Raw genomic sequence first — 230686 nt, 5'->3', positions numbered from 1 at the left:
ATGACAATGCCCATCGGAATCATAAACATGTTTGCAATGCTATGCTCAAAACCACTGGCGACAAACATAGCTACAGGTAATACCATAATTAACATTTTATCAAGTAAACTACGACCCGCATAACTCATCCAAGCCGCTAAACAAACCATTAAATTAGCGAGTAAACCTAAGCATACGGCTTCAATAAAGGTATGGTGTAATTTATGATCTGCAGTTTGTAATACATTCAATCCCCACAAACCATTGGCTACCATATATTGTCCAGAAAACCAAATAATTGTTACAAATAGTATAGCACCAATAAAGTTACCAATATAGACAAAAATCCAATTACGAATCATTTTTGTCCAACTAATTTTATGGGTCATTTTAGGTAATATAGTTAATACTGTTGAAGTGAAAAGATCAGAGCCACAACCGACAACTAACATTAATCCTAACGAGAAACAGATACCACCAACTAATTTAGCCAAACCAAAAGCAACTGTAGCTGTCCCAGTCGTAACAGTGATATAAAAGACAAAAGCTATTGATATGAATACACCAGCGATGATGGCAGATAAGATAGTACTACTAGGGTGTTTATTTACTTTATAATTGCCAATTTCTTCGGCAATTTGGGTCATTTGTGCAGGAGAAAATGAGTCCACAAGCTTATCATTACTCAAGTTGACATCCTCAAAAAAACTAGGGTTTTATGAGACGCATAGTATACTCAAAAATTGAAGTAGATCACGTTTTTTTTATTAAAAATCTTTAAAACTTAAAAAATCATTAGTTATTAACATTGTGAAATGTATATAAAATAGCCACTCTTCATATCTTTTATTCAGATTTAAAAAAGTGGCTAATAATCATCAATTATTTGTTATCTAAGATTTTACTCACTTTCACCAAATAATTACGTGATTCTTGGGAAACATGTGAGGTCACTAATTTTCGATAAACTTGTTGGGGTGTCATTGAGTTAATAATATTAATGGCTTCATTCCTATCATTAGAAAAAGTACGTAATACACTACCAGCACCACCATTATAGGAAGTTATCATTGCATATCTTAATGAAATTGGATTATTTATACCGGCTAAATATTTATTTTTTAACAGTGATAAATAAGCGGTTCCCATATCAACATTATTACGTGGATCCAGTAAAAATTGGCGACTGGGTTCGCCTGATTTGCCTCGAGATTTAAATATATCTCGACCAGCGGTATGTTGTTGAACTTGCATTAATCCTAACGCATCAGTACGACTGACTGCATAAGGGTTAAATGCAGATTCTACTTCCATAATGGCTAAAATTAATCGTTCATCAATAAAATAACGATTTGATGCTTCAGTAACAAGTGGTAAGAATTTTCTTGCACGTTCATTAATATGATTTGGAACTAACTTGATTTCAACATAGGTAATTTTATGAGAACCAGATGAACGAGCTTTTAGATTATTGGCAAGTAAATAATCAGCAAAACTGTTCGCCCTGCCACTCCAACGAATGGGTTGTCTTTCTTGGTCAAGAACCTGATTATATAAAAATGGTTCTTCTGATAAGTTCTGACTTATTTTATCACGGCGGATGATATCAACCGGTTCTGGCATAAGTAACGTCGAAACAATAGCATCTTTTAAATGGGCAAGTGGGGTATCAGATAAAGTCTCAATTGTTATTACGCCTGAAACAAAATTGATGTGGACGCGTGTTTGCAAATTATCTTCATACTGAACATAATCTTTTGGTCCGGCAATAAGAATTTCTTTAGGCCCCCAAATTTGTTCTATATTATTTGCATACTGACTGATTAAAATATTAAATGCATTGGTATCCTTTATATAATAATCTTCATCGGTACTTTTGTTTTTTGAACCAGGACAAGCTGTTAATAAAGTTACGGAAACGAGTAACGTAATAATTTTATAATTATTTTTCATTTTAGCTCTCAATTTTCAGGTTTATACCCATCAACAACAACGTCTTCACCTTCAAACAAAAACTTAACCATTTCAGTTTCAATTTTTTTACGATGTTCTAAATTCATCATATTAAATTTATTTTCATTAATTAACATTGTTTGTTTTTTAAGCCATTCTTGCCATGCAATCTTTGAAATTTCATTATAAATACGTTTACCCAATTCACCTGGATAAAGCTGAAAATCTAATCCTTCGGATTCTTTTTTTAAATAATGGCAATAAACAATGCGACTCATATTTATTCCTATCTTATCGACAATTATTAATTAACCGTTGATTATACCCGAAAATAATTATAGAAAAGAACAAAATATATAACTTTCTTTTAAATGCATATAAATTCAATAATTATGAATAAATATTAACTTTACTATCTTATTAAATAACATAAAATATAAAATGATCGTTGGTTTAAATAAGGATTAAATAATGCAGCCCGAAATTACACGAGATCTGTTTGATAAAGTAATTCTACCCGTTTATTCGCCCGCTAACTTTATACCTGTGAAAGGAAATGGTAGTCGAGTATGGGATCAAAATGGTGAAGAATACATCGATTTTGCTGGAGGTATAGCTGTCAATGCTCTCGGTCATTGTCATCCTCAGTTGATCAATGCTCTACAGCAACAAAGCGAACAATTATGGCATGTTAGTAATGTTTTTACCAATGAACCGGCACTACGACTTGCCCAAAAAATTATTGAAAATACTTTTGCTGAACGTGTGTTTTTTGCTAATTCAGGTGCCGAAGCAAATGAAGCAGCTTTTAAATTAGCAAGATATTATGCTGCTGAAAAGTATAGTCCATATAAGACGAAAATTATCGCATTTTATCAATCTTTTCATGGCCGTACTTTTTTTACTGTATCAGTCGGCGGGCAAGCTAAATACTCCGATGGCTTTGGGCCGAAACCTGCTGATATCATTCATGTTCCTTTTAATGATTTAGATGCTGTTAAAGCCGTAATGGATGATCATACTTGTGCTGTAGTTTTAGAACCAGTGCAAGGTGAAGGAGGATTAACTTCTGCCACACCAGAGTTTTTAAAAGGTGTACGAGCACTTTGTGATCAAAATAACGCCCTATTAGTCTTTGATGAAGTACAATGCGGTATGGGGCGAACAGGCAGTTTATATACATATCAACAATATGATGTCATTCCTGATATTTTAACTTCCGCTAAGGCTCTCGGTGGTGGCTTTCCTATTAGTGCAATGCTAACTACAAATGAGATTGCATCGGTAATGCATCCTGGTGTTCATGGTACCACTTATGGTGGAAATCCACTGGCTTGTGCCGTTGGTTGTGCTGCTTTCGATATCATTAATAGCCCAGAAGTACTTGAAGGTGTTCAAAAACGTCGGGCAATGTTTATTGAACAACTTGAAACTATTAATGATAAATTCAAAGTATTTCGAGAGTATCGAGGTAAAGGCTTGCTTTTAGGTGCTGAATTACAACCTGAATTTCATAGTAAGGCACGAGATTTTTTAAATGTTGCTACCGAGTATAAAGTAATGATACTAAATGCAGGGACAAATGTACTACGTTTTACGCCATCTTTAATTATCTCGGAAGATGAAATAAAAGAAGGCATGAACCGATTTGGCAAAGCAGTCGAAAAAGTTGTCAATTCTTAAGTTTTTCTATACAGTAACGGCATTTTAAGTGATTAAGTGCCGTTAATGCACTTAAAGGATATTGTTTATGACTGACATTCGACCATTAAATTATGCTAAAACGCATTTTATCTTAAGTGCCCCTGACATTACACATTTACCAATTGATACTGGCGTTGAAATTGCATTTGCCGGACGTTCCAATGCGGGTAAATCAAGTGCACTCAATACATTAACCAATCAAAAAGCCCTAGCAAGGACCAGTAAAACTCCGGGACGAACACAACTAATCAACCTTTTCGAAGTTGAAGAAAACTGTCGCTTAGTAGATTTACCTGGTTATGGTTATGCGCAAGTTCCTGAAGCGATTAAACGCAAGTGGCAAAAATCACTCGGTGAGTATTTGCAAAAACGAGAAAGTTTAAAAGGTTTAGTTGTCTTAATGGATATTAGACACCCATTAAAGGATTTGGACCAACAAATGATTGAATGGGCTGTATCAGTAAATATTCCTGTAATGTTATTATTAACTAAAGCCGATAAACTGGCTTCTGGTGCACAAAAAAAACAAGTTAATATGGTCAAAGAAGCCATTTTACCTTTTCAAGGTGATATTACTGTTGCTCCTTTCTCATCGCCAAAACGTGTTGGTTTAGAAGCTTTAAAGCAAAAACTAGATGAATGGTTTAGCCAACAATAATGGAACATTATGAATAACAGTGCATTTTCTTTCCAAACATTAACGCCGGAGCTGATTCTTGATAGCTTAGCCGTCATAGGTATCTACGTTGATTCAGGCCTTACGGCTTTAAATAGCTATGAAAATCGTGTATATCAATTTTCTGATGAAAATAGCACTCGTTATGTCGTTAAATATTATCGTCCTCATCGCTGGGATAAATTACAAATTATTGAAGAACATCAATTTACTCAGCAATTAGTCCAAGCCGATATTCCAGCCATTGCACCAACAACAATTAATAATAATACCGTGCATGAATATCAAGGTTATCTTTTTACTTTATTTCCAAGCGTTGGCGCACAACAATATGAAATCGATAATTTAGAGCAATTTGATTCCGTCGCAACTATGCTCGGTCGAATTCATCAAATTGGCGCAAAACAACCTTTTGAACACCGTCCAACCATAGGTTTGCAAGAATATCTTTATCAACCTCAAGAAATTTTGTTATCTAACGCAATCGTCCCGAATAAAATCCAAACAGATCTTAAAATCATCCTCCGCAATTTAATTAAAACTGTTGAACAATATTGGCATAACGATTGGCAACCAATTCGATTACATGCCGATTGTCATCCGGGAAATATTTTATGGCATGATAAAGCTATTATTGTTGATTTTGATGATGCTAGAAATGGCCCTGCAATACAAGATATCTGGATGCTACTCAATGGTGATCAACAACAGCAGAGAATTCAATTATCAAGTTTTATTGAACTTTATGAAGAATTTTTCCCATTTAATCATGATCAATTAATATTAATTGAACCGTTACGGGCGATGCGAATAGTCCATCATTTGGCATGGATTATCGAACGCTGGCAAGATCCAGCGTTTCCTCGTGCTTTTCCTTGGTTAACCGATGTTGATTTTTGGCAACAACAATTAAAACAATTTAACCAACAAATTGAAGCAATTAAAGCTCCGCCATTACAGTTATTATCAATTATGTAAACAACCAATAATATTAAATAGTTTTCATATTTAGAAAAATAAATAATTCATTGAGGCTTGGAGAGATAGAAACTAGCTTTTCTTTTTGAATTTTGGTTAACTGTTTAATACGATATTCTACTTTCAACGCAGTTGATCTATCGCCAACACTTAGTTGATAGACGATAGCAAGATCCTTGTGCCCTTTTAGATGTTTTGCCCCTTTCCCCATTTGATGTTGATGTAATCTCCGAGGAACATCAGTAGTAATACCAGTATATAAAGATTGTTTTGCGGTTCTTATGATATATAAAAACCACACAGCAGCTTTGGTTTGCATAAAAAATAGTCACTGTTCATAATAAACAGATCATATCATTAAGTTAATTTTTATAAATAGTTAAATCTATTTTTTCTATGAACCAACTAGGTTACTCACTTTACTAAAATTTGCTTGTATTAATTTAGTTGAAAATCTTTAAAACTATTTAATATTCTGCCTATTTAACGTTGATGTATGTATTAATAACTGTCAGTGATTGATTTACTTTAAGTGGGATAATGTTTAAGATAGCTTAGTTTTTTATCTCGCTTAGGATTACAAAATTTGAATAACTTTGCAAAAATTATTGAAATTGAACGTGGCAATATAAAGTTTGCCTATGTGCAAAATGATGAAATAAATTATTTAGACCTTTTTGACCAATTTTTGGCTGAAGAAAGCCATCATGAATTACTCGATCCAAGTGATAGAATTGAGCGATATACTTATTTGATCAATCATGAGAAAACTAAATTCATTTTTAAAATTGATGGTGGTGTCGAACATCGTTTAGAGCGCCGTATTATAGCCAAACTCACTGGTGACTTTTATTTCAATTTAATTCATAAGCTAGCAAAAATATCATTGGACAAATGTGATATTGCTTATGAACTTTATCTAGTCGCATTTGATAAAGTGACTAAACGCCATTATATGATTTTTAATTTTATTGAAGGCCGATCATTAAAATGGGAAGAAATGGCAACTTATGGTGAACAAATAAAAAACTGCATTGAGAAATTACATAGTTATAATTTAGTTTCCAATGACATTCATGGAGGAAATTTTATTTTAACGCCAGAAGGAACAATTAAAGCGATCGATTTAACTAACTCTGGTTTTATTTGGCTTACCAAAGCTAATGATGCTATTGAATTGCGTGAACGTTTTGGTATTAAAATTAAAGTACCAGTTATGGCAATGGCAATAAAAAAATTCACTCATGGTTTTAAACGATTATCGCGAAAAATTCGTGGTAAAAAAGACTAATAATAAAATTGAGAGAAAAACTAATTTCTCTCAATTTCTCGCCAAAATTATTATTATTTTAATTTTATATAAAACAAATTACTGACTAATTTTTAATACTAAAAAATATTTATATTTTCATCTTTTAAATACTAGTAAATCCTTGTATAACCAGCTAGAATTAAACAAGTTAATCAAGCTAGGATGAGATATGAGAAAGTTAATTGGTTTTACTGTTTTAGTAATGTTACTAACTGGCTGTGCTTCTCAAAAGATGCAATCAATCTATCAAGCTCAAGGAGTAGAAATTGCCCAAAATGCTGACGGTGTTGATATAATAAATAAATATAGTATTTCTCGTCCTATTACTATTCTTCATTCTTCATTATCAGTTTGTATTGCCCAAGAACTTGATAACAGCCCTGTGGTTTTAAATAGCGACAACTATTTGGGGTCAGCATGGTGGCCATACTATAATATGCCTACGCAACAAGCCATTACCATCAATGGTGGTGATACCATCAAATTAGTTGAAGGTAATAATATTGTTGCCAATGCGATTACCGATTATCAATCACAATCTAAATACTTTATCAGTTATACCTTAACAACTACTCGTAATGCTAAAAATATTCATTATTTATTTAGTAACATCAAACAAGCTCAACAATATACCGGATCGATCGCTAATGATGGATTTCAAAATGTAAAAACGCTTGAAAGATCACATCCAGATTTAGTTATTGATGCACTTAATAAAGAAGTCGATAAAATTCAAGCTTGCTTATTACGCTAATCCTCACTCCTTCCTTAAAAAATTTTTGAGGAAAGGGGTTAGGAAATATAAAATTAATACAAAATTTTGTTGATTTTTTAAATATTATCAAAAAGTTCAATAAATTATTAATGTAAAAATGGATATGATTATTGAAGTAATTTTTGAAAAATTACTTTTGGGAAATTAGTCAAGTTATAAATGATAAAGCAGACTTATTCGAGATATCTATTCATTAAATTGTAAAATGATAAAAAGCGATTTATTAAATACTAGGCCTAGCAGAGAGTAATATTTCTCTTTTAATTACATCAAATGGACTACAACTACACTTCCCCATTATTTTTCCATGAATTCTAAATTAGATATTCATTTGCTGTAAAGCAAATAAAGCCCAAATAGCTTAATAATTAATCTATAAAAAATTAAGGAACAAGTTTTGATATACCTAAAAAGGGCAAAAATTAAGGATTGGTTGATTTCATTAGCTTAATGAATATAAGAGCATCCTAATAAATTAGTCATTACTAATTTTAGTATTTTAAAAATGGTTTAAATATAAATATCTTTATAAATCAATAATTATATTAGTAACATACTTACATTAATTACAAAATTAGTTAGATAACTTTCTTATTCTTCTGATTTATATCTACCTAACTATACTGCTTATGTACTATAAAAACATAAAGAGGTTTAGTTATGAGCATACTTCAAGATATAAAAGAAAATAAGATGTATATAGGTTCACTCCCCCTTCCTATATTTTTAGTTTGTTCCATTATAGTTATTATTGCCGCCCAACTGGACATGCTACCAAAAACATTAATTGGTGGTTTTGCCGTGATATTACCTTTAGGTTGGTTTTTGGGAACTGTCGGACAAAATATTCCATTTTTCAAAAAGTTTGGCGCTCCTGCTATTCTGTCATTAATTGTTCCTTCATTATTAGTTTACTATGGTGTATTTGATGAAAATACCCTATCGGCGACAAAAATGTTAATGAAAGAATCTAACTTTCTGCTCTTCTATATCGCCAGTTTAGTATGTGGTAGTATTCTTGGTATGCATAGAGTCATTTTAGTTCAAGGCTTTATTCGCATGATGATCCCAATGTTACTAGGAATGTGTTTAGCAGCACTAGTTGGTGTAGCTGTCGCTGTAGCTTTTGGTGATACTTGGGAACACGCCTTTTTCTATACCGTTTCACCAGTAATGGCTGGAGGAATTGGTGAAGGTGTTTTACAACTTTCTAATGCTTATAGCAATATCCTAAATCAAGATTATGATAGTTTTGTTAGTGCATTAATTCCAGCTACAGTAGTTGGTAACTTTTTTGCAATTACCTTTACAGCCATTATGAGCAGAATTGGTGAAGTTAAACCTCATTTAAGTGGTCATGGTCAATTGGTAAAAATTGAATTTGATGGATTAGCTGAAGCATTAAAAGATGATAAAACGCCACTTGATGCTCGTTCAATGAGTGGTGCAGTAATGATTTTAGCCACTTTATTCATTTTTGGAATGATTTTAGAAAAAATGATTCATTTCCCTGGTCCTGTTTTAATGATTATTGCTACTGCAGTAGTTAAATACTTCCGTTTATTACCAGAAAGTGTAGAACGCGGTAGCCAACAATGGTACAAATTTATTTCGGGCAATTTCACTTTCCCATTAATGGCTGGATTAGGTCTACTTTATATCGATTTAGCCAGTGTAGTTAATGTATTAACTATCCCGTATTTCATTACCATTATCGCTATTGTTTTTACTGTTTCAATGACAGGATTTGTCTGCAGCTTCTTCTTAAAAATGTATCCTGTTGAAGCATCTATTATTTCATCTTGCCAAAGTGGTATGGGCGGGACTGGTGATGTCGCCATACTTTCCACAGCAAATAGAATGAACTTAATGCCTTTTGCTCAGGTCGCAACCAGATTAGGAGGAGCTTTAATGGTGATATGTACTACAGCACTAATGCGTTATTTACATATGTAAATTCATATAAAATATAGAGTTAATTATTTAATTTATAAAAAATTTTAGACAAATTATTACGTTAATTTAATCTTACAAAATATCTAACATAGATTTAATATATTTAAAAAGGTAAATATTATGACAACAGTACAAGAAAAAGCATTAGCAATCAGTAAGCAAATGCATGGTAAATTTGAAACTCATTCTAAAGTGCCTGTTAATTCAATGGCAGATCTTAGTGTTGCTTATACACCTGGGGTTGCCGCAGTGTGTACTGAAATAGCTAAAAATCCTGAATCAGTTTACGAATATACGAGTAAACGTAATTTAGTAGCTGTTATTACAGATGGTTCTGCTGTATTAGGTTTAGGAAATATTGGACCAGAAGCAGCTATTCCAGTAATGGAAGGAAAAGCAATTTTATTCAAACAATTTGCTAATGTTGATGCAATACCACTATCAATTAATACACAAGATCCAGATGAGTTAGTTAAACATATTGCTGCATTGGCTCCTTCATTTGGTGGAATAAATCTAGAAGATATTAGTGCACCAAGATGTTTTGAAATTGAAAAAAGATTACAAGAAATATTGGATATACCTGTTTTCCATGATGATCAACATGGCACAGCAATTGTGGTATTAGCAGCACTATATAATGCCTTAAAAGTTGCTGGCAAATCGATAGAATCAGCTAAAGTTGTGATTAATGGCGGAGGAGCAGCTGGTTTAGCGATCGCCGATATGTTATTAGCTGCTGGAGTCTCCGATCTTAAAATTGTTGATAAAATTGGCATATTATCTGAAGATGATACTTCGTTACCGCCTCATCATTTAGCTATGGCGAAAAGAACCAATAAAACTAAACAAAAAGGTACATTAGAAGATGCAGTTAAAGGTGCTGATGTATTCATTGGTGTATCTGCGCCGGGAGTACTGAAACCTGAATGGGTTAAAACAATGGCCGAAAAATCGATTATTTTTGCTATGGCAAACCCTACACCAGAAATATTCCCTGATGAGGCCAAAGCTGCAGGTGCTTATATTGTTGGAACTGGGCGTAGTGATTACCCAAATCAAATCAATAATGTGTTAGCGTTCCCTGGCATATTTAGAGGAGCCTTAGATGCTAGAGCAAAAAATATTACATTAGCCATGCAACTAGCCGCAGCCAAAGGATTAGCTAATATCATTACACCAGAAAAACTTTCAGTAGATTGCATATTACCTAATGCTTTCGAACCCAATGTAGCGAAAGTTGTTGCTGAGAGCGTCAAAAATGCAGCAAAACTGTAATGATAACTTGAAAATAAATTAGATTAACTAAAAAACCTACTAATAAATTTATTAGTAGGTTTTGCCTGTTAATCAGTTAATATAGTTAGACGTTTATTTTTTATATATTAAATGATAATGAGATACCTATTTAACAAATTACCATTGAAAGTTAAGCTAATAAGCTTAATTTGTTTGGTTTTTATACTCTCAGTTATTGCACAAAACATTTATATTATTCATGTAGTCAATAACGAATATCTTATTAATTCTCGACAACGTGTAGAAAATATTGCCAGTATTATCTCAACTTCTCAGACTATCATTGATGAAATACAAAATCCTACTTTACAAAATATCACCACCATTCAGGCAACCACAGAGCAAGCTAGGACTCTCACTCAAACCGATTTTATTGTTATATTCAATATGCAAGGTGTTAGATACTCACATCCAGATAAAAATAAAATAGGCCAAACTATAGTAGGAGGAGATGAACAACGAGCGTTAAATGGTGAGTCTTATACTTCAATCGCAAAGGGTACGTTAGGGGATTCTGTTCGAGCATTTAAACCGATCATGAATGAAAAACATCAACAAATAGGTGCCGTTTTAGTTGGTCAGACGTTGCAGAAAATTAATCATTTAGCATCGAGAACAAGCCAACCGATTTGGTTATCCTTATTTGCCTCGTTAACTATCGCTATTATTTTAGCCTACTTGTTATCCCATAATATCAAGAAGATCCTGTATGGTCTTGAACCAATTCAAATGGCTCAGTTATTTGCAGAACGAAATGCAATTATTAGAACAGTAAAAGAAGGGATTGTCGTTATCAATCGCAACGGTTTAATAACCCAAATTAATGATGAAGCGATTAGAATTTTGCGTATAGATGATGATAAAGAAAATATTATTGGCTTACCTATTAACAATTTCATTCCTAATACTCGTCTACATGAAGTGATGATGAGTGGTAATGCTGAATATGATTGTGAACAAAATATCAATGGAGTGGTAATACTCACCAATCGAACACCTTTATTTGTTAATGATGCTTTAGTCGGAGCCATTGCCTCATTTAGAGATATGACAGAGGTTCGTAAATTGGCGGAGAATTTAACAGGGGTAAATCGATATGCTGACGCCTTACGTTCACAATCACATGAATTCAATAATAAATTACATGTTATTTATGGTTTAGCTTTCAATGATAATAAACAAGAATTAATGGATTACCTTGAACAAATTATTGGCAATCAACAGGCTGAATCTCAACTTGTTAGTCAATATATAAAAGATCCCATTATTGCCGGTTTTTTAAATAGTAAGTTTAGTCGAGCACGGGAATTAAATGTTACGTTAGAGTTCAATATTGATGGTGTTTTAGCCCCCATAACAGACACTTCTGTAATTCATAGTTTAGTCACAATACTTGGTAATTTAATTGATAATGGGTTGGATGCTGTACAGTTTTTAGATGATAAACAAATAAAAGTAAGTTTGGTCATAGATAACTCTAATTTTGAAATAGAAATTAATGACAACGGAGAAGGTATTTCAGAAAAAGATATTCAATATATTTTTCAAAAAGGCTATTCGACTAAAGGTGATAACCGTGGCTTTGGACTCTATTTAGTATTGGCTAGTATTGATGAATTAGATGGGCATATACAATTATGTGATCTTAATAATAAAAAAGGGACTTGTTTTAAGGTACTATTACCACTAAAAGAGATATATAGGAATAAATAAGCAAATGGTAGAAGTTTTAATCGTTGAAGATGATCCAATGGTGGCTCAATTAAATAAAAAATATTTACAAATGTTACCTGGTTTCAATTTGGCATCTGTTGTTAGTAATGGAGAACAAGCACTACATTTTATTCATGATAACCACATTGACCTGTTACTGCTTGATGTATTTATGCCAAAATTAAATGGTCTTGAATTATTAAAATACATTCGCATTAGTTATCCCAAAATAGATATCATAATGGTAACAGCAGCATGTAATACCAACGACATTCAGACAGCATTACGTTTAGGAGTCATTGATTACATAGTTAAACCTTTTACTTTTCAAAGATTTCGCACAGCCTTAATCTCCTATCAAGAACGAGTTCGATTGTTATCATCATCAGAAATACTAAATCAAGATCAATTAGATGATCGGATTTTTACCAAACACGTTAATTCTTCAACTAGGTTACCTAAAGGTATCGATTCACAAACATTACAATCAGTACGAGAGGTGATCGCTAATTATAAGAAAGATTTTTCAATGAGTGATATTGTTGAATTAATTTCACTATCTAGAATATCTGTTAAGAAATATCTTGATTACTTAGAAGAACTGGGAGAGATAGAAAGTCATTTGACTTACTTACCAATTGGTCGTCCAGTAAAGCGTTATATTTATCAAAAATAAATAAGATATACCTTAATTTTTTATCTTACTATTTAATAAATTAGTTATTAAAAAATAGATAAAGCTATTTATCCATAGTGATTTCATCTAAAGATAAACTAAAACTTGGTACAAATATATCTAAAAAGTAATCCATTTCAGGACTATTGCGTTCAGATAATGTTTTTTTCAGACGTTGCTCAGCTAACTTGAATTCATTATTGCCAGCGCTAAGTTCTTCGATGGTTTTAAGGTATGCACACAAAGCATCTGCTTGTTTTACGATATTCTTTTCAGACTCATTATAATAATCATCATCAATTAATGATCTAAAATCATCTTGCAACTCTTTAGGCAACATATTAATGAGTTTATTTTGAGCTATTTTTTCAATTTTTTTATATTCAGATGTGATTTGCGGATTATAATATTTAGTTGGTGTCGGTAAGTCACCCGTCAATACTTCTGATGCATCATGGTACATCGCTAATAATGCGATTCGCTCAGGATTAACATTGCCATTAAATCTTTTATTCTTAATGATTGCTAATGCATGTGCAACAAAAGCAACTTGTAGGCTATGCTCAGATACATTTTCTGTTCTCACATTACGCATTAAAGGCCAGCGATTAATTAATTTCAAACGTGATAAATGAGCAAAGAAATGGCTATTATTCATGTTAATATCTCATAATTATAAAAATAAAAAACGCCTCCAATTCGGAAGCGTTAATAAAGCGATTATTCTCGTTTAATGATTTATGCTAGAACAAGTTGTTTAGTACCTAAAGCAACAGGAACACTTTGCTCTTCAGTAAATGTGACATATTCCCATGCATCTTGTTTCGCCAATAAAGCTTGCAATAGTTGGTTATTCAATGCATGACCTGATTTATAGCAAACAACTTCACCAATCATATTGTGGCCACTCATATATAAGTCACCAATGGTATCTAGCATTTTATGACGTACAAATTCGTCTTCGAAACGGAGACCGTCATCATTAAGAACTTTATAATCGTCAACAACAATCGCACAATCTAAACTACCACCTAAACATAAGCCTTTAGATTGTAAAGCTTCGATATCTCGCATAAAGCCAAAAGTTCTTGCACGACTAATTTGGCGAATAAAAGATTCAGAAGAAAAGTCCAGTTGGTAACGTTGCGAACTACTATCAATAGCCGGATGACGAAAATCAATAGTAAAATCTAAACGGAAACCACTATATGGTCGCACTTCGGCCCATTTATCACCATTTTCAACACGAACAGTTTCTTTTACTCGTAAGAACTTTTTCAATGCATTTTGTTCAGCAATTCCAGCATCTAGTAATAAATAGATAAACGGACTTGCACTACCATCCATAATTGGAATTTCCGGAGCATTTACTTCAATAATAATATTATCGATACCAAGTCCAGCTAATGCTGAATTAATATGTTCGACAGTTGAAATACGAACATTATCTTCATTAACCAAACAGGTACAAAGCATTGTATCTCGCACTGATTTTGCATCCACAGGGAAATCAACATACGGATTTAAATCTGTACGACGATAAATAACACCTGTATTTTCCGGTGCAGGACGTAATGTCAAAGTAACTTTTTTACCAGTATGTAAACCGACACCAGTTGCTTGAATTGTCTTTTTTAATGTTCTTTGTTTCACTTCGCACCTACTTTTTTTATTTGTTACTATTGCATTAGACAATAATAAATCAAATAAGTTCAATACTAATTAGCCTGCTTACGAATAAATGCAGGAATATCTAAAATTTTACGCTCCTCAATAGGAGATACATCAGGTTCGTTTACAACCTTAGATATTGATGCTTCTTCTTGTTGTAAAGGCAAATGACTAGTTTGACCAAACAATGAGCCGTGATGAGCAGCTGGTTTAGTTATTTTAACTTCTGGACGTTTATCCATTCCAATACCTGTAGCAACCACAGTCACTCTAATCTCATCTGACATATCTGGGTCAAAAGTTGTACCCACAACAACAGTAGCATTATCAGAAGCAAATGCTCTTACGGTGCTACCTACTGTTTCGAACTCTTCAAGACCAAGGTCAAGGCCTGCGGTAACATTAACTAATACACCACGAGCACCTGATAAATCAATATCTTCAAGTAAAGGACTTGAAATAGCCATTTCAGCTGCTTCTTCAGCTCGATTATCACCAGTTGCACGACCAGAACCCATCATCGCATAGCCCATCTCTGACATGACAGTTCTAACGTCAGCAAAGTCAACGTTGATGTGACCAGGTTTAGTAATTAGTTCGGCGATACCTTGCACTGCGCCTTTTAATACGCCATTTGCTGCTGCAAATGCATCTAATAATTTAACGCCACGACCTAAAACTTTTAATAATTTATCATTTGGAATTGTAATAAGAGAATCAACATGTTTAGCTAACTCAGCAATACCTTGCTCAGCAAAAGCCATGCGTTTTTTACCTTCAAATCCAAAAGGTTTTGTAACTACAGCAACAGTTAAAATACCTAATTCTTTAGCAATTTCAGCAACAACTGGTGCAGCACCAGTACCCGTTCCGCCACCCATACCGGCTGCAATGAAGACCATATCGGCACCTTCAATCGCACTACGAATAACATCACGATCCTCTTCTGCTGAGTTTCTGCCAACTTCTGGATTAGCGCCAGCACCAAGTCCTTTGGTAACATTATTTCCGATTTGGATAGTTTGACCAACTTTTATTCTTTTTAATGCTTGTGCATCAGTATTTGCTGCAAAAAACTCAACGCCTTCAATATGTTCAGCAATCATATGCTCAACAGCATTACCGCCGCCGCCACCGACACCAATAACTTTAATGACAGCTGCTGGCTCATCATCCGCAACCATAGGCTCAAACATAACTTATCTCCAAATTTACGATCTAAGAACATTGTACAGATAACCAGCTACAATGTCTACGAAGTTATTAAATATATTAGCTAAAATTCTTTTTTGAACCAACCGGTCAAACGTTTAGCTATCCCTTTTAATGATGATTTATTGCTGTCTTTAGCATCATCATGTAATAAACTTTGTTTACCATAATGCAATAACCCTACAGTTGTTGAACAATATGGTTTTTGTACATAATCAGTTAATCCTGAAATATTTAAAGGTTGGCCAATACGCACTTGATTTTGAAAAACTTTTTCAGCACATTCAACCATACCTTTAATTTGAGCAGCACCGCCTGTTAACACAATTCCTGCTGCCAATTGATATTTAACATTCTGTCTTTTAAGCTCGTCTTGTAATACTGATAGCTCTTTTTGGACTAGTGATAAAAGCTCTGAATAACGAGGCTCAATGACATCAGCTAATGTTTGTCGCTGTAATGAACGAGACGGACGTCCACCCACACTTGGAACATCAATAACTTCATCTTTACCTACTAGTGAACCAACAGCACATCCATAACGAATTTTAATATTTTCTGCATCCATTGGTGGTGCACCAAATGCGTAAGCAATATCACTGGTAACAACATTACCAGCATAAGGAATAACTACAGAATGACGTAATGCTCCACCAGTATAAACTGAGACATCCATTGTTCCGCCACCTATATCTATGACGCAAACACCTAACTCTTTTTCATCATCAGTTAATACGGCATAACTCGATGCTAAACCAGAGAAAATAAGCTGATCAACTTTTAATCCACAACGTTCTACTGCTTTAACTATATTTCTTGCCATATCATTATGGCAGGTGACCAAATGAACTTTCGCTTTCATTCTTACACCAGATAATCCAATTGGGTTTTTAATACCTTCTTGTAAATCAATAGAGTACTCTTGGGCAATAACATGTAAAATTCTGTGTTCATCTAAAATACGCACAGATTTAGCGGTATGAACAACATTTTCAACATCTTCTGCTGTCACTTCTTCATCTGCAATCGGCACCATTCCAATTTCATTCTGACAACGGATATGTTTACCTGACAGACTTAAATAAACAGAAGATATTTGGCAATCAGCCATTAATTCAGCTTGATCAACGGCTCGTTGGATTGATTTAACCACTGATTCAAGATCGTTCACACCACCTTTATCAACGCCTTTTGATGGACAATGTCCAACACCAATAATGTTGACAATACCATCAGGAAGAACTTCACCAACGAGGGCAAGAACTTTCGAGGTGCCAACTTCAAGTCCAACAACCAATTTTTTCTCTGTTGCTTTCATACTTCAGCCTTTGTTTATTCCTTATTGAGAGATTTTTTCTCGTTGCACTGAAATACCATTTTCATAACGTAAATCAGCAGCCGTTATTTTTTCACCATCGGGTATTCTTGACTGAATTTCTGGAAATAATTTGATAAATTGTTGATAACGTTGTTCTATTTTTTCACTACCTAATATCAATTTTATTTCCTCATTTTCAGAACATAAATCAACTTTACATTGCTTTACCATTAATTGCCATGCATTACGTTCATCCGATATTGCCGCCTGAATTGTCAAAGTAGATTTATTATTAGCCCATTTTTTAGAGATATCCTCTAATCTAAAATAAGTTTCTAACATTGACTTGGCTTTACCTTCAGGACTATAAAGTCTCGGCAATGATAAATCTTTCAAACGATCCAATGGCACACTAAAAGTACTACCATTTTTATCAAGTAAATATAAATCATTCCAGTAAAACGCAGGTTTATATTCTTCAATGTATACAATCAACCTGTCGGGCCACTGTTTACGAACACTTGCTTGTTTTACCCAAGGATATCGCATAATTTCTTGCTGAATATCATCAACATCTTGGCCAATATAAGTATTTGGTAAACCTAATCCCAGAATTGCTTGTCTAAGATCATCTTCTGTCGTATAAGTATAATCACCACTTAAGGTCAATTGTGATAATACCATCTGATCAGGATCTTCCATCCAATCTTTAATACAATTGACAGCCCATCCACAAATAACAACTATTACAAGTAAGAACAAAAAGCCTAGCATTTGTTCTGTATTGCGAAAAACAAGCAACTTTCTTCTACTCTGGTTTTGATGTTTATGCGCTGCTTGTCGGACTTTTTTCATAAAAATAAAGCCAATTAAATGGTTGCTAATTGTAAAATACGGTTAACCAAATCACTGAATGACCAGCCATATTCTTTTGCCGCCATTGGAACCAAGCTATGATCTGTCATGCCTGGAGCAGTATTTACCTCAAGCAAATATGGCTTTTCATTTTCATCAAACATAATATCGACTCGTCCCCAACCTCTACATCCTACGGCTTTATAAGCGTCTAATGCCAATTTACGAATTTCTTGTTCTTTAGCATCACTTAATCCACTTGGACAAAAATATTGGGTTTTATCTGACAAATACTTTGCATCATAATCATAAAAATTGGTAGCGGGTTTAATGTAAATTGCAGGTAAAACATCATCACCAACAATAGCTACAGTAAACTCTGGACCAGCTAAAAATGATTCGATCATTACAGTATTATCATATTTAAAGGCAATATCAACAGCTGCTTTTAATTCATCTGCTTGATTAACTCTTGACATACCGACACTTGAACCTTCATGGCTAGGTTTAACAAACAATGGTAAGCCAAGTTGTTTAATTATATTATCAACATCAATTGATTGTGATTTATCAACCATTACATAATCAGCAACAGGTAAACCAAGTGATTTCCACACTAGTTTGGTTTTTAACTTATCCATAGTTAATGCTGAGGATAAAACATCACTTCCGGTATAAGGAATATTTTGATAAGTTAAAATAGCTTGGGTAATACCATCTTCACCACCTCGTCCATGCAAAATAACAAATGCTTTTGAAAAACCATCTTGTTTTAAATTAGTTATACAATACTCTTTTGTATCAACAAGATGAGCATCAATACCATTTGCTTTTAATCCTGCTAGAACAGCTTGTCCTGATTTTAGTGATACTTCACGTTCAGCAGAGGTTCCTCCATACAATACAGCAACTTTATCAACCATTATTATAAAACCCCTTTTGAAAATAATTGGCTGCCAGCTAATTGACGGGCAATCCGACCAACACTACCTGCGCCTTGTGTTAATAACAAATCTCCACCTTGTAATATTTCTTTCATAATTTCCGGTACAAGATCTAAATCTGAAACATAAATTGGATCCACTTTCCCTCGATTACGAATTGAACGACAAAGTGAACGACTATCAGCACCAGCAATAGGTTGTTCTCCGGCAGAATAAACATCTAACATCACTAATGCATCAACTTGAGAAAGTACTTGGGCAAAATCATCAAATAGATCCCTAGTTCGTGTATATCTGTGCGGTTGAAACAACATAACTAAACGCCGATCTGGCCAGCCATTTCTAGCCGCTTGAATTGTAGCATTAACTTCGCTAGGGTGATGTCCATAATCATCAACCATCATTATATCTTTATCATTTCCGTAAGGAAAAATACCTAATAGATCAAAACGTCGACTAGTACCGGCAAATTTAGCCAGCGCACGTACAATTGAATCATCATCAATTCCATCCTCTGTTGCCGCAATAATCGCTGCCGCAGAATTTAAAGCATTATGTTTGCCTGGAGCATTCAATTCAATGTGTAAATCATCTCTATCTGGACGGCAAACGGTATAATAGCTAACACCTCTTTCTTGGCGATAATTTTTAATTACAACATCGGCTTCTTCGCTAAATCCATAGGTGATAATTTTACGACCAACCACTGGTAATAACTCGCGATTAATCGGATCGTCATAACACATTACGGCTAAACCATAAAAAGGAAGATTGCGTAAAAAAGAGATAAAGGTTTGCTTAAGATTTTCTACACTTCCTTGATAGGTATCCATATGGTCAGGTTCGACATTAGTAACTATAGAGACCATAGGCTGTAAATGTAGAAATGAAGCATCACTTTCATCCGCTTCAGCAATAAAATAACGGCTACTACCTAGTCTAGCATGTGTTCCTGCCGCTTTTACTAATCCACCATTAACAAAAGTTGGATCAAGTTTAGCTTCTGCATATATAGAAGTAACCATTGCTGTAGTGGTTGTTTTACCATGGGTACCAGCGATAGCAATACCATATCGAAAACGCATTAACTCAGCTAACATTTCAGCTCTTTGAATCACTGGTATCCGAGCCTCTCTAGCTGCAATAACTTCTATATTATCCTGAGAAATCGCCGAAGAGATAACCACAACACTAGCACTCAGGACATTTTCAGCAGCATGACCAATGACAATTTTAGCGCCTAATGTTTCTAAATGCTGAGTTACAGGATTTTCAGCAATATCTGAACCGCTAATTTGATATCCTTCATTAGCAAGAACTTCAGCAATACCGCCCATGCCCGCGCCACCAATACCAACAAAATGGATATGTTTGACTCGTTTCATTTCTGGAATGATTGCTCTTAATTCAGCTAATTCCTTAGTATTCACACTTAAACCCCTAACTAGTTAGTTACTTCTTGTTTAGTATTTGGTATTTAAAAATTTATTGGACAATCATTTATCAAACAAATTAAGATTAAATATTAAACACATCAACAAGACAATTACTTAAAATTATATATAAAATTCACTATTTTACCACCGAAATAAGCGTTTCGGCTACTCTTTCCGTCGAATTTATAATTGATAAACTTTTTGCTTTAATAGCCATTTCAACTAAATCTTCGCGACTCAAATGTTCAAGTAACGTAAATAGAGAATCAACATTGAAATCTGGTTGTTCAATTATCTTTGCCGCACCAATATCTGCTAAAGATTTCGCATTCCAAAATTGTTGGCGATCTTTATGCATAAATGGTACAAAAATAGCTCCAATACCAACAACTTCAATCTCACTTACAGTTAATGCTCCACTACGGCAAATTACGATATCAGCCCAATCATAAGCTTCTTTTACATCTGTTATAAATTCTGTCACACGATTATTTGTCATATCACAATGCTGATATGATTTAAGTACTTCATCTAACATACCTTTTCCTGTTTGATGCCAAACAACATACTTATCAGATAATCTTGTAATTACTTGAGGTACAACATCATTGATGACCTTAGCTCCTTGACTTCCGCCCATAATCAAAACTCTAATTAGGCCTTGTCGATCTTTAAATCTTTCGCGTGGTTCTTCAATTGTTAATAAATCACTACGAACAGGATTTCCAACAACTTCTGCATTAGGAAATGCTGTTGGAAAAGCTTGTAAAACTCTGGTCGCAATTTTAGCTAAGGATTTGTTAGTTAAACCTGCTATACCATTTTGTTCATGTAATACAACCGGAATGCCTAGAGATTTAGCCGCAATTCCTCCCGGTCCGGAAACATATCCTCCCATACCTAAAACGACATCCGGACGATAATTTTTTAAGATCTTTCTTGCTTGCAAAACCGCTTTTAATATTTTGTAAGGCGCCTTTAATAAGGCCATTTTACCTTTTCCTCGCAAGCCTGATATTTGAATAAAATCAATATCAATACCATTTTCTGGCACTAAATGTGCTTCCATACGATCAGCAGTACCTAGCCACCTTACTTGCCAACCTTGCTTCATTAAATAATGAGCAACGGCAATACCTGGAAATACATGGCCACCTGTTCCACCTGCCATGACTAATAATTTTTTCATTATTTTATCGACCTTATTCTTGCTTGAGTTTGTTGTTGCCTAAACTCAAAATCTATTCTCAGTAATATTGCAACCGCAATACTCATCACAATAAGGCTTGAGCCTCCATAACTAATAAATGGTAAGGTTAAACCTTTTGTCGGTAACATACCGGAGGTGACACCAATATTAACAAAAGTTTGAAATCCAAACCAAATACCAATTTCACAAGCCAAATAGCCTGAAAATTGGGAACCTTCATTCAAAGCTCGATAGCCAATTGCTAATGCTTTAAAGGTTAAAAAGAAGAGTAATAACAATAATGCAGCAACACCAATATACCCATACTCTTCTGAAATAATTGAGAAAATAAAATCGGTATGACATTCAGGTAAATAACGTAATTTAAAAATAGAATTACCAATGCCTTGTCCAGTAATACCACCATTACCAATTGCCATTAACGATGCAACTAGCTGATAACCAGCACCAGTTGCATCTTGCCACGGATCAAGGAATGTCATTAAACGTGTTAAACGATAAGACTCATATAAAATAAGGCAAACTACAGCACCAACTCCAGTTAGTAAAATCGCAATAAATTGCCATAATTGAGCGCCAGCAATAAACAAGATGCCTATTGTTACCATGAATAATACAATTACAGTACCTAAATCAGGTTGTTTGAGTAACAAAATTGACAAAACCGCCATAACAACCATAGGTTTAAAAAAGCCCCAAAAGCCGCTTTGGACTTCTTCTGACTTACGGGCTAAATAACCAGCTAAAAATAAAAATAACGATAATTTAGAAAGTTCAGCTGGCTGAAAATTAAAAACACCTAATGGGATCCAACGAGACGCACCGTTAATTGAAGAGCCAATCCCTAAAACAACTATCAACATAACAATTGAAAGAATTAATAAAACTGATCCAAATTGTTGCCAACGTTGCATCGGAATATATAACGTTATACACATTAAAAAGAGCGACATTCCAATTTGAATCAACTCTCGTTGCGTATAGAAGAATGGATCACTCTCATTAAACGCCATTGATGAAGATGTCACCATAATTAAACCAAATACCATTAAACCAATTACAGTCCAAAGTAATTGGTTATCAAATGGAATATTTGGATTCACTTGTTTTTTTATCCAAAATAATGTCATTCATCACTCCTTGAACCGTACTGTTTGGCAAGTTGTGCAAATAGATTTCCACGCTCAATATAATTTTTAAATTGGTCTAAACTTGCACAAGCCGGTGAGAGTAATACAACATCATTTGCGACTATTTTTTTAGCTATACACTGCATGGCTTCGGACATAGTTAGCGTAACAGTTGTGATTTCAGGAGCTAAATTTGCTAGCAAATCTCGATCTCGGCCAAAACAGAAAATTTCGATATTCCTACTTTTTAAATAAGGAATCAAAGGGGTAAAGTCTGCTGATTTACCATCGCCACCTAACAATAAAAATAGTTTTCCATTACATATAACACTTTGCAATGCCGCTTCGGTACTACCTACATTAGTGGCTTTAGAATCATTAATCCATTTGACATTATTGCTATCAAAGACTAATTCAAAACGATGTGGTAAACCTTGAAAATTAGAAATTGTTTGTAAGCTTGAATCACGTGGGATCTGTAAAGTATCAGCAATAGCTAAGGCTGCTAATGCATTCAGATAATTATGACAGCCGATTAGTTTCATTGATTTAGTTGATAAAACAGGCTGATTTTTTGCAATTAAATGTTCATAATTCTCATCTAAATGATAGTCTCCACTATTTAATCCAAATGAGACACAATGGTGTTGTTTACCAGACGGTTTAGTCAATTTATCATCATAGTTAATAACACAACATTTTGCATTATGATAAATTCGTTGTTTCGCTTCAGTATATTGCATCAATCCTAGTGGATAACGATCCATATGGTCTTCAGAAATATTCAAAATCGTTGCCACAGAAGCTTGTAAACTTGATGTTGTTTCTAATTGAAAACTTGATAGTTCGAGAACATAAACATCACAGTTTTGTTGCAATAATGATAAAGCGGGTTCACCAATATTGCCACCCACACCAACTTTTATACCCGCGGCTTTTACAATATCACCAACCAAAGTTGTGACAGTCGTTTTACCATTTGCCCCGGTAATAGCAATAACTTTTTTATTTTTTTGTTGATTGACTTCACGGCAAAAAAGTTCAACATCGCCAATAATCTCAATACCGAGTTCTGCTGCTTTTTGTAATTCAGGTGTAGATAAAGCAATACCAGGACTGGCAATAATCAAGTCAGCTTCAAACAACCAATCAGTATTTAAATTACCTAAATGATACCTAACACGCTCATCTAGTTGTTCTAATCCAGAAGGAGAGGTACGAGTATCAATTACTTTTGGTATAACATTTTGAGCAAGAAAATAGTCAACGCAGGATAATCCTGTAATACCTAATCCGATAATAACAACTTTTTTACCTTGATAATCAACCATGATTTAATCCTGCTCTAATATTCTTTAGCGTAATTTCAAAGTTAATAACCCAATTACCACTAACATCAGTGAAATAATCCAAAACCGAACAATAACTCTTGGTTCAGGCCAACCTTTTAATTCATAGTGATGATGAATTGGTGCCATTCGAAAAATTCGTTTCCCTCTTAATTTAAAGGATCCTACTTGTAAAATTACAGATAAGGTTTCAATAACAAAAATACCTCCCATAACTAACAATAAGAACTCTTGTCTAAGTAAAACAGAAATAATGCCAAACACACCACCTAAAGCTAATGAACCGACATCGCCCATAAAGACCATTGCCGGATAAGTGTTAAACCATAAAAAACCAAGGCCAGCACCAATAATTGCAGTACAAACAATCATTAATTCACCACTAAATTTAATATATGGAATATGTAAATAGGCAGCAAAATTAACATTACCAGTTGCCCAAGAAACAAGTGCAAAACCAGCAGCAACAAAAACTGTTGGCATAATTGCCAATCCATCGAGACCATCGGTCAAATTTACTGCATTACCAGCGCCAACTATGACGACATAAGTTAGTAAAATAAACCACAATCCTAATTGTGGCATCACATCTTTAAAGAATGGAACAACTAGAACTGTAACAGAACTATCTTTTCCATAAGCATAAAGACCAAAAGCAACAATTAATGCAATAACTGACTGCCAAAAATATTTCCATCGAGCAATTAGCCCCGCAGTATTTTTGCGTATAACTTTTAAATAATCATCTGCAAAACCAACAATACCATAACCAAGTAATACAAATAATGTTACCCAAACATAAGGATTTCGCAGATCAGCCCATAAAAATACGGAAATTGAAATGGAGGCCAATATAAGCGTTCCCCCCATTGTTGGTGTTCCTTTTTTACTTAAATGAGATTCCGGACCATCATTACGGATAACTTGACCAATCTGCAATTTTTGTAACCAATCAATGACTTTTTGCCCCATAATTAGCGAAATGGTCAATGAAGTTAATAGCGCTAAAATAGCCCTTACCGTAAGATAAGAAATAACATTAAAGAAAGTAAAATATTTAACTAAATATTCTGATATCCACACCAACATAATTTTAATCCCGACCTATTTTTGTTTGAATTTCCACGATAAGATCTTCCATTTTTGCACTACGTGATCCTTTGACTAACATAGTTAAAGTTGGATATAGACGTAGTAAGTTTAATAAATAATCTACAGCACTTTGTTTATCAATAAAATGATGACCAACACCACTAAATTGACTGATTAATTCACTTAACTGGCCGACACTAACAACACAATCAATATTTTGTTGTTTAGCTAACTCGCCGATTTGTTGATGATAAATGCTTGCATCGTTACCCAATTCAGCCATATCACCAACGACTAATACTTTATATCCGGGCTGTGTTGCTAAAACATGAATAGCAGCAGACATTGAGCCTACGTTAGCATTATAAGAATCATCCCAAATTAACTGTGTTTGATTTAACCTAACAGGATACAATCGTCCTTTTACCGATTTTGACGCAGCTAAACCTTTTTTAACCTGTGTTAACGTTGCTCCTACAGATATTGCTAAAGCAGACGAAGCTATGGCATTTGATATATTATGCTCACCAACTAATGGTAAGGTAATTTCACTATCACCAATTGGTGTATGTAATGTGAAAGTAGTCTGATCCATAATTTCAATATTACTAGCATAAAAATCAGCAGCAGAATTATGTATCGAAAAGGTCCAGACAGTTTTATTTTTGAGCATTGCTAACCATTTATCAGAACAACTTTCCAAATTAATAATTGCAATTCCGTTATCAGCTAATCCTTCAAAAATTTCACCTTTAGCTGTTGCTACACCATCAAGAGAACCAAATCCCTCAATATGCGCCAAAGCTATATTATTAATTAGTGCACTGTTTGGTTTAACTAAGCGTGTAGTATAAGCAATTTCACCTATATGATTAGCACCTAACTCAACAACCGCAAATTGATCTTGCTTCTTTAATCGTAGTAAAGTTAGTGGCACTCCTATATCATTATTAAAATTACCTTGAGTATAAAGAGTCTCACCACATTGTTGTAAAATATTGGCAGTCATTTCTTTGACGGAGGTTTTGCCCGATGAACCAGTTAACGCAACAAATTTTGCTGAACTTTGATCTCTTACAAATTCAGCTAGTTGACCTAATGCTATATAAGTATCATTGACCACTATTTGAGGAATATCATCATCGATTTTACGATTTACAATTACCGCAATAGCACCATCGTCAATAGCTTGTTTAGCAAATAAATGACCATCAAATTTTTCCCCGACCAATGCAATAAATAGTGATTGATCAGTAATTTTTCGTGAATCAGTACAAATTTCATTAATAGCCAATTCTTCATCTGGAAGATGATAAGATGTACCATTGACGATTGTTGCAATTTGTTTAATAACTAAAGGAATCATGATAGATTCTCTACTCCTAAAATCTGTTTTACCGTTTCTTGATCTGAATAATGATGCTTGGTTTTACCAATAATTTGGTAATCTTCATGTCCTTTTCCGGCGATTAAGATAACATCATCAGGTTTAGCCTGAGCAAGCGTTTCTCGAATAGCTGTAACTCTATCAGTAATAACTTGTATATTTTTAATATTGCTTAAACCTTGCTCTATATCATGAATAATTTTAGTCTCATCTTCAGTACGTGGATTATCATTTGTTAATACAATTTTATCAGCAAATTGTTCCGCGACTTCGGCCATTAAAGGTCTTTTACCGGTATCTCTATCGCCACCACAACCAAAAATCACCCATAATTGGCCTTTACAATGAATACGACTTGCTTGTAATGCTTTTTGTAATGCATCTGGGGTATGTGCATAATCAATAATGACTGTTGGACTATTTTTTATATGTATCACTTCCATACGACCACAGATCGGCTTAAGATATGATGCCATATTAACAACAGCAAAAAATGGATAATCAAGAGTCAACAAGGTTGCGATTGCTAACAGTACATTTGATACATTAAATTCGCCTAATAATCGGCTGTGAATAATAGCATTACCCCAACTCGATTCCATATGAATTTTGGCCCCTTTATCATGATATTCAATCATTGATACACCAACATAGGTTTTATCTAATGTTTTTAAACGGCGCAATGATTTAGGCTGACATGACACAACCGTAACACTTGATAATTTATCTATCCAACGCCGTCCGTATTCATCATCATAATTAATAATTGATTTACCTGAACTAGCAACTTGCTTTTCGTGTTCATCACCGCTGAATAATGACCATTTTGCTTTAGCATATTTATTCATGGTTTTATGATAATCAAGATGATCACGGCTTAAATTAGTAAACACTGTTGCCGCACAATTTAGTGCTTTTACTCGATTCATCGCTAAACCATGGGACGAAATTTCCATGGCGACAACTTGAACTTGTTGCGTAACAAATTCGGCTAAAGCTGATTGAACTTCAATAGCAGATAAAGTCGTATTTACTGAAGGTTCAAGTTGGTTATAAATACCATTACCTATCGTACCCAATAACGCAGCTTTTTGATTTAATAAAGTTACACATTGTGCGATAAGCTGAGTTACCGTTGTTTTACCATTAGTTCCAGTTACACCAATAACCGATAAATTTTTAGATGGTGAAAAATAAAAATCGTTTGCAATTTTTGATAATTTTTGAGAAAGCTGAAATATACTAATTTGTGGAATAACCTTCTTATTTTTTTGTTTAAGATAATCAATTTTCAAATCATTTGATTTTCTATTTGTTTCAATTAGAACTACAGCAGCACCAGATGAGATAGCTTGCGGAATAAAATCCCGACCATTAACGGTATACCCTTTAATAGCAATAAAAACATCATCTTTATTTACTTTTCGACTATCAATTATCAAATGATTAAGTGAGAAATCATCTATTTCCAGATCACTCCCACCTAATAATTTATATAACGTTTTAAATGTGTTTGTTGCCATTATTTGTTACCTACTAATATACGATCATTTGGCCATCTACTTGGCGATCTGGTTTAACGTTCATTGTTCTAAGAACGCCCCCCATAATTCGACTAAAAACAGGTGCGGAAACAGAGCCGCCATAATATTGCCCTGCTTTTGGATTATCAATTACCACAACTAGTGAATATTTTGGCCCTGTTGCCGGTGCAATACCTGCGGTATAAGCTAAATACTGGTTGACATATCGACCACCAGCTAGTTTTTTAGCTGTACCCGTTTTAACGCCGACACTATATCCAGGAACTGAGGCTTTAGTTCCGCCACCGGTTACGGCTACAGCTTCCATCAATTGCACTACAGTTTTAGCTATTTTTTCGCTTACAACCCGTTTACCTTCTACTGGTTCGTTCACTTTCAATATTGAAACTGGTCGATAAACACCATAGCTACCAATAGTTGCATAAGCTCTCGCCAATTGTAATGGAGTAACGCTTAAACCATAACCAAAAGAAAATGTTGCACGCTCTATATCAGCCCATTTTCTTGTTCTATCGGCAGCAATAGAACCACTAACTTCACCACCTAAACCAAGTTCTGTTGGTTGACCTAAGCCAAAACGACTATAAAACTCAACCAGATCACCTGATTGCATTTGTAGTGCTAATTTACTTACCCCTACGTTACTTGATTTTTCCAAAATACCAGCCAAATTTAGTGCTTTTTGATAAGAGACATCTTTTATTTCATAGCGGTTAACTAAAAAAGGTCTAGTATCTATGATAGTGTTCAAGTCGGCTATTTTCTTTTCTAATGCAGCCATAACAACTAAAGGTTTAACTGTTGAACCCGGTTCGAATGCATCTGTTATGGCCCGATTTCGTAACAAATTATAATCAATTGAAGTTCGATTATTTGGATTATAGGATGGACTGGTTGCCATCGCTAAAATCTCACCAGAATGAACATCGATCAAAACAGCTGTACCACTATCAGCTTTATTAAATGCTACTGCTTGGCTAAGCTCGCTATAAACTAGCGACTGTAAACGCTCATCAATGCTTAACGTTAAATCAGAGGCAATTTCACTTTCTGTTCTTTCGAGCTCCTCAATAACACGACCAACTCTATCTCGTCTAACTATACGTTGTCCCGATTCTCCAATAAGCCATTTATTAAAACTTTTTTCAATACCTTCAGAACCTTTTTCAGTACCGTTCTCATCGATATCAGTTAAGCCAATTAATTGGGCAATATTTTCTGCTGCAGGGTAATAACGTTTTGAAGTCTTAGCAAACGATATTCCAGGTAATTTTAATTTTTTTAAATAATCCGATATGGTTGGTGTAATTTGTTTAGATAAATAAACAAAACGCATCGATGGATTACTCAATTTTTGTTCTAATGTCGATATTGGAATATTTAACGTTTTCGCTAATCCTTGCCAACGAATATCATTGGCATCAACACCACCTTTTTGCACAACTATTTTCGGATCAGCCCAAACATCATACATTGGAACGCTAACGGCCAAAGCTCTTCCATTACGATCAGTAATCATAGCTCTCGGCGCACTCATTTCTTGATGACGAATTGAACGTTTATTGGCTTCAGCAATAAGTTTATCGGGTTCTATTATTTGTAAAACAGCCAATCTCACCAACAAACCAATAATTGCTAAAATAATAAAGCCATATACAAGGTAGAATCTATTAAGCGTAAAAACTTGTTTTTTACTGTTTAATTTATTTCCTTTATTCGATTTCGTATTAAGTCTTACGTTATCTTTTTTATTTTTATTGGCAAACTTCATTATTTACTCTTTATCACAATAACGGTTTCATTTTGTGGTGTCACATAAGACATTCCTAATTGATTTTTAGCTTTTTCTTCAACCCGTTTGGGATCTGCAAGAACATTTTCTTCAATAACTAAATTACGCCATTCACTTTCTAATACATCTTGTTCAAGCAATAATTGTTCACGTTCAAATAATTGTTTACGTACCTGCTGAGTAGTTATTAATACAGCACCAGCAGAAATAATAATAAGTAACAATAACAATAATGAAATTTTTTGATGGCCAAGCAAATCATTAAGGATTAATCCAAATAAACTTTTGCTTGGTCTTTTTTGATTGTGTATTTCTACATCAGTTCTATTGTAAATTTCATTGTTTTGATTACTATTCATTTTTCCTTTCTGCTACCCTTAATATTGCGCTACGTGAACGCGGGTTACCATATATTTCATCATTACTCGGCTTAATTTTGCCAAGTGATTTTAGTTTAGCATTACCATATTGTTTAATTTGTTGTTCTGTTAATGGTAACCCTGCAGGTAAATCTGGGCCTTTACTCTGTTTATTAATAAATTGTTTTACAATTCTGTCTTCTAAGGAATGAAAACTAATCACAGCCAGTCTGCCTTGATTAGCCAATATCGATAAACTGCTATTTAATGCTTGTTCAACTTCCTCTAGTTCACTATTTATGTAAATCCTAATAGCTTGAAATGATCGTGTTGCAGGATGTTTATTTTTATCTTTCTTCGGGGTCGCTTTTTCAATTAAACTCGCTAACTCTAAAGTTCGAGTGATTGGTGCCACCTTATTTTGCTCAACAATTGCACGTGCGATACGTTTAGCAAATTTTTCCTCACCAAAAGTTTTTAATACCCATGCAATATCATTTTCATCACTATTTAGTAACCACTCACTTGCAGTTACACCTTTATGATTATTCATTCGCATATCAAGTGGTCCATCTCTCATAAACGAAAATCCTCTTTCTGGATCATCTAATTGAGGTGATGACACACCTAAATCTAACAAAAAACCATCAACGCTGCCTAACAACCCTAATTCATTAATATATTGATAAACATTAGAAAACTCACCACGAATAAAAGTAAATCTAGGATCATTTATCTTAGCTGCTGCTTGTTCAGCTCGCTCATCACGGTCAATTGCAATTAATTTCCCTTTATCCCCTAATTGTTCGAGGATCAAACGAGAATGACCGCCACGACCAAAAGTCCCATCAACATAAATACCGTTTTTTTTTAAATTCAATGCCGTTACAGCTTCATTTAACAAAACTGTTTTATGTTGATAATCCATTGTTATTTACTCTTATTAAATTGTTAGATTTTTTAAATTATCTGATAAGTTTTCAATATCTGTTGGTAACGCAGCAATATCATCACTAATTTGTTGATACCATATTCCTTCATCCCAAATCTCAAATTTATTGGATTGGCCGACAAACATAGTATGTTTTTCTAGTTTTGCATAAGTACGTAAAGTTGGTGGTAGTAAAATACGTCCAGCATTATCTAAATTACATTCCGTTGCATAACCTAATAGTAGCCTTTTAATTCTTCTTTCTACTTCAACAATAGTTGACAATGTTGATAGTTGTAATTCAATTTTTTGCCATTCAGACATTGAATAAAGTGTTAAACAAGGATGATATAAACCAATGGTACAAACTAAGCCGTCAGACAAAAAATCACGATAGCGAGTAGGAATTGCTATTCGCCCTTTACTATCTAAACTGACTGAAATTGCACCACTAAACATGAAAGCACCATAATTAACAATTTTTATTATTTTTAAACTATAAAAAAATCAATATGTTAATTGCAATCCTATTTTTTACCACTTTACCCCACTTTTTACCACAAAAGTTAATAAAATAATAGATGTTTAATTAATTTATTTCTGCCAATGTAAAAAATGTTTATAACTGTTAGTAAATACTAACAACTGAAATAAAGTAGCAAAAAATATTAAAAGGAATTATAGATATAGTTTTTAATACTAAATTGATAATTTATAATAAAAAGTTATATTTATCAATATATTATAGATATAAAGAACCAATAATTTTAGGTAACAACAGGTTTTAGTACCTGACTGTCAATTAGAACCTTACCAGTCAAAACTAGTAAGGTTGGTGTTAAGAAGCGGTCCAAAAACCAATAACATTGACCCTATTCTGCTGCAAGACTGCACGAATAGGCATTTGATTAATATCATCGCCTTGTTCTGCTTGCTCAAGCACTTGCATCTTACTTTCACCGACTAAATGTAAATAGATATTTTCACTATCTAAAATAGTAGGTAATGTTAAGGTAATACGATCAAGTGGAGCGGTTAATGGTGTCATACCGATAACTTTGCGACCGGATTTCATATCTAATCCCGCCATTAAATTAGCTGTACCAGGAAAAAGCGAGGCAGTATGTCCATCTTCACCCATTCCCAAAATTAACACATCAAATGGCATCGGAATTTTATTTAATATTTTATCGGTAATTTCTGCGCCGTCGAATGGATTATCACAACTATTTTTCAAGCCGACAAAATTAGCTAATTTAGCCTTATTTTGTAGTAAATAAGTTAATACTAACTTCTCATTACTCGCATCATCAGTATCAGCTACCCATCGATCATCAACTAATGTAATAAAAACCTTATGCCAATCTAAATCTTGTTGGCTTAATAATTTAAATAGTGGTATAGGTGTTTTTCCACCAGACACGGCAATAGAAGCATGTCCTTTTTTCTCAATAGCCTTTTTTAGTTCTTTAACAATATGGGAGGCTAAATCTTCAATCAATAGTTGACTGTTTGAGTATTTATTTAATGTAAACATTTTCGTAATTCCTCTATTCAAATTCATGCCATGAATGACCATCTTTGGTGATCAAAGCCACTGAAGCGACAGGTCCCCAAGTACCTGCAGGATAGTTTTTTGGTGATTCATTATCTACATTCCAAGCACTAATAATTGAATCAACCCATTTCCATGCTGCTTCAACCTCATCACGGTGAACAAATAAAGCTTGTCTGCCACGCATCACTTCTAATAGTAAACGCTCATAAGCATCAGCACTATGTTGATGAAATGTTTCTCTAAAACTTAAGTCGAGTTTAGTGGTTTGTAAATTATGAGTACTATCTAATCCAGGTACTTTATTTAAAATTTCAATGTCCATACCTTCATCTGGTTGTAAACGGATGGTTAGTTTATTTTGTGGTAATTCTGAATAAGACTCGCTAAATAAATTAAGAGGCAAAGATTTAAAATAAACGACTACTTCAGAACATTTACTCGGTAAGCGTTTACCTGTCCTTAAATAGAAAGGAACCCCAGCCCAACGCCAATTGTCTATATCTACACGAATAGCAACAAATGTTTCAGTATTACTTTGCTTATTTGCGCCATCTTCTTCTAAATAACCGGGGACATTGATACCATTAACAAATCCGGCAGTATATTGTCCTCTAACTACTTTTTCACGAATATTAGTTTTATTAATTGGACGTAATGCATTAAGTACAGCAATCTTTTCTCTACGCAAACTATTATCGTCAAGATTTGCTGGAGGAGACATGGCAATCATAGTAAGAATTTGCAATAAATGATTCTGCACCATATCGCGCATTTGTCCAGCTTTATCAAAATAGCCCCAGCGCCCCTCAATTCCAACTTGTTCGGCAACAGTTATTTCAACATGATCGATTGAATTTCTATCCCAAAATGCAGCAAACACTGGGTTAGCAAAGCGTAATGCAAGTAAATTTAAAACTGACTCTTTACCTAAATAGTGGTCAATACGATAAACTTGTGACTCACTAAAAAATTTTGCAACTGAATCATTAATCTCTTTCGATGATTGTAGATCAAAACCTAATGGCTTTTCCATGACAATTCGATTTTGAGATTGGTTCATACCTGCAGCTGCTAAGCCTTGGCAGATAGTCCCAAATGCATTCGGATGCATAGCAAAATAAAAAATAGCAGGATGCGATTTTTCAAGTTTATTTTTTAAAGAATCAAAGCCTGATATATCATTAACATCTAATTTATGAAAGTTTAGACGCTGACTAAGTCGTTGCCAAACAGTTTCATCTAAAGGCTCGGACATAAATGAGATCAACGCATCTTTAGCTACTTCAGCATAAGCCTTTTGATCCCAATCAGCACGGCCTACACCTAGAATTTTTGTCTGTTTTGGTAACTTTCCATATTTTTCTAATTGATATAGAGACGGTAAAAGTTTACGCCTCGTTAAATCCCCTTTAGCGCCAAAAATAACTAAATCGCAAGCTGGGATATCAGACATGAATTTCTCCTAAAATGGTGTCATCTACAATTTATTTTATTATGTTTGACTACCAGTATACATCAAGTTAATAGAATAAATCATAATAATAGATACTTGTCTTTTTTAGACTCAAATAAAAAAATAAAAGGCCACCAAATTGGTGACCTTTTATCTAAAGATGTGTTGAATAATAATTCAACAAATAAGTAATTATGCGCGTACAAAATCCATATGAACTAATTTTGGCTTAAATGGATGACGTTGTACTGCTTGTACTTTAACTTTAACTGCTTTACCATCAATTTCAATAGTTAATACTTCAGAATAAAATTCTGGTTTTTCTTGCATATTGAACACTTGGTTGTGATCTAACACGATAGAAACTGCAGGTTCTGTTCCACCATAAACAATAGCTGGGAACTGACCAGCGTGACGCAGGCGGCGGCTCGCACCCTTACCATGCTCTTTTCTTACTTCAGCTTTAAATGTAAACATATTGATTTCTCTTATTTATTCAAAATAAAAACCAATTACAGGCGACCCAGTAGTTGGTTATAAAATTAGTGCTTTAAAAAGCGCTAGGGATTATAAAGTGTTATGCTAGTAAACGCAATCAAATAATCAATCCTATAAAGATAAAATCACATATTGATTGCATTTATAATAATCAAAAGATAATGGTTAAATCACTTCAATCTTAAACCCATATACTGATTTTTGTGTTGCCGCTAATTTTAATGGTTTATTAATACGACAAGTCTCAACACATACCATAGATTGGTATTCTTGATCAGCAAAATCAGCCATTGCTTTAGCTTTATCTATCCATGGATTCCAAGTAACGACATCACTTGCATTAACATTAGTTAATTTAATGGTTCGCTTACCATCAAAGACGGTGATTGATTCATCAGCATCAGTATAAACACGATCGACTTCTTGATTAAAGGTTAGTTGTCCTAGAATAGCCGGTTTATTTTCAACTGGTAAGCGATCTTGATAAGAATCCCCTAAACCTTTAACAGTAACATTATCAATATTATTAATACCAAAATAAGTATGTAATGCACTTGTTGCTTCAAAATCTCCTTGGCAAGATAATGTCACTTCACAAGTTTGTCCCACATGGATGGTTAACCATGCCTTAAAAGGTTTTGTGAAAAAACGTTCTGTCTGTTGGTTATTAGTTAATGATAAAGTTAAATCCACACCATTATTGTCTTCTTTACAAGAATCTAATTGCCATTCAACTAAACGAGCAAAACCATGCATTGGATCACCCAATTTACCAAACCATGGCCAACAAATTGGCACTCCACCTCTAATTGCCATTTCTTTTTTAAAATTCGCTTTTTGACTCAACCAAATAACCGGTGTAGTTTCTGTTGAAGGTTGCCAAAATAGTAAATGAGCACCTTGTAACGATACTGCTGCTGAACATGTAGGATGTTTAATCACTAGGACAGGTAATTCACCAAATATATTTTGATGGACTGATAAACTCAATGACGAACCGGTAGCATAACTATCTAAAATCTGCTTAATAATACTCATATTTACTCCTAACTATTTAATTTGCTTGGCGAATACTGCCTATAATCTATATCTAATTGTACGCATATTACTCGAATTATAAAAACGGAATACAGACAATAAAAGCTTTTTTTACTAAATTGGAGTAATATAGCCAGCTATTTCTTATCAGTTACTCACGCTTTGTAAAAAATTTGAGGAAAGGCATATGTTTCAGTATAAAATTCCACTGAGTTTATATATACATATGCCATGGTGTGTGCAAAAATGTCCATATTGCGATTTTAATTCACACAAAATGAAGAGTGCGCCGGATTACTCTGCATATATTGATCATTTAATTAATGATTTAAAACAAGATGTATTGCTTACTCATGATCGTTCCATTCATTCAATTTTCATAGGTGGTGGAACCCCAAGCCTGTTTTCTGCAGAATTAATTAATAACTTATTGGCAAATATAAACAAAATAATACCAATTAATCATGATGCAGAAATTACTATTGAAGCAAATCCTAATTCCGTTGATGTTGAAAGATTCAAAGGATATCAGCAAGCAGGTATCAACCGTATATCGATTGGAGTACAAAGCTTTCAATCAGATAAACTTCAGAAATTAGGACGAGTTCATAATCCACAAGAAGCGATAGATGCAGGAAAGTTAGCCCATGATTTAAATTTAAAAAGCTTTAATTTAGACTTAATGCATGGCTTGCCAAATCAAACAATTCAGGATGCATTGCATGATCTTAAACAGGCAATTGCAATCGCTCCACCACATCTATCTTGGTATCAACTAACAATTGAACCGAATACCTTGTTTGGTTCTAAACCTCCTGTTTTACCTGATGATGATATGCTCTGGGATATTTATCAACAAGGACACCAATTGCTAACTAACCATGGATATCAGCAATATGAAACATCGGCTTATGCAAAACCAAATTATCAATGCCAACATAATCTAAATTATTGGCGATTCGGCGATTATATCGGTATTGGTTGTGGTGCTCATGGCAAACTAACACAAAATGACGGTACCATTATTCGTACGGTGAAAACAAAACATCCACAAGGATATATGCAAGGACGTTATTTAGAGCGCTCTTATACTGTAGCTAAAGATGAATTAGCCTTTGAATTTTTTATGAATAGATTCAGACTATTTGAACCAACACCTAAAATCGAGTTTGAGCAAAGAACATTTTTACCTATGCAATCTATTGATCAACCGATTTCTCTTGCTATAGAAAAAAATTATTTAGTTGAAGATGACAAAACTTGGCAAATAACAGATCACGGCAAGTTATTCTTAAATTCATTGCTAGAAATTTTCTTATAACAAAATTAATTAAAATAAGACAACAATTTTATTTACTATATATTAACAAAAAAGATACTAAATATTTAAACAAATATATAAATTTCTTTACTTACATTTTTTCAGAAAAAGAGCATACTAACTTCTACAATGCATTTATTTCATTGTTTTTCCTATTCCTTATGTTTTCCCAATAACAATGTTATTGGGATTTTTTTGTAATAAGGAAAATTAAGTTTTCGTTACCAAATTAAATAGTTGTATGTTGTGATAAAAACTGTTGGATTTCGGTAAGTGAAGACGTTCCTTCCATCGGCCCTTGTTTTGATACAGCCAATGCACCGCTCACGTTAGCAAATTGTAGTGCGGTTTCAACAGTGTACCCTGCTAATAATAAACTCACAAATGTCGCACCAAAACAATCTCCAGCGCCAGTTGGATCGACTGAATCGACATTAAAACCATCTACATGAATCATTTTTAAGCATTTTTGTTCATCTAAACCATAATAATTGGCTCCTTTAGCACCACCTTTTACAACAATATGCTTAATACCATTGTTTAGCAAATTTGACATAGTTTGTTGTTCACTTTCATCATTCTGAGCAAAATAACAAACCTCATTTTCGCTAGGTAAGAAAATATCGGTATACTCCATAATATAACCAAAAGATTGTTCCATTTCTTGAATGTTAAACATCTCTTTGCGTAAATTAGGATCAAACGAAATTGTTCCACCTTTATTTTTAATGAGATCCAAGGCTTTTCTCATCGCATCAATAGCTCGAAAAGAGTACAACGAAGACCCCATAACATGCAAATGATTACAATCTTTTAACAATTTTTCATCAATATGATTAAATGATAGTAAACCACATGCACTATTAGGAATATTAAAAATAAAATCTCTGTCACTATGGTCTTGATAACTAACAAATGCACTACCAGTATTAGCCATACTATGTGAAGTAATACCGTCAATAATCACCCCATCTTTTTTAAGCCGATTAATGCACATTTTTCCAAAACTATCTTTTCCCACACAGCTAAATAAAATGACAGGAAAACCTAATTTAGCGACTTGATCAGCAAATATTGCTGGAGCACCACTTGGATAAGGACCAATAAATTCACCTGTTTGATCAAAGCGTTGATTATTTTCCTTTGCCAAAAATTCAACCAGCAATTCACCTACAGTACAAATTTTAAATTCCATATTAGTTATGTCCCCAATAGATTATGATAAGTCATACAATATTTATTAATCGCAATTTGTTTAAAATTAGAATTTAACAATTGGTGATGATACTCAGTCACCGCTGCTTTAGATAATATTGTGACATCTATATGTTTTAATTTACCAATACTATGATTATCAGCAAGTAAAGATCTTTCTAATAAAAGGCCAATAGTATGTTTAGAATATTTTAAGATTTGTTGATATATTTCTTTTTGTTCACAATTTTCAATAATCAGAGAATTATCTCCATCTATGGCTGCTAATTCGATAATGAAATGAGAAATGGCATACTTATTGCCAATGCTAATCAATTCATTACAGCTTTTTATAATATTTCCTTCACATAAAACGCCACCAATTAAAATGACTTCTGCATCGGAAAATTCACGTACTAATTGTGCATTTCTTATATCATTCATAATGATACGTAATGATTTTTTTTTATGTAAAAAAGGAATTAGTTTCCGAGTTAAAAAACCATGTCCTAAAAAAATAGTATCACCATCATTAATATAACTTAAACACGCTTTTGCTAAATCAATATCAGAATTGCCCTTAGTTTGACTTGAATTTAATGCAACAGAATTGTGAACTTGCCCCTCAGGAGAAATATAAATAGCGCCACCAAATGAACGTTTTAAATATCCTTGTTGTTCAAGGTAAGTTAAATCTTGTCGGATAGTAACATGAGAAACCTTTAACTGATCAGACAACTCATCAACTTTTACTTCACCATTTTGGCGTACAATTTTTGCGATATCCAATCGACGTTTCAATAGAGCTGAAGATGCTTTAGCCAATTTTCACTTCCTATGTTAATGGTAAATACTTCGTACAAGACTCATAAACCTCATCATATAAATGATCTACAACAAACCATAACCGTTTAAAACTGTAACTATATAATTTTCATATATATGAAGAGTTATTCTCTATTCTAGGTTAATCGAAAATATTTGACAAAAAAAATACTCAATTACATTTCTTATTCAGAGATAAAAGTCAGTATTTGTGATCCATCTCACAATATTTACACTAGTATAACTTTCATTTTGCAATCATAATTAACAAAAAATAATTCCAATTTGAAAGAAACTAAAGATTATGAGGTTCACTATAGTTAAGGAGCAGTAAAATGAGTATTATCTCAAGTCATAATATGTTAAAAAAAGCCCAAAAAGAGCAGTATGCTATTCCCGCCTTCAATATCCATAATTTAGAAACAATGCAAGTAATTGTTGAAACAGTGGCTGAATGTCAATCTCCGGTCATTTTAGCTGGTACGCCAGGAACATATAGTTATGCAGGAACTGAAAATATCATTGCTATTGCTAATGAATTATCAAGAAAACATAATGTTCCATTAGCTGTACACTTAGATCACCATGAAGAATTCAATGATATAACTAACAAAATAAATGCCGGTGTTAGATCGGTAATGATTGATGGTTCACACTTTCCTTTCGATGAAAATATTGCCCTTGTAAAACGGGTTGTTGATTATGCTCACCGATATGATGTAAGTGTTGAAGCTGAACTCGGTCGCCTTGGTGGTGTCGAAGATGATCTTGTTGTCGATGCTAAAGATGCATTATATACAAATCCACAACAAGCTATAGAATTTGTTAAGAAAACAAACATAGACTCGTTAGCTATTGCGATAGGTACAGCACATGGAATGTATAAATCAGAACCAAAACTTGATTTTGAACGTTTATCAGAAATTCGTTCAGTAGTAGATATTCCATTAGTTTTACATGGCGCTTCAGGCGTTCCTGATAAAGATGTTCGTGAATGTATAAAACGTGGTATTTGTAAAGTTAATGTTGCAACAGAATTAAAAATTGCTTTTTCTGATGCCCTAAAACAATACTTTATTGAAAATCCAGATGCTAATGATCCTCGGCACTATATGAAACCTGCTAAAGCGGCAATGAAAGAAATTGTTAAAAAGATCATTACAACTTGTGGATGTGCAGGTAAATTATAGAGCGTTAAATGATATATGCTTTAACGCTGAATACTGCAATTGATATGAATATTTATTGCAACGACCTAAAACCTAATTCAGTAAACCGAACATCATATACTGAATATAGTCCTAAATGGTAAAGCAATCAATGTTTTAATTGTATTGCATAAATTTAATAAAACGAGTTGTGCATTAGGTTTTTTTGGGGGATTTTCGGGGAAGTATATTCTCGATGAATTAGCCAAGATGCAAATACAAACTATCCCTTGCTTAATTGATGATATTACTCAAATTAATGTTTTCATTAGCAATGGGAAAGATGAATACAAATTGGTAGAAAAAGGACCTTTCGTTCCCGACCACAAAAAAACCGAAATGCTAACTATTATTGAGTCTCTCAATAATGATAGCTAGTTAGTTATTAGTAAAAGTTTACCACAAAATATCAAACCAGAATATTTTCAATCCATTTTAAAAATTTGCCAAAGTAAAAATATCGAAATAATTCTAGATATTAGTCATCCTATATTACAAGATTTATTAACATATAAACCTCTACTTATCAAACCTAATAATGATGAATTGACAGAGATTTTTGGTTTAACCATTGAAATAACTAAACGAATTATTATAACCTTAGAGTATATAAATTCGAAAGGCGCACAAAATATATTATTAACGATGGGCTCAAAAGGACTTTATTTTTCAAATGCAAGAATATTTGGTTCTGTAATTCAGTATCCATAAAACAATTAAGTTCAGCTTGTACAGGAGATGCATCACTGGCCGCATTTCTTAGCGAATGGTTTCCTACTCAAAGCAACTATGAACTAGCCATGAAAAAAGCATCAGCAACTGGTACCAATGTTGCCGAATCAGATGGTTTAGGGCTACTAGATAAAATTAGTCTCTATATCAATCAACTTGAAGTAGTGCAGATAAAATAATAGGTTGCAAAATTAAAACCATGGTAATTAGTTAATCCATTTTTATAGTTCAGTGATTAGTTCCATGTTTTTATTAGATAATTTAATCAATATAGCAATATACAAAATAAGGTAAATAATATTTGAAGAAAATTAATTATTAATAAAAAGAATATGCAAATCTTTTTGCCACATACTATTAAACTCGATATCAATGATACCTGTTAACAAAATGGTGCTTAGATTTAAAGAAATTAAAATCCTTTTAAGTAGCAAAAATCTCTAGACGATTATTGATAATACTTTCATCCTTAACTAATTCAAATGAAACTAAATCACCTTGCCAATTGATGCCTAAAACTAACAACATTCCTTGAAAGTCATAGTAATAATTCATTTCATCTTCATAAATAGAATATTTAAATATGTAATTATGATTAAATTGTTCTGTTAATTCAAATGGGTGACCAATTTTAAACTCAAAGTCAAGGTAACTTAAAATTTGATTGGCTTTATCAACTAAAAAAGGATTCCCTACAACATCATCAATCGATAATACCGCGATATTGTCTGAAAGATAAAAAAATACAATTTGATAACCACAGACCTTGGCAATACCTTCTATTTCGGCATAAGAAAAATCATCAATTACCTGGTATTCATTTGTGTTAAGAAATTGCTCAATATCAAGAGTTGTAAACCGTTGCTTTTCATACATATTGCCAATATCACGATTCATTTTTTAATCCTTATTTTCAGCGAAAATAGGTTATTATTTTCTTTTTAATACCACTCGTAAATCATCACCGACAACGTCAACAGACTCAAATTGGAATTGAGGCGCGAATGAAAGTTTTTGTAGGTTAGGCAATACGCACATATCTTGGGCATTATGACCTAGCAATTTAGGAGCATAATATATGATTAATTCATCAACCAGATCTTGTTCGATTAGCGCACCGGCTAAATGAGATCCAGCTTCAACCCATACAGAATTCATTTGTTGCTTAGCTAATATGGATAACAACTCTGATAAATCAACTTGATGATTAGTTGATGATTCAATGATAAGTTTGCTATTTGAAGATAATATTGGCAGATTTTGCTTACGAACAATCCAATTTTCACCAGAATTGTTGAAAATATTTTCATTACCAATCATTTGATTTTGACTATCGATTATCACTCGTACGGGTTGACGAACTTCATCGAAAGGATAAATTTCTTTAATTGAATCAGGCAATTCATTAAATCTAACAGTTAAACTGGCATTATCAGCTTGAACTGTTTTCCTGGTGCTCAATATACAACTAGCTTGAGCTCTATATTGTTGTACATCTTGTCTTGCTAATGCTGATGTGATCCATTTGCTTTCACCGGAGGCCATAGCAATTTTACCATCCAATGAAGCGGCCATTTTAAGTTGGACGTATGGCAGGCCGGTCCGCATGCGTTTTAAAAAACCTTTATTAATTGCCTCAGCTTGCTCAGTTAAAATGCCAACTTGAACTTCAATTCCAGCATCTTTTAATCGTTTAATGCCATTACCAGCAACGTTAGGATTAGGATCTTGCATAGCAATAATTACCCGCGTTATGCCAGCTTGAATAAGAGCATCAGCACAAGGTGGAGTTCGACCAAAATGACTGCAAGGTTCTAATGTTACGTAAGCCGTTGCCCCTTTTGATTGGTCACCAGCCATTCTTAATGCATAAACTTCGGCATGGGGTTGGCCAGCTTTTTGATGATAACCTTTGCCAATGATCTGATCATTTTTAACAATAACACAACCAACATTAGGATTAGGGGTAGTGGTAAAGCGACCGAGTTCAGCAAGCTCAATAGCTTGCTGCATATAATATAGATCTTTATCCATAGCTATCTTTTAAATTAAGATTATTTTTGTTGCAACTTCGCTATTTCATTACTGAATTGTTCAATATCATCAAAACTGAAATAAACAGAAGCGAAGCGAATATAAGCAACTTTATCAAGATTTTTGAGCTCTTCAATTACAAAATCACCAATTAATTTTGCTTGCACTTCACGTTCGCCTGTAGCTCTAAGTTTTGATTTAATACGTGTAATAGCATCTTCAATTGCATCAAAACTAACCGGACGTTTTTCAAGAGCTCGTTTTATACCATTACGAAGTTTTTCTTCATTAAAAGGTTCTCGAACCTTATTACTTTTAATAACATTAGGCATAATTAATTCAGCCACTTCAAAGGTTGTGAAACGCTCATTGCATTCCACACATTGTCGACGACGACGAACTTGAAAACCTTCACCAACTAATCGAGAATCAATAACCTTTGTATCATCAGCATTACAAAACGGACAGTGCATAAATATATCCTGAAAACGTTTAACTTACATTACAATAGCCGAAATTATTATTTTAAACAAGATTTAAGCTAAGTAATATAAATTCTGCATACTATTTCTAATGGCAGTAAACTCAAATGAATGTTAAATTTCCGCCACCTATTCGGTGACGGAAAATTGATTTACCATGTTAATGAGATTAAAAAATCGCGTAATTTTGCAAAATCATCAGGCATATAATGAGAAAGCAATGGCATCTCAGCCCTTTCAGCTAATGCTGGTGGTAATGGAATAGACCTACCAAGAATATCTTCTACCACTTCTTTAAACTTGGCTGGATGTGCAGTTCCTAAAAATAAACCATACTCCCCTTCTTGCAATTGATCGCGTAAAGCTCGATAAGCAATAGCACCATGAGGCTCAGATAAATAACCTTTTTTATCCAATTCTTGAACAGTTTGTACAGAAACCTCATCAGAAACAGCTGCATGACCTAATGATTTTAATACCCAACCTTCTCGTTGATAAATTTCCTCAATTCTTGGCCAGTTATTAGGTTGACTTACATCCATAGCGTTAGATAGTGTAGCTACAGTTTTATGTGGCTCCCATTTACCGGTTTCTAAATAACGAGGAACAGTATCGTTGGCATTAGTTGCTGCAATAAAACGTTTAATTGGCAACCCCATAGTTTTAGCCAGCAATCCGGCAGTTAAATCACCAAAGTTACCACTTGGCACAGAAATAACTAATTGTTTTCGTTGTTTTGCTGTCAATTGAGCATAAGCTTCAAAATAATAGCAAATTTGAGCTAAAAGCCGACTTATATTAATGGAGTTTGCTGAGTTTAAACCAATAATATTTTTTAACTCTTCATCATCAAACGCCTTTTTAACTAATGCTTGGCAAGCATCAAAATCACTTTGAATAGCAATGGTGTGGATATTATCACCTAAAGTACAAAATAGTTTTTCTTGTAAAGGGCTAATTTTACCTTCTGGATATAGAATCACTACGCGAATATTAGGTAAGTGAAAAAAAGCATGCGCAACAGCTGCACCTGTGTCTCCAGAGGTTGCCGTTAAGATTGTGATTTTTTTATCCGCAGCGACTTGAACTAATGCTTGTGCCATAAAGCGGCCACCAAAATCTTTAAATGCTAATGTTGGACCATGATAGAGTTCAAGTGAACCAATATCATCTTCTACTGATTTGACTGGAGCTGGAAATTGGAAGGCATTTTGTACTAATCGATGCATATCGTTATCACTAATTTCATTACCAATAAAAGCCGATAATATTTTGGCACTTCTAGTAACAAAATCCATGTTTAGCAATGACTCTATTTCTGCATCTGAAAATTTTGGTAATTGCTCTGGGAAAAATAATCCTTGCCCTTTACCTAATCCTTGTTGTACGGCCTGAGCAAAACTAACTTGTTCAGAATGATCTTGTAAGTTATACAGTTTCATAATTTGTTCCAACTATTTTATACTTTAATTGTTTTCTTTTTGATTTAATCTTATTGTCCAATTTAATAACAATTAACTTAAATCACTCTTGCACCTTGTGGATCTATTTTACAAATATGGGTAAAACCATCTTCATTTTGTAGATAAGAGCTTTTTAATAATGACTCTATCTGCTGTGCCGTTTCAAGATTATCCGCCACAACAAACATCGTCGGTCCAGATCCTGATATCCCTGAAGCTAATGCGCCAAGTTGTTTTACTTTCTTTTGTGTTTCGTCAAAATTAGGTAGCAATTGTTTACGATAAGGTTCAGCAATATTATCAATTAACATTGCCGCAGCAAGTTTAGGTTGTTTAGTATAGCAAGCATGTAAAAAACCACCGACATAGCGACCATGAGCAACACAATCAGCTTTTTGGTATTGAGCAGGCAAAATAGCTCTGGCTTCTGCTGTAGAAACTTTAATACCAGGATAGGCCATTACCCAATACCAATTTTCAAAGTGAGGAATCGACTCACTGATAACACCCATTTCATCTAAAATAAGTTGCATACCACCTAAATAACAAGGTGCCACATTATCATAATGCACACTACCAGATATACGCCCTTCTAGCTCTCCCATCATCGAAAGCATCTCAAACTCATTAAATGGTTCATTGAAAAACTTATTTAATGCAACAAAAGCACCAACTACTGAGCAAGCGCTTGAGCCTAAACCAGAACCAATTGGCATATTTTTTTCAAGAGTTATACTCACAGGTAATGTTTTATTCATAGCCTTACAGAAACGCTGCCAACATTGATAAACAATATTGAACTTGGGATCTTTTGGCAGTTTTTTGACAAACTGCCCTTTGCAAGTAAGGTTAAACTCAGTTGCAGACTCAATAGTAATACAGTCACCTAACATTGCACCACTAATTGGATTGATTGCCGCCCCCAAAATATCAAAACCAACACTAATGTTTGCCATTGATGCAGGAGCATAAACAGTTAATGATTTATGACTCATTTAGCCTCCAATTTTTCCCGATGTGGTTCGTAAAATATCAGCAAAAACACCTGCTGCAGTTACATCATTACCAGCGCCATAACCACGTAATACTAATGGAATTGGTTGATAATACCTAGTATAAAATGCTAACGCATTTTCACCATTTTTAACTTTATAAAGTGGATCATCTGCATCAACAGCTTCTATTTTGACGCTACATTTACCATCATCAATACTACCTACATACCGTAATACTTTCCCATCTTTGGCTGCTTTTTCTGATTTTTCTTTAAATTCAGCATCTAGTTGTGGCAGTTTTGACATAAACTCATCAATATTACCTTGAGAATATTCCGCAGGAAGAACAGATTCAACTTTAATTTGATCTAATTCCAGTTGTAATCCTGCTTCTCTAGCTAAAATCAATAATTTTCTAGCTACATCGGTCCCAGATAAGTCATCACGAGGATCTGGTTCGGTAAAGCCTTTTTCTTTCGCCAATTTAGTCGCTTCTGATAATGACATACCTTCATCTAATTTACCAAAAATAAAAGATAACGATCCAGATAATATGCCGGAAAACTTGATCAGTTCATCACCTGCATTAAGCAGATTTTGTAAATTTTCTATTACAGGTAAACCAGCACCAACATTGGTATCATATTGAAACTTACGCTTACTATTGGCCGCTTCTTGCCGTAAGCGAAGGTAATAAGCCATTGAACTTGTATTAGCTTTCTTATTTGGTGTAACCACATGGAAGCCATTAGCAAGGAAATCAACATATTTATCTGATACGTCACTACTTGAAGTGCAGTCAACTAAGATTGGATTAAGTAATCGATTGTTTTTAGCAAATTCAATAATACTATTTAAAGTATAATCTGTATCACTTTGTTTTATTTGATCACGCCAATTAGCTAAATCAATACCATCACGATTCAGTACAGAATGTTTGGAATTGAATAAACCACAAACCCGTAAATCTATCTGTTTATTTTTGAGCCATTTTTGTTGGCGACCAATTTGATCAACCAATGCACCACCAACACCACCAACACCAATAACAAACACATCTAGCATTTTATCTGTACCAAAAAGCATTTGGTGCGTTACACGTACCCCCATTACAGCAACATCATTATCAACCACAACCGAAATTGAACGCTCAGATGAACCTTGTGCAATTGCCACAATGTTAATATTGGCTCGAGCTAATGCAGTAAAGAAGTTAGCAGATAAACCACGTAACGTACGCATACCATCACCAACAACAGAAATAATTGCCAATTTGTCAATCACTTCGATAGGTTCTAGTAAGCCATCTTTTAATTCTAAATAAAATTCATCACTTAATGCCTCTTCAGCACGATATAGTTCAGTTTGAGGAACACAAAAACTAATACTATATTCAGATGATGATTGGGTAATTAGTACCACCGAAATCCCAGCATAAGTCATAGCAGAAAATACTCGAGCAGACATACCAACCATACCTTTTAATCCTGGTCCTGATACATTAATCATCGCCATATTATTTAAATTGGTTATACCTTTTACTGGAGTTGAACTATCCACAACATTTGCACCAATTAAAGTCCCTGGAGCATCTGGATTATTGGTATTTTTAATTAAGCATGGAATTTGAAATTGGGCAATTGGCAAAATTGTTCTTGGATGAAGCACTTTAGCACCAAAGTAAGATAACTCCATTGCTTCTTGATAAGACATGGTTTTTAGTAATTTGGCATCAGGTACAATTCTAGGATCACAAGTATAAACTCCATCAACATCGGTCCAAATTTCACAGCTACTTGCACGTAAACATGCTGCTAAAACTGATGCCGAATAATCAGAACCATTACGGCCAAGAACAACTAATTCACCTTTTTCATTTCCAGCAGTGAAACCTGGCATCAAAATAATATTTTCTGGTGGAATACGCATCTCGCTGATGCGATGAGATGATTCAACAATATCAACCGTTGATTCTAAATAATCACCTTCGGCAATTAACATTGCTACCGGATTAATTACGGTCACTGCATGACCTTTTGCTTTTAGCACCTCTTGCATGATTGCAATTGAAAGTTTTTCACCTCGGCAAATGATAGTGGCATTAATACTGTCAGGACATTGACCTAATAACCAAATACCTTCTAACAATTGTTTGACATTATTTAACTCATTGAGTGCAAATTTTTTCATCTCTTCATAGGCAAAATTAGGCAATGCTTGTGATATTCCTGCTAAGAGATCCGCAAATATTTTTTCTGCATCATAAATATTTGTTTGTATATCTTGCCGTGCTACAGTTTTTTCAACCATTGCGACTAAATGATTGGTAATTTTAGCTGGTGCAGATAAAACTGTTGCTGTTTGTTCTTGTTTAGCATTATTCTCAATAATCTCTGCTACACGCAAAAAGCGTTCTGCGTTGGCAACAGATGTTCCTCCAAATTTTAAAACTTTCATATCACACCTTACTTATTTTTCTAATTTATGCCAATGACAATTCAAAATGCAATTTTTTTAAATTACCTATAAAATCAATATTTTGAATTCTTTTTTTCTGTTATTAATGTTTTTGAACATTTTTTATTTTATAAAACAAAAAAACCCGCCTTTTTTGGCGGGTTTTTCGATATTTTTTAAGGAAAAATCAACCCGCCCTATAATTAATAATAGTGCCGGTGGTGCCAATAATACCTGAAATCATCATCATCACAGTTTTCATTATTTTTCCTAAAAAATCCCTAAACAAAACAGCCCGACATTTTCATGTCAGGCTGTAAAAATTAAAAAACTTTTTTGCTGTTTTCGTATTCATTCACTACCTTATTTAAAGCTTGGTAGATACTTTCTGCATCCTGTTTTTTTAATGCTTCATCAAGTATATTGAGATACGATAACATCAGTTTTTGATTGTCTTCAGCAAATTGTGGTGAAACTTCCTGATCTTCATATAACATGACATAAGTACGCGCAAATCCAAAGATTAAAAAATAAACTGATGCATTTTTTGGATCATCTTGGATTAAAGTCCTCATAGCCTTACGTAATTTTACATACGAATCGGTACCAGGTAAGCTTGTCGCAAATGTTTTTGTTACGTCTGAAAATGTCATTGCTAAAACCTCAATCAAAATCACAAGCGAAAAGAATAGCAATCCATTAACATAAGTGCAAGTCTATTTTGATTTTCAATTCTATTTTTTTATTATTTTTTGTTTAACGCATTGATATATATCAATGTAAGTTTTGTTAAATGTTAAACTTGCTTACAAACAGATAATCCTGCCGAAGCTTGGGCAACTGGCATAATTTCAATTGAATTCACATTAAAATGATTAGGTGTATTTACTAACCATGACACCGTATTAGCAATATCCTCAGGAGTAACATAATCAACATCTTTATAAACTGTCGCAGCTTGTTCATCATTACCATGGAATCGTATATTTGAAAATTCTGTTCCACCACATAATCCTGGTTCAATATTTGTTACTCTGATTCTTTTACCCAGTAAATCTGTCCGTAAATTAGCACTAAATTGCTTAACAAATGCCTTAGAGGCACCATAAACATTACCACCTTTATAAGCATAAGTACCCGCCACCGATCCAAGATTTATTATGTAACCATAATTACGTTCAACCATACTCGGTAAAATTTGATGTGTTAGGTGAATTAAGCCAATAATATTTGTTTGAATCATGGTTTCCCAATCATTATAGTTCGCCTCATAAGCAGGTTCTAATCCCAATGCCAATCCAGCATTATTGATTAATATATCAATTGGTTGAAATTCTTTTGGTAGTTGCAACAAAATAGTTTCGACTGCATCTTTTTTGGTGACATCAAACGTTAAAGGTAAAAAATTATCCCCCAACTGATCAGCAAGTTTCTGTAATTTATCACTCCGTCTAGCTGCACCTATTACTTTATAACCGTCAGCAATAAGCTTTCGACAAATAGCTTGACCAAAACCAGAAGAAGCCCCAGTAACTAAAGCGATATTCATATTCAATCCCCTTTACTCATGATAATTGTCTGAATTTACCTTTATAATATTGAAATAAATGATAAATTATTCTGCATTAAATATAAAAAAACCCGCTACGTAGCGGGTTGACATCCAATATTTCATTTAGCCGGTTCTTCGGAAGGCTCTTCATCTTTCAAAGGAACAATCAACGTATCAATATGGGTATTATTAATCAATTGTCGAGCAGAAGACATTAATTTACTCCAGAAATCTTGATGATGACCACAAACAACCAGATCTGCGCCATATTCATGGATAGCTTCAATTAATACTTGGCCGAATTCACCATTGCCAGAAAGAGTATGTGCAATTGGATAACCGGCATCATCAGCAAGTTTATTCAATGCAATATGGGCATCTTCAGTGATACGATCTTTCATATCATTCATATTAATATCAACTAAACCAGTATAAAGGTCTGAATAGTTGATACCAACATGAATTAGTGATATTTGAGCATTATATGGTCTAGCCATAGAGACTGCTTTTTCAACAAGAACTTCACTTTCTGGTGATAAATCCACTGCGACTAAAATATGTTTATAAGCCATAATATTCACTCCTTCCTATTTTTGACGCTCTAATTAAATTAGAATTTATACTTCCTTTTTACTACTAAATTAATTTTTGAGCAAGCCAAAATAATGACCCAGATAACAAAATTGAAATTGGCAAAGTAAGAATCCAAGTTAAAGCAATATTTTTAATTGTTTTACTTTGTACCCCACCACCATCAACAATCATAGTACCAGCGACAGATGAGGAAAGAACTTGGGTTGTTGATACAGGCATACCAGTATAACTGGCTATACCGATTGATAACGCAGTCGTAATTTGAGCAGAGACACCTTGAGCATAAGTCATCCCTTTTTTACCGATTTTTTCACCAATGGTTACTGCAACCCGTCGCCAACCTATCATAGTACCTACAGCAAGCGCTGAAGCTACGCCGATAATAATCCAAACTGGCGCGTACTCTACAGTTTTTAATAAATCATTATTTAACGATTTTAAGTATTGCTTATCTTCTGCAGGTACATTTGGTTGTTTAGCAACATGAGATACCGTATCGGATAAACATAATAAAATACGTCTAGCCTGAGAGCGTTGATCTACGTTAAGAGAACCATAATCATTCATTTTATTAAACAAATTATTAGCAATCCCTAATGTAGTAAACGAACGAGAGTAATCACAATGATATTGATTTAAATCATTTACAGGAATAGAAGTATCTGCAGCAGACTGTTTTCCTATTACAGTATTAAGTTCATCATTATGAGTAATAAAATATTCTTCAATATTATGAATGGCATTTCTGGTATTAGTAATTTCATAGGTTGATGCTCCCATATTTACAATAAAGCCAGCAGGCGCAATTCCCATCAATACTAACATTAATAAACCAATACCTTTTTGTCCATCATTAGCGCCATGAGAAAAACTTACCCCAGCAGCAGAAATGATCAACATTATACGAATCCAAAATGGTGGTTTTTTCTTACCATAGAGTTTTTCGCGTTGTTCTGGCGTCATAAAAATACGCTCTCTTTTTTTACTACGTTTTTTACTTTGACCTTTACGAGTCCAATATTTTCGCAGTAAAAAAATCATTAATCCAGCTATCACAAGACCAACAACAGGCGAAATGATTAATGATAAAAAGATTTGGATCATTTTAGGAATATTAAGTGCATCAATAATAGAAGTATCCATAATAAATGCATTAGCCAATGCTACACCAATAATTGCACCAATTAAAGTATGTGAGCTTGATGCTGGTATACCTACATACCATGTACCTAAGTTCCATATAATAGCGGCAAATAAAATCGAAAATACCATTGCCAGACCATGTGCAGAACTTACATTCAATAATAAATCAGTTGGTAAAAGATGCACAATTGCATAAGCAACACTAAGTCCACCAAGCAATACCCCAAAAAAGTTAAACATGCCAGCCATAAAAACAGCAAGCTGTTCTTTTAATGCTCTAGTATATATTACTGTCGCAACTGCATTTGCGGTATCATGAAAGCCATTAATTGCCTCGTAAAAAAGAACAAAAAATAGTGCTAAAACTAGTAATATAATGGTTGAAAAGTCTAAATCAGCAAATAGATGAAACATAATATATCTTTCTGTTGTTAATAGCGGCTCTATTATCCTTGAGAATACCATAATGAGCAAAACAATTTTTACATTTTTCGTTTCGCATAATGGGAAGCTAATACAGCACAGATCATTAATTGAACTTGATGAAAAATCATTAACGGCAAAATAATTATTCCAGTTATAGACATAGGGAAAATTACACTAGCCATAGGAATACCACTTGCGAGGCTTTTTTTAGAGCCACAAAATACAATTGTGATTTCATCTTCTTTGCTAAAGCCGAATAATCGCGAGCTGTAAGTAGTAATTAATAATACGATGGTTAACAAAATTATTGAATAAAAAATAATTTCTAAAAGAGATAACAAACTAACTTTTGCCCAAATACCATTAACTACCGCATCACTAAAAGCAACATAAACAACTAATAATATTGATATACGATCAGTTTTTGAAATAACACTTTTATATTTATCCACCCATTTGCCAATAAAACGTCTAGATAAATGACCAACCACAAAAGGTAACATTAGTTTAAGCATAATAGATTCTATAGCATCTAAAATATTCATCGAGTCAGCCGCTTGAGTATGCATTAATAGGCCGACTAATACAGGGGTAATAAATACACCTAATAATGTCGATGCCGATGCGCTACAAATTGCTGCAGCTACATTACCTTTTGCTATTGATGTAAAAGCAATTGCAGACTGGACCGTAGCGGGTAAAACACAAAGGTAAACAAAACCTAGATAAAGATCTTCAGATAAAAAAGTTGGTACAAGTAGTTGCATCATCATCCCTAGAATAGGGAACACCACGAAAGTAATAACAAATATCAATAAATGCAATCGCCAATTTTTTATACCAATAACTATTGCATCAAATGACAATTTTGCTCCATGCATAAAAAATAATAGACCAATAGCAAAAGTGGTGAGATCCTCAAAAACAACCTTAGCTTGTCCTTCACATGGAAAAATACTTGCCGTCATCACAACACAAATCAAAATCAGCAAGAATGAATCAATTTTAAAACGTTGAAGTATATTCATGATATTAGTTTGATTAGTTAAAAAAATCGCCACAAAAGTGGCGATATATCTAAAGTTATGCTGTTATTCTAGGAAGCTTCGCAGTACATCAGATCGGCTTGGATGACGTAATTTACGTAATGCTTTAGCTTCAATCTGACGAATACGTTCACGCGTTACATCAAATTGTTTACCAACTTCTTCAAGAGTGTGGTCAGTATTCATATCAATACCGAATCGCATGCGTAATACTTTCGCTTCGCGCGGTGTTAAGCCAGATAAAATATCACGTGTTGCACTACGCAGACTTTCAGATGTAGCGGCATCTAATGGTTGCTCAAGAGCTGTATCCTCAATAAAATCACCTAAATGTGAATCTTCATCATCACCTACTGGTGTTTCCATTGAAATAGGCTCTTTAGCAATTTTCAATACTTTACGAATTTTTTCTTCAGGCATTTGCATGCGTTCAGATAGTTCTTCTGGCGTTGGTTCACGACCAATTTCTTGTAACATCTGACGTGAAATTCGATTTAGCTTATTGATTGTTTCAATCATATGCACTGGTATACGTATTGTTCTTGCTTGGTCAGCAATTGAACGTGTAATTGCTTGTCGAATCCACCAAGTCGCATATGTAGAGAATTTATATCCTCGGCGATATTCGAACTTGTCAACAGCCTTCATCAGGCCAATATTACCTTCTTGAATAAGATCTAAGAACTGTAAGCCTCGGTTGGTATATTTTTTCGCTATTGAAATTACCAAACGTAAGTTGGCTTCTACCATCTCTTTCTTAGCTCGTCGAGCTTTTGCCTCACCAATAGACATTCGTCTATTAATATCTTTAATTTGCTCAATAGAAAGATTAGTTTCTGTTTCTATTTGTTGTAAACAATTAATTTCAGCCTCAATTGGCGCTTCAAATTCCATTAAATTAGCAGCAAAAGCGCCTTTACCAGTAACGGCTTTTTTATACCAACTCATGTTATTTTCGTTACCACTAAAATGCGTCATAAATTGTTTTTTCGGCATTTTGCACTGCTCAACACAGATCTTCATAATGACACGTTCATGTGCTCTTACGCGATCCATCATGCTTCTCATGTTATTAACAAGAATATCAAATTGTTTACCAACTAATCTGAATTGTTTAAAAACTTCAGATAAATTTTCAATTTCTTGTTGTGCTTTTTTATGGGCTCGACCATATTTTTTTATTGCAGCTGAGGTTTTATCATGTTGTTCTTTAAGTTCAGAAAATTTCGCTCTTGCCACTTCCGGATCAATTGAAACATCATCATCAGCTGAAGAATCGCCATCTTCTTCACTTTCATCATCGCTATCATCAATATCGATTTCAGCTTCACTCTCTTCCAACTCTTCTGGAAGCTCTTCGGTTGATTCTTCAGCATTAGGATCAACAAAACCGGTGATAAGATCAGATAAGCGAACTTCACCACTTTCCACTAAATTGTATTGTTCTAAAAGATATGTAATCGCTTCTGGATATTCAGATACAGAGGTTTGAACTTGATTAATACCATCTTCAATACGTTTGGCAATATCAATTTCGCCTTCACGGGTAAGTAATTCAACTGCACCCATTTCCCGCATATACATACGGACAGGATCTGTCGTTCTACCTATTTCTGATTCTACATTAGATAAAACTAATGCTGTAGCTGCTTCAACGGCCTCTTCATCCGGAACATTATCGGAAAGTAATAATTCATCTGAATCTGGGGCTTCTTCAAGTACTTGAATGCCCATATCATTGATCATTTGGATAATATCTTCAATCTGATCTGAATCAATGATTTCTTCCGGCAAGTGATCATTGACATCAGCATAGGTCAGGTATCCTAGCTCCTTTCCTCGGATGATCAGGAGTTTTAACTGTGATTGAGAATTTTGCTCCATAAAGGTATCCACATTTAGTTATTCGGTCATGTATATTATATATGTAGATAGAAAATAATTTTCTACATATACCCTGTATATTTAGTCTTTTTTTGATAAAACAAGTATTAATGTCGCTAATTCTTTTTTCTCTGCGGTACTTAATCCGGAGACTCTCTCTTTTGCGATCAGTTCATCTTGCCTTTGGGCGAGTATATTATCATATAACTCTTTTAAAGTATGAGAAAAAATTGACTCTATTTCATCATCTTGGTAATGGTACTCCCATGTAGCTAAACGACTTAGCTGTTTATAAAATGGTCGACTGATACACTCTGTTAATATCTGTGCTGTAGTTATATTTGGGTATTGTTGGCATAATTCAAGTAGCTCAATAAATATATCTATGCCAGCTAAATTAACTTGTCGCATAACATTAATATCTGAAACCATTTTAGCCATATCAGGATATTGCAGTAATAAACCAATCAAAATTCGCATGGTAGTTAATTTCATCTGCGGTGCAGATACTGGTTCAATAGGTTTATTTTCACCTTTGTTTTGATCTGTGGCAATCAGTTGTTCTATTTGTGATATATCAAGTAGGCCTAAATAACGACCTAATTCCTGAAGCAAATTAAGTCTAAATGCTTTTGCTTTGACCTGCTCAAGCAAAGGTATGGCCAGTGAACTCAATTTAGCTTTACCTTCAGCGGTTTTTAGATCAACTTGTTTTAATAATTCATCAAACAAAAATTCGGAGAGATTAGGTGCATTTTTTACATAATCTTCAAAACCATCTTTACCGACTTTACGTACGTAACTGTCAGGATCTTCATCTTGCGGTAAAAAAGCGAAAGTAATTTGTTTACCATCAATCAAACAAGGTAGTAATACGTTCAGTGCTCGCCAAGCAGCACTTCGCCCTGCATTATCACCATCATAACAAAATATGACAGAATCAGTTGCTCTAAATAATAATTTAATATGTTCTTCAGAGGTTGATGTACCCAATGCAGCAACTGCATAATCAATACCGTATTGGGCCAGTGAAACGACATCCATATACCCTTCAACCACAATCAGCTGTTCAGGATTTCGATTAACCTCTTGCGCTTCATAAAGACCATACAATTGGAAACCTTTATGAAAAATAGGTGTTTCGGGTGAATTAATATATTTAGCTGAATCATTGATAATCGTTCTACCACCAAAAGCAATGACATTACCTTGTCTATCGCGAATTGGAAACATTATACGACCACGGAAACGATCATATTGATTACCACTATCATTGGTAACTAACATGCCAGCTTGATTATATAATTTCGTTTCAGCTTTAGTTTTTACTACATTTTGTGAAGTTAAACGCCACTCATTAGGAGCATAACCTATTTTATACCTAGTTATAATTTCTTGATTTAAACCACGTTGCTCAAGATACATATGAGCATCTTTTGAAGTTGATAATGCTAGTTGTTGTTGGTAGAAATCGGTGATTTTTGCCATCAAGGAGTAGAGATCACGACGCAAATTACGTGATTCAATTTGCTTTGATTGGTCAGCTTGATTACTATCATCTTCCGTGTAAGGAACACGAATGCCTTGCATACTAGCAATTTCTTCAATGGCTTCAGGAAAGGTTAATCGTTCATACTGCATTAAAAAATTTACAGCAGAGCCTGATGCACCACATCCAAAGCAGTAGTAAATTTGTTTTTTTTCATTTAATGAAAAAGAAGCAGTTTTTTCATCATGAAAAGGACAACAACCGAAATAATTATTTCCCTTTTTTTTCATTTTAACGCGCTTACCTATCACATCAAGAATACTTGTGCGGGCAAGCAAATCTAAAATAAAATCGCGAGGAATAAGACCTTTCATGATAAAATTCAACCAATTATGGCATTATGAAAAGACAACAAGCCGTAATAATAATACGGCTTGTTAAAATTGTTTATATCTAGAATATAAATGAATTGTTTTTTTAAAACAATTTAAATTTTCAGTATAAAAATTAATATAGACGAGTGCGACGAGCGTTTTCTCTTTCTAATTTCTTAGCATGGCGTTTAACAGCAGCTGCTTTTGCGCGTTTACGAATAGTTGTTGGTTTTTCGTAAAATTCACGATTACGAACTTCAGCTAATACTCCTGCTTTTTCGCAAGAACGTTTAAAACGACGTAATGCTACATCGAAAGGTTCATTTTCACGTACTTTAATTACTGGCATGTGCCTCTCACCTCAAATTTGTTTAATATCACAAAGGACTAAAATTAGTGCGCAATTTTACTCCTAATTGATATGGGTTGTAAAGTAAAATATCGTATAATTACTATATGATAAATTAATTTGCTAATCTACTTTTTGAGTCAGATAATAAAATAGTTTAATTAAAGATATATAGGTGTTTTATGTCGTCTTTCTTTACTGGTCAATATCCACAAAAACGTTTACGTCGAAACCGTGCACAAGATTTTAGTCGTCGTCTGGTAGCTGAAAACCATTTGACGGTTAATGATCTTATTTATCCAGTATTTATCGTTGAGGGTAACAATATCAGCCAACCCGTGTCATCAATGCCGAATGTAAAACGGATGAGTATTGATATATTGGTGAAAGAAGCTGAACAAGTTGCTAAATTAGGTATACCGGTACTTTCATTGTTTCCTGCTATTGAGCCCTCCCTAAAATCACTATTAGCCGAAGAAGCTTATAATGAAAGAGGTTTAGTACCTAAAGCAATTCGAGCATTAAAAAAAGAAATACCAGAACTCGGAATTTTAACCGATGTAGCTCTTGATCCTTATACGACACATGGTCAAGATGGCATTATTGATGACAACGGTTATGTTCTCAATGATATATCTGTCGAAGCTTTAAAAAAACAAGCATTAATACAAGCAGATGCTGGAGCTGATATTATTGCACCAAGTGATATGATGGATGGCCGAATTGGCGCAATACGTAAAGAGCTAGAATCACATAATTTTGTTAATAGCCAAATTATGGCTTACTCGGCAAAATATGCATCTAGCTTTTATGGACCTTTCCGTGATGCAGTTGGTTCAGCCAATAATATCAAAGGTGGCAATAAAAAAACTTATCAACTTGATCCAGCAAATAGCAATGAAGCCTTACAAGAAATTTATCAAGATTTAAGTGAAGGCGCAGATATGGTCATGGTAAAACCTGGTATGCCCTATCTAGATATCGTTCGCCGAGTAAAAGAAACCTTTGCAGTACCTACATTTGCCTATCAAGTATCAGGAGAATATGCAATGTTGATGGCTGCAATCGAAAACGGTTGGTTAGATGAAAAGTCTACTATCATGGAATCTCTACTTTGTTTCAAACGAGCTGGTGCCGATGGCGTGTTAACTTATTTTGCTAAGCAAGTAGCTCAATGGCTTAATAACCAGTAATAGCTGCATTATATTTATCGTATCAATTTGCTAATTATAGTGAATTGATATGATTAACCACGGAAAAACAAGCACAATTTTTTAAAGCAAAATCGAATCTCTTTAGATAAAAAAATACTCCAAATTAGCTCAATCAAGCTTTTCCATAATTAATAACATCATTAATGTTTTTATTTTTTTAATAAATATTAAACTAAATCAATTACAAAATCTTAATTTATGGATAAAATATATTAAGTTACTTATTCTGGCACTAAAAATTACAAATTAGATGATGAGTGTGAAGATTTGTCTGATATGATGATCAAGTAACTATTCAATAATATAAATATTATTGCCATAGCTAGAATAAACTGATGAATCGAAATATTAATATCGCTATTAGATATAAATAAAATTTTAACCAATAACATTAAGAAGCCAATATTATGAAAAATTATATCTATCTTTTCTTATTAAGTCTCCTTTTATTAACTGGGTGTGATGATAAAAAAGACAGCCAATCATCATCTGATGCAACTCCATCGACTAATCAAAATAACGAAGTTAATACTGATACGCAAACTGATAAAACGACCAGTACAACAAACAAAAATGAAGACAATACAATAAATTCTAGTAGTGAAAATAAATCACAGTTACCAACTCAAGTAACTAATAGCTATCTATTTCATACCGAACCTGAGTTATTACCTAATAAGAAACTCATTAAACAGCAAACAATTCAAAGTTCGGACAAAAAGTCTATTAATTATAACGATCAAGGTTATGTTAAAGATTATGACTTGGAAGGATTATATGGCGAAATAAATTATGATACAGCTAAATACATTTATGGTATGAAAGATACCAGAAACAGTTATGACATTACTTTCGATGAATCGAAAAATATCATTGGTATGAAAAATAGTAATGATGAAATTGTTGCTATTAATGAATTTGACGAGCAAGGCCGTTTAGTTGAAACCACTTTATCTAACTTCGCTGATAATAATATTAATTTTACCAGTAAGATTATTTATGAAAATGATCTGGTCGAACAAGTCTTATATAACGCTTATGTAAAAATGGATGATAAAAAACAATTACCCGTTTTAGTAAGAGAAAAAGATGTTATTTATAATGCAGACAAACAATTAGAAAAAACGATTACTCGTACCTTCAAATTGTCTGCTAAAGGTGAAGTCATCATTAATGATAAAAATGAACAAGAATTAGAATCTACTGAAACTTGTAGTTATTCTGAATATAACCAAAATAATGACTGGACCAAAGCTGTTTGTGAAACAACGGGGAATGGTTCAAGTAAAATTAATTTAACCAGAACCATTGAGTATCTATAACTTATTAAATAAAGTGAATATGATCAGTTTTCACCAAACTCATCATATTCACGACAAAGTATAATTGTATCCTCAATTAAACGCCTTGCTATCGTGCCATATTCAGGTATTTTTGGTAATTGAGAATAATGGTACCAATCAGCTTCTACTAACTCATTTTTATCGATAGTAATCTCACCACTATCATAATCTGCTAAATAAGCCATCATCATAGAATTAGGAAATGGCCAAGATTGCGAACCGACATAACGAATATTTTTAATTTTTATTTTTGACTCTTCATAGACCTCTCTGGCCACTGTCGTTTCCATTGTTTCACCAATTTCAGTAAAACCCGCTAATACAGTATATAAATTATCTTGATTATGCCTTACATGTTTTGCCAATAAAATTTTATTTTTATTCCGAATAGCGACAATAATGGATGGTGAAATTTGTGGATAATAACGTTGATGACAATGATCACATAGACAACACCATTCTGTTTGACTAATATACATCTCATGACCGCAGTAGCCACAATATTTATGAGACCGATAAAACTCAGACAATTGTACCGCTCTACCAGCCATATTAAACAAAGACTGATCAGCTCCACTAAGTAAAGGTCTAATCGAGCCCATGGAACTACTCATTTCTTGACAAATTAACCACGCAGTTTGTCCATTCCATTCACCAATAGGTTGAGCGAGTTTATTGGTAAATCCTAATTCACTGGCGCTACCGTTGGGAACTTCGCCATTAGGTAACCATAAACGACCATTTTTACTCACAAACCAGTAGCCTTTTTCGTTACCGATTAAATTATATTGTTTTTGTATATCCATAACATCAACACCAAAAATTAAATATTAAAAAGGAGGATATTACTCCTCCTTTCCATCAAACTATTTCTTTTTCTTCTCATGAAGACCTTTTTTCTCAAGTTCCCAGTAAATTATACGTTGCTGAGCAATCGTAAATAAGTTACTTACAATATAGTATAAAACTAAACCTGATGGGAACCATAAGAAGAACACCGTAAAGATTAATGGCATATATGTCATTAATTTTTGCTGTAATGGATCGGTAACCGGTGTTGGTGACATCTTCTGAATTAAGAACATGGTACCACCCATTAATAACGGTAAAATATAATATGGGTCTTGCGCTGATAAGTCATAAATCCAAAGAGCAAATGGAGCATGACGTAACTCTACTGTATTACCTAACATATAAAACAGTGATAAGAAGATCGGCATTTGAATCAACAATGGTAAACAACCGCCAAGAGGATTAACTTTTTCTTGTCGATAAAGAGCCATTGTTTCCATACTCATTTTTTGTCTATCATCACCATAACGTTCTTTTAATGCTTGTAAACGAGGTTGTAATAACTTCATTTTAGCCATTGAACGATATTGTGCTCGTGTTAGTGGGAATAAAATACCACGCACAATAAAGGTGATAACAATAATTGAAAAGCCCCAATTACCTATAAAGCTTTGAATAAATTTCAATAAATAGAACAGTGGCTGCGATAAGAACCATAACCAACCATAATCAACTATTAAATCAAGATGATTAGCGGTTTCTTTTAACTGACTTTGGATTTCAGGACCTAACCATAGTTTCGCACTAACTGATTGAGTTTTACCTGGTTGAATAACGGCTGTTTCACCTTTAAAACCAATCGTAGCTTGGGAATTTTTAGCCGTAGCACGTGAATAAAATAGGTTGTTTTGATCCTGCACCGGGATCCAAGCAGAAGCGAAATAGTGTTGCAACATAGCAACCCAACCAACATTAGTTTCAACAGATAAAGCCTTATCTTTGATATCACCAAAGCTATATTTACTATAATTAGTATCAGCACTGGAATAAGCAGTACCACGGAACGCACTTAATCCTAATCCGCCACCACCTTCGGTAACAGCATCATCTGGTAAATCAATAGTTTGTTTTAACTGACCATACATCGATACTTCTATAGGATTTTGGCTTTGGTTATCAATATCATACTGAACATCAATAGCATATTTGCCACGATGTAAAATATAATATTTAGTATAAGTTACTCCATTAACTTGATACGTTAATGGAACTTTCAACTCATCTACACCATCAGCTAAAACATATTCAGATTGAGCAGTTTGATATACTGGACGTTTACTTCCTTGAATTGCATTATCTGGACCATCTTTACCTGTTAAGCCACTTTCAGCAATATAAATAAAGTCAGGTTTAGATGTTAATAATTGGAAAGGCGTACCAGAATGAAGAGACTGCTCATATTTTAACAATTGTGCAGCTTGTACATCGCCACCATAGGTATTAACCGTTAATGACAATACATCAGATTTTATCGTGATTGTTTTACCTTGTGCGAAATCCGCTGGTGAATCTTCACCTATTTGTTGCGTCAATTGATTAGCAACTGGCGGTTTTGGTGCATGATCTTCTTCCCATGCTTTCCAAAGCAGGAAAGAGACGAAAAGTAAAGCAATGACTAAAATATTACGTTGAGATCCCATTAGTGTTTTTCTCTATCGGTTTTAGTTTTAGGAGGTACAAAATCTTCACCTCCTTCATGTAAAGGGTGACATTTTAATACACGTTTGACAGTTAGCCAACTACCTTTTATTAATCCAAAGCGTCTTAATGCAATTACAGCATATTGAGAACAAGATGGAGTAAAGCGACATTTAGGCCCTAATAAAGGACTAATAATACGCTGGTATATTTTAATGACAAAAACAAAAATATTAATAATCAAATATTTAAATGCATAAATATGCTGTTTAAATATCAATATTAATTTATTCAGTTTCTTTGTTTTTTGATGATTTGTTGACATAGTTTGTCTAATGTCTCAACTAATTGTTGATTATTCAATTGTATAACAGGCTGTTTAGCCATCAAAATAAAATCGATATTAGGAAACTGATGTTGATGGTGACGAAAATATTCTTTAGCTAATCGTTTAATTCGATTACGCTCGTGTGCTCGTTTAACCTGTTTTTTAGCTATAGCAAAACCTAATCTAGCATGAGCCAGATCATTTTTCCGTGTAACTAAAGTAAGAAAAGGCGAACCTGCACGAATAGATTCTTGAAAGACGCGATTAAAATCGAAGGGAGTTAACAAACGTAACTCCCGAGGAAAAGTGAGTTTAGTCACTCAACTTTAAATTAGCTAGCAACGGTTAAACGAACACGGCCTTTAGCGCGACGACGAGCAAGAACTTGACGACCGTTTTTAGTAGCCATACGAGCACGGAAACCGTGAGTTCTATTACGTTTTAATACTGATGGTTGAAATGTGCGTTTCATGACGATTTATATCCAAATCTAATTTATCAACAAGTTGTAGAGTATAAACTCCACAGCATTAATTAAAGAGGCCCGAATTATAGAGGCTATTTTATTTTTCGTCAATGAGATTTTGATACATAAATTGTAAGGACTGTATTAAATGAATATATCGCCCTTATTAATCATTAATCGCTATGACTCGCTTACTTTTTTCACCACCGATTTCACGAGCTAATTTTGGCACAAGATAACCCGATACATTTTTCGCAAGTTGTCTCATAATTTGCTTAGCATTGTCATCATCCACTAAAAAATGAGCAGCTCCTTGCACTTTATCCAATAAATGGATGTAATAAGGTAAAATGCCTATTGAAAATAATTTATTACTTAAACAGGCTAATACATCAGCATCATCATTAACTTTTTTCAATAACACACTTTGATTCAAAACCGTTACCTGATGTTCCTTTAAACGCTTGATAGCATTAGTAACATTATCATCAATTTCATTTGGATGATTAATATGAGTAACTAATACAATTTGTAACCTGGTTTTAGCAAATAACCGACACAGTTCGCTAGTAATACGATTAGGTATCACCACAGCTAAACGGCTATGAATACGTAAACGCTTGATATGAGGTATTTTCTCTAATTCGGTTATTAAAAAAGCCATTTCGTGATCCTTAGCCATTAACGGATCACCACCTGAAAGGATAATTTCATCCAGTTCTGGATGGCTTGCAATATATTCCAATGCAGCACCAAGATTTTTTTTAGTGCCTTGATTATTGTGATAAGGAAAATGTCGTCTAAAACAATACCGACAATTAATCGCACATGCAGTTTTAGTCATTAATAATGCACGATTATGATATTTATGTAGTAATCCCGGAATGGTATTATTCTGCTCTTCTAAAGGATCTTCACTAAAACCCGCTACATTAATTAACTCTTTTTCATCACAAAGAACTTGTAACAACAATGGATCTTGACTATCACCTTTTTTCATCCGATTGATGAAAGCCATAGGAACCCTAAGCGGGAATTGCTTTCTCGCTTGCAACATAGGCAGAGAAATCGCCTCAGGATCTAAATTCAAACAACGATAAAGCTTTTTGATATCGGTAACGACATTAGCAAGTTCAAAAATCCACTCATCTTTATTTGGTTGTTCAATATTTTGCTGTATAATGTGGCTCATTTTTGTAATTCAGAATGATAGTTGGAGCTTTTATGGCATCTTTTAGTACTAATGAGTTTAAAGCCGGTCTTAAAATAATGCAAGATGGCGAACCGTGTGTAATTGTTGAAAATGAATTTTATAAACCAGGAAAAGGACAAGCAATTAACCGCGTAAAAATAAAAAAATTACTTTCAGGTAAGACTGTTGATAAAACATTCAAATCAGGTGAATCTGTTGAAGCCGCTGATGTTGTTGATATGAATTTAACCTATTTATATACTGATGGTGAATTTTGGCATTTCATGAATAACGATACATTTGAGCAACTTTCTGCTGATGCTAAAGCTGTAGGTGACAATGCTAAATGGTTAGTTGATCAAGCTGAATGTATTTTAACTTTATGGAATGGTCAACCAATTGCGGTAACGCCACCAAACTTTGTGGAACTAGAGGTTATTGAAACCGACCCAGGTCTAAAAGGTGATACAGCAGGGACTGGTGGTAAACCAGCGACACTATCAACTGGTGCTGTAGTACGTGTTCCATTATTTGTACAAATTGGTGAAGTACTTAAAGTTGATACTCGTTCTGGTGAATATGTTTCACGTGTTAAATAACATCAACGAGATATAAATGCTATTTTTAAAAAAGAGGTCAATATGACCTCTTTTTTATTTACTAAGTAAGAAAGTTAATATTTATTTTGAGGAAAGGGGTTTTTATTTCAATAATGAGGCACAGCTTTTCGACAATTACCTATCCAGCACTCAATCAAACCAGCGAATGCCAATAAACTAACAATATATAAATTAAGAATTTTAGTTTATTTAGCACCAATATAATTTAGTTGTCGCCATGATTCATAAACAACTACAGCAACAGAATTAGATAAATTCATACTGCGACTATTGGCGACCATTGGAATTCTAATTTTTCTATCTTGTGGTAGCTCATCAAGAATGCGATTTGGTAAACCTCGAGTTTCAGGGCCAAACATTAAAAAATCTGCTTGTTTATAATTAACTTCACTATGTGGTTTTTGGCCTTTTGTGGTTAAAGCATAAACTTGTGAAGCCAAATCAAGCTGATTTGCCTCTAAAAAATGATCAATATTTTTATAACGTTTTACATCAACAAATTCTTGATAATCAAGTCCTGCTCGCCTTAGTTTTTTATCGTCCCAAAAAAATCCCATTGGTTCGATAATATGTAAATTAAAACCAGTATTAGCACATAAACGAATAATATTACCCGTATTAGCCGGAATTTCAGGTTCAAACAACACAATATTTAAAGGCGCATTCAACACAATAATTTCTCTTAACAATTAATATTTTTGAAGTGGTAATACTATCACAATTTTCAGCCCACCTAACTGACTTTTCTCAGCTTTAACTGTGCCATTATCTCGAGTAATAGCATTCGCCACAATAGCTAATCCTAACCCAGTACCACCCGACTCTCGGTCTCGAGCTTCATTAGTACGATAAAATGGTCTAAAAATTTGCTCAAGCTCATTATCGGCAACGCCTGGACCATCATCATCAATAGTAATAGTCACTTTTTGTTGTTGAATAGTGAAATTCACCACAATCTTTTGATTTGAATAACGAAATGCATTTCTTATCACATTTTCAAGCGCACTACATAGCGCCTCTGGATAGCACAAAATTGTATGGTTAGAAGGAAAATTTTGTATAGAAAATTGTTTTGCTATTTGATTGGCTTCAAAAACCGCATTATCCAATACATTTTTAAATAATATATCTAATGGTTTAAATTCACGAACTTCATTATTATCATGTTGATTCCTTGCTAAGGACAATAAGTCACCTATCATCGAATCAAGCTTTAAAGCTTCATTATTTATCCGCAAAACCTCATTGCTTTCACCTTGCTTACGGCGCAATAACGAAGTTGCCAATTGCAATCGGGTCAATGGAGTACGTAATTCATGGGAAATATCAGAAAACAGCCGTTGCTGTAGATCTTGCAGCCGTTTCAATTCTCTGAGCATATGGTTAAAACTTGCTCCTGTGGCTTTATATTCATAAGAACCAACTTTTTCAAGCTCAGGCCACTGTTGTAAATTACCATTTGCAACCTGTTCTGCGGCCAATCTTAACCCTCTTGCTGGTTTAGCAATACTCCAAGATAACCACAACAAAAATGGTGAACTGGCTAACATGGTTAATGTCAAAAGTAAGAAAGGATGATCAAAAATCAAATTAACAAATTGAGATTGAATATCTGATGCAGGCTGTAACAAAAACAGTTGATATTCATCATTAGCATAATGAATAAGGAAAGGACCGATAATTTCTTGGTTATCATAAATTTTCTTAGCTGGATCATCAACATCATGCGATTTTTCACTAAAGCTTTTTACTAAATCAATATTTTTAGTATCCGCAGTAATAATTTGCTGATTAGGTGTAACAATAAATAGGACTTGACCAGTTTTTTGATAATTATCCATTACTACGATAAATCTCATCCACCAGCGAAAACTATCTTTCGGTATCTTAGCGAGATCCTTTTCAATCTGGCTTGCAAGAACTTTACCACTCTCTTTATCTTTATTCGCCAAATAAGTTAAATTACGTGAGTCGAGTTCAGGTAATACCATTACAAGCGCAAGGAAAAAAGCGATAGTAAGTAAGAATATTGTGAAAATTCTAATTGTCAGACGATCAAAAATCCACATAGATTCTTACCATATTGAAAAAAGCTAATTTTGCAACAAATTATCATTTTGATCTACAACAAATAGATATCCTTTTGAACGCAAGGTTTTAATCCATGGTAAACCATCACTTCGAGGTGGAAGTTTTTTACGTAAATTAGAGACATGAACGTCAATTGAACGTGCTAATGGGATAAATTCTTTTCCCAACACCGTTTCACTAAGAGTATCTCTTGAAATTGTCACCCCTTTATTTTCAAGTAATTTAAGTAATACTTGAAATTCTGTGCCAGTTAATTCGATGTATTTGTCATCAAAATAAACAGATTGCTGCTTAGTATTCACCACAAGTTTATCAATAGTGTATTGTAATGGTTTTTCATTACTTTCATTACCAACTGTATCCCATCTAGCTCTACGCAATAAAGCGTTAATTCGAGCAATCAATTCTCTATCATTGAAAGGTTTAAGAATATAGTCATCAGCGCCAAGTTCAAGTCCATTGATTTTATCGAGTTCGCTATCCTTAGCTGTTAAGAAGATAACAGGAACGGTGAATTTACTTCTTAATGAAGACAAAACACTTAATCCATTCATTTCTGGCATCATAATATCAAGTAAAACCAGATCGATGGAATCATCAAACTTTTCTAACGCTTCAATACCATTATTTGCAACTTCAACGGTAAATCCTTCCAATTCTAATAATTCACATAACAACGAAGCAATTTCTAGATCATCATCAACTACAAGTAATTTGCTCATTATAATCCTCAATAAGTAATAAAATCCTTAGTTTTTATATCTATTAAATAGACGATAACTAGATTTTATATTTTAGGAAATATTATATAGATATATGAGAAAAATATCGTAAATAATTGTTAAGATTCACAGTTTAAATACTTTAACATTGTTAAAACCTTGCTCGATTAAATAAAGCGCTTGTAGTTTACTCATTACTCCTTTAGCACAATAAAGTAAATATTGCTTTGATTGATCTAAATCACCAAATTGAGTTGCCAATTTATAAAATGGTATAAGCTTAACTACAACATTTTCGATTTCCAGTGGATGCTCCTCTTGCTCTTCTGGCGCCCGAATATCAATGATAACGTGATTATCTTCTAATGTTGTAACGGTATCAACCTGAGTAATAGTATTATTAGTTTGTTTAGCTATTTCACGAATATCAATATTTTCAGCTTCTGCAACAGCCTTATCTAAAATAGAAAAATCAAAATTTTGCTCTTCAATCTCTATTTTTTCTTTAACTGCTTTTACTGTTGGACTTTTCGATATGACACCACAAAATTCAGGCATAGTCTTAGCAATATCTTCAGTACCTATCTGACGAGCTAGATTAATTATCGTTTCTTTGTCATGGGTGATAAGTGGGCGTAAAATTAATGTATCACTGACATTATCGATTAAACGCAAATTAGTTAAGGTTTGACTTGATACTTGACCTAACGCTTCGCCTGTAACCAGAGCTTCAACATTATAACGCTGTGCAACTTTAGAGGCTGCACGAATCATCATTCGTTTTAAGATAACCCCCATCTGGCCATCATCAATTTTTTCTAAAATCTCGCCAACAACATCTGAAAAGTCAATGGCAATAAAACGAACCTTATGAGAGCTTCCAAATCTATTCCACAAATAATGAGCCATCTGTTTCACGCCAATTTCATGGGTTTTGCCACCTAAATTAAAAAAGCAATAATGAACTCGACAGCCTCGCCTGATCAGCATATAGCTAGAAACACCAGAATCAAATCCACCAGAAATAAGAGAGATGACATCTTCTTGTGTTCCGGTTGGAAAACCACCTATCCCGGCATGTCGTTCTTTAACTAGTAGAAGTTTATCTTTATCAATTTCAAGATTAACAGTAATATCTGGACGTGTTAATTTGACTTTAGCAGTAGCAACATGTTGATTAAGACCACCACCGACATAACGCTCTACCTCAATTGAAGTAAATTCGTGCTTACCTCGTCGTTTAACTCTTACACAAAATGTTTTATTCTCAATTAAAGGCGCATAGTGATTAAACGCTTTTTCATAAATATCATGTAAATCAGTAAAAGTAAGTTCTTCAACCACTAAAATATGATGGATACCTGGAATTCTTGTTAATAGTTCTAATATTTGATTTTCACTATTTTCAACTTTAGGGCGAACCTCAATAAAATCCCAATGACGAATAACTGCCACATCATTAATAGCATTCTTTAAAATATTACGAATATTACTAGTAAGAATTTTAATAAAACGTAAACGAACGGACTCACTTTTGATGGTAATTTCGGGGAAAAGTTTAACTATAAATTTCATACAACTGCATTAGCCAAGAATAAAAATGGCGACATTATACTGATTTTTCCCTTAAAAACGTACAATTGATTATGATAAATACAGAAAATAATAAAATATACTTGCTTGTTGCTCACTCTTTCGCTAATATTTCGCATCAATAAATTCTGTTCTATAACATAAAAATTGACAGGTTGAAATGTACGAACTTTTAATTATAGGTTATTTATTTATCGCACTTGCGATAATCGTTTTAGTGCTAATTCAGCGCGGTAAAGGTGCCGACATGGGATCATCTTTTGGTGCAGGTGCTTCTGCAACTTTATTTGGTTCATCAGGAAGTGGCAATTTTCTAACTCGCACAACAACAATACTTGGTGTGTTATTTTTTGTGTTAAGCATTATTTTATCAAATCTTGGTAGCTCAAAAAACACAACTTCAAGTGATGAGTTTAAAAATATTGGAGATAGTGCTCCAGCGACTACGCAACAAAATACTGAGAGCACTAGTGGTAATGGAGAAGTAATTCCAACTGCTGACCCAATTATTCAACCACAGAATATTAATCCTACATCAGATATTCCAGAATAAAAACGGCGCCGTGGTGGTGAAATTGGTAGACACGCTATCTTGAGGGGGTAGTGCTCTAAGGGCATGCGGGTTCAAGTCCCGCCCACGGCACCAATTCAATATTCATTAACATTCTTTTAAATCCTTTAAAACACATCAAAACTAACAAATACAAGGCTTAAAGCCTATTTTGTTATTTATTAAGCACCAGTATGATATATTTACAACCAAAAAGAATGGGGGTATATTTAGGGGTAAGATAAATTATTGTTTTGATTGAACCAGTGATATAAATTAATAAAAAGTAACAATAATTTAACCTCACTTAAACGCTACATTGTAATTATAAAAAATGCTACCTATTTGATTATTAGATCATTTAATTATGAATAGGACTATATATTTATATTAACTACTTTATTTTTAATTCTTATAGCAATTTTAGTGTTGTTATTTTTTGCATATAATAAACTTAGACGTTTATCTAAAAATATTAAACAAAATCAAATAAATACACATACCACCGTCAAAAAAGGACATGATATCACTCGACGAATTTCAGATATAGCTTCTAGCTATGGTGATCATGAAAAGTTGACTCATTTAAAATCGATGATGGAAAAATTTTAAGAGATACCATGGGTAGAATGGCGTCAGCGGCTAGCGAAAATGTAAAAAGAATAAAAAACAAAATCAATGATAATACAGAAAAAGATTCAACAGATAATCAGCAGTAATTAATTTAACAACGATGGGCATCTTTCTTTTAAAAAAAAGAGGCTCTTTTTTATGATTAATTGACAGAATTAATCTCTTCTTAAAAAACTCTTCGCAGAGTTTTTATACAAATGACTAATAGGCAAAAGCATTTTAACTATCTAATTAATGATAACCTCTTTTTCCAATTCATTTGCAATGAAAAATAGTTTGCAGTAATTTTGATAATAGGCTCTAACTTTTTTAATGCTCGAGCCCATTGATTAATCATTAGTTTTGAATGATAATTTTGTAACCTTGCATGCTCATATTCATTTCCATAGCTTGATTGATTTCTTTTAATGGATAGCGATGAGAAATGAGCTTCTCAATAGGCAATTTTCTTGCTTGTGCTTCTTTTAAGAATTCACAGGCGTGTACCCAATCTTTCGCTTTGTAAGTCCAGGAGCCAACAACTTTTATCTCTTTGTTACAAATATCAAAATGCGGGTTATAATTCGCCTCACCATTATTAACAAAAAAACCAAGTTCACATAAACTTCCACCTCGACGAATATATTTCCAAATAGTGGAAGCAGCTTTTGTGGAACCAGTACATTGAAACGCCATATCAACACCTTGTTTTGACAATTTCATAACATCTTCAATACTGTCATAACTTTTAATGAAATTAATGGTGTGTTGCGCACCCAATTCTTGAGCAAGTTGCAAACGACTATCCTCACCATCAACAGCAATTATATGGCGAACGCCCATAGTTCGAATAATGGTCAATAACAACAATCCAATTGGTCCACAGCCTTGAATTAAAACTGTTGAATCATGTTTGAAATTAAAGATTTCTTTCGCTTTTTCAATTGCATGTATTACAACAGCCGCTGGTTCAATTAAGACACGTAAATCAAGGCTCATATCACTAACATTAAAAACAATTCCTCCCTTATTTATTTTGATATAATCTCCAAACCAACCATTAAAAAAATGGTTCTCACCTGGCATTAAACCAAAAATTTCACCTCCATTGCATAAGTGAATTTGTTCTGGATGGTTTAAACAAATATCACACTTTCCGCAAGGACGTAAACCTGTAACGATTTTATCGCCGACAGCTAGTGGCTTACCAGTAAAGTCATGAGTAATGTTTTTACCAAGTTTTACTATTGTACCTGTTCCCTCATGCCCTAATTGAATTGGTATATAACCAAATGGATCACCCTTATATTCATGCACATCCGTTCCACATATACCACAGGCCTCAACTTTAACGAGTATCTCATCATCATTAATATTTGGTAATGTTAATGATTTTAATTCAATTTTTTTGTTACCAGTTAATATAGCTACGTTAGCTTGCTTTGGTAGATTTTCAATATTCATTTTATGTCCTTAATCACAATTTATTCGACGATAATCAAACAATACCTAACGTGGCTAATATGATACTCATTCCAACGATGCCAATGATGATGAAATTAAAACTTACCTTTTTACTATTCATTAAATAAAAACAAAGTAATGTTGTAGTTAATGGGATAATACCAACAAATATCTGATCAAGTATGCTTTGTAGTGATAGTGAAGAATTTTCACCTGAACTAATTGTTAATACAGAATTAAAAGTAACAATATTACTTGTCATTCCGCCTACCATAATTAATCCAAGGACACTTGCAGCCTTGGTCAAAATATTGATTAGGCCAGAAGCATATAATTCTTCAATATATTTAGAGCCTAATGAAAATCCAATTAATCCCAAAAAATAACGGCAAGCGATAGAGGGAATATTATAAACGAGTAAAAAAACAATCGGGGCAAGAAAGCTACCTTCTTGCGCTAAACTCAGCGCAACGCCAGCGGCAACAACTCTTAAAACACCCCAAAATAGAGAATCACCGATCCCTGCAAGTGGCCCCATTAGACTTGACTTGACCGCATTGATAGATTGAGCATCAAAATCCGCTTTAACACTATTTTCTTTTTCCATGGAAGCTGCCAATCCCATTACAAATGTTGACACATTTTGCGTAGTATTAAACCAAACTATGTGTCGCGTTAACGCATCTTTTTTATCCTGTAATTTAGTATAATAATGATTAATAAACGGCATTAAGGCATAACAAAAACCGGAAGCGCCATGTTTAGCGAAACTAAATGGAGCGAATATCGTGAAAGAACGAAAAAACATTTTTCTTAATAACTTTCTATCGGTAGTTGAGATTTGTTTAATTATTGATTTTAAATTACTCATGAGAAGAACTCCTCATCATCATCCATTATAGAATTCGAATTATTATTAGTGTGAAATTTATCCGACTTGAGATTAAGAATTTCATAATCTCGATAAGCGATTGCAACAGCAATAACTGTACCAATAATTGCTAATGCGATAAGTGGAATTTTGATATAAGCAACAATGACAAAACCCAAAATGTAATAAATAGAGAGCTTATTATTCCATAACATTTTTAGCAACATAGCAAAGCCGACTGCGGGTATTAATCCACCACAAGCAGCCAGACCTCGCATAATAACTTCTGGAATATTTTCGACAAAAAGTTTAACTGGAGTCGCACCTGACATAATTGCGATAAAAACAACTATCGCAAAGACAATATAGCGTAAAAACCATAACCCATAGTGCATTGCAACAATAGCTTTATCATTTCCTTCAAGTGCTAATTTATCAAAGCGACCGGCAAAAAAACTTAAAACAACACTCATGGTAGTTTCCAACAAACCACCTAACAATGCTAAAGGAATTGCTAATGTGATAGCAATTTCTACACCACCACCTGAGAGCATCGCAAAACCAGCACCGAGTACGGTACCAAAGGAAGGATTTAATGGTGTAGCACCCCCAACATTAACCGCCCCCATGAAAACAGCTTCTAGTGCCGCCCCCATTAACACTCCTGATTGCAGATCACCGAGAACTAATCCAACTAGTGCACCAACAACAATAGGCCTATCAGCCATATTTTGACCAATAAGCCAATTACCACCAAAAGTTATAAACATAACAACTGCAAGTAAAAAAGCTGACATTATCATAATACTATCCCTTTTTATGTAATAAAATTTTCCAAATTAATTACTCATTAGATCATGAAAAAGCTTTTCTGCATTATCAGGGACTATCTGATGAACAACTTTTCGATTACTAGCAAGCAATTGTTCTAAGGCAACTTGTTCTGATTTGCTAAGTAAGATCGTAGAACTCAATTTACTTTTTTCAGCTTCATCTACACCGTCAAAACGACCAACATTAGCAATATTGATTCTTTCTATGTCATCTATATTTTCAGACAAAAACAGTGCATCACAAATTGAATTAACTAATACAAAAATGCGCATATCTTTTGCTTTTGGATTATTTATCAATTGCACAGCATCTTGCATGGATTTTATAGCGAGTTTGACATTTTCCGGGGTTGCCATTTTCAATGTCATTTGTTGAATGTGATCTTTACTTGCATGATCATTTGCCACAACAATAGCTTTAGCATTGAGTTTTTTGGTCCATACTAAGGCTACCTGACCATGAATCAATCTGTCATCAACTCTTATTTCTACTATCATAATTATTGCTCCGTATTTTTATAATTATTCCTAAAACTTCTTTTTTATTTAATCATCAAAAAATTGGTTATCTTCTAGAAGTTTCTGTGGTTGTATATTAACCAGTTGCATCTCTTGCCTCGATTGTTCGATTATTTCTGTTAGATTTTCGTCAGAAAGTTGCACATCAGTGAGGATAACTTCTAATACAAGTGGTAAATTAAATCCTGTTATTAAGTGAAAAGAATAACAACTTTTTAATTGTGCAAATTTTTGATTGACACTACCGCCATTTAGATCAGTAAAAACGATGATTTGAGAATTATGTTGGTATTTTTTTAAAAAATCTTCCGCTTGAATCGTAAAATCACTCGAATCAATATAAGCATTAATATAGGTAATATCTTGTTTATCACCAATTAACATATTTATTGTATTAACAATACCTTCTGCTAATTTGCCATGGGTTACAATGAGGACTTTAATCATTAATTAGATCCTTTTAATTATAAATAAAGTTATTCAAACTAAAACTATGCATGATTATTAGAACCAAATATCAACATTTTTTTTAACGTAGCTTCACGTATCGCTTCTTTCATTGCGACAGCAACATCCGAGATACCTTTACCTTTAACATAAAGTTGATGAATAGCTTCTAATCCAGCGCAGTTAATATCAGTAAAAATATTAATTTTACTGACACCATGCTTTATACAATTTTGAAAATCGGTATCACTTAATCCTGAACCGCCATGCAAAACTAAAGGAGATTTAACAACTTGAGCAATTTGATCTAAACGATTTATGTCTAATTTAGGCGTTGATTTATAAGCACCATGAGCAGTACCAATAGCTACAGCTAAGGCATCTACTCCGGTTTGTTCAATATAATGCTTAGCTTCTAAAGGATCGGTATAGATACTATTATCTTGCTCACCATGACCTTCTGAAGCATGCTCATTAGCTCCTACATGTCCTAATTCCGCTTCAATAGAAGCACCATATTGATGAACCAATTTAGTAATATTGGCTACGCGTTTTATATTATTTTGATAACTATCAGTGGAACAGTCATACATAACTGAAGAAAAGCCTAATCTCAACGCTTCTTTAATTGCGTCTTCTGATAATCCATGATCTAAGTGAACAACAACAGGAACTTTAGATTTTTTCGCCATAGGGATTAAAAAATAAGCCAATTCTTGTAATGTGGATATATCTAAAAAACATTCTGCAGTTCCTATTATTACTGGCGATTTAGATTGTTCAGCCGCTTCAAGTACTGCTTTGGCCATTTCTAAATTTATAGTATTAAATAATCCTACTCCATACTGATTTTTTTGAGCATCTGATAAAACTTCACGTAATGTGACTAACATCCTTACCTCCAATAAAACGATATTTAAACTAGATAGTTAAAGTAATTATAAAGACAAATATTTCATTGCAAATTGCTGGCGAATATATTGATTAACAATCAAATTCGGTCATGTTAAACTTTAAAATATGATTGATATCGAGCAAATCTTAGTGATCTTGATCACAGTCATGTTGGAGGAAAGATGACCAGAGAAGATAAATTACTAAATATCATAAAAGAAAAGAATTTTGTGACAGTCAATAAACTTTGTAATTTGTTATTTATCAGCCAAGCAACTATTCGACGAGACCTTACTAAGCTTGAGCAACAAGGTTTAATAAGGCGAACTCATGGGGGAGCAATTTATGTTCAAAAAAGCTCGATAGAAACACCTATTACACTGAAAAATAAAGAAAATATTGAACAAAAAAGGTATATTGCTGATTTAGCTTTAGCATTTATTGAAGACGGTCAAACACTGTTTATTGAAGCTAGTAGTTCTTGCCTCTATTTGGCAAAAAGATTAAATGAAAAAAAAGGCTTAACTATACTAACAAATGGTATTACAACAGCTAACATCTTAGTTGAAGAGACCAATGCTGAGGTGTATTGTACTGGAGGTCGACTTCTACCTAAACATTTGAGCATCTGCGGTTTACAATCTTGTGACTTTATTTCACATTATCATGCTGATTTATTTTTTGCTTCATGTCGAGGACTTGATCCTGATATGGGAGCGACAGATGTTAGCGAAGCAGATTCCATGGTAAAAAAACAATTTTGTCGTAATGCAGAAAAAACAATTCTATTAGTTGATAGTAGTAAATTTAACAAAAAATTTTTCAACCAAACATTTACATTAAAAGATATTAATATCGCTATTTCAGATCAACCATTTCCTAACAGTTTAAAAAATGCATTAGAAAAAGAAAATGTTGAAATTCATTATTAGCGCATTAATATATAAAGGCTGACATACTTTATAAATAAAGTTTTTAGGTATATGACTATTAAAATTATTTAATTAATTTTTAGTTAAAAAACCCCTTTCCTCAAAATTTTTTCATTGGTAAAGTTTTCATTGGAAAACGCTTAGTTATTTATTGTTTGATGAGTGGCTTTATAGTATTGTTTTTTAAATTTTAATAAGGCCAATTGCTCATTTAGTTGAGTTATAGTATTGATTAATATCTTTTCTTGTTGATTAATGATAGTTAGACGCTCATCCAATGTTTCATCACCTTTAAGACACAGCTTGACATAGTGTTGAACATCTTTAATTGACATATTGGCGTTACGTAAACATTCAATCAATTTTGCCCACTGTAAATCTGCATCAGAAAATAACCGTTTTTCATTTTGATCGCGTTGTAAAAATGGAAATAGATTAAGTGAGTCATAATACCTAAGCGTGTGGGCTGACAAGCCTAATAGTTTTGCTGCTTTAGTCACCGAGTATTTAGGTGTTTGGTTTAATTCACTATTTTGTGCAATTGATGCAATACAATCATTTATATTTACCATATTTATACCCATGTTTTCATAAAAATCAATTAAATAGATTAGCAAGTATAATAATTTGGCCAAACTTGACTTAGAGTTACTCTAACCATTATAGTTCACGCCAACAGTTAAGAAAAGTATGGGAGAAATTAACATGAACCCAAATAATATAAGAAATTTTTGTATTATTGCCCATATCGATCACGGTAAATCAACACTGGCAGATAGATTAATTGAGATGACCAATACTGTCTCTGAACGTGATATGAAAGAGCAATTATTAGATAACATGGATCTCGAAAGAGAACGTGGTATTACAATTAAGTTACAAACTGTACGCATGTACTATAAAGCTTCTAATAATATTGAATATGAACTTAATCTCATCGATACCCCTGGACATACTGATTTTAATTATGAAGTTTCACGCAGTTTAGCTGCTTGTGAAGGAGCTTTGTTGCTAGTTGATGCAACCCAAGGCGTACAAGCACAAACAATCGCTAATTTAAAACTGGCTCAAGAGCAGAATTTAACTATTATTCCAGTTATCAATAAAGTCGATATGCCAAATGCGGATGTTGACAGCGTGATTAAAGAAATCGAAGAGTTAGATGGCATTAACTTAGATAAAGTTATTTTAGCTTCAGCTAAAACCGGCGTAGGAGTTGATAATATTTTAGAATCAATCGTTGAAAACATTCCTGCGCCAGAAGCTAATAAAGATAAGCAACTGCAAGCGTTAATCTTTGATTCTCATTATGATGTGTATCGCGGTGTCGTGCTACATGTACGCGTTTTTAACGGTGCTATTCATACTGGAATGAAAATTAAAATGCTCAAAAGTGATATTGAATTTGAAGCATTACAAACTGGCGTATTTTTACCAGCAATGAAAACTGTTGATGTACTTGATGCAGGTGAAGTTGGATATATTTCGACTAATATTAAAATCGTCGCAAATGTCAAAGTCGGTGATACCCTAATTGATCCTAATCACCCAAATACCAAAGCAGTACCTGGTTATAAAGAAGTCAAACCTATGGTTTATGCTGGATTATTTCCAATAAAAAATGAAGACCAAGAAAAACTTAAAGATGCGGTTGAAAAATTATCGCTAAATGATTCTGCATTTATTTATAAACAAGAAAACTCAATGGCCCTTGGCGCAGGATTCCGTTGTGGTTTTTTAGGCATTTTACATATGGAGATTATTCAAGAAAGACTTGAAAGAGAATATGGTATCGAAATACTCTCTACCTTTCCTAGTGTTGAATACCGTGTAACATTAAAAAATAGTGAAATCATCAATGTTAATAATCCTATGTTGTTACCGAGTTTTGAAAAAATTGACTATATTGAAGAACCATTTATAGATGCAGCAATTATTATTCCTATGGAAAATATTGGCGAAATTATGGAACTTTGTCAGGAAAAACGTGGTATCTATGTCGATATGATTTATCTGAATAATAAAATGGCAGAGTTGACCTTTAAACTGCCAATTTCAGAGATTGCATACAATTTTTATGATTCACTTAAATCGATTACTCATGGCTATGCATCTATAGATTATCGTGATAGAAGCTATATTGCATCGGATTTGGTAAAAATGGATATTTGGTTGAATGATGAAATTGTGGATGCATTTTCATTTATTTTACCTCGAGATAAAAGTTTTGAAAGAGGTAAACAAATTGTTCAAAAGATGAAATATGTTATTCCTCGCAAACTCTATCCAATGCCGGTTCAATCAGTAGTCGAAAATAAAGTTATTGCTCGGGAAGACATTCCACCTTTACGTAAAAGTGTCACCGGTCGTGGCTATTCGGGTTCGGCATCGAAAAAGAAAAAAATCGCTAAAAATATTAAAGAGAATAAGATTAGACAACGTAAATTTGGCGGTGTTGATATTCCACAAGAAGCATTCCATGCAGTATTAGATATCCATTAGCGTAATTGGATACTGATATCCTAATTAGAATTGACTTTTTAGCTTATTATAAACAGCAATTGAAAAGATAATTTCACCGGCAATCGTCGGTGAAATCTTTTAATGCGTTTTTGTTTGGATTAATTAATCTTTAAAATAAAGAAAAATTATTAAACTAATAGCTAGATTTTAGTAGCGATAAACTAGCAATAAAATTTACCATACTAAGTTCATTCTTATCTAATATACTGATCTTTAATGATTCACGGATGTGATATCAATCACTCGATCGGCACTTGCTATTGTTGATGTTCGATGAGCAATAATGATACGCGTTATTTTTAATGAAGATATTGCATTATTAATTTTAGTTTCATTATCTTCATCTAAATGACTTGTCGCTTCATCAAGAAATAACAAGCAAGGTTTACGATATAATGCCCTAGCAATCAATAAACGCTGTTTTTGCCCACCTGATAAACTATTACCTAATTCGCTGACTAAGGTTTCATATCCCATGGGCATTTTCATAATTTCATTATGAATGTTACAGTGCTTAGCACATTCAACCAGCCATTCATGATTTTTTTCATTATCGAAACTGGCGATATTATCAGAAATAGATCCTGCAAAAAGTTTATCATTTTGTAATACACTTCCAACAATATCTCTATAATTATTGACACCAAACTTATAAATATCAATACCATTTATAAGAACTTCGCCTTGAGTTGGTTCTAGTAGGCCATTCATGACTTTCATCAAGGTTGTCTTTCCTGCACCTGATGGACCAATAATTGCGACACTCTCACCAGCCTTAATTTTCATATTTATATTAGAAAAAATAGGCTGCGAAAGGTTATCATACTGATAAGCTATATTATTCAGTTCAAATTCAACAGGGATATCTTTCGGTAATTGATTTTTTGATTCAATATCGTTTTCAGTGTTAGTCAATACAATATCGGTTAATCGTTCGGTATGTAAATTTAGCATTTTCAAATCTAATACCATATTTATCAGATTTGCTGCTTGTTCTGAAAATTGAGATCTGTATGCAGTAAACGCAATAAACATACCAAGTGTCATTTTGTCATTCATTACCAGCGATGCACCAACCCATAATATTAAAGTTTGCTCAACCAGCATAATTAATGTATTTACACCATTAAATATCATATCTAATTTGGTTAGGCGAATATTGGCGTTAGTTGTATCAATATTCATATTAAGCCAATATTGAGCTCTAGACTCAGTGAGTTTTAATGATTTTAGTGTATCAATACCATATAAACTCTCCATAAAATGGGAATTAGCTTTGGCCTCTTTCACAATCTTTTCTTCAGATGCTTGTCGATAACGCTGATAAGTTACCACTCTTAATATTATATAAATTAGAGTAAAACCGCAGACAATCCAAACCAACCAGCCACCATACAGTAGCATCATGATAAAGACACCGATTGTCATCAAAATGTTAATAATACTACTTACGATACTTTTTGTTAGCGTTGAACGTATAACCTCTAATGAAACAAAACGAGACTGTATATCACCTAGTTTTCTTTTTTCAAAATAGGCTAAAGGTAACTTCATTAGATGCCCAAAAAGTCCTGCTTTCCATTGAATATCGACTAAAGATTCCATAACTAATGATGACCAAGATCGTAACATAGCAATAAAAGTTCTAAACAAAATAAAGAACAGTAACCCAATGCAGATTAAACCTAATAAACTATGATCTTTGGCAATAATTACATGGTCCATAACCAATTGCGTTCCAATCGGAAGTAATAAATTAATGGATTCAATAATCAGAGACAGTGACAGAATTTTAACTAAAAACCCTTTTAAACCATCAATTTGAAACAACATTTTTAGCAAACTGAGCTGACTACGTTGTGTTCGTGGTTGAAACTCTTTATCTGGCCATAACTCAAGTGCTATCCCACTGAAATGCTTTGACATTTCATTTATACCCACTTCTCGACGACCAAATGCTGGATCATGTAAAATAAATTTGTTTCTTTTAACGGCAACCAATACCACAAAATGGTTAAGATCCCAGTGTAAGATACAGGGAGTTTTTAACTGGTTTATCTCATTTAAATCTAAAGAAAGAGGACGGCTTTGTAATTGAACGCAAGCCGACATATTAATTAATGTCGCAAGAGTGACACCATGTGATGAAACCCCTATCTGATTTCGTAAACTAAATAAATCGACATTCATGCCATAATAGCGACAAATCATGGTTAAACAGGCTAGACCACATTCAGCAGCTTCGGTTTGCAAAATTTGTGGTATTTTTCTTCGCCATCCAAAATGTAAACTTTGAAGTATATGCTGAAATTGATTTCTAGCCATTGATTGGTCCTGTAATACTTTTCTGAATATCATAAAAAGGTGATAGCATCCATTGATAAATAGGTCTTTTCTCTAAAAATAGAGTAATATCAGCTTTCATACCATTAGTTAATTTAATCTTATTATTGAACTTAGCCATTTGCTGTTTATCAAGCGATACCATTACTTTGTAATATGCTTGGTAATTAATGGTGTTTTGCGATAGTGGAGAACTGCTATAAGTCGACATTTCTTGATTAGAAGCCGGCACCTTAGATATTGACATAATTTTACCGGAAAACTGACCAAATTTTTGATATGGATAAGCTTCATAACGAATATTAAGTTTATCATTAACCGAGATATAAGGAACGCTATCATTAGGAACCCAAAGCACTAAATAATAACCATTAGTGTTCGCAGGAATAATCTGTGCAAGACTATCATCATTTTTTACCATCTGCCCATCTGTAACACTTAGTGATTCAATACGACCATCACTAGGCGCACTTATAATTAACATTCCTCTGGCATTAACTTCAGTTAATTGACGTTGTAAATCATTTAATTGATATTGGTATTCAGATATTTTGTTATCAAAATCAGCTATCTTGGTCACTAATTCACTTTTGAGCTGAATAATACCTAATTTTTCTTGGATGATTTGATTCTGTAGTGATTGATAGGCGTTTTGTTGTTGATAGTATAAATATCTTTGATTATTAAATTGTTCATTATTAATAAGTCCCTTCTTCTGGTAAACAGCAAAATTCTGCATGCTTTCATACATATCTGTCATACCTTTTTCGGCATTTTTGACCAAAGATAAAGATTCTTGATGGGATTTATTATACTCGTCTATTTGTTGCTGTAGCGCATTTAATGTGATCTGCTTGTTTTCAGTTAGTGTGGCAATAATTTTCGATATATTATTAATTTGATTATTAATTGCTTCAACTGTTATTTGGGTTACATTACCTGACTGTGTGGTTCGGCTTACATCTAATTCATAAATAGGATCGCCTTTTTTAACTATATCGCCAACTTTAACATGACTATTAGTAATGAAACCTTGCTGTGGTGCAAATAGATTAATAGCTCTTGGTTGAGTGGTAATTTCACCAGCGACATTAATTCGTCGAGTATAGGTGCCGAATATTACCGTGAGTAATAAAATGATAATAAAGATAATTGATAATAAGAAAACTAACCATGCTGAACATCCTTTAAGTAATAATGCCTTTCCCATCCATTTAGCTTTTTGGTAATTAACAGCTTCTTGACGAAACAATCGATTATCTTCCATACAATATGTTACCTATTTTTCCTTACCATTAAGTAGCTACGATATATTTATTATTTCTATTTATATAGTTAAGTATGTAAACTTTATTTTTTATAAGACTATCATATTGAAAATATGCTAATTATTTTCGACTTTACTGTGATATTTCTATTTCTTAATGTATAAACAAACCAATTAGAGAGTGTTAATTAATTTTTAAAATAATTAAAACTAGCATCTAAATTAATTTGGCATTTTATAATTTAAAGATAATGACTTATTGAAAAATTGCTAAATCTTAGTTTAAGATGGCTTTGTTTCAATTCACTAGATGACATTTCAAAATAAAACGAGAAACGAATCTCGCTTCCCGTTTTACCACTTTAAACAATATAAATTAAGGACAATCAGCTACTACTATCTTTTACCAAGACCGATTAGGCCTAAACCTGCACCGATAATTTGGCTAATAGCACCGATACCAGCTTCAACGATTTGACCGATACCTTGGCCTAAAGCGCCACCAGCTTGTTGACCTAAACCACCATTGTTTGGATTTTTAGCATCAATGATCCAACCGATACCTTTACCTAAAGCACCACCTGCATCAGCGATGAAACCAGCACCAGATACTTGTTCAACTTCTACTTTGTTTAATTCTTTCATTTTGTTTTCCTTATTCCAAAAAATTAATTTTAAATTTAAATCTAACCGATACCAATTAACACATGGTATCGCTTAAATTCCTTTTTATTTAAGCAGAAAATAAAATGCCGATCAAGTCAAATTTTAACAAAAAAAACCTTATTTATAAATAATTTAATTATTTCAATAAAATAAGGCAAATAATCAAACAAATTAGTGTAAACGTTAACAAATTATGCTGATTAAAAATCACTCGTTTTAACGAAATCAGTAACAAAATAGGTAATTTGGTTAATTCTCATTCAGAAACCAAAATAGAAATTCTTAACAACGCTTTTAACCGAAATTGTGACGTATATTTTCTTCATTTTTAGCTGTTTTGGTGATAATTTTTATACATCAGATGCAACTAGCTAAGCTAATTTAAACTTAGACAAAAATTAGCCTAACCTTTTTATTAAATTTTTTATTTTTTATCCCATAATAAAAACTATAGTCACAATATAGTTAATAAAATATCATCAGATAAAAATATTAAATTGTCGTTAAAAGTGTCAATTTGCAAGCTAAATAATCGATTTAAAGACTATCTAAACGAGAAATTTCGACAGTTTTCATTTTCAATAGATTAAAATAAGCATTTCTTTTATGACGCAAATTATCCAATATTACTAGATAAGAAATCATGTTTAATTATGATCTATTGAAAACGACTATTTGATTGATTTGAATGTAATGGACAAGTTAAGCATTGGCTCACTTTTTAGAAAGTACAAACTCAGTGAATTTATATAATTAACACTTAAAGCTATCTACTAATCTATAAAATACAACTACATCCAATATTCATATTGCAGATAAATCCATATATCTTTATGAATTTTTATATCAAAATAAGATATTGCTGGTAAATACCAGCAATATTTTTATAAAATACCATAGCTAACTTTATTAAGCAAAACCTTTCAAGCCAACAACATGAACATGTTCTTGGTTATTGATAACCTTACGAACTAGTTTATAGGTTGTACCTTTTTCTGGGCTAATGTTTTCTGGTGCAGCAATAATAAGCTGCATTTCTAATCGTTCGCATAACTCAAAGAGTGTAGCAATCGATTTGGCATCAAGACGAGCGGCCTCATCCAAAAACAATAATCGACATGGTGAAATATCTTTATTACGTAGACGTTTAGACTCTTCTTCCCAACTTTGAATTACCATTAGTAGAATAGACATACCTGTACCAATCGCTTCACCGGTTGATAAAGCACCACTTTCAGCACGTAACCAACCATCAGCACCACGATTAACTTCCACATCCATCTCTAAATAGTTTCGATAATCTAGCAACTCCTCACCAATATTTTGTGCAGTTCGTTGTCCCATATCAATATGTGGATTTAAACGTTGATAAAGTTTGGCTAACGCTTCAGAGAAGGTAATACGATTATTACTAAATAGATCCTGATGTTCATTTTGATCATCAGCTAATGCAGCTAATAATGAAGAGTGTGCCTCACGAATACTAACATTCAAACGAACACCATTAACCTGACCAAATGCCACCGCTTGTAATCCTTGATTAAGCATACGAATACGGTTTTGTTCACGTTGTATAGTTTTACGAATAATATTAGCTACACTTTTTGAACTAATGGCCAATTGTTGTTCTCGTGAAGTAAGTTCTTCAGTTAAGCGTGACAACTCAATTTCCATTTGTTCAATGGCTTCAATTGGGTCATCAGTTTTGACGATATCTTGGCGGATCCGTTCACGTAGATGTTTATAAACCGCAATATAAAACTGGATTTTACGTTCTGGTCGTTTCGGATCTTCGGATAATCTTAATATATCACGTAAGTGTTCATTATCATTTACCGCTAAACGCAATGAACCAAGTGCCTTATCCGACATAGAACGTAGTTCATCAGCACTGAGATAAGCCAATTCTCGTCGATGTAATCGTCGTTCTACACTATTTTCTTTAACAAGTCGTAACACTAAACACCAACCAGCTTTTGCTTCAACAACTTGTTCACGTAATTGTTTATAATCACGCAGTGTTTGTGTTAAGCGTTTTTGCATTTGCGTCATTTCGCTTTCACACATAATAAGTTGTTTTTCCAAAGACGTACATTGTTGGCGATTACTATTGAGTTTTTGATGAATTTCATCACGACGGATACGAGCTCGCTCTTCAGTGATTGCATCCGCTTTAACACCAATTTGTTCGATCTCTTTATGCAATTCATTAAGCATGTCTCGCTTAGTTTCAAATGCACTTTTAAGGGATGCTAATGTTTGATTGTATTGATTATATTTATCTTGATACTGTTGCATTTGACGACGAGCTTCACCTCGTTGTCCTTCAACAACTTCTAATCGAGCACGTAATTTTTCATTGAGATCACTATTTTCATTCAACATACCCGCTGAATCTTCATAGCTAAAATGTGCACGACGTTGCATCACTTCCGTTAAAGCAAAAACTTGTTGGCGAATGGTTTGCTGCTGAGCTTTAACCGAATTGTACTGCTCACGTAACGATTCATTCTGCTCAGGATCACTTTGCAATACTGCAACAATGGGTTCAAGTTCTGCAATAGTATGGCGATGACGACTAACATATTGCGCGGCCTCTTGCGCTTCAGCAACTTGCTCACGTAGATCATCAACCCGATCCGCTAAATCATCATCAGCCAATAAATGCATTTGAGCTACCAATCGATTTACAGTGATTAACTGCTCTTTACAATTTGCAACTTGTTGTTGATTTTGTTTATCAATACTTTCTTGTGCCAAGAGCTGACGTTCGATTTCATTACGTCTTGTCGATAACTTTTGCGCTTCGGCTTCAGGATCGATATCAAATGCTACAGATAGATATTCACCAATAAACTGGCCAACATTTTGCTCAATACGTTGTAATTTTTGCAGATCAAATGAAATTGTTGCATAACGTTCATGTAATTCATCGCGTTCTGACGATAATTTTTCAAGATGAATTTCACGTGCTGCTCGGCCAAATAAAGGGACCTTAGGAAAACTGGAAAAGCGCCATTGACGATCACCGGTTTTAACTAATACTGATTTAGTCATCTCTTCACAATCAAAAACACTATCGTCAAATGAAGATGGATCACCTTCGATAAAGTAGATATCTTCTGGATAATCTTCTTCACTATTTGTCAGGCTTTCTAGTTGAGCTTTTACCAGTGATAAATCAGGTACCACAATAGCTTGTCTTGATGGACCATATAATGCTGAAAAGTAAGGCGCATCATCAATCGTTACATCTTCATAAATTTCAGAAAGTAATACACCATTAAACCTTTCCGCTAACGTCGATAAACGACCATCATCAACACCACTTGGTTGATTGAGTTGTTCAATTTGTGCATCAAGTTGATTGCGTTTGAAGTTTATTTGATCTCGTTGTGTAACTAAAGTACGTTCCTGTTCAAGCAATTGTTGCATATGTTGCGTGACAGCATGACTGTTAGTAAACGTTTGCTCTGTTTGTTCTTGCAATGCGATAAGTGCATCTTGGGCTTTTAACCATACAGGTGCTTTTTGTCGATAAGCACCAATTTGCGTTTGAATTTGCTCAAGCTCTTGTCTAAATTCAATACGTTTTTCACTTGATTCATTGGCAAGCTCTGCATTTTGATCTAGTTGAACTTCTAGCTCTTGTTTGAATTCATCAAGCTCATCATAGTTAAGTTGACGACCAAAACGCTTACAAAATTGAGTTAATAATGATTCAGCTTCTTTTTGCTCAAAAAAGCGTTGCTCTAATTCATCTAATTGTAGTTGTAAATGTTCTACTTGATCGGCTTGGTAACATTGTGAAGGCCACTGCTTTAATACTTCTCTGGCGGCACTCCAAGCATCACTACGCACCACGTCACCCATTAATTTAACAACTAGTTGATAAGCTCTATCAAATTGATTAATTGCGGCATCAGAAACACTTAGTCTTTGCTCTAATTCTAACAGTTGTTCAGTAACTTCTTTTTGTTTTTCTTCAAAAATTTCAAAATGATTTTCAACGTTACTTATATCTAATTTTGGTAATTGGCATAGTTGTTGAGCATTTTTTAAAGCTTGAATAGCTTGTTGGTATTGGATTGCCCGAGTCTGCTGCACATCTAAAGCTTGTTGATAATCAGCTAATTGAGTTTTTATTTCATCAACTTCTTGCTCAGTCTGCTCAACCTGATCACGGTAAGTTTGATACTGTTCATTGGCTTCGAGGACAACTTCATTTTGCTCTTCAAGTTTCAAATTCAGATCATCTAAGTCCGCTTGATAACGGTCTATTTTTTCTTGTTGACGTAAAGCCGTTTGCGCAAGGTTAAGATGATCATTGGCTGCCTGAAGATCCGTTTCTAAGTCACTTTGAGCATCTTGATATTCTTTTAATTCTTTTGCCATTTCAACTTGGCGGAATTGATTACTAATCAGCAGATCTTGCGTCTTAAACATGTCACGACGCAATCCTAAAACCGATTCGATATGGACTCTACGTTCATTAGCATGACGCATATAATCAGCTGCAACGTAGTTTGTAGACTCAGTAATAAGGTGTTTGAATAAATCACGATCCGATTGTGTTACTCGAATAGCTTCAAGTGTCATTCTATTTTCACGTAATGCTGCTTCCATATCTTGGAAGGCTTTTCTGACACCACTATTTTCCGGCAACAAATAATCACGTAATGATCGTGTAATAGCACTTGAAATCCCCCCATATAGAGAAGCTTCAATCAAGCGATAATATTTACTTCGATCAGATGAAGAACGTAACCGTTTCGGTAATATACCAAAATCAAACATGACTGAATGATAATCGGTAATAGAGTTAAATTGTTTAAAAATAATGCCTTCCATTGACTCAATTTTATCTTTTAATTCTGGTAGTGATAAAATTCGAGCCTGTTTATCATTTAAACGTTCCGTTACCAATTCTGTTGGACTAATATTGACAGGTAAACCTTGTATTAAAAAAGGTTTAATATCTACTTTTTTGTCACGCCCTGCTACTTGCTGTAAACGTACACCACAGATAATTCGCTGATTACGAGAGTTGATAACATCTAGCATTGAGTAACAAACACCAGGCTTTAACTTACCATGTAAACCTTTATCTCGAGAACCTGAAGTTGCACCCGCTTCAGTGGTATTTCTAAAATGTAATAAAGTCAAATCAGGAATTAGCGCTGTGACAAATGCAGCCATAGTCGTTGATTTACCTGCGCCATTACCACCTGAAAGCGTGGTAACCAGCTGATCAAGCTCAAAGGTTCTGGCAAAAAAACCATTCCAGTTAATTAATGTTAATGAGTGAAATTTACCGTGTCCCATCATCATTATTCAATCTCCTCATTAACATCTTCATCTTGTTCTTCACTATTATCATCATCCAAAATAAGTGATGATTCTATTTTAATCGCTTCACCATCTCGAATTAAGCGTAATTGCGCTTCTTGCGCATCATCACTACTACGAACATCAGCACCAAAGCGGAAAATAGATTCATTTATACGAAATCGACTACTATCATTACCTACAATAAAGAAGATCATGCCTAGTCGACGTAAGCGATTTAATGCGGTTTTTACTTTATCAAATAGTTTTTGACGATCTAAGTCAGATCCCGTTGAACGTTGATTAACTAATTTCAACAATTTACTTTCATCCGCTAAGGAAACCAGTTCATCAAAAAGTTCTTGCAAAGTGAAAATCCCTTCATGTGCTAATCGTTCTGGGCTTAAATAGAGATAGCACAATACCTTACCAACTAACATGTCTAATTCAGAAAGAACTGAACGGGGAATTAAAGTGGTTGAACGAGGACGAAGATAAAAAAAGCCTTCTGGTGCACGAATAAGCTCAACATTATAACGTTGATAAAACTGTTCAAGTTCAAATTGAAAATCCATCAAAAATGCATGATTATCCAGTTCATCAATACCAATATGGCGGCCTGAGCGTAATAAACTATCTAGTTCAGGAAAAATTGGATTGGCAATAGCTTGAGCCAATTTCACTGGCATATATTTATCTATAGACGCTTGAGAACTTGCAGCAATACGTCCCATGACTTCATCGAGATGATGAGCAGTTTGTTCCATTTCTATATCTTTAGTATCTGTTGATGACATGTGCTTGTACCTTAGCTCCATAATCGTTAATAGGTTTCCATTCGGCAGGAATACCAAGTAAATCACTTTCGGCAATACCTAATCGAATAGCCTGATCAATAAACAATCTTGCAATATCAAAATGCTGTTCTCGTGGGAACTGTGCTAAATAACTATGAATAGCAATACTCATATCAAGTGGTTTATTTTCTTGTTTAAAGATCAATAGATTTTGTTCAATATGTGCAACTATATGCTCTTGAATTTCTTCAATCATTTCAAATTCGAGTTCAGAAGGTAACTCACCAGTCACTTCAGCTTCATGTAATGCCAACTCTTCGTCACGCATATCCAGTAAACGTTCAGCATTCGCAAAAGTAAGTGACCATGGTGAATCAAAATAGCTTTGGATCGATTTGCGTAATCGTTGAGAAAAAACTCGATTCTTATCTAAATCAATTGCAGTACGAATAAATTTATGAACGTGCCTATCATAACCTATCCATAGGTCTATTGCTTTTTGTCCCCAACCGATGATTCGGTCTAATTTACCTTGTAAATCAATAACTACATTATTAATTTTATCTAACTCAGGATTATCTAAAGTCGCATCTTGTATTAAAAGCAAACTAGCTTGTAACTTATCGCCAGCCGCTGCTAATGTATCTTGTAATTCACGTAAGGTTTGCGATGTTTCTGTCAGTAAGCCCTCACAACTACTAATTGCCGCCTGCCAATCTTGACTTAATAATGCAGAAATATTCTGTTTTACATCAGCTTGTTGTTCATCCATCACTCGCTGAGTGATATCAATGCTATCAAAAATTTCAGCTACTGAATATTTTAAAGGTGCGAAAACATTACGATGCCAATGCAAATCATCACCACCTTCAAGAGCAGCATCAGCAGCACGTTTTAACTCTTGTGCCACAATTGAAAGCTGAATTGATAAACGTAAAGTCGAGAATTCGCGTTGACGAATATAGTAATCAGAAATACCAATTCCCAAAGGTGTCAATCGATAAATAGAATAACCATCGGTCATTTCGCTAGCGAAACGTGTGATTAAACGCTGGCGTACTAAATCATTAATCGCGTTATTAGCACGGACAGTAATAGTATCTTCACTTTGCTCAAAAATGTGTGAAACATGTCGAAAACCATCGATTAATTCAGATTCAGTCATTTCGCCATCAAAGCGTTCACTGTTTAATACAGCTATTGCCAATAAAAAGGCTAATCGCTCAACAGGCAAAGCAATCGAAAAATCATTTTTTTTTGCCCAAGAGACCAGTTCTGGCACTGATTGGGAAAAATCCATCATAGCGATTCCTTAATTAAGGATGTTCAGCAAACCTGACATCTTAAAATAATATGAGAAACACAATATATTGTGTTATGGACAAAATTTTATCGATTATATAACAAATTGTAGTAGTTAAAAATAGCTAAGTTTAGGATTTATTATTAGATGTAATATACTATATTCCAATTTCTTAAATTACTTTTACTCCCTTAATCAAATTGGCTTCTATAGATAAAAAAATAAAAAAATATTAACCTACAACTGGTGCCTTCTATAAATCCAACAGAATTGAAGCGCAATGACAATTTATCAATTACTAAAAATAAAGAGGGTAAACTGCTGACCAGTACTTCTGTCATTGTTGATGTAGTTAATAATTTAGATAAAACAGAAATATCCAATGATAAAGGATAAGCAACTATTATACCAAATCAAAGGTCAAATGTTATTGGATTAAAATTGACTTGCTAGTAAAAAATAACAAATTAGCGACACAAGATTAATTTATATATAAAAAACGGGATTAATATCCCGTTTCCTATTAATCATCTGATTAAACTTCAGCATTAATTGGACGAGGTATAAGAAAACTACAAATTAGAGCTAATACCGTAATCGCTAATCCAAGTAACATGCCATTAAAATAACCATCAATTGAACTACCATTCATCATCTGAATTGCTGGTAATAAAGCAAAACTTAAGCCTGCGCCTAAATTAAATGCACCAGCATTCATTCCTGGTAGAAAACCTGGGTTTTCGCTAGGTGATAAAACAACACCTAAGCCATTTAAGATAATATTGGCCATGCCTGCGTAGAAAATACCTAACACAATAACCCCTACTGATAAAATAGGTAGAGAATGAATGCCATAAAACATAATAACTAAAATGCCAATAACACAGCCCACAAGACCTAATTTTAACACATTGTTATAACCCATTGTTGGTGCCAATCTTCCGGAAAATGGTCCCACAAACCAACCAATTAAAGCATAAGGAGTTAGAAAAATGAGTGAAGCCCAATCAGCTTCTAATCCAAAGCCAATCTCATGATTTTGAGCAATTGACATGACCAAACCATTAACAATGGCGAAAATACCTGTCATGGTTAAAGTAGTTGTTAATAACAAAGCCCATGTAGCACGTTTTTTCAAATGATGGGTGGTAACAAGGGGTTGTTTATTTCTTTTTTCTACATGCCAAAACAGAATAAAACATAAGATAGCAAATAGTGTTAATCCTACCACAATCAACCAATTTGCATTACCCAGTTTACCCGCTTCATTAAGCGCGAGTAATAGCGCAGCTATGGTTAAGACAATTAGCAAAACACCTAACCAATCCATTTTGGTGCCTGCCGATGGTTTGGATTCAGAGGCAAAACGATGAACAAAGAAAGTGGAAATTGCAGCCACTATAGCTATAACCCAAAAAACAGAACGAAAACCGAAATGAGTTGCAAGTAGACCACCAGCTATCGCATCAACACCAGCTATACCACCATTTACTGCTGTTATTATTCCCATTAACATACCATATTGTTTAACATCTTTTACTTCAAAACTTAACATTAACAAGCAGAGAGGTACGACTGGTCCTGAGACACCTTGAATAATCCGCGCGGCATATAACACTTCAATATTTGGTGCAACAGCAGCTAAAACTGTACCTAATGTCATGATTAATAACATAGCAGTTAAGACTTTTTTTCGCCCTTTTATATCACTTAATCGTGGTAAAAATAATGAAAATAAAGCTGCTGCTGTGAAAAATGAGGTTTGCGATAGCCCAACAGCAGCATCATTCGTTCCTAACTCTTTTGCTATGGTTACTAATACAGGGCTTAACATACTAGCATTAAGTTGGAAAGCAACACATGCAGCAAGCAAAGCCATCATCAGTGTAAATACACTGGATTTACCTTTACTTTTTTCAATCATAGATTAACCTCACCTATTCGTTCTAGGGAGTCAACAATTAAATCCCAAAAACCAGTATGATCAAGTTCAGTTGCAACCTGAGTATGACAACTATCATCAGGAGGAAAACGAAAATCAGCCACGGTCATTCCTAAAGTTAATGTACCTGTCAATTCAATATCAACTGGCACTCGTTTAGTTTTTATTAATTCAGGATTTATAACATAAGCAACAGCGCAAGGGTCATGCACTGGCGGATAAGTAAAACCTTGAGCTTGTTTATACATTTTTCCGAAGAATTCCAGCATTTCCAAAACAAATTTAGCTGGTTTTGTTTTTATTGCAGATATTTTTTCAATTACTTCTGGTGTAGCTAATGCTTGATGGGTAAGATCTAATCCAACCATAGTAACAGGCCATTTTTCATTAAATACTATATGAGCTGCTTCTGGATCTATCTTGATATTAAACTCAGCAACAGCACTCCAGTTGCCAACATGATACCCACCACCCATCAAAACAACTTCTTTTACTCGCTCAACGATTTTCGGCTCTTTACGTACCGCCATTGCAATATTAGTTAAACCTCCAGTTGGGACCAATGTGACTGTTTTAGGGGGATGTGACATAATGGTATCAATGATTAAATCAATAGCATGCCTTTTATCTAATTGAATTGCCGGTTCAGGTAAAACGGGGCCATCAAGTCCAGAGTCACCATGAATATCAGGTGCCACTTCTACATTTCTAATTAAAGGTCTTACCGCTCCTGCAGCAAAAGGTACATTTGTAATATTAGCGATACGTGCAACAGATAATGCATTGCGAGTTACTTTTTCTAATGTTTGGTTACCAACAACCGTAGTTACCGCTAGCAATTCAATATTTGGATTACCATGAGCTAATAAAAGTGCGATAGCATCATCATGACCGGGATCGCAATCAAGGATAATTTTTTTTGGCTGATTCATCATAAATCGGTTCCTCAAGTAAATTTATATATTTGCCATTCGTTTAAGCACATTTTGATGCGATGGCATATTTGATGCACCTTCGCGCTCAACGGCTAAAGATGCAAAAGCTGAAGCATAAATTGCTGCTTGATAAAGGGTTTCTCCTTTAGCCAATGAAGCACAAAAAGCGCCATTAAAAGCATCACCAGCACCAGTTGTATCAACAGGAACAGCTAAAAAAGGCTTAATATGTTGATGATGTTTTCCATCATAGACAAGAGAGCCTTTACTACCTAAAGTAATAATGACTGTTTGAATCCCTAATGAATAGATTTTTTCTGCTGCAAGCTTAGCACTATCGAAATCATTAACTTCAACTCCTGACATTAAACTTGCTTCAGTTTCATTCGGAGTAACAATATCGATATAAGACAATAACTGCTGAATATCTTTAGAATAAGGCGCCGGGTTTAACACCACTTTAACCCCCATTGCTTTAGCTAATTTCATTGCATTTAAAACAGCATCAATATTATTTTCAAGTTGAACTAATAGAATATCAGATTGTTTAAGATAACTTTCTAACATTACAATTTCTTTATTAGTAATTGTTAAATTTGCACCAGGATAGATGGCAATCATATTCTCGCCATTCTCCTCAGAAACATAAATGACAGCATTGCCAGTAGGTTCTTTATCTGATTGATACAAAGTAAATGAGTTAATTTTCGATGAAGAAAGATGATCATGAGCAAATTGACTAAATTGGTCAGTTCCCACTTTTGCGACAAAATGAACTTTTGCATCGGCATGACTTGCAGCAAGCGCTTGATTAGCACCTTTTCCACCTGGACCAATCATACTTTTTTGCGCCAGAATTGACTCACCACCTTTTGGAAATCTTGCTACTTGCGCAACAATATCAACATTAAATGAACCTAAAATACAAACATTACCGTTCATTCTGTCTCCTATTTTTTTAAATTTCTGTTTTTTATATCTCGTCATTAATGAGGTAATACACTCTTTATCAGTAACATTGCTTACTAGTCTGTGCCTTTTTATCATGGCACCACCGTGACAACGAATAACTAATAATTGTTTCGCCAGCGTAGAAAGATCTTTTCTAATAGTCTCTTTAGATACTTCAAATATTTCCGAAAAATATTGAACACTACCTCTTTCATGTTTATCTAAATAAGCTAAGATAGCTTTTTGTCTTTCTTCTAAGAACATAAAGTAAACCTCTTGATGATTAAATCAAAGTATAGCTGGATTAAATCATTAAAAGAGTGATAATAATCATAACTTATGAGATAAAACAGAAGCAAACGGAAGTAAGATAGGTTGGACTCGACTGCTTTAAAAATAGTAAAATTTAATGAAAATTATTCATTTTATTATTGTCACATCTATTAGTAATAACTATCAGCAAAACAACTATACTTTTGCTATAACTCATAACGCTATATCAAGTTATCATAAAAAATAATAATCTAATTTTGATAATAAAAAATTAATTCCTTACTCGCACTGTCGCTAATTTATGCTAAAATCGCAAAACATGAATAATCTTTCTTAACATAAGGATGTAACGCAATGCATATCGGTATACCAAAAGAACGGTTAGCCAATGAAGCTAGAGTTGCAGCAACACCTCAAACCGTTGGACAACTGTTAAAACTAGGATTTACAGTTTCAGTAGAACAAGGTGCTGGGCATGCTGCTCATTTCGAAGACCAAGCTTTTATTGATGCTGGAGCCACTATTCAAAGTACAAAGGATATTTGGCAAAATGATCTTATTTTAAAATTTCATGCGCCAACTGATGAAGAAATCGCTCTAATGAAAGAGGGATTAACGCTTATCAGCTATATTTATCCTGCTCAACATAAAGATCTTTTAGAAAAACTTGCAACTAAAAATATCACTGTAATGGCGATGGATTGTGTACCTCGTATTTCACGAGCTCAATCACTTGATGCATTAAGTTCAATGTCGAACATTGCTGGTTACCGTTCAGTTATTGAAGCAGCAAACCAGTTCGGTCGTTTCTTTACTGGACAAGTAACAGCAGCAGGTAAAGTACCACCAGCAAAAGTGTTGGTAATTGGTGCGGGTGTAGCGGGCCTTGCTGCAATTGGTGCGGCAGTTAGCTTAGGTGCTATTGTTCGTGCATTCGATACCCGACCTGAAGTTGCAGAACAAATTAATAGTATGGGTGCTGACTTCTTAGAATTAGATTTCGAAGAAGAAGCTGGTTCCGGTGATGGCTATGCTAAACAAATGTCTGCTGCATTTATTGAAGCAGAAATGGCATTATTTGCTGAACAAGCGAAAGATGTTGACATCATTATTACTACAGCATTAATTCCAGGTAAACCTGCACCAAAACTTATCTCCAAAGAGATGGTTGAATCGATGAAACCAGGCAGTGTTATTGTTGATTTAGCAGCCTTAACTGGCGGTAACTGTGAATTAACTAAACCTGGTGAAGTATTCGAAACTGATAATAATGTTAAAATTGTTGGTTATACTGATTTAGCGAACCGTATGCCAGCACAAGCATCACAATTATATGGCACTAACATTGTTAATTTATTAAAACTACTTGCCAAAGAAAAAGATGGCAACATTGATATCAACTTTGATGATGTAGTGATTCGTGGTGTAACTGTAGTTAAAGATAAAGAAATAACTTGGCCTGCTCCACCTATTCAAGTTTCAGCCCAACCACAGAAAAAAGCGGTTGAGCCTGTGGCTAAACCTGAACCTAAACCAATGTCACCAACCAAAAAATATGGCATTTTAGCTTTATTTATTATTGCCTATTTCTGGTTAGCAAACTCAGTACCTGAAAGCTTTTTAGGTCACTTTACCGTATTTGCATTATCATGTGTAGTTGGTTATTACGTAGTATGGAATGTAACTCATTCATTACATACACCGTTAATGTCAGTTACTAATGCAATATCGGGTATTATATTAGTCGGTGCAATATTGCAAGTCGGTGATGATAATGGCTTAACTACGGCGATTGCCTTCGTTGCTATTTTGATTGCTAGTATCAATATTTTTGGTGGATTCTTTGTTACCCAAAGAATGCTAAAAATGTTCCAACGTGGCAAGTAAAGGAGATTATTGATAATGTTAAGTCATGGAATCATTCAAGCAGCTTATGTTATTGCTGCATTACTGTTTATCTTTAGTTTACGAGGCCTATCAAATCAAGAATCAGCTAAATCTGGAAACATTTATGGCATGATTGGTATGGCAATAGCACTTATTGCTGCTGTTGCTAGTATCAAAGGTGGACTGCACTGGATCATTATTGCTATGGTTATTGGTGCCGCTATCGGTCTTTATCTAGCTAAAAAAGTAGAAATGACCCAAATGCCAGAACTAGTTGCACTTCTCCATAGTTTTGTTGGTATGGCGGCCGTTCTTGTTGGTATAAATAGTTTCTTAGATCCGCACATGGTTGCACCGAATGAAGTAACAATTCATTTAGTTGAAATTTTTGTAGGTGTATTTATCGGTGCAGTTACCTTCTCTGGATCAATTGTAGCATTTGGAAAGTTAAATGGTAAAATTAGTTCAAAACCATTATCTCTCCCATATAAACACTACCTAAATCTAGCTGCAATAGTTGTATCAGTTATCTTGATGTTTATATTTATTAATGTACAAACTGGCGCAGGTGCATTAGTTTGTTTACTTATCATGACAATTATTGCATTAGTGTTTGGTTTCCACCTTGTAGCATCAATTGGTGGTGCGGATATGCCTGTTGTTATCTCAATGCTTAATTCCTATTCTGGTTGGGCGGCAGCGGCGGCAGGTTTTATGTTACAAAACGATCTTCTAATTGTAACTGGTGCGTTAGTGGGTTCTTCTGGTGCAATTCTTTCTTACATTATGTGTAAAGCAATGAATCGTTCATTTATCAGCGTAATTGCCGGTGGTTTTGGTAGTGATGGCAGTTCATCAAGCTCTTCAGAAGAAGAACAAGGTGAATACCGTGAAATGCAACCAGCAGAAGTTGCGCAAACCTTAAAAGAAGCTCGCTCAGTAATAATCGTACCTGGTTACGGTATGGCCGTTGCTCAGGCTCAAGGTGCAGTAAGTAACATTACTGAAAAACTTCGTGGTATGGGTATAGAAGTTCGCTTTGGTATTCACCCAGTTGCAGGACGTTTACCTGGCCATATGAACGTATTATTAGCTGAAGCAAAAGTCCCTTATGATATTGTATTAGAAATGGATGAAATTAATGATGACTTCCCTGATACAGATGTTGTTTGGGTAATTGGTGCTAACGATACAGTTAACCCAGCGGCAGAAGAAGATCCTAATAGCCCTATTGCAGGAATGCCAGTTCTAGAAGTTTGGAAAGCAAAAACTGTCATTATTTCAAAACGTTCTATGAATACCGGCTATGCTGGCGTGCAAAACCCACTATTCTTTAAAGAAAATAGCTACATGTTATTTGGTGATGCTAAAGATAGTGTTGAAAAAGTATTACAAAATTTATAATAATGTAAAAAACTGCGACTTAAGTCGCAGTTTTTTTAATGACAATTTTTATTTTTTGAATGTTTTAGATAAAAAACCAATAATGAGATCGGTAACTTCACGATGTATCTCCCCTCTCGCACGATAACCACCATCTTTACAAATAATACTTTCATCTTGTTTCTCTTGATTTAAGATATCTAATGCATTGGATTTACAAATTTGAATAAAACTGAAATGCATTGCATCTGGAATAATAATATAATTGGAGGACGATTTTGGTAGAAATTCTTGTACATAACCTGATTCAAGTTTGGCATCCGTATCATCTATATCTATTCCAGCTCCAATAATAAGAGCAGGAATTTTAATTTTTTCTAAGCTATCTACGGTGAATCCTCTTGTCAAACCCGCATCTAAAGATATGAATGCCTTTATCCTAGGGTCTAACATACTTTTATTCAGTTCTGGATTTGCTAAACCAAGTTCTGACATCAAATGACAACCTTTTAAATATGAATACTTTTTACAATCCTCATTGAAAGTGTCAGTATTAAATCTAGCGCCAGAAAGTGCAATTATTGACCAACTACCTAACGAATGGCCTATAGCGACAATCTGATTAAAATTAATAATATTTGTGAGTATTTGATCTTCAGCCAGAGCATCAATAGTTTTGCTTAAATCCAGCGGACGTAACCATAGTTTAGCTGACTGCTCAGCATTCTTATCAAATATGGTTGTTCCCAGATAATTGGGAGCTGCACCAATATATCCTTTTGCAGCTAATTCATGTGCAAACCAGCTTAAATTTTGCCAACTGCCACCATAACCATGTGAAAGTAAAATTAATGGAGATTAACTGCTCTTTATTTCCTGTCCTGCATCAGCAATAACTTCAGAACTCCAAAAAATAAAATTATCAGCTATAGTTATTAAATTTTGCTTATTATTAGTTGCATACCAAACAGCAATATCTAATGGTCTTCCATCTTGTATATCATAGTGAATTCGCTAGAAACCAATATGTTCTGATGCGTTGGAAATAAGAGGAAAAAGTACAATAAATAAATTAATTACTCAGAAAAGGGGCTTTACCATACATTATCCTTAACAAGGTTCTTTTTATTATAATTGAAATCTAAATTATAATTTGGGTATAAATATACAATGAAAGAAATGATCAATAATTTTCAAGTTTTACTTGTTCTTTATGATAAAGGTAATAGGCTCCTCGAGAAACCATTCGAAGTTGAAAAATAAGATCTTCTATTAATTTTTGACGCTGAATACTATCAAAGTCAAGCGCTTCAGCACCAGCATTAAAAGCAATGGTAACCATCGCTTCTGCTTGAGCTTCATTGTAATGATGTGGCATTTGATTAGCATTATCTAAATAGTCAACAAGCTCGACGATAAAATGCTGAATTTCACGTGCAATCGCCGATCGAAAATCAGAAGATGTTCCGGCTTTTTCACGCAGCAATAATAGAAATACTTTAGGGTTTTTATCTATAAATTCAATAAAAGTGGTTACAGAAGTCCGAAGCACACTGCCACCTTTTTCGATACGTTTTCGAGCTTGTCTTAACAATTGGCGAAGCGTTAAACCGCTTTCATCAACCATCGCTAAACCTAATTCATCCATATCACGAAAATGTCGATAAAATGAGGTGGCGGCAATACCAGCTTCACGAGCAACCTCACGCAAACTTAAACTGGCAAAACCCTGTTCAGCATTAAGTTGATTAAACGCAGCATCAATTAAACTTCGACGAGTTCTTTCCTTTTGCTGCGCTCTGATACCACCGGTTTTAATGTTTTTCATTTTCAAAATTCAGCATGATAAAAATATAAGTTATCAGTTTGTTTGCCCTAATAATCGCTCTTTTTCTGCAAATACTTTTGGCATATGATCGCGAATAGTTTTAGCTATAGTTTCATAACGAGCTCTTAGTGGAGAACCTGGTCGATAAATCAAAGCAATACTTCGCGTCGGTATAGGATCACTACAAGGAATATAACAAATATTATCGCGAGTACGCTCATTCGGTGCTGCCAACTCTGGAAATAAGGTAATACCTCGTCCAGCAGATATCATACTACGCAATGTTTCTAAACTTGTTGCTTTAAATTGTTTGTCTTCATCGATTCCGACTTGAAAACAATATCCCATTGCGTGTTCACGCAAACAGTGACCATCTTCTAACATTAAAAATTTTTGCCCTTTTAAATTAGAAAGTTTAACTGTTTGTTTAGTGGCTAATTCGTCATTTGCAGGAACCGCTAAAAACATTGGTTCATTAAATAACGGTAATTCAATAAATTGTGCCGTTTCTTTCACTTGAGCAATAATCGCACAATCCAGTTTTCCACTCTCAAGTTGAGCAACAATATTTGCTGTTTGAGCTTCATGCAAATAAAGTTCTAATTGAGGAAAAGATTCATGTAATACCGTAATTACATGCGGTAATAAATAGGGTGCAATGGTAGGAATCAAACCTATATGCATCGGGCCAGACATCTCTTCACCTTGACGGCTAGCCATCTCTTTTAAAATTTGTATATTACGTAAAATTTCTTTGGCTTGCTCAACAAGCATCATGCCAGTTTGGGTAAATAACACTTTGCGACTAGTTCGCTCAAGTAACATTACACCTAATTCGTCTTCAAGTTTTCTGATTTGACCACTTAATGTTGGTTGACTAACATTACAAGCATCTGCTGCTTTACGAAAGTGCCGAAATTCAGCTAACGATACAAAATATTCCAAATCACGAATATTCATAGTGTCCCCAAAAAATTATCAGTTAATGGTTATATACTCAGAAATCTAATAAATAGATATAAAAAACTACTGTTTTTCGGATAAAAATCATTTATAAAATAAGAGTATCAAATTCAGTAAAATTAATTAGTTATTTAAATACAGATAAAATCTGTTGTTATGCATAATTTCTTGATGCTTAATAGGCTAATTTCATTAATTGTACTATATAAACTGCTATTGTTGATAATTATGTTTAAAAAATCAAATAGAATCTTTAATGATTATAAACTATATCTCTTTATTCTACTTACCATAACCATATTAAGAAAAATGGAAAGTTAACCGTAATTACGATATAATCGCGCGCTAGATTGCTATATAGACTATTATTAATTTGAGGTGTGCTATTTTTAAACAAGTTTCTCGCTTTTATCGTAAAATGTTTCAGCATGAAGAACAGCAAAAATCACACTATGTCTGCATTTCTCGTAATGAACATAATATTTCTCGCAAAAATATAAGCGAAAATGCCTTAAAAGTTCTTTATCGCTTAAATAAACAAGGATATGAAGCTTATCTAGTTGGTGGATGTATTAGAGATCTTCTCTTAGGTAAAAAACCTAAGGACTTTGATATTGCCACAAATGCTACTCCTGAACAAATTCAAAAGGTGTTTCGTAATTGTCGATTAATTGGAAGACGTTTTCGCCTCGCCCATATTATGTTCGGTAAAGAGATAATTGAAGTTGCTACTTTTCGTGGTGACCATGATGATCAAAGTGAACAGGCCAATATCTCTAAACGATCGCAATCTGGCATGCTATTACGTGACAATGTATATGGTACGATTGAACAAGATGCTATTCGCCGTGACTTCACAATGAACGCCCTTTATTACAATGTTAAAGACTTTACTATTCGTGATTACTGTGGCGGATTAAAAGATCTAAAAAATGGTGTTATTCGATTAATTGGCGATCCGCAAACAAGGTATCGTGAAGATCCGGTTAGAATGTTAAGAACAATTCGTTTCGCGGCCAAACTTAACATGAAAATTGATCAAGCATCGGCAGATCCCATAAAAAAACTTGCTCCATTATTAAAAAATATTCCATCAGCACGACTTTTTGATGAATCTCTAAAATTATTGCAATCTGGTCATGGTTACAACACTTATATTTTATTAAAACAGTACCAACTATTTGAACAACTTTTTCCAGTGGTTGAACGCTTATTTGTACAAAATAATAATAGTAATCTGGAAAAAATTATTGCTCACGTATTAAAAAATACTGATTATCGAATAGAAAATAAGCAACGTGTCAATCCAGCTTTTTTATACGCTGCCTTTTTTTGGTATCCAATTATAGAACAGACTCAGATTAACAGTATTGAAAGTGGTTTACAGTATTATGATTCTTTTTCTATGGCCATTAATGATGTATTAAGCGAACAATGCCGAATTATCGCTATACCCAAACGATTAACAAATGTAATGAGTGATATTTGGCGCTTACAATTAAGAATGAAAAAGCGTGAGGGAAAACGCGCCTTTGCGATTTTGGAACACCCAAAATTTCGTGCCGCTTATGATTTACTAGAAATGCGATCATCTATTGAAAAAGGTGAATTGTTAGATTTAGCCAAATGGTGGGATGAATTTCAACATGTATCCACCGAAAGAAAAATATCTATGGTTAAACAACTTGGTAAAAGCAATAAACGACGTATTAAACGTTAATTTTCATTCGCACTTTTATAAATAACCGCTATAATGTTTTAATTAAAATAATCATAATTACACTCTAATCATTGATGAAAAAATTATCACTCTCTCTTATTGCTATAGCTGTTTCATTTTCTTTGTATAATTATGATAGTACTAGCTATGCAATTGGCATACCTAAAAACGAAACGAGCAATCCTCAGTGTCTTATTAATGTACCAAAATTTGAGCGCCCAATAGTAAACGGTGATATAAATTCATTACCGGTTAATGCAGAATCTGATAAATTTGAAGCAATTTATCCTAATTTAGCTATCTATAGTGGCGATGTGTATGTTGAACAGGGTAACCGCACCGTTTTAGCAGATAAAGTAACTATTGATTCTAAAGATGCAAATAACCGTATGGCAATATTGGATGGAAACATCACTTATCAAGATAATTTGATAAAAATGAAAGGTAATCATGCGGCGATAAACCTCAATAATAATGATTCAAATATGAATCCTAGTGAATATCATTTAGTTGATCGGCTTGGACGAGGTAAAGCTGATGAAATGAAATTGGAAAAAAATCGCTATATAATTCTAAAAAATGGTAGTTTTACTTCTTGTCCGGTAGATGATAGTACTTGGAATATTAAAGGTACTACTGTAATTCATGATAACGAGGAACAATTACTTGAAGTTTGGAATGCAATATTTAGCATCGGTAAAGTCCCTGTTCTATATTCGCCTTATTTACAATTACCTACCGGCAATAAAAGACGTTCTGGTTTATTAATGCCAACCTTTAATTATGATAGTACCGATGGTATTGATTTCGCTTTACCTTTTTATTGGAACATTGCACCAAATTATGATGCAACATTAACACCAAGAGTATTCCAACATCGTGGTGTGCAATTACAAACCGAATTCCGATACTTGAATCAATTAGGATTAGGAACTATCGCATTTGACTGGTTACAACATGATAAAAAATACCGAGAAGATAGAAAAATATTATTAAATGGTAATAATTATGATGATAATAATAATCGATGGTTATTCCATTGGAAAAATGATGAATTAATAAACTATAATTGGCGCTTATTTACTGATGTTACACGGGTTAGTGATAACCAGTATTTAACTGATCTTAATCCTAAATACGCTTCTCAAACAGCTGGATACTTAACACAATTTTATAAATTAGCATATAATAATGAAAATTGGGATATTGCTCTAGGTTATAAACATTTTCAACAATTTCATTATAAAAATCTTTACCAAACTCAACCTCAATTGGACATTACCTACTATAATTACGATTTGGGTCCACTAAAATTCAAGACATTTTCACAGGTGTCTCATTTTATAAACGAAGCCAAAAATAAACCCAATGCATGGCGAGCTCATATTGAACCAACTCTCAATTATACAGTCACAAATTCATGGTCTTCGTTAGCAACTGAAACAGGTTTGATGGCAACTCACTACAAACAACAAAATCTTAAAAGATATAATAGGGTAAATAAAAGTTCAGATAAAAAGTTAGATAGTAATGTGAATCGTTTCATACCTAAATTTAGCCTAGATGGTAAAGTTATTTTCGAACGAGATTTTAAGTTTATGGATGGTTATAATCAAACACTTGAACCTCGTATTAAATATACCTATATCCCCTATCGCAATCAATCCAATATCAATAATTACGACTCAAGCTTTTTACAAGCTGATTATGTCGGTTTATTTAGAGAACAGTCTTATAGTGGTCTAGATCGTATAGCATCAACAAATAAACTCGCTACAGGAGTGACTACACGTTTTTATGATAGTAATAAGATTGAAAAATTTAACTTATCTCTTGGTCAAATTACTTATTTCACTAAATCTAAAACCAGTGAGAATAATAATGAATTAGATAAAAATTCAGATACTGGTAGTATTACATGGGCAACGGATAATTTTTGGCGTATCAGTAATGATATTATTTTTCGTAGTGGCATCCAATATGACACTCGGATTGATACTATTGCTTTAGCCAATACAACTTTTGAGTATCATCCTACTAGTGATAAATTTATACGATTATCTTATCGATATGCAAACCATGATTATATTGCTACAGTAGACGAAAGGTATAAACGTTCATCAGATAAACTTTATAAACAAGATTTGTCTCAGGCGGGAGTTATGGCTAGTTGGCCATTATCAGAAACAATAAATGCTGTTGGTTCTTATTATTATGATACTAAGTTAGACCAAATTGCTGATAGCTTTATTGGTTTACATTATAGTGACTGTTGTTGGGGAGTGACCATGCAATATGGCCGAAAACTAACCGATTGGGATAATACAACGCATATAAGTAAATATAAAAATAAACTTTCAATTAATTTTGAATTACAAGGCTTAGGAAATAATAATGATAGTACAGCCAAAATGTTAGATTTTGGTAAATTACCTTATATATCAACATTTGAATAAACTAACTAATAAATTTTTAGTGATAAAATTAATATCACAACAATAATGAGTTGAATAAATATGAAATTATTAAAGCTTTTTATCGCATTAAACTTAAGTATTAACGTAGCACTGTTTACACCAATTTCTGCTCATGCTGCTCCAAAAGTTATAGAGCAAGTTGCCGCAGTGGTTAATAATAATGTCATTTTAGAAAGTGACGTTAATGATATGTTAAAAACCATTAAAGCTAGTGCCGACCCAAGAACTTTACCTAGTGACAAAGTGCTCCGAAAACAAATCATCGATCGGTTAATAGTTGAAAATTTAATTTTACAAAGGGCTGCTAAAGCCAAAATTACTATTAGTGATGATGAAATAACTGGTGCAATTGATGGTATCGCTGCTGAAAATGGCATGACAATCGATCAACTACGAAGTAGATTATCAGCAATGGGAATTAGCTATAGTACTTATCGAGAACGCATTCATAATGATATGTTGATTGAGCAAGCTCGTATGCATGAGGTTAGACCAAGAATCAAAGTTTCACCTCGAGAAGTAGAACAATTAACCAAGACAATGACAAATCAACCAACCAACAATATTGATGTCAAAATTAGTCATATTTTAATTTCTATTCCAGAAAAAGCATCTAAACAACAAGTTGACAGTGCCACAAATAAAGCCATGGATATTATTAATCGAGCAAAAAAAGGGGAAAATTTTGCTAAATTAGCCACATCATATTCTAATGATGACCTAGCACTAAAAGGTGGTTCTATGGGTTGGCGAAAACTCAATGAACTACCGACTATCTTTGAAGAACGTCTGATTCGTGCAGCAAAAGGTAGTGTAATTGGACCTATCCGTTCAGGCGTTGGAATTCATATAATAAAAGTTGATGATACTCGTTCTGAAGCGCCGAAAAAAATTACTCTTCAAGAAGTGAATGCTCGACATATATTAATTAAAACTAACGTATTAGTTACCGATCAAGTTGCTAAACAAAAATTAACTGATATCCGTAAAGCCATTACTAGTGGAGCAACCACATTCGCAGCGGCGGCAAAAGCGAATTCTGAAGACACCGGTTCTAAAGACAATGGCGGTAATTTAGGCTGGAATAGACCTGAAGTTTATGATAATGGTTTTAAAAGTGCATTATTACAATTAAAAAAAGGTGAAATCAGTCAACCAATAAGATCATCTTACGGTTGGCATTTAATTCAACTAATTGATACCAGACAGACTGACGGCACCAATATGGTCAAGAAAGACCAAGCTTACCGACTTATTTTTAACCGAAAATTTGCCGAGGAAGCACAAGTTTGGATTCAAGAACTTAAAGGTGATGCTTATATTAAAATTACAGGTGAAGGAAAGAATGAATAGTCGTGTTCACCAAGGGCATTTTGCTCGCAAACGATTTGGTCAAAACTTTTTACATGATGATTATATAATTGAAAGTATTGTTGCAGCGATACAACCTAAACAAGGGCAAGCTTTAGTTGAAATAGGCCCAGGACTTGCTGCATTGACTATACCTGTAAGTAAACATGTTGATCATCTAACTGTGATTGAAATTGATAGGGATTTAGCTAGTCGATTGGTCGAAAATCCTTTTTTACAAAGTAAAATTAGTGTAATTGAACAAGATGCATTAACATTTGATTTTAATCTATTATTCGAGCAATTAGGTCAGCAACTAAGGGTATTTGGTAATTTACCTTATAATATTTCGACGCCCTTAATGTTTCATTTATTTGAATACGCGCCTATTATTGCTGATATGCATTTTATGTTACAAAAAGAGGTAGTTACTCGTTTAGTTGCAGCTCCAAATAGTAAAGATTATGGCCGCTTAAGTGTGATGGCACAATATTACTGCCAAATTATCCCTGTTTTAGAAGTGCCACCAACTTCTTTTAAACCAGCGCCTAAAGTTGATTCTGCTGTAGTGAAACTAACACCTTATAAGCAAAAACCTTATTTAGTTAATGATGTCAAAGTACTTTCACGTATTACTACAGAAGCATTTAATCAAAGACGTAAAACTATCCGCAATAGCTTAGGTAATTTATTTACGCCAGAACAAATGCTTGAATTAGATATTGATCCTAATTTACGTGCGGAAAATCTGACGGTAAAACAATATTGTCTATTGGCAAACGCTTGGAAGTAAACTTATGGCAAATCTAATAATTGGTGATATCCATGGTTGTTATGATGAATTTATGCGCTTACTTGAAAAAGCAGGTTTTTCGTCATCGGATACGTTATGGTTAACTGGTGATTTAGTTGCTAGAGGTCCTAAATCATTGGAAGTTATTAGATTTGTTAAACAATATAGTGAAAAAATTAGATTAGTGTTAGGTAATCATGATTTACATCTATTATCAATCTATGCCAATGTTACCCCTCCTAAGAAGAAGGATAACCTTGATGAATTAATTCATGCACATGATTTTGATGAATTAATGAACTGGTTACGTAAACAACCACTAGTCCAAATAGATGAAAAATTAAAACTTATTATGACTCATGCAGGAATATCACCACAATGGGATATGGAAACATTAAAAAAATGTGCCCATGATCTAAATGTCATTTTAAGCAGTGATTCCTATCCCCTTTTCCTTGACAAAATGTATGGTAATTTTCCCGATGAATGGTCAATGGATCTACAAGGATTAGATCGATTACGATATATTGCCAATGCATTAACGCGAATGCGTTATTGCTATGAAGATGGCCGACTTGATTTTTATTACAAAAATCAACCCGATCAAGCACCCTCAAAACTTAAACCTTGGTTTGCTCTGCCAAGAAAAATCCCCTCAGATTATAGTATAGCTTTTGGTCATTGGGCAGCGCTGAATGGAAAAGGGACTCCTGAGAATATTTATGCGCTTGATACAGGATGTTGTTGGGGTGGCAAATTAACTTGTTTACGATTTGAAGACAAAAAATACTTCAAAAAGAGAAATATAGAAACTAATTAAATTAGAAAAAGGCTATTTTATTATGTCTGCACTATCTGTTATCAAATCAATTTGGAAAATTATCAATTTAATCAGAGAAATTTTTCTTAATCTCGTTTTCTTAATCATTATTCTATTGATTTTTAGTGGTATCGCATTAATAAAAGAAGTAAACAAGAAAGAAGTCATTCCTCAATCAGGCACTTTAATTATGGATCTTGAGGGTGTTGTCGTTGACAACTCACTTTATAGTGATGAAATTTATGAAATACAAGATAAGATTTATGGCAAAAGAGTAAATCTATCTCGTGAAAATAGCTTATTTGATTTAGTGCAAAAGATATCTCAAGCCACATCAGATCCTAATATTAAAAGTATGGTATTGAAATTAGATAATTTTGTTGGTGCTGACATGAGTTCTCTACAATATATTGGAAAATATTTAACGAATTTCAAAGCAGCCAATAAACCTATTTATGCCATTGGTTCAAACTTTAATCAAAGTCAATATTATTTAGCCAGTTATGCTAATAAAATATACTTAACGCCATTAGGCGCTGTAAGCGTATTTGGATTATCAGCCAATAACTTATATTACAAAACATTATTAGATAATTTAAAGATAAATACTCATGTTTTTCGTGTTGGTACTTATAAATCTGCTATTGAACCGTTCATTCGAGACAATATGTCGGATGAAGCCAGAAGCAACACCTCTCGATGGTTAAATCTAATGTGGAATAACTACCTTGGTGATATTTCAGAAGAACGAAAAAAAGCGCCGACACAATTAATACCATTACCTGAAGACATGTTATCAGAATTAAAAGCAGCTAATGGCAACATGGCACAATACGCTTTAGCAAATGGTTTGATTGATGCAATAGCGACTAATCACGAGTTCGAACTTGAAATCAATATAAAAAATAGAGTAAGTATTTATGATTACCAGCTGAAAGAAAATGCTAAACCAGCAACTAAAGAACCAAAAATAGTCGTTGTTTTTGTTAATGGAACAATTACCAACGGAGAAAATAGCAGCAACGTCGCCGGAAGCCAAGATATTGTTGCGCAATTAAGAAACATTCGTAAAAATTTAAATAAAAATAATATACAAGCTGTCATACTTAGGGTAAATAGTCCTGGTGGAAGTGTTGATGCTTCAGAAGCAATTCGCAATGAATTAGAGGCTTTACGTAGTTACCAAATTCCGGTGGTTGTCTCCATGGGCGGAATGGCTGCATCTGGCGGTTATTGGATATCAACTGCATCAGACTATATTGTTGCCAGCCCAAATACTATAACCGGATCCATTGGCATCTTCGGTATAGTACCAACCATTGAAAATTCACTTTCTCATATCGGAGTCTATAATGATGGAGTATCAACATCACCGTTAGCAAATAGAAGCATAACTCAGAATTTATCCAATGAAATGAACCAATTTATTCAAATGAATATTGATCATGGTTATCACACTTTTATCTCTTTAGTAGCAAAAGCACGAAATATGACTACCGAACAAGTAGATAATATAGCCCAAGGTCAAGTGTGGCTTGGTTCAGAAGGAAGTAAAAACGGTTTAGTTGATAAATTAGGTGATTTTGATGATGCAATTGAAATGGCAGCCACATTAGCTAATATTTCAGATTACCAAATAGATTGGCAAAAACAAGAAGGTAATTGGATCAATGCTTTATATTCAGATATGATTGCAATGATGCCAAAATCAACAGCAGAAATATTGTTCGAACAACTACCAGAAATAAAACAGATCAAGCAACAAGTTTCGTTCTGGGACAAGTTCCAAGATGGACAAAATCGTTATATTTACTGCATAAACTGTGCTGATATAAAATAATTCAAATAATCCACCATTAAGGTGGATTATTATTTATTCTTATTGTTCTGTTTGGAAAAAATAACGCATATTATTCATTGCAGCATGGATGAGATTATAATTAGGAGTTTCATTTACTTCATTATTATAAGCATCGAAATAATGACTAATACCAAGACGATTAACAAAATAGATGTTATCTTTAGTTCGAACAGCATAAGAACTATAATTCGACATTAATAACCAATCTCGATTTAATATCGGGCTAAACAAATCATAACCTGTCGAATAATCACTAATATCATTTTCGACATGTAAATAATTCCGCATTATTGTTGGTACTACATCTTCATGACTAGTAAATTTATTTATGTTATCGCTCATGTGTTGAAGATCTTTTGCCCCAACAATAATAAAAGGAACTTTAGTTTGTGCATCAGTATAGTTACCATTATGCCCCCAAAAACCTAGTTTATTGTCATTCATTTCTTGTGAATGGTCACCGGTTATAATAATCAAGGTATTATCTAATGAACCAGACTGTTTGAGTTCATCATAGACTTTTTGCAACAAATAATCATCATAATAGACACTCTGTTTATAACGATTAAAAATTGGACCGGGATCCGTATTATTATTTAACGTCATATAATTGAGATCACCAACCGGTTTAAATTTTACCTCAAAATCATTTGGGAAATCATAACCATGTGGCGCATCAAAAAATAAAAAGGAAAAACTCGGGTTGGATTTATCCCTAGATCTATACCAATTTAGCCAGTCATCAGTTATCTGTTTATCACGACTTGATGCAAGGCCTTTTTTACTACTAATTCTTAAATTTTTAATAGTTGAAAAAACAGTACGATCAAATTCAGGAGATGAAACTTTGGCTGAAGTAAAAATACCGATATTATAGTTCTCTTTTTGTAGGGTAGTTATAAATAATGATGGAATTTGATTTCTTAGAAATGAATCCCAGTATGTGCCGGGAATACCATAAAAAAGACCAAAAATACCGGTACGAGTTGCATTACCTGTAGAATAATGATTATTAAAAATTATACCATCATTCTGTTGAACAAAACGATAGGTATTGGGAGAAATATCTGGACTAAAAGTATCATAACGCCAAGAATCCAATACAATAAACACAATGTTGGGTGTTGCTTGTTTATCAGGATTAATCAGAAGTTCTCTTTTTGGATAGTAGATACTTGCGTGCTTATTATCTCTTTCAATGTGTACTTTACGTTGTCCTGATTTATCAAAATACCCCATTATCTTTTTTGAAGTAAATGGGCGATATAATGGAATATATTCTTTAACAACCATAATCGGTGAATAGGCATAATAAAAAGCAATCATATGTATCAGATGACTGATAACCAAACAACAAACAAGAAAAACTGTCGGTATAATTAATAATTTAGATCGAATATTATTAAGATTAAATTTCTTATCAAGTAGATACAGAATTAAATATTCCGCTGCAAAAAAAACGAATATCAACAAAAATATTAATATATAAGTCATAGCTGAAAAATCCACAACCTGACCAGAAAACACCATTGATAATACCGATTCGTTAATATGAAATCGATATTGCTGGAAAACAATAGTATCTATATATAAAATAATCTGAAATAAACTGAATATAAAAGCCAAGCAGATATTAGTTAATTTTTTATTCATCCAAAGAGTTGGAAGTGATAAAACAAAAAACAATAAATAAACTGAGAAAAAATGCCCCAGAACTGCGATGAATGAAAAAAGACAACCATCCCATGTAAACAACGCCCCAGGAATCAAAAAATATCGAACTGTTATTACTGACGAAATTAAAATATTTACTAACAGGAACAAATAAAGTTTTTTCATAGAAATCCATTAGGTAAAAAGCTGAAATTTTTTAATAATAATATTTTTTTTATTTTGATTTATTGCTTTCCGAAAAATTTTTAACAAAAAAACAATAAAAGTATAGAAATTAATATAAAATTAACAAAAAGGGCTCTTTGTAGAGCCCTTTTTGTTAAGAATGGTTATCTTCGATCAGCAAAGATGCGCAGTAACATAATAAATAAGTTGATAAAGTCAAGATAGAGTGTTAATGCACCTAATATCACATAACGCCTAAACATATTTTGATCGTCTTGTGATAAGTTAATACCCAATTGCTTAAGTTTTTGTGTATCATAAGCGGTTAATCCAGCAAAAATAAATACGCCAATATAGGTGACCGCCCACATTAAAGGTTCGCTTTGCAAAAATAGATTAACTAGAGAGGCGATAACAATACCAATTAATCCCATGAATAAAAAACTACCAAAACCAGATAAATCACGTTTAGTCGTATAACCATAAAATGCTAACGCACTAAACATTCCAGCGGTAATAAAAAAGACACTGGCAATAGAAGATGACGTATAATAAATAAAATATATAGAAAAAGTACAACCATTTATTACTGAATAAAGCATAAATAAAGTTGTCGCGGCAGCACCAGATAAACGATTAATCATTCCTGAAATAACAAATACTAATCCAATTTCAGCAATTAAAAGTACCCACATTACTCGTGATAATAAAATGAGAAACTCAAAACTAGTTGATGCGAACCAAGCAACAAAAGCAGTTAAAAGTAAACCAACAGCCATCCAACCATACACTTGACTCATGTATGTTTGTATACGACTACTAGCCTGTTCTATAATTGACCCATTCGGCGTATAACTTGACATCTCTTTCCTCTCATAAAAATAACATAACGACTCTATTATATATTAAATAGGGATTAATACCATTTCTTCAAGGCATTTACATCAGATTGCTTTGCTTCTACCCAATTTTCACCACTAGTAGTTTGTTCTTTCTTCCAAAATGGCGCTTCATTTTTTAATACATCCATAATAAATTCAGTTGCGGCAAAAGCATCTCTGCGATGTACCGAACTAACACCAACAAAAACAATACTCTCATTAGCATTAATTTTGCCCACACGATGAACTAATGCAACTCGATTTATTGACCATCTCTCTCTGGCTTGATGAATAATGTTGCTCAATACTTTTTCCGTCATTTGAGGGTAATGTTCCAATGTTAAACAAATCACTTGATTTTCTAAACTACGCACCTTACCCATAAAAGTAACTACGGCACCATCTTGAGGTAACTCATTTAACCATTTTATCAATGAATTTATATCAATAGATGATTGGCTTATTTCAATAATATTCATATTATTACCCACCAGTTACCGGTGGAAAAAACGCAATTTCATCACCACATCGAATAATATGATGATAATCTACTAATGCATGATTTACCGCACATAATACGGGTTTTTCTTTTAAAGCTAATGCCCATTTGTCACCTCGTAAACTAAGTTGCTCTAAAAGTTGAGCTATCGACATTTGATCTACCATTAATTCCAAAGATTCAATGCCTAACAACTCTCTAATTTGTGCAAAAAAATAAATTTTATTCATACTTTTATTGTTCTATTTTGTTTAAATTATATTCACCTGATTTACCACCAACTTTATTTAATAATTTAACTTGATTGATAATCATATCTTTCTGACTAGCTTTGCACATATCATATATAGTTAATGCAGCTACAGAAACAGCAACTAACGCTTCCATTTCCACGCCTGTTTGACCTGTTACCTTACAGATTGATTCAATTTTTACACTATGATTTTCAAATAGAGGTTCAATGTTAACCTCAATTTTACTAAGTAGTAATGGATGACAAAGTGGTATTAACTCCCAAGTCCGTTTTGCAGCTTGAATTCCGGCAATTCGAGCTGTCGCAAACACATCACCTTTATGATGTTTTCCTTCAATAATCATATTAAATGTTTCTGCATTCATTAATACTATTGATTCAGCCCTAGCCTCTCGATGGGTTATCTGTTTTTCTGAAACATCCACCATATGAGCATCACCACGTTGATTAATATGTGAAAATGACGCTGACATTTTTAAACACCCTTAAACATTATATTTTAATTTATCACTCAAGATAACAAATTTTGTTTATTGATACTACTAGCGTCTACATAAAGTTTTGAATATTTAATTTTGAAATAATTAATCTGCGTAATTTTTGCGAGTTAAATAAAATCTGCGTACAATAGCAATTTTTATAACTGTAATAGTGATTGTTAATGCTGATAGCCCATGTAGCCTTACCAGTGCCTCTCTATCAACTGTTTGATTACACACTTACTACGCAAGCTGAAATTGGTATGCGAGTTAAAGTGCCATTTGGTAAACGAGAAATGATTGGAATCATCGTTAAGATTGATCAGCAAACAACTTTTGATATCGAAAATTTAAAACCTATTATAGAAATTATTGATACAAAAAACCTCTTTCCTCAACCAGTTTGGCAATTATTAAATTGGGCAACCAGTTATTATCACTTCCCTATTGGTGAAGTAATATTTCATGCTATGCCGATCCTATTAAGACAAGGTCGCCCAGCTATCAAAGATGGCATAAAACATTGGCAATTAACACCAAAAGGGCAACAAATTGATTTAAACCTACTATCACGAACACCAAAACAGAAATTATTAATATCTTCACTCAGAAACAACTGTTTGAATGAAAGTGAATTTAATTCTAATATCTATCAAGAATTACAGAAAAAACAACTTATTGAGATTGTTTATCGTCAACCTGATAAAATTTGTTGGCATACAAATTATTCAACGAACAAAGCACCGATCCAATTAAATCATGAACAATTAAATGCAATCACAACTATTAATAAACAAAACAAACAATTTGGTGTATTTTTGCTTGATGGTATAACAGGTTCTGGTAAGACGGAAGTTTATCTAAATATCATTTCTGATGTTTTAGCGCAAGGGAAACAAGCTTTAGTATTAGTACCTGAAATTGGTTTAACACCACAAACTATCAAACGTTTTAAACAACGTTTTAATGCACCAATTGATATTTTACATTCAAACCTTACCGATAAGGAACGTTTTGAAGTTTGGTTAAGAAGTAAAGCTGGTGACAATGCTATCGTCGTAGGTACACGATCAGCACTTTTTACTCCATTTCAAGATTTAGGTATCATTATTATTGATGAAGAACATGATAGTTCCTACAAACAACAAGAAGGCTGGCGTTACAATGCCAGAGATTTAGCAATTATCCGAGCTAAAATTGAAAATATACCTATAGTTTTAGGTTCGGCGACCCCTTCTCTTGAAACCATTAATAATGCCCAAAGCCATAAGTATCAGCAAATTAAGCTTACACAACGGGCTGGCAATGCCAGATTAGCCAAACAATCTATTTTAGATATTCGTGGCATGGTTCTGGCTTCTGGACTTTCCCAGCCATTAATTGCCCAGATAAAAGAACATTTAGATAATAATAATCAAGTTATGTTGTTTCTTAATCGTAGGGGATTTGCGCCATTAATCATTTGTCATGATTGCGGTTGGATTGCCGAGTGCCCACGCTGTGATCGACCTTATACCTTTCATAAAAAACAAAATAGACTAATTTGTCATTATTGTGATACACCTAGAGACATTCCCCAACAATGTCCTAAATGTGGTTCAACGCAATTATTACCTATTGGATTTGGAACAGAACAACTTGAAAAACAACTCAATATATTATTTCCGAATATAAAAATCACTCGTATTGATCGCGATACAATAACCAAAAAAGAGGCATTAAACACTTATTTACATGACATCCAAGAAGGCGGTGCTCATATTTTAGTTGGTACGCAAATTCTGGCTAAAGGACATCATTTTCCCGATGTTACATTAGTTGGAATAGTGGATGTTGATGGAGCTCTATTTTCAAGTGATTTTAGAGCCACAGAAAGATTTGCACAAATATATACCCAGGTGTCAGGACGAGCTGGTCGGGAAGCAAAAGCTGGTGAGGTTATTCTACAAACCTATCATCCAGAACATCCATTATTGAATATATTACTAACTCAAGGTTATCAAGCATTTGCCAAACAAACCTTACAAGAACGCAAGCAAACATTATTACCTCCATTTAGCTATCAAGTGTTAATTCGTGCCGCTGATCGTAATAACCAGCAAGCACCAAAATTTTTACAGCGTATTCATGATTGGCTAAAAGCGAATTATGATCAAAATTTATGGCAACTTGGCCCTATGCCTGCAAGCCAACCGAAAAAAGCGGGCTATAATCGTTGGCAATTACTCTTGCAACATAGCAACCGACAATTATTACAGCAAATATTAGATAATCTTCTTATGAATATCACTCAGTGGAACGAAGCATCAAAAGTAAGATGGAATATTGATGTTGATCCAATTGATAATTAAATAACTCTTCCAACAGGCAATTTGTTGGAAGAGACTAAATTTATAATGTAATTTTTCCTATATTTTTATCAAGTGTTGCTTGACCAATACCTGAAACCTCTTTTAACTGCTCTATAGAAATAAAAGGACCAAATTTTTCTCGATATTCAATAATCTTCTGAGCTTTACTCATACCAATACCAACTAACTCTTTAGTTAATTCTTCAGCTGTTGCCGTGTTAATATTAACTTGAGCAACTTGTTTTTCTACCGCTGTAGTAGTTTCTGATTTTGATTCTGCAAAACAGATAGTTGGAAAAAAGATGCTTGAGAATAAAAAACATAATATTGTAAAAATTTTCATTTGATTAACTCCAAAATAATTATGCAACTAAACTTGCAAGTTAACTATCTCACTAAGTTAATAAAATGAATTTTACTTATAATAGAAATGCGAAAAGCCACCTAAGTGGCTTTGCTTTAATTACAGCTAATAGAAATTTATTTCGATCTCAATCACATATTAGCATCAGGCATTATTTCAATTTTTGATTTAGAACGAATATCATCGCGAAGATAATAATAAGTATCAGCAGCAAATAATGGTAATAATTCTGATGAAATATCTTGATACTCAGTTGGAGTATTTACTTTAGTTAATGCAACAATATAAGCTGTATTATTTTCTAATAGTTTTGCTCCATAAACCATAGATTTAACACCTTTAATCGGTTGCTCTAAATTAAATACCATATCGACAACTTGTTTATCTAAATCGGTTGAGTCTCTTTTTAACTCATACCTTTGACTTAATCGAATTTTATCTGATTTGCCAGTAGTATTTAATTCAGTTAATAGATTTTCAACATTAGATTTAAAACGATTATCGGATATATCTTTAGTTAACTGTTGTTTAATGCTATCTTTAACTTCATCAAACGGCGCTATCCCTTCAGGACGATTATCAATAACTTGAATAACAAAATCATAACTACCATGTTTTCTTTCAATTGGAATTAAGTCAGATATTTTATGAGTTAACTGACCATCAGCTATCATTTCTTCACTAAAGACTAAATCGCTTATTTCAGGATGGTTCATGATTGAAAAAGGATCTTGATAAGTTGTCCAACCAGTAGTATTAACAGTAAGTCCTGTTTTCTCGGCTAATTCTTCAAGAGATTTCGGTGATTCACTTAATGCAACTTTAATTTTATCTTCAATTGCATTAAATTCATTTTGTATTTTTTGATTAGCTATATTTGCTTCAATCCTATCTCTGACTAAATTAAAAGCCATGCTTTGCGCTGGTTTCTCACCATCTAACTTTATTATCGCAAATCCATCATCTGTAGGTATTGGTGTTGAAATTTGGTTAATTTTTTTTAATTTTGCTTTTTTAAATAACTCAGGTAAAGAATTATCTTCAGAAAACCAACCTAATGAACCATTTTTACCATAAGGTGAAATATCATTATTTGCATTAAGCATTTGTGCAATTTGTTCAAAATTAGCACCTGTAGCTAATTCTTTAGTAATTTTATAAGCTTGTGCTTTATCTGTTACAAAAATGACGCTAAAAGCTTTTTGTGCAGGATAACTATAGTCACGGATATTCTTATTATATTCCGCTTTAATTTCATCTTCATTGACTTTAACTGCTCTAGCTATAAGGTCTTTAGAATTATAAATATATTTAATTTTTACACGTTCTTTCTTGTGAAAATTATTTTTGTGCTCATCATAATATTTTTGTTCATCAGCTTCAGAAATATTTATATCTTTATTATCATCGATTGATGAATCAATTACCGTCGCATAAACATTTCTCGTTTGATTTTTTAATAATCCAATTTCGGAATCAGATGGTAAAACAAAACTCGATTGAACTAAAGCATCAATAACTTGTTGTTGTTGTAATGATGTTTTCAATATTTCGGCATAACTATCAGGAGTGAAACCATTTTCAGCTAGTAAATCTAAATAGTTCTGATTATCAAATTTACCGTCTATAAAGAAAACTCTTTGTTGTTTAATATAGTTTTTTATATTCTCGTTACTGATAGCAGTATTAATGTTGTGAGCAAACTGATAAGCTAAATAATTATCTATTTGCTGAGATAAAATATTTCGACGCAACATTTTGATAAGAGAAGCATCGCCAGAAGCGTTTGCAATCGCCTGTTTTGCTTGCTCTTCAAATCCTGCTCGGCTGATACCTTCACCATCAACTTTAGCAATGTATAACTGCTCATCATTGGCGCTATTACTACTACCACCAAAACCAAAAAATCCAACGCCGGTAAAAATAAAACATAAAATAATGATTGCAAAGATTATTTTAACAACAACACTGTTTGCTGCTGTTCTAATTGTTTCCATCATAACTGGCTATTCTCCATACACCTGAATTTGAATTTCGCAAGTATAGCATATTTGCTAAAATAGGCTATTATTCAATTAAAAGTCGATAAAAAAAGTCAACACACGGTTGACTTTTTATTTATCTCACTTCAAAAATTTAGCTAACACATTTATACTTTTTTAGTAGTTCTACTAGATTTTGCGCTAGCTTTTTTGGTTTTCGCTTTTCCTGTTACAGGCTCAATACCAAATGGATTATTTTGTAAGGCGATAGTTAATACTTCATCAATCCATTTTACTGGTTTAATCTCAATTTCAGATTTCACATTATCTGGAATATCTTCAAGATCTTTAACGTTATCAATAGGAATCAATGCTGTTTTAATACCACCTCTATGAGCGGCTAATAACTTTTCTTTTAATCCACCAATTGGTAATACTTCACCTCGTAAGGTTATTTCACCGGTCATCGCGACATCAGAACGAACTGGATTACCGGTTAAAGTTGATACCAACGAGGTACACATCGCAATACCAGCACTTGGACCATCTTTAGGCGTAGCTCCATCAGGAACATGCACATGTATATCACGCTTTTCATAAAAGTCGTTATTGATACCAAGTTTTTCAGCTCTCGAACGAACAACAGTCAATGCAGTTTGAATCGATTCTTGCATCACATCACCAAGAGAGCCGGTATAAGTTAATTTCCCCTTACCAACAACACTTACCGATTCTATTGTCAATAAATCGCCGCCGACTTCCGTCCATGCTAAACCAGTAACTTGACCAATTCGATTTTCACTTTCTGATTTGCCATAATCAAAACGTTGTACACCCAAAAAGTCTTTTAGATTGTCTTGATTAATATTCACTTTACGTAATTTACTATTTAAAGCTAATTGTTTAACCACTTTACGACAGATTTTAGCTATTTCTCTTTCTAAACTTCGCACGCCAGCTTCACGAGTATAATAGCGAATAATACCAATAATAGCGGAGTCATCAATATCTATTTCTTTGGCTTTTAAACCACTGTTAGCAATCTGTTTAGAGATTAAATGTTGCTTAGCTATATTTAGTTTTTCATCTTCAGTATAACCAGACAGTCGAATGACTTCCATTCTATCAAGTAATGGGGCTGGGATATTCATTGAATTAGCTGTTGCCACAAACATTACGTCAGATAAATCATAGTCTACTTCTAAATAATGATCATTAAATGCATTATTTTGTTCAGGATCAAGCACTTCAAGCAATGCAGAAGCTGGATCACCTCGCATATCAGAAGCCATTTTGTCAATTTCATCTAACAAAAATAGGGGATTTTTAACCCCAACTTTAACCATACGTTGGATTAATTTACCCGGCATGGATCCGATATAAGTTCTTCTATGACCACGAATCTCTGCTTCATCACGAACACCGCCTAGAGCCATACGCACATATTGTCGTCCAGTTGCTTTGGCAATAGATTGGCCTAATGACGTTTTACCGACACCAGGAGGGCCTACTAAGCACAAAATTGGACCTTTTACTTTATTAACACGCCCCTGTACGGCTAAATATTCCAATATTCGATCTTTTACACGCTCAAGCCCATAATGATCTTTATCTAATACTTTTTGTGCTGCTTGGATATCTTTTTTTACTTTACTACGTTTATGCCAAGGCAACTGTAGCATCCAGTCGATATAACCTCTAACAACAGTCGCTTCAGCTGACATGGCCGGCATCATTTTAAGTTTATTCAGTTCTGATAGCGTTTTTTCCTTGGCCTCTTGAGGCATTTTTGCCTTAGAAATTTTTAAGTTTAACTCTTCAAATTCATCAGGTTTATTATCTATATCACCTAACTCTTTATGGATTGCTTTAATTTGCTCATTCAGATAATACTCTTTTTGAGCCTTTTCCATTTGTTGCTTGACTCGTTGACGAATATTTTTTTCTACTTGTAACAAATCGATTTCAGCTTCCATTAATGAAATAAGTAATTCAAAACGTTTTTCTAAATCCGCCGTAACCAAAATATCTTGTTTTTGTTCAACTTTTATAAACAAGGTTGCGGCAATGGAATCAGCAAGTTGTGATGGTTCTTTTATAAGATGAATAGAATCAACAACTTCTTGTGTTACTTTTTTATTAAGTTTGGCATAATCATCAAAGTTTGACAGTAGTACCCTTGTCATTGCTTGATTGATCTTATCTGTTTTCTTCGACTCTTTTAATGGTTTGATATTGGCTATTAAAAAATCATCTTCTTTTCGTTCAACAATATCAACAATTTTAGCTCGAGTAACCCCTTCAACCAGTACTTTCACTGTACCATCTGGTAATTGAAGTAACTGTAAGACATTAGCTACGGTACCTACTTCATATAAATCTTCAACATTTGGTTCATCTTGGGAAGGATGCTTTTGCGTAACAAGGAAAACTTGCTTATCCATTTCCATTGCACTTTCTAAGCAACGAATTGATTTATTTCGACCAACAAAGAGAGGAATCACCATATGAGGAAATACAACAACATCACGTAATGGTAAAATAGGCATAATCATTTGTTTAGTTTGTTTTGTCTTCATTTTATTCTCTCGGTAGTACAAACTTATCTGTCTTATATTGGGGCCATTTAAAGATATTCAAGCTTTTCCTTTGACGTTTTAAATACGTAAGCACAACTAAAGCACCTACGTATTTTAGGCTGCTGAACATTAACTGTAACTAATCTGCTTAAAAAATTTATTATTTTACCTATTAAGCCGACAATTCTGCATTTTCACTATAAATTAATTTAGGTGATTGCAACTGATCAACCGTTTCTTTATCAACAAGTACTTTTTTTACATTATCCATTGATGGTAAATCATACATTGTATCTAACAATATATTTTCCACAATTGAACGTAATCCTCTAGCACCTGTTTTACGTTTCATCGCTTTTATGGCAATTGCCTCTAAAGCCTCTTTCGTGAACTCTAGTTCTACACCATCTAATTCCAATAATGCATTAAACTGTTTAGTTAAGGCATTTTTAGGCTCTGTCAATATATTGACTAAAGCATCTTTATCTAGTTCCGATAAAGTACCAATGACAGGTAGTCTACCAATAAATTCTGGAATTAAACCGAATTTGACCAAATCTTCTGCCTCAATCTGAGCTAGTAATTCAGACTCTGTTGCTTTATTTTTGCTACTTTTTACATCTGCGCCAAAACCAATACCAGTATTAGTAGAAACTCGATTTTCAATAACTTTATCTAAGCCACTAAACGCACCACCACAAATAAAAAGAATCTTCGAGGTATCAACTTGTAAAAATTCTTGTTGCGGATGCTTACGTCCACCTTTAGGAGGAACCGATGCCACTGTACCTTCAATTATTTTTAATAATGCTTGTTGTACCCCTTCACCTGATACATCTCGTGTGATAGATGGATTATCTGATTTTCTTGAGATTTTATCTATTTCATCAACATAGATAATTCCTCGTTGGGCCTTTTCTACATCATAATCACAACTTTGCAATAATTTTTGAATAATATTTTCAACATCTTCGCCAACATAACCTGCTTCGGTTAAAGTTGTTGCGTCCGCCATAGCAAAAGGAACATCTAAAAAGCGCGCTAATGTTTCAGCTAATAGTGTTTTACCACTACCAGTTGGACCGATTAATAAAATATTACTTTTACCTAACTCTACATCACTACGAATAGAATAACTACGCAAGCGTTTATAATGATTATAAACAGCCACAGATAATACTTTCTTTGCTCGTTCTTGACCAATGACATATTCATTAAGATGATCACGTATTTCATGAGGAGTTGGCAATGGTTTACTTATGAATTCTTCATGAGATAGAAAATTTTTACTCTCTTCTTTTAAAATATCATTACACAAACCAATACATTCATTACAAATATAAATAGATGATGGCCCAGCAATTAGTTTACGGACTTCATGCTCACTTTTGCCACAAAAAGTACAATAGAGTAATTTTTCTGAGTTTTCTTTATCCACTTTTACCACCTATTTAATATTTAAGAACGCTTATTGTATATGGCATCAACTAATCCATATTCAACCGCTCTTTCAGCTGACATGAAATTATCTCGATCTGTATCTTTTTCAATCACACTTATATCCTGCCCAGTATGCATTGACAAGATATTATTTAATCGACTTTTAACTTGCAAAATTTCTTGGGCATGAATTTGAATATCGGATGCTTGACCTTGAAAACCACCCAAAGGTTGATGAATCATAACACGAGCATTCGGTAGACAGTAACGTTTACCTTTAGTTCCAGCAGTCAAAAGTAGAGAGCCCATTGAACATGCTTGTCCTAAACAGATAGTACTAACATCTGGTTTAATAAACTGCATCGTGTCATATATAGCCATACCAGCAGTTACAACTCCACCTGGAGAGTTAATATATAAATGAATATCTTTTTCAGGATTTTCTGCTTCAAGAAAAAGCATTTGAGCTATTATTAGATTCGCCATATTATCTTCGACTTGTCCAGTCAAAAATATAATTCTTTCTTTTAATAGTCGTGAGTAAATGTCATAAGCTCTTTCTCCTCGAGAGCTTTGCTCAACAACCATTGGAATCACACTCATGCATGGTTCTAAAGGCATTTTCATCTCCTAATTAAACAAAATAGCCCAAACAGTTAATCCTTATTTGGGCTTTATAAAAAATTTTTTAATTAAATAAAATAACAAATTGCTTATGCAACTTGCTGATTCATTAATTCAGAAAACGAATAGGTTTTCTCTGTTACTTTAGCACTAGCTAATAATAAATCAACTACTTGATCTTCTAGTGCAACTGAACGGATATTATCCATTGCTTTCTTATCTTTACGGTAATAATCTACTACTTCTTTTGGATCTTCATAAGCTGTTGCAATTTCATCAATCAACGATTGAACTTTAGCATCATCAGCTTGTAATTTATTGCTTTCAATAATTTCACTAAATAGCAATCCAACTAATACTCTACGTTTAGCTTCTGCTTCAAATAACTCTTTAGGAAGATCCATTGCTTGTTTAGCATTACCACCAAAACGAGTAACCGCTTGTTGACGTAACACATCAACTTCACGATCAACTAAAGCGGCAGGAACTTCAGTATCGTTATTTTTAACTAAACCATCAATAGCTTGTGATTTAATTTTATTACGAATTGTAGCATTAAGTTCACGTAACATATTTTTGCGTACTTCTGCACGTAAACTTTCAACAGTTCCATCAGCAATACCAAATCTTTTAACCACATCTTCAGTAAGTTCTGGAAGTTCAAGCTCTTCAACTTTCTTAAGTGTAGCAGCAAATACCGCAGGCTTACCTTTTAAGTTTTCAGCATGATAATCTTCTGGGAAAGTTACATTGATATCAAATTGATCACCAGCTTTATGACCAATAATTGCATCTTCAAAACCAGGAATCATACGACCTTGTCCTAAAACAAGAGCAAAATCATCAGCTTTACCACCTTCAAATTCATTACCGTCAACTTTACCTAAAAAGTCGAGAGTAACACGGTTTTGTTCTTTAGCTTCTTGTTCAACAACTTTCCAAGAACCTTGTTGTTTACGCAAAGTTTCAATCATTGTTTCCACATCTGCATCCACAACTTCGGCAACTGGTTTTTCAACTTCGATTTTATCTAAATCTTTAATTTTGATTTCTGGATAAACTTCAAACTCAACGGTAAAAGTATAATCTTCACCATCTTTATATTCTGTTGGAGTATATACTGGTGCACCAGCTGGGTTTAATTTTTCTTGAATGATAGCATCGATAAAATTACGTTGCATTAAATCGCTTAAAGCATCTTGTAAAATAGAAGCACCATAGCGTTGCTCAACAATTTTTAAAGGAACCTTGCCTTTACGAAAACCATCAATACGAACTTTTTTAGCAGTATTTAAAAGTTCTTTATTAACCGCTTTGGTGATATCTTCTGATTTAATAGTAATTGATAAACGACGACCTAAACCTTGTGTTGTTTCTACCGAAACTTGCATCTTTATACCTCGAAATTATTAAATATACTCGCTCATAATCATATTATAAACAATAATTGAGCTAATTAATTTTACAAAATAGGAAAGCATTATACCGACCGTAATCGACTACGTCGAGATATTTAACAGCTTCTTCTCAAGTGCTTTCAAACGTTTATTCATTTCATCAATATGTAATACTAATGAAGCTGTTTTACGCCATACTTTATTTTGTTGTAATGGGATTCCCGATGAATATACTCCAGGTTCGGTAATTGGGCGCATTACCATTCCCATTCCTGTTACTGTAACTTGATCGCAAATTTCCATATGTCCATTAATGACGCTTGCACCACCAATTAAACAATGACGACCAATAGTTAAACTTCCAGCCATGATTACCCCCCCAGCAACAGCGGTATGATCACCGATAATATCGTTATGAGCTATTTGACATTGATTATCAATGATGACACCATTGCCTATAACAGTATCATCTAGAGCACCACGATCTATAGTTGTTGAGGCGCCAATTTCAACATTATTACCTATTACAACTCGGCCTAGTTGAGGAATTTTTATCCATTTACCTTTATCATTAGCATAACCAAACCCATCAGCACCGATTACAGTTCCTGATTGGATTAAGCAATTTTCACCAACAACACAGTTATGATATATAGATATATTAGACCATAGCCTAGTGCCAGCTCCGATAATTGTATCCTTGCCAATAAAGCAACCGGCACCAATAATACAATCATCACCAAGAACAACACCACTTTCGATAACGGCATTGGCACCAATAGCAACATTGTTACCTAGTTGTGCTGTTGAATCAATAACGGCTGAATCCGCGATATCTCTAGCAGGCAAAGGAGTGGTATCCAAAATTTGGGCTAATTTTGCATAACATAAATAAGGATCTTTTACGATTAAAGCAGCCCCACTCCAATATTTAAGACTATCTTCAGTCATGACAACAGCTGATGCATCACAGCTAGATAAATTATTTTGGAATTTCTTATCGGACAAAAAAGTTATTTGACCTTGCTTTGCACTTGTCATTGATGCCACACCAGTGATGATTAATTCACCATCACCGTATAAGGTAGCACCTAACTGTTCAGCTAATTGCTCTAAACGAAAAGCAAACATTAATTTTTAACCTTTTCCAAAACTTTATTTGTAATATCAACTGCATCTGAAGCCGATAAAGTTGCTTCTGCTTTTAATATTAAATCATATTTTTCTTCTTCAACTATTTTTTTAACAGCTTCTTGAATTTTAGTTAATAATTTACTGGCTTCTTCTGTTTCTCGTTTACGATAATCATTTGAGAAAGCTTTTGCTTTATTTTCAAAATCAGAAATAGTTTTATTTAATTTTGTTTTTTCAGAAGAAGATAAAGTTAAACCATCTTTCTTTAAACGCGCTGCCGCATCATTAGCTTTCTTCTCTTCTTGTTGTAATGTTTTCGCTCTAGCTTCGAATTCTTTATCTAAAGCTTTTCCAACCGTTTCTCGTTGGGGCATTTGTTGTAACACTGACATAACATCAATAACACCAATTTTAATTTCGGCATTTGCTGCGCCAGTAAAAAGTAATACAACACTAAGACCAAGAACAGATATAATTTTTTTCACTTTATTCACCTATATATTTTAGTTATTCACAACTTGGCATTACCATGTTGAACCTATATTAAATTGAAACTGTTGTGCTGAATCACCATCATATTTCTTAAATGGTTGTGCATAAGAAAATACCAATGGACCTAATGGAGACATCCATTGAACAGCAAGACCAGCTGACATTCTAATATCCGATGGGGAACTATAATCAGGAATATTTTTTCCTTTTAGATCCCATTCCGTATCCCAAACAGTACCTGCATCAAAAAATACTGATGTTCTAATACTATCAGCATATTTTTCACTGGCAAATGGTGTCGGAACAACCAATTCTGTGCTGGCAAATGCTAACGCATTACCCCCGACAGCATCTTTAGATTTTTCACATCCCGATGTATCATTTAGAGTTCGACAACCATCTTTGTTAAAATATACTGCTTTAGGACCAACAGTATTTGATTTAAAACCACGTAAAACAGTTGAACCACCAGCATAGAAGTTTTCATAAAATGGTAACTCTTTGCCACCAAATCCACCACCATAGCCTAATCGACCACGAGCTAAGAACACCCAATTATGATCCCCGTCAATTGGATAGTAATAAGATGCATCAGTAACCATTTTATAGTATCGATTATCAAAGACTGGCGCTGTCGCTTTTAAATTTGCTGTTACTTTTAGACCATCAGTTGGGAAGTATCCGCGATCTAATGAATTATATGTCCAATAAGCACTTAATAATATATCGTTGGTATCATATGAAAAAGATTTATCTTTATTTTTCATATTTTCACCCATAGAGTTAAAATAACGCCACATATTATACTGAGCACTCATATCAGTTAATTTATGGTTAGCGTATTCTGTACCAAATCGGAGGAAATTATTTTCGCTTATCGGAAAACCTAAATTAGCTGTCGCACCCCAAGTTTTACTTGAATATTCTGACTCTTCATCATCGCTATCAGTTTTATAAGTATTGTAATAAACACTACCGCCTAAACTGACACCATCAACCGTAAAATATGGGTCAACAATCGATATTGATGCTGTTTTATCATTGCTAGTAGTATTAATATCAAAAGAAACACTATTACCAGTACCTAACCAGTTATCTTGAGAAATACCAGCATTAAAACTAACACCACTATCTGATCCAACACCAACTCCAAATTTAATACTACCCGTATTTCGTTCAGAAACTTTATAAATGATATCAACTTGATCATCGACTCCCGGAACACGTTCAGTGTTGGCTTCGACAGTATCAAAAAATCCAAGTCGATTTAAACGATCTTTACCTAGTTCAACCAATCCATTGCTTAACCATGAACCTTCCATTTGACGAAGCTCACGACGAACAACACTTTCACTAGTAACCGTATTTCCAACAATCTTGATATTACGGACATAGAAACGTTGACCAACATCAACTAGTACTATTAATTTAACAGTATGCGACGCATCATCCATTTCTGGTTGAATAGATACTTGTGGGTAAGCATAACCAAAATTAGCTAATAAACGTTTAACATTATCTTCAATATCAGTAATTTTTTTACCACTGTAAAGGTCGCCAACAGTCAGTTTTTCTTTGGCTATTCTGGTTACTGCTTCTTTATGACCAGCAAAGTTACCTTTAAAATCCAATTCGGATAATTTATATTGCTCACCTTCATGGATATTAATAGTTACATAGATACCTTTTTTATCTGGAGTTAAACTAACTTGTGTTGATTCAATATTAAAACGAGCATAACCTCGATTTAGATAAAAGCTTTGTAATTCATCTAAGTCAGATGCTAATTTTTGTTTTTGATATTTACGGTCTCCTAGCATATTCCACCACGGAACCTCGTCACGTAATGTAAAACGAGAAATCAGTTCTTCTGATGAAAAAGCTTTTGCACCTACAATATTGATTTGATCAATTAACGCCGATTTGCCTTCAGCAATAACTAATTTTAGATCAACACGATTACGAGACAATGGCGTAACTACAGCTTTAATTTGAGCATTATATTTACCTACACTGTAATAGAAGTCCTCTAAACCTTTTTCAACGCCTGAGAGCATGGTGCGATCTAATGCATCACCTTCTCGAATACCTGTACTATCTAAATTCTTTTTCAACATATCATCTTTAACAGATTTATTACCGGAAAAAGTAATGCTGGCAATAGTAGGACGCTCTTGCACATGTACAATTAGCCTATCGCCATCTCTTGATACGGTGATATCATCGAAATTACCACTTGAGTAGAGAGATTTAATAATACGACCTAAGTCAGCTTCATTTACATAATCACCAACTTGGATTGGCATTTCAAGCATGGCAGCACCAACAGTTACTCGCTGTAGGCCTTCAAACTTGATATCTTTAACTACAAAATCATCAACACAAAATGCATTGGAACTATATACTGCTGTAGTACTAAACAGCAAAGATGCTATAAGTAAGTTATTTATTTTCATCGTATATATTTATAACCTCATCCCATTACAATCGTAAAATATCATTAAATAGTGCAATTCCCATTATTACCATTAATAAAACAAATCCGATACGAAAAAAACGCTCTTGTGCTTTATTTGATAAGGCATTTCCTTTTATTCTTTCAAATAATAAAAAAAGCAACTGCCCGCCATCTAACATTGGTAATGGAACAAGATTGATTACACCTAAACTTATACTAATAAAAGCCAGAAAATATAAGTAAGGAGTAAAACCATAACTTGCTGTTTGCCCTGCGCTTTTTGCTATAGTTATTGGTCCTGATAAGTGTTTAAGGCCAATAACACCTGTTACTAATTGATAAAGAGATCGAACAGTTAACTTGGTTGTTAATATAGTTTGTTCCATCGCCTTGCCAAATCCATTTAAAAAACTATACTGCCTAATTACTGAATCGGATGTCGGGTAAAATCCAGCAACACCCTCTCCATTTTTATTTATTTTGGGTGTTAAAGTTAGATTGATATCTTTACCATCACGATCCACTTTCAATACCATGATTTCAGCTTTTTTTATTGTATTAGTAAAATCAATCCAATTTGTATATAACTGATTATTATAACTGATAATTTTATCTCCAACTTGCAAACCCGCTTGCTCTGCAGCTGAATCAGTCACAATTTTACTTACAATTGGATAAATTTCCAACTGTTTAGGTATAAAACCAAAAGCTCTTATAGCAGAATCTTTCTCTATATCAAAATACCAATGACTAATATTAACATTTTTAGTCACTTCTTCTGGTGTTTTATCGCCATTTGAACTATCTATATAGGTAACATTAATATTCTGATTTCCTAAAGCGGTAATCAATGCAATATTTACATCATTCCAACTATCAATTTTTGCATTATCTATCATCTTTAACTCTGAATCAGCTGGAATATTTAAGGTTGCAGCCGGGGTTAAAGGTATAACATTTTTTACTATAACAGGGTACTCTACGACTCCCATCAAAAAGATAATCCAATAGATAAACACGGCTAAAACAAAATTGGCAAATGGGCCAGCGAAAATAATTGCTGCTCTTTGCCACAATTTCTTTTTGTCATAAGCAAATTTTTCAAAATTAGGCGCTAGTTCACTAGCTCGACTATCAAGCATTCTAACATAGCCACCTAGTGGAATCATAGCAATAACTAATTCAGTTCCACTTGAAAACTTACGCGCCCATATTTTTTTACCAAAACCAATCGAAAAACATTCTACCTGGACCTTACATAACCTAGCCACATAAAAATGCCCAAACTCATGTGCAGTGACTAATATACTGATAGTAATAATAAATAACAACAGTGACCAGAGCAAAATCAATAACCTTTTAAAGTAAATATAAAGATAGTGCCGCAAACATCGGAACTGCCGCAGTTAAACTATCAATCCGATCTAAAATGCCACCGTGTCCAGGTATTAAATTACCACTATCTTTAATACCAGCTTCTCTTTTGAACATACTTTCAGTCAAATCGCCCAATACTGAAACCAAAATAGCCAATAAAGAGCTCAACATAAAGGCAGTGAAACTCAATTGAAAATAGCCAGTTAAATAAACAAATATACTAATTAAAATAGCAGAGCCAACCCCACCTAAAAAGCCTTCTATCGTTTTACCGGGTGATACTTTTGCTGCTAATTTGCGTTTACCTAACGCTCTACCAACAAAATATGCACCAGTATCGGTGGCCCATACTACCACAAATACATATAGCAACCAAACAGCACCGGTATAAGTATTTAATGTATAATTAATTGATCGCAGTTCAATCATACTGATAAAGAAAGGAACCAGTGTAAAAAATGCAAATAATAACTTAATAACTAAAGAGTTAGACCAGTATTTTGCTGATTTTGGATAACCAATTACCAGCAATAACGCAACTAACCACCAAATAATCGATAAACAAATTATATAATTGAATAATCTATATTTTATTAATTCTGTATTTGGAATTAAGTAAACTAAACTTAATAACATTACAACAAAAAATGTAAAAACAATTTTATTTAATGGTTTAGTGATAGCGAGAAAATTAGTCCATTCCCATGCAGCCATTCCACAAACAGCGATCATTAGATAAGAAAATATTGATAATGGTGCAAAAAACAAAGCAATAATTACCAGTGGAATAAGTATTAGTGCAGTTAAAATACGGTGAATTAACATTAAAGTTCCTCATTTTGAACACCGCCGAAACGTCGTTCTCTAGTATTAAATACATTTATCGCTTCATCAAAGGATATTGAATTAAAGTCAGGCCATAGTGTGTCGGTAAAATAGAGTTCAGCATAGGCACTTTGCCATAATAAAAAGTTACTCATTCGATATTCACCACCAGTACGTATAACTAATTCAACTTCAGGCAAATCACTCATGCTAATAGTTGATGCAAAACTATCCTCATTAATATCTTCAATTTTCATTTTTCCTTGCAAAACCTCAGTTGCCATTTTTTGTGCTGATTGTACAATATCCCAGCGACCACCATAATTAGCCGCAATATTGAGAACCAAGCCGGTATTATTTTGTGTTAAACATTGAGCATCAATAATCAGTTTTTGAAGATGTTCATTAAACTTTGAGATATCACCAATAATATTTAAACGGACGTTATGTTTATTTAAACTTTTAATTTCTCGATTTAATGCATAAATAAAAAGTGATATTAATGCTGAAACTTCATTAGATGGCCGCTTCCAATTTTCACTACTAAAAGCATATAAAGTCAGTACTTTGATATTTAGTTTTGCAGCATGAGTAACAATTTTACGAACCGCTTTTAAACCAGCTCGATGGCCAATCGCCCTTAATTGATTACGTTGTTGAGCCCAACGACCATTACCATCCATTATAATAGCGACATGATTCGGAATGTATCTTTGTTGTGTCATTTAATATCTCGTAATATCTCAATCATTTTAATTACAATTTCGATAATCAACGGGTACCATAAACCACAATTGTTTTGCCATGTGCTGAAATCAAATGTTGGTCTTCAAGCATTTTTAAAATTCTGCCTACTGTTTCACGTGAACAACCAACTATTTGACCAATTTCCTGACGTGTAATTTTAATTTGCATACCGTCAGGATGAGTCATTGCATCTGGTTGTTTAGTTAAGTTCAATAAGGTTTGTGCAATTCGTCCAGCAACATCTAAAAAAGCTAAGTTGCTCACTTTTTCTGATGTAACTTGTAATCGACTCGCCATTTGGCTAGCGAGTCGCATTAAAATATCGGGATTAACTTGTACAAGCTGTTTAAATTTTTTATAGGAGATTTCAGCTACTTCACAACTTGTTTTCGCTTTAACCCAAGCACTACGCTCCGTGCCCTCTTCGAAAAGACCTAATTCACCTAGAAATTGATTTTGATTTAAATAAGACAAAATCATTTCATTACCTTCATCATCTTTAATTAATACAGCAACAGATCCTTTCAAAATGTAATAGAGGGTTTCGGCTCTTTCTCCTTGATGAATAAGGGTACTTTTAGCTGGATATTTATGAATATGGCAATGAGATAAAAACCATTCTAATGTTGTATCTGATTGCTGTTTACCAATCATTATTCCGTCCTCTCCATTCAATTACTACAATTACACTATAACAAAGTTACACAATAAATCATATACTCAATAAAACGATTTTAATCATTATTTTATAATTTTGATATCGATTGTTTCATGTAATTCAGACCAAAAAATTGCCGCAGTTCCATTAATTAAATGAAGTTTAACCTCGTTAACTTTATCTACAAGTGTTTTTTCTTGCAGGCCATAATCAGTACCTTCTCGAAGTACATAAGATTCAATAAGATTATTTAATGTTTGAGGTTCAAGTTGTTGCCAAGAAATAATCATGAGTGTAGTTATCAATTTGACTATATTAATTATTGTAGCAATTTAATGCTGAGAAGTGCACAATTAAATATTATATTAACCAAAACTTTTAGCAATTGAGTTTGAATTAAGTTCATTTAATCAAAAAAAAACCACCCAAAAGAGTGGTTTTTATTAATCTCATAACTAATGAATAATTAGTTTGCTGTAACTTGAAGTTTGAAGCCTTGAATACCAGCTTTAGTACCAGCAATACTATATACTGAGTTATGTTTTGCTCCAGTTAAAGCAACATTGCCTCCTGCTGCGTTAACCGCACCTAAAGCAATTGAATCATTATTATTAGCAGCAGTTACAGAATACACACCTGCAGTAACTTTTTCTGAAGAATCTACATTACCAGTTGTGTCGTTAGAAGGACCTGAAAGATTCCATGTAAAGCTATATGAAGCAGTAATTATTCTATCGTTAGCACCTGGTACAGAAGTAGCTGTTGTATCACCTTTCACTTTTTGCCAAACAACAGCAGCTAAGCGATCGCCATAGCGTGGAGTTGATTTTTGAGCCCACACATCATCTGTAATGCCTTCTGGTTTTGACAAACTAGCTAAATTTACAGTCATATCAAGTGCACCAGTTGTGTCATATTTGAAAATACCCAATTTTGTACTTTCTTTAGAAACGATTGGTCCCACTGGGTTATCAGGATCTGTATCACCAGGACCAGTATCGTCGGTTGGTTTGTCATTGTCACCAATTTCTGGTTTTACTTCAGGAGTTTTATTACTCCAAATATCAGCAATGTCTAACCATTGGTTTGTATTTGGGTTACCAAATGTAGTTTTCTCTTGAAGTTGTAAACCAACTTTCACCGCACCGGCCATATCTTCAGGGATTTGGAAATATATGTGACCTCTTTCACCATCATTGGAGAATTTAATATCAAGAGCAGTGTTCACTTTGACCCAGTTTGTACCATCATTAATCCATACTTTTAGTGTATCTTTTACTACACCATTTTCATCTAGATCGCCATCTAAATCTCTTAATTCATAAAAGACGTGAATAAAATCACCAACTTCTGCTTTTCTATCAGGGCCTCCAGCAGTTACACCTGCTTCGTCTGCTGAAATACGAACAGTCACTTGTCGTTCTTCTTTACTTTTGTCAGAATAAATAACAGGTGCATTACCTAGTATTTCTTTGCTTGTTGTACTTTTTAAATCTACTGCATAGGCACTACTAGCTGCATAACCAGCTAAGAACAAGCCTAACGCGACTTTTTTGATTGTTAGATTTTTCATGTTTAACTTCCTATTTTCTTTGATAAATTAACATGTTGTATTTATATAAATACACCATTTTTTTGGTGTTCCCTTTTAAATTATCAACGATAAATCGCGACAATTAAAAACTCTTCTAATTTTAATAAGCAGTAACTTGTAATAAAAAGCCTTGGTCACCAGCACATGCTTTTTCAGAAATAGAGACTTGTTGCCAATTCACATACTCAGGTGCACCATCAACTTTTTCAATACTAGTACCTATAAACGCGTAGCTATCTTCACCATCGCTGTTACTGCCATTTATTTTCGATTTAATTCCTCGAATCTTATAATGTGCATTTCTACCCATACTTACGTTGAACCATGGTCCATTTCGATAATCCGGATTAGTATAATCATTTTTTATATGTGTCATCTTATCACCTGGACATGCACTATCATTTGATCCAACAAGTGACCAGACAACAAATGGATCTTGAATTACTTCTCCTGCCATATCATAAGCGACTACATAATAATCACTGTGAACTTTCCATTCTTTCGGACCATTTGGATTAAATACTAGATAAGAACTATTATCACTGGTTGCGACTAATACATTACCTTCACTTCGATAGACCTCAAGCTTACCTGCTTGTCCTCCATTGAAGTAAACAACAGCATGGTTCAAAGATTGACCATATTTATTTAACTTAGCTACAAAATCAACTGTACCTGTGATATTTGAAGCAACATCAATGGCATAGGTATCACCAATTACTTCTATATCCTTAGCAGTCGCAGCATTACTAGATACTTTTTGTCCCATCTTAACTTTTTCGAATGATTTAACGATGACACAAGGATCTGAAGTTGGACAAGATTTCACTTTTCCAGAAGTTCCATCAATTAAATTAATTTGTTTACCATTACTAGTTGCTATCCACAAATTGGTAACAGAAGCTTCAAACGTATTGGAAATACTATCCATTAAGATATCATCACTAAATCCATTATAATCAGTCAAACTTCGGCTTCCTACTCCATCTTTTGGCATGATCAATGTTGCCATTACCGTAACCGCATCTAAACCATTAGCTGGATTTTGAATAGGATCTGCACTTGGTTTACCAAGTTTATCAATAGCCCAAACCCCCACTTTGCGTAGTTCAGTATTAGGTAGAACCTCAAATGAGACACTATTAGATGTTGCTGATTTTCCTTTACCATCAGTTACAGTCACCGATAAAGAATAAATACCATTGGTGCTAACTGGTTGACGTTGACCGTTTTTATCAAGATACCTTGGCGCAACTATTTTCCAATTATCAATACTCGCTGGTGGGTTAAGCCATGAAGAGGCAGTACAAGTTCCCGTTGCAGAACATAAGAAACCGCCACCATTATCAATATCTTGCATATTACCAGACCATTCTAATTGTGATAGACCTTTAGCATTATGCAAACCTATAGTAATATTAGATGTTGACCCTTCAATTAATTGAACAGATTCTAACCCTAAATCCACAGTCATTCGTTTTTCTTTATATTCAAGAACAATATAGTTGTTACGATCAACTAAATCATATCGACTGCCTTTTAAAGAGCGAGCTGATTGTACCATGTCTGGATCTAATTGATCTTTTAATGGCGTACCAATTCGATAATTCATGGTTAATTCTGCTGTAGTAGCTTTTTTGTTATCTTGCCCTCGTTTATGTTGCGCTTTTATCGTGAATAGAGGGACAGGAGTATAATCCAAGCCAACAGTTATCGCTCGAGGATCTTTTTGTAAGTTATCTTTACCAAATAATGCAACTTTATCACCAAAGTATTGTTCATACATTAATGAACCACCTAAATGTGGATATTGCGGCAAATAACCTTGAAAACGAATATCAAAACCTTTAGCTGCTCTCTCTAAATAATCATCAAAATCTTTGGATTCTTTCCAATCCGATAATGGGTGATAATAGTTGACCGCAAATTTCATGTAATCACTCCATGCTTCGGCACCAATACCTAAACGGTTATGATCTCGTTGAAAGTCGTGATCCCAAAACACATTATAACCGAGTAACCATTTTTTATCGGCAACATCCCAACGTTGACCAATACCAATATTACCTATGCGGCGATTATGTTCATATTCTTGAAATGAAACCTGACTAAATATCAACATATCCTCGGTGTCAATCCAAGGGCTAAATAATTTTAAATTAACGTTATTAAATTGGCCTTTATCACTCAAATCAAACTGTAACTGAGCTGTACCAAAACGACCTAAGAAATCCTGTGCTGCATTACGAACTGGATCAACAACTTGCGTCTTAACGCCATTACGAACATAACTTTCAGCGTAATTTTTACCTTTGTCTTTCAAACGACCTGATATACCGCCGTTATCAGATGAAGTAAGTTGCTTCCAGTCTTGAGTAGCGAGAGTCTGTAATGTAGAAGCGACTTGCGTGGCTAAAGCATCTTTATCTTTTTTTACATCGTAATTATCATCAGAACTTAGTTTTGGTAAATTCGGATGTTGATCCTTTTTATCATTACTAACTTTTATAGCAGGTAATAAAGGAGAGTTTTCTGGCAAAATTAAACGGTCACCAACATCAACAACATCTTTCTTGTCAAATCGACCAGCGTTCATCGCTCTTAGCTCTGAAATCGAAATACTACTTAATAGCGCAATCTGATATAGACTACGCTGTTGATTATTTATCATTTCTCGAGCTTTAGTGCCGTTCTTTAATTCAATTATCTTATTACTATCAACTGCGTTTGATGCTGTCTCCGAGTCTGTAGCATAAACAGGCTGCAAAGACAACGTTGCAATTACGAAAGCTGAGATAATTTTTAAATTAAGACTCTTTGTCATCTTAATTATTCCTTATATTCCTCTGACAATATTACAATGTTTTTTTATGTTTTTTAGCATTACTGTATTGTCATTAATAGTTGTGATTATTTATTACTTTTAATTAAATTTATATATTATTAAATCACTTTTACAAAATTAATATTTCTTTACAAAAAGATTAAATTTATAGGAATTTTATTACAAAAAAGTCATTTATCAAAATATTTTATTCTTTTTTTTGATTTTTTTTGTAAAGATTAATTTTATCCTTATTTTTCATTAGGTTATATTTGGAGGTTTTTTAGGATAAATTAGCTTTTTTATTACTTTGTTGAAAAATATAGTTTTTTACTAATAAAAAATTAATCAACGCGTTCAAATTTCAAACTAATTAAATAGATTGGTTTCAATAAATAAATCTGAAATTACTACTTCAGATTTATTTATTATAATCTTGTCATAATTTTTAGCAATATTAAATAACTGCTATTGTTCTTCATTATAAATTTCAAGATTTTCAGATTCTTTAATTGGCAAAGATATTTTAGTTTCTGCTCTATTATTCTCTAATTGATTAAAATAATTATCATCAACATCTTCTGTAATATAGTTGCCAGTAAATACAGAACATTCTAAATGGTGAATTTTGGGATTTTGTTCTCTAATAGAATCAATTAAATCAGAGAGATCTTGAAATATTAATTTATCAGCTCCGATTTCTTTTGCAATCTCATCTACTGATCGATTATAAGCAATTAGCTCACTAGCAACAGGCATATCGATACCATAAACATTAGGATATCTAATTTCTGGTGCAGCCGAAGCTAAATAAACTTTTTTAGCGCCAACAGAACGAACCATTTCAAGAATTTTTTCAGACGTCGTCCCTCGGACAATAGAATCATCAACAAGAAGTACATTTTTACCTTCAAACTCAATACGGTTAGCATTAAGTTTTCTTCTTACTGAAAGTTTTCTAGCATTTTGTCCAGGCATAATGAAGGTACGCCCTACATAACGATTTTTAACAAAGCCTTGTCTATAAGGTTTATCTAAAATACGAGCAATTTCAAGAGCTGCATCACAGGATGTTTCTGGAATAGGGATAACGACATCAATATCAATACCTTTCCACTCTCTAGCTATTTTTTGTCCTAGTTTTTGCCCCATTAATATCCGAGACTGATAAACAGATACACCATTCATGAATGAATCAGGTCGAGCAAAATAAACATACTCAAAAATACATGGGTAATATTGCGGATTATCAGAACACTGTTTAGAATAAAGCTGGCCATCTTGAGTAATATAAATAGCTTCACCTGGCTCTACATCTCGCATAAATTCAAAATCGAGGATATCTAAAGCGACACTTTCAGAGGCAACCATATATTCTGTTTTTTGATCATCAATAACTTTTTTACCAATAACCAATGGTCGGATACCAAATGGGTCACGAAAAGCAACCAGCCCATGACCAATAATCATTGCGACACAAGCATAAGCTCCTTTAATAATTTGATGAACTTGATGGACAGCACTAAAGATATTATCTGCAGTTAACGGATAAGTCGGAAATTTATCCAACTCACTAGCAAAAATGTTAAGTAATACTTCTGAATCTGAGCTAGTATTTATGTGACGTCTCGCTAATTCAAACACCTTATCTCGTAACTGATCAGTATTAGTTAAATTACCATTATGAGCCAATGCTATGCCATATGGCGAATTTACATAGAAAGGTTGAGCTTCTGAAGGGCTTGAACTACCAGCGGTTGGATAACGAATATGACCTATACCTAGATTACCTTGTAAACGTTGCATATGATGTTCTTGAAATACATCTTTTACCAAACCATTTGCTTTACGTAAACGAAAGCGATTTTGTTCATCAATGGTTACAATCCCAGCTGCATCTTGTCCACGATGTTGTAAAACAGTTAAAGCATCATAAATAGATTGATTAACAGTACTACATCCTACAATACCAACAACACCACACATACAATGATTACCTCAAACTTATTGAACTAAAAATGAAGACGACTGCTGTATAAAATCAAAAAACCAGCGAATGATAAAATGGAAATGCGGAATAAGTTGTGATTGCACCCAATATGGAGATTGAGATAATGGTGTAAAGGTATCAACAAAAAAAAGCACTGCTGCAACAACTAAAATACCTCTTAATACCCCAAAACAAATTCCCAATACTCGATCGGTACTTGATAGTCCTGTTTTTTGGACTAATTGACCTATAATATAAGAGACGATTGCACAAACAATTAATGTCGAAATAAAAAGTATCGCAATAGCAACTGCAATCCGAATGACATCACTATCAAAATAAGTCAAATAACTAGTAATGTACATATAAAAACGACTGGCAATAAAGAACGCTAGCACCCAACTAATTAAAGATAGCGCTTCTTTGACAAAACCTCTAATAATACTAATCAGTGCAGATAAAAGAATCACACCGATAATCGTAAAATCAACCCAATTCATCATAATAACTCACAATTTTATATTAATATTTTTTAATCTTTATACATCATAAAATGGTTGTTAATTAGTAATAATTACACCTTTTAACTTAGTTAAATTATTTAAATTACTAATCAACTGTTCAGCTTGTTCTCTTTTCGCATAAGGACCCACTTGTAATTTTATTAGTTGATTTGGTCCAGAATTATTTGGTATCACTCTAACGTTATAGTTATTCAGCCTTAATAAGGCAACTAGTTCCTCAATTTTTTTCTTATTTTTTAATGCACCAAGCTGAATCATATAGGGTTTATCAGTTTGTTCAGAAGATGTCGTTATTTGAGGATTAAAACTCTCATCAATAATATCAGGTGAAGCTAAAGGGCTAGGATATTGATCTGAATCAGGTGTATAAGAAGATTCATTTTTCACTGCAAAATCTTGATTTTGTTCATCTATTACACCTGATTGTAATATAGGAACTGTTGAAGTTTGCGAATTAGATTTATCCGTGATTATATTTGGAGCAATAATAGCAATTATTAACAAAAATGTAGCAAAACCAATAAGTTGATTTCTAATTTTATTTGAGCCACATTTAATTTTCTTTTGATTATTATCCATGTTCACATTTGCCTAGTTGCCTACAGTATCCAAAACGGCAGAAACGGTATGAAATGAGCCACAAATGACAATAATATCATCTTCTTTTGCTTCTTGCATAGCCTTTTGATATGCTTCATACACCGAATCAAACGTTGCAATGTTCGCTACATTTTCTTCTTGTAAAAACTGCTTTAATATATCAGCATTGCATCCCCGTTCACCATAAAGTGAAGCACAATACCACTGATCAGCATTAAATATAGATAAAGTACTTTTAATATCTTTATCCTTAAGCATTCCTATCACAAATCTCACTTTTCCAACTTTTGATTGTTGTTGTTTTAATAACTCAATTTGCTTGACTAAATAACTAGCCGCATGAGGGTTATGCGCAACATCAACGATTACAGTTGGTGATGATTGGATGATTTGAAAACGTCCTATCAAGCTAGTTTTTTCAAGAGCACTGTCTATTTGTTTTTGAGTAATAGAAAATGGTGAATAACTAAGGGCTGCAATTGCTGTTGCAGCATTAGCTAGAGGTACATGTGGAATCGGAAGATTTTTATACTGCTTTATCGAAGAATGAAATTGCCAGAATAATTTATCAATTTGTTGATAAGACCAATCTTTGTTTACAGCAAAGATAGGACAATTTATAGCATGGGCAACGTCTAAAATGGAAGATGGTATTTCAGGTTCGCCAACTACAGCGATGCTTTTAGGTTTAAAAATACCCGCTTTTTCTTGCCCAATGCTTTCTCGGGTATTGCCAAGATATTCAACATGATCGATACCGATTGTCGTTATAATTGCAATATCAGCATCAACAATATTGGTGGCATCTAACCTACCACCTAGCCCCACTTCTAAAATAACGATATCTAGTTGAGCTTGCTTAAATTGATATAAAGCCGCCAGTGTTGCATATTCGAAATAGGTTAATGAAACATCGCCTCTGGCCTTTTCAATCGCAGCAAATGCCTTAACAGTATCTGATGGGGTTGACTCTTGATTATTGATTCTAACTCGCTCAGTAAAACGTAATAAATGTGGAGAACTGTAAACACCAACACGCTTATTAGCAGCAAGTAAAATCATTTCTAGCGTACGACAAGTTGTCCCTTTGCCATTAGTGCCTGCTACAGTGAAAATATAAGGTGCTGGTTGTAATAAATCTAATCGCTCAGCGACTGATTTTACCCTTTCCAGCCCTAATTCAATGCTTGAAGGGTGTAACTGTTCCAAATAACAAAGCCATGTCTCAAGATCTGACATGGCATCAGGGATTTTATTTTGCATGATCAATTAAATTGTTTCATCATTAACGACATTATCAAAAGGGTTAGGAAGTTTCATTAACTTAGCCAATAAACCAGCAATTTTTGGTCGCATATCTCGACGATGAATAATCATATCAATTGCGCCTTTTTCAAGTAAAAACTCACTACGTTGGAATCCTTCTGGCAATGTTTCACGTACAGTTTGTTGTATTACTCTAGGGCCAGCAAAACCAATTAATGCTTTAGGCTCTGCAATATTAATATCGCCTAGCATAGCTAAACTTGCAGATACACCGCCCATTGTTGGATCGGTCATTACTGAAATGTATGGTAATCCTTCATCTTGCATTTTAGCTAAAATAGCACTCGTTTTTGCCATTTGCATTAATGAGAATAGTGCTTCTTGCATACGAGCACCACCACTGGTTGAAAAACAAATTAGTGGGCATTTATCTGCAATTGCTTGTTCAGCAGCACGAGTAAATAAAGCGCCAACCACCGATGACATTGATCCACCAATAAAAGCAAATTCAAAACAAGCTACGACAACCGGAATGCCTAGTAGTGTTCCTTTCATAACGACCATAGCTTCTTTTTCGTGAGTTTCTTTTTGTGCCGCAGTTAAACGATCTTTATATTTTTTAGTATCTTTGAATCTTAAAATATCTTTCGGAGCAAGTTCTGCACCAATTTCGACATCAGATCCTTCATCTAAGAAACGATATAAGCGAACTCGGGCAGGAATATGCATGTGGTGATCACATTTCGGACAGACCTCTAAGTTTCGGTCAAGTTCAGCTTGATAAATGACCTGCTCACAATTGCTACATTTAGTCCAAACACCACCTGGAATATTCGCCTTTTTATGATCTGACGATATATTATTTTTACTCAGAATTTTTTCAATCCAGCTCATTATGATTCTCTCATTCGGTACTCTATAATTAACGACGTATTGTATAATACTTTGCAATAATTCTTAATACTTGTTTTTGCTTTTATATCAATTTATCCGCAATTCAATAAAATTTTTGATATTACTTAAAAATAATATACAACCAAACTTTAAAAAAGTTCAGACAAAACAAAAATAATCATCAAAATTAATTTTTAACTATAACATTTAACAATAAAACTATATTTAATATGACCACAAAAAATTATTGGTATATAATTAAAGAATAATTGTTTTTCATTTTTTCAGAAATAAGGGGTTATAGATGGACAAGGAAAAATCAGCCGCACCATCATTTCAAGATGTTCTTGAATACATTCGTTTGTCACGTCGTTTAAACAAATTAAAACGCGAAATCTCAGATAACGAGAAGAAAATTCGTGACAACCAAAAGCGCGTATTATTACTTGAAAATTTAAGTGATTATATTAAACCTGATATGACTTACGAAGAGCTTCAAGCTATTATTGCCAACATGAAGAGCGATTACGATGATCGTGTTGATGATTACATCATCAAAAATGCTGAAATTTCTAAGGAACGTCGTGACATCAGTAAAAAAATGCGTGGTTACCGTTCTAATTAATTTCTTTTCAAATAATACCCTTTTTAAAAAGGGTATTATTTTCTGGTTACTAACCTCCAGCAAGTTTAACTTTAAATCCTTTATCTTCTATTAGTGATTTTAATAGATCGCGTTTATCACCTTGAATCTCAATTTTTCCATCCTTAACCGAACCGCCACAACCACAACGTTTTTTAAGATCGACGGCTAATTGCTGTAATTGGCCATCATCTAAGTCAAAACCATCAATCACACAAACACCCTTTCCTTTTCGGCCCGATGTCTGACGTGAAATACGAATAATACCATCACCTTTAGGACGAGGCTTAGTGGCTTTTTCAGGTGTTATTCGACCATGCTCAGTTGAATAAACAATTGGATTATCTGACATACTAATTGCTCTTAGATGAATCAAGTGTTGATAAAATAGTTTGTAATGCTTTGCTTGGATCATCCGCTTGCGTTATAGGACGACCTATGACTAAATAATCTGCACCAGCTGCTTGCGCTCGTTGTGGAGTCATAATTCGTCGCTGATCATCAGGTGTAGAACCGGCCGGACGGATACCTGGTGTAACCAATTTAAAATCACTACCAAGTCGCGTTCTAAAGCTCTGTACTTCTTTAGCTGAACAAACTACACCATCAAGTCCGCAGTTTTTGGCCAATAATGCTAAACGAGTTGCTTGTTCTAATGGCGATACATCAATACCAATTTCTTTAAGATCTGAAGATTCCATACTCGTTAGTACAGTGACCGCAATTAATAAAGGTGCATCTTTTCCATATTGGTAAAGGGCATCTTTTGCCGCCTCCATCATACGAATCCCACCACTGGCGTGAACATTTGTCATCCAGACACCTAACTCAGCAGCAGCAGCTACCGCTTTGGCTACCGTATTAGGAATATCATGAAATTTGAGATCTAAAAAAATATCGAAACCTTTTTGTTGTATCTGTTTAATAAAATCAGGACCAGCATGAGTAAATAATTCTTTACCGATTTTAAGGCGACAATCTTTAGGTTCAACTTTATCAATAAAATTCCATGCGGACTTTGTATCAGAAAAATCAACAGCAACAATAATTGGAGATGACATAACTTAGTTATTCCTTTTAATTATAAATTTTTAACTATTCTTTTTAATAAATTCACTTAAATCAGCATAGAATATACGAGCACTTTCTTTATAACCTTGTAATGTTTGATGTACTAAATCTGGACGAGCAAGGCCTCGCCTACGCCAATCTTTAATAGAATGAGGGCCGCCCATTGCCAGTTGCCAATCCCAAAATAGCGTTTTCTCTGACTTAGCAACTTGTTTTTGGATACTCATTACTTTAGCAAAAGACTTTGGAAAATTCTTTTCATTTAACATTGTATCTGGTGGCGTCATTAATAATATTACCGAATTTGGTGAGGATTTGCGAATTTGACGAATATTTTTCACCAAGTTTTTACGATAAGCATTCGCATCTAAAGTTTCATCAAAACTTTCATTTGTACCATATTCAAGAATAATCAAATCACTTTTTGATGCCGATAATTCATTTAACCAGTTAGGGCCCCACTTCTGCCATATTGTCTGTTTGGCACCATTAGTTGCAATCGAAGAGACAACAACGCCAGATTGTTGGTAACGAGTTAACCATATACCACCTATTTCAATATCGTTAGTTGCTTTGATAGAAAAAGGTGCTTTAGTGATAAAAGATATTGTCTGCCAGACATTACTTTTGGATGAATAGCTAATATCTATTTTTTTATCATTAGCATCATAAATATTCAACAAATTAGGACTATTTTTTAAAACTTTAACGGTTAATTGTACTCGCCAATTTTTGTTGCCTGCATTTTTAGGTATCAGCTGTATAGTCGCTACATCTTTGGTTGGCTTAGCAATAAATCCTCCCATCGGGAAATCTAAATTACTTAATGTACGGCTACTTAATACATTCCAGTTTTTTACTTTCCAACTTACCCCTGCATGGCTTTGACCTTTTATCGCAACCGGAGTGACCCAGCCAATCCCTGCATTACCATATTTTTGTTGCATCAAAGTTCGAAATTCACCAGTAAAAAAATCTGCTGCAGAGTGAGAATCGCCAAGTTGAGTGATATTCACTACTTGATTACTATTTGTATTTTTGGACAATGAGTTTAATCGTTGGATAAATTGTTTGCTATTGGGATCGCCAAAGTCAACAATACCGGATAGTGCACTTGTTCTACTTTCAGCGACACTGCAACCAACAGAAACAGTGACAATCATTACAGTAAGAATATACTTTAAAAGTTTAATCACTATCATTGTCCTCTAATTGTTTAAAAATGATTTTTTCCATAATAGCCGTGGCTAAAATTTTCTGGCCGGTGGTGGTAAAATGGACGCCATCATCAACCCTTACTTTTATTTTTCCTTTATCGGATTCAACAAAACTTGTAAAATTCTCATAAGTACAACCTAATAACTGATTAGTAGTTAAAAAATGTTGTTGTACTTTTTCTATTTCAGATTGATACAACATATTTAAATACACCATGCCTTCATTGAGTTTCGGTTTACGCATACAAGGAGCTGCTAGCCAAAGGACTTGTACATCATGCTCATAAGCACTATTTAAAATAGCAGCTATACGCAAACGGTATTCTTCTTCCCATATAGGTGATTTGAATTTAACGTATTTAGGGTATCCTTTTAAGGGAAAATCCCACGGGTCATTAGGCCCCAGAAATACCACAAGTAATTTAATAGAAGGATCGGTAATTAAGTTATCACTAATTGTTTTTGGCCAATTAAAGGCTTTTGGGTAAGCAAGTCCCGTGCTTTGTTTACTAAGATCAATGCTTTCTATTTTATATTGTTTGAATAACATTTTTTTAACATATGGTGCAACGCCTTGCATTAATGAATCACCGGCAAAAAAGACCTTATCATTTTCGGTTAATACTATTGGTAATGGTTCATGAATTAATGGGATATCATGTTTTGGCACTTTAGGTGTTTCAATATCAGTTAATAAAGATGCTTGATTGTTTACTAGCTCATTTGGCTGATTTTTTGATTGAGTAACATCTTTATTATTAGGAATGGATTGATTATGTATTTGTTGTTTAGTCGTATTGTTTATTTTAACAACATCTGGTTGTGAAATAATTAGAACATCTTTAACCAAATGAATATTAACATCTTTTAAGTTATCATTCTGTTCAACGGTTGTTGTTTGAGATCCTAATAAAATTTCATCTATAGGTTCGTCAGAATCTTCTTTTATGAAGTCTTGAGTAACACTTTCTGAATTAAAAAGATCGGAATGATAAGTTTGTTGCCAATAGATTAAAATTGATCGGTGATAAATTGCAATTAATGCAATACCGGTAATAAATAATAGGAAAAAAATTTTTTTTGCAGAAAGCGTATCTTGCTTATCTAGTAAACAATCTGATTTTTTAAAATTGTTTTTAGTTCTCTTATTATTAAAACTATTATTTTTCAACACTTGATTTTGTGGCCTAATTTTTTTAGACGTATTTCTTCTATTTTTCGAAAATGTTTTTTTGTATGTCATTTTAATTTTTCATCATAATCAAAAATTAGCATAAATAAAATTTGGTACACCAGAAGGTGCTAAATAGATTGTTAGCCATAATATAAGGATAAAAAAGACTGGCAGGTAAATACTATTTATTTTACTAAATTGTAACGCACTCCAAGTAGGAATATTTTTACATATTGGATATATAAAAAATACGATACCTATACTTATAAATGCCCCGATATAATGTGAATCTACGGTAAAATTGTGGCATAAAGCATATAGGTAATCTAATGCATCAGTGAAGCTCTCACAACAGAAAAATAGCCAGGTAAAACAGACATAGTGCCAAGTTAATAATCGTGCAACAATTGGCGAACGTTGCGTTATCCATCCTCGACCTATACAACGGTCTAAAATATTAAGAAAGACAATGCCTATACCGTGACAAGCGCCCCAAATAATAAAATTAATCCCTGCTCCATGCCATAATCCAGACAGTAACATAGCTAACATCACATTAATTTGAGTGCGAACAAAACCACGACGACTACCACCTAAAGGAATATAAATATAATCTCTAATCCAATGAGATAAACTAATATGCCAGCGATCCCAAAACTCACGTAAATTAGAGGCTAAATAAGGAAAATTGAAGTTAATCGGCAGCCGGAAACCTAATAAAAGCGCAATTCCTGTCACTAAGTCAGTATAACCAGAAAAGTTAAGATAAATTTGCATAGCATAAGCATATAAGCCAACTAATAAATCAATAACGCTATATTCTAAAGGGTTTGAAAAAATTGGCGTTACCCAATTTTCACTAATTAATCCGCCCAGACAATAAACTTTTATGACGGCTAAAATAATTAATGTAAAAGCGCGAAAGGGTTCTAAAATATCTCTAGGTTGACTTACTGCTATTTGAGGTAGAAACGTTTTTGCTCGATTGATTGGACCGGCAATTAAACTGGGGAAAAAAGCTAAAAACAAAGCAAAATCCCAAAATCTCGCTACCGGTAATTCTCTTTTTTTAATTGATACTAAATAACTTACAGAATGGAAAGTATAAAATGAAATGCCTATTGGAATAAGAACCGTAACAACAGGTATTAAAATTGATAAGTTTAAATAATTACATAATGACTGTAACTCATACCGAAAAAAATCAAAATATTTAAATAATGCTAAATTGATGATTGCCGCAACCAATCCTAATATCAACCATCGCTTAGCATGATGTTTGGAACCAGCAATCATCACAGAAACAAAATATATCGCACAGGTATAAATAAAAAGGATAACAGCAAACTGCAAACTATAACTACTAACAATAAGATAACTTGAAATCAAAAGTAATATATTCTGAAATTTTGGTAATAATCTAAAAGCCCAATATATCGCAAAGAAACCCACAAAAATTAGACCAAATTCAATCGATAAATAACTCACTGCAATCCTTTCATCTGTAAATATACCGTTGACCAAAACTTTATTTCTATATTATTACTCTCTTAATTCTGCTGATAGCCAATTAGTTGTGATTGAGCTAAAACATTATAGATAATCAATTCCTTATTTAATCCAGTCACCGATAACAATAAATTCCTCGCTTGTAACCAAATTTGATACAACGAAGCTATTTCATTATTATTTTTTGTCGCAAGTAGCCTGACTAAAGGCACTTGATCGCGATTAACTATGTATCGACCTACTTTTTGTTTGGCTTTTAAGGCATCGCTTAACAATGCACAAAACCAAGTAATGTGCTCAAAAAAACCTTCATGATTAAAAGTTTTTGCTAATTGCCAAAAATTATTTTGCGGTAAGATTTCTAATAAATTTTCACAAAATGATTTTCTCTGCTGCCATTTTTTAGGTTGAAGTAATATTGCTGCATTTAGTGGCGCATTTTCGCTCAATAATAATGCAGTGGCAAGCTCATTATCGCTGTATAGGTGATTGTGTTGTTTTTTTAACCAATCAATGGATTGTTCTAATTTTGGAATAGGTAAAAAATAACTAAAACAACGACTGTGAATTGTGGGTAAAAATTGGCTATTATGCTCATCACTCAAAATAAAATAGGTATTTTCTGGCGGCTCTTCTAATGTTTTTAGCAATGCATTAGCTGCAGCTTCCGTCATTGAAGCCGCATGTTTGATCCAAATTATTTTATTGCCACCTTGCTGTGATTTTTCATAAACTTTAGTCGAAATACTACGTATTTGATCAATACCAATTGATTGTTTACCTTGCTCATGTGTAATTACGTAATAATCAGGATGATGCTGAGATAAAAACAACTGGCAATTATGACAATTACCACAAGGCTCTAATTGTTGTGAAGATTGACAAATTAATCGATTAACCAGTAGATTTATCAATTCTTCTTCACCACTTCCCTGAATATAATTAATTAACATGGCATGATGTGCCCGATTATTAACAATCGTATCAGCAAGTTGCTGAAAAGGTAATGCAAGCCAAGGATATTTATTAAAAATCATAAAACCAAAACCTAATTTATTAGCCATGAATTCAAAACAGTTTCAATTTGAGCTGTCACTTCTTCTATAGATTTATTGGCATCGATGGTAACAATAGTATTATCACGCTCAGCTAGTTGTAAATAACGCTGACGAATACGCTCAAAGAACGGTAATGATTGTTGTTCAATGCGATCAAGCTGCCCGCGAGATTTGGCCCGCATTAAACCGAGTTCTGGCACAATATCTAAGTACAAGGTTAAATCAGGTTTAAAATTACCCAAAACCTGAGCTTGTAATGTTTCAATAAAAACCTTATCGATCTGTCGCCCACCACCTTGATAAGCTTGAGTTGATAAATCATGCCGATCACCAATAACCCATTTCCCCATTTTTAATGCCGGTTTAATTACATTATCAACCAATTGTATACGAGCAGCATAAAGCATTAGCAATTCCGCTTTATCGGTTAGCGGTTCATTATCTAAACCATTTTTAATAATATTTCGTAATGCTTCTGCAATTGGAGTACCGCCAGGTTCGCGAGTAAATTGTAAATCAGCAATATGATGTTGTTTTAAAATACGTGCAACAGTATTGATGGCTGTTGTTTTGCCTGCACCTTCTAAACCTTCGATGACAATAAATTTACCTGTCATACAAAATTCCTAAATGATTGATAATGAATTGATGATTAATATTGAGTATTGTACGCTATTTTTAATAATTATTTTAGTTTAGCTAAAAATTAGCTATTAATGATATAGTAAAAATAAACTTTATTAAGAAGAGATGATAGAGATCTTATATGCCACAAAACTTTAAAAATTATAATCAAGATCTATTAAAAAAAGTTGTATTAAAGAAAAATATAACAGCAATAGTACAGCTTTCAGTGGCACTCTTGTTTATTCTTAATATTCTTTTTGCTTTGCGATTACACCAAAGAACTATTATCTTCCCTAAAATTGAATTTTCATTTTTTTCTGTAGCCATCATGCTTAGTTTTCTTCTCGCTTTTTCTAGAAAAAAAATGTTGAAAAAACCATTTTTAGAACGAATTAAACAGTACCTTGCACGTGCTTTTATGATTTTTTCTTTTAATCTCCTAATTTTTTTAGGTATACCAATAGATATTATTTATTTCTATCCTACTGAATCTAAAATTTATACCACTGAATATAAAATTACCGCACCAGGGCCAAGTAGAGGTAAACATGGGCATTGTAAAAATGGTTTAAAGATTCTTGATAAAGATAACAATTATTTCTTTTTTCTATGTATAAATTTAAATGACAAAATCAAATATGGTACTAAAGCTCAAGTAAGAGTTAAAGAAACACCAATAGGCTCATACTTAATTGATTATAAGTTATTTGTTACTAGCAAATAATTTACTAATTAATCACATTTGCAATATCATGTAAACCATTTCAACGCACTTTCTGCCTAGTGTTATTACCTTAAAAACCGATATTATGCAGGACTTTAATTTGACGATTTGAATCACTTAATGTTTATAATACAACATTAAACATTCAGCCCTAGAAACGTTAATTACATAATAATGTTACTCACATTGAGAAAGTTATGATTAAGAAGAATAATGATAATTATCCAGCAAATAAAGATTTAAATAATAACAATACTGGTACACAGTCCGAGATCACATCGTTACAGACAAAACAGCCGTTGTTTCTGTCAATCATTGATAAATTAACGCCTTTTTCCATGATTTGGGTTAGTTTGGTGTTGATGTATGGTGTTATCTGTATGTATACAAATAGAATGGGACAAGATGAGTTTTATCGTTTTATCTTTTTCTTACAAAGCCCAGTTGTTGTAGTGCTAAACTGTATTGCATTATCACTCGCTTTATTTCATTCAATAAACTGGTTTAGGTTAATGCCAAAGGTTATTTTTAAGCAAAATATTCATAAAAAGAAACAAGGATATTTACTTATTATTGGCTTATGGGGTGTAACCATTTTACTTTCATATTGCTTACTATTATTGATAATTAAATAAGTGGTATTTGATCAATGAAAAATCAAGAAACTCAACCAATACAGTCTGACTCAAAAGTGGCCAAAGGATTATTTGCTTTAGGTGGGCTTTGGGCAGCTATTTTCGCACCAGTGGTATTAATCATTGTTGCGTTTATCATTCCTTTTGGTGACGCAATAACGCGTTCATATATTTTAAAGTTAGCCAATACTGAATTAGGTAAATTATTTTTGTGCTTAATGATTTCGCTACCAATTTGGTGTGGATTGCAACAGATTCTAACTTTGTTACATCAATTTAATATCTATCCAAAGCGAGAAAAGCTACTTACGTATGGTTTAGCGTTAGCATGGACAGCTCATGCGATTTATATTTTATTTGTAAGATAAAACTAGAGTGATGTTTATTCATTGGCGTTATCGAGTTCACTTGTGATAACGCCATGTTTAATTGATTAATAATAAGTAATCTGCCGAACTATATTAGTTTGTTTGTTTTTTCTATTTTGTTTTGATTGTGTTGCACTCAGCCAATCATTTTTCTCATTAAAAGTTAAAAATTCAGTCATGTAATAAGTTGTATTTTTTCCAACTATTGAATAAGTCGATTGGATTGTATTTAATCGATTTTTATCATCATATTGGTAAGAAAAATCGCTTTCATTTTTAGTTTTATTACTATATTGCGCCGATACTTTTGCTAAATGGCGATTTTGATAACCAAACGCATAAATCGAAGCACCTTTTTGCTCTGTCCCTACTACTTGGCCATTAGCATCCAACTCTTTTAGCTGCCATTGCACATTTTTATTAATTAAACAATTGTTATTATCAAATTGATAACTATCATTCTCAATAAAGGTAAAATCGGGCGCTTGTTTTATCTGTTCAGAGGCAATAACTCTACCTTGTGTATCGATTTTGAATTGAGTGGTGCTCCTTGTTTCATCCTCAATATCCTCAATCACATTTTGCCAGCCAGATTCGTTTTTTTGTAGATGTTCAGAATAGAGTTTTTCATTATCACCGGAATAAAGATCGTAATGACTTTCTGTAATCAAACCATTTGGATCATAATTTAAACTATGTTTGACAATTGAACGTATCGTACCAGTATCTGATGTAATGGTTGAAGTTCTCACTTCTTGCTTAATCCCTTTAGCTGTTGAATCAATAAAGTCTAATATTTTAAAAATATAGTTATTTGCCTCTACTTTATTTTGTTCGGGATTATCTGAACACGTCAATGCCATTGCATTTATTGAGATAAATGATAAACATGAAACGGTTAAAAAATGGAATATATTTTTTTGCATAATGAACCTGTTAACTCGTTTACTAAACTAAATATTTAATAGTGGCTTATAGCTAAGCCACAAAGTTGTACATTTATTTTTTTCGCATTAATAATGCGTCTTCCCAATTAACCTTTTGTTCTTGTTTATGCTCTTGCTGAGCTTGTTGTTTTTCATCAGACTGTTCATCTTTTTCTACATTTTCAGGTGATCCTACTTTTTGAGCTTTTTCGATAATATCCGCATGAATTAACGTTTTAGTCGCTTTTCTCGGTGGTTTATCTAAAAATGATAGTAAAACTTTGGTGTACTCTGATTCTGGCGTATAAAACACTTTTTCTCGTGAACCTTGTTCAACAATTTTACCGTCTTTCATAACCACAATCTGATGACATATTGAATAGACTAACGCAAGATCATGGCTAATAAACAGATAGCTAAGATGATGTTTCTCTTGCAATGATTTAAGTAAATTAATTATCTGCTTTTGAATTGTATGATCTAAAGATGACGTTGGCTCATCTAAAATTAATAGTTCCGGCTGCAATATTAGAGCTCTAGCAATCGCTATTCTTTGCCGTTGTCCACCAGAAAACTCATTTGGATAACGAAAACGCATTTCAGGGTCCAAACCAACCTCTAGCATAATATCAATTACCGCTTGTTCTCGCTCAGCTTTAGTCAATTTTTTATGTGTCATTAGACCTTCACTGATAATTTGCTCAACATTAAAGCGCGGATTAAGTGATGAAAAGGGATCTTGAAATACAACCTGAATTCGGCTACGGAATGGTAATAACTTCTTACCAGATAAATTCTGGATAGGATGGCTATCAAATAGGATATCACCTTTTGATTTGATTAAACGTAAAATAGCCAGTGCGGTGGTACTTTTACCTGAGCCTGACTCCCCAACAATACCAACTGTCTCACCTTGATGTACCGCAAAACCAATATTATCAACAATTTTTTTCTTTTTGCTGCTAAATAATCGTTTTTGAGTGACGACCTCAACATTAAGATGATTCACATTCAGCAATATACCGGGAGTATCAGGTAAAGGAACCGGTTCACCACTAGGCTGAGAATTTAATAATGTTTGAGTATATTCATGCTGTGGACGCAAAAAGATACGTTGTTTATTATTGAATTCAACAATTTGGCCATCTCGCATTACCGCTACTTTATCTGCCAATTTTTTTACTATGCCCAAATTATGTGAAATAAATAACATGCTCATATTAAGCTCTTTTTTGAGCTCTTTGAGTAATTCAATAATCTGTCCCTGAACAGAAACATCTAAAGCAGTAGTTGGTTCATCAGCAATTAATAATTTTGGATGAGTTAAAATGGCCATGGCAATCATTACACGTTGCCTCTCACCGCCAGATAACTGATGAGGATAAGAAGCCAGTTTGCTTTTAGGATCTTTAATGCCAACCCGATCGAGATATTGTAAGATTTCACCTCGAGCCACATTACGTCGCATACCCCGATGTAAAGATAAGACTTCATAAAGTTGTTTTTCAACGGTATGCAATGGATTAAGTGATACCATTGGCTCTTGAAATATCATACTAATTTCATTACCGCGAATTTTACGCAATTCTTTTTCAGAGGCATGTAATAATGATTTATCTTCGAAAATAATATCTCCTGAAGGATAAATCACTCGCTCTTTTGATAACAGTCTTAATATTGACAGTGCTGTTACACTTTTACCAGAGCCTGACTCACCGACTAATGCCACTGTTTCTTGTTCATTAATATCAAAACTAATAGCGTCAACAACTTGATTTTGTGAATGCTGGCCTGTTTTAAAGGCAATACTTAAATCAATGATAGATAATAAAGGAGAACTCATTGATATACTCCTTTGTTTGGATCGAATGCATCTCTAATTGCTTCACCAATAAATATTAACAGTGACAATAAGATGGAAATAACTAAAAAAGAACTCATTCCTAACCAAGGCGCTTGCAAATTATTTTTGCCTTGTAGTAATAATCGCCCTAAAGATGGTGAATCAATTGGTAAACCAAAACCGAGAAAATCAAGTGCCGTTAGTGTTGAAATTGAACCACAAAGAATAAATGGTAAAAATGTTAATGTTGCCACCATCGCATTTGGTAGCATATGCCGTAACATAATTTTACTATCGCTTACTCCCATAGCTTTAGCGGCTCGAATATAATCGAAGTTACGGGTTCGGAAGAATTCTGCTCGAACAACACCGACCAATGCCATCCAACCAAATAACACCGTAATACCTAATAACCACCAAAAATTAAGCGGTAAGATACTGGCAAGTAAAATTATCACAAATAGCTCAGGTAAACCACTCCAAATCTCAATAAATCGTTGTCCTAATAGATCAACTTTTCCGCCATAATAACCTTGAATTGCGCCAATTAGCACGCCGATAATGGAGGTGAAAAAGGTAAGAAACAAGGCAAAAAACATTGAAACTCTAAAACCATAGGCAATGTTTGCTAAAACATCAAATCCAGCATCGGTGGTGCCAAGCAGATGGTTTTTTGATGGTGGTGTAGGGAACGTGCTGGTTGTATCATGAATCACAGTATTATGAGTATAACGAAATGGAGGCCAAAGTATCCAACCATCAGACTCAATCTTATTTTGTACCGCGGGATCTAAATAATTAGTTTGTGTTTGAAATTGCCCACCAAATTCAGTTTCCGGATAAAAATGGAATATTGGCGAATAATAGTTATTTTGATACTTGATAAATATTGGTCGATCATTAAATATAAAATCAGAAAATAGGCTGATTATAAATAATATTGAAAATAACCATAATGAATAATACCCACGTCGATTGCGTTTAAATCGTTGCCAACGTAGCTGATTAATTGAATAGTGCGTAGTCATCAGTTGCGAGCCTCAAAGTCAATACGTGGATCGATTATCATATAAGATAAATCTGATAAGAGTTTGGTAATAAGCCCAATCAATGTAAATATATACAATGAACCAAAAATAACTGGGTAATCACGCTGAATAATTGCTTCATAACCGAGAAGACCCAATCCATTAAGCGAAAAAATAGCTTCAATCAATACTGAACCGGTAAATAAAATGCCAACAAATGCAGCAGGAAAACCCGATACAATAAGCAAGGTCGCATTACGAAAAACATGCTTATACAGAATTTGCCTTTCACTTAACCCTTTCGCTCTGGCAGTGACAACATATTGTTTACGAATCTCATCTAAGAATGAGTTTTTGGTTAACATGGTTAGTGTGGCAAAACCACTTACTACCATAGCGATAGTCGGTAAGCAAATATGCCACGCATAATCTTTTACTTTGCCCCAAAAATCTAATTGTTCAAAATTATTAGAAATCAATCCGCGCAGCGGGAAAATATCCCAATAACTGCCACCTGCAAACAAAACAATTAATAATACGGCTAATAAAAAAGCAGGTATTGCATAACCAATGATAATTAACGTACTTGACCAAAAATCAAATCTTGAACCATCTTTAACCGCTTTACGAATCCCTAATGGGATTGAGATTAAATAAATGATTAATGTACTCCATAATCCCAATGAAATAGAAACAGGTAAACTTTTTGCAATTAAACTTAATACTGATTCACTTTTAAAAAAACTGTTACCAAAATCAAACTGGATATATTGCTTTAACGTATTGATGTAGCGTTCCCAAAGCGGTTTATCAAATCCATACTGTTTTTCAATCATTGCCACAATTTCTGGATCTAAACCGCGTGCACCACGATAATTTGATTCATTTTTTGGTTCGGTCAACTTAGCAGGGCTATTTTCACTGCCAGGCAGCAATACTTGCCCTGCTTGAGGGCCATTCTCTATCATAGCTAAAGCTTGATCGACGGGGCCACCTGGTGCAATTTGCACAATAAAAAAGTTGATAGTCAAAATGATTAATAAGGTTGGTATAATTAGCAATAATCGACGGATAAAATAATTCAACATATTAACGTACTCTATTCTTTGTCAAACTAGCTGCTTTGTTTGCATCATACCACCAGCTATCAATACCTATTGCATAAGTTGGCTGTATGGCTGGTTGCCCAAATTTGTTCCAATATGCATAATAAGTTTTGCTGTTATACCACATTGGAATCATCGGATATTCTTGAGTTAAAATACGATCGAGCGCTCGTCCCAGTGAAATTAACTCACTTTGATTACCTACATTTTTGATTATTTCAGCAATAATCGAATCAATTGCCTGATTATGTAATCCTGAACCATTATAAGAAGAATTTAAATATTCACTTCCCCAAAAAATTATTAAATCTGAGGATGGATAATCTATTGCATTATAATTACGTGGCATCATGTCATAATCACGCTCACGCATTCTGCGCGTCAATTGGGCATAATCTAATGAAGTTATTTTCATTGTAATCCCCAAACGGGCTAAATTTTGCTGAAATGGAATCGCATATTTAATATCATCACCTAGATAAGTCAACAATTCAAACGCAAAAGGTTGCTCAGTTTTAGCATTAATTAACTTACCATCTTTAATGATCCAACCCGCTTCTTCTAATAATTTAGCTGCAGTTAATAAGTTATTTCGGTTAGAACCTTGTCCATCACTTTTCGAAATAGTGTAGGCTTCATCAAAAGCTTGCTCGGGAATAATATCTTTATATGGTGTTAACCATTTAAGTTCTTGTTCACTAGGTTTACCTTTTGCAGCATAAATAGTATTTTCAAAAAAACTAAACGGTCTTTTATAACTATCATAATAAAAGGCGTGATTAAGCCATTCAAAATCAAAAGCTAAGGTTATTGCTTGACGAACTCTAACATCTCTAAAAAGATCTTTCTGCAAATTAAACGCTAACCATTTAGTATCTACAGCGGTTTCGACGTTTTTTTCTTGCTTTATGATATCCTTTGAATCAAAGTATTTTCCTTGATATTGAGTAAACCAGTTTTTCGGTTGCCCTTCACCTCGGAAATCGTATTCTCCAGCTTTAAACGCCTCTAAAGCTATACTCGTATCCATATAATAATCGATACGTTTTTCATCAAAATTATCTAAACCTTTATTAACAGGTAAATCTTTTGCCCAATAGTCAGGATTACGCTTATAAACTACATACTGCCCCATTTTATAATCACTAATATAATAAGGACCACTGCCAATAGGAGGAGTACTTAACGGCTCAGAAAAATTATGATCTTGCCAAAAATGTTTAGGAATAACACGCATACTACCGACAAAAGAAAGTAATTTTTCACGATCGGTTTCAGGCAATTCCACCCTAACCCGATAATCATCTATCGCTTTAACATTTATCCCTTTGTTATAAACTCGATATTGTGAAACACCTTCGGTCATAAATTTATGAAAAGTAAATTCCACGTCATATGCGGTTATTGGCTTACCATCCTGAAATCGTGCATTAGGATTAATCGAGACTTCTGCCCAACGATAACTATCAGAATAAGTAATTGAAGTTGCTATCAGTGGATAAAAGCTGGAAATATCATCGGCTGTTGAGGTAAAAAGAGAATCATATAACGAACCAGAATGGTGTTCAGGTGCGCCACGACTAGCAAAACGGTTAAAATTATCAAAGGTACCTATTTCATGTAGTTTGATAATCCCACCTTTAGGGGCATTGGGGTTCACATATTCTAGATGGTCAAAATTTTCAGGATATTTCGGATCACCCAATAACGAAAAAATGGTTTTATGGTAAATATGCTCGATAGGTTGGCTCGGTTCAATGCTGTCAATCGGCTGGGATTCAATGGTCTCAGTTGATGGGTTAGCTTCTACCGGTGTATCTGACAGCAAAGTGATATTTGGTTCTTCTTCGGCATAGACAGTCATTGAACAAAAGAATAATCCACTCAAACAGCTTGAGATGAATAACTTTTTGATATTTTTTTTTCTTTGACTAATCATCCTAATTTAGTTCCTGTTTTATCAACAATTTATCAAAATAAGATTTTACCCTATTGAGTATTAAAAATTTTTAAACGATTTAGAATACGCTAAATCACACACAGTAAGCTAACTATTTTGCCAAACTTCAATCGAATGAGCAAAACCTTATTAATAAACTTAATAATAAATGGCAATTATAACATTAATTGTTATCAATATTTGTTTTAGATATATTATTTTAAAGAAAGCAAATTTTTAACTAGATAAGAATAAATCGTCATGATTCATAATAAAAAAATTTTGAGGAACGGGGTTTTTTAGTATAAAAATTTAGCAATTTAATCAATATTCTTTTATTATTTTAGAATCATTAATGATACTAAGCTAAATATTCCAACCAGTTAATCATCTAAAATAAGGATATCCGTTTTAATGCTTGAATCATTCTACAAATATTGGGGAAAATGCCAACAAGGCGATCAGTCAGATAATTATCACCTTTTAGCCTACCACAATTTAGATGTTGCAGCTTGTGGATATCATATAGTAAAAAACAATTATTTTAATTCTGCAGAGCTATTTGAACAGATTGGTTTTTCATCAGATGAGACTGAAACAGCAGCCCTTTGGTTCGCCTATTTTTTAGCTTGGCATGATATTGGCAAATTCGCTAATGGATTTCAGCAATTATTCAAACACAATAATCCCAATCTCGTCGCCCCAGATCCAGCCAAAAGTTATTTAACTCGACATGATTCTCTTGGACACTGGTTATGGAAGAATTATTTAATGCAAGAATCAGAAATCCAATTAGAACATTACAATTATAATATTGACCAAATATATAATATCTGGTTATTAATCATGACCGGCCACCATGGCAAGCCGCCAATCTTAGATTGCCAAAGGCAACTTAGCATTTAATTCACAAGATAAACAAGCATCTTTAGATTATATTAAAGCAATTAATAAGTTGTTTATCGTAGATAATCGGTTAGCTGGCTACCACACTAGTTTTTTTGATAAAAAATTTCGCAAAATTCTCAGCAAATTAAGCTGGTTAATCGCAGCCATAACCGTTATTAGCGATTGGTTAGGTTCCAATGAGCAATTTTTCCCTTTTTGTTCAAAATCAATGGAGTTATCAGAGTATTGGGCAAACTATGCACTCGCTAATGCTGAAAAAGCCGTAGCAACTTTACCTAAAAGATCCTCCATTACTCCTTTTAATGGTATTAAAAACCTGTTTCCATTTATAGAAAAACCGACACCACTACAACAACAAACACTATCCTGCCAATTAACCAATATTGGACCTGAATTATTTATTATGGAGGATGTCACCGGTGCCGGTAAAACCGAAGCATCCATGATTTTGGCACATCGATTAATGGCTGCCGGGAAAGCACACGGTATTTACATCGGTATGCCTACTCAAGCAACCGCTAATGGTATCTATCAACGAACGGCAGAGGTCTACGGCCAATTGTATCAAGCCGACAGCCATCCATCACTGGTTTTGGCTCATGGTGCAAGTTACATGAATCCGACTTTTACTCAAACAATAATTAATTTAGATAATATTAGTCAGCAAAAATATCTCAACAATGATAATTCAGCCAGTAGCGAGTGCAATGAATGGTTTGTCGATACTCGTAAAAAGTCATTACTGGCGGAAGTTGGGGTTGGTACGTTGGATCAAGCTTTGATGGCTGTAATGCCATTTAAACATCAATCTTTGCGATTATTAGGGTTGCGTCATAAATTACTTATTTTAGATGAAGTTCATGCTTATGATAGTTATATGGTAAAACTATTAGAATCATTATTGCATAATCATGCATCGCAAGGTGGCAGTGCAATTATTCTTACTGCGACTTTACCATTTTTTCTGCGCGAAAAATTGCTTAACGCCTTCTATAGTGGATTAACATCAACACCATCATCTTTAACAGTTAATACAGATTTACCTTTTCCTTTATTTACTCAACTAAATCAAAAAAGCTTAGTCGAACAAGCAATAGAAACAAGAGATGAAGTAAAGCGACAAGTTAAGATTGACTGGATTGATAATATCAATTCCGGTATAGAAAAAATAAAGAGTACAATTGAGCAAGGAAAAATTATTTGTTGGATAAAAAATAGTGTGGCTGATGCCATTAGTTTATATCAACAAATACAACAAAATTTGCATCTTGATACTAAGCAAATTTTGCTATTTCATAGTCGTTTTGCTTATTGTGACCGTTTGGCTATCGAGCAAAAAACTATCGAATGGGCGGGGAAAACTTCAAATCATACAATTCGTACAGGTAAGGTTATTATTGCTACTCAAGTCATTGAGCAATCATTAGATCTTGATTTTGACGAAATGATTAGTGACATTGCACCTATTGATCTATTGATTCAACGTGCAGGACGTTTACAAAGGCATGTACGCGATAAACAAGGCAATATCAAACCATCTACAGAGCAAAATCGTCCCATTGATGATCGTAACAAACCAATATTGACCGTTTTTGCACCAACGTGGGATGATGATCCAAGCGAAGATTGGCTAGATAATCCAGAATTTCGCAATACTAAATATGTTTACGCTAATCATGCCTATTTATGGTTTACCCAACGAGTTTTACGTGAAAGAGGTGTTATAACAATGCCTGAAGATGCGAGACTACTTATAGAAGCTGTTTATCGCCATGATCTTGAACCACCAGAAGGTTTACAAGAAGCTTTTTATCAAGCACTAGGACAACAACTTGGCCAAAGCTCACAAGCTAAAAGTATCACATTAAATTTTAATAAATGCTATAGCCGTGAACAATTCAATGGTGAATGGGATAAGGAAATTGAAGTTTCTACCCGTTTATCAAAGGATAATGTTGATCTTTATTTAGCATATCAACATGAAGATAAAATTCTGCCTTACTCAAGTAGTAGTGAGTATGCTTGGGAACAAAGTCATCTTACAATTAGTGCATCTAAATGGGCTAGGGTTAAAAATGACATTCCACAACTTGATCAACAACATCTAGAAAAATTAAGACAACAAATACATAGATCTAATGCAATAATTGTTTTAATTAAGTTAGAAAAAGAATCTTCCTTTTATACTAAAGAATTAGGTTTTTATCTTAATTAATTTAATCCACATTTAAAAAGTAATAATTCTATCTTCTAATAAATTGATTAAAATTTAAACAAATAAAATCGGTAAAAAATGACGTCTGTATATTTCAATTATAAAACAATTAGTTATAATTAGAGTGTTCCCTATATACATAGGGATAAACCGTTCTTTTCTTTTTTTATTGTATTCTAATTCTTGTGTTCCCTATATACATAGGGATAAACCGTACCTTTGTTTTTTTGTTTAATTTCGACCATTGTGTTCCCTATATACATAGGGATAAACCGCGTCTTGCTAGTTCGGTTTGAGTGAGTTTTGCGTGTTCCCTATATACATAGGGATAAACCGCCCAATTAGGGCTTTTGGTGCCTCGGTTGGATGTGTTCCCTATACATATAGGGATAAACAAAGAGTTAGCAATTAGTTAGAATCAAATATTAATTAGCTTTGATTAACCAAAGCCAAAATATTTTGGATGGCTGTTTTAGCTTGATGGCTATTTTTCCAACATGATGATCCTGTTAGTAAAGCACCTTTGTTAAGAATTTCATCTAACGAGGCATTGCGTAATTTATCAAAAGAATCAAGTTGCATCTCTTCAAGTCTTTCAATAATTTTAGTGCCAACAAATTTTAATTCTAATAATTGTTGGCGTTCGGTTTCTGAAAAGGCCATTTTTTCTGTCCATTTTAAAAAATTGTTATGATGTTACTAATGCGAATTTAGTTTTTTCCATTTCCTGATTTTAGTTCTAAAGGATTTAAATGGTGCAACTGAATTAATGTGGATAAATCGTGCCACAGGCCACGCTGAAGGATAAGGCTTAGTCCAATTGCGAGCATCTTTAGTAAAAAGCGTATTATCATCTAATGACTCAATCCAGCTATTCCAAGTAGCTAGTTTCTGTTTAAATAATTGGATCAGTTCTTGTAATGAATCATCTTGATAAATTTTATAAAAATGTTGGTATAATTCACCTAACTGATTCCATTTGTATCCTTCCGCTGGCAATATAGGCGTTTGCCCAGCAAGTTCAGCATCATCCCAAGATTTAACAAGATCTAACCATCCTAATTGATAAGCAATCATCTGGGCTGGCGTTCGATCAACACCTTCAATTAATTTATCTTTTTCCGCTTCGGTTAATCCACTGAATTCATCAATAAATAGCTTAGCTGTTTTATTAATTTCATCTAATAGTTGTTGTTTATTGGCGTAATTCATATCTGATTACCTTTCATCTTTATATCATTTTAATCAATCATATCAATACTATAGCTTCAGGTCAAAAGACATATTTAATCTGCACCAATTTAGACCATTCGATCAAATAAAGTGCGTTATCTATTTTTATTCATATTGTTTATAAGCTAAAAATACCAATAGTCAACCTACAACGTAAACGTCTATGGCTAGTATAAAATATTGTATCTATAAGTTTATTAAATAAAAAACACAGTTCATCATCTATTTGGCATAACTTTTGCATTACCTTAAATAACAATAAATCACCACCAATTGTATGTTTAAAGAGGTATTACTATGTCAATAATGAGCAAATTAAATACATCCATTAAGTTAACTTGTCTAGCTGTTGGCTTATTCACGACTAATCTAATTTATGCGGCTGAAAATACCATTAAAATTGGTGTATTGCATTCACTTTCTGGCTCGATGGCAATTTCAGAAAGCACTTTGAAAGATACACTTTTAATGCTGGTAGATGAACAAAATAAAAAAGGTGGTGTGTTAGGTAAACAAATAGAAGCAGTGGTCGTCGATCCAGCATCAAATTGGAGTCTTTTTTCAGAAAAAGCACGAGAACTACTAGCAAAAGATAAAGTATCAGCGGTATTCGGCTGTTGGACATCGGTATCAAGAAAATCGGTATTACCTATCTTTGAAGAACTTAACGGTATTCTATTTTACCCAGTACAATATGAAGGAGAAGAATCCTCAAAAAATATCTTCTATACCGGCGCAGCACCAAATCAACAAGCCATTCCTGCTGTAGATTATTTGAAGAAAGAATTTAATATTGAACGTTGGGTTTTAGTGGGTACTGATTATGTTTATCCTAGAACGACTAACAAAATTTTAGAAACCTATCTTAAAGACCATTATGGTGTGAAAGATAGTGACATAATGATTAATTACACCCCATTTAGTCATTCTGATTGGCAATCTATTATTGCTGATATCAAAAAATTTGGCGCAACAGGTAAAAAGACAGCCGTGATATCAACCATCAATGGTGATGCCAATGTTCCTTTTTATAAAGAATTATCTAACCAAGGTATTACAGCAAACCAACTTCCGGTCATTGCTTTTTCTGTAGGTGAGGAAGAATTATCAGGTATTGATACGGCTCCATTAGTCGGTCATTTAGCAGCATGGAATTATTTCCAATCACTTGATACTGACTTAAACAGTGAATTTATAGATAACTGGCATAGCTTTGCTAAAAGTGATAAACGGGTAACAAATGACCCGATGGAAGCCACATATATTGGATTTAATATGTGGGTAAAAGCGGTAGAAAAAGCAGGTACCGATGATCCAACCGCAGTTCAAAATGCATTAATAGGTGTAACAGTACCTAATTTATCTGGTAGTTATGCAGTAATGATGCCAAACCATCATATTACTAAACCTATTATGATTGGAGAAATTCAAAACGATGGTCAATTTGAAGTGGTATATAAGTCAGCAGGTACTATTGTTGGTGATGAATGGTCAGATTATTTACCTAGTTCTAAATCAATGATTGCTGATTGGCGAGCACCATTAGCATGCGGTAAATATGATGTGAGTAAAAAAGTTTGCCTAAAAGATTAATCATTTGAAGCCAAAAAATTATGCATGGTGAGTTATATCTCACCACATCTCTGCAATAAAGATGAAAATACAAAACCGATCATTGGTTAATCAATATGACGAGCAGAAGCATAGGAATAAATAATGAAAAGAATAATATTGATTTGTCTGTTATGGATGATCGCCAATCTAGCAACAGCAGTACTACCAGAACATTTTGAGCAAAAACTAGCAAAAGGTTCACTAACTGAAAAACAACAATTAATCAGTGACATGATTAAGGAAAATAATGCAACAATACAGCCTCTTTTCAATGCATTAGTTGAGGGGAACTTATACTGGCTGGAGACCAATAGTACACTAGTTATAAAAAAGGATAATCAATTTGTTAATTGGAATAACAAGCAAGTACTGGATGTACCTAAAAATAAGTTTAAACGTATTGCGATTAACAATAATATTCGTCAATTAATTGCCGAATATCAACTTCAAATGAAGCTAAGTAGTAATACTATTCCAACAAGACGTATTGCAGCGAAAGAGCTTTTCGGACATATTCAATCACCATCACAAATGAATTTCATTGTTGAAAGGTTAGCTCAAGAACAAGATAGTGAAGTTAAACAGCGATTACTTGAAGCATTATCATTCGCAAAACTGACAAATTGCGATGAAAATGAATGTTTGGTTCTACTGACACAACTTAGTCAGGTGACTAACCCTATTTTTGTTCAGAAACTACAACAATTGACTACCACCAATGATTCACAAATAGTCAAAGATACGGCACAAAACCTACTTGATAAATTAACCCAAAAAAAAGCAATGTATGAAAAAACTGAACAAGTCTATTTTGGTATTAGTTTAGGTGCAGTACTCGTACTTGCTGCCATTGGACTCGCTATTACCTTTGGGGTTATGGGCGTGATTAATATGGCGCATGGTGAATTAATTATGATTGGCGCATATACCACATACGTGATGCAACAACTATTGCCTAACTATCCCGGCATAGCGTTAATTCTCTCTATCCCTGCTGCATTTTTTGTATGCGGTGCGGTAGGAATGTTAATAGAAATAAGCGTTATTAGATATCTATATGGTAGACCTCTCGAAACCTTATTAGCCACTTTTGGTATCAGTCTATTATTACAACAGTTATTCAGAACAATATTTTCACCGTTAAATAAAGCAATAATCACGCCGAGTTGGATGCAAGGTTCAATTCAGGTCAATGACTTTTTATCGCTCACGATTAATCGGCTATATGTTATTGGTTTTAGCTTAACCATTTTCATTATTTTGTTATTGATTATGAAAAAAACAGCTTTAGGACTTAATGTCAGAGCTATTTCGATGAATCCATTAATGGCAAGATGTTTAGGCGTTAAAGCCAGCTGGGTAAATGCGCTAACCTTTGGCCTTGGTTCCGGTATAGCTGGATTGGCAGGCGTTGCTCTTTCACAAATCACCAATGTTGGCCCAAATCTTGGTCAAAATTATATCATTGATTCATTCATGGTAGTGGTATTTGGTGGTGTTGGTAATTTATGGGGAACATTAATTGCTGGCTTAATTTTAGGGTTGGCCAATAAATTTTTAGAGCCAATTACTGGAGCCATGTTAGCTAAAATTGTGGTGCTGATTAGTTTAGTACTGTTTATTCAAAAACGACCTCGCGGTCTTTTCCCACAACGCGGTCGAGCTGTAGAGGGGTAAATATGTTAACAAAATATTTTAAACAAGATAATGGCGGTTATGTTCTATTTTGTCTAACTTTATTAGTCAGTTATTTAGTAATAGCTAATCTTTTTTTCCCAACTAATAGCCTATTTTATGTTGGTAATCAGACTATTATTTTAGTCAGTAAATATCTATGTTATGCCTTGCTTGCAATATCTGTTGATTTAGTTTGGGGATATTTAGGCATTTTAAGTTTAGGTCACGGTGCTTTTTTTGCACTGGGTGGCTATATGATGGGAATGTATTTGTCTGTACAGGGAGAAAATGGTTCGACCATTCTGCCTGATTTTGCCTCATTTATTAATTGGCAAAGTTTACCTTGGTATTGGCAAGGATCAGATAATTTTTTAATTACTTTGCTATTAATTATTCTAGTACCTGGATTATTAGCTTTTATATTCGGTTATATGACATTTCGTTCCCGTGTTTCTGGGGTTTACCTTTCAATAATTACACAAGCACTCACCTTTGCATTAATGCTAGCTTTTCAACGCAATGAGATGGGATTTGGGGGTGATAATGGTCTGACTAACTTTAAATATTTATTAGGTTTTTCAATCACCACTAACGGAATGCGGATAACATTATTACTTATCACGTTAATGGCTGTCATTATTAGTTATCTGATATGTTATCAATTAATCAAAAGTAAATTGGGTAAAGTAATTATTGCTATTCGAGATGCAGAACCACGCATTAGGTTTGTTGGATATCGAGTTGAAAATATCAAATTAGCTGTTTTTACGTTTTCAGCCGTATTAGCTGGTATTGCAGGAGCGTTATATGTGCCACAAGTAGGAATTATCACACCTATTGAATTTTTACCTTTAAATTCAATCGAAATTGTCGTTTGGGTTGCAGTCGGCGGACGAGCGACTTTATATGGCGCTATTGTTGGTGCATTTTTAGTTAATTATTGCAAATCACTTTTCACCGTATGGTTCCCTGACCAATGGCTATTTGCTTTAGGCCTTCTGTTTGTATTAGTTACTTTATTTCTTCCAAAAGGTATTGTTGGTTTAATCAATCTAACTATATCTAAAAAATACAAACTAAAACAATTGGAGGCAAATATATGAATAAAAAAAGTTTAAATAAAAAATTAAAATCTGCCTCTCCTTTGCTTAAAGACTTTGAAGCACTACCACAACCAGATTTGGATACCAATAAAGGTATTATTCTTTACTTGGAAGGCATTAATGTTAGTTTTGATAACTTTAAAGCGATTAATGATTTGAATCTTTATATTAAACAGGGTGAATTACGCTGCATTATTGGTCCTAATGGCGCAGGTAAAACGACAATGATGGATGTAATCACTGGTAAAACAAAACCACAAGCAGGCACAGCATGGTTTGGTCAAAAACTTAATTTATTAACTATGGATGAACCACAAATTTCCCAAGCCGGCATCGGTCGCAAATTTCAAAAACCGACTGTATTCGAAGCCTTAACAGTTAATGACAATTTAATGATAGCAAATGCCGGGAAAAAAACAGTTTGGCATACTCTTCGCCATCGAGTTAACAAGATAGAACAAGAACAAATAGATGAGATACTTCTGCTAATCGGTTTAATGGACATGCGTCATAAATATGCGGCTATTTTATCTCATGGACAAAAACAGTGGTTGGAATTAGGAATGTTATTAATGCAAAAACCTCAACTATTATTAGTTGATGAACCTGTTGCCGGAATGACAACTCAAGAAATGGATAAAACCGCAGAATTATTAAATTCGTTAGCGGGCAAACATTCGTTAATTGTTGTTGAACATGATATGGATTTCGTCAGACAAATTGCCAAAACTGTTTCAGTATTGCATCAAGGTTCAATATTGGCTGAAGGAAATATGGAACAAGTACAAAATAATCCTAAAGTAATTGAAGTCTATTTAGGACAATCTACTACTGGGAGGAACGTTAATGTTGCTTAAATTATCTAATGTCAATCAATTTTATGGACAAACGCACATTTTATGGGATATCGATCTGTGTTTAGCCAAAGGTAAATGTACATGTCTAATGGGACGTAATGGCGTTGGCAAAACTACTCTAGTACAGTCTATTATGGGAAATTTAAAGATAAAAAAAGGTAATATACAATTTAATGATACCGATATTACCCATAAATCTATCGAAACCCGCGCCTATATGGGAATAGGTTACGTTCCACAGGGTAGACAAATCTTTTCTCAACTAACTGTTGAAGAAAATCTACGTGTTGGTTTAGCTGCTAAAAGATCCCGCTCAGCCAAAATACCTGATTTAGTTTATTCGTTATTCCCTGTATTAAAAGAGATGAAAAACCGTCGTGGCGGCGATCTATCTGGAGGACAACAACAACAATTAGCGATTGGAAGAGCTTTAGTTATTGAACCATCATTATTAATTTTAGATGAGCCAACAGAAGGTATTCAACCCAATATTGTACATGATATAGGCGATATCATTAATCGACTCAATCATGAATTAGGTTTAACTGTATTGTTAGTTGAACAAAAATTGCCTTTTATTCAGATGGTTGCTGATGATTTTTATTTACTTGACCGAGGACGAAATATCGCTAATGGCGCCTTACAACAACTAACACCAGATTTAATAAAAAATTATTTAACGGTATGATTCAAAATAATACATCTCAAAAAAATGCTAATGGCTGGCTAGGTAAACTATCACTATCTTTTGCTAACCGTTTTGTAAATGGTGAACTACAGCGAACTGAGTTAGTTGATCGTCAACAACAAGGGCCTTTAACTATACAACGGCCATTCTATCCAGAAGGAAAACCTTGCCATATTTATTTACTCCATCCCCCAGGAGGGATTGTTGGAGGGGATAAACTTGAGCTGGATATTTTTTTAAATCAGGATAGCCATCTATTAATGACTATGCCCGGAGCAAGTAAATTTTATCGCAGTCACAGCAATATTGCACAGCTGAAACAAAAATTTACTTTAGCGCAAAATAGTATTATGGAATGGTTACCGCAAGAAAATATTTTTTTTAATGGTGCTAATGCTAATTTAACGACTGAATTTAATTTAACGTTAAATAGCCGATTACTTGGCTGGGAAACATTATGCTTTGGTCGACCGGTTATGCATGAAAAGTTTGTGCAAGGCAATATCAAAAGCCGTTTAACAATTAATTTACCGGATGAATTAGGTCTTGATGAGCACTTAAAAATTATTGAAGGTAATAGTGCTCCTATAGGTAATTACACATATAGTGCAACTTTATTTGCCTATCCGATTAATCTAGCCATTTTACAACAAGTGCAAAAAAGATTTGAAAATAGTAGGGTTCCAATCGGTGCAACTGCTTTGGGACAATTATTAACCGTTCGCATGCTAGCAAATGATAACCAAATTTGCCAACAATATTTACACCAATTATGGGCATTATTGCGCCCGTTAATTATCAATTCACCCGCATGTCCACCTCGAATTTGGGCAACCTAGCTTAATTATTATAAATACGATGAGAAAATAACGATGAAACTGACTCCGAGAGAAAAAGACAAATTATTACTGTTTACAGCAGCATTGGTCGCCGAAAGGCGAAAAGCGCGAGGGGTAAAATTAAATTATCCTGAATCAATAGCACTAATTAGCGCCGCAATTTTAGAAGGTGCTAGAGATGGTTTAACCGTCACTGAATTAATGAATCTAGGACGAAAAGTCTTAACGCGTAACGACGTAATGGAGGGAATTGCCGATATGATCCAAGATGTTCAGGTTGAAGCAACATTTCCTGATGGAACTAAATTAGTGACTGTTCATAATCCTATTATTTAAAAGGTAAATTATATGATTCCAGGCCAAGTGATTGTACAAGCAGGTAATATTGAATTAAATAAAAATCGCAAAACCATTCAAATAACGGTTGCTAATCATAGTGATAGACCTATTCAAATAGGCTCTCATTATCATTTTTTCGAGGTTAATCAAGCCTTAAAATTTGAGCGAGCCAAAAGTTATGGATTTCGCTTAGATATTGCCGCCGGTACAGCTGTACGGTTTGAGCCTGGGCAAAGCCGTACTGTAGTGTTAGTTGAACTAGCTGGTAAAAGGCAAGTGTATGGATTCCAAGGTGCTGTAATGGGTGCATTAGATAATAAAGGAATTGAAAATGAGTAATATTTCTAGACAAGCGTATGCAGAAATGTTTGGCCCAACCACAGGAGATAAAGTTCGCTTAGCCGATACCGATTTATGGATACAAGTTGAAAAAGATTTCACTACTTACGGCGAAGAAGTTAAATTTGGTGGTGGGAAAGTAATCCGTGATGGTATGGGACAAAGCCAATTATGTGCAGATTTGGTTGCCGATGTTGTAATAACCAATGCTTTAATCATTGATTATTGGGGAATTGTTAAAGCTGATATTGGTATTAAAAATGGACGTATTTTAGCTATTGGTAAAGCGGGAAATCCCGATATACAACCAGATATAACCATCGCTATTGGTGCTAGCACTGAAATTATTGCTGGCGAAAATAGCATTGTTACAGCAGGCGGAATTGACTCTCATATCCATTTCATTTGCCCACAACAAGCTGAAGAGGCTATATGTTCAGGAATAACTACATTTATAGGTGGTGGTACCGGCCCAGCAACGGGAACAAACGCAACCACGTGTACACCAGGTAAGTGGTATATCGAAAAAATGTTACAAGCTTGTGATAATTTACCTGTAAATGTTGGGTTATTAGCTAAAGGGAATTGCAGTGTTATTGAGCCATTAATCGAACAAGTCAATGCCGGAGCTATTGGCTTAAAATTACATGAAGATTGGGGCTCAACACCACAAGCAATAAGTAATTGCCTTGATGTAGCCGATAAGATGGATGTACAAGTAGCTATTCATACCGATACTTTAAATGAATCTGGCTTTGTAGAAGACACTCTCGCTGCCATTGGAGAGCGAACCATTCACACTTATCATACGGAAGGCGCAGGAGGCGGCCATGCCCCCGATATTATAAAAGCTTGTGGTTACGCTAATATTTTACCTTCCTCCACAAATCCTACTCGCCCTTATACTATCAATACTATTGATGAACATTTAGATATGTTGATGGTTTGTCATCACTTAGATGCTGGAATTGCAGAAGATGTTGCTTTTGCCGAATCAAGGATACGCAGAGAAACTATTGCTGCGGAAGACATATTACATGATTTAGGCGCATTTTCTATGATTTCATCAGACTCTCAGGCCATGGGACGAGTGGGAGAGGTTATCATAAGAACATGGCAAACTGCTCATAAAATGAAAACGCAACGAGGCCCATTATATCCAGATAATCAACAGAATGATAATTTTAGAGTTAAACGTTATCTAGCTAAATACACTATAAATCCAGCGATTACCCATGGTATAAGCCATGAAGTAGGTTCTATTGAAGTAGGAAAATTAGCCGATTTAGTCATTTGGCAACCTGCTTTTTTTGGCATAAAACCAAGTTTAATTATTAAAGCGGGAATGATTGCTTACGCCGAAATGGGTGATGTTAATGCATCAATTCCCACACCACAACCCGTACACTATCGCCCTATGTTTGCTAGCTTAGGAAAAGCAGGTTTTTTATCTAGAATGACATTTATTTCACAAACAGCTGCCGATTTAAATGTAGCAAAAAACTTGGGATTAAAAAGTTTGATTGGTGTGGCAAAAGATTGCCGTCAGATTAAAAAACAAGACATGATCCATAACTCATGGCAACCCAATATTGAAGTGGATGCCCAAACCTATGAAGTAAAGGCCGATAACAATCTATTGAGTTGTGAAGCTGCATCTATCTTACCAATGGCACAGAGATACTTTTTATTTTAATAAATTGAGAACATAACATCATGATAATTTTAACAAAGATACTTACTAAACCATTAACAAAAACACAATTACAGTCTGTCAAAGACCGTACTAAATTAGATATTGATAGCCGAATAAAAAGCCGCAGCAAAATAGTGCTTAATAGTGGTCAGGAAGCCGGTGTTATATTACCTAGAGGTTTATTAATTCGTGGTGGTGATTATCTTGCAACAGAGGATGAATCAATAATTATTGAAGTATTGGCTGCAAACGAAAATGTATCCACAGCCTACTGCAATGATAAATTGTTGTTAGCCAGAGCATGTTATCATTTAGGTAATCGTCATGTTCCATTACAAATTGCTACAGACTTTGTTCGTTATCAACATGATCATGTGTTGGATGAAATGCTAACACAATTAGGAATTAAAGTACTGGTTGAACAAGCTCCATTTGAACCGGAAGCTGGAGCTTATCAAAGTAGTGCTATTGGCCACCATCATCATTAAGATAAAAAACATGCTGCAATATTTACGTAACTTACAATTAGCCAGTGCAAATTTACCTGTTGGGGGATTCACCTATTCTCAAGGATTAGAATGGGCAGTTGAAGCCAAATGGGTAACTAATCAAATCGAAACCAAAGATTGGCTAATACAGCAAATGTATAGCACATTGCGCTTTTGTGACTTACCTATTTTGGCTCGACTACATCAATGTACTATTAACCAAGATGAACAAGGTTTTAGTTATTGGACTAGAAATTTACTATGTCAACGAGAAACAAGTGAATTAAGACTTGAAGAACAGCAACGAGGAAAAGCCTTTTTTCGATTCCTAGAAGGATTAGGGTTTATTCATCCATGGCAAAATTTATTAATACAGTCACAAGTTGCCGGATTTGCTTGGTATGGTGCGACAAATAAAATGTCGTTAGAAGATATACAAATAAGCTGGAGTTACAGTTGGCTCGAAAGCAACATTATGGCGGCAATCAAATTAGTACCTTTAGGACAGCAAGCAGGACAACAGCTGATTTATCAATTATCAACATTATTACCTTCAATTATTAAGCAAGCAAATGATGTTAAAGATGATGATATTGGCGCAGGATCGCCTTTAGTAGCTATTGCCAGTAGTTGTCACGAAACACAGTACTCAAGACTGTTTCGATCATAAATTAAGCTCATAAAATTATAGAAAAAAGAGAAGAGAATATGAATACCATTACGCATACACCGCTAAGAATTGGAGTTGGCGGACCGGTAGGATCAGGAAAAACGGCCCTACTTGAAATGCTATGTAAAACAATGCGCAACAAATATCAATTAGCCGTTGTCACTAACGACATTTATACAAAAGAAGATCAGCGAATATTAACCGATGCAAAAGCATTAGATCCCGAACGTATTGTTGGTGTTGAAACTGGTGGTTGCCCACATACAGCAATTCGCGAAGATGCATCAATGAATTTAGCTGCAGTTGAGGGATTAATGGAAATGTTTCCACATCTAGATATTATTTTTATCGAAAGTGGAGGAGACAATCTTAGTGCAACTTTTAGTCCTGAATTGGCTGATCTGACTATCTATGTCATTGATGTTGCTGAAGGAGAAAAAATTCCACGAAAAGGAGGTCCTGGTATAACTAAATCAGACTTTTTAGTCATTAATAAAATTGATCTCGCACCGTATGTCGGTGCTTCTTTAGCAGTGATGGAATCTGATACCAATAAAATGCGCATTGATAAACCATGGGCATTTACTAATTTACGGACGAAACAAGGATTAGATAAAGTCATTGAATTTATTGAAACCAATGGTTTATTTAAATAAGTTTATCACATTCCCAACATTATCCAGATAAATAATGTTGGGGAAGTTAAGAACCAAGCATAAACATTTAACCTAGCAATTAATAAGCTTAAATTAAATTGTTAATAACAAGTTAACGTAATTATTTTTCTTTATGTTGAAGACGCTTTAATTCTTCATCAATAAAATATTTCACTAAATTAGCATACAATTCTTTAATGATATCACCATCGAGACCTAACTCATCAGCCCAAAGCTTACGTTGCTCAAGCATACTATTAAAACGTTCTTTAGCTTGAACATCGATAGCATTTTTTTTGAACTGACTGGCTGCTTTAACATAGTCAAAACGAATTGCTAGTAATTGAATTACCAGATGATCAATATTATCAATTTCCGCGCGAATATCATTCATATCACGACATTCATTTGCTAAGACATTTGGATGGTATTGAAACATATAGTGTGGCCGATAATTGATAGTTTTACTATCTTAGCACTGTATAAATATTGCTAAAAGGATTTAAATTGCAGAATTTGGAATTGGTTGATCAAGGGAAACGAAACAACCCAATAAAAAACCTTATTAATACTATATTTTAACACAACCAATCGCACACCTAAACGTATACCTAAAACGAAAAGTGACCGCTAAAATTGGGTATTTTTCGTACTCACTTATTTTGGATTTAAAGTTGATTTTTCGCGGGTGTAAAAATCCGGTCAAAGAGGCATTACCCAAATTTGAGTGTTAAAGAAATTACCCCCTCCATTAAAATAAAATTTTATAAAAAACTATCCATACTATACATGATTTCTTATAAGCCTTATTGTATAAGGTTTGTGCTATGTATAGTCTACATTTTAACTCTGCATAACTCTACATTTTTACTGTACATAAAAACAACGAACCTTTTTCCTATAACTTAATTATTGTTATACTTTTTAAGCATAAAAAATAGTTGTATGTGAGGTCATTTTGGATATTAAAGTATTACGTTATTTTTTAGCTCTTGCTAGAGCGGAAAGTATCACTGCGGCTGCTGAGTATTTACATCTGACTCAGCCAACATTATCTCGTCAACTGGCTGAATTAGAGCAAGAATTGGGTAACACCTTATTTATTCGAGGCAGTCGTAAAATTACCTTAACCGATGAAGGTATGCGTTTACGCAAACGTGCTGAAGAAATTTTAGAATTAGTGCAAAAAACTGAATTAGAGTTTCAAACCTCAGCTGAGGAAATCAGTGGCAATATCTATATTGGTTGTGGTGAAACCCATGCCATGGGATTAATTGCTGAGGTTGTTAAGGCATTACAACACGACTATCCGCAAATTCATGTGCATATTTATAGTGGTGATGCTGATGAAGTAACAGAACGTCTCGATAAAGGCTTGCTCGATTTTGGATTATTAATTGGTGTGGAAAATATCAGCAAATATGAGTCGTTGCTATTGCCGGAAAAAGATACTTGGGGAGTGTTAATGCGTAAAGATAGTCCACTTGCACATCAAGATGTGATTAGACCTAGCGATTTATGGAACTTGCCACTTATTATCTCTAAACAGAAAGAAGTCGATAACCGAATTACGCGCTGGTTAAAACGTGATTTAGATAAACTCAATGTGATTGGCTCATATAACCTACTTTACAATGCCTCACTTATGGTTGAAAAAAACATGGGTTATGCATTAAGTATTGATAAGCTGATTAACACGACTGGTAATAGTCATCTTTGTTTTAAACCTTTAGAGCCACAATTAACGGTTGATATTCACTTAGTTTGGAAACGTTATCAAATTTTTTCAAAAGCAGCTGAAATCTGTTTACAGCGAATGAAACAGGCTTTTTCTCAATAAATTCCTCTGAATATAGAAGTGAGCAAAATGATCCTCCTATTTTGCTGGGCTTATTCTTATGACTTCTTTTTATTGATATTAATGACATTAAATACAGTTTATACCCATGCTTTTAAGGCATAAATAACCATAAAATATAAGTAATTTACATATATTTAGCTGCTATTTAGACTATGACCCATTCCACAACTATTCAATTCATTCGTCTTTAATATAATAATGGGATTAACCATGTCAGATAACACATTAAATTCCCCAAGTACGGCGTATTGGGGAGCAATATTTTCACTATTTATTGGAGTAACAAGTTTGATTGCCGCGGAATTTATTCTTGTTAGCTTATTAACCCCTATCGCACAAGATTTCAATATTACTGAAGGTCAAGCAGGCCAAAGCGTCACAATGGTGGGGATTTTTGCGGTAGTCACCAGTTTGGTTCTCGCACCCATGACCCAAAATATTAATCGTCGAGTAGTATTACTCACTTTTTCTATTTTATTAGTATTATCCAATTTGTTCGTTGCTGTTGCGCCTAATTATTTCATTATGCTGATTGGTCGAGCGCTATTAGGGATTTGTGTTGGTGGATTTTGGTCAATGGCATCTGCTGTAGTATTACAATTAGCGCCGAGTAAAGATATTCCTCGAGCATTAAGTATTGTCTATACCGGAGTGTCGGTTGCAACGATTATTTCACTGCCTCTTGCCAGTTATTTAGGTCATTTAATCGGTTGGCGTAATGTGTTTTTTATTGCTGCGGCGTTAAGTTTTATCGCACTAGTTTGGCAACGGCTTACCCTACCATCTTTACCGCCGCGTGAAAGCAGTAATTTTAAAAATATGTTTGCCCTATTTAAGCAAAATTGGTGTTTTCTTGGCATTATCGGTACAATTTTTAGTTATGGAGGCTATCACCTCTTTTTTACTTATCTGCGACCGTTTTTAGAGCACAATTTAGCACTACAAACCGGTCCATTAACCCTTATTTTATTGGTGTTTGGTATCGCTAATTGCATCGGAACCTTTGTTGCGGGTTTACTACTTGGCCGATTTTTTAGACCTGTGATGATCGCTATTCATTTAGTCTTAGCCGCTATAGCCATGCTCTTATTTATTAAATATAGGTTTTTAAGTTCTGATAATGTGACTATGGATACTACATTAGTGATTGCTTGGGGATTTGTGTTTGGATTTATCCCTGTTGGTTGGTCAACGTGGATCACTCGAACGCTTGCTGATAAAGCTGAATTGGTTGGTGGATTGTCGGTTGCCGCGATTCAACTTTCCATTGGTTTAGCAGCTGGTGTTGGTGGAATGACCTTTGACCAATTAGGGGTTAGTGGCATTTTTATCACGGCCACGATTATTAGTATTATAGGTGCCATCATTACCGCCTTGTGTTTTAGTTTATATAAAAAAGCAACAGGCAACCTTGCTTAATCAATCTTATATAGATAAAAAGGATCACAAATGAAAATCAAGTTTACGGCTTTAGTGTTTATGCTAACTTTTGTACAAACAACACTTGCGAACACGGCAGAAGTGGCTGTGCAACATTTTCCAAATCCATCAACAGTGAGTCAGGCATTACAACCTTTAGTCTCTGGCGAACCCCCTTCCTTTTGGAAGGATCATCCTAAAACTAATTCCGAATGGCATCAATGGGTTGATACGATTGCTGCCCAAACATTAAAAACACTTCCTATGTTAAAAGAACGAATGCAAGTCAGTGTTACAGCTACGCAGCTTGGTAATGTTAATGCCTTTATGGTCACACCTAAAACGATTGCACCATATAATCAAAATCGTATCTTATTACATTTTCATGGCGGTGGTTATGTGCTTAATCCAGGTGAGGCAGGTACCGCTGAAGCAATTATGATGGCGGAATATGGAAAAATCAACGTCATTTCAATTGATTATCGAATGGCACCAGACTTTCTGTTTCCAGCGGCCGTAGACGATGCACTAACAGCCTATCGCGAATTGCTTAAACAGTATCCTGCCGAGAATATTGGCGTATTTGGCACCTCAACTGGCGGTGGTATGACACTAGCCTTAATGCTAAATGCCAAAGCTCACGACCTACCTTTACCAGCGGCGATCGTTGTTGGCACGCCTTGGACCGATTTAAGTAAAACTGGTGATTCCTATTTTACGCATGAGGGGATTGATAATGTGCTCGTCAGTTATGACGGCTGGTTGGGAGACGCAGCCAAACTGTATGCTGGCGATCATGATCTTAAAGAGCCACTATTATCTCCCATTTATGGTGACGTGAATGATTTTCCACCAACGCTGTTAGTTACGGGAACGCGCGATCTATTTTTAAGTAACACAATCAGAATGCATTTGAAATTACGAGATGCCGGCGTGGCTGCTGATTTAGTGGTGCTAGAAGGCGTATCTCATGCCCAATATTTAATGGTTTCTGATGCGCCAGAAGCCCAGCGTTATTTTAATGAAGCAAGTCAGTTTTTTGATCAGTATCTAGCTAACTAATTCTCACTCTAGGCGATATCATCATGATAAATAGACATCCATTACGACAATTAAACTTGTTTATAACCGCATTTATTACACTTTTGATGAGTTTCTCGGCGTTTAGTCAAAAAACTGAAAGTGCAACATTAGCAAAAATAAAACTGACTATTGACGATCAGCAAGTGATTGTCAATTTGCTCGATACTCCTGCCAGTCATCAGCTACTGGCACTGCTACCTTTAACACTGACTTTTAGTGATTATGTTGGTGCCGAGAAGATCGCTTATCTGCCACAACGCTTAATTACTCAAGGTATGGCAAGTGCCGCTCATATTTCTGGGGATTTTACTTATTATGCACCTTGGGGGAATTTGGCTCTGTTTTATCAAGGTGTAGGTACTAATTCACAATTGTATACATTGGGTCATATTGAGTCTGGCCGAACCGTATTAGCAAATTTAAAACAGGATTTTGTGGCAACACTAAGTCGTGTGGAGTAAATTAAATAAGGCATTAAAATATAAAAAAGTGGATTTATAAAATAGTGGTAATATTATTACTTTTATCCGTTGCACTGGCAATCGCTTACCCAAGTTGGCGAGCAGCTATTTCGTACTGTTGAAACAAGTTTTGCTAAAATGGATAACGAACTTCAACAGATTGAACACTATCGAAATTGACCATCTGGCTTAGTGCGTATTAACTGTGGACTACAAGTGATTGAGACGCTACTACTCTCTAAATTAGCCCATTTTAAGGACAAATATCCTGATATTCAGTTTGAGTTTATTAGTAATAATCGTTTTGTTGATATTGTTGCAAAAGGATTTGATGTGGGTATTCGTTTTGGTAGTGGTGTTGCGGAAGATATGGTCGCTTTTTGCATTAGTCAACCTATGAAAATGGCGGTTGTAGCAACGGCTGATTATTTTCAAAAAAAGGATTTCCTAGCACGATACAAAAGTTAACACAACATCAAGGTATTGGTTATCATTTATCCAACGATCTTTGCCGCAAAAATGGGATTAGGGATTACTTATTTACCCGAAGAACTGATTGCAAAGGAACTGGTTAATGGTCAACTGATCCGCATTTTTAATGAGTATAGCTATACTTTTCCACCTTTATACCTCTACTATCCACATCGCAATATATCATCCGCATTAAGGGTTGTGGTGAATATGTTGAGGGTTTAAATTTAAATGTGAAGATTTAGAGGAGTGTTCAATTTTTAAGAAATAAAATTATAATCGTTATTAAGGGAAAGTTATGAAATATATTTTTCAAGCCCTGTTATAGGACACGAATAACTTAACTAACATGTTGAATAAAAATAAAAATTTAGTTAATGTTTTTTTCTGTATCCTGTTTGGTATCCGATTTAATACTAGATTTGGGATAATTGCAGTTGAACTCAGTTGAGTAAGGATTTCTTGAAAGTGTTTGTATATAAGGGTTTGATTGACTTCGGTAGAGTTGTGTAGATTTGTTAATGGTGCATGGTCGGGACTTGAAAAACGTCTTTTAAACCCTTTTGGGTAAATGATTTCTATTTTTTATATTTATTAGTGTACCCAAAAAATAAAAAGTAACCCCTAAAATTGGGTATTTTTAGTACTCTCTTATTTTTGATTTAAAGTTGATTTTTCGCAGATGTAAAAATCAGTCCAAAGAGACTGCACCCAAATTTGAGTGGTAAAGAAATTAACTACCCCCATTAAAATAAAATTTTATAAAAAACTGTCCATACTATACATAATTTTTTATAAACCTTATTGTATAAGGGTTTATGCTATGTATAGTCGGCATTTTAACTATACATAACTCTACATTCGAGCTGTACATAATTCAGTGATGTAAAAATTTATTACTAGATTAGCTAAATAATGGGCTATTTATTTTTTATGATTTTGATTATTCCAAGTCAACTATAATGTTATACTTAAGGGAATAAACTTCAATGCGGTTAAGTTGTATTTTCTATATCCAACATCTTTAGGAGATTATAATGAATAGAGAAACATTATTTAACTATGCCAAAAAACATTTTCATTCAGAACCTAATTATCTGTGGGAAAATTTACCTAATTATGCAGTATTGCGACATCATCAAGATGGTGATAAATGGTATGCTATTGTTATGAATGTATCTGGCTCAAAACTTGGTATAAAAGATGATAAAGAGATTGATATTCTGGATATTAAAGCAAGACCTGAACATATAGGATCTTTAAGGAAAAAAGAAGGTATTTTGCCAGCATATCATATGAATAAAGAACATTGGATCAGCATTATTCTTTCTGGACCTTTATCAGATAAAGAAATATTCGATTTACTTACCGAAAGTTATCACTTAACTTCAAAGTAATTTTAGCCTTAGCTTTAATATATTTGTTTATTTCCTTAAGTATCTATTTTGTATAATACAAAAAACCACCAATCAAGGCGGTTAGAATATTCATAAACAAAAAAGCAGGCTCATCTGCTTTAGGTAACCAATTTATACAGCTTATTATGATTTCTAACCTTGTTCATCTTCACCAAATTTTTGGATACAAAAATCAATAAAACATCTTAGTTTAGGTAAAACATGGCGATTAGATGCATAAAGAATATGCATGGGTCGGGTTGGTACATGATAATCAGGTAAAAGATGAACTAACAGTCCTTTTTCTATTGCTGGTGTCACCATTTCGGCTGATTGTAACATAATACCTAATCCAGCAATGGCAGCTGGTAATAGTGCATCACCACTGTCGGTCATGAATCGCCCTGATACAGGTACAGAAAAATGACCTTCAGCTCCCTCAAATTGCCAATGAGTTTGTAATGTTGTATGAGAAAAACCTAAACATTCGTGATATTTAAGATCTTTTGGTGAATTAATCGGTGGTGAGGATTTTAAATATAAAGGGGAAGCACACAAAATCAACTGGTAAGGTTTTAATTTTCTTGCAATTAATCCACTATCAGGTAATTCGCCAACTCTGAAAACTAAATCAAATCCTTCATCAATTAAATCAACAATACGATTAGTAAGTGATAAATCAATGGAAATTTCTGGATAAGTGCTTAAAAACTCGGGTAACTGAGGTGCTAATGCATGAGTGCCAAATGTTGTTGGTGCACTAATCTTAATTCGCCCTCGAGGTATGGCATTAATTTGTGCTGCAATCGCTTCTGACTCTTCAACTTCGGCAAGAATATTTTTGGCACGTTCATAAAATGCACGTCCTACTTCGGTTAAGCTCTGGTGACGAGTTGTTCTATTTAACAAACGAACATTTAGGTGTTCTTCAAGCATTCGGACATGTTTACCGACTAATTGTGGTGACATATTAAATACGTTCGCTGTAGCCGAAAATGAGCCTAATTCAACGGCTTTCACAAAAACAGACATAGAAGTTAATCTATCCATTAGAAACAATTTGTTTTTAAATATGAAATATAACTGAAATTTATCACTTTTTATTTCTATTGTATAGTTTTATCAATTCATTCATAAACAGGAGATAAAAATGAAAATTGCTATTATTGGAACAGGAAATATGGGGACAGGACTTGCAAATGTACTTGCCACAACAAATCATGATATTGTAATTGCAAGCAGAAACTCAGCAAAAGCTCAGACTCTCGCAAAAAATATAGGCGCTGAAAGCGGTTGTATTGAAACTGCGGTAAAATCAGCCGAAATGGTGATTTTAGCACTACCTTATCAAGCCGTAAAAGAGGTATTACTCTCTTGTGGTGATTTAACCGATAAAATATTAATTGATATAACTAACCCAGTTACGGAAGACTTTAAAGAGTTACTGATTGGTCATGTCACATCAGGCGCAGAAGAAATTCAAGCATTGGCACCAAAGGCGAAAATCGTAAAAGCATTTAATACTATCTTTGCTCAATTATTACCTACATCAGCACGAACAAAACAAACTTTGCAAGTTTTTATTGCTTCTGATGATGATAACGCGAAAACCGTTGTATCAAACATTGCTAATTCAATTGGATTTGAACCGATTGACGCTGGTTCTTTGTGTAATAGTCGTTTTATTGAACCTATTGGTGCAATGAATATTCATTTTGCCTTTTTCCTTGGGCAAGGACCAACTGTAGCCCCGATTTGGGTCAAAGCATAAATACGAAAATAACAGTCAATTTTGTTATTCAATTTATAATGAACAAAATGATATTAAAATTTATATTTCTGAATAATCATCATGTACGGTCTATATTTTAACTCTACATTCGTACTATACAAAAAACCGCCAATCAGGCGGTTAGAATACTCATAAACAAAAAAATTAAGTAGGCTCTTCTGCTTTAGGTAACCAGTCTTTACTAGCGTTTAAATTAAGTTCTAAATTAGTTTTATTTCCTGCTGTATAGCGCTTCTTTATGTATTGCTTGCCGTTCTCGTTCATTGCATAACTTAAAGATGTGCCGAATTGGGTAAGGGATAGGGGATTGCTTAACCCTGTGTTACGGATGTATTCGATATAAGCATGGTAAAAGTACTTTCTTGGATTAAATGGCATAATGCCAAGATTCCCTATTAATATACCGTTAGGGTTGTCTAACCCGTCAAAATAACTACAGAAATCGACTAAATGGTCCGATTCTCTTTTAATAGTCGTTGCTTCTTCTGATTGTTGCTGTTTGTGTAATCGTTCTTTGACATCATTAGGGTTAGAGAACTCATTAAGTAGCAGTCTAACAATTGAGGGTAGCTCTTGCTCTATTTTGCTAACCAAGTTTAAATCTCGCTCTTTTTCTGGTATAACCTCGCCAAAGTGAAATATTACTCTTCGCCTTGATATGCCCCCGTTGCGCTCATTAAATCGCATGGCTTCGTTGTTAATTACTAACACTACTGCTGGAATCTTGCAGGAATAGGGTTGCTTATGTTTAGGGTCAATTGCGACTTCATCACCGCCAGTAATCGCTTTTAATCCTGCGCCACTGCCCATGTAACGTGGTTGGTCGGGTAATATGACTAATGAGTAACCCACGATTAAGGCTCTGTCCCTTGCCTTTTCTAATGCGTCCATAGTGCCTATTACAGTATTGTTTTTACCTGATAACATCGTCGCAATTTCAGCAAAAACACTTTTACCGCGTTAATAATTGCCATTCAATCAAGCAACGCGTTTGTAATTCGATTCGGGCCATAGTAAGGGATTGCATAAATTGGGGAAGCTCTTGCGCGTTTATTGTTGGCATCTGCCCTTTTATAGGGCTTTCAAGCATCTTTTATCTTGGCTGCTGGGTTAGCATCAATCAAGCCTATATTCACCGCATAAAACATAACCTAATTGATACGTTGGCAAAGTCTTTTAATTGTTTCTAATTTACCATTAGCTCTTAGTGGCTCCATGGCCTTAATAAATTCTTTTGCTTTTCATTTAAAGATTGATTTATCACCAATATAAGGAAATAAATGTAACTCTAACGATTCCCACGTTCTTTTAAGGTGCTTTCAGTTACTCCTTTACCACTTTTAACTTTAAACCAATCAGCGGCTACCTTTTTAAAGGTGCTAGTAATTTCGTCATGCTTGCGTTGTTCTTGTTCTGCTTTGTGCTCTTGAGGATCTACACCTTACTTTATTAATTCTCGCGCTTCATCTCGTTGTTTTCGTGTTTGCTGTAGTGAAACCTCAGGATAACTACCGAAGCTAATTAATGCGCCCTTTTTGGTATACGGACGAGTATACTTAAAACGCCAGATTTTAGAATTATTCGATTTAACTAAGAGATACATACCACCGCCATCAAATAAAGAGTAATCTTTATCTCTTGGTTTGGCGGTTTTTATTTGGGTGTCTGTTAATGGATGTGTTTTCCTTCCCATAATTATTTAAGGTATACGATATATAGGTATATTGCATCTGTATACCTAAGCGTATACCTAAAAATTATGGTTGTAAATGTACCTTACTGATACTTAATGGGCAATGAAATAGACATTAAGGCTTGTTATTACTGGATTTGGTGTACTTTGTAGGGTTTAAAAGAATGTTACTGATTATTGAATTGGTGGAGCCAAGGGGGATCGAACCCCTGACCTCAACGCTGCCAGCGTTGCGCTCTCCCAGCTGAGCTATGGCCCCTAAAGGGATAAAAAACTGTGGCTAATAATATGCAACTAGTTAAAGGGTGTCAAATAATTTAATATTATTTGCTCAAAAAACAAGCTAACAAAGCTCTGTCAGTCTATGACAGAGCTTAAATGATTAACGTAAAATTGCGTTTTGATCCGCGCCTTCTGCTTCAACTTTTGGTGGCATAAAGTGTTCACGTTTCACACCTAATTTAAGCGACATATATGCTGCTACATAAATTGATGAAATTGTACCTAACACAATACCAACCCCTAATGTTTCAGAGAAACCTTTTAACATTGAACCACCGAAGATATATAAGATAATAACAACGGCTAACGTTGTGCCAGATGTCATTAAGGTTCGATGTAATGTTTGGGTTAACGAAATGTTGATAACATCATACGGCGACGCACGTCGTATTTTTCTAAAATTCTCACGAATTCGGTCGAATACAACGATAGTATCATTAAGAGAATAACCAATGATAGATAACATTGCTGCAATAATGGTTAAATCCAACTCACGATCAAAGAGTGATAAATAACCAGCGGTAATAACCACGTCATGCGCTAATGCTACAACAGCACCAGTACCAAATCGCCATTCAAATCGAAATGCAATATAGATTAAGATACAAATTAATGCGGCGCAGATCGCCAAAATACCATCTTGAGCTAATTCAGAACCAACCGTAGGACCAACGAATTCAACTCGCTTAATTTCAGCATTACTATCAATATCTTTATGTACTAAATTAGAGATTTTAGTACCTAATGCATTATCAATTGCAGATGATGCACTACTCTCATTTTGATTGGCGGTGGCTAATCGGATAATAATATCTTTACTGCTACCATAATACTGAACGACTGGCTCATGATAACCTGCATCACGTAAACTATTACGTAAATCATCAAGATTTACAGCTTTAGTTACTGTCAGTTCAACGGTGGTACCACCGGTAAAATCCTGTCCAAGATTAAAGCCTTTAACAAGAATAACCACAAATGAAACAACAACCAATAACATTGAGATAACAAAAGCAATAAAGCCAAATTTTAAAAAGTCGAGTACTCTTCGTCCATGATTTAGTTCTCTAACATCATGATTTTCTTTTTTATTAATAGTCACAATAAACCTCTAAATTGATAACTTATTGACGCGACGACCACCATAAATAAGATTGGCCAGAGCTCGAGTCCCTACGATCGAGGTAAACATCGATGTTACAATACCGATACCTAATGTAATGGCAAAGCCTTTGATAGAACCTGTACCTACTGCATAAAGAATAATCGCAGTTATCAATGTAGTAATATTGGCGTCAAAAATACTACTCCAAGCACCAGCATAACCTTCGTTAATTGCATGTTGGACACCTCGACCATTACTGAGCTCTTCTTTTATACGCTCATTAATTAAGACATTCGCATCGACCGCCATACCTACAGTTAGTACGATACCTGCAATCCCTGGCATACTTAATGTTGCTCCAGGTAATAAAGACATTGCACCAACAATTAAAATTAAGTTTGCAACTAATGCAAGACTAGCAAATACACCAAATAGACGATATACCACTAACATAAAGATTACCGAAATTAATAATCCCCATACACAAGATTCTAAACCTTGAGTGATATTTTCTTGCCCCATTGATGGCCCAACGGTACGTTCTTCGATTATTTGGATCGGCGCAATCAAGGCCCCTGCTCTTAATAGTAGTGATAAATTTCTAGCTTCATCAACACTACTAATCCCAGTTACTTGGAATCGGTCACTAAAAATACCTTGAATCGTTGCTACATTGATAACTCTCTCTTGTTTTTCAAGAATAGGTTTATCATTTTCATCACGTTTTCCAGTATCTTTATATTCAACAAATAATGTTGCCATTGCTTTTTTCAGATGTTTCTGCGTGAAATCAAGCATGGTTTTGCCACCAGCACTATCTAAGTTAATAGAAACTTCAGGTTGGCTATATTCATTTACTCTAAATGAAGAATCGGTAATATGATCACCCGTTAATACCACACGTTTATAAAGTAAGACCGGACGACCATTTTCCATATATTTTATTTCAGAACCATATGGAACACGCATTTCACCTTTTAAAATAGCTTCTAAATTAGTTGAACCATCTTCATTTACTTGTCTAAACTCGAGGGTTGCAGTTGCACCTAAAATTCGTTTAGCTAATGCAGTATCTTGAATACCAGGTAACTCAACAACAATACGATCAGATCCTTGACGTTGAACAATTGGTTCAGCAACACCTAATTGATTAACACGATTACGCAAAATGGTGGTATTTTGTTGTACAGCATCACTTTTAGCTTGTTGTAGGCGCTGTTGGCTAACACTAATAACGATGCTATTTTCACTTTGCGAAGTTAATTCATAATCTAGCAATCCATTAATTTTAGTAATGGCTTTGTTTCGATCTTCTGTATTATCGAATTGCATTAAGATTTGTTGATTACTACTTTTATTTAATGCTTTGTAATTTAGATTATTTTTATTGAACTCTGCTTTTAAATTTTCAATCGATTGTTCTGTCAATTTACTTAACGCAGTAGTCATATCGACTTCCATTAAGAAATGCACACCGCCACGCAAATCGAGCCCTAATTTCATGGGTTCGGCACCAATCATCGTTAACCATGATGGTGTTGCAGGCGCTAGATTTAGTGCAACAGTATAATCATCACCTAATTCTTGTGATATCAATTCCTTAGCTTTCAGCTGAGTATCATTATCACTTAAACGAATTAAAATAGATTTATTTTCATAAACCAGTGATTTAGGTTCAATTTGATTTTTCACCAAAAGTTGTTTGACTTTATCTTGCGTAGCAACATTAATTTCGGCACTATTTGAACCTGAAATTTGTATAGCGGGATCTTCACCATAAATATTTGGAAGAGCATAAAGTAGGCCGACGCAAATCACGACAACCAACATAATGTACTTCCACAAAGGATAGCGATTTAGCACGACATATTCTCTTGTGGGATTAGATAATTAATACAATGAATTATAATAGGAAAATCTATTATAATGATTTCATTGTTCCTTTTGGTAATACTGATGTGATAAAGTCACGTTTGATAACAACTTCAGTTGTATCATTTAACTCTAACACAATATAACCATTTTCATTAACTTTTGATACTCGACCAATAAGTCCACCATTAGTTAATACTTCATCACCTTTTGAAATAGAAGCCATTAACTCGCGATGTGCTTTAGCACGTTTTTGTTGTGGACGCATAATCATAAAATAGAAAAATAGTCCAAACACGACTAACATGATAGGTAAAAAATAAGGATTTGCTTCAGCACTAGCACCATCAGCTGCGTATGCATTAGAAATAAAAAAGTCCATATTGGTCCTCTTAATGTATATAAAAATATTAAAGTGCAGAATTATAACACAATAAATAAATCGATTATTAACTATTTCTTGCCAATATCTTTTAAGTCAACAACAAATATCGTTATTATTAACTATTTTATTCAATTAACTAAATAAATACAGTACCCACCAACAATGAACCAGCAAAAAATTAAGTCGTTAAATATTGTGCCATACTTACCAGGTTAAATAACCATTTAGGATAAACACCACATACCATGGTTAAAAATGCTGCGATAACAATATACAATTCACTCACTTTTATATCTCGCCACTTCAATTTAATAATAGAATTATTACTTGAGAAATCATCACGATTGATAGGCCTGATATAAAGATTGAGAATAAGTCTTGAGTAGAAATATAATCCTATGGTACTACCAATCACTACTGCAGCAATTAACCACCATAATTCAGCCGTAACCCCTAATAGAACTAAAAGAAAACGTCCCACAAAACCCGCAGTAAGTGGTGCTCCTGCTAGAGATAATAAACCGACTCCCATTGCTAAGGCTAAAATAGGTCGACGCCAAAATAATCCTGAAAGATCAATTTCCTTTTCATGATCCTGTAACTCATTGGAATGGGATTCTAAGCTGATCACGCCTAAAACACAGATGTTGGCAAAAATGTAGCCAATTAAATAAACACCTATTGTTTCTAAAGCGAGCACTTGATACTGCACGGCAATTAATGCCAGCAAAAGATAACCAAAATGAGCAATTGATGAATAAGCCAATAATCTTTTTAAGCTACTTTGCATTAATGCCGATAAATTTCCCCATAGAATTGAACAAAAGGCCATAATAACCAAAATAATACGGATTGTTTCATTATTCACTATTGGCGCTAATAAAAATAGTCTGGCAATAGCACAAAACACAGCAACTTTACCTACAGTTGATAGTAGTAATGAAACAACAGTCGGAGCCCCTTGATAAACGTCGGGTAACCAAAGTTGAAAAGGTACCAGCGAAAGTTTAAAACCAATACCAACTAACATTAAACAAATACCAATTAATAATAAAGTACTTGGATAAGTCATAGTTGATAATTGATAACTTAAACCACTAAATGTGAGCTCACCAGTAGTTGCATAATAGAAAGCAATTCCCATTAACAAAAATGAACTAGCAATGGCGGACAAAATCATATATTTAATCGCAGCTTCAAGCGCATGAGTTTGGATATATTGATAGCCGATTAAACCTATAAATGGAATTGAAAGCAACTCAATGCCAAGAAAGAATGACATTAAGTGGCTAGCATAAACTAAAGTTATTCCGCCTAACGCCATAAACAGTAAAATTAGATAGAATAATCCATGGTTGATTTTTTCTTGTACAAACCATCGATAAGCTAATGATGAAACCACAATTGAAATAATTAAAATTAAGCAGGTATAAAGTAATCCATAACCATCACAAGTAAATAATGCAGTAACATGACGTGCTTGCCATTCGTTATTGGTATCATACTGCTGAGTATCATCAACCTGAGGGAATGGTCCAACCATATCATTATTTTCCGCAACAGATTCGGTAACTTCTTCACTTGTTGAGGCGGTAGTTTCTTGCTCCGTAGGTACGGTATCAATAGCGACTGTTTGTTCTGTTGCAGATGTTGTTTCGGTATTCTCTGGTGGCGAAGAAACCGATATTTGCATATTATCACTACTAATATCTGATATTGCTTCGGTATTAAACGAAATTTTATACCCCAAAAATGCTGAGCCGATTAGTGCAAAAATTAATCCCGATATGGTTAAAGTAGCACATTTTTTAGTATCTATTTTAAAAATAAATAGTGCGATGAGCAAAATTATTATGGCAAAGCTCAATATAAATATTGGCAATAAAGCTATCATAAGTTATTACTCTCCCACTCGTTCGGTAATTATATATTGCAGTGTTTGGTTAACAATAGAATAAGACATATCTAAAACCATTTTTGGATATAATCCAATAAAAATTAATACAATAAGAACACTAGACAATAGAAAAATATCTTTTTTACTCAGCAAGTGTTTTGTAACCGTAATTTTATCAACTTCACCATAAAAAATAGGTTGCATGCGAATAATTAACGATATCGACAATAACAATAATCCAATTGTTAATAAAATAGTGTAATAAGGATATGAATTATAACTACCTAATAACATCATATAATTACCTATGAAGTTAGCTGTTCCGGGAATACCTAACACAGCTAACATAAAAAACAGAGTAAAAGAAGACAAATACTTTACTTGCTCTTTTAAGCCAATAAATTGGTTAATATTTCGAGTTAAATAGCATTCTGCTAATAAACCACTTATTATAAACATGCCAACAATAGCTAAATTAATCGCTATCATTTGAATAACAACACCTTGGAAAGCAATAACTGAGCCGCTAAAGATAATTGCCGTCACAAACCCCATTAAAGCAATATGGATATAAGCAATCAGTTTCTTAATATCGGTTTGATTAAAAGCAAGTAACGCGGTGTAAAATAGCGTGCATATAGCTAATACTAAAATAAACGGCATAATCGCTAACGAAGCATTAGGGAAAAGAGGTATTACAAAACGTAATAAACCAAATGCCGCCGTATTAACTAATAAACCACTGATCATCATCGAACCACTTGTTGAAGATTCGATATGTGCATCAATAAACCAATTATGAAAAGGAATTAAAGGAATACGTATAATAAAAGCGGCTAAAAAGCCTAGCATTAATAAAAATTCGGTATTACTTGAAATCGGTGTCTTAGTTAAAATTTGATAATCAAAAGTCCATTTTGCCGTTAGATTCCAGTTGATCAAAGCCAACGACACAATCGATATTAGCATTAGTAGGCTACTTATCTGAGTGTAAATTAAAAATTTACTAGCTCCATTAAAACGTAATTGAGAATTTAAATCGCGTCTGCCCCACAATGAAATTAAAAAATAAATTGGAATAGCTACCGCTTCCCAGAAGAAAAACATTAAAAACAGATCAGTAATTACGAATAACATCATAATGGCTGATGTCATAAATAATACACATAAATAAAACAATCCGACATTATTAAGATTTTCTTTACTAGAATAAACAATAACTAACAATACAATAAAGAGTGTTGAACTAATAACAATCAAAGATAAACCATCTAATACCAGATGAAAATGAATGCCAAGTAAAGGTATCCAATCAATATTAACTTCTTTAATCCAGTTTGGACTTTGTTCTAAAGCACTATTTGCATCTGCCCATAAAACAATTACCAAAATAAATGTGATTAATATGGTTGTAAGAGCAATCATCATTGGTAAACGTTGCCAACGCAACTGTATATCGGTTGAAGTCACGATTCTTTGTAAAAATACATGACAAAACCAACCAATAAATCCACCAATTACAGGTAAGAAAACAAGCCATAACAACATTAAGTTCACACCTTTATCAAATAAAAATCAATAACATTAATATAATAATGCTACCTATTACCATTGAAACCATATACCATCTTATTTGTCCATTTTCTAAACTGACAATATAGGCATTTATTTTCTTTATACCCCACATAATCCAATCATCCCATAAGGCTAGTGGATCCTTTTTCAATAAGTTTGCTAAATAAATATACGGTTTTACAAAAAAATTATTTAACAAATAGTCGAATCGCCAATCACTTTTACATAATTTTCCTAACGATTTGATCATCGGAGTATTAAGAATTTCATGAACTTCAGCATTCGGATGAGCATAAAGAATATATGCAATGACAAAACTTAATAGGGTTACTGCACACAATAATATTCTAAATGGGATTTGACCTTGTGTATCTAAATTGGCTAGTGGGATTATCCCTTGTATCGGTAATGGTAAGTAGATAAACAGTGCCGTAGTAAATATCAATAAAATAAAAATCGGATAATAATTTATTTTTCTGATTCTTATTATTTTTTCAATTTTAATTGAATGATGAAAAACTAAAAATATCAAACGCCAAATGCATAAACTCGACAATAAAATTCCTAATAAGCCAATAGTACCGGCCATTAAGCTATCTTGAACCATTAAACCCCAGATAATATCGCCTTTAATATAAAAAGATGCGGAGACCCACGGTAAGGCACTAAGTGATAACATGATGACTAAGAAAATTGCATATAAGACTCTATTAGACTTTAACAAGCCACCAAGTTTATTGATGTCCCGTTCACCTTGGCACTGTTTGATTAAAATTGCAGAAGCAAGAATGAGTAAAGTGCTAGTAACAGTATAATTAATCAAACAACTTAAGGATAAATTCCAGCTCTGTGTCGAAAATGCATAAAATAGATAACTTATTTGCGCTAAATTGATATAAGTTATAATCTGTTTTATATCATTTTGAACCAAAGCAATACTACTAGCAAAAATAACAGTTAAAGAAGCGAATAAAAGCATTATATAAAGCGTATCACTTGACATCATAAACAGATTACTTAGCCTTAGGACTAGATAAACACCAGCGAATATAACAGTAGATGATTGCAATAACGCGACAGCAGGCATCGGTGCTAGTGTTGTTTCTTTGAACCATGAATGCATTGGGAAAAGCGCTGATTTACTCATAGCGCCAAGGAATAACATCAACGTAATCCAAAAAATAATGTCTGAATCAACTGCTAAGTCATTATGTGCTTTTATTAAAATATCACTGATTTTTAATGTTTCTAAAGTCTGATAAAGTAAAAATATACCTATGATTAGAAAAATATCAGTTAAATGCATCATAACAAATGCTTTAACTGCTGCATAACTATTGCGAGTTTGTTTGTAGTAGATACCAATAAGTAAGTAAGTACTTATACTTACCCCTTCCCAACCAAGTAACATCACAAACAAATTATCAACAAGAACAACCGTTAACACACTTGCTATCAGTAAATTGCTATATGCATAAAAAGTGTAAATATCTTTCCTCGATTTTAAATAACAGGCAGCAAAAAAATAGATCAACAAACCAAAGAATGATATTAATACCAAGAATGTCAGTGATAAGCCATCTAGCGTTAAAGATATAGGAACATCAAAATCACCAACTGAAAACCAAGTCCATAAATTTCTTGTATAAACCAATGTCATATCTGGAACTGTATTGGTAGTAAAATCAATACAAGAAAATATTGTTATTAATCCAACAAGAAACATCGTACAAATCCCGATTAACATAACATTAATGGATTGTATTTGTCGCCCAAAACAGACTAATATCAAGAAAGATAGCAATGGAACAATGATAGTTAAATAAAGTAAATTCATCCTTTCATTTCACTCAATGAGTCAATATTAAAGTTTTTACGTCGATAAATTAATTTTACCAATAAAGCAAGCCCGACAGATATTTGAGCTAATACAGCCGTTACCGCTAATATAGCAAGCACCTCTCCATCGGATTGTTGCCAATAACTACTTGCGACAAAAAGTGCAGCGATGGCCCCATTATTCATGATGACAAGACTTAACAATAAGAAATAGAGATTACGTCTAATCATTACCCCTAAAAGTCCTATTACAAATAAGATTGAGGCAAAAATCAAACCATACATAAGTGGTATCACATTATTTCTCCGACAGCATTCGATGCATAAAATGATAAGATATAACTGCAGCGCCTAATAATAAAAACGCAGCTAACTCAGCCATTAATACATAAGCATAGATTGACATTTGGTGCATCAATTCATGCGATTCAGTGAATTGTGTATAGTCAGTACTTACTACGCCATAAATAAGAACAACTAATAAAATAAATGCTAAAACTAATGGCCCTAGCCAAATTTTAGGACTAATACCATGTTTACCATTTTCAACATTGTCACGACGTATTTCCAGCATTAAAGAAACAGCTCTAAACAGAATGACTGCTCCACTTATAAAAAAGAGAATATATAAAACAGCCGAAATATACGTTTCAAGGAGAATAAATATTAATGCTGATGCAAAAAGTGATATAGCCAGATATAAAATTGCTTTTTCTACTCGCCGACAAAAAATCACTTTTATACTTGCAACAACAGCAATTATCGATGCGATATAAAAAACAACGATCATTAATTCATCCAATACCTATTCATAATGCCACTAGTATATACTTAATTGACAACAATATACAGTTTACTAACCTAGTGTTAATGCAAAAAAGTCTTTCTAAATAGAATATTAACCTTTCATAATAGTCAGGATATTTATTTAGCAAATATAATAAAAACAATAGAAATAATAAAATCCATAAAATTTTATTATTTAAATTCAATACAACATTGTTATAAAGTATGTATTCTGAGCGATTAACCTATATTTATACCTTTTTCTTTAAATTGTCATTTTAATCATGCAGCTTAAAGGTACTTAGGCAAAATATAAACAAGTAGAGAATAGAATGAATAATCAATACTCATCAATGCGAAGCAACGTCAACATGTTAGGCACCCTATTGGGCGATGCAATTAAACGCGCAACAGGTAATGAAACTTTCGATTTAGTCGAAAAAATCCGTCAGTTATCCAAATCGGCGCAACAAGGAAATAAACAAGCGCATAACGAATTACTTAAGTTAATAGAGAATCTTAATGATCAAGATCTACTTCATGTTGCACGTGCATTTAACCAATTTTTAAATTTAGTTAACACTGCTGCAGAGTATTATGGTATTTCGCCTCATGGCGAAGCATCAAGCAGTCCTAAAAAAATGACTGAATTATTCAAATCACTTAAAAACTTAAATTTTGCCCCTCAGACTATTTCACAAGCGATTAATAATTTATCTATTGAGTTAGTACTTACTGCTCATCCAACGGAAATTAACCGCCGCACAATGATTAATACTTATACCGCAATTAATAGTTGCTTATCACAACTTGACCATAATGATTTAGCCGATTATGAAAAAGAACGGATTATGCGTCGTTTAAAACAGCTCGTTTGCCAAGCATGGTATACCGATGAAATTCGTAAAAAACGTCCTACTCCTCTTGATGAAGCTAAGTGGGGATTTTCGGTTATTGAAGATAGTTTATGGGAAGGTGTTCCTTTATTTTTACGTGAGTTCAATGACCAGCTAGTTGATTCCTTTAATGAAGAACTATCCGTTGAACATGTACCCGTTAAATTTACCTCATGGATGGGCGGAGATCGAGATGGCAACCCAAATGTGACAGCAAAGGTGACTGAAAAGGTCATGTTACAAGCCAGATTAAAAGCAATCGAATTATTTTTAGCTGATATTCAGATTTTAGTTCGTGAATTATCCATGACAGAATGTAGTCAATCGGTTATTGATTTATTAAACGAACAAAATAAAACAGCATCAGAGCCTTACCGAGCAGTAATGAAACAACTACGGTCTCGTTTAGTTAAAACTCATAGTTATATCGTTTCTCTATTAAACAATGAGCAAGTTTTAGCACCAGCCGATCTGTTGACTAAAAATGAACAATTATGGACACCACTTTATATCTGTTATGAATCTTTAATAGAGAATGGCATGTCAACTATTGCCCATGGGCCATTATTAGATACATTAAGACGTATTAAAAGCTTTGGGTTGCAATTAGTTCGATTAGATATTCGCCAAGATAGTTCTGTACACACAGAAGCATTAGACGCCTTAACTAAAGAACTTAATTTAGGTAGTTACGCCTCATGGACAGAAGAAGAAAAACAGGAATTTTTATTAGCTGAATTACAATCTAATCGACCATTACTTCCTTATAATTGGCAACCTGATGAAATGGTTCAAGAAGTATTAGATACCTGCCGAGTTATCAAAAAAGCTGGTGAGGAATCAATTGCTTCTTATGTAATTTCAATGGCCAAAGCACCTTCTGATATTTTGGCTGTTTATTTACTTCTAAAAAGTGTTGATTGCCAAAAAAATATTCCTGTTGCGCCTTTATTTGAAACCTTAGAAGATTTAAATAATGCTAAATCTGTTATGCAAAAACTTTTAGATATTCCTTGGTATCGTGAAAAGATCAATGGCAAACAGATGGTAATGATTGGCTATTCAGATTCAGCGAAAGATGCAGGATCGCTTGCTGCGTCATGGGCACAATATCGGTCACAAGAAGAACTAGTCAATTTATTTGAAAAATATAATATCAACTTAGTATTATTCCATGGTCGTGGTGGTTCAATTGGACGTGGTGGTGCACCAGCTCATGCGGCTTTACTTTCACAACCACCAGGATCACTTAAAGGTGGTTTACGTGTTACCGAACAAGGTGAGATGATTAGATTTAAGCTTGGTTTACCTGAGGTTGCACTTAGTAGTTTAATGCTTTATGCCTCAGCGATTTTACAAGCAAATTTACTTCCACCTCCAGAGCCTAAGCAAGTCTGGCGAGATATTATGGATGAAATGTCAGATTATTCTTGCCAATGCTATCGAAGCTATGTTCGAGAAAAAGCTGAATTTGTCGATTATTTTAGAGCCGTTACACCAGAAGCTGAACTAGGTAGATTACCATTAGGTTCTCGTCCACAAAAACGTCGAACAGGTGGGGGGATTGAGAGCCTACGAGCAATACCATGGATTTTTGCTTGGACACAAAACCGTTTAATGGTGCCATCATGGCTTGGTGCAGGTAGTGCACTTAGAGTTGTTATCAGTGAAGGCAAAAAAGAGCAATTGCAAGATATGTATCATAATTGGCCATTTTTTAATGCTCGTTTAGGAATGCTAGAAATGGTTTATGCCAAAGCAGCACCAAATATTCATGAATATTATGAACAACGTCTAGTTTCTTCTACATTATGGCCATTAGGTGATGAATTAAGAAATTTATTAACTGAAGATATCAATACTGTACTAACGATCACAGATGATATTAGCTTAATGGCAGACTTGCCATGGATTGCCGAATCAGTCGCATTGCGTAATACTTATATTGAACCTCTTAACTTATTGCAAGCCGAATTATTGAGTCGTTCTCGTAAAAATAATGATGAAAATAGTATCGTTGAACAAGGATTAATGATAACTATTTCAGGTATTGCAGCTGGAATGCGAAATTCAGGATAATAAAAAAGGGCTTATTCGCCCTTTTTATTTTGAGAAAGTTGTTCCAAATATGCTTTAGCATCTTCATCACCTTGCTCGCTAGCTTTGGTGAACCAATAGATAGCTAACTTGATATTTTGTTTAACATCCTGACCTTCAAGGTATTTAATAGCTAAATTATATTGAGCATCAACACTTCCTTGATTGGCGGCTTTATTATACCAATCTATAGCTTTTTTCTCGTCTTTAGGGACCCCACCACCAACATCATACATAACAGCAATATTATATTGGGCATCAGCATTACCACCCTCGGCTGCTTTAGTAAACCAATAAGCTGCTTGAGTATTATCTGGTCTTGTCCCCGAGCCTGTTGCATACATAATACCTAAATTATACATTGCCAATACATGGCCTCGTTCTGCGGCTTGCGTATAAAAATAAAGTGCTGCAACATAATCCTGAGTTAAACCATCACCATTTTGAGACATTAATCCTAAATAATATTGTGCTTCAGCATTATTATCTTTTGCAGCTTGACTAAACCAATCAGCAGCAATCATTCGATCTTTTTCTACATCATCACCAAAAAAGTACATAATACCCAAATTTAAATAGGCATCATAAATACCTTGATCACCGGCTTGAGTAAAATAATTAATCGCAGCAGAAATATCTTTAGCAACTCCCTCTCCATTTTTATACATTAACGCTAAATTATATTTAGCTAAAGCGTAATTCTGATCTGCAGCCAATTTAAAAAATTTAAATGCTTCAGATAAATTTACTTTGGTTCCTAATCCATTTTGATACATATAGGCTAAATTGTTTTGTGCCCTAGCTGATCCCTGTTCAGCAGCTTTATTAAACCAAAAAAAGGCTCTTAAATCATTAACTTCAACACCTAATCCTTGTTTATAAATGGTACCGAGAGTATATTGTGATTGCATATCACCCTTTTCAGCAGCAAGTAATAAAGAAGGTATTAGTGAACTAGGATCGCTCACTTTTAATTCCGTATCAGGCTGTGTTTTAGCTTCAATTGCCATTACTCCACAAGAGATAAATAACATCAAAGCCAATATAATTTGAAGTTTTTTCATAATTGTCTAAATGCCATAATATTGGCAATAATTATACATAATTGCCCTAAAAGGGAATAGTTTTGTTTTGCAATAAACGTTATCCATTACTTTCCCCATTAATTAGTTAAATATATTACAAACCAAGTTCGTGCCAAATTTCATCAACATGGGCTACCACCTTTTCATCTTTCGTAATAATGCTACCCCATTCTCGATTTGTTTCGCCCTGCCACTTATTTGTAGCATCCAATCCCATTTTAGATCCCAAACCAGACACTGGTGAAGCGAAGTCTAGATAATCAATTGGAGTATTATCAACAAAAGTAGTATCTCGGTGTGGATCCATTCTTGTTGAGATCGCCCACATAACATCTTTCCAATCCCTTGCGTTAATATCATCATCACAAATAATAATAAATTTTGTATACATAAATTGTCTTAAATAAGACCAAACGCCCATCATGACTCTTTTGGCATGTCCTGGGTATTGTTTTTTAATTGTGACAATAGCAATACGGTAAGAACATCCCTCTGGTGGAAGATAAAAATCAACAATTTCAGGAAATTGCTTTTGCAATATCGGAATAAACACTTCATTTAATGCTAATCCCATTACAGCTGGTTCATCTGGAGGCCTACCAGTATAAGTGGAATGATAAATTGCATCTTTGCGTCTAGTTAAATGAGTCACCGTAAACACGGCAAATTTTTCAACTTCATTATAATAACCAGTATGATCACCGTAAGGGCCTTCAGCAGCTAGTTCGTTGGGATTGATATAACCTTCGAGAATAATTTCAGCTGTCGCTGGCACTTCTAATTCATTTGATAATGACTTAACAACTTCAGTTCGACTATTTCGTAACAATCCTGCAAAAGCGTATTCTGATAATGTATCTGGTACCGGCGTAACGGCACTTAATATAGTTGCCGGATCTGCGCCTATTGCGATACTAACTGGAAAATTTTCATTTGGATGAGATTTTTGCCATTCAGCAAAATCAAGCGCGCCACCTCGATGCGATAACCAACGCATGATTAATTTATTTTTACCTAATAATTGTAAGCGATAAACGCCAATATTTTGACGCTCTTTATGAGGCCCTTTGGTTACTGTTAACCCCCAAGTTACAAGTGGAGCAACATCTCCTGGCCAGCAATGCATAATAGGTAATTGAGTTAAATCGACCTCATCATCTTTAAAAATTAATTCCTGACAAGGTGCTGAAGACCGATGCTTTACCGGCATATTGAGAACTTGTTTATATTTAGGCAAAACATTAAAAAACTGTCGAATACCTTTCGGTGGTTCAGGCTCTCGTAAAAAAGCGAGTAATTCGCCAATTTCTCGCAATTGCGTGGTATCTTCACGTCCCATCGCCATAGCGACTCGTTTAGCCGTACCGAAAAGATTACACAATACTGGAATTTTATAACCAACTGGATTTTCGAATAATAATGCCGGGCCTTGTGAACGTAATACACGATCAGCGATTTCTGTCATTTCAAGATAAGGATTAACGGGATAACTAATTCGTTTCAGTTCGCCTTGCTGCTCAAGGTAATCTAAAAAATTTCGAAAATTAGATAATGCCATTATTACTCCTTTCAACTCTAAATTACATTAATCAAATACAAGCTGATAAATATTAACTAATCTGCATCGAAGTTTTCACTATATATAGGAACTTCTTTGATCTGATTACACTCAACAATTTTAGGTAATAAAATTTGAAACTGTTGCTGATCAACTTCAGTAAATTTATTTTGATCTACTTGATAAAATAGATAATCCTCAGCTTTATTATCTGTTTGAATCGAAGCTAACCAGTAATTACGATCATCACTATTTTCATTGGCAAAAATTTTAATAATGCTATTTTCTCGTTTCTCAGGTTGATTATGTAATTTATAATCGATAATTTTTTCGGCAATTTGAGAATCATACTCATCAAAAATAATGTAGTCACCTTGATTTGCTTTACATTTTTTTATATTTATCTCAGCATAACTGTTTGACATTAGAAAGAATAAACTAAACAACAAAAAGATATATTGGTTAAATTTCATTTTTGGTCTCTTAAATTAATTTTCTCAATTGAACCAATTTTACCAATAGCCTCACAATTATTTGGTGATACAGTAAGATTGGCTGCACTATTTATAGTTAACCATTGATAAGATAAATGTTCTGTAAGCACTGGCGTTATCTCATCACAAAGAGGTAAATAAAACCAATGCTCTTTATTTATCTTTATTTCTGGTGCATACCGATATCTGAACTGAGGGAAAATTTCAAATTCAACCACATGTTTTGCATCAATTAATTTAAGATTTTTTCCATTAATATCTATACCGGTCTCTTCAAAAACTTCACGAATTGCCGCCTCCCTTGGCAATTCATTTTCTTCCAAACTACCTGTAACTGATTGCCAAAAATTAGGATCATCTTTACGTTGCAACATAAGAACACGCTGAGTGCTTTTACAATAAATAACAACTAAAACTGACTCAGGGTTCTTATACTTTTGCATATAAATACCGTTACTTTTGGCTCACTTCGATACCAAGTTCCTTTAACGCTGCTGGATTAGCTGGACTAGGTGCATCAGTTAACAAACATGTTGCTGCAGTTGTTTTTGGAAAAGCAATAACATCACGGATATTATCTGTTCCAGTTAATAGCATAGTTAATCTATCTAAGCCAAAGGCTAAACCTGCATGCGGTGGCGTACCATATTTTAGCGCATCAAGTAAGAAGCCAAATTTTTCACGCTGATCATCTTCATTAATACCTAAAATTGAGAATACGGCTTGTTGCATTTCACTTCGATGAATACGCACAGAACCACCACCGACTTCATAACCATTAATAACCATATCGTATGCATTAGCTACCGCATTTTCAGGGTTACTGATTAATTGCTCTGGAGTGAAATCCTTCGGTGATGTGAATGGATGATGCATAGCACTTAAGCCTTCGTCTGTTTCTTCAAACATAGGGAAATCAACAACCCAAAGTACTGCCCATTTATTTTCATCAGTTATACTTAAATCTTTACCGACTTTCAAACGTAAAGCCCCTAATGCATCACTAACAATTTTATAGCTATCTGCACCAAATAGTAAAATATCACCATCTTTAGCATCAGCACGATTCAATAAAGCTTCCATTTGAGATTCATTAAAGAATTTAGCTACTGGGCTTTGGACACCAGCTAAACCTTTGTTACGTTCATTAACTTTTATCCACGCCATACCTTTAGCGCCATATACCGAAATAAATTGCGTATAATCATCTAACTGTTTGCGCGTTAATTGTGCACCATTTGGTACGCAAAGCAGTGCAACGCGGCCTTTTGGATCATTCGCTGGCGTTGAAAATACTTTAAAATCGATATCTTTTACTAAATCAGCCACATCAATAATTTCCAGTGGGTTACGTAAATCTGGTTTATCACTACCAAATCGTCGCATTGCTTCAGCAAAAGTTAATATTGGAAAATTACCTAAATCGACATTTTTCACATGTAACCAAAGTTCACGAATCATTTTCTCCATTATTTCACGTACTTGTTCAGCACTCATAAAAGAGGTTTCGACATCAATTTGGGTAAATTCTGGTTGACGATCAGCGCGAAGATCTTCATCACGAAAACATTTAACTATTTGATAATAGCGATCAAAGCCTGACATCATTAGCAGCTGTTTAAATAACTGTGGCGATTGTGGCAATGCATAAAACTCACCATTATGAACACGACTTGGTACAAGATAATCTCGAGCCCCTTCAGGTGTTGCTTTGGTTAACATTGGTGTTTCGATATCTAAAAAGCCATGTTCATTCATGAAAGAGCGAACAAATGCGGTAATTTGGGCTCGAGTTTTGAAAATGGTAGACATTTCCGGGCGACGCAAATCAATATAACGATATTTTAAACGCTGCTCTTCACTGTTATTTTGATTAAAATCAAGAGGTAAGATATCACTACGATTAAAAATAATCAGCTCTGTGGCCAAAATTTCAACTTCACCCGTTGCCATATCTTTATTAACTTGACCGTCAGGTCTTGCTCTTACTTTCCCTTTAATTTGAATACAAAATTCATTACGTAATTCGCCAGCTAATTCGTGTGCTTGTGGGTAATCAGGATCAAAAAAAACTTGCACAATTCCTTCACGATCACGCATATCAATAAAAATCATTCCACCTAAATCTCGGCGTTTATTGACCCATCCACATAGTGTGACTTCTTGATTAATATAACTTGCGTTTAATTGTCCGCAATAAATTGTTCTCATTAAATATATCCTGTGTACAATTGTCAAAAATGATAATTATTATAGAGCAATTTATCGGGGGATAAAGACCATCTATAAAAATAATCCTTATTTAATTTATTTATACTCAGTTTATGATAATAATTTTAATTTATATAATCATTTGTAAATTTATTTAAATTCAATAAGATAATTAATCAAAATACATCTTTTATAAATAAATTTGAAAAATGATTAATTTAATAACTTGTCATATCTGATATTTATTAATAAGCTTTAGGATTATTTAAATATTATTTATTGGATATGAAAGCTTTAATTTCAATTGATTATACCAATGATTTCATTGCTGATGATGGAGCATTAACAACTGGCGCTGTGGGTCAACAAATTGAATCAGAAATGATAAATATAACTCAATCATTTATTAAAAATAATGAGTTTATCGTTTTTGCTATTGATGCTCATAATCCCTTAGATAAATACCATCCGGAAAATTCGCTATTTCCCCCTCACAATCTTGTTGGGACTGTTGGCCAACAATTATTTGGTAAATTACAGCAACTTTACCAACAACATCAATATTCAGACAATATCTACTGGATCAATAAACGTCACTACTCAGCATTTTGTGGTACGGATCTTGACCTCCGTTTACGCGAAAGACATATCACTGAAATCCATCTGATTGGCGTTTGTACTGATATTTGTATTTTACATACGGCTGTAGATGCCTATAACTTAGGTTATAAATTAGTTATTCATCAAAATGCTGTTGCAAGCTTTGATCCCATTGGCCATCAATGGGCTTTAAAGCATTTTCAAAATACCTTAGGAGCAACCGTAGTATAAGAAGTGCAGTGTAAAAATAGATAAAAAAATGAAGAAGGAGCAAGAATGGAAGTTTTACGAGACTATAAATTGCATTTAATTGCCTTTTTAGTAGTAATTATTTGTGAGCTTATCGGCAGACAAACTATATGGATTATTGCAGTTTATCCAATGCTATATGCAATGATTTTTGGTGGCATCATTAGCTTCCCAAAACTAAAAATATTAACCAACAAAAATATGCAAAATGCAAGTCTTGTGATGATGGTTACATTAATTCTACTTGTGGCAAAACTTGGCGTAGCTGTAGGCCCGAAAATTGATATGATTTTAGAAGATGCCAAGCTAGCCCTAATTTTTCAAGAATTAGGTCATTTTGCCGGAACCATTTTACTGGGCCTACCATTAGCAATGATATTAGGTATGAAACGAGAAGCCGTTGGGGCTACTTATTCGGTAGCTCGCGAACCTAATATCGCCATAGTTGCAGATAAATATGGTTTAGATTCACCCGAAGGTCGAGGTGTCATGGCTATGTATGTCTGCGGTACGCTTTATGGTGCGATTTGGATGAGTATTCTTGCCAGCTTAATAGCACAATTGAACATTTTACACCCATATGCGTTAGCAATGGGAGCTGGCGTAGGTAGTGGAAGTATGATGGCAGCCTCACTTGCACCAATAAGTGATTTATACCCTGACTTATCAGAAAACATTAATGCTTATGCTACCACAGCGAATTTAATGTCGGGAATGGTGGGCATGTATATTTACACACTATTTTCCTTGCCTTTCGCTTCTTTTATGTATAACACTTTAGACCGTTTCCGACGCAAGAAATAAGGATGTCATAATGAAGATTTTTGAGACGATTTTTGTATTTATTTTAGTCGCCATTATTATGGCAGCTGGTAACACCGTGGGATATAAAATTGATTTGATTTCATCGCTTGAAGCAGTAGCGATGCTAGTTATTATCTCTATTGTAGGACTGTTAATCAGTAAGTTACCTGGATTTAATAAATTACCGGTAATTTTATGGGTATCTGTGGTTGCAGCTATCATGTCAGCACCAATATTCCCATACCATCAAGAAATTGTTGCAATTACTGATCAAGTGTCATTACTTGCTGTTTGTACTCCTATACTTGCTTATGCAGGATTGGCTATCGGTAAAGATCTTGCACTATTTAAAAATATATCTTGGCGCATTATTCCCGTATCTTTAGCTGTTTTTTCTGGTACATTTATTTTTGCTGCTATAATTGCTCAAGTCACACTACACTGGGAAGGCGTTATCTAAATTTAGATAAGGATTTTATTTATGACAAAAGAAGAACTAAAGAAAAAAGTTTGCGATGCAATTGCAAATCGAAAAGCAGATATCAAGTCAATTGCCGAAGCAATTTGGTCAGAACCAGAGCTTGGTTACAAAGAACATAAAACCGCTAAAAAAGTAGAAGATGCTTTTGAAAAATTAGGTGTTCCTTTTAAAAATAAATTAGCCTTAACCGGGGTAAAAGGTCGTCTTAAAGGCGGTAAAGGTAGCAAATATAGTATAGCGGTTATTGGTGAGCTAGATGCTATCATCTGTGCCGACCACCCAGCTGCTGATGAAACATCAGGTGCAGCTCACTGCTGTGGACATAATGCCCAAATAGCCAACATGATGGCGGTTACCATGGGATTAATTGACTCAGGTGCAATGGAATTTTTAGCTGGTGATGTAGTACCATTTGCCGTTCCTGCAGAAGAATATGTTGAAATTACTTATCGAAATCGATTAATAGAAGAAGGTAAGATTAAATATATTGGTGGTAAACCAGAATTAATTTCACGTGGTGATTTTGATGATGTTGATATGGCATTACAAATACATTTAACCAGTGTACCTGCTGAACGCCAAGATGGTTTTATTGAGATCTCAACTACAAGCAATGGCTTTATTGGTAAACTAATAAAATATAAAGGTGAAGCATCCCATGCTGCCGCAGCTCCTCATGCTGGTGTAAATGCATTAAATGCAGCTATGATGGGAATGATGGGTGTACATGCTATCCGTGAAACATTTCAAGAAAAAGATTATATTCGTTTTCATCCAATTATTACCCAAGGTGGTGATTTAGTAAATGTTGTACCAAGCGATGTAAGAATGGAAAGTTATGTGCGAGCAGGTAATGTACCAGCCATGATTGATGCTAATGAAAGAATTAATCAAGCACTAAAGGCAGGAGCAATGGCTGTTGGTGCTACTTGTGAAATTAAAGATCTTCCAGGTTATCTGCCGTTAAATAATAATCCAACACTCAATGATTTTCTAAAACAAAATGCTGAAAATTTAATTGGTGAAGAAAATGTTTCAATTGCACCTCATATGACAGGAAGTACCGACACAGGTGATCTATCGCATATTATGCCAGTAAGTCACCCTTGGATTGGTTCGGTTAGAGGCGTGTTACATGGTAAAGATTACACCGTATTTGATGAAGATATGGCTTATATCCGCCCTGCACAAATGATGGCCTGTACCATTATTGATTTACTTTATGATGATGCTGAATCAGCTCAAACACTAATGGCAAACTACAAGCCACTTATGACAAAAGAAGAATATTTAACATTCCTATCTGGTTTTGATAAATAAAGTTAAAAACTTGGCACAATCATGTGCCAAGTTTTTGTTATACTATACAAATCATTATCAACAATAACTATCACTTCATATGTTAACGCTTTCTGATCAAGAATTGCTACGCTACGACCGACAAATCACTTTGCATGGATTCGATATCGACAAGCAGCAAATTTTAAAAAATAGTACAGCATTAATTATAGGATTAGGCGGGTTAGGTTGTGCTGCTGCCGTCTATTTAGCAGCATCAGGCATCGGTAAACTAACATTGATTGATTTTGACACAATATCAGCGTCGAATTTAAATAGGCAAATTTTATATACTCAACAATCAATAAATCAGTATAAGGTTGAAGTCGCAAAACAAGCATTATGTAATATTAATGCCGATATGATTATTGAAACAATTAATCAGAAACTGAGTGATAATGAGCTAATTTCCCTAATCAAACAACATGATATCGTTATTGATTGCACCGATAATTTAACTAGCCGTGAACAAATTAATCGCTGTTGTTTTATCGAAAAGAAACCATTAATTTCTGGTGCAGCAATCCGCATGGAAGGTTTACTCACTGTATTCAATTATCAAGAGAATCAACCATGCTATCAATGCTTAAGTCAATTATTTGGGCAAAACCAGCTGACGTGTATTGAAGCGGGCGTAATGGCTCCATTAGTTGGTATGTTCGGTTCAATGCAAGCTCTAGAGGCAATCAAAGTACTTACAAATTATGGAAAACCTTTAATTGGTCGAGTTCTAATGATTGATAGTATGACAATGGAATTTAACCAAGTCATATTTACTAAACAAACTAATTGTATTGTGTGTGGAAACCAACATGCTAAACAGGATTTAAAATGCAAATAAATCGCATCATTTTAGCACCAATGGAAGGGGTTCTTGATTATCATGTGCGGCAAATATTAACCGAAATCAATCAATTTGATTATTGTGTAACTGAATTTGTAAGAGTAACCCAGCATAAATTATCAAACCGAACTTTTTATCGACTATGTCCAGAACTTTATAATGAAGGAAAAACCTTATCAGGAACGCCAGTCCGAGTTCAACTATTAGGACAATCTCCTGAATGGATGGCAGAAAATGCCATTAGAGCGCTTGAACTAGGTTCTTATGGCATAGATATCAATTTTGGTTGTCCCGCTAAAACCGTTGTTGGCAGCCACGGTGGTGCTTATTTATTACAATATCCCGAACAAATATTGAAGATTGTAACGCAGGTTAGGACAGCAATTGGCTCTATCCCAACTTTATCGGTTAAAATTCGATTAGGTTGGGATGATAAATCTCACTGTTACGAAATAGCTGAAGCAATTGAACAAGCTGGAGCTAATGAAATTGTTATTCATGGACGAACAAAAATTGATGGATATAAAGCCGAGAAAATTGATTGGCCAACCATTGGTAAAATTAAGCAAAAATTAACCATTCCTGTTATTGCTAATGGTGAAATATTTTCTGCTGAAGATGCTAAAAATTGCATAACACAAAGTCATACAAATGACATTATGCTAGGTCGAGGAATACTTAATATTCCTAATTTAGCCAATACAATTCGTTTTAATCATTCACCATTAAATTGGCATCAAGTAATGCAATTACTACTTCGTTATGCAATGACATCAATCGAAGATGTTAAACCACTTTATCATTCGGCTAGGATAAAGCAGTGGTTAGCTTATTTAAGGCAATATTACCCACAAGCATCAATATTATTACCTGAAATCAGGCAACTAAAATCACAAAATGATATCTGCGAATTCCTGAACAACCACTTAGCTAATTAGAGGTAATCTAATCGATTTTATTGTCTCTAATTCGTGTCTTATTAAAATGATATTGAGTAGTGATATTAAGAATTATACAAATTAATGAACTAAGTAATAACAACAAAAACAATTTATGAATACTATTAAAAATAGCACTAAATGAATCAACATAATATTTTGATGGATTATTATCAATAAGGCTAAAGACAATAAAAATCACCGATAAAATAAAAATACTTGATATTGATATGCTTTTAACAAGTTTTCCATATCGAATTTTATCAGAGAAAATCTTAAAATTCCGCTTACTTATGATAAGACCTAGCAATACAGCAAACAAATAAATAGTAGCTAAATAATTATGTAATGTACCAGAAAATAAAGCTGTAAAAGCGTTACTTTCCAAAATATAACCTTTCAATAATATAAAACAGCTAAAAGTAGAAAAAACAATATAATGAATTTGTGAGAGATTCTTTTCAGTTAAACGAAACTTGTTTTGACTTTTAACAAAATAACCTTTTGAGAATTCAATTAAATAATATAACAGCAAAGCTTCAAGTAAATATCGGATAATAGCAAAAGTTATGCTAAGAAATATTTGCCCGAACGGCGATAGAGTTTGCAAGTGAATGTTAGTATTTATCGAAATAAAATAAGCTATAACTGAATAAATCGACATTAAAATGATTAATGAAATGACATTAATTCTATTAACTATATTAATATGAGCTGAATACAGAAATAACGTTAAAATACCAAACGTCCATAGAATTTCAACCAAACAAACATCTAAAAGAATTCGCAAAAAGAATGATGAATTCAAAAAAAGATGCCAGAATAGACCTTGTGGCAATAAAATATCTGTTTGTAAAAATAAAACCAATATAGTCAATAATATGCTTATTAAAAAATAGACTAAACTGCCTATTAGCGACAATTGGAAGAAGGACCCGTTTTCCATTTCTATTTAATTTCCTAATTATCAATGTTTTTATTTATTGATAATAACTCGTCATTCAACTCTTTTTGAATAACTGGTTTTAATTAGCAGGTAAAAATAATTTATTCAATTCGTTTAATAAAATGCTTTATTTTAAACCCCATTAAAGCCAGTGATCCGAAATAGATGCCAATACCAACTATAACCAACAACAATAGACGACCAATTCTGGTTAACATTGAGCCAGTAGACCAATCAGGTAATAACTGAGCACCAAACCATAAAGTCAAAGACATCAATACAACAGCAATAATTACCTTGATTAAAAATCGATACCAGCCAGGTTGAGGTTGATAAAGATTCTTTTTACGTAATTGCCAAAATAATAAACCGGCATTAAAACAAGCAGCAAGGCCAATTGATAATGAAAGCCCTGCATGTTGTAATGGCCCAATAAATGCCAAATTCATTAACTGAGTTAATATCAAAGTGACAATGGCTATTTTAACTGGTGTTTTAATATCTTGTCTGGAATAAAACGCAGGAGCTAATACTTTAATTAAAATCAGCCCGAGTAAACCAATTGAATACGCAATTAAAGCACGTTGAGTCATTAATGTATCATTCAAAGTAAATTGCCCATACTCGAAGAGTGTTGAAACTAATGGTTTAGAAATTACACCTAATGCGACAGTACTTGGTAATGCTAGTAAAAAACAGAGACGAAGGCCCCAATCTAATAATTCAGAATATTGCTGTTGGTCACCTTTAGCAAAACTTTTAGCTAAAGATGGCAATAAAATAGTACCTAGTGCCACACCGAGCACACCGGCAGGAAACTCCATAAGTCGGTCAGCATAATACATCCAAGAAACAGAACCCGAAATTAAGAATGATGCAAATATCGTATTAATGATCAACGATATTTGACCAACCGAAACACCTAAAATAGCAGGACCCATCTGTTTTAACACTCGCCAAACACCACTATCTCTAAAGCTAATCAGAGGTAAAACTAACATACCAATCTTTTTTAAATATGGTAGCTGATAAAGCAGTTGTAAAACACCACCAATAACGACCGAAACAGCGAGTGCAAGTACTGGCGGATTAAAATAAGGTGTTAAAAATAATGTACAAACTATCATACTTAAATTAAGTAAAGTTGGCACAAAAGCAGGAACAGAAAAACGATTCCAGGTATTAAGTATGGCACCAACTAATGATGCGAGTGAGATAAAAAAGATATAGGGAAATGTTATTCTCAACATTACAGTAGCAAGCTCAAACTTTTCAGTTGAATCTTGCATAAATCCGGGTGCAGTTAACATTATTATAAAAGGTGCGGTTATAACACCAATTAAGGTAACAATAGCTAATACTAGCGTTAGTATCCCTGCAACATAGGCCACAAAAGTACGTGATGCCTCAATACCTTGCTGATTTTTATATTCAGCTAAAATCGGTACAAACGCCTGTGAAAAGGCACCTTCGGCAAATATACGACGAAGCAAATTTGGTAATTTGAAAGCAACAAAAAAGGCATCAGTTGCCATCCCCGCACCAAAAAAGCGGGCAATAATCGCATCACGAACAAAGCCTAAAACTCGTGAAACCATTGTCATTGAGCTGACTGTAGCTAAAGATTTTAAAAGATTCATATATAATTTATGTACAAAGTACATAGCTAAAAACGATTAATTAGGTATAGTCTACAAACTATTGTTCTAAATCACCACGATTTTTTAATAAGCAATATTTTTGGGCGCTACCGTCAGAGAATACTGACGGTAAATAAACTAACGATCTTTTAGAGGAGTAAATGACATAAGTTGTCCAATGTTTTTATAGGCTGGACGTATAATTCGACGATCATCAAAATTGAGTTCTTCAATGCGATGAGCACACCAACCAACAATTCGCGACATAGCAAATAGAGGGGTATAAACTTCTTTAGGTAAACCAATCATGTCGTAAACAAACCCTGAGTAAAAATCGACATTGGCACAAACTTGTTTTTTGGTTCTGGCATTTTTACGATTCACCACCGCATGAATAGCTCGTTCTTCTAATAAATTTAAGAAGTTATACTCTTTTTCACGGCCTTTTTCTTGAGCTAATTTATATGCCATCTCTTTTAGTAACATTGCCCGTGGATCTGATACCGTATAAACAGCATGACCAATACCATAAATTAGCCCTTTTTGATCAAAGACCTCTTTATTTAAAATACGTTGTAAATAAGCATCAATTTCATTCACATCAGTCCAATTTTTAATCTCATCAGCAAGATGTTTAAGCATTTTTCCTACTTGTAAATTTGCTCCGCCATGTAATGGGCCTTTCAATGAACCAATCCCAGCGGCAATCGATGAGTAAGTATCAGTACCCGTTGAACTTGTTACCCGAACGGTAAATGTCGAGTTATTACCACCACCATGCTCAGCATGAATAATCATCGCTAAATCAAGTACTCGTACATCTAACTCTGTATATCCTCCTGACCCTTTCATCATATAAAGAAAATTTTCCGCAATTGAAAAATCCTCATGAGGATGGCGAATATGTAAGGATTTACCTTTAGCGCTATGACTTAACATATTATAAGCATATGCAATAATAGCTGGAAATTTAGCAATCAGATCTATGGATTGACGCATTAAATTATCACGAGAAGTATCATCTGGCAGTGAATCATAAGTATACATTTCTAGAACAGTTCTAGCCAAAATGTTCATTACATCGTGCCCTTCAAGCTCCATAATTGCAATCTTGGTTTGCTTTTCTAATGCCATTGATTCACAGAGTAAACGTGAGAAATCACGTAATTCTTCTTTATCGGGCAAAGAACCAGATAAGAGTAAATAAATAGTCTCTTCGAAACCTGTACGTTGTTCTTTTTGTGCATTATGTACTAATTCTTCAATATCGATACCACGATACAATAATTTACCCGCAATGGGTTTCAATGAACCATCATCTAAGCGTTCATAACCTAGTACATCGCCAATTTTAGTTAATCCTACTAAAACCCCAGTATGATCGGCATTACGCAATCCACGTTTTACATTAAATTGTTCAAATAGCTGTGATTCAATTTTGCTCGTGTTTTTAATCGTTTCCGATAATTTATAAACCAAAAACTTTTCTTTCATTAATCACCTCCCTTTTGAACTATAATTTATCAATTACTGCTTGAGTAAATTGGGTTGTTGATAATGATTGCCCATTGTGCATAAAGCGCGCTAAATCTGCAGTTGCTTTGCCTGATTGAAATAAGCTTTCCATGGCATTAGTAATTAGTTGTCCAGCTTCATGCCATCCTAAATATTCAAACATCATCACGCCAGATAATAAGAGTGATGACGGATTAGCTTGATTTTGACCAGCTATATCAGGGGCAGTTCCGTGAGTTGCCTCAAAGATAGCATGTCCGGTTAAATAGTTAATATTAGCGCCCGGCGCAATACCTATTCCTCCAACCATTGCAGCCAGCTGATCGGAAACATAATCACCATTAAGGTTTAATGTTGCAACAACCGAATAATCTTCTGGTTTTAATAAGGTATTTTGTAAGAATGCATCACAAATAACATCTTTTATAATTAATCTACCGGCTGATTTAGCGGTTTGTAATGCTTGATCAGCTGCAGCATTACCCTCGGTTTTTTGAATTTTGCCATATTGATTCATGGTGAACACAGCGTCAGAAAATTCTCTTTCCGCAAGTTCATAGCCCCATTGCTTAAATCCACCTTCAGTAAACTTCATAATATTACCTTTATGAACTAGAGTAACCGACGGTAATTTATGTTGTAGTGCATAGTTAATAGCAGATCGAATTAAACGTTCCGATCCTTCAATTGAAACAGGTTTAACACCAAAAGCCGAGGTATTAGGAAAGCGTACTTTGCTCACGTGCATTTGTTCAGATAAAAAATGATAAAACTTTTCAGCTTCAGCTGTACCTTGTTGCCATTCAATCCCGGCATAAATATCCTCGGTATTTTCACGGAAAATCGTCATACTGACCTTTTCAGGATGCTTTAATGGTGATTCTACTCCTTTAAACCAGCGCACAGGACGTAAACAGACATAAAGATCTAATTCTTGACGTAACGCAACATTAAGTGAACGGATCCCACCACCAACAGGTGTCATTAATGGCCCTTTAATACCAACAAGATAATGTTTAAAAGCATTCATGGTATCTTCTGGAAGCCATGTACCATTTAGGTTGTATGACTTTTCGCCAGCAAGTACTTCTTTCCATTGAATACTACGCTTACCTTGATAAGCTTTTTCAATAGCTTTATCAAAAATTGTTTGAGCAGCCTGCCAAATCTCTTTGCCAACACCATCACCTTCAATAAAAGGAATAGCTGGATGATTTGGGACGACTAATTGTCCATTTTCAATTGAAACGTGCTGATTCATATTGTCTCTTCCTCTTATCTGTTACTTAAATTCTTCTTTTAACTTATTTAATGCACTACCCGCTTTAAACCATTCAATTTGTGCGTGATTGTAAGTATGTGCAACAGCAAACGATTCTATGCTACCATCATGATGATGAAGGGTTAATGTTAGATTTTTACCTGGAGCAAAATCACTAAGTCCAGTAATGCTGATTTGGTCATCTTCTTGAATTTTGTCGTAATCATCCTTATTAACAAAAGTTAGCGCTAACATACCTTGTTTTTTCAGATTCGTTTCATGGATACGAGCGAAAGATTTAACGACAATTGCTTTGACATTCAAAAAACGAGGCTCCATTGCAGCATGCTCGCGAGATGACCCTTCACCATAATTCTCTTCGGCTACTACTATCGACCCCATTCCTTGCGCTTTTAATTGACGAGCCAAAGCAGGTACTTCAATATAATCACCAGATTGAGTGTCTAATACACTATTAGTTTTTTGGTTGAAGGCATTAACGGCACCAATTAACATATTATTCGAAATATTATCTAGATGGCCGCGGAATTTTAACCACTTACCAGCCATTGAAATATGGTCCGTGGTACATTTACCTGTTGCTTTAATCAGCAGTGGTTGGGAAAGAATATCTTTACCATCCCATGGGGAAAAAGGTACAAGCTGTTGTAAACGTTCAGAATGCGGATCAATATTTACTTCAACCAAACTACCATCAGCAATTGGCTTAATATATCCGGCATCATCGACAGCAAATCCTCGTTTTGGTAACTCATCACCGATAGGTTCTGGCAGCTTAACTTTTTCACCTTTATCATTAACTAATTCATCTGTTATTGGATTAAAACTTAATTTACCCGCAATCGATAATGCAACAACAATTTCGGGCGAACACACAAATGCATAAGTGTTTGGACTACCATCATTTCGTTTAGCAAAATTACGATTAAACGAAGTAACTATCGAATTTTTGTGCTCATCGGCAACATCATCACGACGCCATTGGCCTATACAAGGACCACACGCATTAGCCATAATAGCTGCACCGGCTTGTTCAAAACACTGCAAAATACCATCACGTTTAGAAGTATATTTAACTTGTTCTGAACCAGGATTAATAATTAGTTTTGCATTTACTTTTAAGCCTAATTTATTGGCACTATCGATTACAGAAGCGGCTCGCATCATGTCTTCATATGAAGAGTTAGTACATGAACCAATAAGACCTACCTCCATATTATCAGGATAATCATGTTGTTGAACTGCGTTTGCTAGCTGTGAAATTGGATAAGCTAAGTCAGGTGTAAATGGACCATTTATATAAGGCTCTAACGTCGACAAATCAATTTCGATAACTTGATCATAATAGCTTTCTGGGTCATCTAAAACGGCTGCATCAGGATTAAAACAAGAGATTAATGTATTAGCTAAATCAACCACCTCTTGACGACCGGTCATGGTTAGATAATCAGCTGATTTTTGGCTATAAGGAAATATTGAGGTGGTCGCTCCTACTTCAGCCCCCATATTACAAATCGTAGCTTTACCAGTAGCAGATAACGACTCAGTACCCTCTCCAAAATATTCAATGATTGAATTGGTGCCACCTTTGACGGTTAATATTCCTGCCAGTTTTAATATGACATCTTTGGGTGAGGCCCAACCTGATAATTTTCCAATTAATTTTACACCGATGATTTTCGGCATTTTCAATTCCCATGGCATGCCGGCCATAACATCAACCGCATCGGCCCCACCAACACCAATAGCAATCATCGATAAACCACCAGCATTTGGTGTGTGTGAATCAGTACCAATCATCATTCCGCCCGGAAAGGCATAATTTTCAAGTACCACTTGATGAATAATTCCGGCATCAGGTTTCCAGAATCCAATACCATATTTGTTCGATACATCACGTAAAAATTGATAAACTTCATGGTTATTACTTTCAGCAATAATCAGATCATCATGTGCATTTTTATAGGCTTGTATCAGATGATCACAGTGGACTGTTGATGGAACTGCAACTCGTTTACGTCCAGAATTCATCAGTTGTAATAGCGCCATTTGTGCAGTTGCATCTTGCATTGCAACTCGATCAGGTGAAAAATTTACGTAATCCTCTCCCCTTTTATAAGCTTTCAGCTCTTCATCTTCGGCAAGATGAGTATAGAGAATTTTTTCCGTCAATGTTAATGGTTTTCCAATTTTCTGGCGGATAACATCAATTTTTTGTGGATAACTTTGATAAATACCTTTTATTAAATCAATATCGAAAACCATAATTAAGCTCCCATTGCTGATATTATAATATCCTTTAAAGCTCTATTCACAAGCACAATAATTGAATATTTATTCTATTTTTTTGATTAATTATTCATATAATATAGCATTGTTTTTATTTTATGCAATCCTAACGTAATTGCTACTATAAATATTATTAGCAGTAATTAGTTTAGACTTGTTAACTAGTACAAATTCTATACTAGCGGAATATTAAATATTATGCACATTAAAGAAAATTCAAAATTAGCAAATTGTATAAGTAAAAATAATGTGAAAATTTTGAGGAGAGGGGTTTTTTAACATTAATCTCATTATTCAAATTAGTTGGTCAGAATTATTTAATCAGTCGTTAAAAGATAAGAATAATTAAAAAAGGGAATACTATTCCCTTTTTAATGTATTAAAATCTAATTTAGTTCTGACAAATATTTATCAACAATTATAATTTATAACTAGCAGTTAATAAGAAAGCTCGAGGCGTGCCCGGCATACTACTTGATCGCCAATACTCTTTACCCAATAAATTAGTTACCGCTAAGGTTACATCAACAGATCGTGTTTGATAACCAACTGCCGCATTCCATGTTCCATAACCAGCACGTTTAACCAGATTTTTATCATCGTTATACATCGAGCCTTTATAATTAAATTCTACTTCGGTAAACCAATTTTCGTAAGGTAAATAACGAACACCAATATGACCACTATGTTTAGCAGTGTTAGATAAATATTTACCTTTATTATCAGGTGTTTTTTTATCTTTATGAACTTTAGCCTGTTGATAACCAATGCCACTATTGAGATACCAATTTTTACTCAATTGTCCTATTGCACTTAATTCTATACCTTGGCTTCGATCACTACCTCTAACCTGCCAATTATAAGGGTCATTGACGGCATCTGGTTGATAACGAACATTATACAGTTCAAGGTCATAGAGGGCGATTTGAGAAGATAGCTTATCATTAAACCAATCGCTCTTAATTCCGACTTCATACTGGCGCGAATATTGAGGTTTGTCATCATAAACCGTCTTAGAGTCAGTAGCAATGGTAATCAGGCCTCGTCCCCCATAAGGTGCAAAATTTTTACTATAAGAAGCATAAAAACTTTGTGACGCTATTGGTTGCCAAATTAATCCTACCCGTGGACTTAAAGAGTGACCATCATAAGAACGACTTTGTTGATTTAATTTATTATCCGAAGCAAATTCATACTTATCATAACGTAATCCTGCAAGTAATTTCCATTGTTCAGTAAAACTAATGAGATCTTGCCAATATAATCCTTTAGATGTAGCTTTATGATTTGTCTTAGTACTTAATTTATTGTAACGAGGCTTTTTAGAGTTCCAGTGAGGATGAAACGGATCAATCGCTTCTGGATATTCACTAGTTAAAGCTAATCTAGGTTGTCGTTTTTCAATATTATATTCAATTCCGATTAGCATATCATGATCAATACTTGCTGTATTAAATTTACCCGCTAAATCAAGCGTATTACTATAGGTTTTGTTTGAGGTTTCTTGCCATGCTCGACGGAATTTCAATTTACCTTGGTAGTTACAAGAGGTATTTCTGCTAGTTTTCCCATTCAGATCACAATAAGTACCCGCATAAAGATGGTCAAAATTTTGATCAGCTTTACGATACATATTAGTTAATTTGATAGACCAATCATGATTGAATTGATATCCCATTACCGAACGTAATGAATTAAAATTATCTTTGACATAGTCATCTGGATGCGCATAAGCGGTTTTGATCGAAACACCTTTAGGTAATTCATAATAAGCTGGAGCCCGATCTGGTTTACGCCATAATTTATCATTAGTATATTGCACTAACCAATTAAAGCCTTCCAAATTATCATACAATAAACTTGGAGAAATCATTGTATCTCGTTGTTTGATACCTTTACGAAAACTTTTATCCGATTGATGATCAATAGTCATTCTTACCGCAAGCTTATCATGTAAAACATGATTAATATCTACCATTCCACCATATTTATCCCAAGATCCACCACGTATACTTAATGTCGTTGGTGAATCAAAGTTGGCTTGTTTACTGATCATATTTATTATTCCGCCACCAGAACCTCGACCGTAGAGTACCGATGCAGGCCCTTTTAATACTTCGATTCGCTCAATATTAGCGGTACTTTGTCTAACCTGTCCGCTTGCACGAACACCATCTCGGTAAATATCACCAGAACTTGCGGAAAAGCCTCTAATTTTTATGCCTTCATCCCGCATATCATAGGTTGCATCTACTCCAGGCAATTTATTGACAATAACACTTAGGTCGTTTTGTCCATAAATTTTCTCTTGTTCAAGATTAACCGAATTGATCGTTTGTGGTATATCCTTAATATCAAAGGATGTTTTAGTTGCTGTTGATGATTTTTTTATGCGCTGATCATTATTATCCTTAATAGTTGCGACAACTTTCATAGTTTCAATTTCATTATCATCATTAACTTTTTCTTGGGCGTTAACTATAAAAGCTGATGAGCCCAATATACAAGGTAAGACTAATTGATTAACTAATTTCATTATTTTTCCTATTATTTGCAGTGTTATCTAATTAATTTCAAAATAACAACAAATAATGATAATGATTATTATTTACCTTTACAAATTATTTTATATTTTTTAACCAATTAAAAATGGTTATCAACTCATATATTATTGAAATTGTTTTATATTATTAGAAAATTTAATTAATTTTAGTTAGGGTTCAATTTACTAGTTAAAGCAAGTTTTAGAAATGATAAAAATTGAATAAACGATAATGGAAATAATTCACACAAATTTACCGAACGCCAGCGTTCTCATCGCTTCATCTATTGATTTTACTTGAGTTGCTTTTCTAGTGATGGAGAAGAAGTGGTGGGTCGTGAGCTAGATTATTCGACACATCCTGTGTCTCACCCTTTCAGGGCCAACACGTTGTGTTGTTCAAATTCGTTCCTGACGAATTTGTCGAACGCTAACGTTCTCATCGTTTTATCTATTAATTTTATTTGAGTTGCTTTTTATAGTGATGCAAAGAAGTGGTGGGTCGTGAGCGATTCGAACGCTCGACAAACGGATTAAAAGTCCGCTGCTCTACCGACTGAGCTAACAACCCATTTTGATAAGATAACTTCTGTGAAATTACTTTATGTTTCAAGCAATTTCGGGTTGCTATAATACTTATAATTGTAAAAGCACGCAACCCTTTTATTGCTATTTTTATTCGATAGCTGGTTATTTATACACTTTGTTACAACGATGCTAGCTTTTTATTTGCTTGCTCAACCGCATTTTTGTCTTTAGCGTATTTATTTATTACTTGTTGAAAAACAGCTTTAGCATTCTTTTTATCACCTTTATCAAGTAAGATAACACCTACTTTATAAAGACTATCTGCAGCTTTTGGTGACGCAGGGAAATCTTTCACTACTGTTGCATAATAGAATGAAGCATCATCTTTTTGGCCTTTCTTATAACAAAGTTGACCAAGCCAATAGTTAACATTCGCACGATAGTTGGTCTTTGGATAAGCTTTTAAGAAACTTTGAAAGGCAACAATAGCATTATCGGTTTGCTTGTCATCATTTATAAATTGCATAACAAAATTATAATCAGCTTTATCATCTCCTGATGTCGTCCATCCAGATAGGTTTGAAGACGATTGCTCAGAACTTACAGCCGAATCAGAACTACTTTCTTGTGAGCCTGTATTGGAATTATTTGCTGAGAAACCTGTACCATTAGCTATTTCTTGCAAAATCATTTTTTGACGTTCAATAGTTTGATTAAGTTGGTATCTTGTTTCTTCTAATTGGCCACGAAGTGTATCTAAATCAGATTGTAGATCACTAATTTTTTGTTGATTCTGAATGATTAACTGCCCTTGAGCTTGTATTGTTCTATCAACATCAGAACTACCAGCAGCACAACCATAACCAGCAAACAAAAGAAATAAGGACAATGTGATTATTTTTTTATACATATTATATAAACTCAACGTGAACATTGGAAATAAAAAACGGCTGATGATTCAGCCGTCATTAGATGGGATTAGTATCCAGCGTAAGTAACTACTGCACGACGGTTTTTAGCATAAGCTGCTTCGTTGTGACCTAATACTGCTGGTTTTTCTTTACCATAAGAAACGATTGATAGTTGTTCACCAGAAACACCATTACCTTGTAGGTAAGATTTAACTGCTGACGCACGACGTTCACCTAAAGCGATATTATATTCTGGTGTACCACGCTCATCGGCATGACCTTCAATAATAACATTTAAGTTAGTTGAACGAATAAATACAGCATGTGCATTTAATAATGTTTCATATTCTGCTTTAACATTGTATTTATCATAATCAAAATAAACAGTGTTAATTTGTTGTAGTTTTTGAAGTTGCTCTAAAGCTTCTTTTGATAAAGTGCCGTTACCACCTGCAGTGCTGCTGCTGTTTGATGAACATGCTGTCACAGCGATTAATGGTAAAGCAACCGCAGCTACTTTAAGAAATTTAGAAAATTGCATTGTATTAACTCCTTTTTTTAAATAAATTTACTTATTTTTATACATCTAACCGACTTAACAGTAACACTTGTTACTAACTAGAAAGATTAGATGTATATATTATAACGACCTTCACATTTACACAATTTTAATAATGTTATTATTGCCCAAAAATTAGTCGTTCTTATAAATAAGGTGACCACGAAGGGAATTTCACTTGCCCATCTGTCGCTGGTAACCTTGCTTTAAAATTACCATCAGTAGAAACAAGATTCAAAATTGTACCTAAACCTTGTGAAGAACTGTAGATAATCATAGTACCATTTGGAGCAATACTCGGTGTTTCATCTAGAAAAGTATCGGTTAATCGTTGATATGTATTAGTTTCTACATCATATCGAGTAATATGTTGCTCACCATTATTAGTAGAAATAACAGCAATAAACTTGCCATCTGGAGATACGCGAGCATTTTGATTTTGGGTATTATCCCAAGTTACCCGTTGCGATGCTCCACTACTAATATTAATTGAATAAAGTTGCGGACGTCCTGCCTGGTCAGAGGTATAAACTATGGTTTGATTATCTGGCATCCAAGAAGGTTCTGTATCGTTACTACGTCCAGATGTAATTTGGGTAATCTTTTTAGAACTCAAATTCATCATATATAAATTTAAACTCCCACCTTTTGATAAAGCAAAAGCTAATTTACTACCATCAGGCGAAAATGCTGGTGCGCCGTTATGTTGTGGAAATGAAGCAATAGTTTGAACTGCGCCACTGTCTAACGTCTTTAAGACTAAAGCAGAACGACCACTTTCAAAAGTTACGTAAGCTAACTTTTTACCATCAGGAGACCAGGTTGGTGACATTAGTGGCTCTTTAGAACGATGCACAGTAATTTGATCATAACCATCGTAATCTGATACACGCAATTCATGGGTATAAGGTCCTTTATTGTTTTTTACCACATAAGCAATACGTGTTCTAAATGCACCTTTAATACCGGTTAATGCTTCAAAGATTTCATCACTTGCTGTATGAGAAGCATAACGTAACCAGCGTTTTTCTATAGAAAATTGATTTTCTGCTAATACTGAACCAGGGCGATCAACAGTATCAACTAGTTGATAAGTTATAAGATATTTTCCTGATACATCAGGTTGAATTGATCCCACTACAACAGCAGAAATACCCATATTACTCCAAACACTAGGATTAACTTCCGATGCAGTAGTTGGCTTTTGTGGCATTGCTGCCACATCAATAGGATTAAATTTACCACTATTACGTAAATCGGATGCAACAATATTATCTACAAATTGGGGAGGTTCTCCGCTACCAGTCCATTTAAATGGTACGATAGCAATTGGCTTTGCTGAACTGACACCATCAGTAATTACAATTCTAACTTCAGCTGTAGCCATCATTGTTGATAATAAAACAAAACAAGCTATCAAAAAGCGAGAAGCAAATTTGATCATCTTAAATTCCTTAATCAAAGCGAAATACACTAGGTTAAAATAGACTTAACCCCATATAAAGAAAAGTAAAAGTATTTTAAAATTAAACTGTTACAGTTAATTTATAACAGATACTATGCTTTAAAAAATAGTTAATTTTACAGCGAGAAAGATAGCCGATATTGTGTAACAAGTCCATAGCCTTTTGAGTAAAAAAGATTTTTTTAATTTATACTATTATATTCTTTTTAAATCCATAAATAAATTGTTTATTATCTATACTATTTAGAAATAAACTAAGTTAAAAGTGGTTAATAAGTATTTTATATAATTTATAACTAAAAAGAGTTGAATTTACATTACTATTCAATAAGTAAAAAATTATTAGGAAAGAAAAATATAAGTAATTTTTATCTATTATTTTTGGCAGTTTTCACAATAAAAAGTGTTACGTTGTCCTATTCTATTAGACTTAATATTAGATTGGCAAATTAAGCATTGCTCACCTTCTCGGCCATATACTTGGAGGTTTTGAACAAAATACCCCGGCTTACCATCAGATTGAACAAAATCTTTAAGGGTCGTCCCGCCTTGTTCTATAGATTTCGTAAGTACCAGCTTGATTGCTGTGACTAATCGTTCACATTCGACTAATGTTAAGCTACTAACTTTTCGATTTGGATTAATTTTTGCCAAAAACAATGATTCTGAAGCATAAATATTACCAACACCGACAACAATATGATTATCCATAATCCAACTTTTAATTGGTATTTTTCGATTATTAGCTTTTTCAAATAAATAATTAGCTGAAAAATCATCTGTTAGTGGTTCTGGTCCCAATTGCTTCAATTGAGGTAATTCTTCAATAGAGTGAGTCCATAGCCATGATCCAAAACGTCTTGGATCTGTATATCTTAATCTCACTCCATTCACTAATACTAAATCGACATGATCATGTTTAGCCGGTGGTTGATTTGTCTCTAATATCCGTAAACTACCAGACATTCCCAAATGAATGACAATCCAATCATCAGTCAATTGTAATAACAGATATTTGGCACGCCTTTTAACATCTACTATCACTTGCCCTTGAGTATTGTTAATTGTTTCATCTATGGGCCAACGAAGCTTTGGATTTCGGACAATAATCTGCTCAATAGTTTGGCCTTTTAAATAAGGTAAAATACCTCGTCGACTCGTCTCAACTTCAGGTAATTCAGGCATATAATAACCTCATTTAATTATTTAACAAATCTGTCACCCAACTTGGTGCTTGTTGATTAGATGCAGCTTGAGGACTACCCGAACATAAACTTTGAGGGTTGATTGTCCATGCAGGTAAACTACGTACACCACCGTCATTACACTGCCATTGACCATTACTATCAATAGGAACCATAAATATATTTTGCGGTACGGGAAGTTGTAACCTTTTTGGTGGATTATTTTGTAAGTATTCACTATATATTTTTAAGGCACCCGTTGCCCCCGTTAATTTCATCGGAGAATGATCATCAAGACCTATCCAAACTACCGCAACATTTTTACCATCAATTCCAGTAAACCAGCTATCGCGGGAATCATTACTGGTCCCTGTTTTCGCTGCTAAATTAAATGATCCATATTTCGCTTTTAGTGAACGCGATGTTCCCGATTCAACTACTTGTTGCATCGCATAAGTCGTCAAATAAGCTGATTGTTGAGAAACAGCTTGAATTTGTTGTGGATAATTTTGATAAACAAGTTCACCCTTGTCGGATAAAACATATCTTAAAATTGTTAATGGTGCCCGTTGACCATTATTAGTAATAGTTTGGAACATCTGTGCGGTTTCTAAAGGAGTTAACTCTAGAGCACCCAATAATCTTGATGGTAAATTCGGAATACGATCTTCAGATACCCCCAATGCTTGTAAAGTATTCTTGGTTGCATCTAAACCTAATCCCATCCCTAAATTAACGGTAGGGACATTAAGCGAAAGGGCTAACGCATCAATTAACATTACTTTATCGCGAAACTTGCGGTCAAAATTCTTTGGTTGCCAATAACTACCATTATCCAACTTTATTGATAATGGACTGTCATCAAGCCAACTATTAAGCTGATAACGCCCCGGTTGGCCTAATGCGGTTAAGTAAGTCGATGGTTTTGCAAGTGAACCAATTGCTCGTCTTGTTAGCCACGCGCGGTTATAACCAGGATAACGAGGCTCAGCACTACCAATAATAGCACGAATTTCACCTGTTTCACGGCTGACAATGACCATTGCCGTTTGTAAATCTTTATTCGTCGATTTGCGTAAATTTTCAATTTCATTGGTTACAGATTGTTCAGCTGCAGCTTGAGCAACCGGATCAAAGGTGGTGAAAATTTTCATACCGGAAAGGTGATCCGCTTTATCACCTAACTGTTTTCTCAGCTCGCTACGCACAACTTGCATAAATGCAGGTTGTGGAGATATTACCCCCCCTTTTGGTAAAACGGAAAGAGGACGTTGACTGAGTAAGTTGAATAACTCCTCATCAATAATCCCTTGTTGTTCAGCAAGCTTTAAGACAACATTACGACGCTCAATCACTTGTTGTGGTTGAGTCCAAGGATTATAGTATGAAGCACCTTTTACCATCCCCACTAATACAGCTTGTTGATCTAATGTCAATTCATTAACTGGGCGTCCAAAGTAATAAAGACTGGCTAATGGAAAGCCATGGATCTCTTCACTACCAGCTTGCCCTAGATAAACCTCATTGAGGTAAAGTTCTAAAATACGTTCTTTACTATAACGAGCATCTAAAATTATAGCCATATATGCTTCACGTATTTTACGGCTTAAGCTTCTTTCATTAGTCAAAAAAAGGTTTTTAACTGTTTGTTGGGTTAATGTGCTACCACCTTCGGTTCGGCCGGTGGTTAAATTGACAAAAATAGCCCGTCCAATTGAATATAAACTTACACCATGATGGTCATAAAAACGTTTATCTTCAGTTGCAATTAAGGTTTTTATTAACGAATCAGAAAACTCTTTTAACGGGACAAAAAGTCGTTGTTCACCGTTAGGTGAATGCATCATAGTTATTAATTTAGGATCTATTTTAAGTAAGCCAAAGTCACGACCAGTATCTAAATTAGATATACGATCAATTCTGTTATCATAAAAAGTAATTCTGACTCGAAAAGCTTGCTCTTCACCATCAGGGAAAGTAAATGGTCGTCGATAAATTTCTACAGCATCGTTTTGGACAATAAATTCACCAGGACGAGTTGCTTTACTATCTTGTTGACGATATTGTGCACCTTTTAACAGCGTAACAACATCACTCAGGCTATAATCACTATCAGGTTCAAGATCTACAATTTGCCCATACACAGCAGCCGGTAATTCCCAGACATTACCATCGATGCGTTCTTTAATTTGTTGATCTAAATAAATTCCATAAACAACAGTTACTGCAACAAATATAAGAAATAACTTAAATAGTAACCACCAGACACGGCGCCACCATGATTTGTTATTTTTCTTCGAAATTTTTTTAGTAGATGTCTTTTTCGTTGTTTTTTTCAAACTGCACCTGATATTTATGTTAAATAAAACTGTCTTATGATAGCACAACTTTTTTCTGATGCATTGGCCTTCTTTCACATAAGAATTTTTAGTTTAAATAATGGATTTGAAGACAAAAATCAGTTAAAAACTAAGTTTAGGTTTAATATTTTTAACTTTTTCAATAAATGCTTTCTTAGATTTACCTGTTAAACCTTCATTAATTGGCAAACTAGCAGTTAATGGATTAACTGGTTTGTTATTGATATGTAATTCAAAATGTAAATGAGGTCCTGTCGAACGCCCTGTATTACCTGACAAACCAATTTTATCGCCTTGTTTAACTTGTTGTCCTGGTTTTACTAAAATTTTATCCAGATGCATATAAGCTGTCATATATTGCCTACCATGTCGAATAGCAACATAGTTACCAGCAGAACCACTATATTTTGCGATAACAACCTCACCATTACCAACAGATAAAACAGGTGTTCCTCGAGATACAGCAAAATCAACACCATTATGTGCTGTAACAATACCTGTGACTGGATTTACCCGACGTGGATTAAATCCTGATGATACGCGAGCTTGTTTAGCCAAAGGATAACGGAAAAAACTTTGAGATAAACTACTTGCATTAATATCATAGTATTTACCATCATCAGCCAAAATAGCGTAATAATCTTTAGTTCCATTTTTAATCCGAACACCAAGAAGTTTGCTATTAGATAATCTTTTACCATGCATTTCACGTGACAAATATACAGCAAATTTATCTCCGACTTTTAAACGGCGAAAATCCAATCGCCATTGCAAGGCGCGAGTAATAATACCGATTTCATTGCTTGTCAAACCGGCTTTACGTGCATCAGCTACAAAACTCGTTTTAAGATCACCAGTAATGACAACATTTTCGGATGTACCTTCCATAGTTTCAGAACTTTCTATAAATTTATTACCTGACTTTTCAAAAATACGAACGTTATTGCTCGATATTGTCCAATTGAAAGTTAATAAATTATGGTTGTCATCAGTTGTCCAACTTACTTGCTGGCCAATTCTTAAATTGGCCAGCTGTTTAAATTTACTTGTTAACTGTAAAATGTCATTTTTATTAACATTATAACGAAATAAAATATCGTGTAATGTATCTCCACGTGCAATGGTGTATTGTACAGTATTATCTTTTTCTTCAGAGATATCATCTAATTCATCTTTAGCTATAGCATCTTCTGGAACATCGGATGATTCGGTAACATTTTCCGATTTTGATTTATCACCAACCATATCTATTCGACCATCACCAATAACAACTGATGATGTTGACGTATCTGTCACTGTGGTTTGCGCTTGTGAATTTAACGGAACATATACTGTACGATCTAGATTTAAAGGACGCCACAATATAGTTACTAAAATCACAACAACAAGGACGCCTAATATTGAAAAATAAGGAATCTTCAACTTATTTTTTTCAATATCAGGGGATTTAATCTGCTGTACCAAAATTAACCTTAACTATCTATTATCTAAATTATTTTTTATCTAAACAATCCAACAGTTCTTGTGTCAATGCAAATAAAAAGTGTGAATATGAATCTTTTGTTATAGGGATACCAGTCCCTAATGGATTTAACTCACCAATTCGAACATCCGTACCATTCACTATCTTTTTAATTATTGCAGGGCTAAACTGTGGCTCTCTAAAAACACAGACCGCTTGATGTTCAGCTAATTCTTTTTGAATTGCATAAACTGTTTGAACGCCAGGCTGTACTGCTGGATTTATGGTAAAACTTCCTAGATTCTTTAATCCGAAATGCGATTCAAAATAACCATAAGCATCATGAAACACAAAATAGCCTCTATTTTGGACGTTAATTAGTTTTTTTGCAATATTTTGTTCCGTTTCTGATAAATTTGTAATGAACTCTTCTAGATTTGCACCAAGTATTGCTGCTTTATTGGGGTATAAGTCGATCAGTTTAGCATGAATTGATTTAGCAATGATTTTAGCAATTTTAGGTGAAAGCCAAATATGTTCATCATATTCACCATGATGATGATGATCACTATCAATGTGCATATCATTATCATGATGTTTATCTTCTTGATGGCTTGTACGAAGTAAAGTTTCAATTTCAGCGATATCCATTAATTCTATTTGTTTCTGTTGATCAATATTTTTTAAGACAGTTGGCATAAAAGTTTCCATATCCTCACCAACCCAAATTATTAAGTCTGCATTCTTGATTTTAATTAAATCAGAAGGTTTCAATGAATAAGTGTGTGGTGAAGCGCCATCAGGTAATAATATATCAGTATCTATTACACCGGATGCGATTGCTTCGGTAATAAATCCAATAGGTCTTACTGAAGAAATTATTGTCGCATTGGCATTAACTATTAGCGCCCAAATAGATAAAAAAACCAATAAAAAAAAACGGATAGACTTTATAATAGTGTTAGTTAAATTTTTCACATTATCATCCAATATTAATAAAATATGATGGAATAAACCAGAATAATTGTTATAATATAACATAACATATTGACCAGCAAGGACTAATAATATCATGACGCATTTAATGTCACTTGATAATATTTCCGTTGAAATAAATAACCAAAAAATATTATATGATATTTCATTAACGGTTAATTTAAATCAAATTATTACAGTATTAGGACCAAACGGTGCTGGTAAATCAACGCTTATCAAAGTTATCTTAGGTTTAATTAAACCAACTACAGGTAGCATTAAGCGTACATCTGATTTAACCATTGGCTATGTCCCTCAATCCATAAATTTAAATCCAACTTTACCAATTACTGTAAAACGTTTTATGCGATTAAATAAACAGTTAAGTCAAATAGATATTCATAAAACATTATCATTAGTTAAGGCTGAATATTTGATAGATCGATCCATGCATCAACTATCAGGTGGTGAACTGCAGCGAGTTCTTTTAGCACAAGCATTAGCCAAACGCCCAAAGTTACTCATTCTTGATGAACCGACACAAGGCGTTGATGTTAATGGGCAGGTACTGTTATATGATTTAATTATTGATGCAAAAAACGAGTTTAACTGTGGTGTATTAATGGTCTCACATGATCTACATCTAGTCATGGCAAAAACTGATGAGGTAATTTGTTTAAACCACCATATTTGTTGTTCAGGAACACCAGCTAGTATTTCAAATGATCCTGAGTTTATTTCGCTTTTTGGACAACATGGTGCATCACAAATTGCTTTATATAAACACCATCACAATCATGACCATGATTTTTGCCAGCATCACCATAATCAAAAATTTATATTACCTGACCAACGAGGAAAAAAATAATGATAGAGTTACTGTTACCCTCTTTACTGGCAGGATTAAGTTTAACCTGTTTGACAGGACCTTTAGGTACATTTGTTGTTTGGCGAAGAATGTCCTATTTTGGCGATACATTATCTCACGCCGCATTATTAGGGGTAGCTTTTGGTTTTCTTTTAAATATCAATCTATTTTATGCCATTATTTTAGTAACATTGATATTAGCAATTGGATTATTATGGTTAGAATCTCAAAAGCAACTTCCTGTTGATACTTTACTGGGTATTTTAGCTCATAGTGCTCTTTCATTGGGTTTAGTTGTAATAAGTTTAATGAATAACATACGCATTGATTTAATGGGCTATCTATTTGGTGATCTTTTATCTATAACAATGTTTGATGTTTACCAAATAATCATCTGTGTAGTAATAATTGGACTATTGCTAGTGTGGCGGTGGAATCATTTTTTATTTATTACAGTTAGTGAAGAATTAGCATTTAGTCATGGAATTAATGTACCACTAACAAAATTTATTCTAACCATATTATTAGCATTAACGATAGGTATTGCTATGAAATTTGTTGGTGCTTTGATTATTACAGCACTGTTAATCATTCCAGCAGCTACTGCAAAATACTTTGCTAAAAATCCTGAATCAATGGCAATTATTGCGATATTAATTGGCATGTTCTCAATCATTGGTGGGATATTATTTTCATTAGTTTATGATACGCCTACAGGTCCTTCTGTTGTATTAAGCAATACTTGCATATTTTTTATATCACTATTTATTTCTAAATTATTTTTGAGTAAAAAAAATTAAAATGTTTGCAAAAATATAAAATTTATTGCGAGAAGCTACGTATTTTTCTATCTATTATTTATAACAATTTTTAATTACCAATAAGCTAACAAGAATTTCCATGTTATTGATGATAAGATTATGTCTCTCGCTATTATTTTTACTAGAGCCTCTATTGGTATACAAGCACCTCAAATTAACGTCGAAGTACATATTAGTAATGGTTTACCGGGCTTCGTGCTTGTTGGTTTACCAGAAGCAACAGTAAAAGAGTCTAAAGACCGTGTTAGAAGTGCTATTATCAATAGTGGTTTTACATTTCCTTCAAAAAAAATAACCGTTAATCTATCCCCTGCAGATCTACCCAAAGAAGGGAGTCGTTTTGATTTACCTATAGCTATTGCTATTCTTGCAGCAACAGAACAGATACCAATGGATCACCTTGCCAAATATGAGTTTTTAGGTGAATTAGCTCTTTCCGGTGAAATTAAGGCTGTGAAAGGGGCGATTCCTGCAGCTATATCATCGAAAAAAAATAATCGTACTTTAATTATTTCAGCTGAAAATCAATCTGAAATATCGTTAATACATCAAAATAATACATTAATTACACATAATTTACTGGAATTGTGTCAATATTTATATAATGAAATTAACTTACATGCAGTCGAATATAGACAGTATCAAGAAGAGAATGATCAACTCGCTAGTCTACAAGATATAATTGGTCAGGAACATGCTAAAAGAGCGTTAGAAATTGCTGCAGCCGGTGGACATAATCTATTATTAATAGGACCACCAGGGACAGGTAAAACCATGTTAGCAACACGATTAACATCATTATTACCACAATTATCAGATGATGAGGCTCTTGAAAGTGCTGCTATTGCAAGTCTTGTTAACTCAAATGGTTCAATACAGAATTGGCGAACAAGACCATTTAGATCACCACATCACAGTGCATCGATTGCGGCGCTAGTAGGAGGTGGCTCAATTCCCAGACCTGGCGAAATTTCATTAGCACATAATGGAGTTTTATTTTTAGATGAATTACCTGAGTTTAACCGTAAAGTTTTAGATGCGTTAAGAGAACCTATTGAGTCAGGAGAAATCGTTATATCAAGAGCTAATGCAAAAATAAAATTTCCAGCTAGGTTTCAACTCATAGCTGCAATGAATCCAAGTCCCACAGGTCATTATCAAGGCACTCATAACAGAACAACACCACAGCAAATAATACGTTATTTAAATAGGCTATCTGGGCCATTTTTAGATCGGTTTGATATTTCTATTGAAGTACCATTACTACCAAGGGGTACATTAAGCCAAAAGGCTACAGCAACAGAAACAACAGAAAAAGTAAAGAAAAGAGTGATTGATACAAGAAAGATTCAAATGCTAAGAAATAACAAATTAAATAGTCAATTATCACCAAAAGAGATTCAAACACATTGCCTACTAAGTGATGAAGACAATAATTATTTGGAGCAGGCTTTAATCAAGTTAGGTCTCTCTGCTAGAGCGTGGCATCGGATATTAAAAGTATCACGTACTATTGCTGACTTAGACTGTTCAAAAAACATAGAACGAAAACACATTTCAGAAGCTCTGAGTTATCGTTCTATGGATAGATTATTAATTCAGCTGCACAAAAATATTGGCTAAAACATTAATCATCACTATCGACAAAATCATCACTTACATCAACTTGAGGTTTTCCTCCTGATAATGTGTGAAAACGTTTTGGTTTATTAATTTTAGAAAGGTACTTTATCCACGCTTTTTCATAATCAGTAGATGGCTCTTTTTTCCCTTTACAAACCGCAACAAAAGATTTTTCTTCTGAAGTGGCTGGCTTTTTAACTTCTGTATCAAGATCTCTAAAAGCACAACCATATTTTTCTAAGATCTGAGCTTCTTTTATAGTAAAATCACCATGACGAGAAAAACCCCTTGGATAATTCTTATTATCAAAAAAACGTTGTTGACTTACAAAACTCTCAGCCATGTTATATCCTCTAGATTATAAATATTGTTGGGCGGGAATTATAATTGACAAAGTAAATCTGTAAACAAAATTTTTTTATTTACGTAAATAAATTTGAATAAGTGATTAAATTTAGAGCAAAACATCTTTTTTTATGGCAGGGGCGGAGAGTCTCGAACTCCCAACACCCGGTTTTGGAGACCGGTGCTCTACCAATTGAACTACGCCCCTAGAAAAGGTGGCGGAACGGACGGGGCTCGAACCCGCGACCCCCTGCGTGACAGGCAGGTATTCTAACCAACTGAACTACCGCTCCACCGTATTTGGTATGTATATATAAAATTTAAAAGTCTGGCGGCACCCTACTCTCACATGGGTAATACCCACACTACCATCGGCACTACGGCGTTTCACTTCTGAGTTCGGCATGGGGTCAGGTGGGACCACCGCGCTATTACCGCCAGACATATCCTGTCTTCTCTTTCTTCAACTAATGCATATTATCTCATATTCGCACTAATCGCTCAATCCGGAACAAACTGTTTGATTATCTATTAATCTATCTATCTTCGCGTACCCAAAACAACTCCGAGTTGTAAGGTTAAGACTCTCGGTTCATTAGTATCAGTTAGCTCAATGTATCACTACACTTACACACCTGA

Annotated in this window: 206 protein-coding genes, 5 tRNA genes, 1 rRNA gene and 1 pseudogene (1 of these 213 cut by a window edge); 67 read left to right on the top strand and 146 right to left on the bottom strand. The window is 34.0% G+C overall.

Features of this window, described 5'->3' with window-relative positions:
• From focA to H3S74_RS05075, 3 genes are all read right to left on the bottom strand, one after another.
• A protein-coding gene (gene focA, locus H3S74_RS05085) for a formate transporter FocA (protein WP_232354853.1) crosses the window boundary here: on the bottom strand, positions 1–668 show its 5' portion. 181 nt of this gene lie to the left of the window's left edge; the window shows 668 of its 849 coding nt (coding positions 1–668); it begins with the start codon at positions 666–668; its stop codon lies off the left edge, out of view.
• A 193-nt stretch (positions 669–861) separates the two neighbouring features.
• Complete coding sequence (gene mltC, locus H3S74_RS05080) at positions 862–1932, bottom strand: membrane-bound lytic murein transglycosylase MltC (RefSeq protein WP_110447207.1); 1071 nt, start codon at positions 1930–1932, stop codon at positions 862–864.
• 8 nt (positions 1933–1940) lie between these two features.
• Positions 1941–2210: an oxidative damage protection protein gene (locus tag H3S74_RS05075; RefSeq protein ID WP_110447206.1), complete on the bottom strand. Its 270-nt coding sequence runs from the start codon at positions 2208–2210 to the stop codon at positions 1941–1943.
• A gap of 193 nt (positions 2211–2403) precedes the next feature.
• Between H3S74_RS05075 and H3S74_RS05070 the strand changes: the two genes are divergently transcribed.
• The 3 genes from H3S74_RS05070 (at position 2404) to H3S74_RS05060 (ending at position 5290) form a co-directional block, all read left to right on the top strand.
• The gene (locus tag H3S74_RS05070; protein WP_198220908.1) at positions 2404–3615 is read left to right on the top strand and encodes an aspartate aminotransferase family protein; all 1212 of its coding nucleotides are present in this window, start codon (positions 2404–2406) and stop codon (positions 3613–3615) included.
• Positions 3616–3691: 76 nt separating this feature from the next.
• Positions 3692–4294 carry a ribosome biogenesis GTP-binding protein YihA/YsxC gene (yihA, locus tag H3S74_RS05065; RefSeq protein ID WP_086358306.1) on the top strand — a complete coding sequence of 201 codons (603 nt, stop codon included), beginning with the start codon at positions 3692–3694 and terminating at the stop codon, positions 4292–4294.
• A gap of 9 nt (positions 4295–4303) precedes the next feature.
• Positions 4304–5290: a serine/threonine protein kinase gene (locus H3S74_RS05060; RefSeq protein ID WP_198247393.1), complete on the top strand. Its 987-nt coding sequence runs from the start codon at positions 4304–4306 to the stop codon at positions 5288–5290.
• A gap of 13 nt (positions 5291–5303) precedes the next feature.
• On the opposite strand, the gene H3S74_RS05055 is transcribed toward H3S74_RS05060, so the two are convergent.
• Entirely contained in the window at positions 5304–5609 is a 306-nt protein-coding gene (locus tag H3S74_RS05055; RefSeq protein ID WP_198247392.1) for a GIY-YIG nuclease family protein, read from the bottom strand.
• Positions 5610–5876: 267 nt separating this feature from the next.
• On the opposite strand from H3S74_RS05055, the gene H3S74_RS05050 reads away from it, so the two are divergent.
• The 6 genes from H3S74_RS05050 (at position 5877) to H3S74_RS05025 (ending at position 13021) form a co-directional block, all read left to right on the top strand.
• Positions 5877–6581, top strand: a complete 705-nt coding sequence (locus H3S74_RS05050; RefSeq protein ID WP_198247391.1) for a lipopolysaccharide core heptose(II) kinase RfaY — start codon at positions 5877–5879, stop codon at positions 6579–6581.
• Positions 6582–6771: 190 nt separating this feature from the next.
• The gene (locus H3S74_RS05045; RefSeq protein WP_198247390.1) at positions 6772–7356 is read left to right on the top strand and encodes a hypothetical protein; all 585 of its coding nucleotides are present in this window, start codon (positions 6772–6774) and stop codon (positions 7354–7356) included.
• 681 nt (positions 7357–8037) lie between these two features.
• A complete protein-coding gene (locus H3S74_RS05040) occupies positions 8038–9333 on the top strand; it encodes a 2-hydroxycarboxylate transporter family protein (RefSeq protein WP_110447200.1) in 1296 nt (431 codons plus the stop codon).
• Positions 9334–9453: 120 nt separating this feature from the next.
• Positions 9454–10611 carry an NADP-dependent malic enzyme gene (locus H3S74_RS05035; protein WP_110447199.1) on the top strand — a complete coding sequence of 386 codons (1158 nt, stop codon included), beginning with the start codon at positions 9454–9456 and terminating at the stop codon, positions 10609–10611.
• 111 nt (positions 10612–10722) lie between these two features.
• Positions 10723–12345: a DcuS/MalK family sensor histidine kinase gene (gene dcuS / locus H3S74_RS05030; RefSeq protein ID WP_110447198.1), complete on the top strand. Its 1623-nt coding sequence runs from the start codon at positions 10723–10725 to the stop codon at positions 12343–12345.
• Between the two features lie 4 nt (positions 12346–12349).
• Positions 12350–13021, top strand: a complete 672-nt coding sequence (locus H3S74_RS05025) for a response regulator (RefSeq protein WP_198247389.1) — start codon at positions 12350–12352, stop codon at positions 13019–13021.
• A 64-nt stretch (positions 13022–13085) separates the two neighbouring features.
• Here H3S74_RS05025 and yfbR read toward each other — a convergent pair whose 3' ends face one another.
• The 21 genes from yfbR to H3S74_RS04920 form a co-directional block, all read right to left on the bottom strand.
• Positions 13086–13679, bottom strand: a complete 594-nt coding sequence (yfbR, locus tag H3S74_RS05020; protein WP_110447196.1) for a 5'-deoxynucleotidase — start codon at positions 13677–13679, stop codon at positions 13086–13088.
• Between the two features lie 80 nt (positions 13680–13759).
• Positions 13760–14674 (bottom strand): UDP-3-O-acyl-N-acetylglucosamine deacetylase, encoded by a 915-nt coding sequence (lpxC, locus tag H3S74_RS05015; RefSeq protein ID WP_110448021.1) that lies wholly within the window; start codon positions 14672–14674, stop codon positions 13760–13762.
• Positions 14675–14739: 65 nt separating this feature from the next.
• Positions 14740–15888 (bottom strand): cell division protein FtsZ, encoded by a 1149-nt coding sequence (gene ftsZ, locus H3S74_RS05010; RefSeq protein ID WP_110447195.1) that lies wholly within the window; start codon positions 15886–15888, stop codon positions 14740–14742.
• Positions 15889–15968: 80 nt separating this feature from the next.
• Positions 15969–17222, bottom strand: coding sequence for a cell division protein FtsA (gene ftsA / locus H3S74_RS05005; RefSeq protein ID WP_198247388.1), 1254 nt, complete (start codon positions 17220–17222; stop codon positions 15969–15971).
• A 21-nt stretch (positions 17223–17243) separates the two neighbouring features.
• Positions 17244–18077: an FtsQ-type POTRA domain-containing protein gene (locus H3S74_RS05000; protein WP_110447193.1), complete on the bottom strand. Its 834-nt coding sequence runs from the start codon at positions 18075–18077 to the stop codon at positions 17244–17246.
• Between the two features lie 14 nt (positions 18078–18091).
• The gene (locus H3S74_RS04995; RefSeq protein ID WP_110447192.1) at positions 18092–19000 is read right to left on the bottom strand and encodes a D-alanine--D-alanine ligase; all 909 of its coding nucleotides are present in this window, start codon (positions 18998–19000) and stop codon (positions 18092–18094) included.
• A gap of 2 nt (positions 19001–19002) precedes the next feature.
• The gene (gene murC / locus H3S74_RS04990; RefSeq protein ID WP_110447191.1) at positions 19003–20451 is read right to left on the bottom strand and encodes a UDP-N-acetylmuramate--L-alanine ligase; all 1449 of its coding nucleotides are present in this window, start codon (positions 20449–20451) and stop codon (positions 19003–19005) included.
• A 142-nt stretch (positions 20452–20593) separates the two neighbouring features.
• The gene (murG, locus tag H3S74_RS04985; protein ID WP_198247387.1) at positions 20594–21646 is read right to left on the bottom strand and encodes an undecaprenyldiphospho-muramoylpentapeptide beta-N-acetylglucosaminyltransferase; all 1053 of its coding nucleotides are present in this window, start codon (positions 21644–21646) and stop codon (positions 20594–20596) included.
• On the bottom strand, positions 21646–22797 hold the full coding sequence (ftsW, locus tag H3S74_RS04980; protein WP_198247386.1) for a cell division protein FtsW: 1152 nt from the start codon (positions 22795–22797) through the stop codon (positions 21646–21648). Before ftsW ends, murG begins: the two co-directional genes overlap by 1 nt.
• Positions 22794–24128, bottom strand: a complete 1335-nt coding sequence (murD, locus tag H3S74_RS04975) for a UDP-N-acetylmuramoyl-L-alanine--D-glutamate ligase (protein ID WP_198247385.1) — start codon at positions 24126–24128, stop codon at positions 22794–22796. Before murD ends, ftsW begins: the two co-directional genes overlap by 4 nt.
• Positions 24129–24152: 24 nt before the next feature.
• Complete coding sequence (gene mraY, locus H3S74_RS04970; RefSeq protein WP_065578128.1) at positions 24153–25235, bottom strand: phospho-N-acetylmuramoyl-pentapeptide-transferase; 1083 nt, start codon at positions 25233–25235, stop codon at positions 24153–24155.
• A 4-nt stretch (positions 25236–25239) separates the two neighbouring features.
• Entirely contained in the window at positions 25240–26604 is a 1365-nt protein-coding gene (gene murF, locus H3S74_RS04965) for a UDP-N-acetylmuramoyl-tripeptide--D-alanyl-D-alanine ligase (RefSeq protein WP_198247384.1), read from the bottom strand.
• Positions 26601–28148: a UDP-N-acetylmuramoyl-L-alanyl-D-glutamate--2,6-diaminopimelate ligase gene (gene murE / locus H3S74_RS04960; protein WP_198247383.1), complete on the bottom strand. Its 1548-nt coding sequence runs from the start codon at positions 28146–28148 to the stop codon at positions 26601–26603. The genes murF and murE overlap by 4 nt, the downstream gene beginning before the upstream one ends.
• Positions 28149–28161: 13 nt before the next feature.
• Positions 28162–29940: a peptidoglycan glycosyltransferase FtsI gene (gene ftsI, locus H3S74_RS04955; RefSeq protein WP_198220933.1), complete on the bottom strand. Its 1779-nt coding sequence runs from the start codon at positions 29938–29940 to the stop codon at positions 28162–28164.
• Positions 29940–30320: a cell division protein FtsL gene (ftsL, locus tag H3S74_RS04950; RefSeq protein WP_110447185.1), complete on the bottom strand. Its 381-nt coding sequence runs from the start codon at positions 30318–30320 to the stop codon at positions 29940–29942. The genes ftsI and ftsL overlap by 1 nt, the downstream gene beginning before the upstream one ends.
• Positions 30313–31248, bottom strand: a complete 936-nt coding sequence (gene rsmH, locus H3S74_RS04945) for a 16S rRNA (cytosine(1402)-N(4))-methyltransferase RsmH (RefSeq protein ID WP_110447184.1) — start codon at positions 31246–31248, stop codon at positions 30313–30315. The genes ftsL and rsmH overlap by 8 nt, the downstream gene beginning before the upstream one ends.
• Positions 31249–31263: 15 nt before the next feature.
• Entirely contained in the window at positions 31264–31710 is a 447-nt protein-coding gene (gene mraZ, locus H3S74_RS04940; protein WP_198247382.1) for a division/cell wall cluster transcriptional repressor MraZ, read from the bottom strand.
• Between the two features lie 379 nt (positions 31711–32089).
• Positions 32090–32788 carry a 6-phosphogluconolactonase gene (gene pgl, locus H3S74_RS04935; RefSeq protein WP_198247381.1) on the bottom strand — a complete coding sequence of 233 codons (699 nt, stop codon included), beginning with the start codon at positions 32786–32788 and terminating at the stop codon, positions 32090–32092.
• 13 nt (positions 32789–32801) lie between these two features.
• Complete coding sequence (gene zwf, locus H3S74_RS04930; protein ID WP_198247380.1) at positions 32802–34262, bottom strand: glucose-6-phosphate dehydrogenase; 1461 nt, start codon at positions 34260–34262, stop codon at positions 32802–32804.
• A gap of 192 nt (positions 34263–34454) precedes the next feature.
• On the bottom strand, positions 34455–34739 hold the full coding sequence (gene rplY, locus H3S74_RS04925) for a 50S ribosomal protein L25 (protein WP_034901157.1): 285 nt from the start codon (positions 34737–34739) through the stop codon (positions 34455–34457).
• 186 nt (positions 34740–34925) lie between these two features.
• Positions 34926–35798, bottom strand: a complete 873-nt coding sequence (locus H3S74_RS04920) for a D-hexose-6-phosphate mutarotase (protein ID WP_198247379.1) — start codon at positions 35796–35798, stop codon at positions 34926–34928.
• A gap of 187 nt (positions 35799–35985) precedes the next feature.
• On the opposite strand from H3S74_RS04920, the gene hemW reads away from it, so the two are divergent.
• The gene (gene hemW, locus H3S74_RS04915; protein WP_198200872.1) at positions 35986–37119 is read left to right on the top strand and encodes a radical SAM family heme chaperone HemW; all 1134 of its coding nucleotides are present in this window, start codon (positions 35986–35988) and stop codon (positions 37117–37119) included.
• A gap of 229 nt (positions 37120–37348) precedes the next feature.
• On the opposite strand, the gene H3S74_RS04910 is transcribed toward hemW, so the two are convergent.
• Entirely contained in the window at positions 37349–38314 is a 966-nt protein-coding gene (locus H3S74_RS04910) for a sugar kinase (protein ID WP_110447178.1), read from the bottom strand.
• Positions 38315–38319: 5 nt separating this feature from the next.
• The gene (locus H3S74_RS04905; RefSeq protein WP_110447177.1) at positions 38320–39138 is read right to left on the bottom strand and encodes a DeoR/GlpR family DNA-binding transcription regulator; all 819 of its coding nucleotides are present in this window, start codon (positions 39136–39138) and stop codon (positions 38320–38322) included.
• A 335-nt stretch (positions 39139–39473) separates the two neighbouring features.
• Between H3S74_RS04905 and H3S74_RS04900 the strand changes: the two genes are divergently transcribed.
• The 3 genes from H3S74_RS04900 (at position 39474) to H3S74_RS12670 (ending at position 41057) form a co-directional block, all read left to right on the top strand.
• Positions 39474–40328 (top strand): tagatose bisphosphate family class II aldolase, encoded by an 855-nt coding sequence (locus H3S74_RS04900; RefSeq protein ID WP_110447176.1) that lies wholly within the window; start codon positions 39474–39476, stop codon positions 40326–40328.
• 228 nt (positions 40329–40556) lie between these two features.
• A complete protein-coding gene (locus H3S74_RS04895; protein ID WP_198247378.1) occupies positions 40557–40724 on the top strand; it encodes a hypothetical protein in 168 nt (55 codons plus the stop codon).
• Positions 40725–40730: 6 nt separating this feature from the next.
• Entirely contained in the window at positions 40731–41057 is a 327-nt protein-coding gene (locus H3S74_RS12670; RefSeq protein WP_198247563.1) for a PfkB family carbohydrate kinase, read from the top strand.
• Positions 41058–41501: 444 nt separating this feature from the next.
• Here the strand turns inward: H3S74_RS12670 and H3S74_RS04885 are convergent, their stop codons facing one another.
• The 14 genes from H3S74_RS04885 to rpsU all read right to left on the bottom strand — a co-directional run bounded on the left by H3S74_RS04885 (position 41502) and on the right by rpsU (position 57366).
• A complete protein-coding gene (locus H3S74_RS04885; RefSeq protein ID WP_110447175.1) occupies positions 41502–41975 on the bottom strand; it encodes a hypothetical protein in 474 nt (157 codons plus the stop codon).
• Between the two features lie 33 nt (positions 41976–42008).
• Positions 42009–43112, bottom strand: a complete 1104-nt coding sequence (gene ribD, locus H3S74_RS04880; RefSeq protein ID WP_110447174.1) for a bifunctional diaminohydroxyphosphoribosylaminopyrimidine deaminase/5-amino-6-(5-phosphoribosylamino)uracil reductase RibD — start codon at positions 43110–43112, stop codon at positions 42009–42011.
• Between the two features lie 20 nt (positions 43113–43132).
• Positions 43133–43585: a transcriptional regulator NrdR gene (nrdR, locus tag H3S74_RS04875; protein ID WP_086363835.1), complete on the bottom strand. Its 453-nt coding sequence runs from the start codon at positions 43583–43585 to the stop codon at positions 43133–43135.
• A gap of 161 nt (positions 43586–43746) precedes the next feature.
• A complete protein-coding gene (thrC, locus tag H3S74_RS04870) occupies positions 43747–45036 on the bottom strand; it encodes a threonine synthase (protein ID WP_198247377.1) in 1290 nt (429 codons plus the stop codon).
• A 77-nt stretch (positions 45037–45113) separates the two neighbouring features.
• The gene (thrB, locus tag H3S74_RS04865) at positions 45114–46052 is read right to left on the bottom strand and encodes a homoserine kinase (RefSeq protein ID WP_086363837.1); all 939 of its coding nucleotides are present in this window, start codon (positions 46050–46052) and stop codon (positions 45114–45116) included.
• Positions 46053–48509 carry a bifunctional aspartate kinase/homoserine dehydrogenase I gene (gene thrA / locus H3S74_RS04860; protein ID WP_198247376.1) on the bottom strand — a complete coding sequence of 819 codons (2457 nt, stop codon included), beginning with the start codon at positions 48507–48509 and terminating at the stop codon, positions 46053–46055.
• 323 nt (positions 48510–48832) lie between these two features.
• Positions 48833–49162 carry a hypothetical protein gene (locus H3S74_RS04855; RefSeq protein WP_034901131.1) on the bottom strand — a complete coding sequence of 110 codons (330 nt, stop codon included), beginning with the start codon at positions 49160–49162 and terminating at the stop codon, positions 48833–48835.
• A gap of 143 nt (positions 49163–49305) precedes the next feature.
• Entirely contained in the window at positions 49306–50058 is a 753-nt protein-coding gene (locus tag H3S74_RS04850; protein ID WP_110447170.1) for an SDR family oxidoreductase, read from the bottom strand.
• Between the two features lie 122 nt (positions 50059–50180).
• Entirely contained in the window at positions 50181–50633 is a 453-nt protein-coding gene (gene uspA, locus H3S74_RS04845) for a universal stress protein UspA (RefSeq protein WP_034901127.1), read from the bottom strand.
• Positions 50634–50697: 64 nt separating this feature from the next.
• The gene (gene pitA, locus H3S74_RS04840; RefSeq protein WP_086363841.1) at positions 50698–52212 is read right to left on the bottom strand and encodes an inorganic phosphate transporter PitA; all 1515 of its coding nucleotides are present in this window, start codon (positions 52210–52212) and stop codon (positions 50698–50700) included.
• 68 nt (positions 52213–52280) lie between these two features.
• Entirely contained in the window at positions 52281–53252 is a 972-nt protein-coding gene (locus H3S74_RS04835; protein WP_198200883.1) for a bile acid:sodium symporter family protein, read from the bottom strand.
• Between the two features lie 63 nt (positions 53253–53315).
• Complete coding sequence (gene rpoD / locus H3S74_RS04830; RefSeq protein ID WP_110447167.1) at positions 53316–55154, bottom strand: RNA polymerase sigma factor RpoD; 1839 nt, start codon at positions 55152–55154, stop codon at positions 53316–53318.
• A gap of 81 nt (positions 55155–55235) precedes the next feature.
• A complete protein-coding gene (dnaG, locus tag H3S74_RS04825; RefSeq protein ID WP_198220954.1) occupies positions 55236–57017 on the bottom strand; it encodes a DNA primase in 1782 nt (593 codons plus the stop codon).
• 133 nt (positions 57018–57150) lie between these two features.
• Complete coding sequence (rpsU, locus tag H3S74_RS04820) at positions 57151–57366, bottom strand: 30S ribosomal protein S21 (RefSeq protein ID WP_034882800.1); 216 nt, start codon at positions 57364–57366, stop codon at positions 57151–57153.
• A gap of 182 nt (positions 57367–57548) precedes the next feature.
• Between rpsU and hemB the strand changes: the two genes are divergently transcribed.
• Entirely contained in the window at positions 57549–58559 is a 1011-nt protein-coding gene (hemB, locus tag H3S74_RS04815; RefSeq protein ID WP_110447165.1) for a porphobilinogen synthase, read from the top strand.
• A 428-nt stretch (positions 58560–58987) separates the two neighbouring features.
• Entirely contained in the window at positions 58988–59902 is a 915-nt protein-coding gene (locus H3S74_RS04810; protein ID WP_198247375.1) for a hypothetical protein, read from the top strand.
• Positions 59903–59925: 23 nt separating this feature from the next.
• Here H3S74_RS04810 and nudC read toward each other — a convergent pair whose 3' ends face one another.
• The 6 genes from nudC to epmB all read right to left on the bottom strand — a co-directional run bounded on the left by nudC (position 59926) and on the right by epmB (position 64399).
• Entirely contained in the window at positions 59926–60729 is an 804-nt protein-coding gene (gene nudC, locus H3S74_RS04805) for an NAD(+) diphosphatase (protein ID WP_110447163.1), read from the bottom strand.
• Between the two features lie 60 nt (positions 60730–60789).
• Positions 60790–62415 carry a membrane protein insertase YidC gene (yidC, locus tag H3S74_RS04800; RefSeq protein ID WP_110447162.1) on the bottom strand — a complete coding sequence of 542 codons (1626 nt, stop codon included), beginning with the start codon at positions 62413–62415 and terminating at the stop codon, positions 60790–60792.
• On the bottom strand, positions 62415–62657 hold the full coding sequence (gene yidD / locus H3S74_RS04795) for a membrane protein insertion efficiency factor YidD (protein WP_232350107.1): 243 nt from the start codon (positions 62655–62657) through the stop codon (positions 62415–62417). The genes yidC and yidD overlap by 1 nt, the downstream gene beginning before the upstream one ends.
• A 47-nt stretch (positions 62658–62704) precedes the next feature.
• Positions 62705–63061, bottom strand: a complete 357-nt coding sequence (gene rnpA, locus H3S74_RS04790; protein ID WP_110447160.1) for a ribonuclease P protein component — start codon at positions 63059–63061, stop codon at positions 62705–62707.
• Positions 63062–63072: 11 nt separating this feature from the next.
• Positions 63073–63213 (bottom strand): 50S ribosomal protein L34, encoded by a 141-nt coding sequence (gene rpmH, locus H3S74_RS04785; RefSeq protein WP_025314679.1) that lies wholly within the window; start codon positions 63211–63213, stop codon positions 63073–63075.
• 160 nt (positions 63214–63373) lie between these two features.
• Positions 63374–64399, bottom strand: coding sequence for an EF-P beta-lysylation protein EpmB (epmB, locus tag H3S74_RS04780; RefSeq protein ID WP_198247374.1), 1026 nt, complete (start codon positions 64397–64399; stop codon positions 63374–63376).
• A 32-nt stretch (positions 64400–64431) separates the two neighbouring features.
• On the opposite strand from epmB, the gene efp reads away from it, so the two are divergent.
• Positions 64432–64998, top strand: a complete 567-nt coding sequence (gene efp, locus H3S74_RS04775) for an elongation factor P (RefSeq protein ID WP_034901106.1) — start codon at positions 64432–64434, stop codon at positions 64996–64998.
• A 206-nt stretch (positions 64999–65204) separates the two neighbouring features.
• Here the strand turns inward: efp and trmL are convergent, their stop codons facing one another.
• The 4 genes from trmL to thiI all read right to left on the bottom strand — a co-directional run bounded on the left by trmL (position 65205) and on the right by thiI (position 69407).
• Positions 65205–65687 carry a tRNA (uridine(34)/cytosine(34)/5-carboxymethylaminomethyluridine(34)-2'-O)-methyltransferase TrmL gene (trmL, locus tag H3S74_RS04770; protein WP_110448020.1) on the bottom strand — a complete coding sequence of 161 codons (483 nt, stop codon included), beginning with the start codon at positions 65685–65687 and terminating at the stop codon, positions 65205–65207.
• Between the two features lie 21 nt (positions 65688–65708).
• A complete protein-coding gene (gene cpxA / locus H3S74_RS04765; protein ID WP_198221143.1) occupies positions 65709–67082 on the bottom strand; it encodes an envelope stress sensor histidine kinase CpxA in 1374 nt (457 codons plus the stop codon).
• Positions 67083–67112: 30 nt separating this feature from the next.
• The gene (locus H3S74_RS04760) at positions 67113–67832 is read right to left on the bottom strand and encodes a response regulator (RefSeq protein ID WP_110447158.1); all 720 of its coding nucleotides are present in this window, start codon (positions 67830–67832) and stop codon (positions 67113–67115) included.
• Between the two features lie 126 nt (positions 67833–67958).
• Entirely contained in the window at positions 67959–69407 is a 1449-nt protein-coding gene (thiI, locus tag H3S74_RS04755; RefSeq protein WP_198247373.1) for a tRNA uracil 4-sulfurtransferase ThiI, read from the bottom strand.
• Between the two features lie 178 nt (positions 69408–69585).
• On the opposite strand from thiI, the gene secG reads away from it, so the two are divergent.
• The 3 genes from secG (at position 69586) to H3S74_RS04740 (ending at position 70587) form a co-directional block, all read left to right on the top strand.
• A complete protein-coding gene (gene secG / locus H3S74_RS04750) occupies positions 69586–69978 on the top strand; it encodes a preprotein translocase subunit SecG (protein ID WP_198247372.1) in 393 nt (130 codons plus the stop codon).
• 7 nt (positions 69979–69985) lie between these two features.
• Positions 69986–70071: transfer RNA gene (locus H3S74_RS04745), tRNA-Leu, on the top strand.
• A 330-nt stretch (positions 70072–70401) separates the two neighbouring features.
• Entirely contained in the window at positions 70402–70587 is a 186-nt protein-coding gene (locus tag H3S74_RS04740; protein ID WP_198247371.1) for a hypothetical protein, read from the top strand.
• Positions 70588–70944: 357 nt separating this feature from the next.
• Here the strand turns inward: H3S74_RS04740 and H3S74_RS04735 are convergent, their stop codons facing one another.
• The 6 genes from H3S74_RS04735 to H3S74_RS04710 are packed head-to-tail and all read right to left on the bottom strand — an operon-like array spanning position 70945 to position 75614.
• Positions 70945–72051: a zinc-binding dehydrogenase gene (locus H3S74_RS04735; protein ID WP_086361632.1), complete on the bottom strand. Its 1107-nt coding sequence runs from the start codon at positions 72049–72051 to the stop codon at positions 70945–70947.
• A 34-nt stretch (positions 72052–72085) separates the two neighbouring features.
• Positions 72086–72922: a PTS system mannose/fructose/sorbose family transporter subunit IID gene (locus H3S74_RS04730; RefSeq protein WP_065650784.1), complete on the bottom strand. Its 837-nt coding sequence runs from the start codon at positions 72920–72922 to the stop codon at positions 72086–72088.
• Positions 72919–73725, bottom strand: coding sequence for a PTS sugar transporter subunit IIC (locus tag H3S74_RS04725; protein WP_086360936.1), 807 nt, complete (start codon positions 73723–73725; stop codon positions 72919–72921). The genes H3S74_RS04730 and H3S74_RS04725 overlap by 4 nt, the downstream gene beginning before the upstream one ends.
• A gap of 36 nt (positions 73726–73761) precedes the next feature.
• Positions 73762–74253 (bottom strand): PTS sugar transporter subunit IIB, encoded by a 492-nt coding sequence (locus tag H3S74_RS04720; protein WP_065577689.1) that lies wholly within the window; start codon positions 74251–74253, stop codon positions 73762–73764.
• Positions 74254–74301: 48 nt separating this feature from the next.
• Positions 74302–74721 (bottom strand): PTS sugar transporter subunit IIA, encoded by a 420-nt coding sequence (locus H3S74_RS04715; RefSeq protein WP_065614395.1) that lies wholly within the window; start codon positions 74719–74721, stop codon positions 74302–74304.
• Positions 74722–74765: 44 nt separating this feature from the next.
• On the bottom strand, positions 74766–75614 hold the full coding sequence (locus H3S74_RS04710) for a class II fructose-bisphosphate aldolase (protein ID WP_198247370.1): 849 nt from the start codon (positions 75612–75614) through the stop codon (positions 74766–74768).
• 183 nt (positions 75615–75797) lie between these two features.
• Here H3S74_RS04710 and H3S74_RS04705 point away from each other — a divergent pair, with 183 nt between their 5' ends.
• On the top strand, positions 75798–76547 hold the full coding sequence (locus H3S74_RS04705) for a DeoR/GlpR family DNA-binding transcription regulator (RefSeq protein ID WP_198247369.1): 750 nt from the start codon (positions 75798–75800) through the stop codon (positions 76545–76547).
• Between the two features lie 140 nt (positions 76548–76687).
• Here the strand turns inward: H3S74_RS04705 and H3S74_RS04700 are convergent, their stop codons facing one another.
• The gene (locus H3S74_RS04700; protein ID WP_198247368.1) at positions 76688–77119 is read right to left on the bottom strand and encodes a MerR family transcriptional regulator; all 432 of its coding nucleotides are present in this window, start codon (positions 77117–77119) and stop codon (positions 76688–76690) included.
• Between the two features lie 133 nt (positions 77120–77252).
• On the opposite strand from H3S74_RS04700, the gene lepA reads away from it, so the two are divergent.
• A complete protein-coding gene (lepA, locus tag H3S74_RS04695) occupies positions 77253–79049 on the top strand; it encodes a translation elongation factor 4 (protein WP_232354851.1) in 1797 nt (598 codons plus the stop codon).
• A gap of 234 nt (positions 79050–79283) precedes the next feature.
• Here the strand turns inward: lepA and H3S74_RS04690 are convergent, their stop codons facing one another.
• The 6 genes from H3S74_RS04690 to mukF all read right to left on the bottom strand — a co-directional run bounded on the left by H3S74_RS04690 (position 79284) and on the right by mukF (position 90774).
• A complete protein-coding gene (locus H3S74_RS04690) occupies positions 79284–81395 on the bottom strand; it encodes a peptidase domain-containing ABC transporter (protein WP_198200911.1) in 2112 nt (703 codons plus the stop codon).
• Positions 81388–82680, bottom strand: coding sequence for an HlyD family secretion protein (locus H3S74_RS04685; protein ID WP_198247365.1), 1293 nt, complete (start codon positions 82678–82680; stop codon positions 81388–81390). The genes H3S74_RS04690 and H3S74_RS04685 overlap by 8 nt, the downstream gene beginning before the upstream one ends.
• A 396-nt stretch (positions 82681–83076) precedes the next feature.
• A complete protein-coding gene (locus tag H3S74_RS04680; protein ID WP_110447153.1) occupies positions 83077–83325 on the bottom strand; it encodes a hypothetical protein in 249 nt (82 codons plus the stop codon).
• A 930-nt stretch (positions 83326–84255) separates the two neighbouring features.
• Positions 84256–88674: a chromosome partition protein MukB gene (gene mukB, locus H3S74_RS04675; RefSeq protein ID WP_198247562.1), complete on the bottom strand. Its 4419-nt coding sequence runs from the start codon at positions 88672–88674 to the stop codon at positions 84256–84258.
• A 2-nt stretch (positions 88675–88676) separates the two neighbouring features.
• On the bottom strand, positions 88677–89408 hold the full coding sequence (gene mukE, locus H3S74_RS04670; RefSeq protein WP_081298793.1) for a chromosome partition protein MukE: 732 nt from the start codon (positions 89406–89408) through the stop codon (positions 88677–88679).
• A gap of 43 nt (positions 89409–89451) precedes the next feature.
• On the bottom strand, positions 89452–90774 hold the full coding sequence (mukF, locus tag H3S74_RS04665) for a chromosome partition protein MukF (RefSeq protein WP_086353907.1): 1323 nt from the start codon (positions 90772–90774) through the stop codon (positions 89452–89454).
• 246 nt (positions 90775–91020) lie between these two features.
• Between mukF and H3S74_RS04660 the strand changes: the two genes are divergently transcribed.
• Entirely contained in the window at positions 91021–91170 is a 150-nt protein-coding gene (locus H3S74_RS04660; protein ID WP_198247364.1) for a hypothetical protein, read from the top strand.
• A gap of 139 nt (positions 91171–91309) precedes the next feature.
• On the opposite strand, the gene H3S74_RS04655 is transcribed toward H3S74_RS04660, so the two are convergent.
• Genes H3S74_RS04655 through rbsK form a run of 3 tightly spaced genes read right to left on the bottom strand, consistent with a single transcriptional unit; the run spans position 91310 to position 94866 of the window.
• Positions 91310–92698: an MFS transporter gene (locus H3S74_RS04655; RefSeq protein WP_198247363.1), complete on the bottom strand. Its 1389-nt coding sequence runs from the start codon at positions 92696–92698 to the stop codon at positions 91310–91312.
• Entirely contained in the window at positions 92695–93648 is a 954-nt protein-coding gene (locus H3S74_RS04650; RefSeq protein WP_370527995.1) for a nucleoside hydrolase, read from the bottom strand. The genes H3S74_RS04655 and H3S74_RS04650 overlap by 4 nt, the downstream gene beginning before the upstream one ends.
• Before the next feature lie 24 nt (positions 93649–93672).
• Complete coding sequence (gene rbsK / locus H3S74_RS04645) at positions 93673–94866, bottom strand: ribokinase (RefSeq protein ID WP_198247362.1); 1194 nt, start codon at positions 94864–94866, stop codon at positions 93673–93675.
• A gap of 363 nt (positions 94867–95229) precedes the next feature.
• Between rbsK and pntA the strand changes: the two genes are divergently transcribed.
• The gene (gene pntA, locus H3S74_RS04640; protein WP_198247361.1) at positions 95230–96762 is read left to right on the top strand and encodes a Re/Si-specific NAD(P)(+) transhydrogenase subunit alpha; all 1533 of its coding nucleotides are present in this window, start codon (positions 95230–95232) and stop codon (positions 96760–96762) included.
• A 15-nt stretch (positions 96763–96777) separates the two neighbouring features.
• Complete coding sequence (gene pntB / locus H3S74_RS04635; protein WP_065650792.1) at positions 96778–98166, top strand: Re/Si-specific NAD(P)(+) transhydrogenase subunit beta; 1389 nt, start codon at positions 96778–96780, stop codon at positions 98164–98166.
• A 48-nt stretch (positions 98167–98214) separates the two neighbouring features.
• Here pntB and H3S74_RS04630 read toward each other — a convergent pair whose 3' ends face one another.
• From H3S74_RS04630 to oxyR, 3 genes are all read right to left on the bottom strand, one after another.
• The gene (locus H3S74_RS04630; protein WP_198247360.1) at positions 98215–98640 is read right to left on the bottom strand and encodes a hypothetical protein; all 426 of its coding nucleotides are present in this window, start codon (positions 98638–98640) and stop codon (positions 98215–98217) included.
• Positions 98641–99328: 688 nt separating this feature from the next.
• Entirely contained in the window at positions 99329–99973 is a 645-nt protein-coding gene (gene fabR / locus H3S74_RS04625; protein WP_198247359.1) for an HTH-type transcriptional repressor FabR, read from the bottom strand.
• 33 nt (positions 99974–100006) lie between these two features.
• Positions 100007–100933, bottom strand: coding sequence for a DNA-binding transcriptional regulator OxyR (gene oxyR, locus H3S74_RS04620; protein WP_198220981.1), 927 nt, complete (start codon positions 100931–100933; stop codon positions 100007–100009).
• A 388-nt stretch (positions 100934–101321) separates the two neighbouring features.
• Here oxyR and pcnB point away from each other — a divergent pair, with 388 nt between their 5' ends.
• The 6 genes from pcnB to sppA all read left to right on the top strand — a co-directional run bounded on the left by pcnB (position 101322) and on the right by sppA (position 109936).
• A complete protein-coding gene (gene pcnB, locus H3S74_RS04615; protein WP_370547581.1) occupies positions 101322–102656 on the top strand; it encodes a polynucleotide adenylyltransferase PcnB in 1335 nt (444 codons plus the stop codon).
• 74 nt (positions 102657–102730) lie between these two features.
• Complete coding sequence (lptD, locus tag H3S74_RS04610) at positions 102731–105112, top strand: LPS assembly protein LptD (protein WP_198247358.1); 2382 nt, start codon at positions 102731–102733, stop codon at positions 105110–105112.
• A gap of 60 nt (positions 105113–105172) precedes the next feature.
• Positions 105173–106486 (top strand): peptidylprolyl isomerase SurA, encoded by a 1314-nt coding sequence (surA, locus tag H3S74_RS04605; RefSeq protein ID WP_198200925.1) that lies wholly within the window; start codon positions 105173–105175, stop codon positions 106484–106486.
• Positions 106479–107276: a 16S rRNA (adenine(1518)-N(6)/adenine(1519)-N(6))-dimethyltransferase RsmA gene (gene rsmA / locus H3S74_RS04600; RefSeq protein WP_198247357.1), complete on the top strand. Its 798-nt coding sequence runs from the start codon at positions 106479–106481 to the stop codon at positions 107274–107276. The genes surA and rsmA overlap by 8 nt, the downstream gene beginning before the upstream one ends.
• 4 nt (positions 107277–107280) lie before the next feature.
• On the top strand, positions 107281–108096 hold the full coding sequence (gene apaH / locus H3S74_RS04595; protein ID WP_198247356.1) for a bis(5'-nucleosyl)-tetraphosphatase (symmetrical) ApaH: 816 nt from the start codon (positions 107281–107283) through the stop codon (positions 108094–108096).
• A 22-nt stretch (positions 108097–108118) separates the two neighbouring features.
• Positions 108119–109936, top strand: a complete 1818-nt coding sequence (gene sppA / locus H3S74_RS04590; protein WP_198247355.1) for a signal peptide peptidase SppA — start codon at positions 108119–108121, stop codon at positions 109934–109936.
• A 39-nt stretch (positions 109937–109975) separates the two neighbouring features.
• Here sppA and H3S74_RS04585 read toward each other — a convergent pair whose 3' ends face one another.
• The 5 genes from H3S74_RS04585 to moaC all read right to left on the bottom strand — a co-directional run bounded on the left by H3S74_RS04585 (position 109976) and on the right by moaC (position 113902).
• On the bottom strand, positions 109976–111796 hold the full coding sequence (locus H3S74_RS04585) for a DUF3413 domain-containing protein (protein ID WP_198247354.1): 1821 nt from the start codon (positions 111794–111796) through the stop codon (positions 109976–109978).
• Positions 111797–111960: 164 nt separating this feature from the next.
• A complete protein-coding gene (locus H3S74_RS04580; protein WP_110447138.1) occupies positions 111961–112659 on the bottom strand; it encodes a Bax inhibitor-1/YccA family protein in 699 nt (232 codons plus the stop codon).
• Positions 112660–112712: 53 nt separating this feature from the next.
• The gene (moaE, locus tag H3S74_RS04575; protein ID WP_198247353.1) at positions 112713–113156 is read right to left on the bottom strand and encodes a molybdopterin synthase catalytic subunit MoaE; all 444 of its coding nucleotides are present in this window, start codon (positions 113154–113156) and stop codon (positions 112713–112715) included.
• 4 nt (positions 113157–113160) lie between these two features.
• Positions 113161–113406 carry a molybdopterin synthase sulfur carrier subunit gene (moaD, locus tag H3S74_RS04570; RefSeq protein ID WP_198247352.1) on the bottom strand — a complete coding sequence of 82 codons (246 nt, stop codon included), beginning with the start codon at positions 113404–113406 and terminating at the stop codon, positions 113161–113163.
• A gap of 4 nt (positions 113407–113410) precedes the next feature.
• Positions 113411–113902, bottom strand: coding sequence for a cyclic pyranopterin monophosphate synthase MoaC (gene moaC, locus H3S74_RS04565; RefSeq protein ID WP_110447135.1), 492 nt, complete (start codon positions 113900–113902; stop codon positions 113411–113413).
• 188 nt (positions 113903–114090) lie between these two features.
• On the opposite strand from moaC, the gene priA reads away from it, so the two are divergent.
• Entirely contained in the window at positions 114091–116259 is a 2169-nt protein-coding gene (gene priA / locus H3S74_RS04560; RefSeq protein ID WP_198247351.1) for a primosomal protein N', read from the top strand.
• 40 nt (positions 116260–116299) lie between these two features.
• Here priA and H3S74_RS04555 read toward each other — a convergent pair whose 3' ends face one another.
• The 21 genes from H3S74_RS04555 to accD form a co-directional block, all read right to left on the bottom strand.
• Positions 116300–116602 carry a ComEA family DNA-binding protein gene (locus H3S74_RS04555; RefSeq protein ID WP_110447133.1) on the bottom strand — a complete coding sequence of 101 codons (303 nt, stop codon included), beginning with the start codon at positions 116600–116602 and terminating at the stop codon, positions 116300–116302.
• Positions 116603–116754: 152 nt separating this feature from the next.
• Positions 116755–118623 (bottom strand): SurA N-terminal domain-containing protein, encoded by a 1869-nt coding sequence (locus H3S74_RS04550; protein ID WP_110447132.1) that lies wholly within the window; start codon positions 118621–118623, stop codon positions 116755–116757.
• Positions 118624–118772: 149 nt separating this feature from the next.
• Entirely contained in the window at positions 118773–121184 is a 2412-nt protein-coding gene (lon, locus tag H3S74_RS04545) for an endopeptidase La (RefSeq protein WP_198247350.1), read from the bottom strand.
• Between the two features lie 172 nt (positions 121185–121356).
• Positions 121357–122622 carry an ATP-dependent protease ATP-binding subunit ClpX gene (gene clpX / locus H3S74_RS04540; RefSeq protein WP_198247349.1) on the bottom strand — a complete coding sequence of 422 codons (1266 nt, stop codon included), beginning with the start codon at positions 122620–122622 and terminating at the stop codon, positions 121357–121359.
• 20 nt (positions 122623–122642) lie between these two features.
• Entirely contained in the window at positions 122643–123245 is a 603-nt protein-coding gene (gene clpP / locus H3S74_RS04535; RefSeq protein ID WP_294882269.1) for an ATP-dependent Clp endopeptidase proteolytic subunit ClpP, read from the bottom strand.
• 92 nt (positions 123246–123337) lie between these two features.
• Positions 123338–124639, bottom strand: a complete 1302-nt coding sequence (gene tig / locus H3S74_RS04530; protein WP_198247348.1) for a trigger factor — start codon at positions 124637–124639, stop codon at positions 123338–123340.
• A 108-nt stretch (positions 124640–124747) separates the two neighbouring features.
• Entirely contained in the window at positions 124748–125776 is a 1029-nt protein-coding gene (gene lpxD / locus H3S74_RS04525; protein WP_198247347.1) for a UDP-3-O-(3-hydroxymyristoyl)glucosamine N-acyltransferase, read from the bottom strand.
• Positions 125776–126264: an OmpH family outer membrane protein gene (locus H3S74_RS04520; RefSeq protein WP_181414618.1), complete on the bottom strand. Its 489-nt coding sequence runs from the start codon at positions 126262–126264 to the stop codon at positions 125776–125778. Before H3S74_RS04520 ends, lpxD begins: the two co-directional genes overlap by 1 nt.
• A 39-nt stretch (positions 126265–126303) precedes the next feature.
• Positions 126304–128727, bottom strand: coding sequence for an outer membrane protein assembly factor BamA (gene bamA / locus H3S74_RS04515; protein WP_198247346.1), 2424 nt, complete (start codon positions 128725–128727; stop codon positions 126304–126306).
• A gap of 25 nt (positions 128728–128752) precedes the next feature.
• The gene (rseP, locus tag H3S74_RS04510) at positions 128753–130075 is read right to left on the bottom strand and encodes an RIP metalloprotease RseP (RefSeq protein ID WP_181414617.1); all 1323 of its coding nucleotides are present in this window, start codon (positions 130073–130075) and stop codon (positions 128753–128755) included.
• Between the two features lie 13 nt (positions 130076–130088).
• Complete coding sequence (locus H3S74_RS04505; RefSeq protein ID WP_110447124.1) at positions 130089–130931, bottom strand: phosphatidate cytidylyltransferase; 843 nt, start codon at positions 130929–130931, stop codon at positions 130089–130091.
• Positions 130931–131656 (bottom strand): isoprenyl transferase, encoded by a 726-nt coding sequence (locus tag H3S74_RS04500; RefSeq protein WP_110447123.1) that lies wholly within the window; start codon positions 131654–131656, stop codon positions 130931–130933. The genes H3S74_RS04505 and H3S74_RS04500 overlap by 1 nt, the downstream gene beginning before the upstream one ends.
• Positions 131657–131702: 46 nt before the next feature.
• Positions 131703–132335 (bottom strand): cAMP-activated global transcriptional regulator CRP, encoded by a 633-nt coding sequence (gene crp / locus H3S74_RS04495; protein ID WP_110448015.1) that lies wholly within the window; start codon positions 132333–132335, stop codon positions 131703–131705.
• 84 nt (positions 132336–132419) lie between these two features.
• Positions 132420–132626, bottom strand: a complete 207-nt coding sequence (locus H3S74_RS04490; RefSeq protein WP_198247345.1) for a YheU family protein — start codon at positions 132624–132626, stop codon at positions 132420–132422.
• Between the two features lie 176 nt (positions 132627–132802).
• The gene (locus H3S74_RS04485) at positions 132803–133909 is read right to left on the bottom strand and encodes a hypothetical protein (protein ID WP_198247344.1); all 1107 of its coding nucleotides are present in this window, start codon (positions 133907–133909) and stop codon (positions 132803–132805) included.
• A gap of 121 nt (positions 133910–134030) precedes the next feature.
• On the bottom strand, positions 134031–136754 hold the full coding sequence (locus H3S74_RS04480) for an inverse autotransporter beta domain-containing protein (protein ID WP_198247343.1): 2724 nt from the start codon (positions 136752–136754) through the stop codon (positions 134031–134033).
• Between the two features lie 468 nt (positions 136755–137222).
• Positions 137223–138740: an amidophosphoribosyltransferase gene (gene purF, locus H3S74_RS04475; protein WP_198247342.1), complete on the bottom strand. Its 1518-nt coding sequence runs from the start codon at positions 138738–138740 to the stop codon at positions 137223–137225.
• A gap of 18 nt (positions 138741–138758) precedes the next feature.
• The gene (locus H3S74_RS04470) at positions 138759–139244 is read right to left on the bottom strand and encodes a CvpA family protein (protein WP_110448014.1); all 486 of its coding nucleotides are present in this window, start codon (positions 139242–139244) and stop codon (positions 138759–138761) included.
• Between the two features lie 60 nt (positions 139245–139304).
• On the bottom strand, positions 139305–139847 hold the full coding sequence (locus H3S74_RS04465) for an SPOR domain-containing protein (protein WP_198247341.1): 543 nt from the start codon (positions 139845–139847) through the stop codon (positions 139305–139307).
• Between the two features lie 12 nt (positions 139848–139859).
• Entirely contained in the window at positions 139860–141131 is a 1272-nt protein-coding gene (gene folC / locus H3S74_RS04460) for a bifunctional tetrahydrofolate synthase/dihydrofolate synthase (RefSeq protein WP_232354847.1), read from the bottom strand.
• A gap of 6 nt (positions 141132–141137) precedes the next feature.
• Positions 141138–142028 carry an acetyl-CoA carboxylase, carboxyltransferase subunit beta gene (gene accD / locus H3S74_RS04455; RefSeq protein WP_110447116.1) on the bottom strand — a complete coding sequence of 297 codons (891 nt, stop codon included), beginning with the start codon at positions 142026–142028 and terminating at the stop codon, positions 141138–141140.
• Between the two features lie 304 nt (positions 142029–142332).
• On the opposite strand from accD, the gene tmaR reads away from it, so the two are divergent.
• Complete coding sequence (gene tmaR, locus H3S74_RS04450; RefSeq protein ID WP_065577725.1) at positions 142333–142653, top strand: PTS system regulator TmaR; 321 nt, start codon at positions 142333–142335, stop codon at positions 142651–142653.
• A gap of 49 nt (positions 142654–142702) precedes the next feature.
• Here tmaR and yciH read toward each other — a convergent pair whose 3' ends face one another.
• The 7 genes from yciH to tmk form a co-directional block, all read right to left on the bottom strand.
• The gene (gene yciH, locus H3S74_RS04445; protein WP_305040912.1) at positions 142703–143023 is read right to left on the bottom strand and encodes a stress response translation initiation inhibitor YciH; all 321 of its coding nucleotides are present in this window, start codon (positions 143021–143023) and stop codon (positions 142703–142705) included.
• A 1-nt stretch (position 143024) separates the two neighbouring features.
• Positions 143025–143732 carry an orotidine-5'-phosphate decarboxylase gene (pyrF, locus tag H3S74_RS04440; protein WP_198247340.1) on the bottom strand — a complete coding sequence of 236 codons (708 nt, stop codon included), beginning with the start codon at positions 143730–143732 and terminating at the stop codon, positions 143025–143027.
• Positions 143733–143762: 30 nt separating this feature from the next.
• The gene (locus H3S74_RS04435; RefSeq protein WP_198247339.1) at positions 143763–144938 is read right to left on the bottom strand and encodes a GDSL-type esterase/lipase family protein; all 1176 of its coding nucleotides are present in this window, start codon (positions 144936–144938) and stop codon (positions 143763–143765) included.
• Positions 144931–146202 (bottom strand): DUF459 domain-containing protein, encoded by a 1272-nt coding sequence (locus H3S74_RS04430; RefSeq protein ID WP_198200972.1) that lies wholly within the window; start codon positions 146200–146202, stop codon positions 144931–144933. The genes H3S74_RS04435 and H3S74_RS04430 overlap by 8 nt, the downstream gene beginning before the upstream one ends.
• Positions 146203–146220: 18 nt before the next feature.
• A complete protein-coding gene (locus tag H3S74_RS04425) occupies positions 146221–147621 on the bottom strand; it encodes an MBOAT family protein (RefSeq protein WP_198247338.1) in 1401 nt (466 codons plus the stop codon).
• A 62-nt stretch (positions 147622–147683) separates the two neighbouring features.
• The gene (gene holB / locus H3S74_RS04420; protein ID WP_198247337.1) at positions 147684–148706 is read right to left on the bottom strand and encodes a DNA polymerase III subunit delta'; all 1023 of its coding nucleotides are present in this window, start codon (positions 148704–148706) and stop codon (positions 147684–147686) included.
• The gene (gene tmk / locus H3S74_RS04415; RefSeq protein ID WP_198200978.1) at positions 148691–149317 is read right to left on the bottom strand and encodes a dTMP kinase; all 627 of its coding nucleotides are present in this window, start codon (positions 149315–149317) and stop codon (positions 148691–148693) included. The genes holB and tmk overlap by 16 nt, the downstream gene beginning before the upstream one ends.
• A gap of 149 nt (positions 149318–149466) precedes the next feature.
• On the opposite strand from tmk, the gene H3S74_RS04410 reads away from it, so the two are divergent.
• From H3S74_RS04410 to frdD, 3 genes are all read left to right on the top strand, one after another.
• Complete coding sequence (locus tag H3S74_RS04410) at positions 149467–150051, top strand: hypothetical protein (RefSeq protein ID WP_198247336.1); 585 nt, start codon at positions 149467–149469, stop codon at positions 150049–150051.
• Positions 150052–150248: 197 nt separating this feature from the next.
• Entirely contained in the window at positions 150249–150686 is a 438-nt protein-coding gene (locus tag H3S74_RS04405; protein WP_198247335.1) for a hypothetical protein, read from the top strand.
• A gap of 14 nt (positions 150687–150700) precedes the next feature.
• The gene (gene frdD, locus H3S74_RS04400) at positions 150701–151054 is read left to right on the top strand and encodes a fumarate reductase subunit FrdD (RefSeq protein ID WP_198191926.1); all 354 of its coding nucleotides are present in this window, start codon (positions 150701–150703) and stop codon (positions 151052–151054) included.
• Positions 151055–151119: 65 nt separating this feature from the next.
• Here frdD and H3S74_RS04395 read toward each other — a convergent pair whose 3' ends face one another.
• The 5 genes from H3S74_RS04395 to H3S74_RS04375 all read right to left on the bottom strand — a co-directional run bounded on the left by H3S74_RS04395 (position 151120) and on the right by H3S74_RS04375 (position 157896).
• The gene (locus H3S74_RS04395; RefSeq protein WP_198200987.1) at positions 151120–151980 is read right to left on the bottom strand and encodes a hypothetical protein; all 861 of its coding nucleotides are present in this window, start codon (positions 151978–151980) and stop codon (positions 151120–151122) included.
• A gap of 73 nt (positions 151981–152053) precedes the next feature.
• Positions 152054–153823, bottom strand: a complete 1770-nt coding sequence (gene yejF, locus H3S74_RS04390) for a microcin C ABC transporter ATP-binding protein YejF (protein WP_198247334.1) — start codon at positions 153821–153823, stop codon at positions 152054–152056.
• A complete protein-coding gene (locus H3S74_RS04385) occupies positions 153820–154851 on the bottom strand; it encodes an ABC transporter permease (protein ID WP_198247333.1) in 1032 nt (343 codons plus the stop codon). The genes yejF and H3S74_RS04385 overlap by 4 nt, the downstream gene beginning before the upstream one ends.
• Entirely contained in the window at positions 154851–155939 is a 1089-nt protein-coding gene (locus H3S74_RS04380; protein ID WP_110447102.1) for a microcin C ABC transporter permease YejB, read from the bottom strand. Before H3S74_RS04380 ends, H3S74_RS04385 begins: the two co-directional genes overlap by 1 nt.
• Position 155940: 1 nt before the next feature.
• The gene (locus tag H3S74_RS04375) at positions 155941–157896 is read right to left on the bottom strand and encodes an extracellular solute-binding protein (RefSeq protein ID WP_198247332.1); all 1956 of its coding nucleotides are present in this window, start codon (positions 157894–157896) and stop codon (positions 155941–155943) included.
• Between the two features lie 414 nt (positions 157897–158310).
• On the opposite strand from H3S74_RS04375, the gene H3S74_RS04370 reads away from it, so the two are divergent.
• Together H3S74_RS04370 and cas3 are read left to right on the top strand one after the other, a co-directional pair.
• Positions 158311–158802 (top strand): CRISPR-associated endonuclease Cas3'', encoded by a 492-nt coding sequence (locus tag H3S74_RS04370; protein WP_198247331.1) that lies wholly within the window; start codon positions 158311–158313, stop codon positions 158800–158802.
• Between the two features lie 49 nt (positions 158803–158851).
• Positions 158852–161020 carry a CRISPR-associated helicase Cas3' gene (cas3, locus tag H3S74_RS04365; protein ID WP_198247330.1) on the top strand — a complete coding sequence of 723 codons (2169 nt, stop codon included), beginning with the start codon at positions 158852–158854 and terminating at the stop codon, positions 161018–161020.
• A gap of 429 nt (positions 161021–161449) precedes the next feature.
• Here the strand turns inward: cas3 and H3S74_RS04360 are convergent, their stop codons facing one another.
• On the bottom strand, positions 161450–161683 hold the full coding sequence (locus tag H3S74_RS04360) for a helix-hairpin-helix domain-containing protein (protein WP_110447099.1): 234 nt from the start codon (positions 161681–161683) through the stop codon (positions 161450–161452).
• Positions 161684–161719: 36 nt separating this feature from the next.
• Positions 161720–162232 carry a ClbS/DfsB family four-helix bundle protein gene (locus H3S74_RS04355; protein WP_110447098.1) on the bottom strand — a complete coding sequence of 171 codons (513 nt, stop codon included), beginning with the start codon at positions 162230–162232 and terminating at the stop codon, positions 161720–161722.
• A gap of 318 nt (positions 162233–162550) precedes the next feature.
• On the opposite strand from H3S74_RS04355, the gene urtA reads away from it, so the two are divergent.
• From urtA to ureG, 12 genes are all read left to right on the top strand, one after another.
• Positions 162551–163846 carry an urea ABC transporter substrate-binding protein gene (gene urtA / locus H3S74_RS04350; RefSeq protein WP_367275203.1) on the top strand — a complete coding sequence of 432 codons (1296 nt, stop codon included), beginning with the start codon at positions 162551–162553 and terminating at the stop codon, positions 163844–163846.
• Between the two features lie 123 nt (positions 163847–163969).
• Positions 163970–165544 carry an urea ABC transporter permease subunit UrtB gene (gene urtB, locus H3S74_RS04345; RefSeq protein WP_198247328.1) on the top strand — a complete coding sequence of 525 codons (1575 nt, stop codon included), beginning with the start codon at positions 163970–163972 and terminating at the stop codon, positions 165542–165544.
• 2 nt (positions 165545–165546) lie between these two features.
• Entirely contained in the window at positions 165547–166647 is a 1101-nt protein-coding gene (gene urtC, locus H3S74_RS04340) for an urea ABC transporter permease subunit UrtC (protein WP_198247327.1), read from the top strand.
• Positions 166644–167504, top strand: coding sequence for an urea ABC transporter ATP-binding protein UrtD (gene urtD / locus H3S74_RS04335; protein ID WP_198201004.1), 861 nt, complete (start codon positions 166644–166646; stop codon positions 167502–167504). The genes urtC and urtD overlap by 4 nt, the downstream gene beginning before the upstream one ends.
• Entirely contained in the window at positions 167497–168192 is a 696-nt protein-coding gene (gene urtE / locus H3S74_RS04330) for an urea ABC transporter ATP-binding subunit UrtE (protein WP_110448013.1), read from the top strand. The genes urtD and urtE overlap by 8 nt, the downstream gene beginning before the upstream one ends.
• Positions 168189–169031, top strand: coding sequence for an urease accessory protein UreD (locus H3S74_RS04325; RefSeq protein WP_198247326.1), 843 nt, complete (start codon positions 168189–168191; stop codon positions 169029–169031). Before urtE ends, H3S74_RS04325 begins: the two co-directional genes overlap by 4 nt.
• Before the next feature lie 33 nt (positions 169032–169064).
• Positions 169065–169367, top strand: coding sequence for an urease subunit gamma (ureA, locus tag H3S74_RS04320; RefSeq protein WP_086363101.1), 303 nt, complete (start codon positions 169065–169067; stop codon positions 169365–169367).
• A gap of 12 nt (positions 169368–169379) precedes the next feature.
• The gene (locus H3S74_RS04315) at positions 169380–169709 is read left to right on the top strand and encodes an urease subunit beta (RefSeq protein WP_110447092.1); all 330 of its coding nucleotides are present in this window, start codon (positions 169380–169382) and stop codon (positions 169707–169709) included.
• Complete coding sequence (gene ureC, locus H3S74_RS04310) at positions 169702–171405, top strand: urease subunit alpha (RefSeq protein WP_198247325.1); 1704 nt, start codon at positions 169702–169704, stop codon at positions 171403–171405. Before H3S74_RS04315 ends, ureC begins: the two co-directional genes overlap by 8 nt.
• Positions 171406–171425: 20 nt before the next feature.
• On the top strand, positions 171426–171893 hold the full coding sequence (gene ureE / locus H3S74_RS04305) for an urease accessory protein UreE (protein ID WP_198221059.1): 468 nt from the start codon (positions 171426–171428) through the stop codon (positions 171891–171893).
• Position 171894: 1 nt separating this feature from the next.
• Positions 171895–172563 (top strand): urease accessory protein UreF, encoded by a 669-nt coding sequence (locus H3S74_RS04300; protein WP_370547580.1) that lies wholly within the window; start codon positions 171895–171897, stop codon positions 172561–172563.
• A 38-nt stretch (positions 172564–172601) separates the two neighbouring features.
• Entirely contained in the window at positions 172602–173219 is a 618-nt protein-coding gene (gene ureG / locus H3S74_RS04295) for an urease accessory protein UreG (protein WP_086359531.1), read from the top strand.
• Positions 173220–173340: 121 nt separating this feature from the next.
• Here the strand turns inward: ureG and H3S74_RS04290 are convergent, their stop codons facing one another.
• The gene (locus H3S74_RS04290) at positions 173341–173658 is read right to left on the bottom strand and encodes a chorismate mutase (RefSeq protein WP_198247323.1); all 318 of its coding nucleotides are present in this window, start codon (positions 173656–173658) and stop codon (positions 173341–173343) included.
• Positions 173659–174177: 519 nt separating this feature from the next.
• On the opposite strand from H3S74_RS04290, the gene H3S74_RS04285 reads away from it, so the two are divergent.
• The 7 genes from H3S74_RS04285 (at position 174178) to H3S74_RS04255 (ending at position 179911) form a co-directional block, all read left to right on the top strand.
• Positions 174178–175059 (top strand): LysR family transcriptional regulator, encoded by an 882-nt coding sequence (locus H3S74_RS04285; RefSeq protein ID WP_198247322.1) that lies wholly within the window; start codon positions 174178–174180, stop codon positions 175057–175059.
• Between the two features lie 231 nt (positions 175060–175290).
• Positions 175291–176499, top strand: coding sequence for an MFS transporter (locus H3S74_RS04280; protein WP_198247321.1), 1209 nt, complete (start codon positions 175291–175293; stop codon positions 176497–176499).
• A 30-nt stretch (positions 176500–176529) separates the two neighbouring features.
• Positions 176530–177561 carry an alpha/beta hydrolase gene (locus H3S74_RS04275; RefSeq protein ID WP_198247320.1) on the top strand — a complete coding sequence of 344 codons (1032 nt, stop codon included), beginning with the start codon at positions 176530–176532 and terminating at the stop codon, positions 177559–177561.
• Between the two features lie 23 nt (positions 177562–177584).
• Positions 177585–178043, top strand: a complete 459-nt coding sequence (locus H3S74_RS04270; protein WP_110447086.1) for a cyclophilin-like fold protein — start codon at positions 177585–177587, stop codon at positions 178041–178043.
• A gap of 216 nt (positions 178044–178259) precedes the next feature.
• Entirely contained in the window at positions 178260–178511 is a 252-nt protein-coding gene (locus tag H3S74_RS04265) for a LysR substrate-binding domain-containing protein (protein ID WP_198201014.1), read from the top strand.
• A gap of 51 nt (positions 178512–178562) precedes the next feature.
• Positions 178563–178739, top strand: coding sequence for a LysR substrate-binding domain-containing protein (locus H3S74_RS12665; RefSeq protein ID WP_198247319.1), 177 nt, complete (start codon positions 178563–178565; stop codon positions 178737–178739).
• Positions 178740–179551: 812 nt separating this feature from the next.
• The gene (locus tag H3S74_RS04255; RefSeq protein ID WP_198201016.1) at positions 179552–179911 is read left to right on the top strand and encodes an MmcQ/YjbR family DNA-binding protein; all 360 of its coding nucleotides are present in this window, start codon (positions 179552–179554) and stop codon (positions 179909–179911) included.
• Between the two features lie 153 nt (positions 179912–180064).
• Here the strand turns inward: H3S74_RS04255 and H3S74_RS04250 are convergent, their stop codons facing one another.
• Positions 180065–180961, bottom strand: coding sequence for a LysR family transcriptional regulator (locus H3S74_RS04250; RefSeq protein ID WP_370547489.1), 897 nt, complete (start codon positions 180959–180961; stop codon positions 180065–180067).
• 79 nt (positions 180962–181040) lie between these two features.
• On the opposite strand from H3S74_RS04250, the gene H3S74_RS04245 reads away from it, so the two are divergent.
• Complete coding sequence (locus H3S74_RS04245) at positions 181041–181682, top strand: NADPH-dependent F420 reductase (protein ID WP_309146260.1); 642 nt, start codon at positions 181041–181043, stop codon at positions 181680–181682.
• A gap of 165 nt (positions 181683–181847) precedes the next feature.
• Here H3S74_RS04245 and H3S74_RS04240 read toward each other — a convergent pair whose 3' ends face one another.
• From H3S74_RS04240 to H3S74_RS04190, 12 genes and pseudogenes are all read right to left on the bottom strand, one after another.
• Positions 181848–182390, bottom strand: a complete 543-nt coding sequence (locus tag H3S74_RS04240) for a primase-like DNA-binding domain-containing protein (RefSeq protein ID WP_255518860.1) — start codon at positions 182388–182390, stop codon at positions 181848–181850.
• A pseudogene (locus H3S74_RS12545) lies at positions 182364–182648 on the bottom strand (DNA primase); the annotation flags it as partial. The gene H3S74_RS04240 and the pseudogene H3S74_RS12545, both read right to left, overlap by 27 nt.
• Positions 182649–183144: 496 nt before the next feature.
• The gene (locus H3S74_RS04235) at positions 183145–183396 is read right to left on the bottom strand and encodes an integrase arm-type DNA-binding domain-containing protein (RefSeq protein WP_110447080.1); all 252 of its coding nucleotides are present in this window, start codon (positions 183394–183396) and stop codon (positions 183145–183147) included.
• Between the two features lie 183 nt (positions 183397–183579).
• Positions 183580–183655: transfer RNA gene (locus H3S74_RS04230), tRNA-Ala, on the bottom strand.
• 123 nt (positions 183656–183778) lie between these two features.
• Positions 183779–184774 carry a protein translocase subunit SecF gene (gene secF / locus H3S74_RS04225; RefSeq protein WP_110448012.1) on the bottom strand — a complete coding sequence of 332 codons (996 nt, stop codon included), beginning with the start codon at positions 184772–184774 and terminating at the stop codon, positions 183779–183781.
• 15 nt (positions 184775–184789) lie between these two features.
• The gene (secD, locus tag H3S74_RS04220) at positions 184790–186646 is read right to left on the bottom strand and encodes a protein translocase subunit SecD (protein ID WP_198201022.1); all 1857 of its coding nucleotides are present in this window, start codon (positions 186644–186646) and stop codon (positions 184790–184792) included.
• Between the two features lie 58 nt (positions 186647–186704).
• The gene (gene yajC / locus H3S74_RS04215; protein WP_086359534.1) at positions 186705–187037 is read right to left on the bottom strand and encodes a preprotein translocase subunit YajC; all 333 of its coding nucleotides are present in this window, start codon (positions 187035–187037) and stop codon (positions 186705–186707) included.
• A 181-nt stretch (positions 187038–187218) separates the two neighbouring features.
• Positions 187219–188934 carry an NADH-quinone oxidoreductase subunit N gene (locus H3S74_RS04210; RefSeq protein WP_198247316.1) on the bottom strand — a complete coding sequence of 572 codons (1716 nt, stop codon included), beginning with the start codon at positions 188932–188934 and terminating at the stop codon, positions 187219–187221.
• Between the two features lie 6 nt (positions 188935–188940).
• Complete coding sequence (locus tag H3S74_RS04205; RefSeq protein WP_198247315.1) at positions 188941–190485, bottom strand: NuoM family protein; 1545 nt, start codon at positions 190483–190485, stop codon at positions 188941–188943.
• A 16-nt stretch (positions 190486–190501) separates the two neighbouring features.
• Positions 190502–192349 (bottom strand): NADH-quinone oxidoreductase subunit L, encoded by a 1848-nt coding sequence (locus tag H3S74_RS04200; protein ID WP_110447076.1) that lies wholly within the window; start codon positions 192347–192349, stop codon positions 190502–190504.
• Positions 192346–192648: an NADH-quinone oxidoreductase subunit NuoK gene (gene nuoK, locus H3S74_RS04195; protein WP_065577763.1), complete on the bottom strand. Its 303-nt coding sequence runs from the start codon at positions 192646–192648 to the stop codon at positions 192346–192348. Before nuoK ends, H3S74_RS04200 begins: the two co-directional genes overlap by 4 nt.
• 1 nt (position 192649) lies before the next feature.
• Entirely contained in the window at positions 192650–193141 is a 492-nt protein-coding gene (locus tag H3S74_RS04190) for an NADH-quinone oxidoreductase subunit J (protein WP_110447075.1), read from the bottom strand.
• A gap of 328 nt (positions 193142–193469) precedes the next feature.
• Here H3S74_RS04190 and ppc point away from each other — a divergent pair, with 328 nt between their 5' ends.
• On the top strand, positions 193470–196112 hold the full coding sequence (gene ppc / locus H3S74_RS04185; RefSeq protein WP_110447074.1) for a phosphoenolpyruvate carboxylase: 2643 nt from the start codon (positions 193470–193472) through the stop codon (positions 196110–196112).
• Positions 196113–196123: 11 nt separating this feature from the next.
• Here ppc and H3S74_RS04180 read toward each other — a convergent pair whose 3' ends face one another.
• The 5 genes from H3S74_RS04180 to aspS all read right to left on the bottom strand — a co-directional run bounded on the left by H3S74_RS04180 (position 196124) and on the right by aspS (position 201478).
• Positions 196124–197194 carry a tetratricopeptide repeat protein gene (locus H3S74_RS04180; RefSeq protein WP_110447073.1) on the bottom strand — a complete coding sequence of 357 codons (1071 nt, stop codon included), beginning with the start codon at positions 197192–197194 and terminating at the stop codon, positions 196124–196126.
• 115 nt (positions 197195–197309) lie between these two features.
• A complete protein-coding gene (gene ubiD / locus H3S74_RS04175; RefSeq protein WP_198247314.1) occupies positions 197310–198773 on the bottom strand; it encodes a 4-hydroxy-3-polyprenylbenzoate decarboxylase in 1464 nt (487 codons plus the stop codon).
• 56 nt (positions 198774–198829) lie between these two features.
• Entirely contained in the window at positions 198830–199246 is a 417-nt protein-coding gene (locus tag H3S74_RS04170; RefSeq protein WP_086359542.1) for a hypothetical protein, read from the bottom strand.
• Positions 199243–199710, bottom strand: coding sequence for a dihydroneopterin triphosphate diphosphatase (gene nudB / locus H3S74_RS04165; RefSeq protein ID WP_110447071.1), 468 nt, complete (start codon positions 199708–199710; stop codon positions 199243–199245). The genes H3S74_RS04170 and nudB overlap by 4 nt, the downstream gene beginning before the upstream one ends.
• 10 nt (positions 199711–199720) lie before the next feature.
• Positions 199721–201478 (bottom strand): aspartate--tRNA ligase, encoded by a 1758-nt coding sequence (aspS, locus tag H3S74_RS04160; protein ID WP_198247313.1) that lies wholly within the window; start codon positions 201476–201478, stop codon positions 199721–199723.
• 285 nt (positions 201479–201763) lie between these two features.
• Between aspS and H3S74_RS04155 the strand changes: the two genes are divergently transcribed.
• The 6 genes from H3S74_RS04155 (at position 201764) to dusC (ending at position 206732) form a co-directional block, all read left to right on the top strand.
• Positions 201764–202309, top strand: a complete 546-nt coding sequence (locus H3S74_RS04155) for a cysteine hydrolase family protein (RefSeq protein WP_086359842.1) — start codon at positions 201764–201766, stop codon at positions 202307–202309.
• A gap of 45 nt (positions 202310–202354) precedes the next feature.
• The gene (locus H3S74_RS04150; protein ID WP_086354316.1) at positions 202355–203131 is read left to right on the top strand and encodes a DUF3100 domain-containing protein; all 777 of its coding nucleotides are present in this window, start codon (positions 202355–202357) and stop codon (positions 203129–203131) included.
• A gap of 10 nt (positions 203132–203141) precedes the next feature.
• On the top strand, positions 203142–203591 hold the full coding sequence (locus tag H3S74_RS04145; protein WP_065577773.1) for a hypothetical protein: 450 nt from the start codon (positions 203142–203144) through the stop codon (positions 203589–203591).
• Between the two features lie 21 nt (positions 203592–203612).
• Positions 203613–204932, top strand: coding sequence for an amidohydrolase (locus tag H3S74_RS04140; protein ID WP_110447068.1), 1320 nt, complete (start codon positions 203613–203615; stop codon positions 204930–204932).
• A gap of 79 nt (positions 204933–205011) precedes the next feature.
• Entirely contained in the window at positions 205012–205791 is a 780-nt protein-coding gene (locus H3S74_RS04135) for a molybdopterin-synthase adenylyltransferase MoeB (RefSeq protein ID WP_110447067.1), read from the top strand.
• Entirely contained in the window at positions 205782–206732 is a 951-nt protein-coding gene (gene dusC / locus H3S74_RS04130) for a tRNA dihydrouridine(16) synthase DusC (RefSeq protein ID WP_198221081.1), read from the top strand. The genes H3S74_RS04135 and dusC overlap by 10 nt, the downstream gene beginning before the upstream one ends.
• 1047 nt (positions 206733–207779) lie before the next feature.
• Here the strand turns inward: dusC and murJ are convergent.
• The 13 genes from murJ to znuA form a co-directional block, all read right to left on the bottom strand.
• The gene (gene murJ / locus H3S74_RS04125; RefSeq protein WP_198247312.1) at positions 207780–209318 is read right to left on the bottom strand and encodes a murein biosynthesis integral membrane protein MurJ; all 1539 of its coding nucleotides are present in this window, start codon (positions 209316–209318) and stop codon (positions 207780–207782) included.
• Positions 209319–209456: 138 nt separating this feature from the next.
• Positions 209457–210812 carry a citrate synthase gene (locus H3S74_RS04120; RefSeq protein WP_086362290.1) on the bottom strand — a complete coding sequence of 452 codons (1356 nt, stop codon included), beginning with the start codon at positions 210810–210812 and terminating at the stop codon, positions 209457–209459.
• Positions 210813–210831: 19 nt separating this feature from the next.
• Positions 210832–212094, bottom strand: a complete 1263-nt coding sequence (gene icd, locus H3S74_RS04115; RefSeq protein ID WP_198247311.1) for an NADP-dependent isocitrate dehydrogenase — start codon at positions 212092–212094, stop codon at positions 210832–210834.
• Between the two features lie 21 nt (positions 212095–212115).
• Positions 212116–214380: an aconitate hydratase gene (locus tag H3S74_RS04110; RefSeq protein ID WP_198247310.1), complete on the bottom strand. Its 2265-nt coding sequence runs from the start codon at positions 214378–214380 to the stop codon at positions 212116–212118.
• Between the two features lie 442 nt (positions 214381–214822).
• Positions 214823–216940 (bottom strand): TonB-dependent siderophore receptor, encoded by a 2118-nt coding sequence (locus H3S74_RS04105; RefSeq protein WP_198247309.1) that lies wholly within the window; start codon positions 216938–216940, stop codon positions 214823–214825.
• Positions 216941–217441: 501 nt separating this feature from the next.
• Positions 217442–217517: transfer RNA gene (locus H3S74_RS04100), tRNA-Lys, on the bottom strand.
• A 135-nt stretch (positions 217518–217652) separates the two neighbouring features.
• Positions 217653–218384, bottom strand: coding sequence for a tol-pal system protein YbgF (gene ybgF / locus H3S74_RS04095; protein ID WP_181414612.1), 732 nt, complete (start codon positions 218382–218384; stop codon positions 217653–217655).
• Between the two features lie 68 nt (positions 218385–218452).
• Positions 218453–218926, bottom strand: a complete 474-nt coding sequence (pal, locus tag H3S74_RS04090; protein WP_110447059.1) for a peptidoglycan-associated lipoprotein Pal — start codon at positions 218924–218926, stop codon at positions 218453–218455.
• A 163-nt stretch (positions 218927–219089) separates the two neighbouring features.
• Positions 219090–220385: a Tol-Pal system beta propeller repeat protein TolB gene (tolB, locus tag H3S74_RS04085; protein ID WP_370547579.1), complete on the bottom strand. Its 1296-nt coding sequence runs from the start codon at positions 220383–220385 to the stop codon at positions 219090–219092.
• A 399-nt stretch (positions 220386–220784) separates the two neighbouring features.
• Positions 220785–221594 (bottom strand): bifunctional DNA-formamidopyrimidine glycosylase/DNA-(apurinic or apyrimidinic site) lyase, encoded by an 810-nt coding sequence (mutM, locus tag H3S74_RS04080; protein ID WP_198221095.1) that lies wholly within the window; start codon positions 221592–221594, stop codon positions 220785–220787.
• Positions 221595–221607: 13 nt separating this feature from the next.
• A complete protein-coding gene (gene mrcB, locus H3S74_RS04075; protein WP_370547578.1) occupies positions 221608–223896 on the bottom strand; it encodes a bifunctional glycosyl transferase/transpeptidase in 2289 nt (762 codons plus the stop codon).
• 159 nt (positions 223897–224055) lie between these two features.
• Positions 224056–225417: a murein DD-endopeptidase MepM gene (gene mepM / locus H3S74_RS04070; RefSeq protein ID WP_198247306.1), complete on the bottom strand. Its 1362-nt coding sequence runs from the start codon at positions 225415–225417 to the stop codon at positions 224056–224058.
• A 28-nt stretch (positions 225418–225445) separates the two neighbouring features.
• Positions 225446–226393, bottom strand: a complete 948-nt coding sequence (znuA, locus tag H3S74_RS04065; RefSeq protein WP_198247305.1) for a zinc ABC transporter substrate-binding protein ZnuA — start codon at positions 226391–226393, stop codon at positions 225446–225448.
• Between the two features lie 94 nt (positions 226394–226487).
• On the opposite strand from znuA, the gene znuC reads away from it, so the two are divergent.
• From znuC to H3S74_RS04050, 3 genes are all read left to right on the top strand, one after another.
• Entirely contained in the window at positions 226488–227258 is a 771-nt protein-coding gene (znuC, locus tag H3S74_RS04060; RefSeq protein WP_198247304.1) for a zinc ABC transporter ATP-binding protein ZnuC, read from the top strand.
• Positions 227258–228058 carry a zinc ABC transporter permease subunit ZnuB gene (znuB, locus tag H3S74_RS04055; protein ID WP_198247303.1) on the top strand — a complete coding sequence of 267 codons (801 nt, stop codon included), beginning with the start codon at positions 227258–227260 and terminating at the stop codon, positions 228056–228058. The genes znuC and znuB overlap by 1 nt, the downstream gene beginning before the upstream one ends.
• 120 nt (positions 228059–228178) lie before the next feature.
• Positions 228179–229702: a YifB family Mg chelatase-like AAA ATPase gene (locus H3S74_RS04050; protein ID WP_198247302.1), complete on the top strand. Its 1524-nt coding sequence runs from the start codon at positions 228179–228181 to the stop codon at positions 229700–229702.
• A gap of 4 nt (positions 229703–229706) precedes the next feature.
• Here the strand turns inward: H3S74_RS04050 and H3S74_RS04045 are convergent, their stop codons facing one another.
• The 4 genes from H3S74_RS04045 to rrf form a co-directional block, all read right to left on the bottom strand.
• The gene (locus H3S74_RS04045; RefSeq protein ID WP_198201062.1) at positions 229707–230045 is read right to left on the bottom strand and encodes a DUF413 domain-containing protein; all 339 of its coding nucleotides are present in this window, start codon (positions 230043–230045) and stop codon (positions 229707–229709) included.
• 134 nt (positions 230046–230179) lie between these two features.
• Positions 230180–230255 (bottom strand) — tRNA-Trp (locus H3S74_RS04040).
• An 8-nt stretch (positions 230256–230263) separates the two neighbouring features.
• Positions 230264–230340, bottom strand: a tRNA-Asp gene (locus tag H3S74_RS04035).
• 33 nt (positions 230341–230373) lie between these two features.
• Positions 230374–230489 (bottom strand): 5S ribosomal RNA (gene rrf / locus H3S74_RS04030).
• Positions 230490–230686 lie beyond the last annotated feature (197 nt).

The organism is Gilliamella sp. W8126 (assembly GCF_016102185.1).
Classification (GTDB): domain Bacteria; phylum Pseudomonadota; class Gammaproteobacteria; order Enterobacterales; family Orbaceae; genus Gilliamella; species Gilliamella apis_A.
Note: the sequence above shows the minus strand (reverse complement) of the source record. Positions and strands in the feature narration are given on the sequence as shown.

Coding starts and splice junctions, on each gene's coding strand:
- H3S74_RS04380 (WP_110447102.1), bottom strand. CDS start 155,939: ATGTTGAATTATTTTATCCGTCGATTATTGCTAATTATACCAACCTTA.
- H3S74_RS04050 (WP_198247302.1), top strand. CDS start 228,179: ATGTCTCTCGCTATTATTTTTACTAGAGCCTCTATTGGTATACAAGCA.
- H3S74_RS04855 (WP_034901131.1), bottom strand. CDS start 49,162: ATGACATTTTCAGACGTAACAAAAACATTTGCGACAAGCTTACCTGGT.
- thrC (WP_198247377.1), bottom strand. CDS start 45,036: ATGAAACTGTATAACTTACAAGATCATTCTGAACAAGTTAGTTTTGCT.
- H3S74_RS04490 (WP_198247345.1), bottom strand. CDS start 132,626: ATGATTATTTCTTGGCAACAACTTGAACCTCAAACATTAAATAATCTT.
- pgl (WP_198247381.1), bottom strand. CDS start 32,788: ATGTTTACATTAAATAAATACTCAAACAGTCAACTATTGATTGAAGAT.
- ureC (WP_198247325.1), top strand. CDS start 169,702: ATGAGTAATATTTCTAGACAAGCGTATGCAGAAATGTTTGGCCCAACC.
- frdD (WP_198191926.1), top strand. CDS start 150,701: ATGAAAAATCAAGAAACTCAACCAATACAGTCTGACTCAAAAGTGGCC.
- H3S74_RS04200 (WP_110447076.1), bottom strand. CDS start 192,349: ATGAATTTACTTTATTTAACTATCATTGTTCCATTGCTATCTTTCTTG.
- H3S74_RS04470 (WP_110448014.1), bottom strand. CDS start 139,244: ATGAATTGGGTTGATTTTACGATTATCGGTGTGATTCTTTTATCTGCA.
- H3S74_RS04370 (WP_198247331.1), top strand. CDS start 158,311: ATGCTTGAATCATTCTACAAATATTGGGGAAAATGCCAACAAGGCGAT.
- ureG (WP_086359531.1), top strand. CDS start 172,602: ATGAATACCATTACGCATACACCGCTAAGAATTGGAGTTGGCGGACCG.
- H3S74_RS04650 (WP_370527995.1), bottom strand. CDS start 93,648: ATGAATCAGCCAAAAAAAATTATCCTTGATTGCGATCCCGGTCATGAT.
- H3S74_RS04360 (WP_110447099.1), bottom strand. CDS start 161,683: ATGGCCTTTTCAGAAACCGAACGCCAACAATTATTAGAATTAAAATTT.
- rsmH (WP_110447184.1), bottom strand. CDS start 31,248: ATGGATTATCAACATAAAACAGTTTTGTTAAATGAAGCTGTAACGGCA.
- pitA (WP_086363841.1), bottom strand. CDS start 52,212: ATGTTTCATCTATTTGCTGATTTAGACTTTTCAACCATTATATTACTA.
- bamA (WP_198247346.1), bottom strand. CDS start 128,727: ATGAAAATAAATAACTTACTTATAGCATCTTTGCTGTTTAGTACTACA.
- H3S74_RS04410 (WP_198247336.1), top strand. CDS start 149,467: ATGCCACAAAACTTTAAAAATTATAATCAAGATCTATTAAAAAAAGTT.
- urtB (WP_198247328.1), top strand. CDS start 163,970: ATGAAAAGAATAATATTGATTTGTCTGTTATGGATGATCGCCAATCTA.
- H3S74_RS05060 (WP_198247393.1), top strand. CDS start 4,304: ATGAATAACAGTGCATTTTCTTTCCAAACATTAACGCCGGAGCTGATT.
- oxyR (WP_198220981.1), bottom strand. CDS start 100,933: ATGAATATTCGTGATTTGGAATATTTTGTATCGTTAGCTGAATTTCGG.
- H3S74_RS04885 (WP_110447175.1), bottom strand. CDS start 41,975: ATGAATCGTGATATTGGCAATATGTATGAAAAGCAACGGTTTACAACT.
- ribD (WP_110447174.1), bottom strand. CDS start 43,112: ATGGATAAAGATCTATATTATATGCAGCAAGCTATTGAGCTTGCTGAA.
- H3S74_RS04555 (WP_110447133.1), bottom strand. CDS start 116,602: ATGAAAATTTTTACAATATTATGTTTTTTATTCTCAAGCATCTTTTTT.
- rplY (WP_034901157.1), bottom strand. CDS start 34,739: ATGTTTACATTTAAAGCTGAAGTAAGAAAAGAGCATGGTAAGGGTGCG.
- H3S74_RS04900 (WP_110447176.1), top strand. CDS start 39,474: ATGAGTATTATCTCAAGTCATAATATGTTAAAAAAAGCCCAAAAAGAG.
- uspA (WP_034901127.1), bottom strand. CDS start 50,633: ATGGCTTATAAACATATTTTAGTCGCAGTGGATTTATCACCAGAAAGT.
- tmaR (WP_065577725.1), top strand. CDS start 142,333: ATGGACAAGGAAAAATCAGCCGCACCATCATTTCAAGATGTTCTTGAA.
- H3S74_RS04170 (WP_086359542.1), bottom strand. CDS start 199,246: ATGAAATTTAACCAATATATCTTTTTGTTGTTTAGTTTATTCTTTCTA.
- H3S74_RS04210 (WP_198247316.1), bottom strand. CDS start 188,934: ATGATAGCTTTATTGCCAATATTTATATTGAGCTTTGCCATAATAATT.
- ftsI (WP_198220933.1), bottom strand. CDS start 29,940: ATGAAGTTTGCCAATAAAAATAAAAAAGATAACGTAAGACTTAATACG.
- H3S74_RS05045 (WP_198247390.1), top strand. CDS start 6,772: ATGAGAAAGTTAATTGGTTTTACTGTTTTAGTAATGTTACTAACTGGC.
- dusC (WP_198221081.1), top strand. CDS start 205,782: ATGCAAATAAATCGCATCATTTTAGCACCAATGGAAGGGGTTCTTGAT.
- H3S74_RS04405 (WP_198247335.1), top strand. CDS start 150,249: ATGATTAAGAAGAATAATGATAATTATCCAGCAAATAAAGATTTAAAT.
- H3S74_RS05000 (WP_110447193.1), bottom strand. CDS start 18,077: ATGAAAAAAGTCCGACAAGCAGCGCATAAACATCAAAACCAGAGTAGA.
- rbsK (WP_198247362.1), bottom strand. CDS start 94,866: ATGTTCTTAGAAGAAAGACAAAAAGCTATCTTAGCTTATTTAGATAAA.
- murG (WP_198247387.1), bottom strand. CDS start 21,646: ATGAAAAAATTATTAGTCATGGCAGGTGGAACAGGTGGCCATGTATTT.
- nudB (WP_110447071.1), bottom strand. CDS start 199,710: ATGCAAAAGTATAAGAACCCTGAGTCAGTTTTAGTTGTTATTTATTGT.
- H3S74_RS04270 (WP_110447086.1), top strand. CDS start 177,585: ATGATAAATAGACATCCATTACGACAATTAAACTTGTTTATAACCGCA.
- rpoD (WP_110447167.1), bottom strand. CDS start 55,154: ATGGAGCAAAATTCTCAATCACAGTTAAAACTCCTGATCATCCGAGGA.
- H3S74_RS04485 (WP_198247344.1), bottom strand. CDS start 133,909: ATGAAAAATCTAACAATCAAAAAAGTCGCGTTAGGCTTGTTCTTAGCT.
- H3S74_RS04720 (WP_065577689.1), bottom strand. CDS start 74,253: ATGATAGTAGAAATAAGAGTTGATGACAGATTGATTCATGGTCAGGTA.
- H3S74_RS04850 (WP_110447170.1), bottom strand. CDS start 50,058: ATGAATATCGCTTTAGTTACTGGGGCTTCTTCTGGTTTTGGTCAAGCT.
- murD (WP_198247385.1), bottom strand. CDS start 24,128: ATGGTTGATTATCAAGGTAAAAAAGTTGTTATTATCGGATTAGGTATT.
- H3S74_RS05035 (WP_110447199.1), top strand. CDS start 9,454: ATGACAACAGTACAAGAAAAAGCATTAGCAATCAGTAAGCAAATGCAT.
- H3S74_RS04550 (WP_110447132.1), bottom strand. CDS start 118,623: ATGATGGAAACAATTAGAACAGCAGCAAACAGTGTTGTTGTTAAAATA.
- clpP (WP_294882269.1), bottom strand. CDS start 123,245: ATGCCTTTAGAACCATGCATGAGTGTGATTCCAATGGTTGTTGAGCAA.
- mukB (WP_198247562.1), bottom strand. CDS start 88,674: ATGATGGGACACGGTAAATTTCACTCATTAACATTAATTAACTGGAAT.
- H3S74_RS04505 (WP_110447124.1), bottom strand. CDS start 130,931: ATGTTAATTCACCGTATTTTAACTGCACTAATACTTATTCCACTGGTA.
- H3S74_RS05075 (WP_110447206.1), bottom strand. CDS start 2,210: ATGAGTCGCATTGTTTATTGCCATTATTTAAAAAAAGAATCCGAAGGA.
- nrdR (WP_086363835.1), bottom strand. CDS start 43,585: ATGCACTGTCCGTTTTGTAATGCTGATGATACAAAGGTTATTGATTCT.
- H3S74_RS04235 (WP_110447080.1), bottom strand. CDS start 183,396: ATGGGAAGGAAAACACATCCATTAACAGACACCCAAATAAAAACCGCC.
- H3S74_RS04140 (WP_110447068.1), top strand. CDS start 203,613: ATGACAAAAGAAGAACTAAAGAAAAAAGTTTGCGATGCAATTGCAAAT.
- zwf (WP_198247380.1), bottom strand. CDS start 34,262: ATGTCTGATATCCCAGCTTGCGATTTAGTTATTTTTGGCGCTAAAGGG.
- yejF (WP_198247334.1), bottom strand. CDS start 153,823: ATGAGTTCTCCTTTATTATCTATCATTGATTTAAGTATTGCCTTTAAA.
- mraZ (WP_198247382.1), bottom strand. CDS start 31,710: ATGTTTAGTGGTGCAATTTCAGTCAGTTTAGATAGTAAAGGGCGAATA.
- ybgF (WP_181414612.1), bottom strand. CDS start 218,384: ATGTATAAAAAAATAATCACATTGTCCTTATTTCTTTTGTTTGCTGGT.
- H3S74_RS04375 (WP_198247332.1), bottom strand. CDS start 157,896: ATGATTAGTCAAAGAAAAAAAAATATCAAAAAGTTATTCATCTCAAGC.
- urtA (WP_367275203.1), top strand. CDS start 162,551: ATGTCAATAATGAGCAAATTAAATACATCCATTAAGTTAACTTGTCTA.
- moaD (WP_198247352.1), bottom strand. CDS start 113,406: ATGAATAAAATTTATTTTTTTGCACAAATTAGAGAGTTGTTAGGCATT.
- H3S74_RS04395 (WP_198200987.1), bottom strand. CDS start 151,980: ATGCAAAAAAATATATTCCATTTTTTAACCGTTTCATGTTTATCATTT.
- H3S74_RS04710 (WP_198247370.1), bottom strand. CDS start 75,614: ATGTTAGTCACATTACGTGAAGTTTTATCAGATGCTCAAAAAAATCAG.
- H3S74_RS05070 (WP_198220908.1), top strand. CDS start 2,404: ATGCAGCCCGAAATTACACGAGATCTGTTTGATAAAGTAATTCTACCC.
- yidC (WP_110447162.1), bottom strand. CDS start 62,415: ATGGGATCTCAACGTAATATTTTAGTCATTGCTTTACTTTTCGTCTCT.
- H3S74_RS04730 (WP_065650784.1), bottom strand. CDS start 72,922: ATGAGTAATTTAAAATCAATAATTAAACAAATCTCAACTACCGATAGA.
- yfbR (WP_110447196.1), bottom strand. CDS start 13,679: ATGAATAATAGCCATTTCTTTGCTCATTTATCACGTTTGAAATTAATT.
- H3S74_RS04585 (WP_198247354.1), bottom strand. CDS start 111,796: ATGAAAAAACTTTATTTGTTCCTGTTAGTAAATATTTTAATTTCGTCA.
- ftsZ (WP_110447195.1), bottom strand. CDS start 15,888: ATGTTTGAGCCTATGGTTGCGGATGATGAGCCAGCAGCTGTCATTAAA.
- ureE (WP_198221059.1), top strand. CDS start 171,426: ATGATAATTTTAACAAAGATACTTACTAAACCATTAACAAAAACACAA.
- pntB (WP_065650792.1), top strand. CDS start 96,778: ATGTTAAGTCATGGAATCATTCAAGCAGCTTATGTTATTGCTGCATTA.
- hemW (WP_198200872.1), top strand. CDS start 35,986: ATGTTTCAGTATAAAATTCCACTGAGTTTATATATACATATGCCATGG.
- H3S74_RS04280 (WP_198247321.1), top strand. CDS start 175,291: ATGTCAGATAACACATTAAATTCCCCAAGTACGGCGTATTGGGGAGCA.
- znuB (WP_198247303.1), top strand. CDS start 227,258: ATGATAGAGTTACTGTTACCCTCTTTACTGGCAGGATTAAGTTTAACC.
- H3S74_RS04045 (WP_198201062.1), bottom strand. CDS start 230,045: ATGGCTGAGAGTTTTGTAAGTCAACAACGTTTTTTTGATAATAAGAAT.
- H3S74_RS04430 (WP_198200972.1), bottom strand. CDS start 146,202: ATGACATACAAAAAAACATTTTCGAAAAATAGAAGAAATACGTCTAAA.
- lpxD (WP_198247347.1), bottom strand. CDS start 125,776: ATGTTTGCTTTTCGTTTAGAGCAATTAGCTGAACAGTTAGGTGCTACC.
- H3S74_RS04715 (WP_065614395.1), bottom strand. CDS start 74,721: ATGATTAAAGTCCTCATTGTAACCCATGGCAAATTAGCAGAAGGTATT.
- purF (WP_198247342.1), bottom strand. CDS start 138,740: ATGTGTGGTGTTGTTGGTATTGTAGGATGTAGTACTGTTAATCAATCT.
- mraY (WP_065578128.1), bottom strand. CDS start 25,235: ATGTTGGTGTGGATATCAGAATATTTAGTTAAATATTTTACTTTCTTT.
- H3S74_RS04180 (WP_110447073.1), bottom strand. CDS start 197,194: ATGAAAAAACTTCAAATTATATTGGCTTTGATGTTATTTATCTCTTGT.
- H3S74_RS04630 (WP_198247360.1), bottom strand. CDS start 98,640: ATGTCAGAACTTGGTTTAGCAAATCCAGAACTGAATAAAAGTATGTTA.
- surA (WP_198200925.1), top strand. CDS start 105,173: ATGAAATTATTAAAGCTTTTTATCGCATTAAACTTAAGTATTAACGTA.
- mukF (WP_086353907.1), bottom strand. CDS start 90,774: ATGATGGATTTTTCCCAATCAGTGCCAGAACTGGTCTCTTGGGCAAAA.
- H3S74_RS04580 (WP_110447138.1), bottom strand. CDS start 112,659: ATGTCAAGTTATACGCCGAATGGGTCAATTATAGAACAGGCTAGTAGT.
- H3S74_RS04680 (WP_110447153.1), bottom strand. CDS start 83,325: ATGAAAGAATTAAACAAAGTAGAAGTTGAACAAGTATCTGGTGCTGGT.
- H3S74_RS04190 (WP_110447075.1), bottom strand. CDS start 193,141: ATGATCGTTGTTTTTTATATCGCATCGATAATTGCTGTTGTTGCAAGT.
- ppc (WP_110447074.1), top strand. CDS start 193,470: ATGAATAATCAATACTCATCAATGCGAAGCAACGTCAACATGTTAGGC.
- H3S74_RS04705 (WP_198247369.1), top strand. CDS start 75,798: ATGACCAGAGAAGATAAATTACTAAATATCATAAAAGAAAAGAATTTT.
- sppA (WP_198247355.1), top strand. CDS start 108,119: ATGTCTGCACTATCTGTTATCAAATCAATTTGGAAAATTATCAATTTA.
- nudC (WP_110447163.1), bottom strand. CDS start 60,729: ATGGATATACAAAAACAATATAATTTAATCGGTAACGAAAAAGGCTAC.
- H3S74_RS04105 (WP_198247309.1), bottom strand. CDS start 216,940: ATGAAATTAGTTAATCAATTAGTCTTACCTTGTATATTGGGCTCATCA.
- lon (WP_198247350.1), bottom strand. CDS start 121,184: ATGAAGACAAAACAAACTAAACAAATGATTATGCCTATTTTACCATTA.
- thrB (WP_086363837.1), bottom strand. CDS start 46,052: ATGAGTCATAAATCATTAACTGTTTATGCTCCTGCATCAATGGCAAAC.
- H3S74_RS04155 (WP_086359842.1), top strand. CDS start 201,764: ATGAAAGCTTTAATTTCAATTGATTATACCAATGATTTCATTGCTGAT.
- murE (WP_198247383.1), bottom strand. CDS start 28,148: ATGGCAACAAACACATTTAAAACGTTATATAAATTATTAGGTGGGAGT.
- H3S74_RS04995 (WP_110447192.1), bottom strand. CDS start 19,000: ATGGTTGATAAAGTTGCTGTATTGTATGGAGGAACCTCTGCTGAACGT.
- dcuS (WP_110447198.1), top strand. CDS start 10,723: ATGATAATGAGATACCTATTTAACAAATTACCATTGAAAGTTAAGCTA.
- ubiD (WP_198247314.1), bottom strand. CDS start 198,773: ATGGCATTATCTAATTTTCGAAATTTTTTAGATTACCTTGAGCAGCAA.
- holB (WP_198247337.1), bottom strand. CDS start 148,706: ATGGCTAATAAATTAGGTTTTGGTTTTATGATTTTTAATAAATATCCT.
- H3S74_RS05040 (WP_110447200.1), top strand. CDS start 8,038: ATGAGCATACTTCAAGATATAAAAGAAAATAAGATGTATATAGGTTCA.
- urtC (WP_198247327.1), top strand. CDS start 165,547: ATGTTAACAAAATATTTTAAACAAGATAATGGCGGTTATGTTCTATTT.
- H3S74_RS04255 (WP_198201016.1), top strand. CDS start 179,552: ATGAATAGAGAAACATTATTTAACTATGCCAAAAAACATTTTCATTCA.
- fabR (WP_198247359.1), bottom strand. CDS start 99,973: ATGAAAAACATTAAAACCGGTGGTATCAGAGCGCAGCAAAAGGAAAGA.
- dnaG (WP_198220954.1), bottom strand. CDS start 57,017: ATGAAAGGTCTTATTCCTCGCGATTTTATTTTAGATTTGCTTGCCCGC.
- lptD (WP_198247358.1), top strand. CDS start 102,731: ATGAAAAAATTATCACTCTCTCTTATTGCTATAGCTGTTTCATTTTCT.
- H3S74_RS04315 (WP_110447092.1), top strand. CDS start 169,380: ATGATTCCAGGCCAAGTGATTGTACAAGCAGGTAATATTGAATTAAAT.
- murJ (WP_198247312.1), bottom strand. CDS start 209,318: ATGAATCTTTTAAAATCTTTAGCTACAGTCAGCTCAATGACAATGGTT.
- H3S74_RS04465 (WP_198247341.1), bottom strand. CDS start 139,847: ATGGATAATAATCAAAAGAAAATTAAATGTGGCTCAAATAAAATTAGA.
- H3S74_RS04725 (WP_086360936.1), bottom strand. CDS start 73,725: ATGATAATGTCAGCTTTTTTACTTGCAGTTGTTATGTTTATAACTTTT.
- H3S74_RS04690 (WP_198200911.1), bottom strand. CDS start 81,395: ATGGCTAGAAATCAATTTCAGCATATACTTCAAAGTTTACATTTTGGA.
- H3S74_RS05025 (WP_198247389.1), top strand. CDS start 12,350: ATGGTAGAAGTTTTAATCGTTGAAGATGATCCAATGGTGGCTCAATTA.
- murF (WP_198247384.1), bottom strand. CDS start 26,604: ATGATTCCTTTAGTTATTAAACAAATTGCAACAATCGTCAATGGTACA.
- ftsW (WP_198247386.1), bottom strand. CDS start 22,797: ATGACATTATTTTGGATAAAAAAACAAGTGAATCCAAATATTCCATTT.
- tmk (WP_198200978.1), bottom strand. CDS start 149,317: ATGACAGGTAAATTTATTGTCATCGAAGGTTTAGAAGGTGCAGGCAAA.
- H3S74_RS04810 (WP_198247375.1), top strand. CDS start 58,988: ATGAAAAATTATATCTATCTTTTCTTATTAAGTCTCCTTTTATTAACT.
- H3S74_RS04120 (WP_086362290.1), bottom strand. CDS start 210,812: ATGAAAGAAAAGTTTTTGGTTTATAAATTATCGGAAACGATTAAAAAC.
- ftsL (WP_110447185.1), bottom strand. CDS start 30,320: ATGAATAGTAATCAAAACAATGAAATTTACAATAGAACTGATGTAGAA.
- H3S74_RS04290 (WP_198247323.1), bottom strand. CDS start 173,658: ATGTTTCAATACCATCCAAATGTCTTAGCAAATGAATGTCGTGATATG.
- efp (WP_034901106.1), top strand. CDS start 64,432: ATGGCATCTTTTAGTACTAATGAGTTTAAAGCCGGTCTTAAAATAATG.
- accD (WP_110447116.1), bottom strand. CDS start 142,028: ATGAGCTGGATTGAAAAAATTCTGAGTAAAAATAATATATCGTCAGAT.
- H3S74_RS04275 (WP_198247320.1), top strand. CDS start 176,530: ATGAAAATCAAGTTTACGGCTTTAGTGTTTATGCTAACTTTTGTACAA.
- mukE (WP_081298793.1), bottom strand. CDS start 89,408: ATGGGACGTATTGCTGCAAGTTCTCAAGCGTCTATAGATAAATATATG.
- urtD (WP_198201004.1), top strand. CDS start 166,644: ATGAATAAAAAAAGTTTAAATAAAAAATTAAAATCTGCCTCTCCTTTG.
- lepA (WP_232354851.1), top strand. CDS start 77,253: ATGAACCCAAATAATATAAGAAATTTTTGTATTATTGCCCATATCGAT.
- tig (WP_198247348.1), bottom strand. CDS start 124,639: ATGCAAGTTTCGGTAGAAACAACACAAGGTTTAGGTCGTCGTTTATCA.
- thiI (WP_198247373.1), bottom strand. CDS start 69,407: ATGAAATTTATAGTTAAACTTTTCCCCGAAATTACCATCAAAAGTGAG.
- H3S74_RS04480 (WP_198247343.1), bottom strand. CDS start 136,754: ATGACAAAGAGTCTTAATTTAAAAATTATCTCAGCTTTCGTAATTGCA.
- moaC (WP_110447135.1), bottom strand. CDS start 113,902: ATGTCAGCGTCATTTTCACATATTAATCAACGTGGTGATGCTCATATG.
- ureA (WP_086363101.1), top strand. CDS start 169,065: ATGAAACTGACTCCGAGAGAAAAAGACAAATTATTACTGTTTACAGCA.
- H3S74_RS05055 (WP_198247392.1), bottom strand. CDS start 5,609: ATGCAAACCAAAGCTGCTGTGTGGTTTTTATATATCATAAGAACCGCA.
- apaH (WP_198247356.1), top strand. CDS start 107,281: ATGGCAAATCTAATAATTGGTGATATCCATGGTTGTTATGATGAATTT.
- H3S74_RS04835 (WP_198200883.1), bottom strand. CDS start 53,252: ATGAATATACTTCAACGTTTTAAAATTGATTCATTCTTGCTGATTTTG.
- rpsU (WP_034882800.1), bottom strand. CDS start 57,366: ATGCCAGTAATTAAAGTACGTGAAAATGAACCTTTCGATGTAGCATTA.
- H3S74_RS04355 (WP_110447098.1), bottom strand. CDS start 162,232: ATGAATTACGCCAATAAACAACAACTATTAGATGAAATTAATAAAACA.
- H3S74_RS04655 (WP_198247363.1), bottom strand. CDS start 92,698: ATGATTGAAAAAAGTAAAGGTAAATCCAGTGTATTTACACTGATGATG.
- H3S74_RS04700 (WP_198247368.1), bottom strand. CDS start 77,119: ATGGTAAATATAAATGATTGTATTGCATCAATTGCACAAAATAGTGAA.
- pntA (WP_198247361.1), top strand. CDS start 95,230: ATGCATATCGGTATACCAAAAGAACGGTTAGCCAATGAAGCTAGAGTT.
- pyrF (WP_198247340.1), bottom strand. CDS start 143,732: ATGTCATCTCCAATTATTGTTGCTGTTGATTTTTCTGATACAAAGTCC.
- H3S74_RS04500 (WP_110447123.1), bottom strand. CDS start 131,656: ATGACACAACAAAGATACATTCCGAATCATGTCGCTATTATAATGGAT.
- H3S74_RS04325 (WP_198247326.1), top strand. CDS start 168,189: ATGATTCAAAATAATACATCTCAAAAAAATGCTAATGGCTGGCTAGGT.
- H3S74_RS04895 (WP_198247378.1), top strand. CDS start 40,557: ATGCAAATACAAACTATCCCTTGCTTAATTGATGATATTACTCAAATT.
- folC (WP_232354847.1), bottom strand. CDS start 141,131: ATGCAAAATAAAATCCCTGATGCCATGTCAGATCTTGAGACATGGCTT.
- H3S74_RS04920 (WP_198247379.1), bottom strand. CDS start 35,798: ATGAGTATTATTAAGCAGATTTTAGATAGTTATGCTACCGGTTCGTCA.
- H3S74_RS04150 (WP_086354316.1), top strand. CDS start 202,355: ATGGAAGTTTTACGAGACTATAAATTGCATTTAATTGCCTTTTTAGTA.
- H3S74_RS04145 (WP_065577773.1), top strand. CDS start 203,142: ATGAAGATTTTTGAGACGATTTTTGTATTTATTTTAGTCGCCATTATT.
- H3S74_RS04910 (WP_110447178.1), bottom strand. CDS start 38,314: ATGGAATTTAAAATTTGTACTGTAGGTGAATTGCTGGTTGAATTTTTG.
- H3S74_RS04110 (WP_198247310.1), bottom strand. CDS start 214,380: ATGGTTTTCGATATTGATTTAATAAAAGGTATTTATCAAAGTTATCCA.
- aspS (WP_198247313.1), bottom strand. CDS start 201,478: ATGAGAACAATTTATTGCGGACAATTAAACGCAAGTTATATTAATCAA.
- thrA (WP_198247376.1), bottom strand. CDS start 48,509: ATGAAAGTTTTAAAATTTGGAGGAACATCTGTTGCCAACGCAGAACGC.
- hemB (WP_110447165.1), top strand. CDS start 57,549: ATGTCGTCTTTCTTTACTGGTCAATATCCACAAAAACGTTTACGTCGA.
- yajC (WP_086359534.1), bottom strand. CDS start 187,037: ATGGACTTTTTTATTTCTAATGCATACGCAGCTGATGGTGCTAGTGCT.
- H3S74_RS04250 (WP_370547489.1), bottom strand. CDS start 180,961: ATGGATAGATTAACTTCTATGTCTGTTTTTGTGAAAGCCGTTGAATTA.
- H3S74_RS04685 (WP_198247365.1), bottom strand. CDS start 82,680: ATGGAAGATAATCGATTGTTTCGTCAAGAAGCTGTTAATTACCAAAAA.
- H3S74_RS12665 (WP_198247319.1), top strand. CDS start 178,563: ATGGGATTAGGGATTACTTATTTACCCGAAGAACTGATTGCAAAGGAA.
- rsmA (WP_198247357.1), top strand. CDS start 106,479: ATGAATAGTCGTGTTCACCAAGGGCATTTTGCTCGCAAACGATTTGGT.
- moaE (WP_198247353.1), bottom strand. CDS start 113,156: ATGAATATTATTGAAATAAGCCAATCATCTATTGATATAAATTCATTG.
- mutM (WP_198221095.1), bottom strand. CDS start 221,594: ATGCCTGAATTACCTGAAGTTGAGACGAGTCGACGAGGTATTTTACCT.
- H3S74_RS04385 (WP_198247333.1), bottom strand. CDS start 154,851: ATGACTACGCACTATTCAATTAATCAGCTACGTTGGCAACGATTTAAA.
- H3S74_RS04735 (WP_086361632.1), bottom strand. CDS start 72,051: ATGAATATTGAAAATCTACCAAAGCAAGCTAACGTAGCTATATTAACT.
- epmB (WP_198247374.1), bottom strand. CDS start 64,399: ATGAGCCACATTATACAGCAAAATATTGAACAACCAAATAAAGATGAG.
- yciH (WP_305040912.1), bottom strand. CDS start 143,023: ATGTCAGATAATCCAATTGTTTATTCAACTGAGCATGGTCGAATAACA.
- H3S74_RS04205 (WP_198247315.1), bottom strand. CDS start 190,485: ATGTTGTTATGGCTTGTTTTCTTACCTGTAATTGGTGGATTTATTGGT.
- H3S74_RS04240 (WP_255518860.1), bottom strand. CDS start 182,390: ATGCGATTTAATGAGCGCAACGGGGGCATATCAAGGCGAAGAGTAATA.
- mltC (WP_110447207.1), bottom strand. CDS start 1,932: ATGAAAAATAATTATAAAATTATTACGTTACTCGTTTCCGTAACTTTA.
- znuC (WP_198247304.1), top strand. CDS start 226,488: ATGACGCATTTAATGTCACTTGATAATATTTCCGTTGAAATAAATAAC.
- H3S74_RS04760 (WP_110447158.1), bottom strand. CDS start 67,832: ATGAGCAAATTACTTGTAGTTGATGATGATCTAGAAATTGCTTCGTTG.
- icd (WP_198247311.1), bottom strand. CDS start 212,094: ATGAATCAGCACGTTTCAATTGAAAATGGACAATTAGTCGTCCCAAAT.
- pal (WP_110447059.1), bottom strand. CDS start 218,926: ATGCAATTTTCTAAATTTCTTAAAGTAGCTGCGGTTGCTTTACCATTA.
- priA (WP_198247351.1), top strand. CDS start 114,091: ATGCTGATAGCCCATGTAGCCTTACCAGTGCCTCTCTATCAACTGTTT.
- H3S74_RS04135 (WP_110447067.1), top strand. CDS start 205,012: ATGTTAACGCTTTCTGATCAAGAATTGCTACGCTACGACCGACAAATC.
- rpmH (WP_025314679.1), bottom strand. CDS start 63,213: ATGAAACGCACATTTCAACCATCAGTATTAAAACGTAATAGAACTCAC.
- secG (WP_198247372.1), top strand. CDS start 69,586: ATGTACGAACTTTTAATTATAGGTTATTTATTTATCGCACTTGCGATA.
- ftsA (WP_198247388.1), bottom strand. CDS start 17,222: ATGAAAGCAACAGAGAAAAAATTGGTTGTTGGACTTGAAGTTGGCACC.